This is a genomic window from Microbacterium sp. NPDC087868 (assembly GCF_044900755.1).
GTDB lineage: Bacteria > Actinomycetota > Actinomycetes > Actinomycetales > Microbacteriaceae > Microbacterium > Microbacterium galbinum.
In genome coordinates this window covers 1-221232 of the sequence record NZ_JBJDNO010000004.1, presented here as the reverse complement: position 1 = coordinate 221232, position 221232 = coordinate 1, and the positions used below count along the sequence as shown (strand labels likewise).

At 69.9% G+C, this 221232-nt stretch carries 218 protein-coding genes, 6 tRNA genes and 1 other RNA gene (1 of these 225 only partly in view); 66 read left to right on the top strand and 159 right to left on the bottom strand.

The annotated features are described in order from the left end of the window. The 5 genes from ACI2JZ_RS14975 to pstB form a co-directional block, all read left to right on the top strand. On the top strand, window positions 1-583 hold the 3' portion of the coding sequence (locus ACI2JZ_RS14975; RefSeq protein WP_404598294.1) for an NUDIX domain-containing protein. It extends 392 nt beyond the left edge of the window; only the last 583 of its 975 coding nucleotides appear in the window; the start codon falls outside the window, past its left edge; its stop codon occupies window positions 581-583. A 154-nt stretch (window positions 584-737) separates the two neighbouring features. After that, complete coding sequence (locus tag ACI2JZ_RS14970; RefSeq protein ID WP_404598293.1) at window positions 738-1841, top strand: phosphate ABC transporter substrate-binding protein PstS; 1104 nt, start codon at window positions 738-740, stop codon at window positions 1839-1841. A 100-nt stretch (window positions 1842-1941) separates the two neighbouring features. Then, a complete protein-coding gene (gene pstC / locus ACI2JZ_RS14965; RefSeq protein ID WP_247625031.1) occupies window positions 1942-2904 on the top strand; it encodes a phosphate ABC transporter permease subunit PstC in 963 nt (320 codons plus the stop codon). Window position 2905: 1 nt separating this feature from the next. After that, entirely contained in the window at window positions 2906-4006 is a 1101-nt protein-coding gene (pstA, locus tag ACI2JZ_RS14960; RefSeq protein ID WP_404598292.1) for a phosphate ABC transporter permease PstA, read from the top strand. Window positions 4007-4034: 28 nt separating this feature from the next. Beyond that, window positions 4035-4814: a phosphate ABC transporter ATP-binding protein PstB gene (gene pstB / locus ACI2JZ_RS14955; protein ID WP_247625033.1), complete on the top strand. Its 780-nt coding sequence runs from the start codon at window positions 4035-4037 to the stop codon at window positions 4812-4814. A gap of 108 nt (window positions 4815-4922) precedes the next feature. On the opposite strand, the gene ACI2JZ_RS14950 is transcribed toward pstB, so the two are convergent. From ACI2JZ_RS14950 to sigK, 4 genes are all read right to left on the bottom strand, one after another. After that, window positions 4923-5807, bottom strand: a complete 885-nt coding sequence (locus ACI2JZ_RS14950; RefSeq protein ID WP_404598290.1) for an aminodeoxychorismate lyase — start codon at window positions 5805-5807, stop codon at window positions 4923-4925. Between the two features lie 193 nt (window positions 5808-6000). Next, window positions 6001-6630: a DNA-directed RNA polymerase subunit beta gene (locus ACI2JZ_RS14945; RefSeq protein ID WP_404598288.1), complete on the bottom strand. Its 630-nt coding sequence runs from the start codon at window positions 6628-6630 to the stop codon at window positions 6001-6003. Between the two features lie 29 nt (window positions 6631-6659). Then, window positions 6660-7460, bottom strand: coding sequence for an anti-sigma factor domain-containing protein (locus tag ACI2JZ_RS14940; protein WP_247625036.1), 801 nt, complete (start codon window positions 7458-7460; stop codon window positions 6660-6662). After that, window positions 7457-8056, bottom strand: coding sequence for an ECF RNA polymerase sigma factor SigK (gene sigK / locus ACI2JZ_RS14935; RefSeq protein WP_247957552.1), 600 nt, complete (start codon window positions 8054-8056; stop codon window positions 7457-7459). The genes ACI2JZ_RS14940 and sigK overlap by 4 nt, the downstream gene beginning before the upstream one ends. A gap of 292 nt (window positions 8057-8348) precedes the next feature. Between sigK and ACI2JZ_RS14930 the strand changes: the two genes are divergently transcribed. Then, on the top strand, window positions 8349-9011 hold the full coding sequence (locus ACI2JZ_RS14930) for a fasciclin domain-containing protein (protein ID WP_247634185.1): 663 nt from the start codon (window positions 8349-8351) through the stop codon (window positions 9009-9011). A gap of 136 nt (window positions 9012-9147) precedes the next feature. Then, window positions 9148-9220: transfer RNA gene (locus tag ACI2JZ_RS14925), tRNA-Lys, on the top strand. Between the two features lie 18 nt (window positions 9221-9238). Here the strand turns inward: ACI2JZ_RS14925 and ACI2JZ_RS14920 are convergent. Next, window positions 9239-9868: an HD domain-containing protein gene (locus ACI2JZ_RS14920; protein WP_404598287.1), complete on the bottom strand. Its 630-nt coding sequence runs from the start codon at window positions 9866-9868 to the stop codon at window positions 9239-9241. A 121-nt stretch (window positions 9869-9989) separates the two neighbouring features. Here ACI2JZ_RS14920 and ACI2JZ_RS14915 point away from each other — a divergent pair, with 121 nt between their 5' ends. Next, window positions 9990-10538: a type 1 glutamine amidotransferase domain-containing protein gene (locus ACI2JZ_RS14915; RefSeq protein ID WP_404598286.1), complete on the top strand. Its 549-nt coding sequence runs from the start codon at window positions 9990-9992 to the stop codon at window positions 10536-10538. A 29-nt stretch (window positions 10539-10567) separates the two neighbouring features. On the opposite strand, the gene ACI2JZ_RS14910 is transcribed toward ACI2JZ_RS14915, so the two are convergent. Next, the gene (locus tag ACI2JZ_RS14910) at window positions 10568-11089 is read right to left on the bottom strand and encodes a CGNR zinc finger domain-containing protein (RefSeq protein ID WP_404598284.1); all 522 of its coding nucleotides are present in this window, start codon (window positions 11087-11089) and stop codon (window positions 10568-10570) included. 25 nt (window positions 11090-11114) lie between these two features. Between ACI2JZ_RS14910 and ACI2JZ_RS14905 the strand changes: the two genes are divergently transcribed. After that, the gene (locus ACI2JZ_RS14905) at window positions 11115-11354 is read left to right on the top strand and encodes a hypothetical protein (RefSeq protein ID WP_404598282.1); all 240 of its coding nucleotides are present in this window, start codon (window positions 11115-11117) and stop codon (window positions 11352-11354) included. On the opposite strand, the gene ACI2JZ_RS14900 is transcribed toward ACI2JZ_RS14905, so the two are convergent. The 12 genes from ACI2JZ_RS14900 to ACI2JZ_RS14845 all read right to left on the bottom strand — a co-directional run bounded on the left by ACI2JZ_RS14900 (window position 11344) and on the right by ACI2JZ_RS14845 (window position 21862). Beyond that, entirely contained in the window at window positions 11344-11877 is a 534-nt protein-coding gene (locus ACI2JZ_RS14900; RefSeq protein WP_404598281.1) for a DUF1697 domain-containing protein, read from the bottom strand. The two genes, ACI2JZ_RS14905 and ACI2JZ_RS14900, sit on opposite strands and share 11 nt — an antisense overlap. Then, a complete protein-coding gene (locus ACI2JZ_RS14895; RefSeq protein WP_404598280.1) occupies window positions 11874-12455 on the bottom strand; it encodes an isochorismatase family protein in 582 nt (193 codons plus the stop codon). The genes ACI2JZ_RS14900 and ACI2JZ_RS14895 overlap by 4 nt, the downstream gene beginning before the upstream one ends. 68 nt (window positions 12456-12523) lie before the next feature. After that, window positions 12524-12596: transfer RNA gene (locus ACI2JZ_RS14890), tRNA-Thr, on the bottom strand. A gap of 103 nt (window positions 12597-12699) precedes the next feature. Next, window positions 12700-14259, bottom strand: a complete 1560-nt coding sequence (locus tag ACI2JZ_RS14885) for an alpha/beta hydrolase (protein WP_247634176.1) — start codon at window positions 14257-14259, stop codon at window positions 12700-12702. Then, complete coding sequence (locus ACI2JZ_RS14880; RefSeq protein WP_404598278.1) at window positions 14256-15413, bottom strand: DNA polymerase III subunit delta'; 1158 nt, start codon at window positions 15411-15413, stop codon at window positions 14256-14258. The genes ACI2JZ_RS14885 and ACI2JZ_RS14880 overlap by 4 nt, the downstream gene beginning before the upstream one ends. Window positions 15414-15481: 68 nt before the next feature. After that, window positions 15482-16111: a dTMP kinase gene (tmk, locus tag ACI2JZ_RS14875; protein WP_247625046.1), complete on the bottom strand. Its 630-nt coding sequence runs from the start codon at window positions 16109-16111 to the stop codon at window positions 15482-15484. Beyond that, window positions 16108-18954, bottom strand: coding sequence for a type I DNA topoisomerase (gene topA / locus ACI2JZ_RS14870; protein ID WP_247625047.1), 2847 nt, complete (start codon window positions 18952-18954; stop codon window positions 16108-16110). Before topA ends, tmk begins: the two co-directional genes overlap by 4 nt. 79 nt (window positions 18955-19033) lie before the next feature. Beyond that, window positions 19034-19363: a helicase gene (locus tag ACI2JZ_RS14865; RefSeq protein WP_404598277.1), complete on the bottom strand. Its 330-nt coding sequence runs from the start codon at window positions 19361-19363 to the stop codon at window positions 19034-19036. After that, on the bottom strand, window positions 19363-19719 hold the full coding sequence (locus ACI2JZ_RS14860) for a TadE family type IV pilus minor pilin (RefSeq protein WP_404598276.1): 357 nt from the start codon (window positions 19717-19719) through the stop codon (window positions 19363-19365). The genes ACI2JZ_RS14865 and ACI2JZ_RS14860 overlap by 1 nt, the downstream gene beginning before the upstream one ends. After that, window positions 19719-19916 (bottom strand): DUF4244 domain-containing protein, encoded by a 198-nt coding sequence (locus ACI2JZ_RS14855; RefSeq protein WP_247634171.1) that lies wholly within the window; start codon window positions 19914-19916, stop codon window positions 19719-19721. Before ACI2JZ_RS14855 ends, ACI2JZ_RS14860 begins: the two co-directional genes overlap by 1 nt. A 45-nt stretch (window positions 19917-19961) precedes the next feature. Beyond that, the gene (locus ACI2JZ_RS14850) at window positions 19962-20855 is read right to left on the bottom strand and encodes a type II secretion system F family protein (RefSeq protein WP_404598275.1); all 894 of its coding nucleotides are present in this window, start codon (window positions 20853-20855) and stop codon (window positions 19962-19964) included. After that, a complete protein-coding gene (locus ACI2JZ_RS14845; protein ID WP_404598274.1) occupies window positions 20849-21862 on the bottom strand; it encodes a TadA family conjugal transfer-associated ATPase in 1014 nt (337 codons plus the stop codon). Before ACI2JZ_RS14845 ends, ACI2JZ_RS14850 begins: the two co-directional genes overlap by 7 nt. A gap of 360 nt (window positions 21863-22222) precedes the next feature. Here ACI2JZ_RS14845 and acs point away from each other — a divergent pair, with 360 nt between their 5' ends. Continuing rightward, window positions 22223-24190, top strand: coding sequence for an acetate--CoA ligase (gene acs, locus ACI2JZ_RS14840; protein WP_404598272.1), 1968 nt, complete (start codon window positions 22223-22225; stop codon window positions 24188-24190). Window positions 24191-24347: 157 nt separating this feature from the next. Here acs and ACI2JZ_RS14835 read toward each other — a convergent pair whose 3' ends face one another. Beyond that, entirely contained in the window at window positions 24348-24806 is a 459-nt protein-coding gene (locus tag ACI2JZ_RS14835) for a RidA family protein (RefSeq protein WP_247634167.1), read from the bottom strand. Next, window positions 24803-25027 (bottom strand): DUF4177 domain-containing protein, encoded by a 225-nt coding sequence (locus ACI2JZ_RS14830; protein WP_247625076.1) that lies wholly within the window; start codon window positions 25025-25027, stop codon window positions 24803-24805. Before ACI2JZ_RS14830 ends, ACI2JZ_RS14835 begins: the two co-directional genes overlap by 4 nt. Before the next feature lie 89 nt (window positions 25028-25116). Here ACI2JZ_RS14830 and ACI2JZ_RS14825 point away from each other — a divergent pair, with 89 nt between their 5' ends. From ACI2JZ_RS14825 to ACI2JZ_RS14800, 6 genes are all read left to right on the top strand, one after another. After that, window positions 25117-27657, top strand: coding sequence for a transglycosylase domain-containing protein (locus ACI2JZ_RS14825; RefSeq protein WP_404598271.1), 2541 nt, complete (start codon window positions 25117-25119; stop codon window positions 27655-27657). Further along, window positions 27654-28589, top strand: coding sequence for a metallophosphoesterase (locus ACI2JZ_RS14820; protein ID WP_404598270.1), 936 nt, complete (start codon window positions 27654-27656; stop codon window positions 28587-28589). Before ACI2JZ_RS14825 ends, ACI2JZ_RS14820 begins: the two co-directional genes overlap by 4 nt. A 53-nt stretch (window positions 28590-28642) precedes the next feature. Beyond that, window positions 28643-28719, top strand: a tRNA-Pro gene (locus tag ACI2JZ_RS14815). A gap of 68 nt (window positions 28720-28787) precedes the next feature. Continuing rightward, on the top strand, window positions 28788-29264 hold the full coding sequence (locus ACI2JZ_RS14810; RefSeq protein ID WP_404598269.1) for a VanZ family protein: 477 nt from the start codon (window positions 28788-28790) through the stop codon (window positions 29262-29264). Then, a complete protein-coding gene (locus tag ACI2JZ_RS14805) occupies window positions 29261-30016 on the top strand; it encodes an HAD-IIB family hydrolase (RefSeq protein WP_404598268.1) in 756 nt (251 codons plus the stop codon). Before ACI2JZ_RS14810 ends, ACI2JZ_RS14805 begins: the two co-directional genes overlap by 4 nt. Before the next feature lie 55 nt (window positions 30017-30071). After that, on the top strand, window positions 30072-30914 hold the full coding sequence (locus ACI2JZ_RS14800; RefSeq protein ID WP_404598267.1) for a DUF1295 domain-containing protein: 843 nt from the start codon (window positions 30072-30074) through the stop codon (window positions 30912-30914). A gap of 44 nt (window positions 30915-30958) precedes the next feature. On the opposite strand, the gene ACI2JZ_RS14795 is transcribed toward ACI2JZ_RS14800, so the two are convergent. The 16 genes from ACI2JZ_RS14795 to ffs all read right to left on the bottom strand — a co-directional run bounded on the left by ACI2JZ_RS14795 (window position 30959) and on the right by ffs (window position 50248). Beyond that, a complete protein-coding gene (locus ACI2JZ_RS14795; protein ID WP_404598266.1) occupies window positions 30959-32239 on the bottom strand; it encodes an alpha-hydroxy-acid oxidizing protein in 1281 nt (426 codons plus the stop codon). Between the two features lie 10 nt (window positions 32240-32249). Then, entirely contained in the window at window positions 32250-32996 is a 747-nt protein-coding gene (locus ACI2JZ_RS14790; RefSeq protein WP_404598264.1) for a FadR/GntR family transcriptional regulator, read from the bottom strand. A 140-nt stretch (window positions 32997-33136) separates the two neighbouring features. Further along, window positions 33137-33763, bottom strand: a complete 627-nt coding sequence (locus ACI2JZ_RS14785) for a thymidine kinase (RefSeq protein WP_404598263.1) — start codon at window positions 33761-33763, stop codon at window positions 33137-33139. A gap of 9 nt (window positions 33764-33772) precedes the next feature. Continuing rightward, on the bottom strand, window positions 33773-35200 hold the full coding sequence (gene mqo, locus ACI2JZ_RS14780; RefSeq protein WP_404598582.1) for a malate dehydrogenase (quinone): 1428 nt from the start codon (window positions 35198-35200) through the stop codon (window positions 33773-33775). Window positions 35201-35357: 157 nt separating this feature from the next. Then, window positions 35358-36422, bottom strand: a complete 1065-nt coding sequence (locus ACI2JZ_RS14775) for an aspartate-semialdehyde dehydrogenase (protein ID WP_404598262.1) — start codon at window positions 36420-36422, stop codon at window positions 35358-35360. Window positions 36423-36552: 130 nt separating this feature from the next. Next, a complete protein-coding gene (locus tag ACI2JZ_RS14770; protein WP_247625086.1) occupies window positions 36553-37833 on the bottom strand; it encodes an aspartate kinase in 1281 nt (426 codons plus the stop codon). A gap of 122 nt (window positions 37834-37955) precedes the next feature. Continuing rightward, window positions 37956-38879, bottom strand: coding sequence for a DMT family transporter (locus tag ACI2JZ_RS14765; RefSeq protein WP_404598261.1), 924 nt, complete (start codon window positions 38877-38879; stop codon window positions 37956-37958). Window positions 38880-38901: 22 nt separating this feature from the next. Then, the gene (gene recR / locus ACI2JZ_RS14760) at window positions 38902-39495 is read right to left on the bottom strand and encodes a recombination mediator RecR (RefSeq protein ID WP_247625088.1); all 594 of its coding nucleotides are present in this window, start codon (window positions 39493-39495) and stop codon (window positions 38902-38904) included. Then, window positions 39495-41984 (bottom strand): DNA polymerase III subunit gamma and tau, encoded by a 2490-nt coding sequence (locus tag ACI2JZ_RS14755; protein ID WP_404598260.1) that lies wholly within the window; start codon window positions 41982-41984, stop codon window positions 39495-39497. Before ACI2JZ_RS14755 ends, recR begins: the two co-directional genes overlap by 1 nt. 70 nt (window positions 41985-42054) lie before the next feature. Further along, window positions 42055-44562, bottom strand: coding sequence for a glycoside hydrolase family 65 protein (locus ACI2JZ_RS14750; protein WP_247625090.1), 2508 nt, complete (start codon window positions 44560-44562; stop codon window positions 42055-42057). After that, on the bottom strand, window positions 44559-45320 hold the full coding sequence (locus ACI2JZ_RS14745; RefSeq protein WP_404598258.1) for an HAD family hydrolase: 762 nt from the start codon (window positions 45318-45320) through the stop codon (window positions 44559-44561). Before ACI2JZ_RS14745 ends, ACI2JZ_RS14750 begins: the two co-directional genes overlap by 4 nt. 105 nt (window positions 45321-45425) lie before the next feature. Continuing rightward, window positions 45426-46646 (bottom strand): acetate/propionate family kinase, encoded by a 1221-nt coding sequence (locus ACI2JZ_RS14740; protein ID WP_404598256.1) that lies wholly within the window; start codon window positions 46644-46646, stop codon window positions 45426-45428. Further along, window positions 46643-48760 carry a phosphate acetyltransferase gene (gene pta, locus ACI2JZ_RS14735; RefSeq protein ID WP_404598255.1) on the bottom strand — a complete coding sequence of 706 codons (2118 nt, stop codon included), beginning with the start codon at window positions 48758-48760 and terminating at the stop codon, window positions 46643-46645. The genes ACI2JZ_RS14740 and pta overlap by 4 nt, the downstream gene beginning before the upstream one ends. Before the next feature lie 76 nt (window positions 48761-48836). After that, entirely contained in the window at window positions 48837-49517 is a 681-nt protein-coding gene (locus tag ACI2JZ_RS14730; RefSeq protein ID WP_247956708.1) for a hypothetical protein, read from the bottom strand. Continuing rightward, window positions 49514-50110, bottom strand: a complete 597-nt coding sequence (locus ACI2JZ_RS14725) for a rhomboid family intramembrane serine protease (protein ID WP_247634151.1) — start codon at window positions 50108-50110, stop codon at window positions 49514-49516. Before ACI2JZ_RS14725 ends, ACI2JZ_RS14730 begins: the two co-directional genes overlap by 4 nt. Window positions 50111-50151: 41 nt before the next feature. After that, window positions 50152-50248, bottom strand: an RNA gene (gene ffs, locus ACI2JZ_RS14720) — signal recognition particle sRNA small type. Between the two features lie 50 nt (window positions 50249-50298). On the opposite strand from ffs, the gene ACI2JZ_RS14715 reads away from it, so the two are divergent. The 4 genes from ACI2JZ_RS14715 (at window position 50299) to ACI2JZ_RS14700 (ending at window position 57754) form a co-directional block, all read left to right on the top strand. Next, complete coding sequence (locus ACI2JZ_RS14715) at window positions 50299-53193, top strand: DEAD/DEAH box helicase family protein (protein ID WP_404598253.1); 2895 nt, start codon at window positions 50299-50301, stop codon at window positions 53191-53193. A 115-nt stretch (window positions 53194-53308) separates the two neighbouring features. Continuing rightward, window positions 53309-54286: a MoxR family ATPase gene (locus ACI2JZ_RS14710; RefSeq protein WP_247625097.1), complete on the top strand. Its 978-nt coding sequence runs from the start codon at window positions 53309-53311 to the stop codon at window positions 54284-54286. Window positions 54287-54294: 8 nt separating this feature from the next. After that, complete coding sequence (locus tag ACI2JZ_RS14705) at window positions 54295-55485, top strand: DUF58 domain-containing protein (protein WP_404598252.1); 1191 nt, start codon at window positions 54295-54297, stop codon at window positions 55483-55485. After that, the gene (locus tag ACI2JZ_RS14700) at window positions 55472-57754 is read left to right on the top strand and encodes a DUF3488 and DUF4129 domain-containing transglutaminase family protein (RefSeq protein WP_404598251.1); all 2283 of its coding nucleotides are present in this window, start codon (window positions 55472-55474) and stop codon (window positions 57752-57754) included. The genes ACI2JZ_RS14705 and ACI2JZ_RS14700 overlap by 14 nt, the downstream gene beginning before the upstream one ends. Before the next feature lie 34 nt (window positions 57755-57788). Here ACI2JZ_RS14700 and ACI2JZ_RS14695 read toward each other — a convergent pair whose 3' ends face one another. After that, window positions 57789-58679 carry a rhodanese-related sulfurtransferase gene (locus ACI2JZ_RS14695; protein ID WP_404598250.1) on the bottom strand — a complete coding sequence of 297 codons (891 nt, stop codon included), beginning with the start codon at window positions 58677-58679 and terminating at the stop codon, window positions 57789-57791. A gap of 65 nt (window positions 58680-58744) precedes the next feature. On the opposite strand from ACI2JZ_RS14695, the gene ACI2JZ_RS14690 reads away from it, so the two are divergent. Continuing rightward, window positions 58745-58832 (top strand) — tRNA-Ser (locus tag ACI2JZ_RS14690). A gap of 101 nt (window positions 58833-58933) precedes the next feature. Here ACI2JZ_RS14690 and ACI2JZ_RS14685 read toward each other — a convergent pair. The 9 genes from ACI2JZ_RS14685 to ACI2JZ_RS14645 form a co-directional block, all read right to left on the bottom strand. Next, window positions 58934-59119, bottom strand: coding sequence for a hypothetical protein (locus tag ACI2JZ_RS14685; protein WP_247625101.1), 186 nt, complete (start codon window positions 59117-59119; stop codon window positions 58934-58936). Between the two features lie 128 nt (window positions 59120-59247). Next, window positions 59248-59850, bottom strand: coding sequence for a GNAT family N-acetyltransferase (locus tag ACI2JZ_RS14680; RefSeq protein WP_404598248.1), 603 nt, complete (start codon window positions 59848-59850; stop codon window positions 59248-59250). A 9-nt stretch (window positions 59851-59859) separates the two neighbouring features. After that, window positions 59860-60525 carry a phosphatase PAP2 family protein gene (locus ACI2JZ_RS14675; protein WP_247625103.1) on the bottom strand — a complete coding sequence of 222 codons (666 nt, stop codon included), beginning with the start codon at window positions 60523-60525 and terminating at the stop codon, window positions 59860-59862. A 52-nt stretch (window positions 60526-60577) separates the two neighbouring features. Further along, complete coding sequence (locus tag ACI2JZ_RS14670) at window positions 60578-61948, bottom strand: multidrug effflux MFS transporter (RefSeq protein ID WP_404598246.1); 1371 nt, start codon at window positions 61946-61948, stop codon at window positions 60578-60580. A gap of 166 nt (window positions 61949-62114) precedes the next feature. Then, on the bottom strand, window positions 62115-63269 hold the full coding sequence (locus tag ACI2JZ_RS14665; protein ID WP_404598244.1) for a cystathionine gamma-synthase: 1155 nt from the start codon (window positions 63267-63269) through the stop codon (window positions 62115-62117). A gap of 69 nt (window positions 63270-63338) precedes the next feature. Then, window positions 63339-64715: a cystathionine beta-synthase gene (locus ACI2JZ_RS14660; RefSeq protein ID WP_247625106.1), complete on the bottom strand. Its 1377-nt coding sequence runs from the start codon at window positions 64713-64715 to the stop codon at window positions 63339-63341. A 68-nt stretch (window positions 64716-64783) separates the two neighbouring features. Next, window positions 64784-65755: a carbohydrate ABC transporter permease gene (locus ACI2JZ_RS14655; protein ID WP_247625107.1), complete on the bottom strand. Its 972-nt coding sequence runs from the start codon at window positions 65753-65755 to the stop codon at window positions 64784-64786. Then, the gene (locus tag ACI2JZ_RS14650) at window positions 65755-67095 is read right to left on the bottom strand and encodes a sugar ABC transporter permease (RefSeq protein WP_336642141.1); all 1341 of its coding nucleotides are present in this window, start codon (window positions 67093-67095) and stop codon (window positions 65755-65757) included. Before ACI2JZ_RS14650 ends, ACI2JZ_RS14655 begins: the two co-directional genes overlap by 1 nt. 109 nt (window positions 67096-67204) lie before the next feature. Continuing rightward, the gene (locus tag ACI2JZ_RS14645; protein ID WP_336642142.1) at window positions 67205-68530 is read right to left on the bottom strand and encodes a carbohydrate ABC transporter substrate-binding protein; all 1326 of its coding nucleotides are present in this window, start codon (window positions 68528-68530) and stop codon (window positions 67205-67207) included. A gap of 304 nt (window positions 68531-68834) precedes the next feature. Here ACI2JZ_RS14645 and ACI2JZ_RS14640 point away from each other — a divergent pair, with 304 nt between their 5' ends. Further along, window positions 68835-69839 carry a LacI family DNA-binding transcriptional regulator gene (locus tag ACI2JZ_RS14640; protein ID WP_336642143.1) on the top strand — a complete coding sequence of 335 codons (1005 nt, stop codon included), beginning with the start codon at window positions 68835-68837 and terminating at the stop codon, window positions 69837-69839. Between the two features lie 67 nt (window positions 69840-69906). Here ACI2JZ_RS14640 and rplL read toward each other — a convergent pair whose 3' ends face one another. Beyond that, on the bottom strand, window positions 69907-70290 hold the full coding sequence (rplL, locus tag ACI2JZ_RS14635; RefSeq protein WP_247625111.1) for a 50S ribosomal protein L7/L12: 384 nt from the start codon (window positions 70288-70290) through the stop codon (window positions 69907-69909). 48 nt (window positions 70291-70338) lie between these two features. Continuing rightward, window positions 70339-70827: a 50S ribosomal protein L10 gene (rplJ, locus tag ACI2JZ_RS14630; RefSeq protein ID WP_247625112.1), complete on the bottom strand. Its 489-nt coding sequence runs from the start codon at window positions 70825-70827 to the stop codon at window positions 70339-70341. Between the two features lie 387 nt (window positions 70828-71214). Here rplJ and ACI2JZ_RS14625 point away from each other — a divergent pair, with 387 nt between their 5' ends. After that, on the top strand, window positions 71215-71895 hold the full coding sequence (locus tag ACI2JZ_RS14625) for a YqaJ viral recombinase family protein (protein ID WP_247625113.1): 681 nt from the start codon (window positions 71215-71217) through the stop codon (window positions 71893-71895). Window positions 71896-71930: 35 nt separating this feature from the next. On the opposite strand, the gene ACI2JZ_RS14620 is transcribed toward ACI2JZ_RS14625, so the two are convergent. Genes ACI2JZ_RS14620 through ACI2JZ_RS14600 form a run of 5 tightly spaced genes read right to left on the bottom strand, consistent with a single transcriptional unit; the run spans window position 71931 to window position 75119 of the window. Next, entirely contained in the window at window positions 71931-72464 is a 534-nt protein-coding gene (locus ACI2JZ_RS14620) for a hypothetical protein (RefSeq protein ID WP_247634137.1), read from the bottom strand. A 44-nt stretch (window positions 72465-72508) separates the two neighbouring features. Continuing rightward, a complete protein-coding gene (locus ACI2JZ_RS14615; protein WP_404598242.1) occupies window positions 72509-73174 on the bottom strand; it encodes an LPXTG cell wall anchor domain-containing protein in 666 nt (221 codons plus the stop codon). Next, window positions 73171-73785, bottom strand: coding sequence for a signal peptidase I (locus ACI2JZ_RS14610; RefSeq protein ID WP_404598241.1), 615 nt, complete (start codon window positions 73783-73785; stop codon window positions 73171-73173). Before ACI2JZ_RS14610 ends, ACI2JZ_RS14615 begins: the two co-directional genes overlap by 4 nt. A gap of 34 nt (window positions 73786-73819) precedes the next feature. Continuing rightward, complete coding sequence (locus ACI2JZ_RS14605) at window positions 73820-74476, bottom strand: SipW-dependent-type signal peptide-containing protein (protein ID WP_404598240.1); 657 nt, start codon at window positions 74474-74476, stop codon at window positions 73820-73822. Window positions 74477-74483: 7 nt separating this feature from the next. Beyond that, on the bottom strand, window positions 74484-75119 hold the full coding sequence (locus ACI2JZ_RS14600; protein ID WP_336642148.1) for a SipW-dependent-type signal peptide-containing protein: 636 nt from the start codon (window positions 75117-75119) through the stop codon (window positions 74484-74486). 278 nt (window positions 75120-75397) lie between these two features. On the opposite strand from ACI2JZ_RS14600, the gene ACI2JZ_RS14595 reads away from it, so the two are divergent. Both ACI2JZ_RS14595 and ACI2JZ_RS14590 read left to right on the top strand, forming a co-directional pair. Next, the gene (locus tag ACI2JZ_RS14595) at window positions 75398-77095 is read left to right on the top strand and encodes an MDR family MFS transporter (RefSeq protein ID WP_404598239.1); all 1698 of its coding nucleotides are present in this window, start codon (window positions 75398-75400) and stop codon (window positions 77093-77095) included. After that, window positions 77082-77576 carry a MarR family winged helix-turn-helix transcriptional regulator gene (locus tag ACI2JZ_RS14590; RefSeq protein ID WP_247625120.1) on the top strand — a complete coding sequence of 165 codons (495 nt, stop codon included), beginning with the start codon at window positions 77082-77084 and terminating at the stop codon, window positions 77574-77576. Before ACI2JZ_RS14595 ends, ACI2JZ_RS14590 begins: the two co-directional genes overlap by 14 nt. On the opposite strand, the gene ACI2JZ_RS14585 is transcribed toward ACI2JZ_RS14590, so the two are convergent. Continuing rightward, window positions 77567-78445, bottom strand: coding sequence for a LysR family transcriptional regulator ArgP (locus ACI2JZ_RS14585; protein ID WP_404598237.1), 879 nt, complete (start codon window positions 78443-78445; stop codon window positions 77567-77569). The genes ACI2JZ_RS14590 and ACI2JZ_RS14585 overlap by 10 nt on opposite strands. Before the next feature lie 70 nt (window positions 78446-78515). On the opposite strand from ACI2JZ_RS14585, the gene ACI2JZ_RS14580 reads away from it, so the two are divergent. Beyond that, entirely contained in the window at window positions 78516-79169 is a 654-nt protein-coding gene (locus ACI2JZ_RS14580) for a LysE/ArgO family amino acid transporter (RefSeq protein WP_404598236.1), read from the top strand. Window positions 79170-79184: 15 nt separating this feature from the next. Here the strand turns inward: ACI2JZ_RS14580 and ACI2JZ_RS14575 are convergent, their stop codons facing one another. The 5 genes from ACI2JZ_RS14575 to rplK all read right to left on the bottom strand — a co-directional run bounded on the left by ACI2JZ_RS14575 (window position 79185) and on the right by rplK (window position 82806). Then, window positions 79185-80012, bottom strand: coding sequence for an amino acid ABC transporter ATP-binding protein (locus ACI2JZ_RS14575; RefSeq protein ID WP_404598235.1), 828 nt, complete (start codon window positions 80010-80012; stop codon window positions 79185-79187). Beyond that, window positions 79999-80664, bottom strand: a complete 666-nt coding sequence (locus ACI2JZ_RS14570; RefSeq protein WP_247625123.1) for an amino acid ABC transporter permease — start codon at window positions 80662-80664, stop codon at window positions 79999-80001. Before ACI2JZ_RS14570 ends, ACI2JZ_RS14575 begins: the two co-directional genes overlap by 14 nt. A 3-nt stretch (window positions 80665-80667) precedes the next feature. Then, window positions 80668-81486 (bottom strand): amino acid ABC transporter substrate-binding protein, encoded by an 819-nt coding sequence (locus ACI2JZ_RS14565; protein ID WP_404598234.1) that lies wholly within the window; start codon window positions 81484-81486, stop codon window positions 80668-80670. Between the two features lie 190 nt (window positions 81487-81676). After that, a complete protein-coding gene (gene rplA, locus ACI2JZ_RS14560) occupies window positions 81677-82363 on the bottom strand; it encodes a 50S ribosomal protein L1 (RefSeq protein ID WP_247625125.1) in 687 nt (228 codons plus the stop codon). An 11-nt stretch (window positions 82364-82374) separates the two neighbouring features. Further along, window positions 82375-82806 (bottom strand): 50S ribosomal protein L11, encoded by a 432-nt coding sequence (gene rplK, locus ACI2JZ_RS14555; protein ID WP_247625126.1) that lies wholly within the window; start codon window positions 82804-82806, stop codon window positions 82375-82377. Window positions 82807-83058: 252 nt separating this feature from the next. Here rplK and ACI2JZ_RS14550 point away from each other — a divergent pair, with 252 nt between their 5' ends. Then, the gene (locus ACI2JZ_RS14550; protein ID WP_404598232.1) at window positions 83059-83643 is read left to right on the top strand and encodes a hypothetical protein; all 585 of its coding nucleotides are present in this window, start codon (window positions 83059-83061) and stop codon (window positions 83641-83643) included. Between the two features lie 63 nt (window positions 83644-83706). Here the strand turns inward: ACI2JZ_RS14550 and nusG are convergent, their stop codons facing one another. From nusG to ACI2JZ_RS14535, 3 genes are all read right to left on the bottom strand, one after another. Next, window positions 83707-84741, bottom strand: coding sequence for a transcription termination/antitermination protein NusG (nusG, locus tag ACI2JZ_RS14545; RefSeq protein WP_247634128.1), 1035 nt, complete (start codon window positions 84739-84741; stop codon window positions 83707-83709). Window positions 84742-84819: 78 nt separating this feature from the next. Then, window positions 84820-85092, bottom strand: a complete 273-nt coding sequence (gene secE, locus ACI2JZ_RS14540) for a preprotein translocase subunit SecE (protein ID WP_247625129.1) — start codon at window positions 85090-85092, stop codon at window positions 84820-84822. A gap of 39 nt (window positions 85093-85131) precedes the next feature. Further along, window positions 85132-85204, bottom strand: a tRNA-Trp gene (locus ACI2JZ_RS14535). 192 nt (window positions 85205-85396) lie between these two features. On the opposite strand from ACI2JZ_RS14535, the gene ACI2JZ_RS14530 reads away from it, so the two are divergent. Further along, window positions 85397-87229, top strand: a complete 1833-nt coding sequence (locus tag ACI2JZ_RS14530) for an HSP90 family protein (protein ID WP_404598230.1) — start codon at window positions 85397-85399, stop codon at window positions 87227-87229. 22 nt (window positions 87230-87251) lie between these two features. After that, complete coding sequence (locus tag ACI2JZ_RS14525) at window positions 87252-90050, top strand: hypothetical protein (RefSeq protein WP_404598229.1); 2799 nt, start codon at window positions 87252-87254, stop codon at window positions 90048-90050. Window positions 90051-90119: 69 nt separating this feature from the next. On the opposite strand, the gene poxB is transcribed toward ACI2JZ_RS14525, so the two are convergent. The 7 genes from poxB to gabT form a co-directional block, all read right to left on the bottom strand. Beyond that, window positions 90120-91844, bottom strand: a complete 1725-nt coding sequence (gene poxB / locus ACI2JZ_RS14520; protein ID WP_404598228.1) for a ubiquinone-dependent pyruvate dehydrogenase — start codon at window positions 91842-91844, stop codon at window positions 90120-90122. A gap of 155 nt (window positions 91845-91999) precedes the next feature. Then, window positions 92000-93364, bottom strand: coding sequence for an NAD-dependent succinate-semialdehyde dehydrogenase (locus tag ACI2JZ_RS14515; RefSeq protein ID WP_247625133.1), 1365 nt, complete (start codon window positions 93362-93364; stop codon window positions 92000-92002). A gap of 22 nt (window positions 93365-93386) precedes the next feature. Next, a complete protein-coding gene (locus tag ACI2JZ_RS14510) occupies window positions 93387-94862 on the bottom strand; it encodes an NAD-dependent succinate-semialdehyde dehydrogenase (RefSeq protein ID WP_404598226.1) in 1476 nt (491 codons plus the stop codon). A gap of 28 nt (window positions 94863-94890) precedes the next feature. Next, a complete protein-coding gene (locus ACI2JZ_RS14505) occupies window positions 94891-96432 on the bottom strand; it encodes an APC family permease (RefSeq protein WP_247625135.1) in 1542 nt (513 codons plus the stop codon). Next, on the bottom strand, window positions 96432-97316 hold the full coding sequence (locus ACI2JZ_RS14500; RefSeq protein WP_247634121.1) for a universal stress protein: 885 nt from the start codon (window positions 97314-97316) through the stop codon (window positions 96432-96434). The genes ACI2JZ_RS14505 and ACI2JZ_RS14500 overlap by 1 nt, the downstream gene beginning before the upstream one ends. Next, window positions 97313-98692: a flavin monoamine oxidase family protein gene (locus tag ACI2JZ_RS14495; protein WP_404598224.1), complete on the bottom strand. Its 1380-nt coding sequence runs from the start codon at window positions 98690-98692 to the stop codon at window positions 97313-97315. Before ACI2JZ_RS14495 ends, ACI2JZ_RS14500 begins: the two co-directional genes overlap by 4 nt. A 141-nt stretch (window positions 98693-98833) precedes the next feature. After that, window positions 98834-100195 (bottom strand): 4-aminobutyrate--2-oxoglutarate transaminase, encoded by a 1362-nt coding sequence (gene gabT, locus ACI2JZ_RS14490; RefSeq protein ID WP_404598223.1) that lies wholly within the window; start codon window positions 100193-100195, stop codon window positions 98834-98836. Window positions 100196-100289: 94 nt separating this feature from the next. Between gabT and ACI2JZ_RS14485 the strand changes: the two genes are divergently transcribed. Further along, complete coding sequence (locus ACI2JZ_RS14485; RefSeq protein ID WP_404598222.1) at window positions 100290-101810, top strand: PucR family transcriptional regulator; 1521 nt, start codon at window positions 100290-100292, stop codon at window positions 101808-101810. Window positions 101811-101863: 53 nt separating this feature from the next. Here the strand turns inward: ACI2JZ_RS14485 and ACI2JZ_RS14480 are convergent, their stop codons facing one another. Both ACI2JZ_RS14480 and ACI2JZ_RS14475 read right to left on the bottom strand, forming a co-directional pair. Beyond that, a complete protein-coding gene (locus tag ACI2JZ_RS14480) occupies window positions 101864-102988 on the bottom strand; it encodes a DUF6226 family protein (RefSeq protein ID WP_404598221.1) in 1125 nt (374 codons plus the stop codon). Window positions 102989-103055: 67 nt separating this feature from the next. Next, the gene (locus ACI2JZ_RS14475) at window positions 103056-104528 is read right to left on the bottom strand and encodes an XRE family transcriptional regulator (RefSeq protein ID WP_247634116.1); all 1473 of its coding nucleotides are present in this window, start codon (window positions 104526-104528) and stop codon (window positions 103056-103058) included. A 134-nt stretch (window positions 104529-104662) separates the two neighbouring features. On the opposite strand from ACI2JZ_RS14475, the gene aceA reads away from it, so the two are divergent. The 3 genes from aceA to ACI2JZ_RS14460 all read left to right on the top strand — a co-directional run bounded on the left by aceA (window position 104663) and on the right by ACI2JZ_RS14460 (window position 108186). Then, window positions 104663-105991, top strand: a complete 1329-nt coding sequence (gene aceA, locus ACI2JZ_RS14470; protein WP_404598220.1) for an isocitrate lyase — start codon at window positions 104663-104665, stop codon at window positions 105989-105991. Between the two features lie 61 nt (window positions 105992-106052). After that, a complete protein-coding gene (aceB, locus tag ACI2JZ_RS14465; protein ID WP_247634114.1) occupies window positions 106053-107678 on the top strand; it encodes a malate synthase A in 1626 nt (541 codons plus the stop codon). Window positions 107679-107754: 76 nt separating this feature from the next. Further along, complete coding sequence (locus ACI2JZ_RS14460) at window positions 107755-108186, top strand: hypothetical protein (protein WP_404598219.1); 432 nt, start codon at window positions 107755-107757, stop codon at window positions 108184-108186. Between the two features lie 21 nt (window positions 108187-108207). Here ACI2JZ_RS14460 and ACI2JZ_RS14455 read toward each other — a convergent pair whose 3' ends face one another. Continuing rightward, on the bottom strand, window positions 108208-108726 hold the full coding sequence (locus ACI2JZ_RS14455; protein ID WP_247625146.1) for an Lrp/AsnC family transcriptional regulator: 519 nt from the start codon (window positions 108724-108726) through the stop codon (window positions 108208-108210). A gap of 107 nt (window positions 108727-108833) precedes the next feature. Between ACI2JZ_RS14455 and ald the strand changes: the two genes are divergently transcribed. Together ald and ACI2JZ_RS14445 are read left to right on the top strand one after the other, a co-directional pair. Continuing rightward, complete coding sequence (gene ald, locus ACI2JZ_RS14450; RefSeq protein ID WP_404598217.1) at window positions 108834-109919, top strand: alanine dehydrogenase; 1086 nt, start codon at window positions 108834-108836, stop codon at window positions 109917-109919. Between the two features lie 158 nt (window positions 109920-110077). Continuing rightward, complete coding sequence (locus ACI2JZ_RS14445) at window positions 110078-111280, top strand: pyridoxal phosphate-dependent aminotransferase (protein ID WP_404598216.1); 1203 nt, start codon at window positions 110078-110080, stop codon at window positions 111278-111280. A gap of 27 nt (window positions 111281-111307) precedes the next feature. Here ACI2JZ_RS14445 and ACI2JZ_RS14440 read toward each other — a convergent pair whose 3' ends face one another. The 53 genes from ACI2JZ_RS14440 to ACI2JZ_RS14180 all read right to left on the bottom strand — a co-directional run bounded on the left by ACI2JZ_RS14440 (window position 111308) and on the right by ACI2JZ_RS14180 (window position 157719). Next, window positions 111308-111709 (bottom strand): glyoxalase/bleomycin resistance/extradiol dioxygenase family protein, encoded by a 402-nt coding sequence (locus ACI2JZ_RS14440; protein ID WP_247956738.1) that lies wholly within the window; start codon window positions 111707-111709, stop codon window positions 111308-111310. Next, window positions 111706-113094 (bottom strand): AMP-binding protein, encoded by a 1389-nt coding sequence (locus ACI2JZ_RS14435; RefSeq protein ID WP_404598215.1) that lies wholly within the window; start codon window positions 113092-113094, stop codon window positions 111706-111708. Before ACI2JZ_RS14435 ends, ACI2JZ_RS14440 begins: the two co-directional genes overlap by 4 nt. Then, on the bottom strand, window positions 113087-113725 hold the full coding sequence (locus ACI2JZ_RS14430; protein ID WP_404598213.1) for a phosphohydrolase: 639 nt from the start codon (window positions 113723-113725) through the stop codon (window positions 113087-113089). Before ACI2JZ_RS14430 ends, ACI2JZ_RS14435 begins: the two co-directional genes overlap by 8 nt. Further along, entirely contained in the window at window positions 113718-115562 is a 1845-nt protein-coding gene (locus ACI2JZ_RS14425) for a VWA domain-containing protein (protein WP_404598212.1), read from the bottom strand. The genes ACI2JZ_RS14430 and ACI2JZ_RS14425 overlap by 8 nt, the downstream gene beginning before the upstream one ends. Continuing rightward, complete coding sequence (locus ACI2JZ_RS14420) at window positions 115559-116236, bottom strand: potassium transporter Kef (RefSeq protein ID WP_404598211.1); 678 nt, start codon at window positions 116234-116236, stop codon at window positions 115559-115561. Before ACI2JZ_RS14420 ends, ACI2JZ_RS14425 begins: the two co-directional genes overlap by 4 nt. Further along, window positions 116233-117804, bottom strand: a complete 1572-nt coding sequence (locus ACI2JZ_RS14415) for an AAA family ATPase (RefSeq protein ID WP_404598210.1) — start codon at window positions 117802-117804, stop codon at window positions 116233-116235. The genes ACI2JZ_RS14420 and ACI2JZ_RS14415 overlap by 4 nt, the downstream gene beginning before the upstream one ends. Before the next feature lie 23 nt (window positions 117805-117827). Further along, the gene (locus ACI2JZ_RS14410; protein ID WP_336642229.1) at window positions 117828-119006 is read right to left on the bottom strand and encodes an AAA family ATPase; all 1179 of its coding nucleotides are present in this window, start codon (window positions 119004-119006) and stop codon (window positions 117828-117830) included. Then, the gene (gene pnuC, locus ACI2JZ_RS14405; RefSeq protein WP_404598209.1) at window positions 119003-119608 is read right to left on the bottom strand and encodes a nicotinamide riboside transporter PnuC; all 606 of its coding nucleotides are present in this window, start codon (window positions 119606-119608) and stop codon (window positions 119003-119005) included. The genes ACI2JZ_RS14410 and pnuC overlap by 4 nt, the downstream gene beginning before the upstream one ends. Before the next feature lie 7 nt (window positions 119609-119615). Beyond that, on the bottom strand, window positions 119616-120746 hold the full coding sequence (locus ACI2JZ_RS14400) for a UDP-N-acetylmuramate dehydrogenase (RefSeq protein WP_404598580.1): 1131 nt from the start codon (window positions 120744-120746) through the stop codon (window positions 119616-119618). 14 nt (window positions 120747-120760) lie between these two features. Further along, on the bottom strand, window positions 120761-121159 hold the full coding sequence (locus tag ACI2JZ_RS14395) for a MaoC/PaaZ C-terminal domain-containing protein (RefSeq protein ID WP_391478584.1): 399 nt from the start codon (window positions 121157-121159) through the stop codon (window positions 120761-120763). Continuing rightward, a complete protein-coding gene (locus ACI2JZ_RS14390; protein WP_404598208.1) occupies window positions 121159-121605 on the bottom strand; it encodes a MaoC family dehydratase N-terminal domain-containing protein in 447 nt (148 codons plus the stop codon). Before ACI2JZ_RS14390 ends, ACI2JZ_RS14395 begins: the two co-directional genes overlap by 1 nt. A gap of 50 nt (window positions 121606-121655) precedes the next feature. Next, window positions 121656-122459: a sulfite exporter TauE/SafE family protein gene (locus tag ACI2JZ_RS14385; RefSeq protein WP_404598206.1), complete on the bottom strand. Its 804-nt coding sequence runs from the start codon at window positions 122457-122459 to the stop codon at window positions 121656-121658. 48 nt (window positions 122460-122507) lie between these two features. Next, complete coding sequence (locus ACI2JZ_RS14380) at window positions 122508-123356, bottom strand: ion transporter (protein ID WP_404598204.1); 849 nt, start codon at window positions 123354-123356, stop codon at window positions 122508-122510. Window positions 123357-123439: 83 nt separating this feature from the next. Then, a complete protein-coding gene (gene rplQ, locus ACI2JZ_RS14375; protein ID WP_247625163.1) occupies window positions 123440-123973 on the bottom strand; it encodes a 50S ribosomal protein L17 in 534 nt (177 codons plus the stop codon). Between the two features lie 33 nt (window positions 123974-124006). Further along, the gene (locus tag ACI2JZ_RS14370) at window positions 124007-124996 is read right to left on the bottom strand and encodes a DNA-directed RNA polymerase subunit alpha (protein ID WP_247625164.1); all 990 of its coding nucleotides are present in this window, start codon (window positions 124994-124996) and stop codon (window positions 124007-124009) included. Window positions 124997-125145: 149 nt separating this feature from the next. Then, window positions 125146-125544 carry a 30S ribosomal protein S11 gene (rpsK, locus tag ACI2JZ_RS14365; protein ID WP_017829189.1) on the bottom strand — a complete coding sequence of 133 codons (399 nt, stop codon included), beginning with the start codon at window positions 125542-125544 and terminating at the stop codon, window positions 125146-125148. A 31-nt stretch (window positions 125545-125575) separates the two neighbouring features. Then, a complete protein-coding gene (gene rpsM, locus ACI2JZ_RS14360) occupies window positions 125576-125950 on the bottom strand; it encodes a 30S ribosomal protein S13 (RefSeq protein WP_017201568.1) in 375 nt (124 codons plus the stop codon). Between the two features lie 131 nt (window positions 125951-126081). After that, window positions 126082-126198, bottom strand: a complete 117-nt coding sequence (gene rpmJ, locus ACI2JZ_RS14355; protein WP_005050492.1) for a 50S ribosomal protein L36 — start codon at window positions 126196-126198, stop codon at window positions 126082-126084. A gap of 64 nt (window positions 126199-126262) precedes the next feature. Next, the gene (infA, locus tag ACI2JZ_RS14350) at window positions 126263-126484 is read right to left on the bottom strand and encodes a translation initiation factor IF-1 (protein ID WP_017201569.1); all 222 of its coding nucleotides are present in this window, start codon (window positions 126482-126484) and stop codon (window positions 126263-126265) included. A 225-nt stretch (window positions 126485-126709) separates the two neighbouring features. Then, window positions 126710-127369 carry a thioredoxin domain-containing protein gene (locus ACI2JZ_RS14345; RefSeq protein WP_247625165.1) on the bottom strand — a complete coding sequence of 220 codons (660 nt, stop codon included), beginning with the start codon at window positions 127367-127369 and terminating at the stop codon, window positions 126710-126712. Between the two features lie 163 nt (window positions 127370-127532). After that, window positions 127533-128381, bottom strand: a complete 849-nt coding sequence (map, locus tag ACI2JZ_RS14340) for a type I methionyl aminopeptidase (protein WP_247625166.1) — start codon at window positions 128379-128381, stop codon at window positions 127533-127535. 11 nt (window positions 128382-128392) lie between these two features. Continuing rightward, entirely contained in the window at window positions 128393-128989 is a 597-nt protein-coding gene (locus ACI2JZ_RS14335) for an adenylate kinase (RefSeq protein ID WP_247625167.1), read from the bottom strand. Continuing rightward, a complete protein-coding gene (gene secY / locus ACI2JZ_RS14330) occupies window positions 128986-130308 on the bottom strand; it encodes a preprotein translocase subunit SecY (RefSeq protein WP_247625168.1) in 1323 nt (440 codons plus the stop codon). The genes ACI2JZ_RS14335 and secY overlap by 4 nt, the downstream gene beginning before the upstream one ends. A gap of 129 nt (window positions 130309-130437) precedes the next feature. Continuing rightward, window positions 130438-131073, bottom strand: coding sequence for a 50S ribosomal protein L15 (gene rplO / locus ACI2JZ_RS14325; protein ID WP_404598202.1), 636 nt, complete (start codon window positions 131071-131073; stop codon window positions 130438-130440). After that, complete coding sequence (gene rpmD, locus ACI2JZ_RS14320; RefSeq protein WP_017201575.1) at window positions 131073-131258, bottom strand: 50S ribosomal protein L30; 186 nt, start codon at window positions 131256-131258, stop codon at window positions 131073-131075. The genes rplO and rpmD overlap by 1 nt, the downstream gene beginning before the upstream one ends. Further along, entirely contained in the window at window positions 131258-131935 is a 678-nt protein-coding gene (gene rpsE / locus ACI2JZ_RS14315; RefSeq protein ID WP_282185367.1) for a 30S ribosomal protein S5, read from the bottom strand. Before rpsE ends, rpmD begins: the two co-directional genes overlap by 1 nt. Before the next feature lie 20 nt (window positions 131936-131955). Then, window positions 131956-132315, bottom strand: coding sequence for a 50S ribosomal protein L18 (gene rplR, locus ACI2JZ_RS14310; protein WP_247625170.1), 360 nt, complete (start codon window positions 132313-132315; stop codon window positions 131956-131958). 2 nt (window positions 132316-132317) lie between these two features. Further along, a complete protein-coding gene (gene rplF / locus ACI2JZ_RS14305) occupies window positions 132318-132854 on the bottom strand; it encodes a 50S ribosomal protein L6 (RefSeq protein WP_247634096.1) in 537 nt (178 codons plus the stop codon). Window positions 132855-132860: 6 nt separating this feature from the next. Then, a complete protein-coding gene (rpsH, locus tag ACI2JZ_RS14300) occupies window positions 132861-133259 on the bottom strand; it encodes a 30S ribosomal protein S8 (protein WP_247625172.1) in 399 nt (132 codons plus the stop codon). Between the two features lie 132 nt (window positions 133260-133391). After that, window positions 133392-133982 carry a 50S ribosomal protein L5 gene (rplE, locus tag ACI2JZ_RS14295; RefSeq protein WP_247625173.1) on the bottom strand — a complete coding sequence of 197 codons (591 nt, stop codon included), beginning with the start codon at window positions 133980-133982 and terminating at the stop codon, window positions 133392-133394. Then, window positions 133982-134341: a 50S ribosomal protein L24 gene (gene rplX, locus ACI2JZ_RS14290; RefSeq protein ID WP_247625174.1), complete on the bottom strand. Its 360-nt coding sequence runs from the start codon at window positions 134339-134341 to the stop codon at window positions 133982-133984. The genes rplE and rplX overlap by 1 nt, the downstream gene beginning before the upstream one ends. Before the next feature lie 3 nt (window positions 134342-134344). Next, window positions 134345-134713, bottom strand: coding sequence for a 50S ribosomal protein L14 (gene rplN / locus ACI2JZ_RS14285; RefSeq protein WP_045253838.1), 369 nt, complete (start codon window positions 134711-134713; stop codon window positions 134345-134347). Further along, entirely contained in the window at window positions 134710-135027 is a 318-nt protein-coding gene (gene rpsQ, locus ACI2JZ_RS14280; protein ID WP_247625175.1) for a 30S ribosomal protein S17, read from the bottom strand. Before rpsQ ends, rplN begins: the two co-directional genes overlap by 4 nt. Beyond that, complete coding sequence (gene rpmC, locus ACI2JZ_RS14275; protein ID WP_050722500.1) at window positions 135027-135344, bottom strand: 50S ribosomal protein L29; 318 nt, start codon at window positions 135342-135344, stop codon at window positions 135027-135029. Before rpmC ends, rpsQ begins: the two co-directional genes overlap by 1 nt. Then, a complete protein-coding gene (gene rplP / locus ACI2JZ_RS14270) occupies window positions 135344-135763 on the bottom strand; it encodes a 50S ribosomal protein L16 (protein WP_247625176.1) in 420 nt (139 codons plus the stop codon). Before rplP ends, rpmC begins: the two co-directional genes overlap by 1 nt. Then, entirely contained in the window at window positions 135763-136518 is a 756-nt protein-coding gene (rpsC, locus tag ACI2JZ_RS14265) for a 30S ribosomal protein S3 (protein WP_017201587.1), read from the bottom strand. The genes rplP and rpsC overlap by 1 nt, the downstream gene beginning before the upstream one ends. Beyond that, window positions 136518-136916 carry a 50S ribosomal protein L22 gene (rplV, locus tag ACI2JZ_RS14260; RefSeq protein ID WP_247625177.1) on the bottom strand — a complete coding sequence of 133 codons (399 nt, stop codon included), beginning with the start codon at window positions 136914-136916 and terminating at the stop codon, window positions 136518-136520. Before rplV ends, rpsC begins: the two co-directional genes overlap by 1 nt. Beyond that, a complete protein-coding gene (gene rpsS, locus ACI2JZ_RS14255; protein ID WP_017201589.1) occupies window positions 136916-137197 on the bottom strand; it encodes a 30S ribosomal protein S19 in 282 nt (93 codons plus the stop codon). The genes rplV and rpsS overlap by 1 nt, the downstream gene beginning before the upstream one ends. Before the next feature lie 12 nt (window positions 137198-137209). Further along, window positions 137210-138049 carry a 50S ribosomal protein L2 gene (gene rplB, locus ACI2JZ_RS14250; protein ID WP_247625178.1) on the bottom strand — a complete coding sequence of 280 codons (840 nt, stop codon included), beginning with the start codon at window positions 138047-138049 and terminating at the stop codon, window positions 137210-137212. A gap of 20 nt (window positions 138050-138069) precedes the next feature. After that, window positions 138070-138393, bottom strand: a complete 324-nt coding sequence (rplW, locus tag ACI2JZ_RS14245) for a 50S ribosomal protein L23 (protein ID WP_247625179.1) — start codon at window positions 138391-138393, stop codon at window positions 138070-138072. Then, window positions 138390-139052, bottom strand: a complete 663-nt coding sequence (rplD, locus tag ACI2JZ_RS14240) for a 50S ribosomal protein L4 (protein ID WP_247625180.1) — start codon at window positions 139050-139052, stop codon at window positions 138390-138392. Before rplD ends, rplW begins: the two co-directional genes overlap by 4 nt. Window positions 139053-139054: 2 nt before the next feature. Then, complete coding sequence (rplC, locus tag ACI2JZ_RS14235; RefSeq protein WP_247625181.1) at window positions 139055-139714, bottom strand: 50S ribosomal protein L3; 660 nt, start codon at window positions 139712-139714, stop codon at window positions 139055-139057. Window positions 139715-139722: 8 nt separating this feature from the next. Further along, window positions 139723-140031 (bottom strand): 30S ribosomal protein S10, encoded by a 309-nt coding sequence (rpsJ, locus tag ACI2JZ_RS14230; protein WP_030147986.1) that lies wholly within the window; start codon window positions 140029-140031, stop codon window positions 139723-139725. Window positions 140032-140808: 777 nt separating this feature from the next. Next, on the bottom strand, window positions 140809-141021 hold the full coding sequence (locus ACI2JZ_RS14225; protein WP_247625182.1) for a hypothetical protein: 213 nt from the start codon (window positions 141019-141021) through the stop codon (window positions 140809-140811). Window positions 141022-141067: 46 nt separating this feature from the next. After that, window positions 141068-150250, bottom strand: a complete 9183-nt coding sequence (locus tag ACI2JZ_RS14220; protein ID WP_404598197.1) for an isopeptide-forming domain-containing fimbrial protein — start codon at window positions 150248-150250, stop codon at window positions 141068-141070. A gap of 312 nt (window positions 150251-150562) precedes the next feature. Beyond that, complete coding sequence (gene tuf / locus ACI2JZ_RS14215) at window positions 150563-151753, bottom strand: elongation factor Tu (RefSeq protein WP_042538710.1); 1191 nt, start codon at window positions 151751-151753, stop codon at window positions 150563-150565. 147 nt (window positions 151754-151900) lie between these two features. Continuing rightward, window positions 151901-154015: an elongation factor G gene (gene fusA, locus ACI2JZ_RS14210; RefSeq protein ID WP_282185368.1), complete on the bottom strand. Its 2115-nt coding sequence runs from the start codon at window positions 154013-154015 to the stop codon at window positions 151901-151903. An 85-nt stretch (window positions 154016-154100) separates the two neighbouring features. Continuing rightward, the gene (gene rpsG, locus ACI2JZ_RS14205; RefSeq protein ID WP_017201608.1) at window positions 154101-154571 is read right to left on the bottom strand and encodes a 30S ribosomal protein S7; all 471 of its coding nucleotides are present in this window, start codon (window positions 154569-154571) and stop codon (window positions 154101-154103) included. A 5-nt stretch (window positions 154572-154576) separates the two neighbouring features. After that, window positions 154577-154945 carry a 30S ribosomal protein S12 gene (gene rpsL / locus ACI2JZ_RS14200; protein ID WP_017201609.1) on the bottom strand — a complete coding sequence of 123 codons (369 nt, stop codon included), beginning with the start codon at window positions 154943-154945 and terminating at the stop codon, window positions 154577-154579. Between the two features lie 228 nt (window positions 154946-155173). Next, complete coding sequence (locus ACI2JZ_RS14195; protein WP_247634094.1) at window positions 155174-155821, bottom strand: spermidine/putrescine ABC transporter substrate-binding protein; 648 nt, start codon at window positions 155819-155821, stop codon at window positions 155174-155176. Window positions 155822-155891: 70 nt separating this feature from the next. Beyond that, window positions 155892-156329: a hypothetical protein gene (locus ACI2JZ_RS14190; RefSeq protein ID WP_247634093.1), complete on the bottom strand. Its 438-nt coding sequence runs from the start codon at window positions 156327-156329 to the stop codon at window positions 155892-155894. A 65-nt stretch (window positions 156330-156394) separates the two neighbouring features. After that, window positions 156395-157444 (bottom strand): ABC transporter, encoded by a 1050-nt coding sequence (locus ACI2JZ_RS14185; protein WP_404598195.1) that lies wholly within the window; start codon window positions 157442-157444, stop codon window positions 156395-156397. A 122-nt stretch (window positions 157445-157566) separates the two neighbouring features. Beyond that, window positions 157567-157719, bottom strand: coding sequence for a hypothetical protein (locus ACI2JZ_RS14180; protein WP_247625187.1), 153 nt, complete (start codon window positions 157717-157719; stop codon window positions 157567-157569). 116 nt (window positions 157720-157835) lie between these two features. Here ACI2JZ_RS14180 and ACI2JZ_RS14175 point away from each other — a divergent pair, with 116 nt between their 5' ends. Continuing rightward, entirely contained in the window at window positions 157836-158324 is a 489-nt protein-coding gene (locus tag ACI2JZ_RS14175; protein ID WP_247625188.1) for a YajQ family cyclic di-GMP-binding protein, read from the top strand. A 42-nt stretch (window positions 158325-158366) separates the two neighbouring features. Here ACI2JZ_RS14175 and ACI2JZ_RS14170 read toward each other — a convergent pair whose 3' ends face one another. After that, window positions 158367-158882 (bottom strand): GNAT family N-acetyltransferase, encoded by a 516-nt coding sequence (locus ACI2JZ_RS14170; protein ID WP_247625189.1) that lies wholly within the window; start codon window positions 158880-158882, stop codon window positions 158367-158369. Window positions 158883-159147: 265 nt separating this feature from the next. Here ACI2JZ_RS14170 and ACI2JZ_RS14165 point away from each other — a divergent pair, with 265 nt between their 5' ends. Beyond that, window positions 159148-159780 carry a GntR family transcriptional regulator gene (locus ACI2JZ_RS14165; protein WP_404598194.1) on the top strand — a complete coding sequence of 211 codons (633 nt, stop codon included), beginning with the start codon at window positions 159148-159150 and terminating at the stop codon, window positions 159778-159780. Window positions 159781-159807: 27 nt separating this feature from the next. Here ACI2JZ_RS14165 and ACI2JZ_RS14160 read toward each other — a convergent pair whose 3' ends face one another. The 5 genes from ACI2JZ_RS14160 to ACI2JZ_RS14140 all read right to left on the bottom strand — a co-directional run bounded on the left by ACI2JZ_RS14160 (window position 159808) and on the right by ACI2JZ_RS14140 (window position 164708). After that, entirely contained in the window at window positions 159808-160830 is a 1023-nt protein-coding gene (locus tag ACI2JZ_RS14160) for an alpha/beta hydrolase (protein ID WP_404598193.1), read from the bottom strand. Between the two features lie 24 nt (window positions 160831-160854). Continuing rightward, complete coding sequence (locus ACI2JZ_RS14155; protein ID WP_247625192.1) at window positions 160855-162228, bottom strand: FAD-dependent oxidoreductase; 1374 nt, start codon at window positions 162226-162228, stop codon at window positions 160855-160857. A 63-nt stretch (window positions 162229-162291) separates the two neighbouring features. Continuing rightward, complete coding sequence (locus ACI2JZ_RS14150) at window positions 162292-163353, bottom strand: polyprenyl synthetase family protein (RefSeq protein ID WP_404598192.1); 1062 nt, start codon at window positions 163351-163353, stop codon at window positions 162292-162294. A gap of 20 nt (window positions 163354-163373) precedes the next feature. Beyond that, a complete protein-coding gene (locus ACI2JZ_RS14145) occupies window positions 163374-164105 on the bottom strand; it encodes a class I SAM-dependent methyltransferase (protein WP_404598191.1) in 732 nt (243 codons plus the stop codon). Between the two features lie 9 nt (window positions 164106-164114). Then, window positions 164115-164708 carry a hypothetical protein gene (locus ACI2JZ_RS14140; protein ID WP_404598189.1) on the bottom strand — a complete coding sequence of 198 codons (594 nt, stop codon included), beginning with the start codon at window positions 164706-164708 and terminating at the stop codon, window positions 164115-164117. 36 nt (window positions 164709-164744) lie between these two features. On the opposite strand from ACI2JZ_RS14140, the gene ACI2JZ_RS14135 reads away from it, so the two are divergent. Next, entirely contained in the window at window positions 164745-166004 is a 1260-nt protein-coding gene (locus tag ACI2JZ_RS14135; protein ID WP_404598188.1) for an isochorismate synthase MenF, read from the top strand. Window positions 166005-166030: 26 nt separating this feature from the next. On the opposite strand, the gene ACI2JZ_RS14130 is transcribed toward ACI2JZ_RS14135, so the two are convergent. The 3 genes from ACI2JZ_RS14130 to ACI2JZ_RS14120 all read right to left on the bottom strand — a co-directional run bounded on the left by ACI2JZ_RS14130 (window position 166031) and on the right by ACI2JZ_RS14120 (window position 169173). Continuing rightward, window positions 166031-166873, bottom strand: coding sequence for a PPK2 family polyphosphate kinase (locus tag ACI2JZ_RS14130; protein ID WP_404598187.1), 843 nt, complete (start codon window positions 166871-166873; stop codon window positions 166031-166033). A gap of 195 nt (window positions 166874-167068) precedes the next feature. Then, entirely contained in the window at window positions 167069-168778 is a 1710-nt protein-coding gene (menD, locus tag ACI2JZ_RS14125; protein WP_404598185.1) for a 2-succinyl-5-enolpyruvyl-6-hydroxy-3-cyclohexene-1-carboxylic-acid synthase, read from the bottom strand. Beyond that, window positions 168775-169173: a PLD nuclease N-terminal domain-containing protein gene (locus tag ACI2JZ_RS14120; RefSeq protein WP_247625198.1), complete on the bottom strand. Its 399-nt coding sequence runs from the start codon at window positions 169171-169173 to the stop codon at window positions 168775-168777. Before ACI2JZ_RS14120 ends, menD begins: the two co-directional genes overlap by 4 nt. 74 nt (window positions 169174-169247) lie before the next feature. Here ACI2JZ_RS14120 and ACI2JZ_RS14115 point away from each other — a divergent pair, with 74 nt between their 5' ends. The 3 genes from ACI2JZ_RS14115 (at window position 169248) to ACI2JZ_RS14105 (ending at window position 171264) form a co-directional block, all read left to right on the top strand. After that, window positions 169248-169637, top strand: a complete 390-nt coding sequence (locus tag ACI2JZ_RS14115; RefSeq protein ID WP_404598183.1) for a hypothetical protein — start codon at window positions 169248-169250, stop codon at window positions 169635-169637. Window positions 169638-169712: 75 nt separating this feature from the next. Further along, window positions 169713-170405 (top strand): DsbA family protein, encoded by a 693-nt coding sequence (locus ACI2JZ_RS14110; protein WP_404598182.1) that lies wholly within the window; start codon window positions 169713-169715, stop codon window positions 170403-170405. 52 nt (window positions 170406-170457) lie between these two features. After that, window positions 170458-171264: a tyrosine-protein phosphatase gene (locus ACI2JZ_RS14105; protein WP_404598180.1), complete on the top strand. Its 807-nt coding sequence runs from the start codon at window positions 170458-170460 to the stop codon at window positions 171262-171264. Window positions 171265-171279: 15 nt separating this feature from the next. Here ACI2JZ_RS14105 and ACI2JZ_RS14100 read toward each other — a convergent pair whose 3' ends face one another. Continuing rightward, the gene (locus ACI2JZ_RS14100) at window positions 171280-172377 is read right to left on the bottom strand and encodes a PQQ-dependent sugar dehydrogenase (RefSeq protein WP_404598179.1); all 1098 of its coding nucleotides are present in this window, start codon (window positions 172375-172377) and stop codon (window positions 171280-171282) included. A 70-nt stretch (window positions 172378-172447) separates the two neighbouring features. On the opposite strand from ACI2JZ_RS14100, the gene ACI2JZ_RS14095 reads away from it, so the two are divergent. Together ACI2JZ_RS14095 and ACI2JZ_RS14090 are read left to right on the top strand one after the other, a co-directional pair. Further along, window positions 172448-174535, top strand: coding sequence for a bifunctional lysylphosphatidylglycerol flippase/synthetase MprF (locus ACI2JZ_RS14095; RefSeq protein ID WP_404598178.1), 2088 nt, complete (start codon window positions 172448-172450; stop codon window positions 174533-174535). Between the two features lie 146 nt (window positions 174536-174681). Next, entirely contained in the window at window positions 174682-175830 is a 1149-nt protein-coding gene (locus tag ACI2JZ_RS14090) for a Vms1/Ankzf1 family peptidyl-tRNA hydrolase (protein ID WP_404598176.1), read from the top strand. A 94-nt stretch (window positions 175831-175924) separates the two neighbouring features. On the opposite strand, the gene ACI2JZ_RS14085 is transcribed toward ACI2JZ_RS14090, so the two are convergent. The 4 genes from ACI2JZ_RS14085 to ACI2JZ_RS14070 form a co-directional block, all read right to left on the bottom strand. Next, entirely contained in the window at window positions 175925-176605 is a 681-nt protein-coding gene (locus tag ACI2JZ_RS14085; protein ID WP_404598174.1) for a DUF4870 domain-containing protein, read from the bottom strand. A 116-nt stretch (window positions 176606-176721) separates the two neighbouring features. Then, window positions 176722-177093, bottom strand: a complete 372-nt coding sequence (locus tag ACI2JZ_RS14080; RefSeq protein WP_404598173.1) for a hypothetical protein — start codon at window positions 177091-177093, stop codon at window positions 176722-176724. 36 nt (window positions 177094-177129) lie between these two features. After that, a complete protein-coding gene (gene arfB / locus ACI2JZ_RS14075; RefSeq protein ID WP_404598172.1) occupies window positions 177130-177570 on the bottom strand; it encodes an alternative ribosome rescue aminoacyl-tRNA hydrolase ArfB in 441 nt (146 codons plus the stop codon). 25 nt (window positions 177571-177595) lie between these two features. Further along, on the bottom strand, window positions 177596-178897 hold the full coding sequence (locus ACI2JZ_RS14070; RefSeq protein WP_247625209.1) for an MFS transporter: 1302 nt from the start codon (window positions 178895-178897) through the stop codon (window positions 177596-177598). A gap of 70 nt (window positions 178898-178967) precedes the next feature. Between ACI2JZ_RS14070 and ACI2JZ_RS14065 the strand changes: the two genes are divergently transcribed. From ACI2JZ_RS14065 to ACI2JZ_RS14050, 4 genes are read left to right on the top strand one after another with little or no spacing between them, the layout of a single operon-like run. Next, window positions 178968-179591: a TetR/AcrR family transcriptional regulator gene (locus ACI2JZ_RS14065; protein WP_247625210.1), complete on the top strand. Its 624-nt coding sequence runs from the start codon at window positions 178968-178970 to the stop codon at window positions 179589-179591. A 22-nt stretch (window positions 179592-179613) separates the two neighbouring features. After that, entirely contained in the window at window positions 179614-180834 is a 1221-nt protein-coding gene (locus tag ACI2JZ_RS14060; protein ID WP_404598171.1) for an alpha/beta hydrolase family protein, read from the top strand. Between the two features lie 58 nt (window positions 180835-180892). Further along, window positions 180893-181342: a MarR family transcriptional regulator gene (locus ACI2JZ_RS14055; protein WP_336642203.1), complete on the top strand. Its 450-nt coding sequence runs from the start codon at window positions 180893-180895 to the stop codon at window positions 181340-181342. Continuing rightward, window positions 181335-181967 (top strand): hypothetical protein, encoded by a 633-nt coding sequence (locus ACI2JZ_RS14050; protein ID WP_404598170.1) that lies wholly within the window; start codon window positions 181335-181337, stop codon window positions 181965-181967. Before ACI2JZ_RS14055 ends, ACI2JZ_RS14050 begins: the two co-directional genes overlap by 8 nt. 39 nt (window positions 181968-182006) lie before the next feature. Here the strand turns inward: ACI2JZ_RS14050 and ACI2JZ_RS14045 are convergent. The 6 genes from ACI2JZ_RS14045 to ACI2JZ_RS14020 form a co-directional block, all read right to left on the bottom strand. Next, window positions 182007-182082 (bottom strand) — tRNA-Met (locus tag ACI2JZ_RS14045). 94 nt (window positions 182083-182176) lie between these two features. Then, window positions 182177-183598 carry a DUF6716 putative glycosyltransferase gene (locus ACI2JZ_RS14040; protein ID WP_404598169.1) on the bottom strand — a complete coding sequence of 474 codons (1422 nt, stop codon included), beginning with the start codon at window positions 183596-183598 and terminating at the stop codon, window positions 182177-182179. Next, window positions 183595-184467, bottom strand: coding sequence for an N-acetylneuraminate synthase family protein (locus ACI2JZ_RS14035; protein ID WP_247625213.1), 873 nt, complete (start codon window positions 184465-184467; stop codon window positions 183595-183597). The genes ACI2JZ_RS14040 and ACI2JZ_RS14035 overlap by 4 nt, the downstream gene beginning before the upstream one ends. A gap of 96 nt (window positions 184468-184563) precedes the next feature. Further along, the gene (locus tag ACI2JZ_RS14030) at window positions 184564-185760 is read right to left on the bottom strand and encodes a cytidylyltransferase domain-containing protein (RefSeq protein WP_404598168.1); all 1197 of its coding nucleotides are present in this window, start codon (window positions 185758-185760) and stop codon (window positions 184564-184566) included. Window position 185761: 1 nt separating this feature from the next. After that, complete coding sequence (locus ACI2JZ_RS14025; protein ID WP_404598166.1) at window positions 185762-187153, bottom strand: polysialyltransferase family glycosyltransferase; 1392 nt, start codon at window positions 187151-187153, stop codon at window positions 185762-185764. Next, a complete protein-coding gene (locus ACI2JZ_RS14020; protein ID WP_247625216.1) occupies window positions 187150-188130 on the bottom strand; it encodes a glycosyltransferase family 2 protein in 981 nt (326 codons plus the stop codon). The genes ACI2JZ_RS14025 and ACI2JZ_RS14020 overlap by 4 nt, the downstream gene beginning before the upstream one ends. 124 nt (window positions 188131-188254) lie before the next feature. Between ACI2JZ_RS14020 and ACI2JZ_RS14015 the strand changes: the two genes are divergently transcribed. Then, window positions 188255-189145: a hypothetical protein gene (locus ACI2JZ_RS14015; protein WP_404598164.1), complete on the top strand. Its 891-nt coding sequence runs from the start codon at window positions 188255-188257 to the stop codon at window positions 189143-189145. A 47-nt stretch (window positions 189146-189192) separates the two neighbouring features. Next, window positions 189193-189501, top strand: coding sequence for a DUF4229 domain-containing protein (locus ACI2JZ_RS14010; RefSeq protein ID WP_247634064.1), 309 nt, complete (start codon window positions 189193-189195; stop codon window positions 189499-189501). Window positions 189502-189549: 48 nt separating this feature from the next. Here the strand turns inward: ACI2JZ_RS14010 and ACI2JZ_RS14005 are convergent, their stop codons facing one another. From ACI2JZ_RS14005 to ACI2JZ_RS13995, 3 genes are all read right to left on the bottom strand, one after another. Beyond that, entirely contained in the window at window positions 189550-190545 is a 996-nt protein-coding gene (locus tag ACI2JZ_RS14005; RefSeq protein WP_404598163.1) for a 1,4-dihydroxy-2-naphthoate polyprenyltransferase, read from the bottom strand. Window positions 190546-190608: 63 nt separating this feature from the next. Beyond that, window positions 190609-190899 carry a DUF4287 domain-containing protein gene (locus ACI2JZ_RS14000; RefSeq protein WP_247634063.1) on the bottom strand — a complete coding sequence of 97 codons (291 nt, stop codon included), beginning with the start codon at window positions 190897-190899 and terminating at the stop codon, window positions 190609-190611. 18 nt (window positions 190900-190917) lie between these two features. Beyond that, window positions 190918-191373, bottom strand: coding sequence for an Lrp/AsnC family transcriptional regulator (locus ACI2JZ_RS13995; RefSeq protein WP_247634062.1), 456 nt, complete (start codon window positions 191371-191373; stop codon window positions 190918-190920). Between the two features lie 72 nt (window positions 191374-191445). Between ACI2JZ_RS13995 and ACI2JZ_RS13990 the strand changes: the two genes are divergently transcribed. Both ACI2JZ_RS13990 and ACI2JZ_RS13985 read left to right on the top strand, forming a co-directional pair. After that, window positions 191446-192885, top strand: a complete 1440-nt coding sequence (locus ACI2JZ_RS13990; RefSeq protein ID WP_404598162.1) for a DUF6421 family protein — start codon at window positions 191446-191448, stop codon at window positions 192883-192885. A 31-nt stretch (window positions 192886-192916) separates the two neighbouring features. Continuing rightward, complete coding sequence (locus ACI2JZ_RS13985; RefSeq protein ID WP_404598160.1) at window positions 192917-193558, top strand: SDR family NAD(P)-dependent oxidoreductase; 642 nt, start codon at window positions 192917-192919, stop codon at window positions 193556-193558. A gap of 28 nt (window positions 193559-193586) precedes the next feature. On the opposite strand, the gene ACI2JZ_RS13980 is transcribed toward ACI2JZ_RS13985, so the two are convergent. Further along, a complete protein-coding gene (locus ACI2JZ_RS13980; protein WP_404598159.1) occupies window positions 193587-194978 on the bottom strand; it encodes an MFS transporter in 1392 nt (463 codons plus the stop codon). A 62-nt stretch (window positions 194979-195040) separates the two neighbouring features. Between ACI2JZ_RS13980 and ACI2JZ_RS13975 the strand changes: the two genes are divergently transcribed. Next, window positions 195041-196105 (top strand): low specificity L-threonine aldolase, encoded by a 1065-nt coding sequence (locus tag ACI2JZ_RS13975; protein WP_336642192.1) that lies wholly within the window; start codon window positions 195041-195043, stop codon window positions 196103-196105. A 27-nt stretch (window positions 196106-196132) separates the two neighbouring features. On the opposite strand, the gene ACI2JZ_RS13970 is transcribed toward ACI2JZ_RS13975, so the two are convergent. Further along, window positions 196133-197956 carry a hypothetical protein gene (locus tag ACI2JZ_RS13970; protein WP_404598157.1) on the bottom strand — a complete coding sequence of 608 codons (1824 nt, stop codon included), beginning with the start codon at window positions 197954-197956 and terminating at the stop codon, window positions 196133-196135. Between the two features lie 138 nt (window positions 197957-198094). Further along, window positions 198095-198706 (bottom strand): DUF4916 domain-containing protein, encoded by a 612-nt coding sequence (locus ACI2JZ_RS13965; RefSeq protein ID WP_247625226.1) that lies wholly within the window; start codon window positions 198704-198706, stop codon window positions 198095-198097. Between the two features lie 93 nt (window positions 198707-198799). Between ACI2JZ_RS13965 and ACI2JZ_RS13960 the strand changes: the two genes are divergently transcribed. Together ACI2JZ_RS13960 and ACI2JZ_RS13955 are read left to right on the top strand one after the other, a co-directional pair. Next, complete coding sequence (locus tag ACI2JZ_RS13960) at window positions 198800-199456, top strand: alpha/beta hydrolase (RefSeq protein WP_404598156.1); 657 nt, start codon at window positions 198800-198802, stop codon at window positions 199454-199456. 282 nt (window positions 199457-199738) lie between these two features. After that, the gene (locus ACI2JZ_RS13955; protein ID WP_404598154.1) at window positions 199739-201340 is read left to right on the top strand and encodes an ABC-F family ATP-binding cassette domain-containing protein; all 1602 of its coding nucleotides are present in this window, start codon (window positions 199739-199741) and stop codon (window positions 201338-201340) included. A 15-nt stretch (window positions 201341-201355) separates the two neighbouring features. Here ACI2JZ_RS13955 and ACI2JZ_RS13950 read toward each other — a convergent pair whose 3' ends face one another. Beyond that, window positions 201356-202426 carry a hypothetical protein gene (locus tag ACI2JZ_RS13950; protein WP_404598153.1) on the bottom strand — a complete coding sequence of 357 codons (1071 nt, stop codon included), beginning with the start codon at window positions 202424-202426 and terminating at the stop codon, window positions 201356-201358. Window positions 202427-202470: 44 nt separating this feature from the next. Beyond that, window positions 202471-202878 (bottom strand): DUF6157 family protein, encoded by a 408-nt coding sequence (locus tag ACI2JZ_RS13945; protein WP_247956783.1) that lies wholly within the window; start codon window positions 202876-202878, stop codon window positions 202471-202473. Between the two features lie 69 nt (window positions 202879-202947). On the opposite strand from ACI2JZ_RS13945, the gene ACI2JZ_RS13940 reads away from it, so the two are divergent. The 6 genes from ACI2JZ_RS13940 (at window position 202948) to ACI2JZ_RS13915 (ending at window position 211428) form a co-directional block, all read left to right on the top strand. Continuing rightward, complete coding sequence (locus ACI2JZ_RS13940; RefSeq protein WP_404598151.1) at window positions 202948-207714, top strand: ATP-dependent helicase; 4767 nt, start codon at window positions 202948-202950, stop codon at window positions 207712-207714. Between the two features lie 63 nt (window positions 207715-207777). Next, complete coding sequence (locus tag ACI2JZ_RS13935) at window positions 207778-208599, top strand: EI24 domain-containing protein (protein WP_404598150.1); 822 nt, start codon at window positions 207778-207780, stop codon at window positions 208597-208599. Further along, on the top strand, window positions 208599-209372 hold the full coding sequence (locus ACI2JZ_RS13930; protein WP_404598149.1) for a DNA-formamidopyrimidine glycosylase family protein: 774 nt from the start codon (window positions 208599-208601) through the stop codon (window positions 209370-209372). The genes ACI2JZ_RS13935 and ACI2JZ_RS13930 overlap by 1 nt, the downstream gene beginning before the upstream one ends. Before the next feature lie 82 nt (window positions 209373-209454). Continuing rightward, the gene (locus ACI2JZ_RS13925; protein ID WP_247625234.1) at window positions 209455-209862 is read left to right on the top strand and encodes a DapH/DapD/GlmU-related protein; all 408 of its coding nucleotides are present in this window, start codon (window positions 209455-209457) and stop codon (window positions 209860-209862) included. A 56-nt stretch (window positions 209863-209918) separates the two neighbouring features. Further along, window positions 209919-210647 (top strand): LysR substrate-binding domain-containing protein, encoded by a 729-nt coding sequence (locus ACI2JZ_RS13920; protein WP_404598147.1) that lies wholly within the window; start codon window positions 209919-209921, stop codon window positions 210645-210647. Window positions 210648-210711: 64 nt separating this feature from the next. Beyond that, a complete protein-coding gene (locus tag ACI2JZ_RS13915; RefSeq protein ID WP_404598146.1) occupies window positions 210712-211428 on the top strand; it encodes a GMP synthase in 717 nt (238 codons plus the stop codon). A 45-nt stretch (window positions 211429-211473) separates the two neighbouring features. Here the strand turns inward: ACI2JZ_RS13915 and ACI2JZ_RS13910 are convergent, their stop codons facing one another. Then, window positions 211474-211941 carry a glutaminase gene (locus tag ACI2JZ_RS13910; RefSeq protein WP_404598145.1) on the bottom strand — a complete coding sequence of 156 codons (468 nt, stop codon included), beginning with the start codon at window positions 211939-211941 and terminating at the stop codon, window positions 211474-211476. Between the two features lie 94 nt (window positions 211942-212035). Here ACI2JZ_RS13910 and purU point away from each other — a divergent pair, with 94 nt between their 5' ends. Next, window positions 212036-212887 carry a formyltetrahydrofolate deformylase gene (purU, locus tag ACI2JZ_RS13905; protein ID WP_247634047.1) on the top strand — a complete coding sequence of 284 codons (852 nt, stop codon included), beginning with the start codon at window positions 212036-212038 and terminating at the stop codon, window positions 212885-212887. Window positions 212888-212909: 22 nt separating this feature from the next. Here the strand turns inward: purU and ACI2JZ_RS13900 are convergent, their stop codons facing one another. Next, window positions 212910-213962 carry an NAD(P)H-dependent flavin oxidoreductase gene (locus tag ACI2JZ_RS13900; protein ID WP_404598144.1) on the bottom strand — a complete coding sequence of 351 codons (1053 nt, stop codon included), beginning with the start codon at window positions 213960-213962 and terminating at the stop codon, window positions 212910-212912. A gap of 53 nt (window positions 213963-214015) precedes the next feature. Between ACI2JZ_RS13900 and ACI2JZ_RS13895 the strand changes: the two genes are divergently transcribed. Both ACI2JZ_RS13895 and ACI2JZ_RS13890 read left to right on the top strand, forming a co-directional pair. Beyond that, the gene (locus tag ACI2JZ_RS13895) at window positions 214016-214288 is read left to right on the top strand and encodes a DUF6412 domain-containing protein (protein ID WP_247625240.1); all 273 of its coding nucleotides are present in this window, start codon (window positions 214016-214018) and stop codon (window positions 214286-214288) included. Between the two features lie 72 nt (window positions 214289-214360). Further along, complete coding sequence (locus tag ACI2JZ_RS13890) at window positions 214361-215170, top strand: YidC/Oxa1 family membrane protein insertase (RefSeq protein WP_404598143.1); 810 nt, start codon at window positions 214361-214363, stop codon at window positions 215168-215170. On the opposite strand, the gene ACI2JZ_RS13885 is transcribed toward ACI2JZ_RS13890, so the two are convergent. From ACI2JZ_RS13885 to ACI2JZ_RS13875, 3 genes are all read right to left on the bottom strand, one after another. Further along, window positions 215142-216131, bottom strand: a complete 990-nt coding sequence (locus ACI2JZ_RS13885) for an EamA family transporter (RefSeq protein ID WP_404598142.1) — start codon at window positions 216129-216131, stop codon at window positions 215142-215144. The two genes, ACI2JZ_RS13890 and ACI2JZ_RS13885, sit on opposite strands and share 29 nt — an antisense overlap. Window positions 216132-216166: 35 nt before the next feature. Then, window positions 216167-217051 (bottom strand): SDR family oxidoreductase, encoded by an 885-nt coding sequence (locus tag ACI2JZ_RS13880; RefSeq protein WP_247625243.1) that lies wholly within the window; start codon window positions 217049-217051, stop codon window positions 216167-216169. Window positions 217052-217181: 130 nt separating this feature from the next. Continuing rightward, the gene (locus ACI2JZ_RS13875) at window positions 217182-217529 is read right to left on the bottom strand and encodes an ATP-dependent DNA ligase (protein ID WP_247956795.1); all 348 of its coding nucleotides are present in this window, start codon (window positions 217527-217529) and stop codon (window positions 217182-217184) included. 200 nt (window positions 217530-217729) lie between these two features. On the opposite strand from ACI2JZ_RS13875, the gene ACI2JZ_RS13870 reads away from it, so the two are divergent. Further along, window positions 217730-218302: an FHA domain-containing protein gene (locus ACI2JZ_RS13870; protein ID WP_404598141.1), complete on the top strand. Its 573-nt coding sequence runs from the start codon at window positions 217730-217732 to the stop codon at window positions 218300-218302. Then, complete coding sequence (locus tag ACI2JZ_RS13865; protein WP_404598140.1) at window positions 218299-218811, top strand: CinA family protein; 513 nt, start codon at window positions 218299-218301, stop codon at window positions 218809-218811. The genes ACI2JZ_RS13870 and ACI2JZ_RS13865 overlap by 4 nt, the downstream gene beginning before the upstream one ends. A gap of 46 nt (window positions 218812-218857) precedes the next feature. Here the strand turns inward: ACI2JZ_RS13865 and ACI2JZ_RS13860 are convergent, their stop codons facing one another. Next, window positions 218858-220009 (bottom strand): alcohol dehydrogenase catalytic domain-containing protein, encoded by a 1152-nt coding sequence (locus tag ACI2JZ_RS13860; protein WP_404598138.1) that lies wholly within the window; start codon window positions 220007-220009, stop codon window positions 218858-218860. Window positions 220010-220217: 208 nt separating this feature from the next. Between ACI2JZ_RS13860 and ACI2JZ_RS13855 the strand changes: the two genes are divergently transcribed. Beyond that, window positions 220218-220703, top strand: coding sequence for a YfbM family protein (locus tag ACI2JZ_RS13855; protein ID WP_336642175.1), 486 nt, complete (start codon window positions 220218-220220; stop codon window positions 220701-220703). Window positions 220704-221232 lie beyond the last annotated feature (529 nt).

The following is a 221232-nucleotide window of genomic DNA, read 5'->3' as shown; positions in this document are numbered from 1 at the left end:
GGAGCGCCTCAGCTACCCGGTCGACCACGAGATCCTCGATTTCTTCGCCCGCCTGGTCGAGGACGGCGCTCTGCGTACGTTCCCACTGATCGTGCTGCGGCACGCCAAGGCGTTGTCGCGTTCCGAATGGGACGGTACGGATGCCGAACGCCCGCTCGCCGATCGCGGGCGCCGACAGGCGAAGTCGATCGTCGGCCCCCTGCGCGCGTTCGGCGTGCGGAAGATCGTGACGAGCGACGCCGTCCGATGCGTCGAGACCGTGAAGCCGCTCGCCAAAGCGCTCGATCGCAAGGCCGTGCGCACCGAGCTCATCAGCCAGGACGCCTGGGAGGACGGAAGCTCCGATCTGCGCTCGGTGGTCGGGCGGCGCGTACGCTCCGGCAAGCCCGCCGTGCTCTGCAGCCACGGGCCCGTTCTGCCCGGCCTCCTGTCCGAGATCGCGCTCGCGACCGCCACCATCCAGGGCTCCTACCTCAGCAGCGCGGCCGACCTCGAGCCGGCGGCGTTCTCCGTGGTTCATCTCTCGGCCACGAACCCCGGATCCGGCATCATCTCGATCGAGACGCACATTCCGAAGGTCTGACGCGGCCCGGAATTCCGGGGTTCGCACCCCAGAGAGTCGACAGCCGTTCACCTTCCGTTCACCCGCGCGGGAGAGTCTCGTTAACCGCCGCGCTTAGCGTCACTGTGTGCCCTGCACCGGGCCTCAACCCCTCCCACGATCGAACGGATCCACAGTGAAGATCTCCCGAATCGCTCGCATCGGCGCCATCGGCGCCGTCGCCGCTCTCGCCCTGGCCGGTTGCGCCGCGAACGAAGGCGGCACCGGCGGCTCGTCCGACGCCCCCTCCGACTCCACGCTCTCGGGCACCATCGACGCCACCGGCGCGTCGTCGCAGACCGCTGCGCAGGAGGCCTGGGTCGCCGCGTTCCAGACCGCGAACCCCGACGTCACCGTCAACTACGAGCCCACCGGCTCCGGCACCGGCCGCGAGAACTTCCTCGAGGGCGGCAGCAACTTCATCGGCTCCGACCGTGCGTTCAACGACGAGGAGATCGCCGCCGGCGGCTTCGGCGCCTGCGCGACCGACGACATCGTCGAGGTCCCGCTCTACATCTCGCCGGTCGCCGTCGCGTTCAACATCGAGGGCATCGACATGCTCAACCTCGACGCCGCCACGATCGCGGGCATCTTCGCCGGCACGATCACCAACTGGAACGCTCCCGAGATCGCCGCGCTGAACGACGGCGTCGAGCTGCCCGACCTGGCGATCTCGCCGGTCCACCGCTCCGACCCCTCGGGCACGCAGGAGACCTTCACCAAGTACCTCTCGGCGACCGCCGGTGACATCTGGACCTACGAGCCGGCCGACGTCTGGCCGATCGAGGGTGGCGAGGCCGCTCAGGGCACCTCGGGTGTCGTCCAGGCCATCACCGCGGGCAACGGCGCGATCGGCTTCGCCGACGCCTCGCAGGTCGGCGACCTCGGCCAGGTGCACGTCGGCGTGGGCGGCGACTTCGTCGCCTACTCGGCCGAGGCCGCTGCCGCGCTCGTCGAGGGCTCGCCCCTCGTCGAGGGACGTGGCGCCGGAGACCTCGTCTTCGACGTCGACCCGGCATCCGCTGCCGAGGGTTCCTACCCGATCGCCCTGGTCAGCTACCTGATCGCGTGCGAGCAGTACGAGGACACCAACGTCGCCGAGCTCGTCAAGGAGTACCTCACCTACATCGCCAGCGCCGAGGGCCAGGAAGCCGCCGCGGACAACGCCGGCAGCGCCCCGATCTCGGACTCGCTGCGCGAGCAGGTCCAGGCCGCGATCGACCTGATCCAGGTCGGCTGATCCAGCCGATCGACTGATGGCGGTGCCCCCGCGTCCCGATCGGACGCGGGGGCTCCGCCCGGTCAGCCCCCGTTCCACCCCGCCCCGAAACAGGGAGACCATGAGCACGACCGCGCAGGCGCCCGCAGCGCCGCACGCACCGATCAAGGCCAAGCAGCGTCTCGGCGACCGGGTGTTTTCCGGTACCGCTCTCGGAGCGGGGATCATCATCCTCGTCGTCCTCGCGCTGGTCGCCGCCTTCCTCATCATCCAGAGCATCCCGGCGTTCCAGCTCGACACCACCGGCAACCACATCCTCAAGGGCGAGTCCTTCTGGGTGTACGTCTGGCCCCTCGTCTTCGGAACGCTCTGGGCCTCGTTCATCGCGCTGCTCATCGCCGCACCGATCTCCATCGGCATCGCGCTCTTCATCTCGCACTACGCGCACCGTCGCCTCGCCGCCTTCCTCGGCTACGTGATCGACCTGCTCGCCGCGGTCCCCTCCGTCGTCTTCGGCCTCTGGGGCGGCCTCGTGCTCGCCCCCCTCCTCCAGCCGATCTACGCCTGGCTCAACACCCACGCCTCCTGGGTGCCGTTCTTCGGCGGCCAGGTGTCGTCGACGGGAAAGACGATCCTCACGGCATCACTCGTGCTCGCCGTGATGTGCATCCCGATCATGACCGCCATCTGCCGCGAGGTCTTCCTGCAGACGCCGAAGCTCCACGAGGAGGCGGCGCTCGCGCTCGGCTCCACCCGCTGGGAGATGGTGCGGATGGCCGTTCTGCCGTTCGCCCGCGGCGGTATGGTCTCGGCGGCGATGCTCGCCCTCGGCCGCGCACTCGGCGAGACCATGGCCGTGACCATGGTGCTGTCGCCCTCGGCCGTCGTCAGCTTCCTCGTGCTCACCGCGACGAACCCGACGCCGATCCCCGCCAACATCGCCCTGGCCTTCCCCGAAGCGCACGGCACCGGAGTCAACACGCTCATCGCGACCGGCCTCATCCTCTTCATCGTGACCTTCGCGGTCAACGCGTTGGCGCGATGGATCGTCGCCCGCCGCGCCGAGTTCTCGGGAGCGAACTGACATGACCGTCCTCACCCCCACCCCGACCGCCGTCGCCACGGCCCCGGCAGCGTCGCTCACCGCGGGCAAGCTCCCCCGGTGGGCCCCGTGGGCCCTGCTCGGCGGATCGCTCGCGGTCAGCGCCGCCGTCTTCGGCGTCGCCGCGATCGGCACCAGCCTCGCGGACTTCAACATCGCCGGCACCGTCATCATCGGGCTCCTGCTCTACATGGTGCTCATCACGGTCATCTCCTCGATCGTCGAGAGCCGCCGCAAGGCCGTCGACCGCCTCATGACGGCGCTCGTCGCGACAGCGTTCCTCATCGCGCTGCTGCCGCTGATCTCGCTGCTGTGGACGGTCGTCTCCAACGGCATCGAGCGCTTCGATGCCGAGTTCTTCAGCTACTCGATGCGCAACGTGATCGGCGACGGCGGCGGCATCGTCCACGCGATCTGGGGCACGCTGCTCATCACCCTCACGGCGACGGTCATCGCGGTGCCGATCGGACTCATGACCTCGATCTACCTCGTCGAGTACGGTCGCGGCAAGATCGCGAAGGCGATCACGTTCTTCGTCGACGTCATGACCGGCATCCCCTCGATCGTCGCGGGTCTGTTCATCTACGCGGTCTTCGCTCTGATCTTCAAGCCGGGCATCTCGATGGGCATCATGGGCGCCCTCGCCCTGGCCGTGCTGATGACCCCGGTCGTCGTGCGAGGCAGCGAGGAGCTGCTCAAGATCGTGCCGAACGAGCTCCGCGAGGCGTCGTACGCACTCGGTGTGCCGAAGTGGCTGACGATCCTCAAGGTCGTGCTCCCGACGTCGATCGCCGGCATCACGACCTCGGTCATGCTCGCGATCTCGCGCGTGATCGGCGAGACGGCTCCCCTGCTGCTCACCGCCGGGTTCACGCAGAGCCTGAACACGAACATCTTCAACGGCCAGATGATGACCCTGCCGGTGTTCGCCTACAACCAGTACATGAATCAGGGCACCAACCCGGACGCTTCGCTCGCCCGGGCCTGGGCCGCTGCTCTCACCCTCATCCTCATCGTCATGGTGCTGAACCTGCTCGCGCGCCTCGTCGCGAAGCTGTTCGCCCCGAAGACCTCCGGCCGCTGAGCGCCCGACCACTCAGAACAGGAAACACGTGTCCAAGAGCATCGAAGTCAACGACCTCAACGTCTACTACGGCAACTTCCTCGCCGTGGAGGGCGTCTCCCTCGACATCCAGCCGCGCAGCGTCACCGCGTTCATCGGCCCCTCGGGTTGCGGCAAGTCCACGTTCCTCCGCACCCTCAACCGCATGCACGAGGTCATCCCCGGCGCTCGCGTCGAGGGCGAGGTGCTCCTCGACGGCAAGGACCTCTACGGCCCCGGCGTCGACCCCGTGCTCGTGCGTCGCCAGGTGGGCATGGTCTTCCAGCGCCCCAACCCGTTCCCCACGATGTCGATCAAGGAGAACGTGCTCGCGGGCGTCAAGCTCAACAACAGCCGCATGTCGAAGAGCGACCAGGACGACCTCGTCGAGAAGTCGCTCACCGGCGCGAACCTGTGGAACGAGGTCAAGGACCGCCTCGACCGTCCGGGTTCCGGCCTCTCGGGCGGACAGCAGCAGCGTCTCTGCATCGCCCGCGCGATCGCCGTCTCGCCCGAGGTGCTGCTGATGGACGAGCCGTGCTCGGCCCTCGACCCGATCTCGACCTACGCGATCGAGGAGCTGATCGGCGAGCTCAAGAACGAGTTCACGATCGTCATCGTCACGCACAACATGCAGCAGGCGTCGCGCGTCTCCGACAAGACCGCGTTCTTCAACATCGCCGGCACCGGCAAGCCCGGCAAGCTGATCGAGTACGACGACACCACGTCGATCTTCACCACCCCGTCCGTGCAGGCCACCGAGGACTACGTCTCGGGCCGCTTCGGATGATCTGACGCCGTCGGCCGTCTGACAGGGCTCGGGGACTTCGGTCGCCGAGCCCTGTCGCGTGCCCTCCCCGCCCCGACCCCGCACGACTTCGGGGACCTGGTGCCCGCCTCAGTCGCGGGGCGAGAGCAGGTACGTGTTCAGCTCGTCGGTCAGAGGCTGGTCGACCGGGAGAGCGGCGCCGTCGACGGCGGTGATCGCCGCCGCGAGGCGCACGCTCGACACGAGCCACGCGGCATCCGCCCGGGGAAGATCGGATGCCGGGATCCGGTCATACCCGACCTCGAAACCGCGGGCGGCGAGGTGCTCGTAGACGCTCAGCTGCGTGGTGCCGTGCAGGATGCCGCCGTTCGGCGCCGGCGTGACGAAACGGTCTCCGAACCGGAGGATCAGCGACGCGGTCGGCGCCTCGAGCACGAAACCGTCGCTGGAGAGGAAGATCGCGTCATCCGCGTCACGGCGGTGCGCCTCCCGCAGTGCGGCCATGTTCACGGCGTACGAGAGGGTCTTCGCCCCCAGCAGCAGCCACGGCGCCCGTTCGGCGGCGCCGAGGTCGTAGCCGCGGTCGAGGGTCACCACACGCACACCGTTCGCGCGCACGGCACGGAAGTCCGCTGCCGGGGCCGCGGTCACCCATGCCGTCGGCGTCGGTCCGTGCTCCACTCCCCTGCTGAGGATGAGCTTGATGACGGCCTCGCCCTCGCCGCACTCGTCGGCGGCCTGATCGATCGCCTGCCGCCACTGCGCCAGGTTCGGCGCGGGCAGGTCGCAGAGGCGTGCGGAGTGCGCGAGACGCTCGAGGTGCGGCACGACCTCCTGGGCGTGGCCGTCGACCACTCCGATCGACTCGAACACGCCGTCGCCGCGCTGCGTGCTCAACTCGCCCACGCTGAGGGCGGGAGCCGCCGCGTCGACGTGGGTGAACGTGTCACCGTAGTCGGCACGCTGCTCGTCGGCGGTGACGGGATCGATCATGAGTGCGAAGCGCCGGTTCATGATCCGAGCCTAGAGCGCCGGGAATACCTTCGCTCGTCTCGCGTTACACTGGTAGAGGCCGGGCCGCATAACCCCGGGCTCCATTTTTCGCCGCTGCGAGCGGCCTTCCGCCGAGAGGCGTTCTTGCGGCCCGGTCTTTTTTCTTGCCCGGACTTCTTGCCCGAACTTCCCGCTCCGGGCCGCACTCGTCCGCTCAGGCCAGCGCGCCCGACCGCCACAGCACACTCGCCGCGGAGAGGTCCTGCGCATAGCTGCTCAGTCGCAGCGCCCGGGTCGTCAGTTCACTGGCCCGCCCCGGCTCGGTCGCCTCGTAGTCGTCGGCCGTATGCGTCGCTCCGGACGCCTGTACGCGGCAGAACGCGGCCGCGCGCTCAAGCGCCACCGCGAAGTCGCCGCGGAACGCTCCGCGCAGGATCGTGTCGACCAGCGCGACGATCTCCTCCGGGCTCGCCGGGACCGGAGCACCGGCGATGGCGGCGTCGACCGAGGGAAGCTCGACGCGTCCGCGCTCGTACAGCAGAGCCGAGGTCTGCGGATCGGTGTGGATCGCCAACTGCAGCAGGTACAGCCGCCAGAGCGCACCGGGAAGCGTGCGCGAGGGCGCCTTGGACCACAGTTCCGCGATCTCGTCGATTCCGTGCTCGGCCGTGAACGCCACCAGGCGATCGGCACTCGCACCGCTCTCGTCGGCGCGCACCCGCGCCAGCAGGGCGGATGCCGTGGCGTGCGCGATGCGCGTCTCCTCGGCGGGATCGTGCGCCCCGACGAGGTTGTCGAAGGAGGCGGAGGGGCGTCGCACGGGGCGGTGGTGCTGCTCGGGCATCCCACCAGGGTACGCGCGATCGGTGACGCTCAGGCCGTGGGGATCGCGATGATCGGGTCGGTCGTGGGCAGGCCGCTCGGCGAGCCGCCCTCTTCCTCGACCGTGACGGCGATGACGTCACCCTCGTGCATCGAGCCGGAGAGCACGGCGGTGGCGGTCGTGCCATCGGCGTCGAACACACCGGCCGGAACCGGGGTCTCGCCGCGCACGAACCACATCTCGTACGTCTTGCCGTCGGCAGGAGCCGCGAGACCGTCGGTCACGAGCACGGCGGAGCCGAGCGATGCCGACCAGTGGGCCGTGGCCGTGGTGCCGTCGTCGAGCGTGACACTCGCCTGCGCGGCATCCGACGCTCCCGTGATCTGCTCGAGGGCCACGACGCTCGCCGGACGGTTGAGGTAGTCGTTCAGCGCAACGGAGCCGATGCCGACGCCGACCAGGAGTGCGAGGCACGCCGCGAGCGCGAAGATCGCGCGTGACCAGCGGCGGGGCGGGCGGATGCTGTCGACCGTCGAGGTGTCGGCCGATCCGGAGGACGCTGCGGCAGGCGCGGCCTGCTCGTCGTCCGTGCGGCCGTCCTGCGGCATCTGCACGCCCTGCACCTGCGGCGTCTGCGCGATCTGCGAGAGCAGCGCGGCGCGGATGTCGGGCCGGGGCACTTCACCGGTGAACGGGGCCGAGAGGGTGGCGGCGGTGGCGGCATCCGCCTCGACGATGCGCTCCCACTCGGGGTGCTCGTCGAGGGTACGACGGAAGCGCGCCTCGTCCTCAGGAGAGAGCGCGTGCAGGGCGGCGCCAGCCGCGAGCTCTGCGAAGTCCTTCTCGTTCATGCCATCACCCCCATCGCCGACCGGAGCCGGGTGAGTCCATCCCGCATCCGTGTCTTGATCGTCCCCAGCGGCGCTCCCAGGAGCGCCGCGATCTCGTTCTGACTGTAACCGCCGTAGTAGGCGAGGACGATCGCTTCACGTTGAGCTTCGGGTAGGCCGGAGAGTGCGCCGACGACGCGCTCACCTTCCATGCTCAACTCGACCTGCTCCGCCACGCTGTCGTGGGCCACCCCGATGTCCCGCAGTCCCGCCCGGACATCTCGATCCGAACTGGACTGCGAGGATCGGACGCGGTCCACCGCCCGGCGGTGCGCCATCGTCATGATCCATGTTCGTCCTTGCCCCTTGTTCGGAGCGAAGCGCGAAGCGGATTGCCAGATCTCGAGAAAGACCTCCTGGAGCACTTCCTCGCTCTGCGAGCGGTTCACGAGGACTCGGAGGATGAGACCGAACACGCGGGAGGAGAGAAGGTCGTAGAGCTCCGCGAAGGCCCGCTGGTCGCCGGCGGCGATGGCGAGGAGGAGGTCGGCGACGGCATCCCGCGCCGTGCCGTCCTCGGGAACATCCATCCCATCGATGACCATCTCCATAAGCATGCCGTATTCCACCCCTCCTGCTCTGCATCCGACGCCCGATATCCGCTGATTCCTCGCGGAATTCTCGAAGATTCCGCGGCCCGCGCCCCGCATCACGATCGCGTCACGCTCGCGCGCGTGCTCCTTTTCCGTCGGATGTCGTTCGTGCTGGTGCGCCGATCGGATTGGCGGGGCCGTTCGAGACGGATCTCGAAGAAATCTCGAATTCTTCCCATCCGATCGGCGAGGGGTTCCGAACACCTGTCAACGCCACGGAGAGGCCGTGGTGGTAGTTCATCTGAAGGAGCTCGAAATGTTCAGCACCAAGAAGAAGGTCACCGCAGCACTGACGCTCACGGTGGCGAGCGCGTTCCTGCTCTCGGCATGTTCCATGGGCAGCGGCGAAAGCACCACCGAATCCGAGGAGCCCATGGCGCCGGAGAGCTCGCAGTCGTCCGAGCCCATGGAGATGGACCCGGCGGCCAACCTCGTGGGCCCCGGTTGCGCGGCGTACGCCGAGCAGGTTCCGGACGGAGCGGGTTCGGTCGAGGGTATGTCGAAGGACCCGGTCGCGGTCGCGGCATCCAACAACCCGATCCTCACCACGCTCACCGCAGCGGTCAGCGGACAGCTCAACCCCGATGTCGACCTCGTCGACACGCTCAACGGTGACGAGTTCACGGTCTTCGCACCGGTCGACGACGCCTTCGCGAAGATCGACCCGGCCACCATCGACGCCCTCAAGACCGACAGCGCCACGCTGAGCTCGATCCTGACGTACCACGTCGTCCCCGGCCAGATCACGCCGGACGACATCGTGGGCACGCACCCGACCGTCAACGGAGCCGACCTCGAGGTCACCGGTAGCGGCGACGAGCTGCAGGTCAACGGCGCCAACGTCATCTGCGGTGGCGTCCAGACCGCGAACGCCACCGTGTACCTCATCGACACGGTGCTGATGCCCCCGGCTGAGTAAGAGCGGGAGAGTGCCGATGGGGACCTCGGCACGACGACCTCCGTCATCCGGGGAGGGATGACGCGGGGCTGAAGAGGGCCGTTGACGATAGCTGTGTCGTCAACGGCCCTCTTTCTGCGCCCTAGACTGGGAGCACGGGCCTCTAGCTCAGTTGGCAGAGCATCGGACTTTTAATCCGCGGGTCGTGGGTTCGAGCCCCACGGGGCCCACCGCATTCCCCGCACCGTTCATCGGTCGGGAGAGACCTTCCACGCATCCTCACCCGTGGCGATTCGCTTCGAGGCGTTGAGCCTCGCTGCGGCCGTCGCGGGTTTGCGCGCCGCCTGGTCGGCGATCGCGGCCGAGAACTCCTCGGCGAACGTCAACCGCGGCACCCGCCGCACGATCTCGGCGATGAGCTGCGCATCCCACAGATCTGCCGCAGCGTGCGCGACATCGAGGCTGGTCGCCGCCTCCAGCAGGTAGCCCTCGGGATCCTCGTCGACGTCGACGCTCACCCACATGTGCCGCTGGATCACCTGGCCGAGCCGCTCGCGGCGGTGCTGCGACCACCCGGCTCCGGCGGCGAAGACCTCCGAGACCGCGGCCCCCGCATCTTCGAACGCCACCGTGTGGCTGTCGAACGCGGGAACGATCCCGACGTCGTGCAGAACGGATGCCACGAAGAGCAGTTCCTCGTCGATTTCGAGGCCCCGCGAGTCGGCGAGGGCTTTCGCCCAGACCCACGAGCGGAGGGAGTGGTTCAGCACGGCGGGCGTGCACCACTGCCGCGCGACCTCCAGCGCACGCTCCGACGCCGCGGTGGGCGGCACGAGCAGACGGTCGGCGAGGGCGGAGACGGGCGCGGAGGTCGACATGGTGCGAGCCTAGCGGCGCGGCCGCTATCACCCCTGCCGCGCACTGGCCACCCCCTTCACGGCATCCGCCCCTCGCGGCAGAGTCGGAGCATCCACTCCCCCTCCTGAAAGGACGACGACCATGGCGACTCTCACCGGAAACCGCGTGGCATTCCTGGCGACCGACGGCTTCGAGGACAGCGAGCTGACCAGCCCGTGGGAGGCGGTGACGGCCGCGGGTGCGAGCGCCACGTTGATCGCCCCGGCGGCGGGCAGCATCACCGGAAAGAACGGACACGAGCAGCCCGTCGACCTCATCTCCGGCGACACGAGCGCCGATGAGTTCGAGGCGCTCGTTCTGCCGGGCGGCGTGGTGAACGCCGACCACCTGCGGCTCGACGAGGCATCCGTCGCCCTCGCGAAGGAGTTCTTCGCACAGCACAAGCCCGTCGGAGTCATCTGCCACGGAGCCTGGATCCTCATCGAGGCCGACGTCGTCGACGGGCGCACGCTGACCAGCTACCCGAGTCTCAAGACCGACCTGCGCAACGCCGGAGCGACCTGGGTCGACGAGGAGGTCGTCGTCGACGCGGGCCTCGTCTCGAGCCGCACCCCGGACGACCTGCCGGCGTTCAACGCGAAGGTCGTCGAGGAGATCGGCGAGGGTCGCCACGAGGGCCAGACCGCCTGACCCGCATCACCATCGCGCCCGGGGCAGGATCAGGCACCTCCCCGGGCACGATGCCGTCGTACCGCGGCCCGGTTCGCGCATCGCACCGAACAGAATCGTTGGCGGCCGTTCCGGGTGACGTCGGCGACGACGTTCGTGCAGGGGGATGCCGCGCAGCGGCCGAGTCTGCTCATGCCACGAGTGACCAGGTGGAGCGAGGTGCCCAGGTTGATGATCGCCCGCAGCACATACGGAAGCGAGGGCACGTCGTCGCGGTAGTGCAGGTGCCAGCCCTCTCCGTCGTGATTCGTGAGCCGCGGGTACGCGGCCGCCTCCGCGAGCTGGGCATTGAGGAGTTCTGCACGCGCGTCGGGGTCGGCTTCGTCGACGATCCGGAGCCACTCGTCGATGACGTCGCGCACGCGGGCGTGGTCGTCGGCGGCGGGCGGGAAGGTCATCGTCATGCCCATCTCGATCGTGCGCTCCTCGATCCCGGCACGGTCGGCGGGCCAGTCGTTGGCGAGCGAGGTCGCCAGGAGAACCGCGTACTCTCCGTAAGGGTTGAGATGCATAAGGGCATTACATCACGCTGGTGTCATGATCTCCACGGACACCCTCCCGATCCCCCGACCGACCGCCGTCCCGATGGCGCACGAGCACTCCTGGCTCACCGAGTCCCGCCATCCGACGAGCGAGGGCGTCGTCGTCTACGTGCGGTGCGGGGCGTGCACCGCACGTCGCATCGATCTGCGCCCGTCGAGCGCTGCGCCGTCGACCTCCCTGCCGCCGATCGCGATGAGCCGCAGCGTCGGAGAGTCGCCGAACGTCAGGCCGTGAGCTCTGCGAGCTTTCTCACGGTGCGCAGGTTCCGTGCCGTGCCGGCGACCCCCAGCGCGCGATCGAGAACGGCTTTCGTGAGCTTCGACGCATGCACTCCGGACTCGGCGTAGGAGAGCCACAGATCGTGCCCGACGAGGGCGATCTCCTCCCCCGGCACCAGACGCTCACGCAGCGCCGCGACCGCACCCTTCTGCGGAGCGCCCTCCAGGAACATCGCGTGCAACAGCTTCTCGACCGGATCGACGAACGGCTGCGTCGCGAGGGCTCGCGCGAGCGCATCGTGCGTGCGCAGGATCACCGGAGTGTCGACTCCGAACTCGTCATGGATGAGCGACCGCACGCGCGCGCAGGCCGCGACCGGATCGGATGGATGCCGACACACGATGTTGCCGCTCGCGATGTACGTCGAGACGTCGTCGAGCACCCCGGCATCGTTCAGCGCCGAACGCAGCTCGGCCATCGGCACGCGATTGCGACCGCTGACGTTCACGGCCCGCAGCAGCAGGACGCTGCGGCTCACACCTCGGCGCTCACGACGAGCTCGGCGCCCGCGTGGGCGAGCTCGATCAGCGCCGCCTCGCTCGACTCGGCACCGACGCCCGCGACCAGATCGGTGAGCACCCGCACGCGCACCCCGTGGGCGACGGCATCCAGAGCGGATGCCCGGACGCAGTGATCCGTCGCGATCCCCACCACATCGGCGCTGATCACCCCAGCCGCCGTCAGCACGGCTCCGACCGTCTCGCCGGAATCCGTGACACCCTCGAACATCGAGTAGGCGGGCAGCCCCTGCCCCTTGCGCACGTGGTGGGTGACGGCATCCGTCTCCAGCAGCGGGTCGTACTCGGCGCCCGGCGTGCCCGCTACGCAGTGCACCGGCCAGGAATCGACGTAGTCGGGGCTCTCGGCGAAGTGCCCGCCATTGTCACCCTCGGCGTCGTGCCAGTCGCGCGAGGCGACGATCACGTCATAGTCGCCGGCGTGGGCGGTGAGGTATGCCGAGACCGCGGCGGCGACCGCATCACCGCCCGCGACCGCCAGGGTACCGCCCTCGGTGAAATCGTTCTGGACATCGACGATGAGAAGCGCTCTGCTCATGATTCGAGACTACGCCGCCGGGAAGAGGAAAGCCCCCGTGATGTTCTTCGCATCACGGGGGCTGTCGGAGCCGCTTGTCAGAATCGAACTGACGACCTTTTCATTACGAGTGAAATGCTCTGCCGACTGAGCTAAAGCGGCGTGCGACGGACGAACCGGCGCGATCTCCGATATTACCCTGTCTCGCGCTCGCTCGCGAATCGAGCGCGACTCACGCGCGTGTCACACGCGTGCGTCGCGCACGTCACTCGCAGCGGAGGCCGTCTTCGGGCACCACGTCATCGAGGAAGAACGCCTCCACGGCGTTGTCGACGCATCCGTTGCCCTTGTTGTAGCCGGTGTGCCCCTCGCCCACGCGGGTGATGAGCACGCCCTCGTCGAGCTGATCCGCGAGCGCCTCCGACCACTCGTACGGCGTGGCCGGGTCGTTGGTCGTACCGATGACGAGGATGGGTCCGGCACCCTCGGCCGTGATCTCCCCGCGCGTTCCCGTGGGCGGGTAGGGCCACACCTCGCACGAGTCGGGGCCGGTCCAGTACGGCGCGATGGTCGGCGCACCCTCTTCGATCTTCTTCGTGGTCGCGGCTTCGGCGGCGGGGTCGTCTTCGACCGGGTAGTCCATGCAGTTGTACGCGCGGAACGCCTCGGTCGAGTTGTCGGTGTACGAACCGGCCTCGCGGCCGTTGTAGAAGTCCGCCAGCACGAACGCCGTCGACGGGTCGCCCTGCAGCGCCTGGTCGAGCGCCTGCGTGAGGAACGTCCAGCTGTCCTGCGAGTAGAGCGCGGCGATGATTCCCGTCATCAGGGAATCCGCACCGAGCATCCGTCCGTCGCCGTTCTCGAGCGGCGTGCGATCGACGCTCGCGAGCAGCGCACCGAGATCCGCCATGGCGTCGTCCACCGAGCCGTTGAAGGGGCAGCTCCCGGAATCGAGGCAGTCCTGCATGTACGCGCGGAGCGCGGATTCGAATCCGAGAGCCTGCGTCGCACCGACCTCGAGCCCGGGAACCGACGGGTCGATCGCGCCGTCGAGCACGAGGCGCCCGGCCTTCTCGGGGTAGAGGTTCGCGTAGGTCGCGCCGAGGAAGGTGCCGTAGGAGTAACCGAGGTAGTTCAGCTGCGAATCGCCGAGCACGGCACGGATCAGGTCCATGTCGCGTGCCGCGTTGATGGTGGTGATGTACGGCAGGATGCCGTCGCTGTTCGCGTCGCACGCCTCGGCGAACGCGGTGTTGCGCTCGGTGAGCTCGGCCTCCCACTCGGCGCTGCCGCGGGGCGAGGTCGGGACGTCGTAGAGGTAGGCGTCCATCTCGGCCGCGTCGAAGCAGCGCACCGCCGTCGACTCGCCCACGCCGCGCGGGTCGAAGCCGATCACGTCGTAGTTCTCGATGAGGTCGGCGCCGACCGCGTAGTCGAGGCTGTCGCGAATGAGGGCGACGCCACTGGCGCCGGGGCCGCCGGGGTTGGTGAGCAGGGAGCCCATCGGCGTCTGCTCGGCCTGGTGCCGGATGATGGAGAGTTCGATCTCGCCCTCTGCGGGGTTCTCCCAATCGAGCGGTGCGGTGACCGTCGTGCAGTCGAAGCCGGCGCTGCCGCAGGACTCCCAGGTCAGCTCCTGCGAGTAGAACGGAAGGAGCTCTTCGGACACCCCGTCGGTGTCGGGCGCACCGGTCGCCGACGGGCGCGTCGCCGTCTCCTCGGGGATCATCGAGTAGAGGCAGCCGGAGAGCGCCACAGCGGCGACGGCGAGGCCGGCGACGAGTGCGGCGGCACGGCGGAGGCGGGGAGTCTTGCGGATGTTCACGGTGTCCTCCCGCTCGTGATGGTCACGAGCAAGCTCTCGAGGGCGAGCAGCGGTGCGACGTTTCGCTCCAGCGCCTGCCGGGTGTCGGCGAGGTGGTCGAGTACGACCAGCGTACGGGTCTCGGGCCAGGCTTCGGCGAGCGCGCTCAGCTCGGCCCGGAGCTCACGGTTGATCAGTTCGTCGGTGCGGCCGAACTGCAGCATCACGACGTCGCGGAAGAGCGACTGCATGTCGGTGAGCACGCGGTCGATGCCGTCGCGCAGACTGCGGGTGGCGCGCTTCTTCTGGTCGTCCTCCAGGGCCGAGAGCTGGGAGCGCAGTGCCGGGGGGACGGCCTGCCCTTCGGCGACGCCCACCATGCGCAGCAGGTTCGCCCGCTCGGCCGCGTCGCGCTCGGCGGTCAGAGCCTTCGCATCCTCGGTGGCGGCCTGGATGATGCGCCCGGCGACCTCGACGGCATCGCCCACACCGCGCACGCCGATCACCGAGCGCAGAGTGTCGTCGCGCCGGCGACGGGCGGCCTCATCGGTCGCGAGTCGCTGCGCCATACCGATGTGCCGCTGGGAGTGGCGGGCGGCCTGCTCGGCCACGACCTCGTCGACGCCCGTGCGCAGACTGATCAACCGCGCGACGTCCGCGACGTCCGGTTCGCGGAGCCGCAGCGAGCGCACGCGCGAACGGATGGTCGGGAGCAGATCGGCCTCGCTGGGGGCGCAGAGGATCCAGACGGTCTTCTCCGGCGGCTCCTCGAGCGCCTTCAGCAGGACGTTCGAGGTGCGCTCGACCATGCGATCGGCATCTTCGACGACGATGACGCGGTAACGACCGGCCGAGGGAGCGAAGTACGAACGCTCGACCAGGGCGCGCGCCTCGGCGATCGTGATGATGACCTTGTCGGTGCGCAGCGCCGTCACATCGGGGTGCGTGCCCGCGAGAACCTGCCGCATGGTCGCATCATCATCGGGCCGGTCGGCGACCAGCGCCGCAGCGAAGGCGTAAGCGAGGGTCGAACGCCCGGACCCCGGCGGACCGGTGATCAACCAGGCGTGCGACAGCGCCGACGGATCGGATGCCGCGTCGCGCAGAGTCTCGACCGCGGCATCCTGCCCCCACACATCGGCCCACGGGAAAGGGGCGGCGATGGTCTCAGGCATGCACTCAGCCTAATCGGCACCACCGACGCCGACCGCATGCGGTCGTGGCGCTGTGCGGAGGAGGGGGCTCAGGCCAGGAACGACGCGACCCGCGCACGGATCTCGCCGGCGATCACGTCGACCGGCGAGGAGGCGTCGATCACGAGGAAGCGTTCCGGTTCTGCGGCGGCGAGCGCAAGGTACGCATGGCGCACTCGACCGTGGAATTCGGCCTTCTCCGCTTCGAGCCGATCGAAGGGCTTGTCTGCCGAGTCGAGCCGGGTGCGGGCGGTCTGCGGGTCGAGGTCGAGCAGCACCGTGAGGTCGGGCAGCGCCCCCTCGGCGGCCCAGAGCGACAGCTCGCGGATCTCGGTCGCATCGAGCACGCGGCCCGCGCCCTGGTAGGCGACGGACGAGTCGAGGTATCGATCCTGCAGCACGATGTCGCCCCGCTCGAGCGCGGGGCGCACGACGGTCGCGACGTGATGCGCCCGGTCCGCCGCGTACAGCAGGGCCTCGGCACGCGGCGCGATGTCGCCGCGGTGGTGGAGCACGATGTCGCGGATCAGCTGGCCGACCTCCGACCCGCCGGGCTCGCGCGTGCGCACGACCTCGTGGCCGGTCTCCGACAGCCAGGAGGCGAGCAGATCCGACTGCGTGGTCTTGCCCGAGCCGTCACCGCCCTCGAGCGTGATCCAGCGACCGCGGCCTTCCGTCACGAACCGGCCTTCTTCGCGGCGGCGTTCGCGGCGCGCGTCGCGGCCGCCTTCTTCGCCGCAGCCGAGCGTGCGGCTGCCTTCTCGGCATCCGTCGGAGCCTTCTTCGCTGCAGCCTTCTTGGCAGGAGCCTTCTTGGCAGGAGCCTTCTTGGCGGGAGCCTTCTTGGCCGGCGCTTTCTTCGCCGCCGCACGCGAGCCGCGCTTGGGAGCGGGGCCCTTCGCGCGCTTGTCGGCGAGCATCTGCACGGCGATCTCGAAGGTGATGTCCTCGGGCTTCTGGCCGCGTGGGATCGTGACGTTGGTCTCCCCGTCGGTCACGTAGGCGCCGAATCGACCGTCACGAATGCGGATCGGCTTGCCGCTGACCGGGTCGGCGTCGAACTCGGCGAGCGCGCTGGATGCCCGTCGGGCACCGTACTTGGGCTGCGTGTAGATCTCGAGCGCCTGCTCGAGGGTCACGTCGAAGATCTGCGATTCGCTCTCGAGCGAGCGCGAATCGGCGCCCTTCTTCAGGTACGGACCGAAGCGGCCGTTCTGGGCGGTGATCTCGTCGCCCGATTCGGGGTCGACGCCGACGACGCGAGGCAGGGTGAGCAGCTGCAGGGCGGTGTCGAGATCGATCGCGTCGACCGACATCGACTTGAAGAGCGATGCGGTGCGCGGCTTGGGCGCGGTCTCCTTCTTGGCACCGCGCTTCTTCGGAGCTTCGACGACCTCACCGGTCGTCTCGTCGACCGCGGCGTCCTCGGACACCGGGTCGTTCTCCTGCACGTACGGGCCGAAGCGTCCGTCCTTGACGACGACGATCTTGCCGTTCTCGGGGTTCTCTCCGAGAACGCGGTCGCCGGCGACCGGAGCGTCGATGAGCTCCTGCGCCTTCTCGGCCGTGAGCTCGTCGGGCGCGAGGTCTTCCGGGACGTTGACGATGCGCGGCTTGGCCTCGGGGTTCTCGGGGTCGGCGACCTCGAGGTAGGGGCCGTACTTGCCGAAGCGCAGGGTCGCGGTGTCGGTGATCGGTGTCGAGTTGAGCGCTCGCGCATCGATCTCGCCGAGGTTGTCGACGACCTTGCGCAGGCCGACGTGCGCGTCGGAACCGAAGTAGAAGCCCTTCAACCACTCGACGCGGTCCTGCTCGCCGCGTGCGATCGTGTCGAGGTCGTCCTCGAGCGAGGCCGTGAAGTCGTAGTCGACCAGCTCGGCGAAGTGCTCTTCGAGCAGGCGGACGACGCTGAAGGCGAGCCACGTCGGCACGAGCGCCTGGCCGCGCTTGACCGCGTAGCCGCGATCGAGGATCGTCTCGGGGATCGTCGCGAACGTCGACGGACGCCCGATGCCCTTCTCCTCGAGCACCTTCACAAGCGATGCCTCGGTGTACCGCGGCTTCGGCGTCGTGCGGTGCCCCTTGGCCTCGGCTTCGGCGACCGACAGCTCATCGCCCACGGCGACGGCCGGGAGCGACTGGTTCTCGGCGGCATCCGCATCGCCGCGCTTCTCGTCGCGACCCTCTTCGTACGCCTCGAGGAATCCCTTGAAGGTGTAGACCGTTCCGGATGCCGTGAACTCCGCGACCTGCCCGGCAGCGTTCACCGCGATCGTGACGGTCGTCGTCTCGTACTTCGCGTCGGCCATCTGGCTGGCGACGGTGCGCTTCCAGATCAGGTCGTAGAGGCGCTGCTCGTCACGGTCGAGCTCGGACGAGAGCGACGCGGGGGTGCGGAAGTTGTCGCCCGAGGGACGGATCGCCTCGTGCGCCTCCTGCGCGTTCTTGCTCTTCGACTTGTACACGCGGGGCTTGAGCGGCACCGCGGAGTCACCGTAGAGCGCGACCGCCTGGCTCCGCGCCGCCTGCACCGCCTGGGTGCTCAGCGACGTGGAGTCGGTACGCATATAGGTGATGTACCCCTTCTCGTAGAGGCGCTGGGCGACGCTCATCGCCTGCTTCGCCCCCATCGAGAGCTTGCGCCCCGCCTCCTGCTGCATCGTGGAGGTGGTGAACGGGGCGTAGGGGCTGCGGGTGCCGGGCTTGGCCTCGACCTTGGTCACCGTACCGGCGCCGGCCGATTCGACGGCCTGGGCGAGGGCCTGCGCCTTGGCTTCGTCGAGGACGACGACGGCCTTCTTCAGGGCACCGCGGTCGTCGAAGTCGGTGCCGCGAGCGAGCTGTCCGCCGTCGACGCGCACGAGGCGGATGCGGAACGACGTTCCGGTCGCGGCCGCAGCGGCGTCGACGTCCCAGTACTCGGCCGAGACGAACGCCATGCGCTCGCGTTCCCGGTCGACGATCAGGCGGGTGGCGGCGGACTGCACGCGGCCGGCTGAGATGCCGGTCTTGACCTTGTACCAGAGGACGGGCGAGACATCCCAGCCGTACAAGCGGTCGAGGATGCGGCGGGTCTCCTGCGCATCGACGAGCGCGTGATCGAGTTCGCGGGTGTTGCCGACGGCTGCCTGGATCGCGTCCTTGGTGATCTCGTGGAAGACCATGCGCTTGACGGGGACCTTGGGCTTGAGGGTCTCGAGCAGGTGCCAGGCGATCGCCTCGCCCTCGCGGTCCTCATCAGTGGCGAGCAGGAGCTCGTCGGCGGTCTTCAGGGCGCGCTTGAGCTCGGCGACCGTCTTCGTCTTGCGATCGGAGACGACGTAGTAGGGGTCGAAGCCGTTCTCGATGTCGATCGAGTACTTCCCGTAGGCCTCCTTGTCGGCGGCCGGGATGTCCCGCTTGTCAGCGAGGTCGCGGATGTGGCCGACGGAGCTGAGCACCTCGTAGCCGTCGCCGAGGTATCCCTGAATCGACCGCATCTTCGTCGGAGACTCGACGATGACGAGCTTCTTGCCTTCAGCCAAGGGTGCGTCCTTTCTTCGAAGCACACCATACACACCCCTGCTATCCGGGTGTGTCGCAGTGAGGAGGTACGTTCTGCCGTCATTCGCCCTCGGGAGGCCCGGCACGGGCTCGGGAGACGGCAACGACTCCAGCGTACGCCGACTCCACCTGCACGGTCGCCACGAAGCCCTCGATCGAGCATCCGGTGAGGGTCGCACCCGCAGCCCCGGCCACCCGCGCCGCGACGGCGCAGGGCTCGTCGGCGACGACGACGGCACCGCTGACGGCATCCGCCGCGGCGAGCGCCGCGGCATCCGCCGCGCCGGCGACCCGTTGCGCGGTGACGGCGGCACCGCCGACCGCGGCGAGCCCGAGGGCGAGGCCGGCCGCTGTCACCAGAACGCCGGTGGCGAGCGCGGATCCGGCCATCAGAGACCGCCCGCCAGGGCGCAGCTCGATGCCTGCAGCGGCACGGTGAGGACATTGCCGACGGCCACCTCCGTGCGCGCCGTCACGCAGACGAGGTCGCCGGAACTCGCGGACGACATGGTGGCACCCGGCGCCGCGCGCGCCACGGCATCGGCGGCGCGCCCCGTGTCTTCGCCTCGCCCGAGGAGGCGGGCGGCATCGGCCGCCGCATCCTGCAGGGACACCTGACGCGTGGCGGCGCCGAGCGCTCCGACGCCGAGGGCGAGCACGAGGACGACCGCCGGCAGCGCGAGGGCCAACTCGGCGGCGACCGATCCCCGGTCACCGCCGAGCCGCGTGAGTCGGAATCGCGGCATCACGCCACGGTCAGCGCCCGGCGCACCAGGTCGGTGAGGATGCCGCGCACCTCGTCGGAGCGCATGATGACCACGAGCAGACCCGCGAAGGCCACGGCGGCCATCGTGGTGATCGCGTACTCGGCCGTCGCCGCTCCGGTTTCGTCGCCGAACAGCGATGCGGCCCGACGCCGGTCGAGTGGGGGAAGTGCGTGCATGGTGTTCCTTCTTTCTGGTGTGACGCGGTCGCGTCGTCGTTCCGCTCATATCGGGAGCGGTGTGGAGGTCAGGACGCTGAGGAGCATCGGTGCGACGCCCAGCAGCAGGAAGGCGGGGAGCGTGCAGACGCCGAGCGGGAGGAGCAGCCGCGTCGAGAGGCGCGAGGCGCGCAACCTGCCCTCGACCCGCGACGTGTGGCGCTCCTGGGCAGCCGACGCGCGGAGGAGCTCCACGGCGGGGACGCCCGCCGCGCGCGACAGTTCGAGCACGTCGGGCACACGGTCCTCTCCCCCGTGCGCGATCGATCCGACCGCGTCGAGGAGCCCCAGAGCCCGGTCGATCGAGGCTCCACCCGCCAGGGCCACGGCGACGAGTTCGGCGCGCATGCCCGGTGTTCCCGGTGACGGCCGCGCACGCCGGAGCAGGCTCGCCGTCCAGGCCCGCGCGAGGAGCACGAGCGCTCCCCCGGCGAGCACGCAGGCGGCGCCGATCGGGTTCCGAGTGATGACCCCGATCGTGTCGAAGCCCAGCGCGAACCCCAGGAGAAGACCGGCGAGCGGCATCCACAGCAGCAGGCGCGCCGTGCCGGCAGGTTCGGCGAGGGCGATGCGCACGTCATCGGCCGCGGACGCGGCGTCGCGCAGGGTCTCGGCCAGCGTGCGCAGCACCTCGGCGAGCGGTGCGCCCACCGTGGTCGCGATCTCCCAGGCGGCTGCGAGATCGACCCACACCCCGCCCTCCGCCTCGATCGCGGCGGCGATGGGCTCGCCCGCGTCGATGCGCGACACGATGGCGATCGCGTGCCGGTCACCGGTCTCTGCGAGATGCCGCCAGGCCACCGTCGGCATGGCTCCCGCCTGCAACAGCACGGCCAGCGTCTGCACGGAGGTCGCGGCATCCGCACCGTGCGTCACATCCCGTACTCGCCGCCTCACCATGGCCGCACCTCCTCGATCGTCAGCCGCTCGTCCGCGAGCGCGAACACCCCGGCCTGCGCGATGCGCCGGGTTCCGCCGGGATCGCGCACGAGATGCAGCACGGTGCTGAAGGCGCTCACGGTCTGCCGCGCCAGCGCCGTGGAATCCATCCCCGCAAGTGCCCCGAGTGCTTCCAGTCGCGCCGGCACATCGGTCAGTCCACTCGCATGCAGGGTCCCGGCGCCACCATCGTGCCCGGTGTTGAGCGCGGTGAGCAGTTCACGGATCTCCTCACCGCGGCACTCGCCCACGATCAGCCGATCCGGCCGCATGCGCAGCGACTCCCTCACCAGACGCGCCAGGCTGATCCCTCCCGCGCCCTCGAGGTTGGCCTGGCGTGCTTCGAGGGCGACATGGTGAGGATGCCGCGGCCGCAGCTCGGCGACATCTTCGATCGTCACGAGACGCTCGGAGTCCGCGGCTTCTGAGAGCAGCGCGGAGAGCAGCGTCGTCTTGCCCGTGCCCGTGCCTCCGGTGATCAGCAGATTCGCCCGCTCATGCACCAGGCTCATCAGCCACCGCTGCATCCGTGCGTCGAAGCAGCCGAGCGCCGCGAGCGCATCGAGGTCGGCGGCGCGCACCCGAGGGATGCGGATCGAGATGGCGGTGCCGCTGGCCGCGACGGGGGCGAGTACGGCGTGCACGCGGATGCCGGAGTCGAGCCGCACGTCGACGCACGGCGACTGGTCGTCGAGATGGCGCCCTCCGAGACCGACGAGCGCGACCGCGAGATCGCGGACCTCTCGTTCGGATGCCCGCCACGCGGAGACGGGTTCGGCGCCCTCGCCCCGATCGAGGAACAGCCCTCCGTCGCCGTTGACGAAGACATCGGTGACGGCGTCGTCGGCGCAGTGCTCGGCCAGCATCCCGAACGCGGGGTCGATCCGCAGCGGGGCCGGCGGGATCGGCACCGAGGCGCCGTGCGGGCTCTCGGCGCCCCGGGGCTGGAGGATGAACGGATCGGCCATGCCCCGACGCTAGGCAACGGGTGGGACCCCGCCCGTCCACGGATGCGGTCGCTGTGCAGAACCCACGGCATCGGCGCGCCGTGCAGAACCGATCGCGGCGCCTCGCCGGTAACGAGAAAGGCGGCACCTCACGGGGGGAATGAGGTGCCGCCCGGGGCGGGCACCGATCGGGGGAATCGGGCGCGCCAAGGCCGGAATGAGTATTCGGCTGAGGTCGAGTGTACGCAAGGCAACCGTCCTGACAAAACCGACGCGACTACCGACTTTCGGCAGTATTGATCCCCCGTGCGCGAGACTAGATTCGCCCTGTCCCGGACGCACCACCCGGGATCGACCCCAGCCGCAAAGGAGCGTCTGCCGATGAGCAGTCAGATCGACCACCTTCTCGATGAGAACCGCCAGTTCCCGCCGTCCGAGGAGTTCGTCGCCCAGTCGATCTCCTCCCCCGATCTCTACGAGCGCGCCGCCGCGGACCGCGAGGGCTTCTGGGCCGATCAGTCGCGCGAGCTGCTGCACTGGCACACGCCGTTCACCCGGGTTATCGACTGGTCCGCCCCGCCGTTCGCCAAGTGGTTCGACGACGGCGAGCTCAACGTCGCCTACAACTGCCTCGACCGCCATGTCGAGCAGGGCAACGGCGACCGCGTCGCTCTGCACTGGGAGGGCGAGCCCGGCGACAGCCGCAGCATCACCTACGCCGAGCTGACCGACGAGGTCAAGCGCACGGCCAACGTGCTCGCCGATCTCGGCGTCGGTCAGGGCGACCGCGTCGCCATCTACCTGCCGATGATCCCCGAAGCCGTCGCCGCGATGCTCGCCGTCGCGCGTCTCGGCGCCATCCACTCGGTGGTCTTCGGCGGATTCAGCGCCGACAGCCTGCGGGCGCGCATCGACGACGCCGGCGCCAAGGTCGTCATCACCGCCGACGGCGGTTACCGCAAGGGTCGCGTCTCGGCGCTCAAGCCGGCCGTCGACCAGGCGCTGAGCGACCGCGGAGACGGCGAGCAGCTCACGGTCGAGCACGTGCTCGTCGTGCGTCGCGGAGGCAACGAGGTCGACTGGGTCGACGGTCGCGACGTCTGGTGGCACGAGGCCGTGCCCGCGGCATCCGCCGAGCACACCGCCGAGGCGTTCCCCGCCGAGAACCCCCTCTTCATCCTCTACACCTCGGGCACCACCGGGAAGCCGAAGGGCATCCTGCACACGTCCGGCGGCTACCTCACGCAGGCCGCGTATTCGCACAAGTACGTCTTCGACCTGCACGCCGACAGCGACGTCTACTGGTGCACGGCCGACATCGGCTGGATCACCGGGCATTCCTACGTGACCTACGGCCCGCTCGCGAACGGAGCCACGCAGGTCATCTACGAAGGCACCCCGGATGCCCCGCACCCCGGCCGCTGGTGGGAGATCATCGAGAAGTACAAGGTGTCGATCTTCTACACCGCCCCGACCGCCATCCGGTCGTTCATGAAGATCGGACGCAGCGTCCCGCAGAAGTTCGACCTCTCGTCGCTGCGCGTGCTCGGATCGGTGGGAGAGCCCATCAACCCCGAGGCGTGGATGTGGTACCGCGAGGTCATCGGCGGGAACCGCGCCCCCATCGTCGACACGTGGTGGCAGACCGAGACCGGCGCGATCATGGTCTCGCCGCTGCCGGGAGTCACCGCCACGAAGCCGGGCTCGGCGCAGGTGCCGCTCCCCGGCATCCGCATCGACGTCGTCGACGAGCAGGGTCAGGAGGTCGGCAACGGCAACGGCGGCCTGCTCGTGGTGACCGAACCCTGGCCGAGCATGCTGCGCGGCATCTGGGGCGACCCGGAGCGCTTCCGCGAGACCTACTGGGAGAAGTTCGAGGACCAGGGCTACTACTTCGCCGGCGACGGCGCACGCCTCGACGACGACGGCGACCTCTGGCTGCTCGGACGCGTCGACGACGTGATGAACGTCTCGGGCCACCGCCTCTCGACGGCCGAGATCGAATCGTCGCTCGTCGCCCACGAGGCCACCGCCGAGGCGGCCGTGGTCGGGGCGTCCGACGAGACGACGGGCCAGGCGGTCGTCGCCTTCGTCATCATCAAGGAGAGCTACCTCTCAGCGCACGACCCCGCCGGTCTCGCTCAGCAGCTGCGTCTGTGGGTCGGCGAGCAGATCGGGGCGATCGCCCGCCCGCGCGACGTCTACATCGTGGGCGAGCTGCCCAAGACCCGCTCCGGCAAGATCATGCGCCGCCTGCTGCGCGACGTCGCGGAGGGTCGCGAGGTCGGCGACACGACGACGCTGGCCGACACCGCCGTGATGACGATCATCTCGTCGCAGGTCAAGTAGTTTCTCGGGGGTCCGCTCCGCGATGCCCCTGCGCCGGTCGAGACGGGGACCCCTGCACCCCGATCGCCCGGCGCAGGGGCATCGCTGCGCTCGCCATCGATCTGCTGCGACCGGGCTTCTCACCTCCCGGTAGGGAGAGGCGGATGCCGCGGGCCGATCAGGCGAGGAGGAAGGTGACCTCGACCTCGACGGGGCTGTCGAGCGGCAGCACGGGCACGCCGACGGCGGCGCGGGCGTGACGGCCAGCGTCGCCGAAGATCTCGCCGAGCACTTCGCTCGCGCCGTTGATGACGCCGGGCTGGCCCGAGAACTCGGGAACGGATGCCACGAACCCACCGACGCGCAGCACCCCGGCGATCCGGTCGACACCGCCGGCGGCATCCGCCGCGGCGGCGAGCGCGTTCAGCGCGCAGGTGCGGGCGTAGGCCTGGGCGTCGGCGGCGTCGACCGCCGCGCCGACCTTGCCGGTCGCGGGAAGAGCACCATCGGTGAACGGGAGCTGGCCCGAGGTGTAGACGAGCCCTGCATGCACGACAGCGGGGACGTAGGCGGCGACCGGGGCGGCGACGGCGGGCAGCTCGATGCCGAGTTCGGCGAGGCGTGCGGAGATGCTCACGCGGCACCGCCCTCGAACTGGCGGGCGGCCTGGGCGGCAGCCGCGAGACCGGTCTCGTTCGAGCCGTCCTGCGTGACGGGGCGCTTGAAGTAGGCGACGAGTCCGCCCTCGGGACCCTGCACCACCTGGACGAGCTCCCAGCCCTGCTTGCCCCAGTTGTTGAGGATCGCAGCGGTGTTGTGGATCAGCAGCGGCGTGGTGAGGTATTCCCACGTGGTCATGGCACTCCATCGGATCGTCGTGCGGGCGCAGCGGACGAACGCGGGCCCGTCAAAGGCGGTATTCAGGGAACTCCCCTACGATCAAGCGTATGCCTCAAAAGAACCGTACGGTGAAAGGCGTGCTCGGCGGTCTGCTCGGGCTCGTCGGTCTGAGCGCCGTCGCCGGCCTTCTTGTCACCACCAGCGTCACGCCCGTCCTCGCGATGGCCGGCATCGCCGGAAACAGCGCCGTGACGCTGTTCGAAGACCTCCCCGCGAACCTCGACGTCAACGCTCCGATGGAGCAGTCGACCATCTACGCGACCGACCCGAACACGGGTGAGAACATCGCCCTCGCCTCGTTCTACGAGCAGAACCGCGTGCCGGTGACGTACGAGCAGCTGTCGCCGACGCTCATCAACGCCATCCTCTCGAGCGAGGACAAGAACTTCTACAGCCACGGCGGCGTCAACCTCGGCGCCACCGTCAAGGCCGTCATCGACAACCTGCGCAAGACGTCGAGCCGCGGTGCGTCGACCATCACGCAGCAGTTCGTGAAGAACGTGCAGATCCAGGAGTGCGAGCAGAAGGCGGACGCCGCCTCGGAGACCTACTCGGAGGACCTGCAGCAGTGCTGGCTCGACGCGACCAACGCCAAGGGCGCTGACGGCATCGAGCGCAAGCTGCAGGAGATGCGCTACGCCATTCAGATCGAGAAGACGTCGTCGAAGAACGACATCCTGCTCGGCTACCTCAACATCGCGAACTTCGGCGGCACCGTCTACGGCATCGAGGCCGCCGCCAAGTACTACTTCTCGGCATCCGCGTCGAACCTCACGATCGCCCAGGCAGCGACGCTGGCCGGCATCGTGCAGAACCCGAACAACCTGCGCATCGACCGCACCGAGGGCGAGAACTCCGCGGCCGACGGCTACGCCGACACCCTCAACCGCCGCGACTACGTGCTCGGCCGCATGCTCGCCGACGGCAAGATCACGCAGGCCGAGCACGACGAGGCCAAGGCCTCGCCCATCGAGCCCAAGATCACCCCAACCGTGCAGGGATGCGCCACCGCCGGCCAAAACGCGTACTTCTGCCAGTACGCCAAGTCGATCATCGAGAACGATCCGATCTTCGGTGAGACCCGCCAGGACCGCAGCGAGCTGCTGCGCCGCGGCGGCCTGAAGATCTACACCACGCTCGACCTGCGCGTGCAGGGACCGGCCGCCCAGGCCATGGCCGACAATGCCCCGGGCAACATGGACAACCAGTACTTCGGTGCCGCCGGCGTCTCGCTCAACACCTCAAACGGCAACATCATCGCGATGACGCAGAACACCACGTTCAGCGAGACGAAGACCGACGATCAGGCGTTCACCTCGCTGGTGTTCGCGGGCGACAAGACGCACGGCAACTCGACCGGCTTCCCGGTCGGATCGACGTACAAGATCTTCACCCTCATCGACTGGCTCGAGAAGGGGCACTCGGTGAGAGAGACGCTCAACGGATCCGTGCAGCGAAACCTCAAGATGAACGTGTGCGGCGGAACGCAGACGATCAACACTGCGGAGATCGGCAACTTCGGCGGGAACCGCGGATACACGAGCAACGTGCTCAACTTCACCGCACAGTCGCTCAACAGTGGCTTCTTCGCGATGGCCGCGAAGCTCGACATCTGCGACATCAACAAGGTCGCCGACCGCATGGGCGTCACGTACGGCACGGGTGAGAAGGTCACCGACTCGAACGTCCCGTACGACGTGCTCGGGCCGAAGAACATCTCGCCGATGGCAATGGCCGCGGCCTACGCGACCGTCGCGAACGGCGGCACCTACTGCGCGCCGCGTGCGATCGAGAAGGTGCTGAACGCCGACGGCACCGAGCATGCGATTCCGCCGGTGGCCTGCAAGGAGGGCGTGCTCACGCCCGAGGTCGCCGCGACCGCCGCCTTCGCGCTGCAGGGTGTCATGGCGAGCGGTGGTACGGGTGCACGGGCCAACCCCTTCGACGGAACGCCGATGATCGGCAAGACCGGTACCCATAACCGCTCGGGGACCATGATGATCGAGTCGAGCACCAACGTCACGACCGCGGTGTGGGCCGGACGCTGGCAGGGCGAGGCGGACATCTTCCAGGTGCCCTCGCAGAAGGGTGGACTTCTCAACGAGATCCGCTACCCCATCGCGAGGGCGGCGCAGGCCGCCGCGAACGACATCTACGGCGGTAACGCCTTCCCGCAGCCCGACCCGAACCTCTCCCGCCAGATCCTCACCGACGTGCCCAGCGTTGTCGGGATGACGATCGAAGAGGCGACCGCCGCCCTTGAAGGTGCCGGATTCGCGGTTTCGGTCGGAGCGCCGGTCGACGGCTCGCAAGCGACCAACATCGTCGCCGCGCAGGATCCGTCCGGTCAGGCTCCGACGGGCGCGAACGTCACGATCTCGCCCAGCAACGGACAGGCCACGACGGTCCCGGCCGACCTGATCGGTAAGTCGCGAAGCGCCGCCCAGGCCTCCCTCTTCGCCGCCGGGTTCGAGTCGCTCCAGTTCGACGCCTCCTGCAACGGCGGAGGCAAGAAGGTGATCAGCACCGACCCGGCCCCGGGCAGTGCTGCGAGCAAGACCACGACCGTGACCGTGGTCTGCGAGTGACCCGCAGCTCTTCGGTGCACCCGGCCCTCATCGCGCTCGGCGCGGTGGGGGCCGTGGGCGTTGCGGCGGCGGTCTGGGGCATCGGCATCGAGCGCTACCTGTTCACGGTGCGCGAGGTCGAAGCATCCGCTCTGCCGCCCGGCTCCGCTCCCCTGCGCATCCTGCACCTGTCCGACGCTCACATGGCGCCCTGGCAGCACCGCAAGCAGGACTGGCTCGCCTCGCTCGCACAGCTGAAGCCCGACCTGATCGTCAACACCGGAGACAACCTCGGGCATCGCGAGGGGCTCGACGGCATCCGTCGTGCGTTCGATCCGTTCGCCGGCATCCCCGGCGTCTTCGTGCACGGCTCGAACGACGTCAACGAGCCCTCGCCGCGCAACCCGTTCAAGTACTTCACCGGTCCGTCGAAGCACACGAGCGCCCCGCGCCTGCTCGACACCGACGCGATGGATCGCTACTTCACCGACGAGCTCGGGTGGACGGGACTCGACAACACCGCCGCGCGGCTGTCGGTCGCCGGGCGCGACATCGACCTCTTCGGCGTCAACGACGCCCACCGCGACTGGGACCGCCTCGACGAGCTCCCCGCCGCGATCGCGGCGCTCGGCCCGGCACAGGCCGGCACACCGGTGCTCGGGGTCACGCACGCGCCGTACCAGCGGGTGCTCAACGGGTTCATCGACCTCGGCGCCGACGCGATCCTCGGCGGCCACACGCACGGCGGCCAGGTGTGCCTCCCCGGCTTCGGCGCCTTGGTCGCGAACTGCGACATCCCCCTGAAGCAGGCCAAGGGGCTGAGCACCTGGACGCACGGCGACCGCGCCGTGCCGCTCAACGTCAGCGCGGGCTGCGGGCATTCGATCTACGCCCCGGTGCGCTTCGCCTGTCGCCCGGAGGCGACGCTGCTCACGCTCACCGCGCGGGCCTGAGCGCTCGATTGGGCGCTCGCGACTTTTCCTTGTAGACTCGGAGGGTTGCAAAACGGGGTGTGGCGCAGCTTGGTAGCGCGCTTCGTTCGGGACGAAGAGGTCGCAGGTTCAAATCCTGTCACCCCGACCAGTAACACCGGAAAGGCCGCCCTGCGGGGCGGCCTTCTCTGTACCCCGACCGCGGATCGAAGGGACGGCATGGGCTCGCTCCTCCCCCCGCCGCGTCGCCGCACGCGCGCCTGGGCTCTGGGCCTCGGCATCCCGTTCCTCGCCGGACTCGTCGCGCTCACCCTCACGCCGTCGCGCGTCGAACAGCGTCTGCCCAACCTTCTCGACCTCGTGCTGTCGACCGCGCACCGTCTCGGCTGGGCATCACTCGATTTCACCCGCCTCGAGATCCTCGCGAACGTCTTCGTCTTCGTGCCGGTGGGAATCCTGGCGTTCGTGCTGCTCCCCCGCCCGGTTTGGAGCCTCGCCTTCCTCGTCGGTCCCGCGATCTCGATCGGCATCGAAGTGTTCCAGCGTCTGGTGCTTCCGCACCGCGCGGCAACCGTCTCCGACGTGATCGCTAACTCGACCGGAGCGACGATCGGCGTCGTCCTCGCGGTGTTGTCCACACTCCTCGTCGCCGTGCTCTCCGGCCCCTCGCCCTCTCGTAGGCTGGAAGCATCATGACCGCGCCCTCCCTCGTCGCCTTCGACCTCGATGACACGCTCGCCACCTCGAAGGCGGCGATCACCCCGCGCATCGCCGCCCTGCTCCAGGCCCTGCTGCATCGGGTCGACGTCGCGATCATCTCGGGCGGCAACGAGACGCAGTTCCGCACCCAGGTCGTCGCCCAGTTGACCGATGCGGATGCCGCCGAGCTCGGCCGACTGCACCTCCTGCCCACCTGCGGCACCCGCTACCTGCGCCACGACGGCACCGCGTTCGCCACCGTCTACGCGCACGACCTCACCGACGACGAGAAGTCCGCCGCCCTCACCGCCCTGCGGGAGGAGGCCGAACGCCTCGATCTGTGGGAGGCGGAGCCCTGGGGCGAGATCCTCGAGGACCGCGGCTCGCAGATCACCTTCTCGGCCCTCGGGCAGCGCGCGCCGAGCGACGCCAAGCACGCGTGGGACCCGACGGGCGCGAAGCGCGCCGCGCTGCGCGATGCCGTCGCCGCCCGCCTCCCCGGCCTCGAGGTGCGCTCGGGCGGGTCGACGTCGATCGACATCACCCGCGCCGGCATCGACAAGGCGTTCGGGATGACGCGCCTCGCCGACCTCACCGGCATCCCCCTCACCGACATGCTCTTCTTCGGCGACCGTCTCGACGAGGGGGGCAACGACTACCCCGTGCTCGCGATCGGCGTGCCCTCGGTCGCGGTCGAGAGCTGGGAGGACACGGCCGACAAGCTCGACGCCCTCCTCCCCACGCTCTGATCGACCTTTCGCAGGCATCCGCCGCTCACGCCCGCTCCGGGCCTAGCATGGCGGCATGGACGCTCTGCTCATCGTCATCATCGTGGCGGCCGTTGCCAGCCTCGTCTGCTGGGTGCTGTCGCTGATCACCCGCGACACCTCCTGGGTCGATCGCGCGTGGTCGATCGTCCCGGTCGCCTACGTGTGGATCTTCGTGGGCGTCGCCTTCGCCGAGGGCGACGGATCGGCGCGGCTCGTCGCGATGGGGCTGCTCGCCACGGCCTGGGGCGCGCGCCTCACGTTCAACTTCGCCCGCAAGGGCGGCTACACCGGCATGGAGGACTACCGCTGGGCGATCCTGCGCGGACGCATGCGCCCCTGGCAGTTCCAGCTCTTCAACCTGTTCTTCATCATCGCCTACCAGATGACCCTGCTCGTGCTCATCACGCTCCCGGCGATGGTGGCCGCGCGGCATCCGTCCGCGATGACCGGCTGGGATGTGCTTTTCATCGCCGCCTTCCTCGCCTTCCTCGCCGGTGAGACGATCGCCGACCAGCAGCAGTGGGTCTTCCACCAGCGCAAGAAGGCGGCGGGAGGCACCCTCTCCCCCGGTTTCGCGACCACCGGGCTCTTCCGTTACAGCCGCCACCCCAACTTCTTCTTCGAGCAGGCGCAGTGGTGGGCGTTCTACGCGCTGGGCGCGAGCGCGGCCGTCTCGGGAGGCGCAGGACTCGTCGGGGGCGCCCTGAACCCGACGATCGTCGGAGCCGTGCTGCTCTCGCTCCTGTTCATCGGCTCGACGATCTTCACCGAGTCGATCACCGCCGCGAAGTACCCCGCGTACGCGGAGTACCGCCGCACCACCTCGATGCTCGTGCCCTGGCCTCCACGCCGAAGCGCCGTCGCACCCCAGACCTGAGCGGGGCACGACGGCGCTTCGTCGTTCGACAGAACGGATGCGCCTCAGCGCACGACTGCCTCGGCGGCGGGGCGAACCACCGGAACGAGGCGCTGCAGCTGGGTGACGTGTCCGGGCTCGAGCTCGGCCAGCGTCGAGACGCCGAGCAGACGCATCGTGCGCTCGATCTCGCTGCGCAGGATGGCGATGGTTCGGTCGACGCCCTGGCGTCCGCCGGCCATCAGACCGTAGAGGTACGCCCGGCCGATGAGCGTGAAGTCCGCGCCCAGGGCCACGGCGGCCACGATGTCTGCGCCGTTCATGATGCCGGTGTCGATCATGACGGTGAAGTCGTCACCCACCGCCTGGCGCACGCTCGGCAGCAGGTGGAACGGGATCGGCGCGCGGTCGAGCTGGCGCCCGCCGTGGTTCGAGAGCACGATGCCGTCGACACCCGCATCGCGCAGACGCACGGAGTCCTCGACGTTCTGCACGCCCTTGATGACGATCTTGCCGGGCCAGATGTCGCGGATGACGGCGAGGTCGTCATAGCTGATGGTCGGGTCCATGGCGGCGTCGAGCAGCTCGCCGACGGTGCCGCCCGTGGTGCTCAGCGAGGCGAACTCGAGCTTCGGGGTGGTGAGGAAGTCGTACCACCACCAGGGGCGCGGGATCGCGTTGATGATCGTGCCGAGGGTGAGCTGCGGCGGGATGCTGAAGCCGTTGCGCTTGTCACGCAGACGGGCTCCGGCGACCGGGGTGTCGACCGTGAACTGCAGCGTGTCGAATCCTGCGGCGGCTGCGCGGCGGGTGAGCTCGTAGGAGATCTCGCGGTCGCGCATGACGTAGAGCTGGAACCAGTTCCTTCCGGGAATCTGTCCCTGAGGCTCTCGAAGGGTGGCGGCCTTCACGTCCTCGATCGAGGTCGTGCCGAGCGTCGACAGCGTGAACGGGATGCCCGCAGCGGCCGCGGCGCCGGCACCGGCGGACTCGCCCTCGGTCTGCATCAGACGGGTGAAGCCCGTTGGGGCGATGCCGAACGGCAGCGCGGAGGGGCCGCCGAGGATCTCGACGCTCGTGTCGACGGTCGGTGCCGGGCGCAGGATGCCGGGGTGGAACTCGACGTCCTGGAAGGCCTGGCGCGCGCGAGTGAGGGAGAGCTCCCCCTCGGCCGCACCGTCGGTGTAGTCGAACGCGGCCTTCGGGGTGCGGCGCTTCGCGATCAGGCGCAGGTCATCGATCGTGAGCGCGGCGTCGAGGCGACGCTTGCGCCCGTTGAACTCGGGCTTCTTGAACTTCATCAGGTCGAAGAGCTCGGCGGGCTTGGGCACCTGGCGCTGAACCATGGTGGTCCTCTCAGTTGTCGGGGGTGCTGTCGGGGGTCGTGTCGGTCGAGGCCGTGCGGGTCAGGCCTGCGGCGGTGTAGTAGCCGGTGATGTGCGCATGCACGAGGGCGCGAGCGGATGCCGCGTCGCCGGCGTCGATCGCCGCGACGAGGGCGCGGTGCTCCTCGCGCAGGCGGGAGGCCATGTCGTCCCAGTCGGGGATCGACGCGGCGCCGGCCTGCACGTACGACTCGATCGATGAGCGGAGGCCCGCCATCATCGCGGCGATCACGGTGTTGCCGCTTGCCTCGGCGAGAGCGAGGTGCAGCTGCGCGTCGAGGGCGAGGAACTCCGCGGGGGTGAGGTCGGGCGCGTCCATGGCGGCGAGCATCCGATGGGCCGCGGCGGTGTCTCGATTCGGCGCCGTCGCGAGCGCGTGGGCTGTGGCGTCCTCGAGCACGAGTCGAGTCGCGACGACATCCGCCAGCGGGAAGCCGTGCGCGGCCACCTGCAGGCGCAGGAGCTGCGACATGCCCCCGGTGGGCGTCGCGATGACGATCGCGCCCGCCTGCGGCCCGGAACCGGTCGCGGTGCGGATGAGGCCCATGACCTCGAGCACGCGGAACGCCTCGCGCACGCTGGAGCGGCCCACGCCCAGGTCCGTGGAGAGGTCGCGCTCGGAGGCGAGCCGGTCGCCCGGGTTCAGGCGCCCTTCGAGGAGGTTGCGCTCGATGTGGTCGAGCACGACTCGCCACGCGCGCACCGGCTGCTCCGCCATCCGCTCTCTCCTCGGTCGCACCGCGCGCGGCCATCTGTGGTCCGCGCTGTGGTCTGACCACAATCTACCTCGTGTGGTCAGACCACGCAACGCGGGTACGTGAAATCGCCGCTCCGGAAGAGCGAAGGGAGGGGGCGGGCTCAGCCCAGGCGTCCGCCGGACTCCTGGAGGTAGCAGGTGCCGCACAGCGACTCGTAGGTCGTCACCTCGGGAGCGGCCTGGCCGTCGGCCCCCTCGTCGATCGCGACCTGGTCGCCGTCGAACACGAAGCGCCCGCCGACCACCCGGCCGTTGAACACGGCCTTCCGGCCGCAACGGCAGATGGTCTTGAGCTCTTCGAGCGAGTGCGCGATCGCCAGCAGGCGAGCCGACCCGGGGAAGGCATGCGTCAGGAAGTCGTTGCGGATGCCGTAGGCGAGCACCGGAATGCCCTCCTCGACCGCGATGCGGAAGAGGTCGTCGACCTGCTCCGGCGTGAGGAACTGCGCCTCGTCGATGAGCAGGCATGCGATGTCGTCAGCGTGCGCCCGCGCATCGTCGCGGCGAGCGAGGAAGAGCTGCTTCGCATCGTCGCCGGGAGCGATGAGGAAGTCGACCTCCCGCGTCATCCCCAGACGGCTCGAGATCTCGGACGCGCCCTTGGTGTCGATCGCGGGCTTGGCCAGCAGCACCCGCTGCCCGCGCTCCTCGTAGTTGTAGGCCGCCTGCAGAAGAGCGGTCGACTTGCCCGAGTTCATCGCGCCGTAGCGGAAGTAGAGCTTCGCCACCGGCCGACCTCAGACGTTGATGCCGAGGGTCGCCGCCGTCGCCGTCGTCGACTCCTTCGCCAGCGCGGCATCCTTGTTGAGCTGCTCGCCGAACGTCGGGATGAGCTCTCGCAGCTGGGGCTCCCAGGCCACGTAGTCGTCGGGGAAGCAGGTCTTCAGCAGGTTCAGCATGATCGGCACGGCCGTCGAGGCACCGGGCGAGGCGCCGAGGAGCCCGGCGATCGAGCCGTCGCCCGCGGCGACGACCTCGGTGCCGAACTGCAGGATGCCGCCCTTCTTCGGGTCCTTCTTCATGACCTGCGCGCGCTGACCCGCATCGATGAGCGTCCAGTCCTCGTCCTTCGCCGTCGGCATGAACGTGCGCAGGCTGTCGACCTTCTTGCGGTGGTTCTTCATGAGCTCGCCGACGAGGTACGTGATCAGGTCGGGGTTCGCGAAGGCGACGCGCAGCATCGGCCACAGGTTGTGCGTGCGTACCTGCGAGACGATGTCGAGCATCGAACCGTTCTTGAGGAACTTGGGGCTGAACGTCGCGAAGGGCCCGAACATCAGCGAGGCCTCGCCGTCGACCACGCGCGTGTCGAGGTGCGGCACAGACATGGGCGGTGCACCGACGGATGCTTGCGAGTAGACCTTCGCCTTGTGCTGCTCGACGATCTTCGGGTTGCTGGTCTTCAGGAACTGTCCGCCGATCGGGAAGACTCCGTACCCCTTGATCTCGGGGATGCCCGAGTTCTGCAGCAGCTTGAGCGCCCATCCACCGGCGCCGACGAACACGAACTTCGCCTTGACCTCGTTCGGGGTGCGACCGATCGTTGTGCGGTACTTGACGAGCCAGGTGCCGTCCTTCTGGCGCTTGAGCGAGCGCACCTCGTGGTTCGTGCGCAGCGTGACGCCCGAATCGGTGAGGTGGTCGAAGAGCTGGTGGGTGAGGGCTCCGAAGTCGACATCGGTGCCGGCGGGCACGCGCGTCGCGGCGAAGGGCTCACCCTTGCGGCGCTTCTGCATGAGCAGCGGCGCCCACTGGTTGATGACGCGCGAGTCCTCGCTGTACTCGATGCCGTCGAACAGGGGCTGCTTCTTGAGCACCTCGTAGCGATCCTTGAGGTACGCGACGTCCTTCTCACCACGCACGAAGGTCATGTGCGGCGTGGCGTTGATGAAGGTGGAGGGAGCGTCGAGCACGCCCTTGTCGACGAGCGACGACCAGAACTGGCGGCTCTGCTGGAACTGCTCGTTGATCGAGACGGCTTTGGCGGGATCGAGGGGTCCGGTGCCCTGCGGCATGTAGTTGAGCTCGCAGAGGGCGGCGTGCCCCGTGCCGGCGTTGTTCCAGGGGTTCGAACTCTCCTGGGCGACATCCGAGAGTCGCTCGAAGGCGACGATCTTCCACTCCGGCTGCAGCTCGTGCAGCAGAGTACCCAGGGTGGCGCTCATGATGCCACCGCCGATCAGGACGACATCGACTGTTTCGGTCACCACGACAGTCTAGTTCGCGGACGCGACCGGGCCGACCACCGGGGCCGGCCCGATCAGACCGCTTCCGCATCGCGGGGATGCCGTCGCGCTATCGCGCGCGGACCCGCTCAGGCGCTCAGGCGCTCAGGCGCTCAGCGAGGATCTCCGCGATCTGCACTGCGTTGAGGGCCGCGCCCTTGCGCAGGTTGTCGTTGCTGACGAAGAGCACCAGGCCCTTGCCCGCCGGAGCCGACTGGTCGGCGCGGATGCGACCGACGAAGCTCGGGTCCTTGCCCGCGGCCTGCAGCGGCGTCGGCACCTCGTCGAGCACGACGCCGGGAGCAGCCGACAGCAGCTCGGTCGCGCGCTCGGGGGTGATGTCGTTCGCGAACTCGGCGTGGATCGAGAGCGAGTGCCCGGTGAAGACCGGCACGCGCACGCAGGTGCCCGCAACGAGCAGGTCGGGCAGCTCGAGGATCTTGCGGCTCTCGTTGCGGAGCTTCTTCTCCTCGTCGGTCTCGTTGTCGCCGTCGTCGACGAGGTTACCCGCGAAGGGGATGACGTCGAAAGCGATCGGGGCGACGTACTTCTCGGGCTCGGGGAAGTCGATCGACGAACCGTCGCGCACGAGGCGCAGGGTGTCGCCCTGGGCGAGCACGCCCTCGACCTGGCCGAGGAGCTCCTGCGCACCCGCGAGGCCGGAGCCCGAGACCGCCTGGTAGGTCGAGACGATGAGGCGCTCGAGGCCCGCCTCCGCGTGCAGCACCTTCAGCACCGGCATCGCGGCCATGGTCGTGCAGTTGGGGTTCGCGATGATGCCCTTGGGGCGCTCGTCGATCGCGTGGGGGTTGACCTCGCTGACGACCAGCGGCACCTCGGGGTCCATGCGCCACGCGCTCGAGTTGTCGACCACGACGGCGCCGGCGGCGGCGAAGCGCGGCGCGTAGGCGCGGCTGGCGGTCGCGCCGGCCGAGAAGAGGGCGATGTCGATGCCCGCGGCATCCGCCTGCTCGACGTCCTCGACGATCACCGACGTGCCGCCGTACTCGATCGACGTGCCGGCCGACCGGGCCGACGAGAACAGGCGCAGCTCGCGGATCGGGAAGGACCTCTCGGCGAGAATCTCGCGCATCACGGTGCCCACCTGGCCGGTGGCGCCCACGATGGCGACGGAGAGTCCTGAGTCGGAGATGCGGGTCATGATGTTCCTTGGCGTCGTGCGGTACTGCGTACGAGGCGCAAGGCGCGGCGTCGGGATGCGGATGCCGCGCCTGGCGCCGATGTCAGGGTTCCGGCGAGTCTATCGCGCAGCCGGACGGCCGGGCGCCGGGTCAGCGACCGGTGCCGGCGTGGACGACCGCTTCGGTGTCGCCGTCGAGGCCGTAGGCGGTGTGCACCGTGCGCGCGGCCTCGAGCAGGTCGCTGCCGCGGAGCACCACCGAGATGCGGATCTCGGAGGTCGAGATCATCTCGATGTTGATGCCGCCGGCCGACAGCGCCTCGAAGAGCACGGCCGAGACACCGGAGTGCGTGCGCATGCCCGCGCCGACGACGGAGAGCTTGCCGATCTGGTCGTCGTGCACGAGGTTCTGGAAGCCCACCTCGGCCTGGTCGCCGGCGAGGGCCTTCAGCGCCGCCGCGGCATCCGCCTTGGGAACGGTGAACGAGATGTCGGTGCGTCCGGTGGCCGAGACGTTCTGCACGATCATGTCGACGTTCGCGCCCGACTTCGCGACGATCTTGAAGATCTCCGCCGCCTTGCCCGGCACGTCCGGCACACCGGCGACGGTGATCTTGGCCTGGCTGAGGTCGGTGGCGACGCCGGCGACGATCGGTTCTTCCATGGCTGCTCCCTCGGCTTCGCGGGGGTTCTTCATACCCTCGCCCAAAACGTACGTACCCTCGGCCGACGAGAACGACGACCGGGCGTGGATGAGCACGCCGTGGCGGCGTGCGTACTCGACGGCGCGGATGTAGAGCACCTTCGCCCCGTTGGCCGCGAGCTCGAGCATCTCCTCGCTCGAGACGTGGTCGAGCTTCTGCGCACCCGGCACCACGCGCGGGTCGGAGGTGAAGATGCCGTCGACGTCGCTGTAGATCTCGCAGACGTCGGCCTTGAGAGCGGCGGCGAGGGCGACGGCGGTGGTGTCGGAGCCGCCGCGGCCGAGCGTGGTGATGTCGCGGGTGTCGCGGTTGAAGCCCTGGAATCCGGCGACGATCACGATCGCGCCCTCGTCGAGAGCCTCGCGCAGACGGATCGGCGTCACATCGACGATGCGTGCGGCACCGTGCTGCGAGTCGGTGATCATGCCCGCCTGGCTGCCCGTGAACGAGCGAGCCTCGAAGCCCATCGAGTGGATCGCCATCGCGAGCAGCGCCATCGAGATGCGCTCACCGCTCGAGAGCAGCATGTCGAGTTCGCGCGGTGCCGGGATCGGCGCCACCTCGTTCGCGAGGTCGAGGAGCTCATCGGTGGTGTCGCCCATCGCGCTGACGGCGACCACGACGTCGTGACCGGCACGACGGGTGTCGACGATGCGCTTGGCGACGCGCTTGATGCTCTCTGCGTCGGCGACGGATGAGCCGCCGTACTTCTGCACGATGAGGGCCACGTTCACTCCCGGGGATGTCGGGCGGATCCGCCCACCGCTCATTCTACGATCGCGCCATATGCTCCGCTGTGCATGTGACGCCGCAGCCGGGGCCGGACGGTGTCGGTCGTCAGGGCCGGTCGTCAGGGCACCGCGGGAGGAGGGAGAGCGGATGCCGGCGGCCGCAGCCGTCCGCCGGTGGCGGCGAACCAGCATCCGGCGATCACGAGCGGGAAGCCGATCAGCAACCCGGGGGTGAGCGGCTCGGCGAGCACGATCGCGCCGAGCACGATCGCGACGATCGGGTTCACGTAGGTGAACAGCGGGGCGCGCACGGGACCGACCTCGCGGATGAGCGCGAAGAAGGCGAGGAACGCAACCGCGGTGCAGATCACCGCGAGGGCGAGCAGGGCGCCGATCGCGGGGAGGGTCGGCACCTCGTGCTGGGTGAGCAGGCCGATCGGGAGGTAGAAGACGCCGATCATGAGGAGCGAGAGCGTGATCGTTCCGAGGGAGGGCACGTCGGCGAGCTTGCGCGCGACGATGAACGGGGCGGTGGCGTAGAGCACCGCGACGAGCAGCACCTCACCGGCGGCGATCAGGCTGACCTCGCCACCGAACAGGCCGGGGCCCGCGACGACGATCGCGACACCGAGGAACCCGACGAGCAGTCCGATCGATCGCGCCGGCTTGAGCACTCCGCGATCACCGCCGCCGAGCGCGATGAGCGCGGCGAACAGCGGCACGGTCGCGACGAGGAGCCCGGTCATGCCCGAGGGCAGCGTCATCTCGGCGTGCCCGAGGAGCAGGAAGGGGCCCGCCATCTCGACGGCGCCGAAGGCGAGCACCCAGGGCCAGTGCTTCCACGCCGCCTTCAGCGCGCCACTGCGCAGCGCGAAGGGCAGCAGCAGGAGCGCGGCGATGAGCGTGCGCCCCGCGACGATCGCGGGCGGCGAGAACGACTCGACCGCGATGCTGATGAACAGGTACGGCACGCCCCACAGCAGAGCCATGGCCCCGAAGAGCAGCCATCCGCGTCGCGAGAATCCGGTGTGCTGCGCGTTCATCGTCGAACCGCGCGAGGGGTCGTCACAGCACGCGCCGTCCTTCGAAGGCGCGGCCGAGGGTGACCTCGTCGGCGTACTCGAGATCGCCGCCCACGGGGAGCCCCGAGGCGAGGCGCGAGACCGTGATCTGCATCGTGGTGAGGTAGCGGCTCAGGTAGCTCGCGGTGGCCTCGCCCTCGAGGTTCGGGTTGGTGGCGAGGATGACCTCCTGCACCGTGCCGTCGGCGAGGCGGCTCATGAGCTGCGCGATGCGGAGATCGTCGGGGCCGATGCCGGCGATCGGGCTGATCGCTCCGCCGAGCACGTGGTAGAGCCCGCGGAACTCGCGCGTGCGCTCGATCGCCGCGACGTCCTTCGCGTCTTCGACCACGCAGATGAGCGCCTGGTTGCGGCGCGGGTCACGGCAGATCGCGCACCGCTCCTGCTCGGCCACGTTGCCGCACACCTCACAGAAGCGCACGCGCGTGCGGATGTCGCTGAGCAGTTCCGACAGTCGAGCGACGTCGAACGTCGGCGTCTGCAGGATGTGGAACGCGATCCGCTGCGCGGATTTCGGACCGATGCCGGGCAGGCGCCCGAACTCGTCGATCAGCTCTTGAACGATTCCGTCGTACATCAGGCGAACCTCGTCGGGGGCTCATAGGGCTCTTCGCGCACGAACGTCGCGCCGAGCACCTGGCGGATCACGGCCTCGCCGTAGCGCTGCACTCCCCCGGGCGCCGGCGCACGCTCGGTGACACGCGGAGCGGCGTGGGCCGAGGCGACCCGCGCCGGGGCGCTCGCGGGTGCGGCGGAGGACGGTGCGCCGGCGGGTGTAGGTGCGGTGGGTGCCGGTGCCGCGGACGCGGCGGGCACCCGCGCGGCCGAGACCGGTGCCGGCGGGGCCGAGTGCGGAGCGGGCTCGTACGAGGGGTCGTACGGCGGCTCGTCGTCGGGGAACGGCGCCTCGTCATCGCCGGGAAGCGGGGGCTCGTCGCGGTCGATCGTGCCGTCGGTCGGAGGGACGGGCGCGGATGCCGCGGCCTCGACCTCTTCGGGCTCGTCGTCGACCGGCAGGGACGACCCGGGGCCGACCGGGGTCGTCACCGCTTCGGGCGCGGCGTCGGATGTCGGGATCGCGGCGACGGCCCACTCGGTCACCGCGGCGGGCGCGGGAGCGGACGAGGGGCGCGGGCTCGGTGGTCGGGAGGAACCCGCAGGGGCAGGCTCCGTCGGGGCGGGTTCGGCCGGCGCCTGGGCACCGCCTGCGGACCCCGAGGATCCACCCGAACGCGGTGCGCCGCCGGTCGACGCGGCACCGCCGGCCGGAAGCGGGGCAGGCCGGTACTTGACGACCACACCGAGCTCCTGCTGGAGAGCGGTGCGCAGGTGATCGGACGTGCCTGCACCCGGCGTCGTTCCCTTGAACTTCGCGACATCGTGCTGGCTCGCGAAACCGATCGTGAGGACCTCGGACTCGGTGTCGTACGCCAGGGGCTGCACGGTGGTGACGACCAGCCACGACGAGCGGCTGATGCTCTCGAGGCGCGTGAGCACGGCCGGCCACGCGGCGACGATGCGATCGAGCGTCACCGGACCCGACGGTGCCGCGGCGGGCGTGGGCTCGGCGGCGACAGCGGCAGCGGGAGCAACCGGCTCAGCGGCGGCAGCAAGGGGCTCGGCGGCGGGCTCGGCGACGGCAGCAGCCGGTGCGGCGGAGGCAGCCACCTCTTCCGGCACGGACGTCGGGGCTGCGGCTGCGGTGGGTGCCGCGACCGGCGCGGCCGGGGCAGTGGCGGCCGGAGCAGGAGCAGCCGGAGCGGGCGCCTGCGCTGCTGCAGGTGCAGGTGCAGGTGCAGGTGCAGGTGCAGGTGCAGGTGCAGGTGCAGGTGCAGGTGCAGGTGCAGGTGCTGGTGCAGGTGCAGCCGACGGTCGCGAAGCGGCGTGCGGCTGTGCCGCTGCTGCGGGCGCGACGGCGGCAGCGGGCGCCACCCCGGCCGCGGCATCCGCTCCCCCGGCCAGTACGCGGGCGACCATGAGCTCGAGGTGCAGTCGCGGAGAGGTCGCGCCCGACATGTCGTCGAGCGCGGCGCTGACGACGTCGGCGGTGCGCGAGAGTCGTGCGGCGCCGAAGGCGGCCGCCTGCGTGCGCATGCGCTCGAGCTCGTCGTCGGCGATGCCGCGGAGCACGGCGGAGGCGCCGTTGCCGACTGCGGCGATCACGATGAGGTCGCGCAGGCGCTCGAGCAGGTCGTCGACGAAGCGGCGCGGGTCCTGACCGGTCTGCACCACGCGGTCGATGGCGGGGAACGCCGTCGCCGCATCGGCGATCGCCAGGGCATCGACGATCTCGTCGAGCAGGGCCGCGTGCGTGTAGCCGAGGAGAGCGACGGCGCGCGCGTACGCGACCGTGACCGTCTCGGAGCCCGCGGGCGAGTCGGAGCCGGCGATGAGCTGGTCGAGCAGCGAGAGCGTGTCGCGCGGCGATCCGCCACCGGCGCGCACGACGAGCGGCAGCACACCCTGCTCGACCACGACGCCCTCTTCGACGCAGAGCTTCTCGACGTACTCGAGCATGGCCGCGGGCGGCACGAGACGGAACGGGTAGTGGTGCGTGCGCGATCGGATCGTGCCGAGCACCTTCTCGGGCTCGGTGGTCGCGAAGATGAACTTGACGTGCGGCGGCGGCTCTTCGACGAGCTTGAGCAGCGCGTTGAAGCCCTGCGGCGTCACCATGTGCGCCTCGTCGAGGATGAAGATCTTGAACCGGTCGCGGCTCGGGGCGAAGGTCGCCCGCTCGCGCAGGTCGCGCGCGTCGTCGACGCCGTTGTGGCTCGCGGCGTCGATCTCGACCACGTCGAGCGATCCGCCACCGGCACGCGAGAGCTCGACGCAGCTGGGGCAGGTGCCGCAGGGGACGTCGGTCGGCCCCTCGGCGCAGTTCAGGCACCGCGCGAGGATGCGCGCCGACGTGGTCTTGCCGCACCCGCGGGGGCCGGAGAAGAGGTAGGCGTGGCCGACGCGGTCTCCGCGCAGCGCGGTCATGAGCGGGTCGGTCACCTGGGACTGCCCGATCATCTCGCCGAACGTCTCGGGGCGGTAGCGGCGATAGAGGGCTGTGGTCACCAGAACAGCCTACGGCGTGCCACGGACATCGCGGCAGGTGCGTCGCCGGAGACGCACCTGCCGCGCGCGATCACTCCGGCGGTGCGAGCACCGGGATCGACGTGGTGATCACCGGGACGGATGCCGAGAGGCGCGTTCCGTCCTCGCGACGGGCGTCGGCGAACTGGCGCAGCGTCGGGCGACCGGGGATCAGCGGGCCCTGATCGGCGAGCGGGACGACGACCTCTTCGCCCTCGGTCGCGATGTAGGCCTCGTCGCGCACCGTGAACGGCACCGGTGCGCCGGAGCGCACCCGCAGACGCAGTTCGTGGGCCGTGATCGTGACCGTGACCTCGGACTCCTTCCACTTCATCGGGAAGGTCAGCGAGGGCCAGGCCGCGGGCAGACGCGGGTCGAAGCTCAGCTCGCCCTCGTAGTCGCGCATGCCGCCGAAACCGCACACGAGCGCGGTCCACACACCACCGGCGGAGGCCACGTGCACACCGTCGGCCGCGTTGTTGTGCAGGTCGTGGAGGTCGACGAAGATCGATTCCTCGAAGTACTTCAGCGCGAGGTCCTGGTACCCGACCTCGGCCGCGAGGATCGACTGCACGACCGCCGAGAGCGTCGAGTCGCCCGTGGTGAGCGGGTCGTAGTAGTCGAAGTCGGCGCGCTTCTCCTCGGGCGAGAAGTGGTTGCCCTGCAGGAACAGCGCGAGCACGACATCCGCCTGCTTGAGCACCTGGAACCGGTAGATCACCAGCGGGTGGAAGTGCAGCAGCAGCGGACGCTGCGACGACGGGGTGTGCGCCAGGTCCCAGACCTCGCGCTCGAGGAACAGGGAGTCCTGCGGGTGGATGCCCAGGCTCTCGCTGTAGGGGATGAACATCGCCTCGGCGGCGCGCTCCCACGACTCCGCCTCCCCCTCGAACAGGCCCGTGCGCTCGACGAGGTCGCGGTAGTCCTCGGGGTACGTCTCGCGGATCTCGCGCACGACCTCGGCCGCGAAGCGGAGGTTGTAGCGGGCCATCACGTTCGTGTAGAGATTGTCGTTCACGACGGTCGTGTACTCGTCGGGACCGGTGACGCCGTGGATGTGGAAGGTCTGCAGACCGTCAGCGGCATCCGCGTTCTCGACGACCTGCGCCGAGCGCCAGAAGCCGAGCGTCGCCCACAGGCGCGCGGTCTCGACCGCGACGTCGGCGCCCTCGCGGCGGAGGAACTCGGTGTCTCCCGTCGCGCGCACGTACTTGCCCAACGCGAAGCTCACGTCGGCGTTGATGTGGTACTGCGCGGTGCCCGCGGCGTAGTAGGCCGAGGCCTCTTCGCCGTTGATCGTGCGCCAGGGGAAGAGCGCCCCCGCCTCGTTGAGCTGGGCCGCGCGCCGACGCGCGGCCGGCAGCATCAGCACGCGGGCGCGCAGCGCGTTGCGCGCCCACTGCGGCGACGTGTACGCGAGGAACGGGAGCACGTAGATCTCGGTGTCCCAGAAGTAATGGCCGCTGTACCCCGAACCGGAGACGCCCTTGGCGGGGACTCCGGTGCCGTCGGCGCGGGCCGCGGCCTGCGCGAGCTGGAGGAGGCACCAGCGGGTCGCCTGCTGCAGGTCGTCGTGACCGCCGATCTGCACGTCGCTGCGCTCCCAGAACGCGTCGAGCCAGTCGCGCTGGCGCTGGAACTGCGTCTCGACGCCCTCCACGGCGACGCGGTCGAGGGAGCGACGGCAGCGGTCGACGAGCTCGCGCGGAGGCACCCCGCGCGAGGTGTGGTAGCTCACGAGCTTGGTGACGGTGATCGGCACTCCGGCCTTGGCCTGCACCCGGAAGACGTTCTTCGCGATGTCTGCTTCGACCAGGGCGCGGGCGCTGTACTCGTTCTCGGTCTCGAGGATGTGGTCGGCGACGACGGCGACGGTCATGCCGGAGTCGGCGACGCGGTACGACAGCGCCGAGCGCAGGCCGTCCTGCCAGTGCTCACCCGGCTCGAGCACCCGATCGGCGATCTTCTCGGCCTTGCGCGGGTCGAAGCCCGGCTTCTGGGCCTGGGTCGGGGTGCCGGCGTAGACGCCCGCACCGTCCTGGCGATTGAGGATCTGGCAGCTGATCGTGACCGGAGCGTCGGAGTTCTCGACGACGACCTCGAGGCGCAGGATCGCGAGGTGGCGCTCCTCGAAGCTGACGATGCGCTCGTCGCGCATGCGCACGCGCTTGCCCGACGGCGTCTCCCACACGACGAGACGCTCGAGCACACCCGTGCGCATGTCGAGCGTGCGGCGGTACTCGCGCACATCCGCCTCGTCGAACGAGATCGGCTCGTCGTCGACGTAGACGCGCATGACCTTGGCGTCGGGGGCGTTGACGATGGTCTGGCCCACCTCGGCGAAGCCGTAGGCCTGCTCGGCATGACGGATCGGCCACGTCTCGTGCAGCCCGTTGATGAAGGTGCCGTGCTCGTGAGCCCCGCGGCCCTCGATGTGATTGCCCCGGAGACCGAGGTATCCGTTGCCGATCGAGAACAGCGTCTCGCCGACGCCCTCCTCGGAGTAGCGCGTCTCGATGAGGCGCCACGGGTCGACGGGGAAGCGGTCGCGGTCGATCATGCGGTGGTCTCCGGTGCAGAGTTCGGGATGGTCGGGAGGAAGCGGTCGAGGTCGTCGACGACGACGGTGGCGCCCGCGGCGCGCAGCGCGTCGGCCCCGGTGCCGCGGTCGACGCCGACGACGTGCGCGTAGCCGGCGGCCGATGCGGATGCCGCGCCCGAGGTCGCGTCCTCGACGGCGACGCTGCGAGCGGGGTCGACGCCGAGCGCCACGGCGCCGGCGCGGAACATGTCGGGCGCGGGCTTGGACGCCAGACCGTCGCGCTCGGCGACGACGCCGTCGACCACGATGCGGAAGTACGAGCGGAGGTCGGCGGCGGCGAGGACCTCTTCAGCGTTCTTCGAACTCGACACGACGCCGAGCGGTACCCCGGCCGCGTGCAGACGCTGGACCAGTGCGAGCGAGCCCGGGTACGGGGCGATGCCGTCACGGCGCAGCTCGGCGGCGAAGGCGTCGTTCTTGCGATTGCCGATGCCGCAGATGGTGTCGGCGGAGGGCGGGTCGTCGACCTCGCCCCAGGGGATCTCGACGTTGCGGCTGTGCATCAGGCTCGCGACACCGTCGTAGCGCTTCTTGCCGTCGACGTAGTCGAAGTAGTCGGCGTCGGTGTAGGCCGGCGTGATGCCCCACTCGGCGAACACGTCGTCGAACACGGCTTTCCAGGCCCGCATGTGGACCTCTGCCGTCGGCGTGAGCACGCCGTCGAGGTCGAACAGCACCCCTTCTGCGGCGAGCAGATCGGGCAGATTTTCCGGCACAGAAGCCTCCAGGGAGAAGGTCGAGGGTTTCGGCACTCCTCCGTGCCACCATGACAGCGTAATGGGGAGCCGCGCCCCAGAGTAACCCCTGCGGAAACCGTGTGCTCAGAGCATGTCGGCGGTCTGCCGGGCGATCTGCAGTTCCTCGTTCGTCGGGACCACCAGAACCGTCACCGTCGAGGCATCCGTGGAGATCCTCCGGATGCCGCGACCGCGCTCGGCGTTGCGCCCGTGATCGACCTCGACGCCGGCGAATCCGAGGGTCGCGAGGGCCTCCGCGCGCACCCGGGCCGCGTTCTCGCCGACGCCGGCGGTGAACGAGATCACGTCGACGCCGCCGAGCTGGGCGATGTACGCCCCGGCGTAGGCGCGCAGGCGGTGCACGTAGACGTCGAAGGCGAGGGTCGCCGCCTCCTCCCCCGCATCGACGCCCGCGAGGATGTCGCGCATGTCGCTGCGTCCGGCGAGGCCCTGCAGTCCGCTGCGGGTGTTCAGCAGCGCATCGAGCTCGTTGATCGAGAGGCCGGCGCGACGCGACAGGTGCACCAGAGCCGCCGGGTCGAGGTCGCCCGAGCGGGTGCCCATCACCAGGCCCTCGAGCGGGGTCAGCCCCATCGACGTCTCGACCGAGCGCCCTCCGTCGATCGCGGTGACCGACGCTCCGTTGCCCAGGTGGAACACGAGCTGGCGCAGATCGCCGAGGTCGCGGCCGAGGTACGCCGCGGCCGCCTCGCTGACGAACTGGTGACTGGTGCCGTGGAAGCCGTAGCGCCGCACGCGGTGCTGCTTCGCCAGCTCGGCGTCGATCGCGTAGGTGTACGCGGCGGCGGGCAGAGTCTGATGGAACGCGGTGTCGAACACGGCGACGTGCGGCACGCCGCGGAAGACGGCCTGCGCCGCGAGGATGCCGGCGAGGTTGGCCGGATTGTGCAGGGGCGCGAGTACCGACAGCTCCTCGATCTGCCGCTCGACGTCGGCATCGATCAGGGTCGGCGCGAAGAAGCGGGCCCCGCCGTGCACGACGCGGTGCCCGACGGCGACCGGCGGATGCTCGGCGAGAGAGGGGCCGTGCTCGGCGAACTGCTCGAGCATCACCGCGAAGGCCGCATGATGATCGGGGATCGAGCGCTCGTCGCTGTACGTCGCGTCGAGCATCGTGGGCACGGCATCGGCATCGGTGTCGGGTCGCACCGTGTGCGAGGCCGCACCGGTGTCCTGACCGATCCTCTCGATGAGGCCCGCGGCGAGCTCGTGCTCGCGCTCGATGTCGAGGAGGCTGTACTTCAGCGACGACGAGCCGCTGTTGATCACGAGGATCGCGCTCATGCGGTCTCTCCCTGCGCCTGGATGGCGGTGATCGCCACGGTGTTGACGATGTCCTCGACCAGCGCGCCGCGCGAGAGGTCGTTGATCGGCTTGTTGAGTCCCTGCAGGACCGGTCCGATCGCGACCGCGCCCGCGGAGCGCTGGACGGCCTTGTAGGTGTTGTTGCCCGTGTTCAGGTCGGGGAAGACGAACACGGTGGCACGACCCGCGACCGCGGAATCGGGCAGTTTCGCCTTTGCGACGGCGGCATCGGCGGCCGCGTCGTACTGGATCGGCCCCTCGACGAGCAGCTCGGGAGCGCGCTCGCGCACGAGCGCCGTGGCCTCGCGCACCTTGTCGACGTCGGCTCCCGACCCGGACTCGCCGGTCGAGTACGACAGCATCGCGACGCGCGGATCGATCCCGAACTGGCGGGCGGTCGCCGCCGACGAGATCGCGATGTCGGCGAGCTGGACGCTCGTGGGATCGGGGATGACGGCGCAGTCGCCGTAGACGAGCACCCGGTCGGCGAGCGCCATGAGGAACACGCTCGAGACGACGTTCACGCCCGGCTTCGTCTTGATGATCTCGAAGGAGGGACGGATCGTGTGCGCCGTCGTGTGCGCCGCTCCCGAGACCATGCCGTCGGCGAGACCCAGGTGCACCATCATCGTGCCGAAGTACGAGACGTCGGTCACGGTGTCGGCGGCCTGCGCGAGGGTGATGCCCTTGTGCGCCCGCAGTCGTGCGTATTCCTCGGCGAACCTCGCGACGTACTCGGGATCGGTGGGGCTGATCACCTGGGCCGTGGTGATGTCGATGCCGAGCTCGACCGCGCGGGCTCGCACGGCGGCCTCGTCGCCGAGGATCACGAGATCGGCCACCTCGCGGGCCAGCAGCGTGGCGGCCGCGCGCAGGATCCGGTCGTCGCCGCCCTCGGGCAGCACGATGCGCCGGCGGTCGGCGCGGGCGCGCTCGATGAGGCCGTACTCGAACATCAGCGGGGTCACGACCCGCGATTCGGCGAGCCCGAGCTGCGTCGCGAGCTCGGCGATGTCGACATGGGTCTGGAAGAGTCCGAGCGCCCGGTCGTACCGCGCGCGCGAGTCGGCGGAGAGCCGGCCACGCGCGCCCATGACCCGCACGGCGGTGTCGTAGGTGCCGAGATCGGTGGCGATGATCGGCACCGTCGACGGGAACCCGTCGAGCAGCTGCGTGATCGGCTCGGGAAGGTCGAAGGGCCCGTTCAGGATGATGCCGCTGACCCGGGGGAAGGTGCCGGAGGCGTCGGCGAGAAGCGTCGCGAGCAGCACCTCGGTGCGGTCGGCCGGAATCACGACGACGGATTCCTCGGTGATGCGCGGCAGCACGTTGACCATCGACATGCCGGCGACGACGATCGACAGCGCCTCGCGGGTCAGCCGCCCCTCGTCACCCTTGATGAGGCGGCCGTCGACGGCGGCGAGGATGCCGCGGATCGACGGCGCCACGAGCGTGCGGTCCTCGGGGATCGCCCAGACGGGCGTGCTCTTGCCCGGCCGCACCCCCCGCACCGCCTCGATGATGGCGTCGAGCTCGGCGGGGTCCGAGCGGTTGACGATCGCGGCGAACAGCTCGGCGCGCTCCTGCTCGAGTTCCGTGAGTGCGAGCGCGGCGATCTGCCCGACCGCGGCCGGCACCCGGGCGGTCGTCGTGCCGAGCTGCTCTGCCTGGCGCTGCTGGTCGCGTCCCGACAGCACGAGCAGCACCGGAGCTCCGAGGTTCGCGGCGATGCGGGCGTTGACGCCGAGCTCGGCGGGGCTGGCGACGTCGGTGTAGTCGCTGCCGATGATCACCACGGCATCGCACTGCGCTTCGACCGCTTTGAACCGTGCGACGATCGTCGACAGCGCGTGCTCCGGGTCGTGGCGCATGTCGTCGTAGCTGACGCCGATGCAGTCGTCGTAGTCGAGGTGCACGCCGTCGTGGGCGAGCAGCAGCTCGAGGATCTCGTCGCGCTCGGTGACCGAGCGCGCGATCGGCCGGAACACGCCGACCCGCGGGGTGACGCGCATGAGCGCGTCGAGCACGCCGAGGGCGATCGTCGATTTTCCGGTATGGCCTTCGGCCGAGGTGATGTAGATGCTCCGCGCCACGATTCCAGCTTAGGCGCACCTCACTCGGCACGCCCTGGGAGCGGACCGGACTTAATCCCCGTGTGATTCCCGGAGGTCAACACGGCGCCGACAGCGCGTCGACGACGGCGGTCGCATCGGCGGCGTAGCGGGAGTAGTAGGTGGGATCGAGGTTGATCTGCACGCGATGGATCGCGAGCGACGGGTCCATCGAGGACCACCCCGGCACCCGCGCCAACCGCTCGTAGAAGAGCGTCGCGGACGTGGCGGGATCCATGCGCTGCTCGACGCTCCCCCACCACTCCTGCTGCTGGAACAGGCCGATGCTCGTGGTGCGCGAGCCGTCGGGATTCGTGAATCCGCTCGTCTCCCAGTCGCCGTAATCGATGTTGCGCAGGCTGCTCTCGCCCATCGCGGTCATCACGCCCAGGATCTGCCCGTCGCGCGCGAAGCCCAGGGCGGATGCCGTCGCCATGATCGTCGCGGCGTTCTCGAGCTGCTCCCCGCGCCACCCCTCGATGCCGGCCGAGGGGTAGGTGCGCGGGTCGCTCGCGCAAATCGCGAGGGGCTTCTCGTGCGCGAGCCCGAGCGGCACGAGCACGGCGATCCCGGCGAAGAGCGCGACGGCGACGGCCCCGATCAGCACACGCCGGAGCACCAGCATCCGCCGCCGACGCCGGGCGGCCCGTGCGCGGACGCCCGGTCGGCGCCGGGCCGCGGGCCGACGCTTCTTCCGGCGTCGAGCGGGTGTGCGCGAGCGCGACCGCGGCGCGCTCACTCCGCGGAGCCCCCGCGTCGCCCGACGAACACGGCGAGCGCGCCGCCGATCGCCCCGAACAGGTGCGCCTGCCACGAGATGCCCTGGCTCACGCCCACCACGCCCGCGAGCATCGTCGCCCCGTACACGCCGATCACGACGAGCGCGATGACGGCGTATCCGATGCGGTGGGCTACGCGGCCCGGCGCGAAGACCCGCACGACCGTGTAGCCGAAGTAGCCGAACACGAGCACGGATGCCCCGACCGTCACCGTTCCCGGGGCGTTGAAGACCCAGGTGCCGAGGCCGCCGACGACGGCGACGATCGCGGTGACCGTCCAGAATCTGCGGGTGCCCTCGACCGCGACGAGCAGTCCGAGCACGAGGAACGGCACGGAGTTGCCGATCAGATGCGCCCAGTTCGCGTGCAGCAGCGGCCCGAGCACGATGCCGAGCAGACCCTCGGGATCCCAGGAGCGGATGCCGAAACCCGTGAACGAACCCGGCAGGAGCGCGTCGGCGAACTGGATCGCCCACATCGCGGCGAGGAGCAGCACGGGTGAGGCGAAGCGCGAGAGAGCGTTCTGCCGCGGAGGAGTGGTGGCGCCGGTCACATCACGATCCTGACAGGACAGCCCCGGAGGAGGCTGAAAAAGAAAGTGACCCTCCGCGCACCCAGCAGAGCCCGGTTACCCTTGCTGCGTTTCCGCCCTGGGGGAATTGGCCTGGATGCCGCCACGCGGAGAGCCGTCGACAAGTCTAACCGATGAGCGGGCGCACCTTTTGACAGACTGGGGAGATCATGCCGCCCGAGCCCGTCGCCTCCCCACTCACGGGCTGGATTTTCACGGGCGAACTGCGCACGTACCAGGCCGAGGTCCTCACCCGGCTGCCGGTCGGCGGTCGGGACCCGCTGCACGTCGTCGCCCCTCCCGGATCGGGCAAGACGCTGCTGGGTCTGCTGCTCGCGGCGCGCGAACGCCATCGGACCCTCGTCCTCGCCCCGACCGTCACGATCCGTCAGCAATGGGTCCGCACCGCCGTCGACCTCGCCCCGGATGCCGGCGCCGTGTCGGACGACCCCGAGACGATCGCCGACCTCACCGCTCTCACGTACCAGGCGCTCAGCGTCACCGGTGACGGCTCACCCTTCGACGACCTGGCGCGGGTGGTGTGGGCCGAGGAACTGGTCGAGGCGGGGCGTAGCGACGCCGATGCCGCGACCTGGCTCGCCGAGCTCGCGATCGACAATCCGGCGCAGTACCGCTCCGGCATCCGTCGCCGCACGCGCCGATTGCGTTCGCAGTTCGCCCGGCGCAATCCCGCCGAGCTCGCGCGCGTGCTGCACCCGAACGCCACGGCGCTCATCGACCGCCTCGTCGCCGCCGGGGTGCGCACGGTCGTTCTCGACGAGTGCCACCACTTGCTCGACCACTGGGCCCTGGTCGTGGCGTACCTCGCCGCGCGCATCCGCGAGACGGGGGTCGAGCCGCTGCTGATCGGTCTCACCGCCACCCTGCCGTCGCCGGACGACGAGACGGAGTACGAGAACTACAGCCAACTGCTCGGAGAGGTCGACTACGAGGTCCCGACTCCGGCGGTGGTGAAGGAGGGGCACCTCGCCCCGTACCGCGACTTCGTTCTCCTCACCGAACCGACGCCGGCGGAGGCCGGTTTCATCCGCCGGCACGAGGCGCTGCTGCACTCGATGATCGTCGACGTGCTGTCGACCACCGACGGCATCTCCTTCCTCGAGGAGCAGCTGCAGCCCTCCGACGGACCGCCCGGCGAAGACCCGCTCGCCCGCATCGATCGGGCACTGTCCGCGGACTTCGCCCTCACCCGCTCGTGCGCGGTGGTGCTGCGCGAGGTCGTGCCGCAGCATCCGCTCGTCGCCGCCATCCCGCAGGTGCTGCTCGACCGCTGCACGACCGACGATCTGCTCACCGTCCTCGTGCGGTTCGCGCAGGCGCGCCTGCTGGCCGATCCGTCGGCCGCGAACCAGTGGGAGCACGTGCGGCGCTCGCTCGCCGACTTCGGCTACCTGCTCACCGACCGCGGGCTGCGCCGCGGGCGCAACCCGGTCGAGACGACACTTGCCTCGTCGGAGGCGAAGGATGCCGCGGCCGTCGAGATCCTGCACCGCGAGCTCGCGAGCGACGACGGCGAGCGCATCCGTGCCGTCGTCGTCACCGACTTCGTGACGCACGGCAATCGGCGCGGTGCGGATGCCGCGGCCGGAGCGCTGCGCACCTTCGACGCCCTCGTCGTCGATCCCGTCGTCGCGGGGCTGCGGCCGGTGCTGCTGACCGCGCAGTACCTGCGCGTGCGCGCCGACGACGCCGCGACGCTCGCACCCGCGCTCGCGGATCTGCTCGGGGTGACGGTCGATATCGGCGAGGCCGCCGGGGCCACGCGCGACCTGCGCGCGTCCGGCGCCGGCAGCGGACGCATCGTCGCCGCGGTGTCGGAGCTGATCCGTCGCGGAGAGGTGCGTGTGCTCGTGGGTACCCGTGGCCTGCTCGGCGAGGGATGGGACTGCCCCGCCGTGAACACCCTCATCGACCTCACCGCGGTCGCGACGTCATCGGCGACGCAGCAGTTGCGGGGCCGCACCCTGCGCCTCGATCCGGGGTGGCCCGAGAAGGTGGCGCACAACTGGTCGGTGGCGTGCCTGATCCCCGCCGATGTCGCCCTCGACGACGCGAGCGAGCCGGATCGTCTGCGCCGCAAGCACTCGCATCTGTGGGGCCTGAACGCCGACGGCGACGGTCGGATCGTCAGCGGACTCGCGCACGCACTGCCCTCGGCAGCGGCCCAGGCGTTCGAGGCGGTGCTCGACAAGCATCCGGATGCCTCCATCCGCGGCGTCGATGATCTGCTGCGCGCCGCGTGGCCGGCGCGCGCGACCACGCGCGCCGAGTGGCGCATCGGCGAGCCGTACACGTCCCGCGAACGCGACGAGATCACGGTGCGGCAGGTCGCGGCGGCTCCCCTGCTGCGCACCACCCAGGTCGCGCGCGCCGACGGCGCGACCTCCGCCGTGGGCGGGGCGCTCGGCGTCGGCCTGCTGCTCGCCGTCCTGGCGGGTCAGGGACTCGCGGTGCACCCGGCGCTCGGAGCCGCGCTCGTCGCGGCCGGTGGGGCGCTGGCCGCCGCGACGACGCTCCTGCCCCTGCTCGGGCGCACCCTGCGCGATCGCCGCCACCCCGCCGAGGTGTACCGGCTGGCCGCCCTGGTCGTCGCACGCACCCTCCGTGATGCGGGGCGCATCGGCCCCTTCGACGACACCGACATCGTCGCGCACGTCGACGACGACCGCACCCGAGTGCGCATCGAGCTGGGCGGCACGCCCGTGGATCGTCGAGTGGTGACGGATGCCGTCGAAGAGCTTTTCGCGGCGGTGCGCACACCCCGCTTCCTGCTGCGGATCGATCGCGGCGCCGCGGGGTCGACGCGGCTGTTCGAACGCCTCGCCGACCGGCTCTCCCCGGGGCGCACCCTCCTGCCGGTTCCGCGCGCGATCGCACGGCGGCGCGGCGATGCCGAGCAGTTCGAGCGCCACTGGCGGCAGGCCATCGGCACGTGCACGCTGCACGAGCTGCAGGGCGCGCAGGGTCTCGCCCTGCTCCGCGTCGCCCGCAGCAGCGAGGGCCGTGTCGACGTCGCACGGCCCCGGGCCCGCGTCTGGGGCTGAGGGGTGTGCGGGGCGCCCGCGGCCCGAGGAAGCACAGCGATCTGCCAGCCCCACGCGAATGCCCTGCGGGTTACGATCGAATAACGCGCGCTGCAGCGCCGACGAGAGGGAACGCATGACGGACAACTCCCCCCTGATCACGGCCGAACAGTTCGCCGCCCAGACCTCCGCGATCCTCGCCTCCGTGGGAGAGGTGATCGACGGAAAGCCCGATGCCGTGCGCAGTGCGCTGATCTGCCTGCTCGCCGAGGGCCACCTGCTCATCGAGGACGTGCCCGGGGTCGGCAAGACCATGCTGGCGCGCGCCCTCGCGGCCAGCGTCGACGCGACCGTGCGACGCATCCAATTCACCCCCGACCTCCTCCCGGGCGACGTGACCGGCGTCTCGGTCTACAACCCGGTCGACCGCGAGTTCGAATTCAAGCGCGGCGCGATCTTCGCGCACATCGTCATCGCCGACGAGATCAACCGGTCCTCGCCCAAGACGCAGTCGGCACTGCTCGAGGCCATGGAGGAGCGTCAGGTCACCGTCGACGGGTCGACGCATCCGCTCCCCTCGCCCTTCCTCGTCGTCGCCACCCAGAACCCCCTCGAGATGGAGGGCACGTACGCCCTGCCCGAGGCGCAGCGCGACCGCTTCATGATGCGCATCTCGATGGGGTACCCGGATGCCGCGGCGGAGGCCCTCATGATCCGACAGCGCGACGTGGTGAACCCGCTCGCGGCCGTCGCCGCGGTCGCCGATGCCGGCTCGATCTCGCAGCTCATCGCCTGGGCCCGCGCCGTGCACGTGGCGCCCGCGCTCGAGGAGTACACGGTCGCCCTCGCGCAGGCCACGCGCACCGACCCGAGCCTGCACCTCGGGGCGAGTCCGCGTGCGACGCTGCAGCTGATCCGTGCCGCGAAGGTGTGGGCGGCGCTCGACGGCCGCGACTTCGTGATCCCCGACGACGTCACCGCCCTCCTCATCCCGGTGTTCGCGCACCGGCTGCTGCCCGCCCGCGGTGCGCACCGCGCCGGCGCCCAGCCCATCGAGACGGCCCTCGCGCACATCGTCGAGCGCGTGCGCGTGCCCGTCGCGAGCCGCGTCTGAGGCATTCGATGCGACGCCGCCGATCCCTGACCCGCCGCGGTGCGGGCGCGCTGGTCGCGGCGCTGCTGTGCGTGATCGGAGCGAACCTCGTCGCCGCACCGATCCTGCTCTACATCGGGGCCCTGCTCGCCCTCCTCACCGGCTTCTCGGCGCTCATGGCCTGGCTCCCGCGGCGCACGGGCACCGTCTCCCGACAAGTGTCGACCGACCTGCTCACGGTCTCGGAGACCTCGCGCGTCAGCATCCGCTTCGCCCTGCGCTCGTTGCGCGTGCCGCACGCGCTGTGGCACGACATCCTGCCCGACGCCGTCAGCGGCGACGCCGGCGGCGAGTATCCGTCGCAGTCCGGGCAGCTCGGGTACCGCATCACGGGCGTGCGTCGCGGTGTCTGGCCGATCGGGCCGCTCGTGCTGCGCACCGTCGACCCCTTCGGTCTCGCGCGGCGCGAGCAGGAGTTCGGCGAGACGCGCACCGTCACGGTCGTACCCGAGGTCTTCGCGCTCGAACCCCTCGCCGTGCGCGTCGGCGCGGCCGGCGGCACGGCGCACACGTCGTCGACGCGCCTCGGCCAGGGCGCCGACAACCTCTCGCCCCGGTTCTACCTGCCGGGCGACTCGATGCGCCGCATCCACTGGCGTGCGACCGCGCACCGCGGGCAGCTCATGGTGCGGCAGGAAGAGGAGGAGTCGAGCCCCGATGCGATCGTCGTGCTCGACCGCAGCGCCGAGCGGTGGGATCGACCGGGGGACGACGCGGATGCCGCGTTCGAGGCCGCGGTCTCGCTCTGCGCCTCGTCGGCCGTGCATCTCGCCGATGAAGGGTACGGCGTCGACGTGATCGACAGCGCGGGCGTGCTGCTCGGCACCCTGCGCGGTCACGAGGACGACCGTGACGCGCTGCTCGTCGCCCTGGCACTGATCGCGCCGCGGGGCGACCACCGCGACGTGGCGACGCTGATCGGCGGCGCTCCTCCCGGCCCTCTGGTCTACATCACGGGCAGGCTGACGGAGGACGACGCGGCATCGTTGCGCACCGCCGGCGCGGCCGCGGGCATCCTCCTCGCCACCGGGCCCGAGCAGGGTGCGGCAGAGGCGGCGACGCGCAACGGCTGGTCGTTCGCCCCGCTCGGTGATGACGTCGCCGCGGCATGGGCGGACGCCCTCCCGGAGCGGATCGGAGTCGGCGATGTTCCGGGCTGAGCAGGCGACGGGCAGCGCCTCCCGACGATCACGATCGCGCTCGCGCTCGCGCTCGAAGGTCGCGTGGCACCGCGACGAGGAGACGCCCACGCCGATCCTCGCGCCGTCGGTGCTCGCGGCGGTCGGCGGTCTCGTCGCGATGTGGCCCTTCACCTCGGTGATCGAGGCGGGGGCCTGGTCGTTCGCCGTCGTCGCGGCGGTCACGCTCCTCCCGTTGACCGGGCTCGTGATGCGCGTGCTGCTGCGTTACCGCCGCGCGTGGCTGCGCGATGTCGGCACCCTCCTCGTGCAACTGCTCGTCGGGATGGCGCTCGTCACCCAGGTGACGGCGGGCGACTCGGCGCTGTTCGGGATCATTCCGTCGCCCGCCACGCTCTCGACGTTCGGCGCCTTGACGGGCGCGGCCTGGCAGGAGGTCGCGGTCGGGTCCGCGCCGCTCGCCGCCTCGCGCGGGCTCGCCGCGACGATGGCGCTCGGCTTCGCGATCGTCGCGGTGCTGCTCGATCAGCTGGCCGCGGCTCGTGCGGCGATCCTCCCGATCCTCCTCGTCGGTCTCGTCGGATCCGTCCCGATGATCGTCACCCTCGGCGACGCGAACGTGGTCTGGTTCGTGCTCTTCGCCCTCTTCGTCCTCGCGCAGCTGCGCTACGCGACGCGCGCCGATCCGCAGACACCGCGCCGCACCTCGGCATCCGTCGCGGTGGGCATCGGTGCCGCGGCGATCGCCGTGACGCTCGCCATCGCACCCGGTCTGCCCCTCGCCGCCGGACTCACCGGCACCGGCACGGGCATCACGGTCGACGCATCGCTGCGGCTCGGCGACGATCTGCGCCAGCCCAACCCCGTCGAGGTCTTGACGGTCGCGACGGCGGGCGGCGCGGCGCCGTATCTGCGGCTCACGACCCTCTCCGACTTCGACGGCGAGGTGTGGCAGCCCGACCGAGGGGGCCTGCAGTCGCAGGCCGACGGATTCGGCGACCCCGAGTGGGGTGCGGACGTCGAGGTGACGGAGACGACGACCTCGATCCGCATCCTGCGGATGTCGAGCTCGTGGCTGCCCGTCCCCTACCCCGCGACCGACATCCAGGGCGTGCCGCGCGCCTGGCGGGTGATGCCCGACAACCGCACGCTGGTCTCGCGCAATGCGGATGCCGTCGGCGCCGATTACACCGTCTCCTCGGTGCGCGTGGCCCCCACGCTCGAGCAGATCCACGCGGTGTCGGCGGCGGAGTCCACCGCCGAGACCGATGACGTCGAGATCCCCGACATCGTCGGCGAGTTGGCCCGCGAGGTCACGGCAGAAGAGGGTACCGACTACGACCGCCTGCTCGCCCTGCAGGACTGGTTCCGCAGCGACTTCACGTACTCGCTCGACACCCCGGTCGAGGAGGACTTCGACGGCACGGGCGCCGAGGCCGTCGCCCGGTTCCTCGACGTGCGCTCGGGGTACTGCGTGCACTTCGCCGGCGCCTTCGCCCTGATGGCCGAGAGCCTCGGCATGGAGACCCGGATCGTCGTGGGGTACCTGCCCGGTTCGCTCACCGGCGAGAAGCGCGGCGACGAGTCGATCTACTCCGTCACGAGCGATCGCCTGCACTCCTGGCCGGAGGTGCTCTTCCCGGGCATTGGCTGGGTGCCCTTCGAGCCCACGGCCTCGCTCGGGGTGCCGACCGAGTTCCGCACGGCGGTCACGGGTTCCACGGGATCGGGCACCACGCCGTCGGGCACCCCGGAGACCACGGCTCCACAGGCCGAGCAGACGACGGCCCCCGAGGTCGATCGTCAGGATGCCGGCGACAACAGCTCCTCCTCGGGCGAGTTGCGCACGGTCGACCCGACACCGGTGATGTTCGTGGTCCTCGGCGCGGTCGTGGTGCTGCTGCTCCCCGCGCTGATCCGCGTCCTCGTTCGCGCCCGTCGCCGGGATCGCGCGCGCGACGGCGACGCGGGCGCCGCCTGGACCGAGGTGCGGAGCACACTCGTCGATCTCGGCATCCCGCCGTCGGATGCCGATTCGCCGCGCATGCGTGCGGCCGCGCTGATCCGCGAACGCGGCGTCGATGCGACGGCGATCGGACGCCTGGCCGATGCGGTCGAACGCGCGACCTACGCCCGATCCGGAGCGGATGCCGCCGACCTCGCGTCAGATCTGGGCACCGTGCTGCGCGATCTGCGGCGCAGCGTCGATGCACCGGCGCGCACCCGGGCGCTCCTGGTGCCCCGCTCCCTCTTCGTCGCCCGAGGAGTCGACACGCTCGCCGCGACCTAGGGTCTCGACCGGTTCCGACCGTGGATGCGGTGCGTCAGGCGGCGTGCTGTGCGCAGGCGACGCGGTCGCAGTCCTCGCATACGACGAACTGCGTCCGGCACGAGAGGTCGGGGCAGTTCGCGGTGCGCGAGGTCGCCGCGCCGCATCCGACGCACTCCCCGATCACGGCCGCGTGATCGGAGAAGTCGATCGATCCGCGCTTGTCGAAGACGTACAGCGAGCCTTCCCACAGACCGTCGTCGCCGTACTTCTCGCCGTAGCGCACGATCCCGCCCTCGAGCTGGTAGACCTCGCCGAACCCGCGCGCGGTCATGAGGCTCGACAGCACCTCGCACCGGATGCCGCCGGTGCAGTAGGTCACGACGGGCTTGCCCTTGAGGTCGTCGTAGGCGCCCGAGTCGAGCAGGTCGACGAAGTCGCGGGTGGTCTCGGTGTCGGGAACGACCGCGCCACGGAAACGCCCGATCTGCGCCTCGAGCGCGTTGCGGCCGTCGAAGAAGACGACGTCGTCGCCGCGCTCGGCGACCAGGTCGTGCAGCTCCTCCGGGCTCAGGCGGGTGCCGCCGCCGACGACGCCGTTCTCGTCGACTCTCAGCTCTCCCGGGGCGCCGAACGAGACGATCTCGTCGCGCACCTTCACGCTCAGCTTCGGGAAGTCGAGGCTGCGCCCCTCGGCATCGACGCCGGTGCCCTCGCTCCACTTGATGTCGGCGTTCTTGAAGGGCGCGTACGAGCGGAAGGAGCGCGCCCATTTCTTGAGCGCGGGGAGGTCGCCGCCGAGGGTGCCGTTCACTCCGTCGCCCGAGATCAGCAGCCGTCCGCGCAGACCCAGCGCCTCGCCGAGGTCGCGCTGCCACACCCGGATCGCCTCGGGGTCGGCGAGCGGGGTGAAGACGTAGAAGAGAACGATCTTGGGGGTTGCCACCTCAAAATCGTACGCCGCGTCACGGAGCATCTGCCGCATCGGATAGGATGGACAAGTTGTTCCCTGGTGACGTGTCCGAGCGGCCGAAGGAGCACGCTTGGAAAGCGTGTGTTGTGCAAGCAACCGCGGGTTCGAATCCCGCCGTCACCGCCAGATGACGAAGAAGGCCCCGCATTCGTGCGGGGCCTTCTTGTTTCCGATGTGCGGGGTGTCCACCGCGACGACGTCCGTGGCGATCACGCCTGACGCCCGCGTCATCCGCCCGACGGGTTCTCGAGGGGCATTCCGTCGTCGTCGGTGCTCTCGTCCCGGAGCATCTTCTCGGTCTCCTCCGAGGCTCCGGTCTGCTCCGAAGCTCCGTTCTCCGACGCGCCACCGGATGCGGCGCCTGCGTCGTCATTCGCCCCGGGGGTTCCCTGCGTGTTGCGGGAATCGCTCATGGTCCAGCTCCGATCTGTCGCGAACGATGAACGTTACGGGCGCCGTCGCTCCCGCCACAGGGCGTTGACCAGCCCGGACGCCAGCGAGACACTACCTTCCGCGCACGCGCCCGTTCGAGGGGAGAGCCTCAGCCCGCGAAGGTCACGCCGTAGCTCTGCCCGCCCGGTGCGGTCGGGAGCGGCGTCATGCCGAGGCGCTCGTAGAAGGCCGCGGCACCGGTGTTCGCCGGATCCATCCCGAGATGCAGACCCTTCACGCCGCGGCGCGAGAGCTCGTCGAACAGCGTCTCGACGAGTCGGCGGCCGAGGCCCTGCCCCTGCGTCTCCGGCAGCAGATCGATGTGCAGATGCGCAGGGTACGCAGCGGCGTTCGGCTCGGCGCCGGGCCGGCGTCCGTAGGCGTACGCGAGCATCTTCTCCTCGCGCGTCTGCGGCTCGGCGGGCTGCGGGAAGCGGTCTGCGAACCGCGGCCACCATTCGTCGCGGAACCACTGTTCGAAGGCATCCGTGTCATCGGTCGCGACGATGTACCCGATCACCCGCCCGTCGTCGGATTCGACGACCCACGCCAGGCTCGGGTCGCGCTCGACGTACGGCACCGCGAACAGCAGGCCCCAGAGCTCGTCGTCGGAGAACACACCGGTGGCGTCCTCCCCCGCATCGGCGGTGCGCACGCAGACGTCGAACAGCGACGCGCGATCGGACGGACGGTACGGGCGGATGCTCGACACGGGGACTCCTCAGTGAGTGGGTGCGTCGGTGAGTGGGGCGTCGTCCAGACTATCGGCGGGCGGCTCCGCGGCACCCGGGCGCCGCACCCACGGCAGCAGCCACGCCGCCAGCAGCAGCACCACCCCGGCCCCGAGCAGAGCGCCGCCGATCGTGTCGGTCGCCCAGTGCACCGAGAGGAAGGTGCGCGACAGCGCCATCAGCACGATCCACAGCGCCCCCGCGATCCGGATCCACACGTTCGGGAACAGCACCGCGAAGACGAGGGCGAGGGTCGCGGCATTCGCAGTGTGCCCGGAGGGGAACGACCCGTAGTCGCTGAGCACCAGCATGTCCTCCGGCCGCGCGCGCCCGAAGAGGTGCTTGAGCAGCTGCACCGCTCCCGCGCTCGCGAGGAACGCGAGCGCCGCGAACACGCCAGATCTCCAGCGGCGTGCCAGCAGGAACGAGATGATCACGACGAGCGGCACGAGATACACCGCGACCCACCCGCCGCCGACCGTGTCGAGGGCGTGCGCGAAGGCGACCAGTCCCTCCGAGCGGAACGACACCACGACGTCGTTCCACCAGGCGTCGAACACGAACGGGTGCGCGACCCCGAGGGTGATCAGCGCTCCCAGCGCGAAGGTCAGCGCGACGCACCCGACACCCGACCACACCAGCATCCGCCTGTCCATCGCCCCATTCTGTCGGAGCGCGCCTGGGAACCCGGGAGGTGCGCCCGCCGCGTCAGGGAGTGAGCAGGCCGACGGTGCGCGGGCGCACGACGAACCAGAGCGCGAGGATGCCGATCGCCGCGCACCCGGCCATCACCGCGGCCATCGTCGTGGCCGTGATGCCCGCGTCGTGCGAGACCCCGCCGACGACCGGCGAGATGAGACCGGCGACGCCGAAGTTCGTCGCGCCGAGGATCGAGGCAGCGGTCCCGGCCGCCTTCCCGTGGCGGTCGAGCGCCAGCACCTGCACGTTCGGGAACGTGAAGCCGCACGCGGTCATGAAGACGAACAGCGGGATGACGGTGCCCCACAGTCCGAGTCCGAGCTGATCGGTCACGATGATCGCGGTGCCCGCGAGCAGCAGCACCGAGGTCGAGTACGCGAGCACCCACTGCGGGCCGAAGCGCGCGGCGAGGCGCGAGGCGGTCTGCACGCCGACGACGACGCCGAGCGAGTTCACGGCGAAAAGCAGACCGTACTGCTGCGGGTCGAGACCGTGCGTCTGCTGGAACAGGAACGGCGAGGCCGACAGGTACGAGAAGAGGCCCGAGAAGGTCATGCCGCCGATCACGAGCACCCCGAGGAACACGCGGTCGGAGAGCACCGAGCGGTAGCGCTGCAGCACCGTGGCGCCGCCGCCCTGACGACGGGCCGCAGGGAGGGTCTCGGGGATGAAGATCAGGGTCGAGATCAGCATCACGACGCCGTAGGCCGCGAGCACACCGAAGATGCCGCGCCAGGGCATGAGCGTCAGCAGCCACGAACCGATCAGTGGGGCGACGACGGGCGCGACGCCCGAGACGAGCGCGAGGCGCGAGAGCATCACCACGAGTCGGCGCCCGCCGAACAGGTCGCGCACGATCGCCATCGCGACCACACCGCCGGCCGCGGCGCCCATGCCCATGAGCACGCGCGAGGCGCTGAGCAGCTCGAGCGTGGGCGCGAACGCGGCGGCGAGGCTCGCGAGCACGTGCAGCGCCGTCACGATGATGAGCGGGAGCCGCCGGCCGATCTTGTCGCTGAGCGGACCGACGAGCAGCTGCCCCACCGCGAAGCCGATCATGGTTCCGGTCAGCGTGAGCTGGATCGCCGCGGCGGTCGTCTGGAAGTCCTCTTCGAGCACCGGGAAGGCCGGGAGGTAGAGGTCGATCGTGAACGGCCCGAGGGCGGTGAGCGCTCCGAGGAGGATGATGTACAGCGCGCGCCGGCCGTTCGAGATCGAGTCTCCCGGGTGCAGCATGATCGGCGCCGTGATCGGGTTGGACCCGAGCGTGCGAATCGCTCCCGTCGCGGCGGGGATGCGGATGCTGCCGGTCGCCGTGCGTTCGGGCGCGGCGTGTGCGGGGATCGTCGGGACGGAGTCGGTGCGAGGAGCGTCGGGCACGACGGCCTTTCGGAGCGAGGGCGGACGGTCGAATCGATTCGACCCAGCCACCCATTCTACGTGCACGCCCGCGCGGGCGTGCCGAGACACCACATCCGCGACGAGACACCACGGCCCCCGTGGTGTCTCGCGAGGGATGTGGTGTCTCGCGCTCCGACGCCCCGCGTCAGGAACTGATGCGAGCGAGCCCCTGTTCGAGGTCGGCGATCAGGTCGCGCACGTCCTCGATGCCGACCGACAGCCGCACCACGTTCTCGGGGACCGCGAGAGCGGTACCGCGCACCGAGGCGTGCGTCATGTCCGGCGGGTAGCCGATCAGCGACTCGACGCCGCCGAGCGACTCCGCGAGCTGGAAGATCTCCGTCGACTCCGCGAACGCCTTGGCGGCGTCCGGGCCCGCGGCGAGGGCGAGCGACAGCATGCCGCCGAAGCCGCTCATCTGGCGGGCCGCGATGTCGTGGCCCGGGTGCGAAGCGAGACCCGGGTAGAAGACGCGCTCGAACTCGGGACGGCTCTCGGCCCACTCGGCGATCGCCTGAGCGTTCTCGGAGTGCTGCCGCACGCGCACCGCGAGCGTCTTGATGCCGCGGGTGGTGAGCCAGGCGTCGAGCGGGGCCGACACGGCTCCCACAGCGAACTGCTGGAACTTGATCGCGTCGAAGTGGGTGTCGTCGCCGAACACCACCGCGCCGCCCAGCACATCGGAGTGCCCGCCGAGGTACTTGGTGGTCGAGTGCACGACCAGGTCGGCCCCGAGGGCGAGCGGCTGCTGCAGCGCCGGCGAGGCGAACGTGTTGTCGACCACGACGACGGCGCCGGCCGCGTGCGCGACCTCCGCGACGACCGCGATGTCGACGACCTTGAGCAGCGGGTTGCTGGGCGTCTCGAGCCAGACGATCTTGGTCTCGGGGCGGATCGCCGCGCGCACCTCGTCGAGGTCGCCGAGCTCGACCGTGGTCGTCTCGATGCCCCACGGCGCGAGCACGCGGGTGAGCAGTCGGTAGGTGCCGCCGTAGACGTCGTTGCCGAGCACGACGTGGTCGCCCGGCTTCAGGATGCCGCGCAGCAGCGCGTCTTCGGCGGCGAGCCCCGAGGCGAACGACAGCGCCGAGACGCCGCCCTCGAGGGCCGCGAGCTGGGTCTCGAGCGACGACCGGGTGGGGTTGCCCGCGCGGTTGTACTCGTAGCCCTCGCGGAAGCCGCCGATGCCGTCCTGCACGTGCGTGGAGGCCTGGTAGATCGGCGGGATGATCGCACCGGTGCGGGGATCGGGTTCCTGACCTGCGTGGATGGCTCGGGTGGCGAAGGAGTGCTCGGACATGCCCCTCAGCCTACGTGCGGGCTCCGGAGCGGCGGCGATCCTGTTACGTCGCGCGTCACCCGTCGCGCGTCACTTCGAGAGGTACGCGAGCAGATCCTGCCGGGTCAGGACGGTGTGCGGCTTGCCGCCCTCGGTGACCAGCAGCGCATCGGCGTCGGCGAGAGCGGCACGCGCCTGCGCGACGGACGCGTGGATGCCGATGAGCGGCAGCCGCTCCCCCACGTGATCGCCCACGGCGTCGGCCGGGTTGGCGTCGCCGCGGAACAGCAGGTCGAGCAGACCCTTCTCGTCGACCGTGCCCACGACCTCGCCCATCATGACGGGCGGCTCGGCGCTGAGCACGACGAGCTGCGAGACGTCGTACTCGGTCATCATGCCGATCGCCTCGAGCACCGTGTCGGTCGGGTGCGCGTGCACGAGATCCGGGATCGCCTCGCCCTGGCGCGCGGCACGGGCGGCGATCACGTCGGCGACGGTCTCGCCCTCCTCCACCTCGCTGAACCCGTAGGAGCGCATCCAGCCGTCGTTGAAGATCTTGCCGAGGTAGCCGCGACCGCCGTCGGGCAGGAGCACGACCATCACGGCATCCGCGGGCAGGTCCTTGGCGATGCGCAACGCGCCGACGACGGCCATGCCGCTCGACCCGCCGACGAGGATGCCCTCCTCTCGGGCGAGACGGCGCGTCATCGCGAACGACTCCGCATCGCCCACCGCGACGATCTCGTGCGGCACCGCCGGATCGTACGATCCGGGCCAGATGTCCTCGCCGACACCCTCGACGAGGTACGGACGCCCTGTTCCACCGCTGTAGACGCTGCCCTCGGGGTCGATGCCGATGATGCGCACGCGGTCGTCCGACACCTCGCGCAGGTAGCGCCCCGTGCCGCTGATGGTTCCGCCCGTGCCGACGCCGGCGACGAAATGCGTGACCGTGCCGTCGGTGTCGCGCCAGATCTCGGGGCCCGTGGTCTCGTAGTGGCTGCGGGGACCGTTGGGGTTCTCGTACTGGTTGGGCTTGAACGCGCCGGGGATCTCGCGCGCCAGCCGATCGCTCACGCTGTAGTAGGACTCGGGGCTGTCGGCCGGTACCGACGTCGGCGTCACGACGACCTCGGCGCCGTAGGCCCGCAGCACGTCGATCTTGTCGTCGCCGACCTTGTCGGGCACCACGAACACGCACGCGTAACCGCGCTGCTGGGCGACCAGGGCGAGTCCGACACCCGTGTTGCCGCTCGTCGGTTCGACGATCGTCCCACCGGGCTTCAGCTGCCCCGCCGCCTCCGCCGCGTCGATGATGCGCGAGGCGATGCGGTCCTTCGACGAGCCGCCGGGGTTGAAGTACTCGAGCTTGACGAGAACCGTGCACGCGACGCCCTCGGTGACGTGACGGAGCTTCACGAGGGGCGTGTCGCCGACGAGGTCGACGATCGAATCTGCGTACTTCATAGGTTCAGCGTAGAACGACGGATGCCGTGGCGCAGAAGTGTTGCGCCACGGCATCCGTCATTCAGGCGTCAGCCCTTGGTCGCGCCGGCCAGCAGGCCGCGCACGAAGAAGCGCTGGAGGGCGAAGAACACGATCAACGGGATGATGATCGAGATGAACGTTCCCGCCGACTGCAGGAACCACTTGTTGCCCCAGGTGCCCGACAACGAGTTGAGGGCCTGGGTGATCGGCAGCGCGCCCGGCGAGGCGAAGATCGTCGCGACGAGCAGGTCGTTCCACACCCACAGGAACTGGAAGATGCCGAACGACGCGATCGCGGGGGCGGCCAGCGGCAGGATGATCCGGAAGAACACCTGGCCGTGACCGGCACCGTCGACACGGGCCGCCTCGATGATCTCGCCGGGGATCTCCGAGATGAAGTTGTGCAGCATGAACGTCGCGAGCGGCAGCGCGAAGATCGCGTGCGCGATCCAGACGCGGGCGAAGCTGTACTGCACCTCGTTCAGACCGAAGCCGGGGAAGATCGGCACGTCGTTGATCGACAGGCCGTCCGAGAACAGGCTCAGCAGCGGCACGAGGGCCATCTGCAGCGGCACGATCTGCAGCGCGAAGACGAACACGAACAGCATGTTGCGACCCTTGAAGTCGATCCATGCGAACGCGTACGCGGCGAGCGCCGCCATCACGATCGGGAACACCGTCGCGGGGATGGTGATCGCGAGCGAGTTCACGAACGCCGAGGCGAGCGTGGTCGAGGTGCCGCCCGAGTTCCAGGCCTGCACGTAGTTGTCGAGCGTGAACTCGGGATTCGTGAAGACCGTCCACCAGCCCGAGTTCTGCGTGTCGGCACCGGGACGGAACGAGGTGACGAAGAGACCGAAGGTCGGGATCGTCCAGAAGATGGCGATGATCGCGGCGGCGATCGTCGCGCCCTTCGACGTCAGCTTCTTGTGGGCGATCGCCTCGTTCTTGCGCGTGTCACGGGCGACCTGTCGCTTGGTGCGGTTGTCGGGCGTGACGACGAGTTGTGTGGCGCTCATCAGCGGATCTCCCTCTGCTTGGCCATCGATCGGGCGTTGTAGACGATCAGGGGCAGCACGAACAGGAACAGCACGACGGCCAGCGCCGAGGAGTGCCCGTAACTCTGGAACCTTTGCTGCTGGTTGACCATCTCGAATCCGAGCACGCTCGTCTCGTCACGACCACCGGTCATGACGGCGACGATGTCGTACACCTTCAGCGAGGCGATCGTGATCGTGGTGAGCACCACGATCAGCGAGGAGCGGATGCCGGGGACGGTGACGTTGCGGAACCGCTGCCAGGCGTTGGTGCCGTCGAGTTCGGCGGCCTCCATCTGCTCGATCGGCACGGCCTTGATCGCGGCGGAGAGGATCACCATCGCGAAGCCCGTCTGCGTCCAGATGAACACGATGAGGAGCATCAGGGTGTTGAGCACCGGCTTGATGGCGAGCCACTGCACGGGGTCGCCGCCGAACGCGGTGACGATCGCGTTGAGGAGACCGATCTGGTCACCCTGACGCGCGTCGTACATGAACTTCCAGATGATGCCGGCGCCGACGAACGAGATCGCGACGGGCATGAACACGAGCACCTTGAGGATCTTCTCGCCGCGCGCCCGGTCGATGAACACGGCGTAGGCGAGACCGATGACCACCGAGATGGTCGGGGCCAGGAGCGCCCAGAGGATCGTGTTGATCACCGAGGAGGTGCCGACGGGGTTCGTGAAGACCCAGACGTAGTTCTCGAAGCCGACGAAGTTCGCGCCGGTCTTGTCGAAGAACGACTTGAAGATGGTCGAGATCGCCGGGTAGATCAGGCCCAGGATGAGCATGATCGAGGCGGGTGCCATGAAGAGCACGAGCTGGAAGAGGTAGCCGGCTCCCTGGCGGGCGCGGAAGTCCGCGAAGAAGAGCAGAGCGCCGACCAGCAGGGCGATCGCCACGACGTAGAGCACGGCGTTCTGGTACGGACGCAGCAGCAGGAAGGCGAGCACCGGGATCACCAGGCAGGCGACCAGCCGCATGATGAAGTAGCCGCGGCCGGGGCGCGGGGCGAACTCGATGAGCACCAGGATGATGGCCACCACCACGCCGAAGACGGCGAGGATCACGGGGATCTGCACGAGCGGGTGCATGCCGCCGAGGGCGACGAAGAAGCTGTTGAGCGAGAACCCGATGGTCGTGCGGGCGGATTCTTCGGTGGAGGTGGTGAAGACGAGCAGGAGAGCGAGGGCGACGAGCACGACGAAGCCGATCGCGAGGACGGCGCGCGTGATCGCGCGCCCCTTCGGATCGGCGCCGTGCCTCGTCACCGGAAGTTCGTCGGCTTCGACGGACTTCTCGATGGTCGCTTGCGACATGGGAGTCCCCTTCTGAGTACTGCCGCGTACTCGAGCGAATGGATGGGAGGAGCGGGGCCGGGCTCTGGAGCCCGACCCCGCTCAGCTCACGCTGATCGTAGCGAGACGATCAGTTCTCGTAGCCGGCCTGGATGTCGGAGAGCACCGTGTCGGTGTCCTTGCCGTCGATCCAGTCGACCATTCCCTTCCAGAACGAACCCGAACCGACGGTCGACGGCATCAGGTCGGAGGCGTCGAAGCGGAACGTGGTGGTGTCGCTCTGCATCGTCTCCATGGCCTCCTGGAGGAACTCGCTCGAGGCGAGGCTCGGGTCGGCGTTCTTGTTGGCGGAGATGACGCCACCGAGCTTCACGCGTGCGTCGGCGAACTCCGGCGAGGCCATGAACTCGAGAACCTGCTGGGTCGCGTCGTCGTCGGAGAATCCGGCGACGAACTCGCCGCCACCCTCGACCTGGACCTCGCCGGCCGTCTCGCCCGGCATGATGAACGCGTAGACGTCACCGTCGGGTGCGACCTCGGGCGTGTTGCCGTCGGCGGTCTGCGCCTCGAGGAAGTTCGCCGAGAGGAACGACGCCTGGTGGGTCAGGGCGCAGTCGCCCTTCGCCAGGGTCGCCGCCACGTCGCCGAAGGCGGTGGAGTTGATGCTCTTCACGTCGCCGTAGCCCGCGTTGACGTAGTCCGGGTTGAGCAGGATCTCACCGACGGCGTCGAAGGCATCCTTGATCTCGGGGTCGGTGAACTTGACCTCACCGGCCACCCACTGGTCGTAGACCTCGGGGCCGGACTGACGGAGCACGAGGTCCTCGATCCAGTCGGTTCCCGGCCAGCCGGATGCCGCCTCGGACGAGAAGCCGGCGCACCAGGCGGGGCCACCGGTCGTGTCGACGATCGTCTGGGTGAGAGTCAGCATCTCGTCCCACGTCTGCGGGACCTCGACACCCCACTCGGCGAACTGCTTGGGCGAGTACCAGACGTAGCCCTTGAGGTTCGCGAGCATCGGAGCCGCGTAGAACGTGTCGTCGAACGTGCCGTACTTCTTCCAGTCCTCGGACCAGTTCTCGTCGACCGCCGCCTCGACGGCCTCGGGAGCCGCCTTCACCTTGCCGGTGTCGACGAGGGTCTTGAGCAGACCCGGCTGGGGGACGATCGCGATGTCGGGGGCGTCACCACCGGTGACCTTGGTCACGATATTGCCCTCGAAGCCCTTGTCGCCGGTGTACTCGACGGTGATGCCGGTGTCTTCGGTGAACTGCTCGAAGGACTTGTTCAGGTCGTCAGCCTCGACGCCCGTGATACCTCCGGAGATGCGGACCGTGGTCTTCGCATCTCCACCGCCGTCGCCGCTGCCGCCCTCGGCGCAGCCGGCCAGAACCAGGGTCGCTGCTCCGACGAGCGCGATCGGTGCAAGAAGGCGGTATCGCTGTGACAAAGCCATTTACTTCTCCTCTTCAGGTGGATCATCGTCCGCCCAAGGGAGCAATCGCCGCAACCATTGGGGAACCGATTCCAGGTAAACCTACTGGCCTTTCCTCCCGCGGCACAACTGGGGAAGGTCACAAGATCGCATCCTTTCGCGGCATATCGGGATGCGGAATGGGAGCGCTCTCATCGTTTTCGTGTGGAACCGGTTCCTTTTCGGCCCCGTCACGCACTACGCTGACATCGGCGCGTCCCCCCGCGCGCCGGCGTCGATGCCACGAGCGAGAACCCTCGATGCCGAGATTGGTCGAGGAGGACCGATGAGCAAGATCGCCGACGTCGCAGCCCGCGCCGGCGTCTCGAAGGCCACCGCGAGCAGGGCTCTCAGCGGACGCGGCTACGTCTCGGACGACACGCGTCAGCGCGTGGAACAGGCCGCCGCAGAGCTGTCGTACGTCGCCCACTCCTCCGCCACCAGCCTCGCCACCGGCCGCACGCAGACGGTCGGGGTGGTCATGCCCCCGGTCGACCGCTGGTTCTTCGCCGAGCTCCTCGCCGGCATCCAGGAGGCACTGTTCGCGCTCGACTACGACCTGGCCCTCTACGGGGTCCCCGAGGGGTCCGAGACCCGCGAGCGTCTCTTCTCGAACGTGCTCCCCCGTCGCCGCTTCGACGGCATCATCGCCGTCGGCATCCAACCGAGTGCTCACGAACTCGAGCGGTTGCAGCAGACCGGGCGACCGCTCGTCAGCGTCGGGCCCTACAGCGAGGGATCGAGCGCCGTCTCGATCGATGACGCCGCCGCCGCGCGCATCGCCACCGAGCATCTGATCGAGCTGGGCCACACCGCGATCGCGTTCGTCGGCGGGACGACGGATGCCGCGGCGCTCAGCTACGGCGACGAGAAGCGCATCGACGGCTATCTCGCCGCGCTCGGCACCGCCGGGATCGCCGACGAGGCGCGCGTGGCGGGATCGGGCCCCACCCTCTCCGAGGGGTACGCCGCGGCCGTCGGCATCCTCGGAGATCGGCGGCACCGGCCGACCGCGATCGTCGCGGTGTGCGACGAGGCCGCGATCGGTACGATCATCGCCGCCCGGCGCCTCGGCATCGCCGTGCCGACCGAGCTCAGCGTCGTCGGCATCGACGACCACGAGCACGCCGAGCTCTTCGCCCTGACGACGATCCGGCAGTCGCCGCGCGACCAGGGTCACGACGCCGTCCGCCTCCTCACGCAGCGGATGGACGATCCGGATGCCGGCGTCGAGCAGGTCGCCGCGGCATCCGCCCTCGTGGTGCGCGGGTCGACCGCCGCACCGCGCTGACGCCCGCCCCCTTAACGCACGAATGCCCCGGCCGGAGCCGGGGCATTCGCGAAGCGTTCAGACGCGATTACTTGAGGGTAACCGTGGCGCCTGCCTCTTCGAGAGCAGCCTTCGCCTTCTCGGCGGTCTCCTTGTTCGCGCCCTCGAGCACGGCCTTGGGAGCACCGTCGACGACGGCCTTGGCCTCGCCGAGGCCCAGCGAGGTGAGCTCGCGGACCGTCTTGATGACCTGGATCTTCTTGTCACCAGCCGACTCGAGGATGACGTCGAAGGAGTCCTTCTCTTCCTCAGCCTCAGCAGCGCCTGCGCCACCCGCAGCGCCGGCAACGGCGACGGGTGCAGCAGCGGTGACCTCGAACTTCTCCTCGAACGCCTTCACGAACTCGTTGAGCTCGATGAGGGTGAGGCCGGCGAACTGCTCGAGCAGCTCCTCGGTGGAAAGCTTCGCCATGATGTATCTCCTAGATAGATGGGGTTTGTAGACGAGATCGCCGGACGCTTACGCGGCCTCTGCGGTCTCCAGCTTTTCGCGAAGCGCGTCGATGGTGGCGGCAGCCTTGCCCATCGTCGCCTTCATCATGCCCGCAGCCTTCGCCAGCAGAACCTCACGGCTCTCGAGCGAGGCGTACTTGTTGACCTCGTCGGCGGTGAGGGCTTCGCCCTCGAAGATGCCGGCCTTGATCACGAGAAGCGGGTTGGCCTTGGCGAAGTCACGCAGAGCCTTGGCAGTGGCGACGAAGTCACCGTGCACGAACGCGACGGCCGACGGACCCTTGAGGTCGTCGTCCAGCGCGGTGATGCCGGCCTTGTTGGCCGCAAGCTTGGTCAGCGTGTTCTTCACCACGGCGTACTCAGCGTCCTGACGGATGCTGTTGCGCAGCTCCTTGAGCTGGGCAACCGTCAGACCGCGGTACTCGGTCAGCAGGACGGCGGACGAGTTCTCGAATGACTTCGTGAGCTCGGCGACCGATGCATCCTTCTGCGCCATGGTCACTCCTTGGTGTGTACGAGGCGCCGCACGGTGGTGGGGCGCCGACCTGGACCGCCCGCAAAAACAAGAAGAGCTCCGGCGCAAGCGCACGGAGCTCTGAGAAGATCGTGACACCTGCGCGGGCCCCTGCGATGCAGAGCTTCGATCGACATGTACTCGCGCACACGCCGATGACCAGCGGTCTTCGGTTGGTTCAACTGTACCCCACGGCATCCGCTCCCCCAAATCGCGGGGTCTCTTTGCGCCGCCATGGTCGCCGAGACCCACGCAAGCAACGTCGACGCCGGTGGATCTCGACGCGCGTGGTGGGTCTCGACAACGGCACGGCGCGGACGAGCGGCGTGTGGGGTCGGCGAGGTCGGAGGGCGGGGTTACGCTCGATGGGTGACCCCCGAACTCGCCGCACGCATCGTCGCGGACTCCCGCGACCGCGTCGCCTGGCTGCGGGCCCGGTCACGAGGCATCACCGCCACCGATGTCGCCGGACTCACCTCCGAGAGGTCGATCGCGCGCGCGGCGGAGTCCAAGCTCGGCGGCGGACCCCGCTTCGGCGGCAACGCCTACACCGATCATGGCCGGCGCCGCGAGCCCGAGATCGCCGCCTGGGTGGCGGCGACCCACGGCATCCTACCCTCGTCCGCCCTGTTCCGCGCCGAGGTCGAGCACCGGCACCTCGCGACCCCCGACGGCATCGCGGTCGACGCCGACGGCCGCATCAAGCTCGCCGAGATCAAGACGACGAACAAGGCGTTCCGCGGCATCCCGCGCACCTACCTCCGTCAGGTGTGGTGGCAGCAGCACGTGCTGGGCGCCGAGCGCACGCTGTTCGTCTGGGAGGAGCACGTCGACTTCGCCCCCATCCACGACGAGCCGCGCTGCGTGTGGATCGACCGCGACGACCGCGAGATCGCGAAGCTCGTGGGCCTCGCGACCGACCTCATCGACGAGCTCTACCGTCGCACGACCGGCCAGCAGGTTCCGACCCGCACGACGGATGCCGCGGCCAGCCGCCGCGAGCAACTGCGCGAGCGCGACGCGTTCCGCGCGCTCGCCCTCGCGGACTGACGTCTCGCAGACCCGCGCACGGCCGCAGCCCCGGTTCAGGTGCCGTTGACCGGTGCGGAGCACACGGGTGAGAGCCCGAGCGGGCCTCCTCCGGTGTTCGTGAACGTCACTCTCGAGGTCTGGGTCGACACCCAGGTCGACGTGGCGTTGAGCTTCGTCCGCACCTGGAACACCATCGACCCGCCGAGAAGCAGGCTGAGGAGGTCGCTGATGATGCCGGTGTTGAAGGTCGTTCGATATACCCCCGGCGACACCGTGGTGGTCGTGACCGCCTGCCAGTTGTCGCCGGCGGCGTTGAACGCCCACTGCGCGTTCGTCGCCGGAGCGAAGCCCGAATAGGCGGCCCCCGCAGGGAACGACCACTCCAACGTCACGCCGTTCGCGAGCCCCAGTCCCAGCAGCCCCGTGCAGTTCACGACCGCGGTGATCTGCGGTGGGACGAGGCGGAACGAGGTGAACGTTCCCGAGGCGACGTTCTCGGTACCGGTGAACCGCGCCTCGGTGAGGGGGACGTTCGAGACCGTGCCGCCGGCGAGCAACACCGACAGCCCGACGATCCCGGCGAGCATCCGCCGTCTCCTCCCACCCCGCGCCCGGATCTGCTCCCGCCCGCTCATGCGTCGCCCTCCGGGAGCTGCGCGCCGCGGCGGTCCCGCCGGCGCAGCACCACGAGTCCGATGCCGGCCACGGCCAACCCCACGCCCGCCCCGGTCGCCCACGGCGCGATCGTCCCGCCCGTGGCCGGGAGAGGATCGCCTCCGGGTCCGGTGACCACCGCCTCCCCCGCACCCTGCGCGTGCACCCGCACATCGGTGATGCCGTCGTCGTCATCGGCGTCGAGAGTGATCCACAGTCGCAGGTGCGCGACGTCGGTGGAGGGGAATGCGGCGAGCGCGACCTCGGAACCGTCGCGCGGGATGCTCCACCCCGACTCGAGCTCCTCGGCCCCGCCCGGGCATCCGCTCTCCTGCCATTCCTGCATGCAGAGGGCCGCGTCGACCAGTAGCGGCGCGTCTCCGGCGGCGCTCACGGCGATCGTGACGGTGCCGGGATCGGGCGGGCTCGCACTCACCGCGACGTCCCACTGGACCGGCTCGCCGGGCAGCAGCCGCGAGGCCTGCGCCCAGTCGGCGACCGAGACGAGGCGCAGCACGCGCCCCTGGATCACCTCGGTCGTCGGAGCGGCCCACGCGGGGGCGGCAGCCAGGATGGCGGGGGCGGCCGCGAGGATGCCGGCGGCGACGAGCACCGGCGGGAGGATCGCGAGTCGGCGCCTCATGTGAGCCCCTGCTCCTTGCGGGTCGCGGCCGATCCCGACCGCGGCCAGAACGCCCAGATCACGAGCACCGTGGCCCCCGCGGTGAGTCCTCCGAGCACCCACGGGTCGCCCATTCCGACGATCACGCTCGCGATGCCGGGGATCGAGAAGAGCACGGTCCGCACCGAGGTCACGGTGTAGGGGAAGGGGTCGTCGGTGGCGTTCGCGTCGCCGCGCATCGTGATGATGCGCTCGGACTCGCTCGCACCGGGTTCGACCGAGGTGACGCGGTGCGTGACGGGCAACTCGTCGTCGCGGTCGACCGTGACGACTTCTCCGACCTCGACCTGAGCGGCATCCACCCGCTGCACGACGGCCACGGATCCTGCGGGGATCGTCGGAGACATCGACCCGGTGCGGAACATGATGAGCGTGATGTTCGCGGTCACGGCGAGGATCACGAGCACGATGCACACGACCCCGGCCGCGGCGGCGATCCACAGCCCGAGGTCGCCGAGCATCCGTCCGATGCCGCCGCGGCGGCGGGGCACCGCGGGCGCCGGCGCCATCGCGGGCGCGCCCGACGCGACGGCCCGCTCGCGCAGGCCCCGCCTCGTGGTCGGCGTGCTCATCACCCCTCCTCGCGTGGTCGACCGCTGCGGACGGTCAGGTGGATGTTCCCTGGATCTGCCAGGTCTGCGTCATGGTGAGCCCCTGCGCGGCGTTGACCGCTGTCGTCGGAAGCGTCACGGCGACGCAGTAGTTCAGCTGGTTGCCGCCGTTCGCGGTCACCGCCTGCGGTACGGTGCCGGTCGCTGCGCCGTTCGTCGTGAGCGCCGACCCGTCGGCGACGACGATGGACGTCGAGGCGGATGCCGCGGCGTACGTCGCGGCCGTGCACGACAGGCTCGGGGTCGCCGCGGTCGGCACCAGGCGCACCCCGTACGTCAGGTGCGCGGCGAGCCCGGTGCCGCTCGGCGTCCCCGCCGTCAGCTGCAGCGTGCCCGCACCGGATGGGTTCGCCGTCTTGACGCTGAACAGCGCATACGTCGTCGTGCCAGGCACCATGGCCGTGGGCGCGACGGCGAAGCTCAGCGTCGCCGCAGCTCCCGTCGTCGCATGGCTCGAGAACGTGGCCCCGTCGGTCGCGCCGACGATGTCGAATCGTCCGGCGGTGAACGTCGCGGTCGCGTACTCGGAGTCGTTCCAGGCGGCGAGCGTCATGGCCGCGCCCACACCGAAGACGAGTCCGCCCGCGAGGACGGCCCGTATCCGGCGGGAGCGCAGTCGCTTCGCCTCCCGCATCGCTCTGCGGGTCTGCATGACGGACTCAGCTCGTCGACGTCGCCGTGAACTTCCAGGTCGTCGTGGTCGCGACGCCCTGCTTCAGCGCCGTGCCGGCGGTCACCTTGAAGCACAGCTGAACGGCCGTGCCGGCGGTCGCGGCATCCGCTCCCTTGGCGAGCGTCATCGCGGTCACGCCGGTCTGCGCGTCCATCGTCGCCCCGGTCGCGACGGGGGTGCCGGTGGCGGATGCCGCGTTGCAGGTGGCACCGGGTGCGAGTTGGTACACCTGGTACGACAGGTTGCCGGAGTTCGTCGTCGCGGCGGCACCCGTCGTCGTGCCGGCGGCCGAGAGGCTCGCGCCCGTCGTCGTTCCGGGAGCGAGTCGCACCCAGAAGCCCGCGTAGACCGCGTCTCCCGGTGCCATGTTGCCGACGACGCCGGTGGGCAGCGTGAAGGCGAGCGTGGCCGCCGTTCCTCCGGTGTCGACGTTGTGGTCGCTGTAGTTGGCGCTCACGTCACCCGCGGTCGAGCCCTGCAGATTGAACGAGCCGGCGGTGAACGTGCCGGTCGCGAACTCGGAGTCGTTCCAGGCCGCGAGCGTCACCGCCACTCCGACGCCGAGCACGAGCCCGCCCGCCAGCACTGCCAGAGTCTTGCGCTTCCGATCCTTCGTAACCATGTGCGATTCCCCCTCAGGAATTCTTATCGGTCGCTCCGGTACGTCGTATGGCCACCCCTCAGAGGCCGCGCACCGTTGCGTTCCGGCCATCCTTCCCGAGACTGCACGGTCGTTCAAGGTATCTTTCGCCTGCGGTCCCGATCGTTGCGCGTTCGCGACCTGGCGCGGATCGATAGTTGACGAACATCAACCACCGACCTATAGTTGACGAAGTTCAACCATCTTCGCGCGCGCCAGGGCTGTCGCGGCATCCACTCTCCGACTGCGAAAGGTCCTGCATGTCCACGGACTCCGCTCCCGCCAAGATGACGCACCGCCAGGTGCTCGAGGCCCTCACCGGCCTCCTGCTCGGCATGTTCGTCTCGATGATCGCCACCACGGTCGTCTCGACGTCGATGCCCGTCATCGTCCACGACCTCGGTGGCGATCAGGCCGCCTACACCTGGGTCATCACCGCCACCCTGCTGACCACCGCGATCTCGACGCCGATCTGGGGAAAGCTCGCCGACCTGTTCAACCGCAAGCTGCTGATCCAGATCGCGATCATCATCTTCGTCGGCGCGACCGCCGCGGCCGGCTTCGCGCAGGACACGAACACCCTCATCGCCTTCCGCGCGATCCAGGGTCTCGGCGGCGGCGGACTCGCCGCCCTCAGCCAGGTCATCATGGCCGACATCATCAGCCCCCGCGAGCGCGGCCGGTACATGGGCCTCTTCGGCGCCGTCATGGCCGTCGCGACAGTCGGCGGACCACTGCTGGGCGGATGGATCACGGATGCCGCGAACTGGCGCTGGAACTTCTTCGTCTCCCTGCCGTTCGCCGTCGCCGCGCTGATCATCCTGCAGCGCACGCTGAAGATCTCGACCGAGCGCACCCGCAAGGCGTCGATCGACTACGTCGGCATCGTGCTGCTCTCGGCCGCCGTGTCGCTGATCCTCATCTGGATCACGAACGCCGGGTCGACCTTCGACTGGTGGAGCACCGAGACGGCACTCATGGTGGGCGGGGCCGTCGTCGCCGCGATCGCGTTCGTCATCGTCGAGCTGAAGGTGCGCGAGCCGCTGATCCCGCTCACGCTGTTCCGCGGGCGCACGTTCACGCTCTCGGTCATCGCGTCGATCTCGATCGGCGTCGCGATGTTCGGCACCTCGGTGTACCTCGCGCAGTACATGCAGCTCTCGCGCGGTGCGACGCCCACCGAGGCGGGTCTCATGACGCTGCCGATGATGGCGGGACTGCTGATCTCCTCGATGGTGATCGGGCAGCTCGTCACGCGCTTCGGCAAGTGGAAGGGCTACCTGGTGCTCGGCGCCGTGCTGCTGATCGCCGGGTCCGTCCTCCTGTCGACGCTGCACTACGACACGGACTTCGTGCTCGTCTCGATCTACATGTTCCTCATGGGTGCCGGCGTCGGCATGACGATGCAGAACCTCGTACTGATCGTGCAGAACGTCGCGAAGCCGAGCGAGATGGGCGTCGCGAGCTCGGGCGTCACGTTCTTCCGCAGCCTCGGCGGCACCGTCGGCGTCTCGGTGATGGGTGCGGTGCTCGCGAACTCACTCACCGGACTGTTCGCCGACGGCAAGGAGCGCCTGGGCGCCGCGATCGCGCAGCTCGGCGAGAAGGGCGCCGATGTCGCGGCCCAGCTCACCAGCGGCACGCTGCCCGAGGTGCGCCTGCTCCCTGAACCGGTGCGCTCGATCATCGAGGACTTCTACGCTCAGGCGATCTCGCACGCCTTCGTCATCGGCATCCCGCTCGCCATCATCAGCCTCGTCGCGATCCTGTTCCTCCCGAACCGGCCGCTGACGACGATGACCACGAGCGAGCGGGCGTCGGCGGATGCCGCGGTCGACGGTGCCGGCGAGACGGCGATCGCCGACTCCGTCGCCCTCTCGGGTGCGGCGACCACCGGCACCCTGACTATCGTCGACGGCCGCGGCTCGACGGGAACGGCATCCGATGACCGCCACTGATCACCCGATCGACGCCTCGGAGGCGCGGACCGCTGCGGTCCGCGCCCTCGAGGCGGAGTTCAGCGATCTGATCACGCACTTCCGTCGCCTCATCCTGGAGAACGCGAACCGAGTGAGCCCCGGCATGCTCCCCGGGGCATACAAGGCGTTCACGACGATCGCACGCTGCGAGCAGGCGACCGTGTCGATGCTCGCCGAGCGGATGCTGATGGACAAGGGGCAGGCCAGCCGCACCGTCCGCGAGCTCGAAGACCTCGACCTCGTCGAGCGCACGGCCGATCCGACGGATCGCCGCTCGTCGATCCTGCGCCTCACGCCCCACGGCCAGGAGCGCCTCGCGCTCGCCCGCAAACCCCAGGAGGGCATGCTCATGCAGTCGCTCACCGACTGGGACATCGACGACATCGAGAGCCTCACCCGACTCCTGCACGCCCTCGCCTCCGGCGGGACGCCCGGCATGCCGACCGCCGCTCAGGGCTGAAGGACCACCCGCGCCTCGGCGGCGATCTCGGCGGCGATCGTGTCGAGCAGTGCGGAGCGCAGGTTCCACTGCTGCCAGTAGAGCTGCACGCGCAGCGCCGGGGCGCCGAGGTGTACCAGCCCCGCGGCCTCCTGCACAGCCGGGACCATCCCCCATCCGAGCCCCAGTTCGACCGCGCGCGCGTAGTCGTGGGATGCCGGGACGTAGTGCCGCGGGATGCCCTCGGGCGAGACGCCCTGTGTGCGCAACCACTCGTGCTGCAGCGTGTCGCGGCGGTCGAAGTCCACGAAGGGCGCGACGGCGAGAGCAGCCGCCGTCACCCCGCCCGGGAACCATCGCTGCGCATACCCGGGGGCCGCGGCCGCCCGGTACTCGAGCACCCCGAGCGGCGACACCGAGCAGCCCGCCACCGGTGCGCTCTCGCTGGTCACCGCGGCCATCACGTCGCCGGACTCGAGCAGGCGGGCGGTGAAGTTCTGATCGTCGCGATGAAGATCGAAGTCGATGCCGTGCCGCTCCGCGAGGCGAGCGAGGGGAGGCAGGAACCACGTCGCCATCGAGTCGGCGTTGACGGCCAGCGGGATGACGGGCCTGCTCGTCGGGATGCCGTCGTCGACACCGAGTCCGGTCAGGGCGTCCTGCTCGAGCAGAGCGATCTGGCGAGCGAGGCGCACCACCGACTCCCCCGCCTCGGTGAGCCGCACGGGCTTGGTGCGCACGAGCAGGATGCGCCCCAGCTGCTGCTCCAGCGTCTTCACCCGCTGACTGACCGCGGACGGGGTGATGCGCAGGGCGCGGGATGCCGCGTCGAGCGTTCCTTCGTCGGCGACGGCGGCGAGAGTGGCGGCCAGTTCGGGATCGATCCTCACATTAGCGATGCTAATGGTTCTGAAGGAATCTGCGCTGGCTCTTTATGGAGGCGCTTTCTACGCTGAGACCATGCTCTCGGTGCTCTCCGGCCTCGGCCTCGGCCTCTCCCTCATCGTCGCGATCGGCGCGCAGAACGTCTTCGTGCTGCGTCAGGGCATCCGCCGCGAGCACGTTCTCGCGGTCGTCGTGATCTGCGCGCTCTCGGATGCCGCGCTCATCATCGCCGGCGTCGCCGGGCTCGGATTCGTGATCGCCGCCGCCCCCTGGCTCGTCATCGTCGCCCGCTGGGCCGGGGCACTCTTCCTGCTGACCTACGGCCTGTTCGCCGCCCGTCGCGCCTGGCGCGGTGAGGGCCAGGCGCTGGATGCCTCGGAGCCCGCGGGCGAGACCGCCCCCTCTGCGGGCGGCACGGCCACCGCGACGCGCACCGCCCTGGCGCCCGTGGTCCTCACCGTCCTCGCCCTCACCTGGCTGAACCCGCACGTGTACCTCGACACCGTGCTGATGCTCGGCTCGATCGCCGCGACGCACGGCGAGGAGCGCTGGCTCTTCGCCGCCGGCGCGGTGACGGCCAGCATCCTGTGGTTCACCGCTCTCGGCTTCGGCGCCCGCTACCTGGGCCGTTGGCTGCGGACGCCGCGCTCGTGGAGGATCCTCGACGCGCTCATCGCCGTCGTGATGATCGCACTCGCCGTCAGCCTCGTGCTGCCCGTTCTGGGTTGAGGGCGCGCTCCCGGGTCAGATGCCGTCGAGGGGGCGCAGGATGCGCGTGAGGAAGCGCTGCGTGCGCTCGTGCTTCGGGGCGCTGAAGAGCTCGTCCGGCGGCCCCTGCTCGACCACCACGCCGCCGTCCATGAACAGCACGTGATCGGCGGCCTCGCGGGCGAAGCTCAGCTCGTGAGTGACGACGGCCATGGTCCAGCCCTCGTCGGCGAGCTCCTTGATCACCAGCAGCACCTCACCCACTAGCTCGGGGTCGAGCGCACTGGTCGGCTCGTCGAACAGCAGCAGGTCGGGCTTGAGAGCGAGTGCACGCACGATGCCGACGCGCTGCTGCTGACCGCCCGAGAGCTGATGGGGTCGAGCATCCGCCTTGTCGGCGAGACCCACGCGGTCGAGCAGGGCCCGCGCCTCGGCCACGACCTCGGCCTTCGGGCGCCCCTGCACCCGCCACGGACCCTGGATCACGTTCTCGAGCACGGTGAGGTGCGGGAAGAGGTTGTGGTGCTGGAACACCATCGCCGAGCGGTCGCGCAGGGCGAGACGCTTCTGCTTCTGCACGCGCGGCTTCGGGCGAGCGTCCGGGGCGAAGTCGATGTCGGGTCCACCCGCGACGACGATCGTGCCGGCATCCGGGGTCTCGAGGCCGTTGAGCGCGCGCAGCACGGTCGTCTTGCCGGAGCCGCTGGGGCCGACGAGCACGACGACCTCGCCGCGGTGCAGCGTCAGATCGATGCCGCGGAGCACCTCGTTGTCGCCGAAGCTCTTGCGCAGTCCGCGGGCGGCGAGCAGCTCCTCGCCCTGCGGGGCCTGGGGCGGGAGTGCGATCGGGTCAGTGGGCGACACGGCTGTCGAGCCTCCTCTCGAGGGCGCTCTGGCCGAACGACAGCACGAGGCAGAACACCCAGTAGACCAGCGCCGCGGCGAGGTAGAGCACCATGAACTCGTAGGTGGTCGAGGCGATCTGCTGCGCCACCTTGAACAGCTCGGTCACGAGGATCAGCGACGCGAGCGAGGTGTCCTTCACGAGTGAGATGAACGTGTTCGACAGCGGGGGCACCGACACCCGCGCGGCCTGCGGCAGGACGATGCGGGTCAGCGTGCGGGTGCGGTTCATGCCCACCGTGTACGCGGCCTCCCACTGCCCCTGCGGCACGGAGAGGATCGCGGCACGCACGACCTCGGCCCCGTAGCCGCCGACGTTCAGCGACAGGGCGATGATCGCACTCGGCCAGGGATCGATCGTGATGCCGATCGAGGGCATGCCGTAGAAGATCACGAACAGCTGCACGAGCAGCGGGGTGCCGCGGATCACCGAGATGTAGAACCGGGCGATTCCCGAGACGATCGGGTTCACCGAGATCCGCATCAGGGCGACGCCGACCGCGATGAGGAGCCCCAGGGCGAACGACGCCAGCGCGAGCGGGACCGTCGCCGTCAGACCCGCCAGGGCGATCGGCCCGAGCGAGTCCAGGAACAGCTGCCAGGGGCTCTCCATCGGTTACTGCGAGACGTCTTCGCCGAAGTACTTCTCGCTGATCTCGGCGATCGTGCCGTCTGCGCGCAGCTCTTCGAGCGCGGCGTCGACGGCCTCGACGAGCGATTCCTTGTCCTTCGTGAAGGCGAAGGCCTGCTCGCCCGCCTCGTCGGTCTCCGCAGCGATCTTGAGGCCCGTGGGGCTGTTGGTCGTCTCGTAGTCGAGGAAGGTGAGCTTGTCGTTGATGGTCGCGTCGACGCGGCCCTGACGCAGCAGCTCGACGGCCTGCGCCCAGCCCTCGACGCCCTCGACCTTGGCGCCGGACTCCTCGGCGAGGTCCTTCCAGTTGCTCGTGAGCGACTGGGCGGTGGTCTTGCCCTCGAGGTCGGCGAACGACGAGATGGAGTCGTCGTCATCGGCGACCACGATCACGCCGGGCGACACGGTGTACGGCGTGCTGAAGAGGTACTTCGCCGTGCGGTCGTCGTTGATCGTGACCTGGTTCGCGATCACGTCGAAGCGACCCGCGTCGAGCCCCGCGAAGATCGCGTCCCACTGGGTCTCCTCGAACTTGATCTCGAGGCCCAGCTTGTCGGCGACGGCCTCGATGATCTCGACGTCGTAGCCGGTGAGCTCGCCCGCGCCGTTGTCGTCGTGGAAGCTGAAGGGGCGGTAGGTGCCCTCGGTGCCGACCGTGAGCGTGCCCTCCGTCGCGAGGTCGAAGTCGGAGGATGCCGAGCTCTCGTCGCTCGACGTGCTGGCGGGCGTGCTCGAACCGCTGCAGGCGGTGAGCGCCGCGGCGGCGACGACGAGTGCGGTGACGGCGATGAGACGACGGGACATGAACCCTCCTGGGGCATAAGGTGCGCGGTGCGATTTTACGCGACCGCGGCGGGACTCCCCCACAGTACGTGGAGTCGAGGGGGTGGCGGGCCGGCGATGACGTTGCGTTGCGGTTTTGGTATATCGGGTGCGGATGCCGGGACGCAGAAACGCCCCCGGGCGGACCCGGGGGCGTTTCGGTGACTCAGCGTCAGATGGAGTTGACGTCCAGCGGGATGCCGGGGCCGAACGTGGTCGACACCGCACCCTTCTGGATGTAACGGCCCTTCGAGCTGGACGGCTTGAGGCGGACGATCTCCTCGAGCGCTGCGCCGATGTTCTCGTCGAGCTGCTCGGCGGTGAAGGAGGCCTTGCCGACGACGAAGTGCACGTTGGCGTGCTTGTCGACGCGGAACTCGATCTTTCCGCCCTTGATCTCCTCGACGGCCTTGGCCGTGTTCGGGGTCACGGTGCCGGTCTTCGGGTTCGGCATCAGGCCGCGCGGACCCAGGACCTTACCGAGACGACCGACCTGGCCCATGAGCTCCGGGGTGGAGACGGCCGCGTCGAACGCGGTCCAGCCGCCGGCGACCTTCTCGATGAGCTCGGCGCCGCCGACCTCATCGGCACCCGCAGCGATCGCTGCCTCGGCCGCGGGGCCGGTGGCGAAGACGATGACGCGGGCGGTCTTGCCGGTGCCGTGGGGCAGGATGACGGTGCCGCGCACCATCTGGTCCGCCTTGCGGGGGTCGACCGAGAGCTTCAGCGCGACCTCGACGGTCGAGTCGAACTTCGACGAGCCGGTCTCCTTCGCGAGGGCGACTGCCTCGGTCGGGGTGTAGAAACGGTCTGCCTCGATCTTCTCGGCGGCAGCCTTGTAAGCCTTGGACTTAGCCATGATTATTCTCCTCAGCCCTCGACCGTGATGCCCATGGAACGGGCGGTTCCGGCGATGATCTTCGAGGCGGCCTCGATGTCGTTCGCGTTCAGGTCGGCCTGCTTCTGCTCGGCGATCTGACGGACCTGCTCCTTGGTGATCTTCGCGACCTTGACGGTGTGCGGGGTCGACGAGCCCTTGGGCACGCCGGCGGCCTTCTTGATGAGCTCCGCTGCGGGCGGGGTCTTCAGGATGAAGGTGAAGCTGCGGTCCTCGTAGACGGTGATCTCGACGGGGATGACGTTGCCGCGCTGCGACTCGGTCGCGGCGTTGTACGCCTTGCAGAACTCCATGATGTTGACGCCATGCTGACCGAGCGCGGGGCCGATCGGCGGCGCCGGGTTGGCTGCACCGGCGTTGATCTGAAGCTTGATCAGGCCGGTCACCTTCTTCTTCGGTGCCATTTCCTCTTCCTTTCCTCGAACGGATGCCGGATGCATCCGCTCTCCCGCGATCCGGCGATTCCGGACGGCGGTGATGTTCGCGCGCACGCAGAAACGGCGCACAAACCATAGAAGTCTACCGGATGGATGCCGCCGCGCGCACCTCGCGCGACGCGCGGGTGTTCTCAGCCGGAAGTCGGATACGGATGCGAGGGTGAACGGGTCAGCCACCGCCACCTCGGCACGAGAGGTGGCAGGAGAAGGAGAGCACGAATGGGACTGTTCCGCCGCAAGCCGAAGACCCCGACTCCCCCACCCGCACCGCGCGTCGAAGCCGCGCCACCGACGACGGCGATGCCGATCATCCGCGGCGACCTCGAGGCGGAACTGGCCGCCGAGCTCGACGGCGGTGCTCCGGTTCGCGGAGCCGCGTTCTCCGGCCGGGGTCTGCGCCTGCAGCATCCGCCCGAGGCGGAGTTCGCCGCAGCGCACGCGCAGACGTTCGCCGACGCCGTGCGGAACATCGACGGCATCACTCTCGACTACTCGGTCGAGAGTCTGCGCACGGTCGACGGCGTGCTCGGGAACTTCGAGGAACCCGGCAGCGACGCCGTGGCGGAGACCGTGCTCGCCGCCGGGTTCTACGTGGGCGAGGTGATGGTGCGCCAGCACGGCTACAGATGGGTGAAGACTCCGGCGGACGTACCTCTCCGGGCTCCGTTCGACCTTCTGGTCGTCGGCCCGAAGGGCGACTATTCCAATCCGCTGAGCAAGGCGTTCAAGCGCGTGGAGAACGGCCCCGAGGACAGCGTCGCGTACTTCGTGGTCGCGATGGTCGCCGCGGCTGATCGCGACTAGCGACCGAACGCGGAACGCCCCGCCGGACGGACCGGCGGGGCGTTCTGCGTGAAGAGTTCCGGGTCAGATCATCTTCGTGACCTGGTCGAACGACAGCTCGACCGGGGTCTCGCGCTCGAAGAGCGAGACGAGGACCGTGAGCTTGCCGCTCTCGGGCTTGATCTCGCTGATCGAACCGGGAAGGCCCGCGAACGAACCCTCCTTGATGGTGATCGTCTCGCCGACCTCGAAGTCGACCTCTGCCGGCAGCGGACGGGCGACGGCGACGCCGCCCTTCGACGCGATGTTCTTGGCGGTCGGCACGTCCTTGACCTCGACGAGCGACTTCAGCATGTTGAAGGCCTCTTCGAAGCGCAGCGGCGTGGGGTTGTGGGCGTTGCCCACGAAGCCCGTGACACCCGGGGTGTGGCGCACGACCGACCAGGTGTCTTCCGTGAGCTCCATGCGCACGAGCACGTAGCCGGGGATGCGCACGCGGGTGACCATCTTGCGCTGGCCGTTCTTGATCTCGACGACGTCCTCCATCGGGACCTCGACCTGGTAGATCTCGTCCTCGACCTCGAGCGTCGACTTGCGCTGCTCGATGTTCGCCTTGACCTTGCGCTCGAAGCCCGCGTACGAGTGGATGACGTACCACTTGCCGGGAAGCATCCGCAGGTCGAGGCGGAACGCCTCGTAGGGGTCTTCCTCGGAGTCCTCGTCGTCCTCATCGGCCTCGACGTCGGCGGCGGGACGGTCTTCCTCACCGTTCACGTCGGGCCCGTCGTAGGGGGTGACCTCGTCGGCCTCGGCGGCCTCGAGCTCGGCCGTCTCTTCGGCCACTGCGTCGTTCAGGACCTCGGCGGCGGCTTCGGACTCCGCTGCCTCGTCCAGGTTGAGAGCGTCGTTCACGATCGCGTCCGCCTCCGGGTCTTCGATTTCGATGTCGTCGTCGGTGTCATCGCCGTCTTCGTCCTCGACGTGCACGGCCACGTGCTCCGCCGACTCGGATGCGCGCTCTTCCGCGGCGAGGATGTTGCCCTCCTGGGCCTCGTCCTCTTCGCTGGACTGCTCTGCGGCAGGTGCCCAGTCGGCGTCGTCGGAATATCGTTCAGACACGTTGCTTCTTTCCACTCACCGCGGCGAGAGCCGTGGAGACTTGTCGGTCAGCCTGCGGCGCGAGCCGCGGGGGTGTCATCAGCCGGGGATACCGAACACGTAGTGCGTCACGAACGCGAAGAACGTGTCGAGGCCGTAGACGATACCCATCACGATCAGGACGAAGACGAGCACGACCGCGGTGAACTTGAAAAGCTCTTTGCGGGTCGGCGTGACGACCTTGCGCAGTTCGGAGATGACCTGGCGGATGAACAGGGCGATGCTTCCGAAGAACCGGGAGAAGGGGTTGCCCTTCTTCTCGCGGGCGGCGCCAGCCGCGATGACCTCGCCGCGCGGTTCGTCCTGACTCATCCTGAATGTACCTTTCGTGTGTCAGCGTGCGCTGACGCGCAGGGCGGACAGGAATCGAACCTGCAACCTGCGGTTTTGGAGACCGCTGCTCTGCCAATTGAGCTACCGCCCTAGAGACCGGGAGGTCTCGGGGTGTTCCCACATCCTTTCACGAAATGCCTCGGAGTGACCCGGGGCACGGCGAAAGAATGCAGAGAACAAACTGCTCCCCCAGTGTACGGCATCCGACGTCGCCCGCCGAACCGGAGCGACGTCGGCCCCCTCTTGTAGGCTTCGATGCGGGGAATCTCTGGGAGGGGTGTCGATGACAGCGGATGTGCAGCAGTTCCAGGTCGATCTGCGCGGCGTCGTCGACCTTCTGAGCCGCCACATCTACTCCAGCCCCCGGGTCTATCTGCGCGAGCTGCTGCAGAACGCCCGTGACGCGATCACCGCCCGACGAGAGGTCGACGGCGGGGGCGGACAGATCCGGATCACCCCGCTCACCGCCGAGAACGGCGAGTTCGTGCTGCGCGACGACGGCGTGGGACTCACGCTCACCGAGGTCGCGGACCTGCTCGCCACCGTCGGCCGCAGCTCCAAGCGCGACATCTTCGACCTGCCCCGCAGCGACTACCTCGGCCAGTTCGGGATCGGCCTGCTCAGCTGCTTCATGGTCGCCGACACCATCGTCATCCGCTCCCGTAGCGCGAAGGGCGGGGCGTCGGTCGAGTGGACGGGCAGCTCGGACGGCACCTTCCAGGTCGCCGAGATCGACGAGGAGCTGCCGATCGGCACGAGCGTGCACCTCGTTCCGCGCTTCGACGCGGGCGACCTGCTGCGCCCCGCCGCGGTGAACGAGCTCGCGACCGCGTTCGCCGAGTTCCTCCCCGTGCGGGTCACGATCGACTCCGGCGCGGGTGACATCGACATCACGCACCCGGCCCCGTTCCTCGACGGCACCCCCGAAACCGCCGTGCAGTACGGCCGCGAACTGCTCGGCGCGGCGCCCCTCGACGTCATCGAGCTGCACGAGCCGGCCACCGGCACCCGCGGACTCGCCTACGTGCTGCCCTTCGCTCCTCCTCCCGGCGCACGGCAGGCCACGCGCATGTACCTCGGCCGGATGCTCCTCTCGGAACGCGCCGCCGACGTGCTCCCCGACTGGGCGTTCTTCGTCAGAGCGGTCGTCGACTCCACCGGGCTCGCGCCCACCGCGAGCCGCGAATCGCTCGTCGAGGACGCGGCGCTCGAACGCGTGCGCGAACAGCTCGGCGCCGGCATCCGCCGCTGGATCCTCGAGCTCGGTCTGCGCGAGCCGCACCGGCTGGCCCAGTTCGTCGCGATCCACGAGCTCGGGCTCAAGTCGCTCGTGCGTCACGACGAGGAACTCGCCCGGTTCATCACCCGGTGGCTGACCGTCGAGACGACACACGGCACGATGCAGCTGGGCGACCTCGTCGAACGCTACCCGCACGTGCGCTACGCCTCGTCGGTCGACGAGTTCCGCCAGGTCGCCGGCATCTCGCCGGCATCCGAGGTGCTCGTCAACGGCGGCTACCTCTACGACGCCGACCTCGTGCGCATGCTGCCGGACCTCTACCCCGCCGTGACGATCGAGAAGGTCGACGTCACCGGTGAACTCGACCGGCTCGACCCTCCGCCGCTCGACGACCGCGACGCCGCCGTCGCCCTCGAGGCCAGGGCGAGCGCCGTGCTCGCGGCCTCGTCGTGCGCGGTCGTGGTGCGATCGATCGACCGCCCCGACCTGACCGGCCTGTACGTCGCCGATCCCGACGTGCTGCGTGCGATCGATCGCGGCCGCACGAAGGGCATCACCGGCTCGCTCTGGGGCGGTGTGCTCGACAAGATCGACCAGACGCTGTCCTCCGCCCGCGACGACGACCTGAGCGCGCGCCTGTGCCTGAACTGGTCGAACCGCGTCGTGCGCGCCCTGGTCCGCGTCGATGACGACGCCGTGTTCGCGCGCACCCTCCAGCTGCTGTACATCCAGGCCCTGCTCGCCGGGCACCACCCGCTCAGCGATGCCGACCGCACGCTGATGACCACCGCTCTCGGCGACCTCGTCTCGCTCTCGGCCGGTCTCGAAGAGGACGCGTTCCCCTTCGAGGGCACCGCCGACGGGCCCGCCCGCTGATTCCCGCACCGAGGAGATGTCCATGACCCGTCCGAAGAAGCGCTTCTCGCAGCTCATCGAAGAGATCGACCGCACGCCCTGGGGCCCCGCCGAGCAGACTCTCGTGGCCGAGGCGGTCGCCCTCGCGCAGGAGATCGGCGACGAGCAGCTCGAGTACCAGGCGCGCATGCGGCAGACCGCATCGGCGAACATGAACGGCGCGACCGACGTCATGCTCAACTCCTTCGCCTGGTGCCTCGCCCGCCACGACGCCGACCCCGGCCGGTTCCCCGCCGACCTCGAGTACGGCGGGGCCGACCTGATGTGGCAGTTCAAGTGGATGGCGTCGTCGCTGCGCTCCTCCCCCGCGTTCTCGCAGGAGCAGATCGCCGCGGTGCTCGACGACATGGAGAACCACTACCGCGCGGCCGACCTCGGACTCAGCGGCGTGCTCACCGCCCGCTTCGAAGACGCGTGGGACGCGGGACGCATCGACGATGCCGAGGCGCTGCGCGTGCAGCTCGAGGCGACCCCGCGCGACGACCACAGCCACTGCGACGCCTGCGGGCGCAGCCAGTTCGCCGGGTTCTTCGCCGAGACGGATCGGGATGCCGACGCCATCCGCCTCGTCGAAGAGATGATCGAGGGCGGTTTCTCGTGCGGCGAGGAACCCGAGCACGCCCTCTCGCGCGTGCTGGTGCCGTACCTGCGCAACGGGCGGGGCGAAGAGGCCAAGACCGCGCACCTGCGCAGCTACCGGCTCGCGAAGGACAACCCCGACAACCTCCGCATCGTCGCGAACAACATCGTCTTCACCGCGATCACCGGCAACGAGGCGCGCGCACTGTCGCTCGTCGAACGGCACATCGGCTGGCTCGCGCACGACGGACTCAACGTCGACGCGCACTTCGCCGCACTCGCCGCGTTCGCCGTCGCGCTCGACCGCGTCGCCGCGACCGGCCACGGCGAGACCCCGGTGCGGGGAGCGGATGCCGCAGCCCTCGTGCCGTTCTTCGGACCGCATGACGGCCCCTGGAGCGCCGCCGACCTCGCCGCAGCCGCCTGGGCGACGGCCGAGCGCCTCGGTGCGGAGTTCGACCGCCGCGACCGTACCGACGGTCACGCCCGCGCACTCGACCGGATGCGCGCGCTCGGAACCGAGAGCTACGACGTGCCGATCCGCTCGGATGCCTTCGTCGCACAGCCCGCCACCGTCGATCCGACGGACGCCGACGGGTGGTACGAGCGCGCGATGCAGCTCGCCCAGTACGGCGACGAGCAGGGCACCCTCGCCGCGCTCCCGCACGCCCTCGAGGTCGCCGACCCCGAGAAGCGCGCGCAGCTGCTGTCGATGCGCCTCGGCATCCTCGTCGCGCTCGATCGCGCCGAGGAGGCGTGGCCGGTGCTTCCCGAGCGCATCGCCGCCCTGCGCGCGGCGGGGAAGGCCGAGCAGGCCGATCTCGAGGAGCGCCTCGGGCTCGCGACCTTCGGCCTCGCCACCCCCGAGGATGCCGCTGCCCTCGACCGCGAGCTCGCCGACGCCGCGGCTCTGCCGGCGTGGTCGCGGGGAGATCTCGCCCTGAGCCGGGCATCGCTGCACCTGCGCGGCGACGACGCCGACGCCGCGCTGAACCTCGCCGAGCAGGCGGCGCGCGCATTCGCGGAGGCCGAGGACGCCCGCCTGTCGAACACGACGACGCTCGTCGCGATCTCGGCGTTGCTGCACAAGGGCGACACCGAAGCGGCATCCGCTCTGCTCGACCGGCTGATCGCGCAGGACGACCTCAGCACGGGCCACCGCGCGCACGCGCTCGAGACGCGGGCCCGCATCCGTGGCGGCAGCGGCGACTTCGCCGAGGGCGCTGCCGATGCGGACGAGGTCTGCCGCCTGATCGCGGGCCTCGGGGCCACCCGTGCACTCGGCTCGGCGCACCTGCTCGCGGGCGCGCTATGGGAGGACGCCGGCGAGCCCGAGAAGGCCGTCGCGCGGTTCCGGGTGCTCGCGCGCATCGCCGCACAGGAAGGAGCGGATGCCACGGGCGCCGACTTCCGTCTCGCGCGTGCAATGCTCGCGGCCGGCGATGCGGACGAGGCCGCCGAGCTGTTCGGTACCGTGCTCGAGCGCGAGGAGAAAGCCGAGGTCGAACCCGCCTCGCGCGCCGCCACGGCGATGCTGCTCGCCCGCTCGCTCGCCACGGCGGGAGAGTTCGGTCAGGCGGTCGGCGCGTACGGCTACGCCGCCGACCTGTTCGGCCAGGGCGAGGAGTACGCGGATCAGGCCAGCGCCATGAGCGAGCAGGCCAAGATCCTCGCGCGCTTCGACGAGAACGACGATGCGCTCGCGCTGCTCGAATCGGCCGCCGACATCGTGCGTCGCGCACCCGACGCCGTGGGCGTCATGGCCGATGTGCTGCACAACCTCGGACAGGCCTACGGTGGGCGCGGCGACGAGCGGGCGTTCGCGCTCTTCGACGAGGTCGCAGCCCTCGCGACCGAGCACGAGGCCGACTGGCTGCGCGCGGACGTCACGGACTCCCGCGGGCGCGCGCTCGCCCAGCTCGGCCGGATCGACGAGTCCGTCGCCGCCGCGCTCACCGCCGCCGACGCCTTCGCGACCATCGGAGACATCGGCTCCGCCGGGGGCTCGGAGCTGTTCGCGGCCCGCGTGCTCGTCTCGAACGAGCGCGGTTCCGATGCGGTGGCCGTGTACCGCAGTGTGATCGAGCACGGGGCGGAGTTCCCGCAGCTGCGCCAGGTCGCGGCCCTCGAACTCGGCGACGTGCTCGAGGGGCTCGGCCGTCACGGCGAGGCCGCCGAGGTGCGGGCACTCGTCGAGAGCTGAGTCTCTCGCGGCGGGCCCTGCGACAGGCTCAGGGACCCAGATTTGTGGATCCCTGAGCGCAGCGGAGGGTCAGAGGAACTGGCGCCAGTTCGCGCGTGCCAGGTCGAGGAGTTCGTCGCCGCGTCCCGACATGACCGTGCGGATGGCGTAGAGCGCGAAGCCCTTGACCTGCGCCGCCTCGATCGCCGGGGGCATCGACAGCTCCTGGCGCTCGGTGACGACGTCGAGCAGCGCGGGGCCATCGTGCGCGAGGACCTCGCGGACGGCATCCGGCAGGTCCTCGCTGTTCTCGACCCGACGCGCGAAGATGCCCATCGCCTCGGCGATCGCCGCGAAACTCGGGTTCGTCAGGTCGGTGCCGTAGGTGACGAAGCCCGCCGCCTTCATCTCGAGCTCGACGAAGTTGAGCGAGGAGTTGTTCACGACGATCGTCTTCACCGGCAGGTGGTTCTGGGTGAGGGTGATCAGTTCGCCGAGCATCATCGCGAGTCCGCCGTCGCCCGCGAGCGCGACGACCTGCCGCTCGGGGTGCGCGACCTGCGCCCCGATGCCGTGCAGCAGCGCGTTCGCCATCGACCCGTGCGTGAACGAGCCGATCAGACGGCGCTGCTCGGTCATGTGCAGGTAGCGGGCCGCCCAGACGGTGGGAGACCCGACATCGGCGGTGAAGATCGCGTCGTCTGCGGCGTGGTCGTTCAGCAGCTTCGCGAGGTACTGCGGATGGATCGGACGCCCCGGCTTCGTCGGCACCGCGAGGTCGTCGAGCTTCGCACGCGTCTTGCGGTAGTGCGCGAGGGCGTCGTCGAGGTGGCCGCGGTCGTCCTTGCGGGCGATGCGCGGGAGAAGGGCTTCGGCCGTCGCACGCACGTCGCCGACGAGGCCCAGATCGAGCGGATGCCGCTTGCCGAGCTGCGAGCCGCGGATGTCGACCTGGATCGTCTTCGCCTTGTCGGGGTAGAACTGCTCGTACGGGAAGTCGCTGCCGAGCACCAGGAGCGCGTCGGCGGACTCCATCGCGCGATAGCCCGAGGCGAATCCGAGCAGCCCCGTCATACCCACGTCGAACGGGTTGTCGTACTCGATGAACTCCTTGCCGCGGAGCGCGTGGACGATGGGTGCGCCGAGAGCGTCCGCGAGGGCGATGACCTCGTCGTGCGCTCCCTCGACGCCGGCACCCGCGAGGATCGTGACCTTCTTCGCGGCGTTGAGCATGGTCGCCGCCTTCTCGAGCTCGGGGCCGCTGGGCACGACGACCGGGCGGGTGCGCTCGATCACGACGCTGCGGTCGTCGGCGATCTCGGCGAGTGCGACGTCGCCCGGGATCACCAGCACGGCGACGCCGCGCTTCTCGATCGCCGCGCGCATCGCGATCTCCATCAGCCGCGGCATCTGCTTGGTGTCGGCGACGTACTCGACGTACACACTGCACTCGCGGAACAGCTCCTGCGGGTGCGTCTCCTGGAAGTAGCCCGTGCCGATCTCGTTCGTCGGGATGTGCGCGGCGATCGCGAGCACCGGAACGCGCGAGCGATTGGCGTCGTACAGACCGTTGATCAGGTGGAGGTTTCCCGGCCCGCAGGAGCCCGCGACGACCGCGAGGTCGCCCGTGGTGGCGGCATCCGCAGCGGCGGCGAAGGCGGCAGCCTCCTCGTGGCGCACGTGGACCCAGCGGATCGTGCCGTCCTTCCGGAGGGCGTCGGTGAAACCGTTGAGCGAATCGCCCGGCAGTCCGTAGACCCGGTCGATCCCGTTGGCGTGCAGAGTCTTGACGATGTTCTCAGCGACATTGGCCATGCTTCGACCCTACGCCCGCCCCGACCCGCGCGGTCTGATCGGGTGTCGAGTGCGCACTCGGCATCCGTCGGGTCCTTCGTCTCGTCGCTACGCTCCTCGCTCAGGAACCGGAGCGTGTTCCGGTCCCTGAGCGAGCGCAGCGAGACGAAGGGCGGTCAGCCGATGCGGATGAGCTTCTTGTTGACGAACTCGTCGGCGGCGAGGTGGCCGAGCTCGCGCGAGGTGCCGCTGCGCTTCACGCCGCCGAAGGGCAGCTCGGGGCTGTCGGCGAGCACGAGGTTGACGTAGACCATGCCGGCCTCGATCCTGTCGGCCACGCGCTCGGCCTGTGCGGCATCGGTCGTGAAGACGTACGAGCCGAGACCGAAGGTCGTGTCGTTCGCGAGATCGACGGCGGCATCCTCGTCGGCGACGCGATACACGACGGCCGCGGGCCCGAAGAGCTCCTCGCGGTAGACGTTCATCGCGGGCGTGACGTCGGCGAGCACGGTGGGGGCGAAGAAGGCGCCCTCGCGGGTGCCGCCCGTGAGCAGCGTCGCGCCCTGCTCGACGGCCTGATCGATCTGCTTCTGCAGGTTCTCGGCCGCCGTCTCGGACGACACCGGCCCGAGTACCGTGTCGTCGAGCGTCGGGTCGGATGCCTCGACCGCCGCCATCGCCGCCGTGAACTTCTCGACGAAGGCGTCGTAGAGGTCGTCGACGACGATGAAGCGCTTGGCGCCGTTGCAGGCCTGGCCGTTGTTGTCGAGACGCGCGTCGACACCGGCCTGCACGGTGGCGTCGAGGTCATCCGTCGACAGCACGATGAACGGGTCGGACCCGCCGAGCTCGAGCGCCACCTTCTTGAGGTTGCGTCCGGCGATCTCGGCGACCGCGGCACCGGCGCGCTCCGATCCCGTGAGCGAGACGCCCTGCACGCGCCAGTCGGCGATCATCGTCGCGATCTGCTCGTTCGTGGCAAGCACGTTCTGGTACGCGCCCTTCGGGAATCCGGCGTCGTGGTAGATCGCCTCGATCGCGGTCGACGACTCCGGGCACTGCGGCGCGGGCTTGAGCAGGATCGTGTTGCCCACGATCAGGTTCGGCGCCGCGAAACGCACGATCTGGTACGCCGGGAAGTTCCACGGCATGATGCCGACGAGCGGTCCGAGCGACGAGCGACGAATGATCGCCGAGCCGTCGCCGAGGATCGCGATCGGCTGGTCGGCCATGATCGACTCCGCCTGATCGGCGTAGTACTCCGCGATGTCGGCGGCGAAGTCGACCTCGCCCAGAGCGGCCTCGCGGGGCTTGCCCATCTCGCGCACGAAGATGTCGGCCAGCTCTTCGCGGCGCTCGCGGTGCAGCTCGGCCGCACGGCGCAGGAGCGCGGCGCGCTCGGCGACGGTCGAGGTGCGCGACCACTCGCGGTGCGCCTCGTCGGCGGCGACCAGTGCCTCTTCGATCTGCGCGTCCGTGAAGGTGTCGAAGGACGCCAGCGTCTCTCCGGTGGCGGGGTTGATGACGGCGTAGTCGGTCATGGCGTGTCCTCTTCTCGAGCGGTCAGGAGACCGGGATCAGCGTGTACTTGGTGGACAGGTATTCGTGGATGCCTTCGAAGCCGCCCTCGCGGCCGACACCCGACTGCTTGACGCCGCCGAACGGTGCCGCGGCGTTCGAGACGACACCCACGTTGAGACCCATCATGCCGGTCTCGAGGCCGTCGATCATCCGCTGACCACGCTGCAGGTTCTCGGTGAACACGTACGAGACGAGCCCGTACTCGGTGTCGTTGGCGAGACGCACGGCCTCCTCCTCGGTGGAGAAGGTCGAGATCGCGAGCACCGGTCCGAAGATCTCCTCGCGCAGGATCGCACTGCCGGGAACGACGTCGGTGAGGACGGTCGGCTCGTAGTAGGTGCCGACGCCGTCGAGGGCCTTGCCTCCGGCGAGCAGCTTGGCGCCGCGCTCGACGGCGTCGCCGACGAGCTCGGAGGCCTTCGCGACCGCGCCCTCGTCGATGAGCGGGCCGATCGCCACGCCCTCCTCCGTGCCGCGGCCGACCTTCATCGCATTGACGCGCTCGGTCACCTTGCGGGCGAACTCGTCGGCGACGTCCTCGTGCACGATGAAGCGGTTCGCGGCCGTGCACGCCTGGCCGATGTTGCGGAACTTCGCCAGCAGCGCGCCCTCCACGGCCTTGTCGAGATCGGCATCGTCGAACACGACGAACGGGGCGTTGCCGCCGAGTTCCATCGACACGCGAAGCACGCCCTCGGCGGCCTGGGCGATGAGCTTGCGACCCACCTCGGTCGACCCCGTGAACGACAGCTTGCGCAGCCGCGGGTCGGCGATGATCGGCGCCGAGAGGGCGCTCGACTTCGAGGTCTGCACGACGTTGACGACGCCCTTCGGGAGCCCCGCCTCTTCGAGCAGCTTGGTGAAGAAGATGGTCGTCAGCGGCGTGAGCGCCGGGGGCTTGATCACGACGGTGCAGCCCGCGGCGAGCGCCGGGGCGATCTTGCGCGTCGCCATCGCGAACGGGAAGTTCCACGGTGTCACGAAGAACGACGGGCCCACGGGGCGCTGCGAGACCACCATGTGCCCGGTGCCCTCGGGGTTGATGCCGTATCGGCCGCTGATGCGCACGGCCTCCTCGCTGAACCAGCGCAGGAACTCGCCGCCGTAGACGACCTCTCCGCGTGCCTCGGCGAGCGGCTTGCCCATCTCGAGCGTCATGAGCAGCGCGAGGTCCTCCTTGTGCTGCTGCACGAGGTCGAACGCACGGCGCAGGATCTCACTGCGCACACGCGGCGCGGTCGTCGCCCACGACTCCTGCGCGGCGACGGCCGCGTCGAGGGCGCGGATGCCGTCGTCCGGCGTCGCGTCGGCGATCGTGCGGATCACGGCCCCGGTGGAGGGGTCGGTGACGTCGAAGGTGCCGCCGGCGGAGGCATCCGTCCATTCGCCACCGATGAAGAGGCCGGTGGGGATGCTGTCGAGGAGGGCCTGCTCGGCCGGTGCGATCTGCGTGGTCATGGTTCTCTTTCTCTGAGGAGGCGAGGGGTCAGCGGCGGCGGAGGCTCGGCGGGGCGTCGATGCCGAGGGTCTGGCCCCGGAAGAACGCGGGGCGCTTGACGGCGTTCCAGATCATCACCGCGATGCCGACGACGATGATGATCATGCCGAGGATGAAGACGATCCCGACGCCGCCGACCTGGGCGCCGGAGCCGTAGGCAGGGTCCATGGAGTCGATCAGCGTCGTGACGAACAGCACGGCGAGGATCGCCCCGCCGACGAGCGGGAACAGGAACGTGAAGAACACGTTGCGCACCGAGTCGAACCACTGCTTGCGGAAGTACCAGACGCAGGCGAACGCGGTGATGCCGTAGTAGAAGCAGATCATCATGCCGAGCGTGAGGATGGTGTCCCACAGCGTGTTCTCGCTGACGACGCGCATGACGGCGTAGAACGCCGAGGCCACGATCGCCGACACGATGGTGGCGTACCCGGGGGTGAAGAAGCGGGGGCTGACCTTCGCGAACGACTTCGGCAGGGCGCCGTAGTGCCCCATCGCGAGCAGCGTGCGGGCGGGGCCGACGAACGTCGACTGCAGCGACGACGCCGAGCTCGTGAGAACGGCGAGCGAGACCAGGAACGCGAGCGGTCCGAGGATCGGCCCGGAGAGGTGGAAGAACACGTTCTCCTGGATCTCCTCGTTGCCGAGCCCGAGTTCGCCCGTTCCGACGCCGGCGAACATGATCATGGCGACCGCGAGCAGCAGGTACAGCGTCACGATCGTGACGACGGTGACGGTGGCCGCGCGACCCGGGGTCTTCTCGGGGTCCTTGGTCTCTTCGTTCATCGTGAGGGTGACATCCCACCCCCAGAAGATGAAGATCGAGAGCGAGAGCCCGGCGGCGACCGCGCTGAAGGACGAGATCGCGAACGGGTTGAACCAGTTCAGGTCGAACGGCTGGTAGTCGAAGCCGTTGCCGCTGACCGCCTGCACGATCGCCGCACCGGCGAAGAAGACCAGCACGAGTAGCTGGAAGCCCACGAGCCAGTACTGCAGCTTCTGCGTGGTCTGCATGTCGCGGTACGACACGAGGGTCGCGCCGAGCATGAAGAGCAGACAGACGCCGATGTTGATCCAGGTGACGCTCGCGAGGTCGGCGATGGCCGGGTTGTTCGTGATCTGGGAGATCAACAGGAAGAGGAAGTCGACCGCGATGCCGGCGAGGTTGGAGAGGACGAGGATCGTCGCGACGACGAGGCCCCATCCCGCCATCCACCCGATCCACGGCCCGAACGCGCGAGTGGCCCAGGTGAACGACGTGCCCGAGTCGGGCATCCGGTTGTTGAGCTCGCGGTAGCCGAAGGCCACGAGGAGCATCGGGATGAAGCCGACGAGGATGATCGCGGGGATCTGCGCGCCGACGGTGGATGCCGTGGGGCCGACCGCGGCGGTGAAAGTGTACGCCGGGGCGATGCACGAGATGCCGATGACGACGGCTCCGATGAGGCCGATGGTGCCGGCGCTCAGGCCCTTGCTCGACAGGCCGGTGGTCACTGCTTCGGGCTCCGTCGCCCGATTCGTGCTGCTCATCAGCGGTCTCCTGCTTCCCCGCGCGTGCGCGGGACGACGATCATGGGAACGGGCAGCTCGTGCAGCATCTTCGCCGCCGTGCTGCCCAGGAACAGGCGTCGCGGCTGTGCGAGCCTGCTGGAGCCGACGAGAGCGACCTCGCCGGGGAGCCAGGAGAGATTCGAGACGGCGTCCTCGACGCTGTCTCCGGGGGCCTCTTCCACCACGGCACCGAGGGTGTCGGGAAGACGGTCCTTCGCCCGGGCGAGCACCTCGTGGGCGTGCTCCTCGCCGACGACGCGGATCGCGCCGGTGTCGAGTCCCGGGGGAACGTCGAAGGGTACGAGCGAGACGAGTCGCAGGTCGACGCCTCCGTCGGCCGCGAGCGCCGCCGCCTCGTCGAGCAGTACTTCGGCGCCCGGTCGGGTTCCGACGGCGGCCGTGACGCGCGGCACGACGTGGTCGTCCTGCGTCGCCGTGCCCGCGGGTGCCAGCGCGACCGGGATGGTCGAGGAGTGCAACAGCTCCGAGGCGACCGAGCCGAGGCGGTGTCGGCCGAAGAGGCTGCCGGCGGCCGCGCCCACGACGATCAGGCGGGCATCGAACTCCTCGCCGGCGGCGATGAGCCCCTCGGCGAAGGATTCGGCGATCCGCACGTGACCGCGGCTGTGCACCTCGTGCGGAAGGCGCAGGATCGCGTCCTCCAGCCAGCGCTTCGCCTGGGCGCGGATGTGGTCCTCATAGGCCCGCTCGGGCGGGACGACCGGGCTGCGCGTCCCCTCGGCGGGGAGCACGATCACCAGGTGGAGCGTCGCATCGAGGCTGCGCGCGAGACGCGCGCCGAGGGCCGCGGCATCCGCCCCGGCATCCGTCGCCGTGTACCCGACGACGATCGCGGAGGTCATGCGCCGCTCGCTGCCGTGCCGGCACGACCCGCGTCGATGATGTTCTCGGCGGCGAGGTGACCCATGCGGATCGCGCCGTCGACGTGCTGGTACCCCGCGCCGGCCATGTCGCTGCAGGCGAAGTGGATCGGGCCGACCGCAGCGCGCAGGTCGGCGCCGTAGCGGTGCAGACCACCCATGTCGAAGCTCGCGGCGTAGGCGCCGCGCGTCCACTCCTCGGTGCCCCAGTCGCTCTCGTAGTAGACGACGGGGTTCTTGGCCTCGGGGCCGTAGTAGTGCGAGAGCGACTCGAGGATGCGCTCCTTGCGCTGCTCGGCCGACAGCTCGAACAGATCGTCGGCGTTCTGGTCGGAGACGAAGCCGACGAGGGTGCCGCGCTCATCGCCGTGGTTGGTGTTGTCGTAGGCCTCGTGCGACAGCTCGTACGGGCTGAACGCGGTACCACTGAGCCCCTGCTCGCGCCAGAACGGCCGGTCGTAGACGGCGTGCACCTTGATGACGAAGCCCATCGACAGGTGCTGGTGCAGCTGGTGCTGACGGCGCGGGAGCGGCGGCACGAACGAGATGCGGCTGTAGAGCACGGGCGCGTGCGCGAGGATCGCGAAACGCGCGCGGACGGTGAGGTCGTCGGTCGTGGCGGTCACCCCGGTCGCGCCCCATTCGAGCGAACGCACGGGCTGGTTCAGCAGGACGTCGTCGCCGAGCCGCTCGGCGAGCAGGATCGGCACCCGCTGCAGACCGCCCACGACGCGCTTGTCGAGGATGAAGTCGGCGTCGACGAGGTGGGAGTAGGAACCCGCGGATGCCGCCATCAGCAGCGACTGCAGCAGCGAGAACGCGTGGGTGGGCTTGGTGAGCATCGCGGAGCCGGTGGCGAAGGCCAGGTTGCGCACGGCCTCGTCGTCGTCGGTCTGCTGGCGGAGCCACGCATCCCAGGTGACGGCGTCCCACTCGGCGGCCTTCGGGTGCGCCCAGGGACGGTCGGGGTCGATCTCGGCGACCATCGCATCGAGGCGCTCGGTGATCTCGGCGATCGCCTTCTCGGTGGCGGCGGAGACGGGGAACATCTCGCCCGTGAAGCGCGAGGTCTTGCCATCGGGGCCGACGTAGACGCTGTCGCCCTCGCGGTAGCGGCTGTAGGTCTCGAGGCCGAGCTCGTCGATCGTGTCGATGAGAGCCTGCTGGTCGGGTGAGACCCACTGGCCGCCGATCTCGAGCATGGCGCCGTCGATGACATCGGTCCACAGGCGCCCGCCGACGCGATCGCGCGCCTCGAGGACGGCGACCGACAGTCCCGCCTTGCGCAGGTCGTTCGCCGCCGTGAGGCCGGCGGCGCCGGCGCCGATGATGAGGACGTCTCGCGTGATCTCAGCCATTGCAACTCCTTCGTCGGATGAAACTGTCGGGTGAATCTGTCGGGGTGGATCTGTGGTGAAGAGTGCCGGCCGCGACCCCCAATCCCCCGATCAGGGTCGCGGCCGGACGTTTTCGGGGTGGCGCGAACGCGCGCCCGACGGCTACGCCGCGGCGAGCGCCGCCGCCACGATGTCGAGGCCCTCGTTCAGCAGCTCGTCGCCGATCGAGAGCGGCGGGAGGAAACGGATGACGTTGCCGTAGGTGCCGCACGTGAGCACGATCACGCCCTGCGCGATGGCGGCCTTCGCGACCGCGGCCGTGAGCGCGGCATCCGGCGCCTTCGTCTCGGGGTCGACGAACTCGGCGGCGATCATCGCGCCGTGTCCGCGCACGTCGCCGATACGGGCGTCGCTCTTCTGGATGTCGAGCAGACGAGCGGTGAGGATCTCGCCGATCTCGCGTGCGCGCTCGATCACTCCGTCGTTCTCGAACACGTCGATCGAGGCGAGGGCCGCGGCGCAGGCGATCGGGTTGCCGCCGTAGGTGCCGCCGAGTCCACCGGCGTGCGAGGCGTCCATGATCTCGGCGCGGCCGGTGACGGCGGCGAGCGGCAGACCGCCGGCGATGCCCTTGGCGGTCGTGATCAGGTCGGGCTCGATGCCGAAGATCTCGCTCGCGAACATGTGCCCCGTGCGGGCGAAACCGGTCTGCACCTCGTCGGCGATGAAGACGACGCCGTTCGCACGGCACCACCCGGCGATCGCGGGGAGGAAGCCCTCGGCGGGCACGATGAAACCGCCCTCGCCCTGGATGGGCTCGATGATGACGGCGGCGAGGTTGTCGGCGCCGATCTGCTTCTCGAGCTGCAGGATGACGCGGGCTGCGGCCTCTCCGCCCTCGAGACCGTCGCGGAACGGGTACGACATCGGTGCCCGGTAGACCTCGGGCGCGAACGGGCCGAAACCGCTCTTGTAGGGCATCGACTTGGCGGTGAGCGCCATCGTGAGGTTGGTGCGGCCGTGGTAGCCGTGGTCGAAGGCGACGACGGCCTGACGACCCGTGTGCTTGCGGGCGATCTTGATCGCGTTCTCGACCGCCTCGGCTCCCGAGTTGAACAGGGCGCTCTTCTTGGCGAAGTCGCCGGGCGTGATGCGGTTGAGCGCCTCGGCGACGCCGACGTACGACTCGTAGGGCGAGATCATGAAGCAGGTGTGCGTGAACTGCGCGGCCTGCGCGGCGACGGCGGCGGCGACCTTCGGGTGCGCGTTGCCGACCGAGGTCACGGCGATGCCGGAGCCGAGGTCGATGAGCGAGTTGCCGTCGGCGTCGACGACGACGCCGCCACCCGCGGCGACCGCCGCGACGGGAACCGTGTGACCGACACCCGCGGCCACGGCATCCGCCTTGCGGGCCAGTAGCTCGGCCGAGCGCGGGCCGGGCAGGTCGGTGACCAGGCGACGCTCCTGGGGGAGCTCGGGTCCTCCGAGAGGGACGACGGGGGATGCGGTGTCGAGGAGTGCCATGTCGCGAGCGTACGACCGGGCACCGACATCGCGCATTCGCCCGACTGTACAATCGACGACGAGACTTCGCCGGCATGTACACGAGAGGCGCCGCATGGCCGATCAGCCCACTCTGCAGGCCCTCCTCCGGCGACGTGATCTCGACCTCCGTCTGGTGTCGCACCCGGCCGCGCTCCCGGTCGCCGCCCTCGAGAGGCCGTTGCGCTGGGTGCACAGTTCGGACCTCGCCGACCCCACCCCGTTCCTCTCCGACGACCTCGCGCTCCTCACCACCGGCACGCAGTTCGACGCGGCATCCGAAAGAGACGCGGCATCCGACATCGGCGCGTACGTCGCCCGTCTCGCCGACCGCGGCGTGCTCGGACTCGGGTTCGGCACGGAGGTGCACCGCTCCGGCATCCCCGATGCTCTGGTCGACGCCTGCGCCCTGCACGGCATCCCGCTCTTCGAGGTGCCTTATCGCACCCCCTTCATCGCCATCGCCCGCGCTCACTCCGAAGCCATCGCCGCGCAGGCCTACGCGCGGCGCTCCTGGGCGCTCGACGCGCAGCGCGGGCTCGCACTGGCCGCCCTCCGCCCCCGAGGACTCGATGCGATCATCACCGAGCTCAGCCGTCGGCTGGGCGTGTGGGCCGGGATGTTCGACGCCGCGGGCGCCCTGCTGCACTCCCCCGCGCGCGATGCGGTCGACCGCGAGCTGCTCGATGCCCTGGGCGAGCGCGTCGCCGAGGTGCTCGCCCGCGGGCTCGAGGCCGGGCAGTCGCTCACGATCGACGGGCGCACCTTCCTGCTCTCGACCGTCGGCCGTGGCGGACACCTGCGCGGAGTGATCGCTCTCGAGATCGACACCCTCGACGCCGAGGCCCGCGCCGTCGTCACCTCGGTGATCGCGATGTCGGGGCTGGCGCTCGAGCAGAGCGAGCAATTGGCGCGCAGCCGGCGACGCCTGCACTCCCAGCTGCTGCGTTCCCTGCTCACCGATGACCCGTCGATCGCGCGGCGCGTGCTCGGGGCGCTGCCCGTCGCGCCGATCGTCGTCGCCGTCTCCGGCGATGCCCCCGCCACCGCCCTCGTGGACTGGTGGGAGCGTCAGCGCACCGAGCACGGGGTGGCGTCGTTCCTGGCCGAGTCGGACGACGGTGTGACGATGTGCGTCGCGGCCGACGACGACGCGCTCCTCGACGAGCTGGCGGCGCGTTTCGGCATCCGTATCGGCGTCTCCGAACCCGACTCCTACGCCGCGTTCTCCCGCTCGCACGCCCAGGCCCTCACCGCTCTGCGCCAGCGGAGCACGCCGGGCGCCGCCCGATTCGCGGATGCCGCCGGCTCGAGCATCCTGTCGGCGCTGGCCACCGACGAGGCACGCCTGGTCGCCGAGTCGCGCCTCGCACCGCTGCGCGCCCACGATGCCGGTACCGGGTCGGGGCTGGAGCAGTCTCTGCGGGTGTGGCTCGAGAACGACGCACGCGCCGAACAGGCCGCGACCGCCCTGGGGGTGCACCGCCACACCCTCCGCTCGCGCATCGCTCAGGCGGGCACGCTGCTCGACATCGACCTGTCGTCGTTCCCGGCGCGCGCCGAGTTGTGGGCCCTGCTGGAGACGGCGCGCGACTGAGGCGCGGAGAGCACGTTCCCGTCGCAGCGAACGCGGGTCGACCCGCGAACGCGCTACACGGACGGCGCCGCCCGGAGCGGCCAGGCGGGCCACCAGCCGTCGTCGAGATCGCGCAGCACGGCGGCTTTCTGCTCGCGCACCTCTTCGGGCAGTTCCGGAGCCGCCCCCGAGCTGCTCGATCGCCCCTCTCCGCCGAGGGAGACCAGCTGCGTGAGCTGCCAGGCGCGGCGTCCGACGGGGAACCGCTCGCGGAGTCCGCCCGCAGCGATCGCACGAAGCGTCCTCTCGAGCTCATCCGCCGCGGATTCGGCGGTCTCGTCGCACGCATCGCACGTGCAGGAGGGGATGATCGCCCGGAAGAGCGCGCCGGCCTCCACCTCGACGCACGGCCCGGTCTCCGTGAGCGCGATCGGAGCACCCGTGCGCGGTTCCAGCACGATGCGCCGGGCACCCTCGGGCCCTCCCTCCTCGCGCACCTCGGTCTCGTACCCGCTGCGGAGGTGATCGACGAGGGCATCGACGACGAGGCGAAGCGGTTCGAAGCGCTCCGGATGCGACTCCCGCGAGTACGCGTCCTCGGGCGGAGCGCCGCCCGCCCACCGGCTCCCGTACCGGATGATGCGCCCTTCGTCATCGGCGTACTCGCGCGTCGGAAGAGTCGGACGACGGTACTCGACCGGCGGGACGACCGGCGCCGGCTCCGCAAGGTCCCGGGTGAGGGCCTGCATCTCTTGATCGTCGAGATCGTCCTGCTCCCAGGAGGCGAGCATCTCCCGGAAGTCGTCGAGCCGCTCGGGGTGCGTGAGGATCCCCTGCAGGAGACCCGCCACCGGGATCGAGCGCGTGTTCGTGCCGATCTCGAGATCGGGCGTCGCTCGCCACCTGGCAGCGGGATGCAGGACGGCGATCGCATTACCGAGGAACCGCGCCGCGGACTCCGCCAGTGCGGCCGAATCCGCGATGATCGGATGCTCGGCGATGAACCTCCACAGCGCCGGGAAGTCCTCCGCCAGCTCCGTCGGATCGGCTCCCCCGCTTTCCGCGAGCCCCGCGAAGGATTCGAAGCCTTCGACGAACCTCACCGGCGCCGAGGCGGCTGCGAGCGGGGGGAACCGCAGGATGGCGGAGGCGGCCCCCGGCGGCGCGCCGACGGGCCCGGGGAAGACGTCGCTGTTCATCGTGTCGCTCCTCTCCTCACCCCCGGCGTCGTCATCGCGCCGAGTCCGATGAGCCTAACGAGCACCCTCACTCCGGCGCGTGCGCCTCGAGGAATTCGTACACATCGGTCGTGTCGACGCCCGGGAACGATCCGGTCGGAAGCGTCGCGAGGAGCGTGCGCGGAGTCTTCACGTTCGGCCAGGAGTTGTCGCGCCAGCGCTCCTCGAGCTCGGCCGGGGCTCGGCGGCAGCACACCTCGACCGAATGCTTCGAGACACCGCGGTGGGGAGTGTCGCGTCCGACGAACCACTTGGTGTCGTCGAAGCGCACGCCCACGCTCACCGAGTGCAGCCCCTCGCTCGACGCCTCGACCCTGGCCGTGCACCAGTAGGTGCCGTTGCCGGTGTCGGTGTACTGGTAGTAGGGGTTGAAGCGGTCGTCCTCGTCGAACACCACCCGGCTGGTCCACCTGCGGCAGCACATCTGCCCTTCGATCGCCCCGAGGCGGTCGGCGGGGAAGTTCACGTCGTCGTTCTCGTACGCCTTCGTGATCGTGCCCGACTCGTGCACCTTGAGGAAGTGCACGGGGATGCCGAGGTGCCGCGTCGCGAGGTTCGTGAAGCGGTGCGCGGCCGTCTCGTACGAGACGGAGTAGGTGTCGCGCAGATCTTCGATCGAGATCGCCCGTCGCGCCTTCGCGTCGCGGAGCGCCGGGACGACGTGGGCCTCGGGGATCAGCAGCGCACCGGTGAGGTAGTTGGTCTCGACCCGCTGGCGCAGGAACTCGGCGTAGCTGCGAGGCTCGGAGTGCCCGAGGATGCGGCTCGACAGCGCCTGGAGCACCGCGGTGCGGGCGTCGCCCTTGGCCGGCACACTGCTCGACAGGTACAGGCGCCCGTGCGCGAGATCGGCGACGCTGCGGGTGGTCTGCGGCAGGTCCGGCGCGTAGTGCAGGGTGAAGCCGAGATAGGCGGCGATCTCGGATGCCGTGCGCTGGGTGAGAGGGCCGCCCGGGTGGCCGACCGCGTCGAGGATCTCGGCGGCCTTCTGCTCGAGGTCGGCGAAGTGGTTGTCCTGCCGGCGCATGAGGTGACGCAGCTCGACGTTCGCCCGCCGGGCCTCCTCCGGCGTCGCCGCCCGCTCGTCGCGGAGTCGGTCGATCTCGCCGTGCAGCGCGAGCAGGGCGGTGAGCGCCTCGGTCGGCATCGACTTCGCGATGCGGAAGGGCTCGATGCCGAGCGCCTGGAACGTCTGCCCCTTCATCGCGCGTTCGAGCGCGATCTCGATCGCACTGCGCTCGTCGAGCGGCTCGCCCTCGAGCAGAGCGTCGAGCGTCACCCCGAGGGCGCGCGCGATCGCCTGGAGCTGCGACAGCTTCGCCTCGCGCTTACCCGTCTCGATCATCGACAGCTGACTCGGCGCACGATCGACCGCGGAGGCGAGGTCGTCGAGGGTCATCCCCCGCGCGGTGCGCAGACGGCGGATACGCCGCCCGATCGTGAGTGCGTCGGTCTCTTCTGCGGTTCCCGCCGGGGTCCCTGAGCCGGTCGAAGGGTCCATGACGGCGATTCTGTCACAGAAACAGAATTTCGACCGATCTTCACAGGGAAACCCTTCATCGAAGCATCCGTTCTTCACCCACAGTGGATCACACGCCACCCGGCACCGCCGCCGGATCGACCGAAGGAGACACCATGACGACGCACGCACCCCGCCCCGCAGGTCTGCGAGCCGGCGACCAGGTCCAGACCGCCGCCGAGCTCCAGGAGATCTGGGACACCGATCCCCGCTGGGACGGCGTCGAGCGCACCTACACCGCCGACGACGTCATCCGCATCCGAGGGTCCATCCGCGAGGAGTCGACGCTCGCCCACCGCGGCGCCGAGAACCTCTGGAACCTGCTCCACACCGAGGACTACATCCGCGCACTCGGGGCCTACACCGGCGGCCAGGCCGTGCAGCAGGTGCGCGCCGGGCTCAAGGCGATCTACCTCTCGGGCTGGCAGGTCGCCGCCGACGGCAACCTCGCGGGCCAGACCTACCCCGACCAGTCGCTGTACCCGGCGAACTCGGTGCCGGCCGTCGTACGCCGCATCAACAACGCGCTGCTGCGTCAGGATCAGCTCGAGCACGCCGAGGCCGCGGCGGGTGAAGGAGAGATCACGCAGGACTGGCTCGCCCCGATCGTCGCCGACGCCGAGGCCGGATTCGGCGGACCGCTCAACGCCTACGAACTCGCTCAGTCGCTGATCCAGGCCGGCGCCGCCGCGATCCACTGGGAGGACCAGCTCGCGAGCGAGAAGAAGTGCGGCCACCTCGGCGGGAAGGTGCTCGTGCCCACCCAGCAGCACATCCGCACGCTGAACGCGGCGCGGCTCGCGGCCGACGTCGCGGGCGTCCCGACCGTCATCATCGCCCGGACGGATGCCCTCGCCGCCGACCTGCTCACCAGCGACGTCGACGAGCGCGACCAGGCGTTCACCACCGGCGAGCGCACGCCCGAGGGCTTCTACCGCGTGACGCCGGGCATCGACGCGGTCATCAGCCGCGGCCTGGCCTTCGCCCCCTACGCCGACCTGCTCTGGGTCGAGACGGGCGAGCCCGACATCGAGCTGGCGCGCGCCTTCGCCGCGGCGGTCCACGCCGAGTTCCCGGGCAAGCTGCTCGCCTACAACTGCTCACCCAGCTTCAACTGGAAGCGCCACCTGTCGGATGCCGAGATCGCGACGTTCCAACAGGAGCTGGCCGACCTCGGCTACAAGTTCCAATTCATCACGCTGGCCGGCTTCCACGCCCTGAACTACTCCATGTTCGACCTCGCCCGCGGCTACGCCGATCGCGCCATGAGCGCGTACGTCGAGCTGCAGGAGGCCGAGTTCGCCGCCGAGGCCGACGGCTACACCGCCACCAAGCACCAGCGCGAGGCGGGCACCGGCTACTTCGACGTGATCTCCACGGCGCTCAACCCCGACAGCGCCACTCTCGCCCTCGCCGGCTCCACCGAGACCGCGCAGTTCCACTGACCCTCCCTCTTCACTGGGTTGCTGAGCCTGTCGAAGCACCCCCACGAGACAAGGACCCATCATGACCATCACACCCCCCACCCCGACCCTGCAGGGTCCGGCGATCGAGATCACCGGTACGCTGCACGACCGCTACGACGAGATCCTCACGCCCGCGGCGATCGCTTTCCTCACCGAACTGCACCACCGGTTCGCGTCGCGCCGCCACGACCGGCTGGCCGACCGCATGCGCCGCCGCTTCGAGATCGGCAACGGGCACGACCCGCACTTCCGGGCCGACACGGCGCACATCCGCGACGACGCCTCGTGGCGCGTCGCCGGTGCCGGACCCGGCCTCGAGGACCGTCGCGTCGAGATCACCGGACCGACCGATCCGAAGATGACGATCAACGCCCTCAACTCGGGCGCGCGGGTCTGGCTCGCCGACCAGGAGGATGCCACGAGCCCCACCTGGAGGAACGTCGTCGAGGGCCAGCTGTCGCTGCGCGATGCGATCCGCGGCGAGCTGTCGTTCACGTCCCCCGAGGGCAAGGAGTACCGCGTCACCGCCGAGCGCACGCCGACCATCGTGATGCGTCCGCGCGGCTGGCACCTGCCCGAGAAGCACATCGCCTTCATCGACCGCGCGGGGCGCCGCACCGCGGCATCCGGATCGCTGGTCGACTTCGGCCTCTACTTCCTGCACAACGCGCAGGCGCTGATCGAGGCGGGGCGCGGCCCGTACTTCTACATCGCGAAGCTCGAGTCGAGCGACGAGGCGAAGCTGTGGGACGACGTGTTCTCGTTCAGCGAGGAGTACATCGGTCTCCCCCACGGCACGATCCGCGCCACGGTGCTGATCGAGACCCTGCCGGCGGCGTTCGAGATGGACGAGATCCTCTACGAGCTGCGCGACCACTGCGCGGGCCTCAACGCCGGACGCTGGGACTACATCTTCTCGATCATCAAGAACTACCGGGGTCGCGGCGCCCGCTTCGTGCTGCCCGACCGCAGCGAGGTGACGATGACGGTGCCGTTCATGCGGGCGTACACCGAGCTGCTCGTGCAGACGTGCCACAAGCGCGGAGCATTCGCGATCGGCGGCATGAGCGCCTCGATCCCCAACCGCCGCGACCCCGAGGCCACGGCGCGCGCGATCGAGAAGGTCGCGGCCGACAAGAAGCGCGAGGCCGGCGACGGCTTCGACGGCACCTGGGTGGCGCACCCGGATCTCATCCCGACCGCGCAGGCCGAGTTCGACGCGGTGCTCGGCGACCGGCCCAACCAGGTCGACCGGCAGCGCGACGACGTGCATGTGCAGGCATCCGATCTGATCGACCTCCACATCGGCCGACCGATCACGGCGAAGGGCGTGCGCGACAACGTGTCGGTCGCGATCCGCTACCTCGAGGCCTGGCTGCGGGGACTGGGCGCGGTGGCGATCGACAACCTCATGGAGGATGCCGCGACCGCCGAGATCAGCCGCTCGCAGGTGTGGCAGTGGATCCACCAGGACCGCACCACGGAGGACGGCACGGCGATCACCGCCGAGTACGTCGAGGAGCTCATCTCCGCCGTGCTGCGCGAGGCGACCCGCAGTGCCGACGACCGGTTCGACGACGCCGCGGAGATCTTCCGCGAGGTCGCGCTGCGCGAGGAGTTCCCCACCTTCCTGACGCTCGGCGCCTACGCCCGGTACCTCGACTGACGTCCTGACCGTGAGGAAGAGCGGATGCCGCGGCTGAACCGGCCGCGGCATCCGCTCTCGGGCGTAGCCTGAAGACATGACCGAGTTCTGGGGCGACATCGCGAGCGAGTTCCTGCACCTGTACCCGAACGGCGGGCGCCTGCTCGCGGTGGCGGGGGCGGATGCCGAGCGCTCGCGCCGCGCGGCCGACGATCTCGCCGCGGCGCTGACCGCCGCGGGACAGCGCGTCGAGCGGGCGCACTCCCCTGCCGGTGACGAGGACGCGCTGCGCACCGAGGTGATCGCGCCGTTCCGCACCGACCGCAGCGACCGCGTGCTCGTCGTCTCGGGCCCGGCCTCGCTCGTGAGCGCGAGCGCCCGCGGCCTCTGGAACTTCGCGATCTGGCAGCTCGCGGGCGACGAACAGCCGCACACCGCGGCATCCGTCATCGTCGACGTCACCGACCCGGATGCCCCGACCCGCCGCTTCGCGGACTACTGCGCCCTCCCCAGCGCCTTCGGCGCCTGACGCGAAAGCTCGCGCAGCGGGTCACGTGAACGACGCGGCGACCGAGTTGCGGTGGTAGTCGAAGACGATGCTCGTGCGCGTCGAGGCGACGCTGCTCTGGGCCGAGAGGTGCTCCAGCACGAACTCGCGCATCTCCGAGGAGTCCGCCACCGCGATGTGCAGCAGGAAGTCGTCGTCACCGCCCAGGAAGAACACCTGGATCACCTGCGGCAGCGCGCGCACCCGGTCGGCGAACTCGACGATGCTCTCGCGGCGGGCGCTCGGGCGCAGGCTCACGCCGATGATGGCCTGGAGGCCGGCGCCCAGCATCCGCTCGTCCACGCTCGCGTGGAACCCCGTGATCACGCCCCGCTCGATCAAGGAGCGCAGCCGCGCGTGCGCCGTCGACGGGGCGACGCCGAGCGTGCCGGCGAGCTCGGCGTTGGTCATGCGGCCGTCCTCCGCGAGCAGCGCGACGATGCGCTGGTCGACCGGGTCGAGCGCGGGAGCCCGAAGAGTGTTCGGTCGATCCGGGGTCGTAGAGGTCTCCATGCGAATCATTATTCAGGATTCGGACGATTCGCGAATGATCTTCGTGAAATCTGTTGTCCTGCCGATGTTTCTGCGATCCTGTTCTGCAACAACCGCCCCTGAGCAGTGGAGTATCGATGAAGATCGGCGTGCCGACCGAGGTCAAGAACAACGAGAACCGCGTCGCGCTCACCCCCGCGGGCGCAGACCGTCTCGTACACGAGGGACACCGCGTGCTCGTGCAGTCCGGCGCGGGACTCGGGTCGCGCATCGATGACGACGCCTACCGCGCCGTCGGCGCCGAGATCGTCGACACCGCCGCCGAAGCCTGGGGCGCGGCCGACCTCCTCCTCAAGGTCAAGGAGCCGATCGCGCAGGAGTACGGTTTCCTGCGCCCCGACCTCACCCTCTTCACGTACCTGCACCTCGCGGCCGACCGCCCGCTGACCGAGGCGCTCGTCGCCGCCGGCACCACCGCCGTCGCCTACGAGACCGTGCAGCTGCCCGACCGCAGCCTGCCGCTGCTGGTGCCGATGAGTGAGATCGCCGGCCGCCTGTCGGTGACGATGGGCTCTTACTCCCTGCTGCGCTCGAACGGTGGCCGCGGACTTCTGCTCGGCGGCATCGCGGGCACCCCGCGCGCCAAGACGGTCGTGATCGGAGGCGGCGTCGCGGGCGAGCACGCCGCAGCGAACGCCCTGGGCCTGGGCTCGCAGGTCACGGTCTTCGACATCTCGCTGCCGCGCCTGCGCGACCTCGAGCACCGCTACGGCGGCGCGCTCCAGACCCGCGCGTCGAGCCGCTACGACATCGCCGAGGAGCTCGCGACCGCCGACCTCGTGATCGGTTCGGTGCTCATCCCGGGCGCGGCCGCTCCCAAGCTCGTGACCGACGACATGGTGGCCGGTATGAAAGCCGGCTCGGTGCTCGTCGACATCGCGATCGACCAGGGCGGATGCTTCGAGGGTTCGCGACCCACGACCCACGACGACCCCACCTTCGCGGTGCACGACTCGATCTACTACTGCGTCGCCAACATGCCCGGGGCCGTTCCCGAGACCGCGACCCGCGCGCTCACGAACGCGACCCTCCCCTACGTCTCGGCGATCGCCGGGAAGGGCTGGGCGCAGGCATCCGCCGACGACGCATCGCTCGCGCAGGGCCTGAACGTGCAGGGCGGGCGCATCACCCTCGACGCGGTCGCCCGCGCGCACGGCCTCTGAGCCTCCTCCACTCCCGTGAGGGGTCACGACACGCCCTCCGCGCACGCCTCGATGGGGCGTGTTGCGGCCTCTCACCGGGTTCCCCCGTGGCAAGAACGCACGATCTTGCTCGCGTCGCGGCCCGCACAACGCCCGCGCCCCCGAGTACGCTCGTAATCGTGACCGAACGCGCTCCTCTCTCCCGCAAACTGTCCGCGATCGCCGAGTCCGCGACCCTCAAGGTCGACGCGAAGGCCAAGGCGCTGAAGGCGGAGGGCAAGCCCGTCATCTCGTATGCCGCCGGCGAGCCCGACTTCGCGACGCCGCAGTTCATCGTGGATGCCGCGGCCGAGGCCCTGGCCGACCCCGCGAGCTACCGCTACACGCCCGCCGCCGGCCTCCCGGCGCTGCGCGAGGCGATCGCCGCGAAGACGCTGCGCGACTCGGGTCTCGAGGTCTCGCCGAACCAGGTGCTCGTGACCAACGGCGGCAAGCAGTCGGTCTACCAGGCGTTCCAGACCGTGGTGAACCCCGGCGACGAGGTGCTGCTGCCGGCACCGTACTGGACCACGTACCCCGAGGCGATCCGTCTCGCCGACGGCACGCCCGTCGAGGTGTTCGCGGGTGCCGACCAGGACTACAAGGTCACGGTCGCGCAGCTCGAGGCCGCCCGCACCCCGCGCACGACCGCGCTCGTCTTCGTGTCGCCGTCGAACCCCACCGGGTCGGTGTACACCGCCGAGGAGACGAAGGCGATCGGCGAGTGGGCCCTCGAGCACGGCATCTGGGTGATCAGCGACGAGATCTACCAGAACCTCACGTACGAGGGAACCGCGGCGGTCTCGATCGTCGAGGCGGTCCCCGAGGTCGCCGGCCAGACGATCCTCGTCAACGGCGTCGCGAAGACCTACGCCATGACGGGCTGGCGCGTGGGCTGGATGGTCGGCCCGGCCGACGCGATCAAGATCGCCGGCAACCTGCAGTCGCACCTGACGAGCAACGTCAACAACGTCGCCCAGAAGGCCGCGATCGCCGCACTCAACGGACCGCAGACCGAGGCCGAGCAGATGCGCGAAGCGTTCGACCGCCGTCGCCGGCTCATCGTCTCGGAGCTCTCGAAGATCGAGGGCGTCGTCGTGCCGAACCCCCTCGGCGCCTTCTACGTGTACCCCGATGTGCAGGGGCTCCTCGGCCGCACCTGGGGCGGCGTCACGCCGACCACGTCGCTCGAGCTCGCCGACCTCATCCTCGAGCAGGCCGAGGTCGCGGTCGTCCCGGGCGAGGCCTTCGGCCCGAGCGGCTACCTGCGCCTGTCGTACGCACTCGGCGACGACGCGCTGCTCGAAGGCATCCAGCGCCTGCAGCGCCTGTTCGCCTCCTGAGGCATCCGGGTGTCACCCGGAGGAGCCTCACTCCTCCGGGTGGTACCCGATCAACCAGCGGATGCCGTAGCGATCCACGAGCGACCCGTCGACGTCGCCCCACGGGCGGGTGGTCAAGGGAGAGATGACCCGACCTTCTGCGGCGAGCGCGTCGAACCAGCGCGTGAGGGTGTCGGCATCCGCCGTTCCCAGCAGCGAGAAGAACATCCCGCCCATCTGCACCGCGTCGTCGTCGGCCCCGGCATCCGCACCGGCGAGCTCGACCACCCCGCGCAGCATGCCGTGCCCGATCGCGTCGGCGGGGCCGTCGTGGCGACCGAGCTCGGCGTAGTCGAAGAGCTGGAGCTCGCCACCGAAGATGCCCTGGTAGTGAGCGAAGGCTTCCGCGGCGTTGCCGGGGAAGAGGAGGTAGGGGATGAGTCCGCTCATCCCGCGAGTGTACTGCGGTAGCGTCGCGGCTTGCCCTCGCCGAGGTCGATCACCCGCGCCACCGCGGTGACCTCGACCGGCACCGCCAGCAGCGCGACGAGCGCCGCCTCGATCGCCCGGGCGTCTCCCCCGGCGATCGCCGCGTGCACGACCCCGTCGTCGCCCTGCACGACCGACCATCCCTCGGCGCCATGCGCCTGCAGGTGCTGGGTCAGGTCGACGCTCGCGACGAGCGACCCGTCGCCCGCGCGGAAGCGGGTGTTCTCCCGCCCCTCGAGGTCGGCGATCCCCACCGCGCCGTCGGGCAGCCGCACGAGCCGCCCGTAGTCGCCGGTGCGGTAGCGCACGAGCGGCAGCAACGGGTTCTCCCCCGCGGTCACCGTGATCTCGCCGACCTCTCCGTCGGGCACCGCGATGTCGCGCCGCGGATCGAGCACCTCGACGAGGACCCGACGATCGAGCACCCGGAACGGGCCGTCGTCGGCGCGCGCGGCGATCGGCCGGGTCTCGTGCAGCCCGTAGACGTCGATCACGGGGCACCCGAACGCATGCTCCAACCGCGCGCGCAACGGGGCCGACAACGCCATCGCCCCCGAGAAGATCACCGAGGGATGCAGCACCCCGTCGAGCCCCGCATCGACGAGCTCGGCGAGGCTGGTCGGGTGCCCGCCGAGGATCTGCGGGTCGGCGTCGGCGAGGAACCGGCGTCGGGCGTCGGCATCCGGCCACGCCGACACGTGCAGGTTGAGCCGGGCCATCGCCCGGTGGGCGAAGCTGCTGATCACCGAGACGTAGGTGAACGCCTGGCGCTGGAAGACCAGGTTCGCGACCGCCATCCGCTCACCGTCATCGCTGACGGTCGCGCCCTGCTGCGCGGCGAGCGCGCGCAGCAGGTGGAACCCGCGTGCGACCTCCTCGACGTCGTCGGGGATCAGCAGGGCGGCACCGGTCGACCCCGAGCTCGTACCGTGCAGCATCCGTCCGAGGTCGGCGTCGAGCGGCACGTGCGCACCGAGGTCGGCGACGAGGTCGCTGCGGCGGGTGGTCGGGTAGTCGGCGAGCGCGGCATCCGCGGGCATCGCCCGATGCCTCAGCGTGCGGCGAACCGCGGCCAGGTGATCGGCGAGCCATCCGTCCGTCGGGAGCGGATGCCGTACTCGCTCGACCTGCGCGGCGCTCAGCCGGTCACCGGTCGCGTGCGTCCACTGCGGGGCGTCGGGATGCCGTCGCCACCGGGTGAGGCGGGCGGCCCCCGCATCGTCGAGGGTCGGCCAGCGCTCGGCATCCGTGAGCACCGCTGCCGCCCCGGGTGCGTACTCGGCGAGTGCGAGCGGATCGATGGCGTCGGGGTCGTCGGAAACGCCGACCCCCTCGGCGTCACTCACTGGAGTACCGCGCCGCCGCCTCCTTGCGACGCGCCTCCTGCAGCTTGCGGGCGATCTCGGCGCGATGCCGGTGCCCCTCGTAGGCGTCCGCGAGCGCCTTGTCGCGGGCGAGGGAGTCGACCGCGGCGAGCAGCGACGAGGCGGTCTGCGCGTCTTCGCCCTCCGGCAGGTATCCGCGCCAGAGCAGGAACGTGCGCGCTGCCTCGATGCGTCGCTCGTCGTCGGAGATCCAACTCAGCGGGTCGGATACGGGGGCGAGCCGCAGTGCGAGCGCATCGACCGCGAGGGCAGCGGCACCCCCTCCCACCGGGGAGGAGAACGGGGCGACGAGCTCTTCACTCGCGACGATCCAGAGCGCGATCGCCGCTCCCCGGCGCACGCGCTCATCGCCGGCGAAGCGCACGCAGGCCGGCGCCATCCCGAGCACGTCACCCCCGAGCGCGCGCACGGAGACGCGGTCGTCGAGGAACATCTGCGGCACCGCCGAGAGCCGGGCGGCGATCGCGTCGAGTGCGGGGCCCGGGCGGGCGCGCGTCCACGCCTCCTGCTCCCCGCCGGACCGCTCGCTCCAGGCCGCGAGCAGCTCTTCCGTCGACGCCTGCTCGTTCTCCGCCCGCTCCGCCTCAGCCATGCAGTCGCTCCGCGAGGGCGGCGCAGGCCGCGGGGGCATCGTCCATGCTCGACAGATACACCACGTCGTACCCGTCGCGCCGGGCGAGGTCGGAGACGCGGTGGAGTCGGTCCATGAGCACGAGCGTACCCGTGGTGAGCTTCTCCCTCACCGCCCGGGCGACGCCCGCGAAGGGCTCGTTCCCGACGCCGAACATCGACACGAGCCCGTCGTCGGAGAGCACCACGACATGGCGCTGCACCTCCTCGGTCACGCGCGGGAGAGCCGCGTAGCGGGAGCCGTACAGATCGAGCGGGAACGAAGTGCCGCCGCCGAAGAACACGCAGAGAGCGCCGACGATCTCGGCCGGGTCGCGGCTGGCGCGCTCCATGCCCGCGACCTGCCCGGCGGCGGAGAAACTGGTCACGCGCACGCGCCCGCCGCCGCGGAGCACCGACAGGGCGAGGATCGTGCCGGCCAGCACGGCCGGAGACCCGGCGCGGGGGTTGCGCATCGACCCGGACGAGTCGATGTAGAGGTCGATCTCGATGCTCGTCTCGCGCACGACCGGGTCGTCGTCCAGTTCCGAGCGGCGCCGCGTGGTCACCCCGGGGATGACCCGGCCGCCGCGCAGGGTGGCGGCCCAGTCGATGTCGCCGATCGCGTCTCCGGTCTCCCACAGTTCGAGCGGCCCGGGGAGCCCTCCGGCGGGATGCGCCGGCGCGCGCCGCGTGTAGGGGCGCACCCGACTCGCCGCCTCGGTGCGGTACCAGGCCGCGAGCACCTCGGCCTGATCGAGGTCGGAGTAGAGCCCCAGCGTGCGGGCGACGTCGAGGCGCTGTCCGGGCTGCGACGACGCGTCGTCGTCAGGCTCCACCGCCTCCGCAGCCCCCGGATGCGCCGGGAGGTCGCCGCGCAGACGCTGATCCGCGAGGATGCGGCCGAGTTCCTCGGCGCTCGGCCCCTTCTCGTCCGCCGCGCAGCCGACCCCGCCGACGGTGGGCACCTCGCGCGCGGCATCCTGCCGTTCGGCGATGTAAGGCGCCGCGATCACCCCGAACCGCACCGCACCCGACACCGGGTCGGCGCCGAACGTGCGCACCGCATCGGCGACCAGCGCGGCATCGACGACGGGATTCGTCGTGCGCGCGCCGGCGAGCTCGGCGGCGATGCGCGCGCTCTCGGCCTTGCGCTCGCGCAGGATGCGCTCCTTCTCGCGGTGCCTCTCGGCGATCGTGTCGAGCGGCGGCAGCTGTTCGTGCGCGACGGCGGGCGGCGGAGCGGGCGGGGCGTCGATCGCGCAGAGCGTGCCGGCCGGCAGCCGCCACAGGATCTCGTAGGCGCGGCAGTACACCCACCACAGCCGATCGGCGCTGTCCGCGGGTGCGGGGTACAGCACACGACCGAGACGGATGATCCCCGGCTCGCCCGCGGCATCCGCCTCGGCCCGCTGCAACTGCGCGAGCCGGGTGTTGACGAGCAGATCGTTCCACAGGTTGGCGAGCAGGCCGATATCGGATGCCGCGGGTGCGCGCGACGAGACCGCGGCGAGCGCGCGTGCCATCTGATGCCGCACCTTCAGCCCGTCGATCCGGGTGCTCGGGGCGAGCACGTGGTGTCCGACCTCGTGCGCCAGCATGCTCCAGAGCTCGTCGGCGAGGCCGCGGCCGGCGAGGTAGTCGGGGTCGATCGAGACGGACGGTGGGAAGGTGAACCAGGCGGGCGCCCCGGCTTTCGCGTGCGCACCGGGCAGCACGATCGGGTCGTTCAGTCGTACACCCCACAGCGCGAGCGCGCGCTCCCAGGCCGCGCGCACGGTCTCGTCGACCGCTGCGCGGGGAACCTTGCCCGTCCTCACGCGGCGTCTCGCACGTGCACCCAGGCGAGGTGGGTGTCGGGCCCGATGACGACGCTCACGCCGTCGGCCGCGGGATCGGATGCCGCAGCTTCGGGCTCGACGGACGCCGTGAGCCGGGCGCACCACACGTCGGCGTCGAGACGCCACCACTCCCCCGCGACGAGGAACGCGAACGCTCCGGCATCCGCGAGGCGCACGACCCGGTCGGGCGGACGGATCCACGCGCCGCCGACTCCGCGGAAACCGCCGATCGCGAGCACGTAGCCGCGCTCGTCCGCGCGTCCCGGCCACCAGAACCGGTCGGTGCGCTGTCGGCGCAGGAAGGCTTCGAGCAGCTCGATGCCGATGCCGAGGGTCGCGGCGGCCGCCCGCCGCTCGACCGCAGCCTCGATCCGTTCGAGCCGGGTCAGCGCATCGGTACGCAGGGCCAGGGCGCCGGACCGCCACGCCGCGATCGCGACGAGGTCGAGGGCCCGCTCGCGATCGGCCGCGGCATCCGTATCCTCCGCGAACCCCGCTGCGAGCGCCCGCACGAACAGCCCGACCTCGCCGTGCGCGCGACGCACGCCCTCGATCGCGGCGGCGATGTCGAGTCCGGCGGCCGTCAGGTCGGGCGGCGACGCGGGCGGGAAGGAGTCCCGCGCGTTCGCGAGCTGCAGCGGGCGGCGGATCACCCGCGGGTCTCCTGCCAGCGGGCGAAGGCGGTGTAGCGCTGGTGCAGGTACTTGAGCGCGATCACGTCGTCGAAGTCGCGACCGTAGAGCTTGCCGATGCCGGCGATGCGGCGCAGCTGCGCTTCGATCGCGGTGATCCGACGCGAGACGTCGAGGGCCGAGACGCCGTCGAGTCCGCGGTCGAGCTCGCCGAGGAGGGCGGCGACCGGGTCATCGGCGTCACGTCCGAGCACGTCGTACTGGCGGCACGACTGCACGAACAGATCGTTCAACCAGCTGACCGTGTCGGTGGCGAGTTCGCGCTCGGCGCCCACGTCGAAGCGCGGGTGGGTGTCGTTGGGCAGCAGTTTGCCCCGCAGCACGAAGGGCAGGATCGCGGCGATGTCGGCGAGTTCGACGGCATCCGCTCCCCGGAACCAGGCCATCGCCTTCGCGTAGAGGATGAGCGTCTGCAGGGCGCGCACCGACAGGCCGTTGCGCGTCTGGGCGCCGAGGTCGACCTCGAGGTCGGCCCCGCTGTTCGCCTCGATGACCTCGCCGACGCTGCCACCCGCAGTGGTCACGACGTCTTTCGTGCGGTACTCGAAGCGGCGTCCGCCGTGCTGCACGAACTCGAAGTGGCTGAGGAAGAACCGCAGGCGATGGCGCACGCCGTCGGGGATGGGCACGGCGCGGATCAGGGCGCGCATCCGCTCCTGCTCGGCCGCGTCGAATCGAAGTTCGGTCGGCACGTGCTCCTCGGGCTTCTCGCCCGCCTCGACCCGCGTGATGAGTTCGTCGAGGAAGCGGCTGTTGAAGCCCGCGGCCTGCACCGTGACGTCCATGCGGTCTCGAAGCGCCTGGATCACCGGGAACGTTCCGCCACCCGCGTCGTCGTTCGCGGTGAAGAACCAGCTCTCGACGCCACCGTTCGGTGCGGTGCGCCGCATCTGGTCATGGCTCTCGACGTACCCCTCGGCGACCATCGTCAGCAGCGCCGACTGCGTCTTGGTGGGTATGCGGTTGTACTCGTCGATGATCTTCACCGGGAGGCCGAGCCAGTCGCGCCACGCGATGCGGATGTCGCTGAGCTTCTCGGCCTCGACGAGGTCGCGCGGCAGCGGGATGCCCACGAGGTCGCTCACCGTGAGCTGCGGCTGCCCCTGCTGCACGGCCCGGCGCACGTCGTCGGCCCCGGTGCCGGCGAGCACGCCCATGAGCACGGCGACCGTCGTCTTGCCGCGCCCCGGCCCGCCGATCAGGAGGCACTTGCCGCCGACCGCGAACGTGAGCAGTGGCAGCAGCACGTTCGACGAGAAGGATGCCTGAGTGGGCAACGAGACCTTGGCATCGGCGTCGCCGAGCGCGATCGAGAGCGGGTCGCCGTGCGAGAACTCGATGTCGTAGTACGGGGAGATGACGGCCCGATTGACCATCCAGTAGTAGGCCTGGCGCAGCTTCTCGTCAAGGGGCACCGCGGTCGCCGCCACTGCCGGGCGGAAGAGATCCTCGGCGGTCATCTGCCCGACGCCGTGATCGGCTCCCGGGTTGGTGGGCGATGCGGACACGCGGCTCCAGCGATCGGACATGCGATCATCCTACGGGCGGCGGCTCAGGGCCTCCCGTCGCCCTCTCCGGTCCGACCGCCCGCCCCGTGCGCGTCCGCGCGGTTCGTTGCCGACTCGTGCGCAGCCGCGCCGTACGCAGCCGACCCGTGCGCGGCCGCGCGCTGCAGGGCGCGCTGCTCGTCCATCGGGCGCGCCTCGAGCGGGATCGCGAAGCTGAGGTGCGCGGCCAGCAGCGGTTCGAGAGCGGATGCCGCGGCCTGCACGCGCGCCGGCACGTCGCCGCGCACCTCGAGCCAGGGCACCGGCTGCGCGGCGAGGACATCGCGGAAGCGCTGCTGCATGTCGTGGCGGATGTGCTCGCCGTCGCGCATGCCGTCCTGTTCGAACGGGATCTCGTCGCCCGTGAGCACGTAGAGGAGGGGGCGGTGGCCGTCGGCGGCGCGGTGCAGGCGCTCGGCGACCGTGCCGACGTAGCGCTCGTGCCAGAGCGCGGTCGCGAGCACATCGGTGTCGCACACCAGCACCGGGCGCGGCACACGGCGCAGCGCCCGCTCCTCGATGGCGATCTGCCGGTCGACGATGAGGTCGAACTCGTCGCTGCGCCAGGGCGCCTCGAGCCCGCCCTCGCGCACCTCGGAGTGCTCCCGCCCGTACTCGGGAACCCACAGCGTGCCGAGGTGCGCGGCCAGCGCCTCGGCGAGCGTCGTCGACCCGGTCGACTCGGCGCCGAGAACGACGACCCGGGGAGTGAGCGACGCCCGCACGGCCGGCGCGAGCTCGTGCCAGAGCGCCGCGGGGTCGGCGCGGATCGCCGTGCCCGACACCGGGTTGATCCGTCGACCCTCGTCGATGCGGACCCAGTGGGCCCCGAGGCGCTGCGCGAGTTCTCCGCCGTACGCGTCGCACGAGTAGACGGTGTCGACGGGTCCGTCGAGCAGCGACTCGATCACGGCGAGGTGCTCGCGCCACGCGGCATCCGATCCGAAGTCCACCGGGGCGTCGTCCATCGCCGCCACGACCCGCGCGCCGGGGTGCGATTCACGGATCCAGTCGGCGCGCGTCTCGAGCGGGATCGATTCGACGGATGCTCCGAGCACCTGCACGGTGACGCGCTCGCTGCGCCGTTCGGCCTCGCGGATGAGGTGCGAATGCCCGCTGTGGAACGGATAGAACTTGCCGATCACGAGCCCGTGGCCCTCGCGGCGCGGTGCGGCGGCCGTCACGCGGGCGCCTCGACGCGTTCGCGCTCCCGCTCGTCGGCCGCCACTCGGCGCCACGAGGTGAAGCCGAACACGCACAGGCCGATGAAGAGCAGGTACAGCGCGGCGATGACCCACAGCCCGGTGACGATCGAGATGCCGATGATCACGACGTCGACGCCGATCCAGACGAACCAGTTCTGGATCCACTTGCGGTTGAGCATGTACTGCGCGACGAGGCTCGCCGAGGTGGTGAGCGCATCCGCGACCGCGACCTCCGAGTCGGTGAACGACGTGAGCACCCACACGAGCACAGCGGCACCGGCGATCACCGCGAGCACCAGCCACGGCACCGCCCGGCGCGGAGTGCTCGCGATGTAGGTGCGACTCTGTTCCTCACCCCGTGTCCACCGCCACCAGCCGTGCACGCCCATCACGAGGTAGACCGCCTGCAGGCCGGCGGCGGCGTAGACACCCGCGCCGAGGAAGACGACGAAGAGCACGACGTTGTTGGCGATGCCGATCGGATACGTCCAGACGTTGCGGAGCCCCGCCAGGAGCACGCAGACCGCGCCGGTCACGAAACCGAGCACCTGCTGCCACTCGGCGATCAGCCAGTCGAGCACGACGGGCCTAGAGCTCGACGCCGACGAGAACCGGCTCGGGCTGCAGCACGAGACCGAACTCGCTGTGCACCCGACTCTGGATGAAGCGCGCGAGCTCGGCGACCTCCGCGGCGGTCGCGCCGCCCCGGTTCGTGAGGGCGAGCGCGTGCTTGGTCGACACCGAGGCGCGCGAACGCGGCAGCTTGAATCCCTTGCGGATGCCGGCCTGCTCGATGAGCCACGCGGCGCTGACCTTGACGTCGGCCGCTTCGCGCGCCGGTGCCGGGATCAGACCTCCGTAGGACGCGAGCGGGATGACGGTGACGGTGTCGAGGTCGGGTGAGACCGGCCAGCGCGGACACTCCGGCGGGAGCGCGCGGGCGACGGACTCCGTGACGATCGCGTTCTGGAAGAACGACCCGACGCCGTGCGTATCGGGATCGACCCGATCCCACAGCATCCCCTTCGAGGCGCGCGTGGCGAGGATGCGCTCGCGCACCCACGACAGCGGCACGGGGGCGTCGTCGCCGAGGGTCAGCGCCCGGCGCAGCTGCTCACCGCGCACGATGCGCTCCCGCGCGACCAGCAGATCGACCGTGATCGACAGGATCACGGCCCGTCGCTCGGGCTCGCTGCCGTAGTGGTGCTTGAGCACCGAGGTGCGGAACCCGAGGCCCAGCTCGGAGGCGGGGACCGTCGAGATCTCGCCGGTCACCGCGTCGATCAGCTCGACCTCGACCAGGGTCTCCTGGATCTCCTGCCCGTACGCCCCGATGTTCTGCACGGGAGCGGCTCCGACGGTGCCGGGGATGCCGCTCATCGCCTCGAGCCCGGCGTAGCCGTGTTCGACCGCGTACGCGACGAGTTCGTCCCACCCGTGGCCCGCCTGGGCGCGCAGCCGGATGCGGCCCTCGTGGGGCGAGGGCAGCTCGTCGATGCCGCGGGTGAGCACCCGGATGACGGTGCCCTCGAACTGCTCGTCGCCGACGAAGAGGTTCGAGCCTCCACCGAGCACGAACCACTCGTCGCCGCGCGACCATGTCTCGCGGAGCGCACTGACGAGCCCCTCGGCGGTCGTGGCGTCGAGCATCCGCTCGGGCGCACCGCCCGTGGCGATGGTGGTGAGCGCGGAAAGCGGGATCGGCGTGATCTCGTGCACCTCGGCGTCGCCCATCAGACCGCGATGCGCAGCTGCGCCTTGACGAGCACGGTGGCCTCGCCGAAGGTGACCTTGAGGTCGACCCGCGCGGCCGTCTCGTCGACGGCGCCGATCGTGGCCAGCACGTGCACGTCGGCACCGTGCTCGGGGTCGACGACGACGGGCTTCGTGAAGCGCACGCCGTAGTCGAGGATGCGGGTCTGCGGGTCGAGGGCCGCGACGACCACCGACGAGGCGATGCCCATCGTGAGCATGCCGTGCGCGAGCACGCCGGGCAGCCCGACGGAGGCGGCGACGTCGTCGCGGTAGTGGATGGGGTTGAAGTCGCCGGAGGCCCCGGCGTAACGGACGAGGGACTCGCGCGTCAGGTGCACGGTGCGCTCGGCGATCACGTCTCCGATCGAGTACGCCATCACTCCCCCTCTCCGACCAGCAGCACGCTGGTCGCGGTCACGACATGGGCACCTGCGGCATCCGTGATCTCGGCCTCGCTCGTGATGAGCGCGTTGCCGGCCATCATGCGGATGCCGGTGACCCGCAGTTGCGCGGTGAGCTCGTCACCCGCGACGATCGGCCGCGTGTACGCGAAGCGCTGCTCGGCGTGGATCGTGCGCGCCAGCACGATGCCCGAGTCCTCGGCGCCCAGGAGCTGCTGGAGCGTGAGGTCCTGGATGACCATCGGGAACGTCGGGGGCGCGACCACGTCCGCGAAGCCGGCCGCGCGGGCCGCCTCGACGTCGGTGTGCTGCGGAGCATCGGCGAAGACGGCGCGGGCGAACTCGCGCACCTTCTCACGACCGACGAGGTACGGGGGCGTCGGCGGGAACTCCCGGCCGACCAGTTCTGGGTTCACTGGCACCCCTCGATCCTATCGAGGGTCGCCGACAGCCGCCCCGCCCGCCGGTGCGGTCAGTCCTTCTTCTTGCGGCCCCGGATCGCCTTGATCGCCATCTGCACCGCGATCACGACGAGATATGCCGCGAAGAGGATGTTGCCCGTGCCGGGATCGATCAGCGTCGCGAGCCAGGCGCCGAGTGCGGTCGTGGTGCAGGCGGCGACACCGATGAGCGCGGCGGCGAGCAGATCGACGTTGCGGTTGCGGAGGTTGCCGAACGTGCCGGAGACCGCGGTGGGGATCATCATGAGGAGCGACGTTCCCTTGGCGACCAGGTCGCTCGTGCCGAAGGCGAGCATGAGCACCGGGACGACGATCACACCCCCGCCCACGCCGATGAGGCCCGCGAGCACACCGGTGCCCACTCCGACGACGACGAGCGCGATGCCCGAGATCCAGGTGAGGTCGAAGGGCGCGTCCCGCGAGGGGATCACGAGGAAGAGGCTCACGATCACGACGAGGAGGAAACCCACGAAGCCCCAGCGCAGGGCGGTCTGCGAGATGCGCGGCAGCAGGCGGGTGCCGATCTGGGCGCCGACGACGGCGCCCGCGGCGAGGATCAGGGCGGGGATCCACGCGACGGACCCCGAGGCGGCGTACGAGATCACGCCGACGGCCGCGGTGGGGACGATCGCGGCGAGCGAGGTACCGGCCGCGAGACGCTGATCGAAGTGCAGGAACAGCACCAGCAGCGGGACGATCACCGTGCCGCCGCCGACCCCGAAGAGTCCGGAGAGGAGGCCGGCGAGCAGGCCGATCCCGATGAACGTCGTGTAGGCCCGCGGTCCGCGGAACGGTCTCGTGGCCGCGTCGTTCACGTCTCTCCTTCTCACGCGGCCCTGGACCTGGCCGCACCGTCCGCCAGCCTACTCCCGCGGGGGGCGTGCGCCGGACTCGAGGCTCTTCGTCAGCTGCGCGACCTGCGCGCGCAGCTCGCGCAGCTCGGCGAGCACCGCGGCCTCGCCGTGACCGCCGACGGTCACCTCGTGGACGGGGGCCTCGCCGTTGCGGACGCGGTCCTCGTCGAGGCCCTGCATCGCGTCGACGATCACCGCGATGAACAGGTTGAGGACCGTCAGCGCGCTGATCAGCACGAAGGGCACGAAGAACGCCGGCGCCCACGGGATCTCGGCGCTCACCGTCCGCGCGATCGCACTCCAGGAGTCGAGCGTCATGATCTGGAAGAGCGAGAAGAGCGACGCCCCCATGTCACCGAAGTACTCGGGGAAGCGCGCCCCGAACAGCATCGTCGACATCACCGCACCGACGTAGAACACGATCACCAGCAGCGCCGCGATGGAGACGATGCCGGGCACCGCGCGCACGAGCGCGTCGACGACACGACGCAGCGAAGGGATCACCGAGATCAGACGCAGCACCCGCAGCACCCGCAGCGCCCGCAACACCGCGAAGCCGTCGGCGCCCGGGATCAGGGCCACGCCGATCACCAGGAAGTCGAACACGTTCCACGCGTTGCGGAAGAACCCCAGGCGTTCGGCGTACAGCTTGAGCGCGATCTCGATCAGGAAGATGCCGAGACAGATCTTGTCGAGCACGTGCAGCAGCCCGCCGAACGACTCCGTCACCGCCGGGGAGGTCTCCAACCCGAGGATCACGGCGTTGACGAGGATGACGACGATGATGAAGGTCTGCACCGGCGACGAGAGCACGAAGCGTCCCACCGCCGCTCGCGAGTGCCAGGCGTCCGTTCGCATGACGGAATCCTTTCATGCCGTCCGCCGTACACGCGAAGAAGCCCGCCACCTCAGAGGTGACGGGCTTCTCACGAGTCGAGTGATTACTCGGACTTCTCCTCGGCGGCAGGCGCCTCGGTGGTGTCTTCGGCGGCGGGAGCCTCCTCGGCGGGAGCCTCCTCGACGACCTCGGCGGTCTCCTCGGCGGGAGCCTCCTCGACCGGCTTCTCCGCCTGGGGGGCGGCAGCGGCCTTCTTGGTCGACTTCGCCTTCGGCGTGACGGGCTCGAGGACGAGCTCGATCACGGCCATGGGAGCGTTGTCGCCCTTGCGGTTGCCGACCTTGGTGATGCGCGTGTAGCCACCCTCGCGGTCAGCGACCAGCGGAGCGATCTCGGTGAAGAGCGTGTGCACGACTTCCTTGTCACCGATGACCGAGAGCACGCGACGGCGTGCGTGCAGGTCTCCGCGCTTGGCGAAGGTGATGAGACGCTCGGCGAGCGGACGCAGGCGCTTGGCCTTCGTCTCGGTCGTCTTGATCGACTTGTGGGTGTACAGCGCAGCGGCGAGGTTGGCAAGCAGCAGGCGCTCGTGGGCGGGGCCGCCTCCGAGGCGGGGACCCTTAGTGGGCTTGGGCATAATCGTCTAACTCCTGGTCAGAAAGGTCGGGTATCAGAAGGACTCGTCTTCGCTGCCGCCGTAGAAGTGGGCGCCGTCGAAACCGGGCACCGAATCCTTGAGCGACAGACCGAGCGAGATGAGCTTGTCGCGCACCTCGTCGACCGACTTCTGGCCGAAATTGCGGATGTTCATGAGCTGCGTCTCCGACAGGGCGACGAGCTCGGAAACGGTATTGATGCCCTCACGCTTCAGGCAGTTGTACGAGCGGACCGACAGGTCGAGGTCCTCGATCGGCATCGACAGCTCGCTGGAGTTCACAGCCTCCACCGGCGCCGGGCCGATCTCGATGCCCTCGGCCTCGACGTTCAGCTCGCGAGCGAGACCGAACAGCTCGGTGAGCGTCTTGGCAGCCGAAGCGACGGCGTCGCGGGGGCTGATCGAGTTCTTCGTCTCGACGTCCAGGACGAGCTTGTCGAAGTCGGTGCGCTCCCCGGCACGGGTCGCGTCGACGCGGTAGCTCACCTTGAGGACCGGCGAGTAGATCGAGTCGATCGGGATCTGACCGGCCTCGGCGTACTCGTTGCGGTTCTGCGTCGCCGAGACGTAGCCACGGCCACGCTCGATCGTGAGCTCGAGCTCGAACTTCGCGGTGTCGTTGAGCGTCGCGATGACGAGCTCGGGGTTGTGCACCTCGACACCGGCCGGAGCCGAGATGTCAGCGGCGGTCACTTCGCCCGCACCGGTCTTGCGCAGGTACGCGGTGATGGGCTCGTCGCGCTCCGAGGAGACGACCAGCTGCTTGATGTTGAGGATGATCTCGGTGACATCCTCCTTCACGCCGGGGATCGTGCTGAACTCGTGCAGCACGCCGTCGAGACGGACGCTGGTGACAGCGGCACCGGGGATCGACGACAGCAGGCTGCGACGCAGCGCGTTGCCGATCGTGTATCCGAAGCCGGGCTCCAGAGGCTCGATGATGAACCGGCTCCGGTTCTCGACGATCTTTTCCTCGGTGAGTGTGGGACGCTGTGCAATGAGCACTCTGTGTTCCTTTCGATCACATGACCGCTATATGACATGTGGTGGGTGAGGTCTTGAGTTGTGGAAGTCGATGCCCGCGAACGGGCGGGCGAGCCGCTCGGCCCCGACCGCTCAGAGAACGGGACGGGGCGAGCGGCTCGCGAGCCGGATCAGACGCGGCGACGCTTCGGCGGGCGGCATCCGTTGTGCGCCTGCGGGGTGACGTCCTGGATCGAGCCCACCTCGAGGCCGGCTGCCTGGAGCGAGCGGATCGCGGTCTCGCGGCCGGAGCCCGGACCCTTCACGAGGACGTCGACCTTCTTGACGCCGTGCTCGGCGGCCTGGCGGGCAGCCGACTCGGCTGCCATGCCGGCGGCGTACGGGGTCGACTTGCGCGAGCCCTTGAAGCCCACGCCACCCGACGATGCCCACGCGATGACGGCGCCGGACGGGTCGGTGATCGAGACGATCGTGTTGTTGAACGTCGACTTGATGTGGGCCTGGCCCAGCGCGATGTTCTTCTTTTCCTTGCGGCGCGGCTTGCGCGCGGCGGCCTTGGGTGCAGCCATGAAAGTGTTCTCCTAGTCCCTGGGGCCGCGCTTAGCGGGCCTTCTTCTTGCCGGCGACGGTGCGCTTCGGGCCCTTGCGGGTACGGGCGTTGGTCTTGGTGCGCTGACCGCGGACCGGGAGACCACGACGGTGGCGGATGCCCTCGTAGGAGCCGATCTCGACCTTGCGGCGGATGTCTGCGGCGACCTCACGGCGGAGGTCACCCTCCACCTTGTAGTTGCCTTCGATGTGGTCGCGGAGGGCGATCAGCTGGTCGTCGCTGAGGTCCTTCACGCGGATGCTCTCATCGATGTCGGTCGCCTTGAGGATCTCGACCGAGCGGGTACGGCCGACGCCGTAGATGTAGGTAAGGGCGATCACCACGCGCTTGTCGCGCGGGATGTCAACGCCGGCAAGACGTGCCATGCGGTTCTCCTGGGTGTTGTGGAGGTGTGGAACAGGATCGGTGCCCGGGCCTCCGCCCCGAGGTGTCCCCCACTCGCGTGGGATCTGATCCTGCCGTTCGTGTATTCAGTTGTGTCAGATCAGAAGAGTGATCAGCCCTGGCGCTGCTTGTGGCGCGGGTTGCTCTTGCAGATCACCATGACGCGGCCGTGGCGGCGGATCACCTTGCAGTGATCGCAGATGGGCTTGACGCTGGGGTTGACCTTCATGATGTTTCCTGTTCGCTGTCTTCGTACCGCCCCGCTGCGGGGCAGGCCGTTACTTCTCGACCGATCAGCGGTAGCGGTAGACGATACGGCCGCGGGTGAGGTCGTAGGGGCTGAGCTCCACGACCACGCGGTCCTCGGGGATGATACGGATGTAGTTCTGCCGCATCTTGCCGGAGATCGTTGCCAGGACCTTGTGTCCGTTGCTGAGCTCAACGCGGAACATCGCGTTGGGAAGAGCCTCGGAGATCACGCCCTCGATCTCGATGACACCGTCTTTCTTAGCCATAGCCTCGCTGACGCTTCTGCAGACCGGTCGATCTGCGGTGGGTGATTGGTTTGTTGGTGCTGCGCCGACGGACACGCCGAATCAGTGCGCAAGGCACCAAAGATCTATGTTAGACGACGCCGGGGCATCCGGCAACCTGAGCCGGAAGCATCCGCGCGTCGCCCGCCGTGCACGCCACGAGGGCGGCCCCGCGACGGGACCGCCCTCGTCGTGATGCGGATCCGCTCAGGGCAGGATCTGCGCGAAGCGCGACTGGATGTCGGCGTTCTCGATGCGCTCACCGTTGATCTCGACGGTGGGCGTGCCCTGGATCTCGTGCTGGTTGGTCTGGTCGCGAACGAAGTTCATGTAGGTGCCGTCCGCGATGCAGTCGGCTGCCGCACCCGCCCCGACCTGCTCGGCGTAGGACGCGAGCTCTTCGTCGGTGTAGCCGGCAGTGTTCTCCTGCGGCTGGTTGGTGAACATGAAGTTGAAGAAGTCGAGGAACGAGTCCGGCGCGTTCTCCGCGACGCAGTACGCGGCACCCGCGGCACGGGTCGAGTACTTCGTGTTCTGCGAGTACCGGTCGAGGATCGAGATCGGGTGGATGTTCAGCGTGATGTCATCGCTCGCGGCGGCGGACTGGAGCTGCTCGCCGTACGCGTCTTCGAAGTCGCCGCAGATTGGGCACATGAAGTCGACGAAGACGTCGACCTCGTCATCGCCGCCACCGAAGCTGATCGCGCCGGTCTCCTGGTTGACGTTGCCACCCTCGGGGGCGACGCCGGGGGCCGTGGCCTGGTTGTTCAGGAACACCACGAGCCCGCCGAGGACGACCAGCACGACGACGACTGCTGCGGACACCCCGATCGCGAACCAGTTGGTGTTGCTCTTCGCCGCTGCCATTGTCTTCCGTTTCTCTCGGTCTCGCCGCAGTTATTGCGGACGCAAGTACCCTGTGATCTTCCTGCATCAGCCTATGGGGTTCGTGTGAGGCGAACCTTGCCTGCAGTTCACGCTTGCGTAACGGATGCCGGGGGCAGCCGATGAGACGAGATGCTCGGGAGCGTCAGGCGACGGGAACCGGCGTCACCCCGAAGGGCGCGAGGCCCGCTGCGCCGCCGTCGGGGGCGGTGAGCACCCAGAGCCCGTTCTCGTGCACGGCGACGCTGTGCTCCCAGTGCGAGCCGTCCGAGCCGTCGACGGTCGAGACGGTCCAGTCGTCGTCCTCGATGAACGTCTCCTCGCCGCCCGCGGTCACCATCGGCTCGATCGCGAGCACGAGGCCCGGCTTCACCTCGGCTCCGGGGTCGGGCGTGCGGTAGTTGAAGACGCTCGGCGCCTCGTGCATCTTGCGGCCGATGCCATGGCCGACGTACTCGCGCAGGATGCCGTAGGTCTCCCCCGACACGGCGGAGGGGCCCTGGGCCTCGATGTACCCCTGGATCGCGGCGCCCAGGTCACCGAGATGCGAGGCGGTCGCCATCGCGGCGATGCCGGCCCACATGGACCCTTCCGTCACGCGCGAGAGCTCCTCGCGATTCGCGACGACGTCCGGTCGCGTCTCATCGGGGACGACGACGGTGATCGCACTGTCGCCGTTCCACCCCTGGTACTGCGCACCGCAGTCGACCGAGACGATGTCGCCGGGCTGCAGCACCAGATCGCCGGGGATGCCGTGCACGACCTGCTCGTTGACCGAGACGCAGATCGTGTGGTGATAACCGCGCACGAGCTGGAAGTTCGATTCCGCGCCGCGAGCGAGGATCACGCGATTCGCCTCGGCGTCGAGCTCGAGCGTCGTCACCCCGGGGCGGATCAGCGGACGGACGGCGTCGAGCGCCGCCGCCGTGATCAGCCCGGGCTCGACCATCGATCGGAGCTGGGCCGGGGTCTTGTAGATCGACCGGCGGAACATCTCGGAGCCGCTCAGACGGCGACGCGCAGACCGCGTGCGTCGAGCGCGGCGACGATGCGCTCCGTGATCTCGTCGAGCGAGCCGACGCCGTCGATACGGTCGACGATGCCCTTCTCGCTGTAGACGTCGATGATCGGAGCGGTCTCTCGCTCGTAGATGTCGAGCCGGTGGGCGATCGCCTCTTCGGTGTCGTCGGAGCGCCCCTGCTCGATCGCACGGAGGCTCAGACGCGAGATGCTCTCGTCGCGCGGCACGTCGAGGAGGATCACGGCGTCGAGCGACTCGCCACGTCCCGCGAGGAACTCCTCGAGGTGACCGACCTGAGCCGTGTTGCGGGGATACCCGTCGAGGAGGAAGCCGTTCGCGGCGTCGTCCTGCGCCAGACGATCGCGGACGATCTCGCCCGTCAGCTCGTCGGGGACCAGGTCGCCGCGGTCGAGGATCGCGGTCACCTTCTGTCCGAGTTCCGTGCCGCCCTTGATGTTGGCGCGGAAGATGTCGCCCGTCGAGACCACGGGGATGCCGAAGGTCTCGGCGATGCGCACACCCTGCGTGCCCTTGCCGGAGCCCTGCGGGCCGACGATCAGGAGACGTGCGGATGCCGTCATCGGAGGAGCCCTTCGTAGTGACGCTGCTGCAGCTGGGCGTCGATCTGCTTGACCGTCTCGAGACCCACACCGACGATGATGAGGATCGACGCGCCACCGAACGGGAAGTTCTGGTTGGCACCGACCGTCGCCAGGGCGATCAGCGGGATGAGGGCGATCAGACCCAGGTAGATCGAGCCCGGCAGCGTGATGCGCGTCAGGACGTAGTCGAGGTACTCGGCGGTCGGACGACCCGCGCGGATGCCGGGAATGAAACCGCCGTACTTCTTCATGTTGTCGGCGACCTCGACCGGGTTGAACGTGATCGCGACGTAGAAGTAGGTGAAGCCGATGATGAGCAGGAAGTACGCCGCCATGTAGATCGGGTGGTTGCCCGTGGTGAAGTACGTGCTGATCCAGGTGACCCACGCGGCGGGCGTCGAGCCGTCCTGCGGGGTGTTGAACTGCGCGATGAGCGCGGGGATGTACAGCAGCGACGAGGCGAAGATGACCGGGATCACACCCGCCATGTTGACCTTGATCGGGATGTAGGTGTTCGTGCCGCCGTAGGTACGGCGTCCGACCATCCGCTTGGCGTACTGCACCGGGATGCGCCGCTGCGACTGCTCGACGAACACGACGAGACCCATGACGATGATTCCGACGAGCAGCACGAGCAGGAAGACCTCGAAGCCCTTCGTCTGCCAGATGAGGCTCATCGCGCCGGGGAAGGTCGCGGCGATCGAGGTGAAGATGAGGAGCGACATGCCGTTGCCGACGCCGCGCTCGGTGACCAGCTCGGCGAACCACATGATGAGGCCGGTACCGGCGGTCATCGCCATGATGATGAGCAGCTGTGCCCACCAGACGTCGTTCGTGAGCAGGTTCTGGCAGGCAGCGAGATCGGTCGTGCCGAACAGCTGGCCGCTGCGCGCGACGGTGACGAGAGTCGTCGACTGCAGCAGCGCGAGGGCGATGGTGAGGTAACGCGTGTACTGGGTGAGGCGGGCCTGGCCGGCCTGGCCTTCCTTGTGCAGCGCCTCGAAGTGCGGGATGACCACGCGCAGGAGCTGCGTGATGATCGTCGCGGTGATGTAGGGCATGACACCCAGCGCGAAGATCGACAGCTGCAGGAGTGCGCCACCCGAGAAGAGGTTGACCAGACCGAGAAGACCCTCGGTCCCGTTGTTGGCCGCGAGGCACTCCTCGACGTTCGGGAAGTTCACGAACGGAGCGGGAACGTTGGAGCCGAGTCGGTAGATGGCGATGATGGCCAGGGTGAAACCGATCTTCCGACGCAGGTCGGGAGTGCGGAAGATCCGCGCGATGGCGCTAAACAAGAACGTGCCTCCTGAAAGGGGTTGCCGCGACCGATGGGCGGCTGAAAGACCAGAGTAACCTAAACGCGGTTCTCGGCATCCATGTGCACAGAAGGGGCCGGAGAATCTCCGACCCCTTCCCTGCTGTGGTTACTTGACGGAACCGCCCGCAGCCACGATCTTCTGCTCGGCAGAACCCGAGACCTTGTCGACCGCGACGGTGAGCTTCACGGCGATGTCGCCGTTGCCCAGAACCTTGACCTTCTCGTTCTTCCGAACCGCACCCTTGGCGACCAGGTCGCTGATGGTGACGTCTCCACCCTGGGGGTAGAGCTCCGCGAGCTTCTCCAGGTTCACGACCTGGTACTCGACGCGGAACGGGTTCTTGAACCCGCGCAGCTTCGGGGTGCGCATGTGCAGCGGCATCTGCCCACCCTCGAAACCGACGCGAACGGTGTTGCGAGCCTTGGTGCCCTTGGTTCCACGACCGGCGGTCTTACCCTTCGAGCCCTCACCACGGCCGACGCGAGTCTTGGCGGTGTTGGATCCGGGGACGGGACGCAGGTGGTGCACCTTCAGCACGCCGGGACGCGATGCCGGAGCATCCGCCTTCGGCGCAGCCTTCTTGGCAGCCGGCTTCTTGGCGGTAGCCTCCGCCTTGGCGTCGGCCGCAGCGGTCTTGGCCGGAGCCTTCTTCGCGGCGGGCTTCTTCTCGGCGGCGGCCTTGGGGGCTGCAGCCTTCTTCGTGGCCTTCTCGGCCTCGACGGCCTCGTTCTTCTCAGCCATTAGTCGATCTCCTCAACCTTGACGAGGTGTGCGACGGTCTTGACGTAACCGCGCGTCTGCGCGTCGTCGGGGCGGACGGTGGTGTCACCGATCCGCTTGAGACCGAGGCTGCGCAGCGTGTCGCGCTGGTTCTGCTTCTCGCTCACCTTGGACTTGATCTGTGTGACCTTGAGCCGGGCGGCCATCAGGCACCTACCTTCTGTGCGGCGATGGCCTCGGCCTCGGCGCGGACAAGACGCGCCGGTGCCACCTGGTCGAACTCGAGGCCACGACGCGCGGCGACCGCACGGGGCTCCTCGAGCTGCTTCAGGGCGGCGACGGTCGCGTGCACGATGTTGATCGTGTTCGACGAACCGAGCGACTTCGACAGGACGTCGTGGATGCCAGCGCACTCGAGCACGGCGCGGACGGGACCACCGGCGATAACTCCGGTACCGGCGGCAGCCGGACGCAGCAGCACGACACCGGCCGCAGCCTCACCCTGCACGGGGTGCGGGATGGTGCTGCCGACGCGCGGAACGCGGAAGAAGTTGCGCTTGGCCTCTTCGACACCCTTCGAGATCGCCAGAGGGACCTCACGGGCCTTGCCGTAGCCGACGCCCACCAGACCGTTGCCGTCACCGACGACCACGAGAGCGGTGAAGCTGAAGCGACGACCACCCTTCACGACCTTCGAGACGCGGTTGATGGTGACGACGCGCTCCAGGAACTGGTTGTCACCACGGTCGCGCGAGTTGCGGTCGCGGCCACCCTGGTTGCGGTCACCGCGGCCACCGCGACGACCGTCGCGCTGGTCGCGAGTCGGCTCTGCCTGCGTGGTGCCGGCGGCCGTCTCGGAAGTGGCAGCAGCCGCTTCGGTCACTTCGTTCTCCTTGTTGTCACTCACAGTGCCAGACCCCCTTCGCGGGCGCCATCGGCGATGGCGGCGACACGACCGGCGTAGCGGTTACCGCCACGGTCGAACACTGCCTCGGAAACGCCGGCGGCCTTCGCGCGCTCGGCGACGAGCTCGCCGACCTTGCGGGCCTTGGCGGTCTTGTCACCCTCGAAGCCGCGCAGGTCGGTCTCGAGCGTCGATGCCGACGCGACGGTGTGACCCTTGCTGTCGTCGACCAGCTGCACGAAGACGTGGCGGGCCGAACGGTTGACGACGAGGCGCGGACGCACCTCGGTGCCGACGACCTTCTTGCGAAGGCGGGCGTGACGACGCGCGCGGGCGTCGGACTTTGACTTGAGAGCCATGGTTACTTACCACTCTTTCCGGCCTTGCGACGCACGTTCTCGCCGGCGTAGCGGACGCCCTTGCCCTTGTAGGGCTCCGGCTTACGGATCTTGCGGATGTTGGCAGCTGCCTCGCCGACAGCCTGCTTGTCGATACCGCTGACGGTGAGCTTGTTCGTGCCCTCGACCGTGAGCGTGATCCCCGCCGGCGGGTCGATCAGGACCGGGTGCGAGAAGCCGAGAGCGAACTCGACCGAGCCGCCCTTCTGCTGGACGCGGTAACCGGTGCCGACGACCTCGAGACCCTTGGTGTAGCCCTGGGTCACGCCGATGATGTTGTTGTTGATGAGCGTGCGGGTCAGGCCGTGAAGCGACCGGGACTCGCGCTCGTCGTCGGGACGGGTGACCAGAACCTGGTTCTCCTCGACCGCGACCTCGATGGGGCTGGCCACCGTGAGGGTGAGTTCACCCTTGGGGCCCTTCACCGCGACCTCGCGGCCGGTGACCGAAACGGTCACGCCCGCGGGAACGTCGATGGGAAGTCGTCCAATACGCGACATTTCGAATTACCACACGTAGGCGAGAACTTCTCCGCCCACGCCCTTCTGCTCTGCCTGACGGTCGGTGAGGAGACCGGAGGAGGTGGACAGGATGGCCACGCCGAGGCCGCCGAGGACGCGCGGGAGCTCGGTGGACTTCGCGTAGACGCGGAGGCCGGGCTTCGACACGCGCTTGATGCCGGCGATCGACCGCTCGCGGTTCGGGCCGTACTTCAGCGTCAGCGTGAGGTTCTGACCCACGCGGGCGTCCGAGGTCTCCCAAGCGGAGATGTAACCCTCCTGCTGGAGGATCTCGGCGATGTGCGTCTTGAGCTTGCTCGACGGCAGGGTCACGGAATCGTGGTGCGCCGAGTTCGCGTTACGCAGACGGGTCAGCAGATCTGCGACCGGGTCTGTCATTGTCATTGTTGTTTTCCTTTGTTCATGAGGTTCCGGCTGCCGTTACACGACAGACGGCCTGCGATGACACGCAATCTTCAATTGTACGCACACATCGACGGGCTCAGTGACACATGACCACTGAGCCCGTCGAGGGTGTTACGCCTGTGCGTCTTCCGAGCGGAACGGGAAGCCGAGGTGGCGGAGCAGTGCCCGACCCTCGTCATCCGTCTTCGCGGTGGTGACGACGGTGATGTCGAAACCGCGAACCCGGTCGATCTTGTCCTGATCGATCTCGTGGAACACGCTCTGCTCCTGGAGACCGAAGGTGTAGTTGCCGTTGCCGTCGAACTGCTTGGCCGAGAGACCGCGGAAGTCGCGGATACGGGGCAGTGCGAGCGAGACGAGGCGGTCCACGAACTCCCACGCGCGGTCACCGCGGAGGGTGACGTGCGCGCCGATGGCCTGGCCCTCGCGCAGCTTGAACTGCGCGATGGACTTGCGGGCCTTCGTGACGATCGGCTTCTGGCCGGTGATCTTGGTGAGATCGTCGACCGCGCCGTCGATCACCTTGCTGTCGCGAGCTGCCTCGCCGACACCGGTGTTCACGACGACCTTGACCAGTCCGGGGATCTGCATGACGTTGGCGTAGCCGAACTCGTCCTGCAGAGCCTTCTTGATCTCGGCGTTGTACTTCGCCTTCAGGCGGGGCTGGATCTTGCCAGCCACCGCGGCGTCGGTGGTTGCCATCAGAGGTCCTTACCTGACTTCTTCGCGAACCGCACGCGGACGGTGCGCTTCACGCCGTCCTTCGTCTGCTCCTCGACCCGGTGGCCGACCTTGGTCGGCTTCTTGGTCGAAGGGTCGACGAGTGCGACGTTCGAGATGTGGATGGGAGCCTCGACGGTCTCGAGGCCACCGGTCTTGGTGCCACGCTGCGTCTGGCCGACGCGAGTGTGCTTGGTGACGTAGTTCACGCCCTCGACGATGATGCGGTTGCGCTCGGCAAGGATCTCGAGGACCTTGCCCTGCTTGCCGCGGTCTCCGCCGCGCTCGGGCTTGGCGCCCGTGATGACCTGAACGAGGTCACCCTTCTTGATCTTCGCCATGACTTAGATAACCTCCGGCGCCAGCGAGACGATCTTCATGAACTTCTTGTCACGAAGCTCACGGCCGACCGGTCCGAAGATACGGGTGCCGCGGGGCTCCCCGTCGTTCTTCAGGATGACGGCGGCGTTCTCGTCGAACTTGATGTACGAGCCGTCGGGACGGCGCGTGGACTTGACGGTGCGGACGATGACCGCCTTGACGACGTCGCCCTTCTTGACGTTGCCGCCCGGGATCGCGTCCTTGACCGTCGCGACGATGGTGTCGCCCACGCCGGCGTAGCGGCGCTTCGAACCACCGAGCACGCGAATCGTGAGCAGCTCCTTGGCGCCGGTGTTGTCGGCGACCTTGAGGCGGGACTCCTGCTGAATCACTTGGCCTTCTCCAGAATCTCCACCAGACGCCAGCGCTTCGTGGCGCTGAGCGGGCGGGTCTCGTTGATCAGGACCAGGTCGCCGATGCCGGCGGTGTTCGCCTCATCGTGCGCCTTGACCTTCGAGGTGCGGCGGATGACCTTGCCGTAAAGCGGGTGCTTCACGCGGTCCTCGACCTCGACCACGATGGTCTTGTCCATCTTGTCGCTGACGACGTAGCCACGACGCGACTTGCGGTACCCACGGGCATCCGCATCGCGCACATCGTGAGCAGCGTGCTCAGCCTCGACGGCGGCTTCCTTCTTGGTGGCCATCACTCAGCCTCTTCCTTCACGGCGTCGTCGGCGGCATCCGCCTTCTTCGCCTTCGACTTGGACGCCTTCTTGGCCGGAGCCTCGACCGGAGCGGGCGTCGCACGGATGCCCAGCTCGCGCTCGCGGATCACGGTGTAGAGACGCGCGATGTCGCGCTTGACGGCGCGGATGCGGCCGTGGCTCTCCAGCTGGCCGGTGGCCGACTGGAAACGGAGGTTGAACAGCTCCTCCTTGGCCTTGCGCAGCTCCTCAACGAGGCGCTGGTCTTCGAACGTGTCGAGCTCTGCCGGAGCGAGCTCCTTGGTGCCGATCGCCATTACGCGTCGCCCTCCTCGCGCTTGATGATGCGTGCCTTCAGCGGCAGCTTGTGAATGGCTCGCGTGAGTGCCTCACGGGCGAGCTGCTCGTCGACACCGGCGACCTCGAAGAGGACGCGACCCGGCTTGACGTTGGCGACCCACCACTCGGGGGAACCCTTACCGGAACCCATGCGGGTCTCGGCAGGCTTCTTCGTGAGCGGACGGTCGGGGTAGATGTTGATCCACACCTTTCCACCACGCTTGATGTGACGGGTCATCGCGATACGAGCGGACTCGATCTGACGGTTCGTCACGTAAGCGGGCGTGAGGGCCTGGATGCCGAAGTCACCGAAGGAGACCTTCGTGCCACCGGTGGCCTGACCCGAGCGACCCGGGTGGTGCTGCTTGCGGAACTTGACCTTACGGGGAATAAGCATCAGGCAGACGCTCCTTCTGCAACAGGTGCCTCGTTGCGCGGGGCACGGCGGCGGTCGCCACCACGGTCGTCACGACGAGCCTTGGGCGCGTTGGCCTGCTCGCGAGCGAGCTCCTTCGCGGTCAGGTCGCCCTTGTAGATCCAGACCTTGACGCCGATGCGGCCGAAGGTGGTCTTGGCCTCGTAGAAGCCGTAGTCGATGTTCGCACGGAGCGTGTGCAGCGGCACACGACCCTCGCGGTAGAACTCCGACCGGCTCATCTCCGCGCCGCCGAGGCGGCCGGAGACCTGGATGCGGATGCCCTTGGCACCGGCGCGCTGGGCGCCCTGCAGGCCCTTGCGCATCGCGCGGCGGAAGGCCACACGTGCGGAGAGCTGCTCGGCGATTCCCTGTGCGACCAGCTGAGCGTCGGCCTCGGGGTTCTTGACCTCGAGGATGTTCAGCTGGATCTGCTTGCCGCTGAGCTTCTCGAGGTCGCCGCGGATGCGCTCGGCCTCGGCGCCACGACGACCGATCACGATGCCCGGACGGGCGGTGTGGATGTCGACGCGGACGCGGTCACGGGTGCGCTCGATCTCGATGTTCGAGACACCGGCGCGGTCGAGCTGCGTCTTCAGCAGGTTGCGGATCTTGATGTCCTCGGCGACGTAGTCGGCGTAACGCTGACCCGGCTTCGTCGAGTCCGAGAACCAGCGCGACACGTGGTCCGTGGTGATGCCGAGACGGAAGCCGTACGGGTTTACCTTCTGTCCCATTACTTGCTCGCCTTCTTGTTGCTGTCACCGGCAGCGGGCGCAGCCGCCTCCGGCGTCGAGAGCACGACCGTGATGTGGCTCGTGCGCTTCTTGATCTGGAAAGCGCGACCCTGTGCACGGGGCTGGAAACGCTTGAGCGTCGTGCCCTCGTCGACGTACGCGTTGGCCACGTACAGGTCCTGCTCGTCGAGGTACTCGCCGTCGCGATCCGCCTTCACCTGTGCGTTGGCCATGGCCGACGCGACAAGCTTGTAGATCGGCTCACTGGCGCTCTGCTGTGCGAACTTGAGGATCGCGAGAGCTTCCTGGGCCTGCTTGCCCTTGATGAGCGCGACGACACGACGAGCCTTCTGCGGGGTCACGCGGATGTGCTTCACGCGTGCGATCGATTCGACCATTAGCGGCGCCGCCCCTTCTTGTCGTCCTTCTCGTGGCCGCGGAAGGTGCGGGTGGGCGCGAACTCGCCCAGCTTGTGACCGACCATGGTCTCGGAGACGAACACAGGAATGTGCTTGCGTCCGTCGTGGACCGCGATCGTGTGACCCAGCATGGCCGGGATGATCATGGACCGGCGGGACCAGGTCTTGATGACGTTCTTGGTGCCGGCTTCGTTCTGCACGACCACCTTGCGAAGCAGGTGCTCGTCGACGAAGGGGCCCTTCTTAAGACTGCGAGGCATCTTCTCTTACTCCTACTTGCGCTTCTTGCCGGCGTTACGACGACGCACGATGTACTTGTCGCTTTCCTTGTTGGCGTGACGGGTGCGACCCTCAGCCTGACCCCACGGGGAGACCGGGTGACGACCACCGGAGGTCTTACCCTCACCACCACCGTGCGGGTGGTCGACCGGGTTCATGGCGACACCACGCACGGTCGGGCGAACGCCCTTCCAGCGCATACGGCCGGCCTTGCCCCAGTTGATGTTCGACTGCTCGGCGTTGCCGACCTCGCCGATGGTCGCGCGGCAGCGCGCATCGACGTTGCGGATCTCGCCCGAGGGCAGACGCAGCTGGGCGTAGGGGCCGTCCTTGGCGACGAGACGGACGGATGCTCCGGCCGAACGCGCCATCTTCGCGCCGCCGCCGGGGCGGAGCTCGATCGCGTGGATGACGGTACCCGTCGGGATGTTCTTCAGCGGGAGGTTGTTTCCCGGCTTGATGTCGGCACCCGCGCCGGACTCGATGATGTCGCCCTGCTTCAGCTTCGCCGGAGCGAGGATGTAGCGCTTCTCACCGTCGAAGTAGTGCAGCAGCGCGATGCGAGCCGTGCGGTTGGGGTCGTACTCGATGTGAGCGACCTTGGCGTTCACGCCGTCCTTGTCATTGCGACGGAAGTCGATGACGCGGTACTGGCGCTTGTGGCCACCACCGATATGACGGGTCGTGATGCGCCCCTGGTTGTTACGACCACCGGTCTTCGAGAGCGGGCGCAGCAGCGACTTCTCCGGCGTCGATCGGGTGATCTCGGCGAAGTCAGCCACCGACGAGCCGCGACGGCCCGGGGTCGTGGGCTTGTACTTGCGAATTGCCATGATTGTCCTTATCCCCCGGATCAGCCGATTGCCGTGAAGATGTCGATGGTGCCCGACTTCAGGGTCACGATGGCGCGCTTGGTGTCCTTGCGCTTGCCGGTGCCGAAGCGGGTGCGACGGGCCTTGCCGACGCGGTTGAGCGTGTTGACGGACGCGACCTTGACGCCGAAGATCTTCTCGATGGCGAGCTTGATCTCGGTCTTCGAAGCACGCGGGTCGACGAGGAAGGTGTACTTGCCCTCATCGATCAGGCCGTAGCTCTTCTCGGACACGACCGGCTTCAGGATGACGTCGCGCGGGTCCTTGTTCAGGGCCGTCTGGAGAACAGATGCCTGCTCGCTCATGCGGAGACCTCCTGGTTGGCGCCGGACTTGGAGGCGATGAAGCCTTCGAGCGCGGCCTGGGTGAAGACGATGTCGTCGGAGACGAGCACGTCGTAGGCGTTGAGCTGGTCGAACGACAGCAGGTGCACGTGACCGAGGTTGCGCAGGCTCTTGAGCGCGAGCTCGTCGCCGCGCTCGATGACGACCAGCACGTTCTTGGACGTGGCGACCTGGCCGAGGAAGCCCGCGGCTGCCTTGGTCGAGGGCGAGCCCTCGGAGCCGAAGCTGTCGATCGCGTGCAGGCGGTCGCCGCGGAAGCGGTCGCTGAGCGCACCCAGGAGGGCGGCGGCGATCATCTTCTTGGGCGTGCGCTGCGAGTAGTCGCGCGGCTTGGGGCCGTGCACGATGCCACCACCGGTCATGTGCGGCGCGCGGATGGAACCCTGACGGGCGTTACCCGTGCCCTTCTGCTTGAAGGGCTTGCGGCCGGCACCGGAGACCTCACCGCGACGCTTGGTCGAGTGGGTTCCCTGGCGAGCCGCCGCGAGCTGCGCGACGACGACCTGGTGGATCAGCGGAATGTTCGTCTTGACGTCGAACAGCGCGGCGGGAAGCTCGATCGAGCCTGCCTTCTTGCCGTCTGCCTTGAGGACGTCGAGCGCGAGAGTCGAGTCAGCCATGATCAGGCACCCTTCACTGCGTTGCGGACGTAGACGATGCGGCCACGAGCACCGGGGACGGCGCCCTTGACGAGCATCAGACCCTTCTCGATGTCGATGGCGTGCACCGTGAGGTTGAGGACGGTCACGCGCTCGCCACCCATACGGCCGGCCATGCGCATGCCCTTGAAGACGCGGCTCGGGGTCGACGATGCGCCGATGGAGCCGGGCTTGCGGTGGTTGCGGTGCGAACCGTGCGATGCCGAGACGCCCTTGAAGTTGTGACGCTTCATGACACCGGCGAAGCCCTTGCCCTTGCTCGTGCCGACGACGTCGACGAGCTGGCCGGCCTCGAACGTGCCGTCGACCGTGAGCTCCTGACCGAGTGAGTAGTCAGCAGCATCCGCGGTGCGGATCTCGGTGACGTGGCGGCGCGGCGTGACGCCGGCGGCCTCGAAGTGAGCCGTGAGGGGCTTGTTCACCTTGCGGGGGTCGATCTGGCCGTACGCGATCTGCACGGCGTTGTAGCCGTCCTTCTCGGGGGTACGAACCTGGGTGACCACGTTCGGTGCGAGCTCGATGACGGTGACGGGGACGAGCTTGCCGCTCTCGTTCCACACCTGGGTCATGCCGAGCTTCGTGCCGAGCATGCCCTTGGAAATCTTTGCGTTGATGTCAGCCATGTCGAACCTCAGAGCTTGATCTCGATGTTGACATCGGCCGGGAGGTCGAGACGCATCAGCGAGTCGACGGCCTTGGGCGTCGGGTCGACGATGTCGATCAGACGCTTGTGGGTGCGCATCTCGAAGTGCTCGCGGCTGTCCTTGTACTTGTGGGGCGACCGGATGACGCACACGACGTTCTTCTCGGTCGGAAGCGGCACGGGGCCGACGACGGTCGCGCCCGCACGGGTCACGGTGTCGACGATCTTGCGTGCCGACGAGTCGATGACCTCGTGGTCATACGACTTCAGGCGAATGCGGATTTTCTGTCCCGCCATTGTCTGCTCACTCTCTTTAAGCGTCTTACCGGCCTGAACCCGGTGGCTCAGGGGCATTGGACGCACGTCGGCGCTGTTCACGCCTCGGCACTCGAACGACTCCGGGGAGTCGCTCTGCGCACCACTGTTCTGCTGTCATCCCGACCTCCGCCGCGCACGGCGAAGACCTCGAAAGGAAGGTGTCGGGGTTGTGTGTTCTGCTACCCGCGGCCTAGAACCCTGCGCCTCTCAGAGGAGACACCGTCTATGCACTGCCCTGGCAGTGATTCGGCGCACGCTGAGCGCACCGAAATGTCGAACCTGTCTATTCTGCCACGGGGTATTTCACTTGTGCAAACCCGGGCGTGTCGCGCCGCCGCCGAAGCCTCAGCCGCGAGGTGAGAACGGGGCGAGGCATCCCCATGCCTCGCCCCGTTCGGGGAGGGCGTTCAGTGCGAGGGGGCACACCGAACGCGAGGAATCCGGCGTGAAGGGACGCCGAGATCCTCGATCGAGGGCACGGCGATGACGCCGCCGTGCAGGCGGGGTGACGAAGGCGCGCAGCGAGTGCGCACGTCGCAAGATGATCCCCAAGATCGCATTCCCCAGTTGAACGCGGACGAGCCGCGTGCTTCAGGAGTCCGGACCCCTCCGGGCTCCCCGACCGCCCTATCCCCAGTGCGGTCGGCTCCAGTCTACGCATCCGCGGGTCTCCACGCGAGCATCCGCCGGAATATCGCAGCGCACGACGGAGGGCGGTGACCTCCTCCCGGAGATCACCGCCCTCGGAGCGATCGACTACTGGTTGCCGACCTGCTTGTCGGCCGCGTCGCGGATCTCGTCGATCTTCTCGGACGCACCCGGAGCGATCTTCTTGGCGAAGTCGGCGACGCCGTCGAGGACCTTGTCGCTGATGTCCTCGGCCTGTTCGCTCTTCACGGCCTCGGCGATCTTGTCCTTGTTCTGCTCGACGAAGTCCTTGCCCTTGTTGACGGCGTCCTCGATACCCATGTGCGTCCCCTACTGGTCATGTGCTCCGGATCGGTTCCGGGCACCCTCATTCTGCATGCACGGACGCGCCGGCGGAAGAGCGCCGACGCGCGGCGACGAACAGTCCTCCCGACACCATCATCAGCAGGGCGACCGCGAGCAGCCCCCAGGCCATCTCGGCACCGGTCGTGGCGAGCGGATCCGCGGCGGCGACATCGACCGTCGCCTCGTCGATCAGCACGGCATCCTCTGTCTGCTCGCTGGGCGAGGTGACCGTGACGACGTTGGTGACCGACGGGTACGCGGCTTCGCCGACGTTCACGCGCAGCGCGAGGGTGATCTCCTCGTCGACCGCGAGGCCGTCCTCGAGCGTCCAGGTCACGACCTGGCCGTCGACCTGCACTCCCTCATCGGGAGATCCGGCGAAGGAGAGCCCGGCGGGCAGCACGTCCGTCACGGTGATCGGCCCCGGGTCGGCGGTGGGACCGTCGTTGCGCACGACGATCTCGTACGACCCGGCCTTGCCGACCTGGAACTCCCCGACCGCGGTCTTGCTCACGACCAGCGCGGCCATCGGCGGCACCGTGACGACGTCCGACGCGCGGTTGTCGTCGGGGGTGCGGTCGGGGTGCTCCTCCGTGATCTCGGCGGCGGAGACATCCGCCACGTTCACGACCTCGGAGTAGGCCGCGACGAGCACGCGGGTGCTCACGCCCAGGACGGATGCCGTCTCGCCCGGCGCGAGGGTCAGCGCGTAGCGCGCGACCACACGGGTCCCGGCCGTCGCGTCCTCCGCATCGACCGGTTCGATGCTCTCGATCGACCAGTCGGTTCCGACCTCGTCGCCGACGGTCGTCGTGACCTCGAGCCCGGCGGGCACGACGTCGGTCACGACGACATCCGTCGCCTCGGACGGACCGGCGTTGCGGACCTCGAGAGCGAACGCGAGCTCGTCGCCGATGCGCACGGCGGCTGCGTCGTGGGTCTTCGTGATCGAGAGATCCACCTCGCGGGCGATCGTGAGGTCGGCGGAGTCACCGTCGTTCTCGGGGTTCGAGTCCGGGGTGCCCGACGACACGGATGCCGTATTGGTGAGCACCGTATCGTGCGCGACCGACGGGTCGACAGCGGCCTCGAACTCGATCGAGGGCGCAGCGGCGCCGTTCACGAGGCCCGCGTCCGCCGGCAGCATCGTGAAGGTCACGGTCTGCGGATCGGCGTCGTCGGCCTGCGCGGACCACGCCTCGACGGCGGCACCGGTCAGACCGGTGAAACGGATGCCGGAGGGCAGCGCGTCCGCGACCGTGATCGGCCCGACCGCATCGCTCGGTCCGGCGTTCTCGACCTCGATCCGGTAGCGCACGCTCTCCCCCGCGACCGCGGAGGTGATCTCGGCGCCCTCGGCGTCGACCGCCGTCTTGACGAGGCCGAGGTCGGCATCCGTGGTGACGTCGATGGCGGCGTCGTCGCTGTCGGAGTGCGGCGAGGTGCTGCGGCTGTCGGTCCACGACAGGTTCGCCGTGTTCGTCAGCGCGGTGCCGGTGGGCACGTTCGACTCGATGAGGGCGACGACCGTGATCGTGCTCTCCCCCAGCGGGTGCCCGCGACGGATGCAGCTCTGGGCGTCCTCGTCGCACGTCCAGCCCTCGCCAGCGATCGAGACGGGGGCGAGGCCGGCCGGCAGCACGTCGGTGAGGAAGGCGTCCGCGACGGACGGCCCCTCGTTGTCGACCGTGATGGTGTACTCGACCTCGGTGCCGGCGATCCACGGACCGTCGGCGACGTCCTTCTGCACGGTCATCTCGGCGAGGGTGACGATGTCGATCTCGGCCTCGCCGTGGTTGTTCGCGGGGTCGAAGTCGTCGGGGCCCGTCACGTCGGCCTCGTTCACCAGGGTCTGCGGGCGAACGTCTGCGGCCACGTCGGCGGTGACGACGATCTCGATGGTCGATCCGACCTCGAGGGTCTGCTCCTCGGTCAGCGCCGGCCACGAGATCGCGCGGCCGTTCTCCGACACCGTGGGGGTGGCGGCGACTGCCTCGGCTCCCGCGATCGAGATGGTCGACGAGCTGTACGTGAGACCTGCCGGGAGCTGATCGCTGATCGTGATCGGCGCGCTCGAGAAGCTCGGCCCCTCGTTCGTGACCGTCAGCAGGAATCGCGTCTGCGTGCCCGCGGTCACCTCCGGGGTCTCTCCCCCGGCGACGGCGACGCCCTCGGTATCCATCGCCTGCTTGATGATCGCGAGATCCGCGACGCGGTCGGAGTCCGTCGTGTCGCCGTCGCGCGGCTCGTTGGTGGCGTTGGTCGCCGATGCGGTCGCCCAGTTCTCGACGACCGAACCGGGCGCGAGCGCGGCGTCGATGTCGTAGGTCACGACGAACGCGCGGGTGTTGTCGCCCGCGGCCGCCGGCACGGTGCCGTCGACGGTGAACGTGTCGTGGGTGCCGGGGCCCGCGACGCGGGTCCAGGTGCCCGTCACGTCCTCGACGGATGCGAAGGCGAGCATGCTCGGCACCTCGTCCTCGACGCTGACGTCGCGGGCATCCGCCGGTCCGTTGTTCGTCACGACGACGCGGTAGCTCACCGTCTCACCGGCGACGACGACGGGCAGCGGCCCGCCGAACTGCGCGGCGTCCTTCCAGACTCCCTGGTCGTTCACGACGCGCGTCTTGGTGATGGCGAGGGTCGTCGCATCCCCCGGAGCGACGGTGACATCGTCGGAGTTGTTGGTGGTGGTCGGATCGGTGGTCGCCCCCGGGGTGACGGTCGCCTCGTTGACGATGTCGCCGTCGTCGGGCGTCCACGATGCGAGCACGGTACCGGTCAGCGAGAGATCCTGCGCGGGACCGACCGCGAGCTGGGTGCCCGTGAACGTCCAGGTGATCGTGTCACCGGCGCTGGCGGGCCAGCCGTCGGATGCCGAGGCGGTCCACGCCGTCAGCCCCGCCGACGGGTCGGCCACGCCGGTGATCCCCTCCGGGATGGTGTCGGTCACGGTGATCTTGTCGTCCGCCGTCGACGCCGACACCGAGGGGCCGTTGTTGCGCACCGCGATGCTCCACGTGATCGAGCGTCCGGCGGTCACCTCGGCGGTGTTCACCGTCTTCTCGATCGCGAGATCGGCAGCGCTCGAGATGGGCTTCGTGGCCGTGGCCGCGTTGTCCTTCGCGATGTCGGCCGGCAGCTCGTACGTGCGGCCGGTGACGTCGGCGGTGTTCGTCGCAGTACCCGTGGCGGGTGCCTGGATATTCACGTCGGCGACCAGCTCGATGCGATCCGTGCCGTCGGACTTCAGAGTCGTCGTGTTCGCCCCGACGACGAACGGCGACTCGGGCGTACCCAGCCCGGTGAGGCTGAGCGCCGACCCGACGGTGTCTGCGGCACCCCTGTAGTACCGCGCGGTGAACGAGCCCATGGTGACACCGGCCGGAAGGTCGGCCACGTCGGTCACGCGGAACGGCCCGTTCGCGGCATCCGGCCGCTGGTTCGTGATGGTGATGAGCCACTGCGGCTGCGTGTAGGCGGCGCGACCGTCGGCCGCCGGACGCGCGGTGTCGCCCGCGGTCCATGCACCGTTCGCGTCCCCGCCGCGGGCCGTCTTGACGATCTTCAGGTCGGCGCGCGCGATCTGCGCGTCGGCCTGGGCGTTCGCGCCGACGTAGACGCCGTTGCCATTGCGGGTGGTCACACCGCTGGTATCCGTGGCCGAACCCGTGAGCGTGTTGACGTGCTTGACCGTGAGGCCGGAACCGGCGGTCTTCACGGCATCAGCCAGAGGCTTCGCCGAGAAGGAGACCAGGACGGTCCGCTGGTCGACGGGTGCAGCACTTCCGGGCAGCAGGGCTGAGCCGGTCGCCGATCCGATGGTCCAGGTGAGAACCTGATGGTCACCCTCCTTCGTGATGACGAGCTCATCCCGACCGGTGACGGGCTTCCCGTCGATGCTCACGCGCGGAGCGACGGCCGCGTCGTATTCCCAGTTCATCGGCAGCGTGTCGATCAATGTCACCGTCTGCGCGGCGCCGGCGCCGGTGTTGCGCGCCTGCAGAGTCCAGCCGAAGGACTCGCCGACGAAGGCCTGCGTCCCGTTGCTCGCGCGCTTCTCGAGCTGGATGCTCGGGAACAGCGGCGTGATGGTCGCGTCACTGGTCGAGGCGGCGATGGTCGTCGCGACACCGGGTACGCGCCCGGTTCCCGGCACGTACTTCCACCCGCCGGCGGAAGCCGACGAGTACTCCACCACTCGGGCCGTGTTCTTGTAGCCCTTGGCCGTGAGGCCGTCCGCCGCCACGAAGGTCCCCACGTAGACGAGCTCGCGACTGTTGGCGCCGCTGTTGCTGACCGGTCCTTCGATGGTCCAGCGGATCGTGCCGCCGCGGCCGGCCTCGATGCCTTCGCGGTCGACGAAGGAGAAGGAGGGGCCGGACAGTGCTGCCTGAGTGGTGTCAACGCGCACGCCGGAAGGAACGACGTCTTCGATGATCGTGCCGTAGGCCGCCGACGCTCCGCTGTTCGTCGCGGTCACCCGGTACGTGAACGACTGGTCGGGATTGCCGTTCGCCGTGGTGGCGTAAGTGTTCGCGCCCGTTCGGGTCACCTGCTTGGCGACGGTCACCCGCGGGTTGAGGATGGTCACGCTCGCCGTGGCCGTCGGCGTGCGACGGTCGCCCTCGGCGGTCGACCCGTCGACCTTGCTCCACGCGAAGGTCGCCGAGTTGACCAACGACGCTGTCTTCGCGTCCGTGGTCAGCTTCGCCTTGTACGTCACCGTGATGGTGCGCTGAGCGCCCTGGGCCAGAACGTCGTTCGGGGCGATCACCCATGTCAGGGTGTCGCCGCTCGTGAGCTGCGGACCGCTGACGGTCGGGGTGCTCGCGCCACTCTGTCCCGCCCACACCTCGGTGTGCGCGGCGTCGGGGAGGAAGGCCACGCCGACGGGCAGCGTGTCGGTGAGCGTCACGTCGTAGAAGTTGGTGTTCGCCGGGAGCGTCGTGGTCACGGTGTAGGTGACCTCGTCACCGATCACGGCAGAGGTCGGGCTGACCGTCTTCTTGATCGACGCCTCCGGCATCTTGACGGTGGCCTTCGCGGTGGCCGTGTAGGTTCCGCGACGGTCGGTGGTGTCGGCGTCCGACCCGACCTCGGTGTGTAGCGAGTAGCCCGTGAGTTCGGCGTGGTTGGTGAACTCCGATCCTCCGCCGGCGGCGGCCTGAACCTTGGCGGTGTAGGTCAGGGTCGGCGCGTCGCCGGTGCCGAAGATCTCGGGGATGGTCCAGCGGATGAGCTTTCCTGCGCCCTCTCCCGCGTCGATCGCGCCATCCGTCGTCACCGCACAGGTTTCGACGATCTCGGCCTCGCCCACCGACGCCTTCAGCGTCGCCGCATCGGGAGTGATCTCGGCCGGAACGCAGTCCAGGACCACGGCTTCGTACAACGCCGGCGCTCCGGCGGCATTCGACGCGGTGAGGGTGTAGACGACCTCGCCGTCGGCACCGACCTCGGTCCTGTTCGACGTCTTGGTGAGCGCCGGAGACGGAGCGATGAACGAGACGTTCGCGTTCGCGGTCACCGGGCGCTCGGTCGTCGGCGACGCGGCGTTCGGGTCGAAGAAGCTCAGCGTGGCTGTGTTCGTGAGCGTCGCGGGAGCCGTGATCCTCGGTGCGCCGCTGTTGACCGGGTTGGCGTCCTGCGCCTTCACCCAGACCGTGATCTGCACGCGGAAGGTCTCGTCAGCTTGCGAGCCGTTCGTGTAGGAGCTCGGGAACGTGAGCACGCCGTACGTGCCGGCCGCCGTGTCGCGATCCGCCGTGCGGAACGTGTCGACCGCATCCTCGGGCACGATCGGTTCGTCGTCGGGGCCGAAGAACTTCGCCTCGACGAAGTCGTACTTCACGCCGGCACCACCGCTGCTCAGCGTTCCGCCGTCGGAGAGCACCGCGCCGCGGATGGTCGTGCGCGCCGGGATCGTGGTCGAGTACTCGAACGTCACGTACTCGCCCTGGACGATCTGTCCGTCACCGTTGCGCGGCCCGTCGCCGAGATCGGTCGAACCGGCCGGAGTGCCGGTGACCGGGCCCACCTCGGTCGACAGCCGCACCTTCTTCACGGCCACGTCGGGCAGGTGCACCTCGGCGGTGTCGACGGTGTCGATGTCGGATGCGGCGACCTCGCCGTCCTGCGGCATGCGGTTCGTGAGCTGCTGACCACCGGCATCCGCCTGCGGTACGACGGTCGTCGTCTTCGTCGCGGAGTTCTCGATGCCGTAGCTCACGATGCCGGCCGTGTTCACGTAGCTCTGCGTGAGCTGCGCGGGTGCGCCTCCGTCCACGACGCCGGCGGGAACCGTGAGGGTGTAACCGAGCGACAGCCCGCGCACGACCTCGGGCGCGGTATTCGCACCGGGGGTGGCGGCGGTGGTGCCGGGCACCGATGCGCCGACCGTCCAGACGATCACCGAGCGGCCCACGAAGGCCGGGGTGAGGGCGATGCCGTTCGGCAGCTGTCCGCTGTCGTAGGCGACGGCCTCCACGTCATCCGTCGCCGTGTAGGGCGAGGCGGGTGCGGTGGCAGCACCGTCGTAGAGCGAGGCGGTGAAGTTCGCGACATCCGCCTTCTTCACTCCGGCGGGCAGCACGTCCCACACGACGTAGTCGGTGGTCGCGTTCTGCGGTGCCTTCACATCGATGCGGTAGTCGACGGTGTCGCCCTGCACCACCTGGCGCGCGTTCGCACGGCCCGCGAAGGGGGCATCGGTGCTCGCGCCCTTGACCGCGCTGACGGTCTTCGTCAGGGTCGAACCCCAGTCGAGGTCGATACCGGCATCGTCGCGGCGGAACGCGACCTCGCCCTTGACGTTGATCTGCTGGTACTTCGCCAGGTTCTTCGGGCTGTCGACCTCTTCGCGCGAGGCGGACTGCGCCTGCACCTCGCCGCGGACATAAAGGGTCACCTTGCTGCCCGCGGGCATGAAGCGATGGTCGCTCCCCGCGCGGTTCCTGGAGCCGAACTCCCAGGTGAGCGAATCCGCCGTCGTCGCCGGTTCGGGGATGAACGCGGTCGGGAAATCTCCGGCGTCGCGGGCGACCGGCGCGGTCGTCGGCGCGAGGCCGGGGAAGTCCGAGTATCCGTAGAGGACTTCGCGGAGCTCGACGCCCTCCGGGAGGTAGTCGGTCAGCTCGGCGTTGCGCGTGTCGATGCCCGTGGCGAACTCCACCTGGAGGCGGTACCACACGGTGTCACCGGGCGAGAAGGCCTGCGTGGCATCCTTCACCCACGACGCCCCGTTCGGGGTGAACGCGGCGCCGCGCTCGAGGACCTCCTTCGTGAGACGCGTCTCCCACGATCCGATGGTGGCCGACGAGTCGTCCGACACGTAACGGGTGCCGCCGACCTTCGCGAGCAGTGCGGGGTCGGCGGAGATCGCCGCGATCGGCTCGGTCTGCGCGGTCACGGTCACCGTGTTCACGAAGCTGTCACCCGAGCTCGTTCCGCCGCCTGCGCCCGTGTAGTTCGGGCGCTGCATGGCCGAGTACTGCGCCGTGCGGGTTCCGCCCGCCGCGAGGTCGTCCATCGCGAAGACCACCGTGTAGGAGCCGTTCGCCGAGTTGTAGTCCATCGACACCACGGTGAGGTCGGGCGACAGCACCGCGCCGCCGACCGCGGCCGGGTAGCTGCACGCCTCGCCGACGATCATGCCGTTCCACTGCTGCTGCGTGATCGTGCCGCCGTCGATCGACAGCTTCACGTCGCCTTGCTGCGCAGGGAGCGCCGGGCACAGCCCGTTGGGGATGACATCGGTGAGGAGGATGCTGCTCGCATCGACGTACTCGCTGACGTCGACCTGCACCGAGTAGACGGCGACCGTACCGGTCGTGAAGCTGTCGCCGGTGTCGACGCTCTTCAGCACGCGCACGTCGACAGCTTCGATGGTCTCGTCGTCGCGGTCGGAACTCGCGCGCAGCGACTCGTCGTTCGCGAACACCGGCCCCTGATAGATGCCGGTGGTCGAAGCGACGTTGCGCATCGTCTGGGCCGTCGTCGGCGCCTCCGTGTCGCCGTGGCGCGTCGAGGCGCCCGTGTTGTTGTCGAGGTTCGCCGCCTGCGCTCCGCCGGCCGGCGTCGGGGCCGCGCCCTCCGGCCACATCGTGTTGGCGAAGAGCGGGACGACGGCCCGGTACTGCAGCGTACGCTTCTCTCCGGCTGCGAGATCGCCGATCGACCAGGTGACCTTCGTGTACACGCCTGCACCGGTGAGCCCGAGCGCGAGCGCCTGCGCCTCGGTCAGCGAGACGGTCTCGACAGTCTCGCCGCCGATCGCCCCACCCGCCAGGCGGGGAGCGGTCGGGTACTCCGCACCGGGGGCCGAGTTGTCGGCGTCCGTACCGGATCCCAGGTACTCCAGGCCGGCCGGCAGGTAGTCGGTGACCGTCGCGCCGAGCGTCGCCGCGCGCTTCGTGTTCTCCACCTTGACGGTGTACACGGTGGGTTCGTTGTGAGCGCCGCGGAGGCGCTCCATCTCGGCGCTCGGCTCATCCTTGATGATGCGCAGTGCCTTCACCGGCACCTCGTCCGAGGCGACGAGGGACGCGGCGGTGTGGTCTCCCGTGCGCGCCACGCTGGTCGTGCCGTCGAACGTCGGGATCTTCGCGGGATCGTCGCTCGTGAACGCACGAATCGAGAACGCGACCTTGCTCCCGACGGGGTAGGTCGCCTCATCCGGGGTGATGGAGATGGTCGAACGGACCGTGCCGCCCTGCGGGAGATCGTTGACGTTCGACCAGACCCAGACCTGCTGACCCTCGGGAACCGCACAGGCGAATGGCGTGGCGGACCCCGCGGGAGCCGCGACCAGACCCAGCGTCGTGCAGTCGGGGTTGCCGGTCTGCGCGGTGCGCGTGCGGTTGGGGAGCACCTCACCGGCGCCGTAGACCTTCGCGGCGGGCAGACCCTCCACGCGGGCGAGCGAGACGGATGCCGGGGCGATCGCCAGGAAGCTCAGGTTGAACTGCTTGCCGCCGTCGGTGTTCGAGGCGGCGACGGTGAACTCGACGTCCTCTCCCGCGAGGACGAAGTCCTTGCCGGCCGGAGCGACGTTCGTCACCGTCACCGACGGCACGAATGTGTTGGCCGATGCCATCTGAGCCGAAATACCGGCGACGAACGCCCCGGCGATCACGGAGACGATGGCGGTGATCGCCGTCAGCTTCCGGGCGTGCTGCTGCTTCTGCGGACGCGCGTTCGAACGCATGGTGATACTCCCCTTTATCCCGCGCGCCACTCCCCGGCGCGCAGGCTCTCCCCGATACAGGCAGGCGCACGCAGATCAGCGGCTCAGGGAAGCTTCGGGTTTCCCTGGCCGCTGCAGCGCCGGCTCGACCTAGGGCTCGAACACATGCCTGCTTCGCCATGCTTTCGCATAGCGGTATTCACCATATACAACACTTCGTGTTTTATTCAACTGGATAGGGTAACGAGTTTGGGATACCGGATTCTCGGGTGTCCGGGCAACACAAAAGGGGCCGGACCCGAAGGTCCGACCCCTTGTGCAGGAAGCAGATGCTTACTTGATGATCTTCGTGACCGTACCGGCGCCGACGGTACGTCCACCCTCACGGATGGCGAAGCCGAGGCCCTCTTCCATGGCGATCGGCTGGATCAGCTCGACCGTCACGTCGGTGGTGTCGCCGGGCATGACCATCTCGGTGCCCTCGGGCAGCGTGATGACGCCGGTGACGTCGGTGGTGCGGAAGTAGAACTGCGGGCGGTAGTTCGTGTAGAACGGGTTGTGACGGCCACCCTCGTCCTTCGACAGGATGTACGCGGTGCCCGCGAAGTCGGTGTGCGGCGTGACCGAACCCGGCTTCACGATGACCTGGCCGCGCTCGACGTCCTCACGCTTCGTACCACGGAGCAGGAGACCGCAGTTCTCGCCGGCCCATGCCTCGTCGAGCTGCTTGTGGAACATCTCGATACCCGTGACCGTGGTCTTGACGGTCGGACGCAGTCCGACGATCTCGACCTCGGAGTTGATGGCCAGGGTGCCACGCTCGGCGCGACCCGTGACGACGGTTCCACGACCGGTGATCGTGAAGACGTCCTCGACGGGCATCAGGAACGGCTTGTCCTTGTCGCGCACCGGGTCGGGCACGTTCTCGTCGACGGCCTCCATGAGGTCGAGGATCGACTGGACCCACTTCTCGTCGCCCTCGAGGGCCTTGAGAGCGGAGACGCGGACGACAGGAGCGTCCTCGGCGAAGCCCTGCGAGGCGAGCAGCTCGGAGACCTCGAGCTCGACGAGCTCCAGGATCTCCTCGTCGTCGACCATGTCGGACTTGTTCAGCGCGACGAGCAGGTACGGAACGCCGACCTGCTTGGCGAGCAGAACGTGCTCACGCGTCTGAGCCATCGGGCCGTCGGTGGCGGCGACCACGAGGATCGCGCCGTCCATCTGAGCCGCACCGGTGATCATGTTCTTGACGTAGTCGGCGTGGCCGGGGGCGTCAACGTGCGCGTAGTGGCGCTTCGGGGTCTCGTACTCGATGTGCGAGATGTTGATGGTGATACCACGCTGGCGCTCTTCCGGCGCCGAGTCGATGGAAGCGAAGTCGCGCTGCACGTTGGTGTCAGACGGGAACTTGTCAGCAAGCACCTTCGAGATCGCTGCGGAGAGCGTGGTCTTGCCGTGGTCAACGTGACCGATGGTTCCGATGTTGACGTGCGGCTTGGTCCGCTCGAACTTGGCCTTAGCCACTGGGTCCTCCTCAGGACGTCGTGTAGAGGGTGCCGGGCACTGGATTGCGACCGGTTCTCTACGGGTGTGAATCTCAGTTTAGTAGAGAGGGAATGTGAAGTTGTAGGGGACCTGGGAGCCGGGCCGGAACCCGGCTCCCAGAAGTTGTTACTCGCCCGCGGTCTTCTGGACGATCTCGTCGGCCACGTTGCGGGGAACCTCAGCGTAGCTGTGGAACTCCATCGAGTAGACCGCGCGACCCGAGGTCTTCGAGCGCAGGTCACCGATGTAACCGAACATCTCGGACAGCGGCACCTGGGCACGGACGACCTTGACGCCGGCGGCGTCCTCCATCGACTGGATCTGGCCACGACGCGAGTTCAGGTCACCGATGACGTCGCCCATGTACTCCTCGGGAGTACGGACCTCGACGGCCATCAGCGGCTCGAGGAGAGCCGGGCTGGCGCGGCGAGCCGCTTCCTTGAAGCCCATGGAGCCGGCGATCTTGAACGCCATCTCCGAGGAGTCGACGTCGTGCGCGGCACCATCGACGATGGTCGCCTTGACGCCGACCATCGGGTAGCCCGCGAGGACTCCGACGTTCATGGCGTCCTGGAAACCGGCGTCGATCGAGCCGATGTACTCGCGCGGGATGCGTCCACCGGTGACGGCGTTGACGAACTCGTAGGTGTTCTCGGAATCCAGGTCCATCGGCTCGATGGTGAACTGGATCTTCGCGAACTGACCCGAACCACCGGTCTGCTTCTTGTGCGTGTAGTCGTGCTTCTCGACGGCCTTGCGGATCGTCTCGCGGTACGCGACCTGGGGCTTTCCGACGTTGGCCTCGACGTTGAACTCGCGCTTCATGCGATCGACGAGGATGTCGAGGTGCAGCTCGCCCATTCCCTTGATGGTCGTCTGACCGGTCTCGGGGTTGAGCTCGGTGCGGAAGGTCGGGTCCTCTTCAGCGAGCTTCTGGATGGCGACACCCAGCTTCTCCTGGTCGGCCTTGGTCTTCGGCTCGATGGCGACCTCGATCACGGGCTCCGGGAACGTCATCGACTCGAGGACGACCGGGGAGGCCGGGTCGGTCAGGGTGTCACCGGTGGTGGTGTCCTTCAGACCGATGACGGCGTAGATGTTGCCCGCGGTGACCGAGGGGACCGGGATCTCCTTGTTGGCGTGCATCTGGAAGATCTTTCCGATGCGCTCCTTCTTGCCCTTGGTCGAGTTGATGACCGCGGAGCCCGACTCGAGCGAACCCGAGTAGACGCGCACGTAGGTCAGACGACCGAAGAACGGGTGCACCGCGACCTTGAACGCCAGCGCGGCGAACGGGTCGTTGGCGTCGGGGTGACGCTCGATGATCTTCTCGGGGTCCTTGGGGTCGTGCGCCTCGATCGAGCCCACGTCGAGCGGGTTCGGGAGGAAGTCGACGACCGCGTCCAGCATCGGCTGCACGCCGCGGTTCTTGAACGCCGAGCCGCAGAGCACCGGGTAGATCTCCGAGGCGACCGTCATCTTGCGGATGGCGCCCTTGATCTCGGCGACCGTGAGCTCCTCGCCACCGAAGAACTTCTCGAGGAGTGCGTCGTCGCTCTCGGCGACGGTCTCGAGCAGCTGCTGGCGGTAGGAGTCGGCCTTCTCCTTGAGGTCGGCCGGGATCTCCTGGATCTCGTAGGAGGCGCCCATGGTCACATCACCCTTGGCGTCACCCGCCCACACCAGTGCGCGCATCTCGATGAGGTCGACGACACCGATGAAGTCGCTCTCCGCGCCGATGGGCAGCTGGATGACCAGCGGCTTGGCGCCGAGGCGGTTGATGATCGTGTCGACCGTGAAGTAGAAGTCGGCGCCGAGCTTGTCCATCTTGTTGACGAAGCAGATGCGCGGGACGTTGTACTTGTCGGCCTGACGCCACACGGTCTCGGACTGGGGCTCGACGCCCTCCTTGCCGTCGAAGACGGCGACGGCACCGTCGAGGACGCGGAGCGAGCGCTCCACCTCGACCGTGAAGTCCACGTGACCGGGGGTGTCGATGATGTTGATCTGGTTCTTGTTCCAGTAGCAGGTCACGGCGGCAGACGTGATCGTGATGCCGCGCTCCTTCTCCTGTTCCATCCAGTCGGTGGTCGAAGCACCGTCGTGGGTCTCGCCCAGCTTGTGGTTGACACCCGTGTAGAACAGGATGCGCTCAGTCGTGGTGGTCTTGCCAGCATCGATGTGCGCCATGATGCCGATGTTGCGGACCTTGCTCAGGTCGGTGAGCACGTCTTGTGCCACGGGAGTGTCCTTATCTTTTCTGGCAGTCGTACTGCGAAGAGGGGGTGCCCGCCCCCGACGGATGGCCGGGGGCGGGCGGAGCTGTTTACCAGCGGTAGTGAGCGAACGCGCGGTTCGACTCGGCCATCTTGTGGGTGTCTTCGCGGCGCTTGACCGCGGCACCCAGGCCGTTCGAGGCGTCGAGGATCTCGTTCTGGAGACGCTCGGTCATCGTCTTCTCACGACGACCCTTGGCGTAACTGACGAGCCAGCGCAGCGCGAGGGTGTTCGCGCGGTGCGGCTTGACCTCGACCGGCACCTGGTAGGTCGAGCCACCGACGCGGCGGCTGCGGACCTCGAGGGTGGGGCGGACGTTGTCGAGCGCCTTCTTGAGCGTGGCGACGGCATCCTGACCGTTCTTCGCCTCGACGCCGCGGAGGGCGCCGTAGACGATCGACTCGGCCAGCGACTTCTTGCCGTCGACGAGGATCTTGTTCACCAGCGAGGTGACGATCGGAGCGCCGTAGACCGGGTCGTTGACGACGGGGCGCTTGGGGGCGGGACCCTTACGAGGCATCTAACTCAACCCTTCTTCGCGCCGTAGCGGGAACGAGCCTGCTTACGGTTCTTGACGGCCTGGGTGTCCAGGGCGCCACGGACGATCTTGTAACGCACACCGGGGAGGTCCTTGACACGACCGCCACGGACGAGCACCAGCGAGTGCTCCTGGAGGTTGTGGCCCTCACCGGGGATGTACGCGGTGACCTCGGTGCCGTTGCGGAGCTTCACACGGGCGACCTTGCGCATCGCCGAGTTCGGCTTCTTCGGGGTGGTGGTGTAGACGCGGGTGCAGACCCCGGCCTGCTGCGGGTTCGACTTGAGCGCCGGCGCCTTGGTCTTGGTGACCTTGGGCGAGCGACCCTTGCGAACCAACTGCTGAATGGTTGGCACGTTCTCTCCTCATAATGCTGCACGGTGACAGCGTGATGGGTTTCACATCATGACCCACCGGCACGTCCGAACGGACGCGCTTTTGGTGTGGTGGGTATGCCGTGGGGGCGGACCGGCCATGGGGCCGGCGCCCAGCGCGCACGTCGAGACGTGCACACACCTGACCAAGTGTAATGGCGCGTAACCTGCCGGTCAAATGACTGCGGGCTCCCCGCGCGGATGCCGTCGCTAGCTCGGGTCGGCGTCGAAGGGCGAGTCGAGCGACTGGGTCAGCTCGGCGAGGAGCGCCTCGATCTGCGGCTCGATGTGCTGCGCGATCGCGGCCTGGATCGGCAGACGGTGACGCAGCAGCAGACCGCAGATCTCACGGCCGACCATGTTGGCGTACTCATCGGCCAGACCGACCTCCTGTCGCAGCGCCACCTTCGCCTCCTCGGTCAACGGCGGCAGGGGCGGCAGTGTCTCGGCCGCGTCGTCGGCGAGGCCGGCGATCGTGAAAAGGAACGGCGCGCCCGGAACCGGGTCGGGATCGAGCGGCAACCCGTCGAACTCGGGGTCGAGGTCTTCGGCCGGGCGGTAGCTGCGCGCGCGGTTGCGGGCGGCCTGCTGATCGAGTTCGCGCTGCAGCATCGGCAGGTTGCGGGCGGTGTAGTCGGCGACCGCGTGATCGACGATCGTCTTCAACCGCGTCGAGAGCCCGTGCTGCACGCCGTGCGGCACGTTCGCTCCGATCCCCGCGGCGGAGAGCAGCGGGGAGCCGAGGCACCGGCGGCACGGCGCGATCCGACCGCGATGGGTCGCCGGCTCCCAGCGCGGCACCCAGCGCAACCAGGCCTCGACGGCCTGGTCGACCTGCGTCTCCAACGAGCGCTCCACCCCACCAGGGTACGCGCGAGCGGGCGCTCCGCGGCGACACGCCGGGAGAGCGGCGCGTCACCGCCGCTCATCACTCCGCGTCTTCGTCGCGTTCCCAGGGCCAGCGCGGATGCCGAGCGCGGGTGCGCCGCAGGGCGATCCCGGCCCAGGCGCCGATCGCGGCGGCCAGGAGCAGCACGGCACTCGCTCCCCCGCGCACCAGGTCGCCGGCGACCGCCGTCGCGAGCAGCGCGCTCCCGGCGACGCTCGCCACGGCGATCCAGACCGCGGCCAGATGCACGAGTGCCGTCGCCACCGCGATCACGAGCGCCGAGAAGAACGACGGCCCGGGGCGACGGACGACCGACCAGAGCAGGACGGCGAAGGCGAGCACGGCCGCGGCCATGCCACCGATGCCCGGCCACTGCCCCAGCCCCGGCGTCGCGATGATGTCGCTGTCGGTGAGCACGCTCACTGCACCGAGCCCGAAGATCGCCAGCGCGAAGAAGCCGATGGTGGCGAAGACCACCGCCAGGACAGGCGAAACCCCCGCGGACTCGGGTCCACGGGGGTTCGGCATCGGCGTGTGCGTCATTACCTCGACAGCGTCGGGCCGGCCTCGAGGGTGCGCTCGTACTCGCGCTGCGCCTCGAGGTTCAGCTCGGTCTTGCGGGCACCGCTGCGGGCGACCCAGGCGCCGAACCAGATGGTGAGTTCGCGGGCGAACACGAACGCGACGATCGCGAGCGGGGCGAGGAGCTGACCGCCGATGAGGTCGGCGCCCTCGGAAGCGGTGAGCGTCCAGAACTGCGCCTGGAAGAGCTGTCCGAGAAGGTGGCCGCCGTACGCGATCGCGCCGACGATGATGCCGAAGACGACCCAGAGGCCCCAGCGACCGCGGTTGATGATCGCGCCGAGCAGCCAGAAACCGAGGAAGAAGACGGCGACCGGCACCCAGTATCCCGCGGTCTGCAGCGGTGCGAGAGCGGCCTGCCCGATGTTGCTGCCGTCGACGTCGCCAGCGAGCGCGCCCAGCCCGAGCGTGGCGCCCAGGTAGAGCACTGCGAAGGCGAGGGTGGCGAGGAGTCCGATCGCGCCGGCCGTTCCACGGTTGCCGCGGTCGCGCGGCGGCTCGGGAGCCTGGACGAAGATCGGCTGCGGCTGCGGCTGGGAGGGAGCGGCTGCGGCGAACGCCGGCTCCGAGGGGACGATGGTGGTCTCGGCGTCGGCACGCGAGGAGTAGGCGGTGTCCGCGACCGTCGGCGTCTCGTCGACGTACGCGGTGGGCGCGGCGATCACCTCGGTGGCCTCGGCGCCGTAGACGGACTCGCGGCGCTCGACCGGAGCCGAGAACGTGCCCGGGTGATCGCGCTCCGCGGCCTCGAAGGCCGCGAGATCGGGGTCGACGGCTGGAGCGGCGGTCGCGGCATCCGTCGTGGCGGGCTCGGACACGGCGGCACCGGGAGCGGCGTCACTGTGGATGGCGGCGTCACCGTGGGCGGCGTCGTCACGGATCGCGGCGTTGTCGCCGGCGGGCACGTCGGCACCGGCCGCGGCGGCGGCGTCGAGACCCTCGTTCGCGCTGTCGAGGACGTCGTTGACGTCCTTCGGCCGCTCGGGCTGGGGAACCTCGGGGTCACTCATGGGGTGCGCCTCTCATCGGAAGTGTGCAGTGCGAGGGTACCGCCGCCCGCGGACGCGCTCCGGGAGGCGTGCCGACGTGTCGGCATTCACCCTCCGGGGCGTTCGGGAAGCGACGGTCCCACTCAGGGGAAAATCGATCGCAACGTGTCGCCGGCGAATGCGGCGAGCACGGGCATCATCGGCAGGGAGAGCCAGACCAACCCGGCGACGACACCGGCGCAGATCACTCCCGCGAACCAGCTCATCGCCAGGTTGCGTCCACCGACTCGTGCCATGCCTTCACGCTACGACCGAAGTATCGGTTGCACGCGGAGCAACGCCGAGACGCCCGCGTGTCGCCGGGCCAGGGGCGCGAGGGGCGCGGGATGCGCACTCTCGGTACACTCCCTGTATGGCTGACAGTTCCTTTGACATCGTCTCGAAAGTGGATCACCAGGAGGCCGAGAACGCCCTGAACCAGGCCCGCAAGGAGATCGAGCAACGCTACGACTTCAAGGGCACGGGCGCGTCGATCGCCTGGAGCGGCGAGCAGATCCTCATCATCGCCGGCACCGAGGAGCGCGCGAAGGCCGTGCTCGACGTGTTCCAGTCCAAGCTCATCAAGCGCGGCATCTCGCTGAAGAGCCTCGACTCCGGCGACCCGTTCGCCAGCGGCAAGGAGTTCCGCATCGTCTCGACGCTCAAGGACGGCATCTCCTCGGAGAACGCGAAGAAGATCAACAAGATCATCCGCGACGAGGGCCCCAAGGGCGTCAAGAGCCAGATCCAGGGCGACGAGCTGCGCGTGCAGTCGAAGAGTCGCGACGACCTCCAGTCGGTGATCGCCCTCCTCAAGGGATCCGACCTCGACGTCGACCTGCAGTTCATCAACTACCGCTGACCGCGTCGTCACCCGTTCGTGAAGCCCCGTCTCGGCGGGGCTTCACGCGTTTCCGGAGGCCGCTTCCCCGAGGTCGTACACCCACTCGTTGATCTCGAGCGACGCTCCGCGGAACTCCTCGACGAGCGATCCGACCTGGGCGAATCCCGCGCGACGGCACACGGCGTTCGATGCGGCGTTGTCGACGCCAGGGAAGGCCGTGAGCATCCGCCGCTCCCCCGCCTCGGCCCGCGCCTGCGCCACGACCAGCGCGACCGCGCGTGCGGCGATCCCGCGACCCTGCGCCTCGGGCAGCACGAACCACCCCGTCTCCCACGCGTCGGTGTCGCGCCAGCGCACCGGCCAGAAGCCGATCGACCCGACCGGAAGCCCACCCTCGAGGATCACCGACATGTGCGCCTCGCCCGAGGCGTTCAGGCGCAGGTAGCGCGCGTGGCGCTCCTCGACCTGGGCATCGGTCTCGGAGCCGTTCAGGTGCGACGTCATCGCGGGCGCATTGGCCCGGTGCAGGAGCGGCAGGTCGCCGGAACCCCAGGGGCGCAGAGTGAGCTCGTCCATCCCCGGAGCTTTCCACGGACCACGGACACGCACCAGAGCGACGCATCACTGCGGCATCAGCGCAGGCCAGCCGCAAGAACTCCGCAAGAACGATAGGCACGGCGACCGCACAGGTGCATGATGTAGTTTCCTGCGGGAGCGTATGGGGCGCTCGCGCAGCACAGCAGAACCGAAGACAGCAGGAAGCACGACAGCAGGCGCACCGCGCGACCGGGAGGCGCGACGCCGGCGGTGGTGAACCGACGAACTTACTGGGGGTAAGTCGATGAGCAGCATCGAAACCACACACATCGGCGAAGGAAAACAGCTCCTCGCAGACGAGGTGTTCCACCACATCGGCCAGCAGATCATCGACGGGGTGATGGAGCCGGGCCACCGCATCCGCGACGTCACCGTCGCCGACGAGCTCCACGTCTCGCGCACGCCCGTCCGCGAGGCCCTGCAGCGCCTCGAGCGTCTGGGACTGGTCACGATGTATCCGAGCCGCTACACCGAGGTCACGCTCGTCACACCCGAGATCGTGCTCGGCACGCTCGAGTTCGCCGGCTACCAGGCGGGCGTCTCCGCGCGCATGGGCGTGCCCAAACTGACCGAGGTCGAGCGCGCCTACCTGACGGGACTCGTCGAGCGGCTGCACACCACGCTCGATGATGCCGCGAAGACGTCCGAGGGCCGGTGGGCGGTCTTCTCGTACCTCACGCACCGCGCGGGCAACCCCCAGCACAGCGCCCTCGTCAACGACTCGAGCATCGCGCTGTTCCGCAACCTCCGCAACTGGGTGGTGCCCGTCGAAGACCGCGCGCACATGACGCAGGTCTACGCCGACTTCCGCGATGCGGTGGAACGGGGAGACGGCGACGACGCCGAGCGTCTCGCCCGCGCCATGTACTACGTCTGACGTCAGCGGGGCGGACCGCCGCCCGCGTCACCCGGCGGCTCGCCACCCTCTCACCCAGCGGTCGAGCCGCCGATACGCGTCCTCGCGCGCGTCGTGCGCCGAGAGGAACACGTCGTGCAGGGCACCGTCGATCCGCTCGACGGTGACCGACGGCCCGAGGCGCAGCGCGGCGCGGGCGATGTCCTCGACGACGAGCACGGTATCCGCCCGCGTGAGCTCGTCGGACCACCGCGTCGGCGACGCGAACCGCGCCGACAGCAGCACACACACCGGTGCCGTGATCGACAACCCCGCCGCGACCGTGCGGTGGCCGCTGAGGATCGCGTGCAACCAGCCGGCGTGCACCGCCATGGTCTGCTGCGGGCGCCAGCGGAGGTCGACCTCCATCGGATCGTCGGGATCGGCCACCGCCTCCTGCGCCCGACTGTAGAAGCCGAGATCGATCTGCGGCGCGGCATCGAGCGGGCGCAGCCGCGCCTGCAGCTCGACCATCGGCGCGATCGCCGCTCGCGCCGCCGCGAACTGGAACTCCAGCCACGGACTGTTGAGGATCACGGCATCCGCCATCCCCGGATGCCGTGACGCCCAGAGGCTCAGCGTCAGCCCGCCTGTCGAATGTCCGAGCAGCACGAGGCGCCGAGCCGACGCCGCGGCATCCGCTCCCCGGCCCATCGCGTCGAGCGCCGCGGCGATGTCCTCGTCGTAGGTCGCGAGGTCTGTCACGTACCCGGGCGTCTGTCCGTCGCGCAGGCTGCGCCCGTACTTGCGCAGATCCAGCGCGAAGAACCGCGCGCCGCGCGAGGTCCAGAACCGTGCGAGACGCTTCTGGAAGAAGTAGTCCGACCAGCCGTGCACGTAGAGCACGTCGACATCGTGCAGGAGCGGCAGCCGTCCCCGCAGGCGCTCCCACCACCCGACGGATGCCGGGAGCGCGCGCACCAGGGTCGCGACGACCGGGCCCTGGTCGTCGTCGGCGAGCGGCAGCGTCAGCTGCTCGAACTCGTCGCCGAGGACGTCGGGGATCCAGTGCGTGGAGCCGGTGTCAGCCATGCGGCCAGGCTATCCGAGGGCGACTCACTCCCCGCGGGAGACGCGCACCATCTCGTCACGCGGCACGACCTTGACGCGCGCCCGCTCGTGCGGAGCACCCAGGGCGATCTCGTGCTCGTCGAGGCGGTGCCAGCCGTCGAGATCGGTCCACTTCACGTCGCGCTCCTCGAGCAGCGCCGGGATGGCCTCCTCCGAGGGGTCCTCCGGGTGCCACCACGAGCCCTGGTCGTTGATGATGTGACGCACGGTCTCCATCGCGTCGGACTTGGTGTGGCCGATGAGCCCGACCGGTCCGCGCTTGATCCAGCCGGTCGCGTAGATGCCGGGAACCTTCTCGTTCGAGTCCTTCGCGAGCACCTGCCCCTCGCGGTTCGGGATCACCCCGTGCTTCTTGTCGAAGGGCACGCCGGGCAGCGGCGAGCCGAAGTAGCCGATCGCGCGGTACAGCGCCTGGATCGGCAGCTCGCGCATCTCGCCGGTGCCGATCGCGCCGCCCTGCCCGTCGGGCTGGGTGCGCTCGTAGACGAGCGCCGCGACACGACCGGTGTCGTCGGTGCGCACCTCGACCGGGCGCGCCCAGAAGTGCAGGTGCAGGCGACGGGATGCCGTTCCGCCGGCGTTGTTGACGGAGTCGAGCTTGCGCCACGACTGCAGGATGCGGTCGATGACCATGACCTGCTTGTTGCTCGCGACGGCATCCTTGGCGGCGTCGTCGTAGTCGAAGTCCTCGTCGTAGACGACCATGTCGACGTCGCGCAGCTCGCCGAGCTCGCGCAGCTCGAGCGGGGTGAACTTCACCTGCGCCGGGCCCCGGCGTCCGAAGACGTGCACGTCGGTGACCGCGCTGGACTTCATGCCCTCGTAGACGTTCTCGGGCACCTCGGTGACGAGCAGGTCCTCGGCGTGCTTGGCGAGCATGCGCGACACGTCGAGCGCGACGTTGCCGTTGCCGAGCACGGCGACGGATGCCGCGTCGAGCGGCCACTCGCGCGGCACGTCGGGGTGCCCGTCGAACCAGCTGACGTAGTCGGCCGCACCGTAGGAGGCGACCGCGTCGATGCCGGGGATGTCGAGAGAGGTGTCGCGGATCGCGCCGGTCGCGAAGATCACGGCGTTGTAGTGCTTCTTGAGGTCGTCGAGGGTGATGTCCTCGCCGAAGCGCACGTTGCCGAACAGGCGGATGTCCCCGCGGTCGAGCACATCGCGCAGCGCGTTGATGATGCCCTTGATGCGGGGGTGATCGGGGGCGACGCCGTAGCGGACCAGTCCATAGGGCGCCGGCAGCTGCTCGAACAGGTCGATCGAGACGTCGAACTTGCGCTCGGCCTTCAGCAGCAGGTCGGCCGCGTAGATCCCGGCGGGTCCTGCACCGACGATGGCCAGTCTGAGCTTGGTCATGGAGGTCCTTTCGTATGCCGTCGCGTGAGCCGCACAGCCGCGCCCGTCCGGACGCGGCGCCGGTCAGCTGGAGCGTTCGGCGAGGGTCTCGGCGAAGCGCGTCAGCGCCTCGCGCACGGTGCCCCGGGGCAGCGGTGCGAGCGCGGCGATCGCGTCGCGCGTCCACGTCAGGGCGAGATCGAGGGTCTTCTGCGTCGCCGCGTGGTCGCGCAGCTCGGCGAGCGGTCCGTCGAGGATCGCGGGGTCCTCGCCGTCGGCGATGCGCACGACTCCCGCGTCGATGCGGGCGGCGAGGTCGGCGGCATCCGCGTCGTCCTGCGCCTTCAGCAGCAGGTACGGCATGGTGGGCACGCCCGCGCGCAAGTCGGTGCCGGGGACCTTGCCGGTGTCCTCCGGCTTGGCCGACAGGTCGATGACGTCGTCGAGCAGCTGGAACGCCACGCCGATCTTCTCGCCGTAGACCCGCAGCGGCTCCTCGTACTCGCTCGGCGCGTTCGAGAAGATCACCCCGCCCTGCGTCGCGGCGGCGATCAGCGAGCCGGTCTTGTCGGCGAGCACCTGGATGTAGAACTCGATGGGGTCGTCGTCGGGCTGCGCGCCGAGCGTCTCGTGCATCTGCCCCAGAACCAGACGCTCGAACGTGTCGGCCTGCAGGCGGATCGCCCGCTCGCCGAGACGCGACATGAGCTGGCTGGCCCGCGAGAAGAGGATGTCACCGGTGAGGATGGCGATGTTGTTGCCCCACACGGCGTGTGCGGCGGGAACCCCGCGGCGGCGGTCGGCTCCGTCCATGACGTCGTCGTGGTAGAGCGAGCCGAGGTGCGTGATCTCGAGCGCCTTGGCGACGTCGATCACCTTCTCGGTGTTGCCGTCGCCGAGCTGGGCGGCGAGGAGCGTCAGCACCGGACGGATGCGCTTGCCCCCGGCCTCGTACAGGTACCGGCTCGCGGCGTCGGCGAGGGGATCGGCGACGCGCACGTCTTCGGCCAATCCGGTCTCGACGAGCTCGAGCCCGTCTTCGATCGCGCGCGCGACGCGCCGCGCCGCAGGACCGATGAAGACACGGTCGCTGAAACCCAGACGGCTCGCCAGTCGCGATCCCGGGGCTACGGGGCTCGAAGTCACGTTGTCAGCCTACCGTCGTCTCAGGCGGGCTTTCGCGCCCGGTGCAGGGCGACGATCCCGAAGGTGAGGTTGCGGTACGCGACGTCGATCCAGCCGGCCTCGCGGATCCATTCGGCCAGGCGCTTCTGATCGGGCCAGGCCGCGATCGACTCGTTGAGGTAGTCGTAGGCGTCGCCGTTGGTGCCGGCGACGCGGGCGACGCGCGGCAGCACCTGCGCGTTGTAGAAGCGGTAGGCGCCGCGGAAGAGCGGAGCGGGCGGCGTGGAGAACTCGTTGATCACGAGACGCCCGCCCGGCTTGGTGACGCGGAACAGCTCGCGCAGCGCCTTCTTCGGGTCGTTGACGTTGCGCAGCGCGTACGACATGGTGACGGCGTCGAACTCGTCGTCGCCGAACGGCAGCGCGGTGGCGTCGGCCCGCACGAAGGAGAGGTTGCGCATCGACCCGTGGCGGCGCTCGCCCTCGGCGAGCATGCCCGGCGAGAAGTCGGCGGCGACCACCCGGGCGCCGCTGCGGGCGAGGGATGCCGACGACGACGCCGTGCCCGCCCCCAGATCGAGGATGCGCTCCCCCGGCTTCGGCGCGACGGCGCGCGTCGTCGCCGCTCGCCACAGCACGTCGTTGCCGAAGGTCATGGCGGTGTTCGTGCGGTCGTACCCGGCCGCCACCTGGTCGAACATGCCGCTGACGCGCGCGGGGTCCTTGCCGAGATCGGCGCGGTTGGGCTCGCTGCGGGGGTCGTTCGAGGTCACCGGATCAGTCTAGGCGTCGGGTCTGTGCGCATTCTGCGGGTTGACAGGGTCGAACCCGTGCAGGTCGAACGACTCGAGCAGGTCGAGCCATCGATCCGCCGTCGCATCGTCGAAGGGCGCGACCCGGGCACGCACCCGCTCCTCGAGGTCGAGCGCCAGCGCCTCCAGCCGCGCCATGATCTCGGGCGGATACCCGTAGCGCGCGCTGTGCTCTGCCCACTCGTCACGGTCGTCGACCCAGGTGCCGCGCTCGCCCTCGACGCGCACGACGTCGAGATCCATGTCGATGCCGGTCGCGAGCAGCGGATCATCGCTCCAGCGCACGTCCCAACCGAGATCGACGTAGATGCGCATGCCCTTCGAGTGCCCCCGGTTCACCGTCAGGGCGAAGTCGCCCTGGTGCGGGATCAGGGTCACGTTCGGGCCGCCGGCGAGGTAGTCCCGCCCCGGACGACTGCTGCGCCATCCGGCGGGCTGCCCCACCCAGTCACCCCAGGCATCCGCCCCGAGGTACACGCTCTCGTGGCGCCAGTGCGGAGACCCGTCCCACTTTCGCCACTGCACGATCATCGGGGTTCCCACGGCGGGACGGGCATCGCTCATGCGCTCAGCCTAGAACGCAGAGATTAGGCTGGAGCCGTGAGCAGCGCGCTGGTCGTGGAGACCCGAGAGATCGATCCGGTCGAAGACCTCCTGGCATCGGCCTCCCCCTCCCGCCCCCTCGCCTGGCTGCGCCGCGGCGACGGCATCGTGGCCGTCGGCGAGCCCCTGCGCGAGCTGCGTGCCTCGGCCGGAGCGAACGGCCTGCGCAGCGCCGCCCTCGCCACCGCCTGGCGCCGCCTCGCCTCCACCGCGCGCATCGACGACCCGGTCGGCCTGCCCGGCACCGGGCTCGTCGCCTTCGGCGCCCTCGCGTTCGACGAGCGCTCGTCGAGCGACAGCGTGCTGGTCATCCCCTCGCAGGTGATCGGACGCCACGGCGACCGGTTCTGGCGCACGACCATCGGATACGCCGACGAGAACGCGGATGCCGTCGCCCCGAGCACCGTCGCGGATCACCCGTACGGACCGCACTGGGCCGGCACCGTCGGCCCCGGTGCGCAGACACCCCAGGGCTACCAGGACTCGGTGCGCCAGGCGCTCGGCCGGATCGCCGCGGGTGAGCTGAGCAAGGTCGTTCTCGCGCGCGACCTCACCGGCAGCATCCCCGCAGGCTCCGACCTGCGCCGTCTCGTGCGCGCGCTGTCGACCGGATACCCCGACACCTGGGCGTTCGCGGTCGACGGATTGATCGGCGCGAGCCCCGAGACCCTCGTCACGGTGCACGAGCGCACGGTCACCGCGCGCGTGCTCGCGGGCACCGTGGGTCGCGGAGCGGATGCCGACGCCGACACCGCGGTCTCGGCCGCCCTCGCTTCGAGCACCAAGGACCTCGACGAACATCAGTACGCGGTGCAGAGCGTGCTCGCCTCGCTGCGCCCGCACACCCGGGCGCTGGCGGCGAGCGAGCAGCCGTTCCTGCTGAAGCTGCCGAACCTGTTCCACCTCGCGACCGACCTGGAGGGCGAGCTGGCGGAGGGCGAATCGGCGCTCGACCTGGTCGGGGCGCTGCATCCGACCGCGGCCGTGGCCGGCACCCCGACGACGATCGCCATCGGCGTTATCCGCGAGCTGGAGCCCTTCGACCGCGGGCGCTACGCGGGCCCGGTCGGATGGGTGGATGCCGCGGGCAACGGCGAGTGGGCGATCGCGCTGCGCTGCGCCCAGTTCACCGCGACCGACGACGACATCGCCGTGACCGCTTATGCGGGCGCGGGCATCGTCGCAGGCTCCGACCCCGAGTCGGAGCTGCTCGAGACCCGGGTGAAGTTCCGCCCTCTGGTCGACGCCCTGGCCTGAACGGGCCTCAGCGCCGCCCGCGGGGCTCAACTCGCGGCGAGCCTCTTCTTCTCGACCTCGACGTCGAAGTCGGCGACCGGCCACTGCGGGTCGATGTCCTCCAGCGCCGCGAGCAGCAGTTCCTGCACCGCGAGGCGCGCGTACCATTTGCGGTTCGCGGGTACGACGTGCCAGGGCGCGATCTCGGTCGAGGTGCGCTCGAACACCGTCTGATACGCCCGCATGTACTCGGGCCAGACGAGCCGCTCGTCGACGTCGCCGGGGTTGTACTTCCAGTGCTTGTCGGGGCGCTCGAGACGTTCCATGAGCCGCGACTTCTGCTCTTCGGGCGAGATGTGCAGCATGACCTTCACGATGCGGATGCCGGAGGCCGCGGCATCCGCCTCGAACGCGTTGATGGCGTCGTAGCGCCGCTCGAGCTCCTCGGGCGGCGCGAGGGCACGCACGCGCCCGATCAGCACATCCTCGTAGTGCGAGCGGTCGAAGACGCCGATGAACCCGGGCTCGGGCAGCCGCTTCTCGATGCGCCAGAGGAAGTCGTGCGCGCGCTCCTCGTCGGTCGGGGCCTTGAACGCCGCGAGCGAGACGCCCTGCGGGTCGACCCCGCCCACGACGTGCCGCACGATGCCGCCCTTGCCCGCCGAGTCCATGGCCTGCAGCACGAGCAGCACGGCATCCGTCGCGGTGCCGGTGCGACTCTCGGCGAACAGACGCTCCTGCAGATCGTTGAGTGCGACCAGTCCCTCGGCGAGGTCGCGGGCGCCGTCGGCTTTGTGCCCGTGATAGCCGGGCGTGCTCTCGGCGTCGACGTCGTCGAGACGGAATCCGTCGCCGACGCGGAGGGTCTCGGTCCACTGGTGAGCGTTCATCTGCTCATGATGGCCGAGTCGCGGGTATCCGCGCACGTCTCGATCTGCACCGATCGGTGGGAAATGTCGGTCACCGGGCGGCAGAACCGACATTTCGCACCGGTCGGTGGGCATGGGCAGCGAGCGGTGGGGCTCCGCGGACGAGACACTCCGCGGCGGGACGCTCCGCGGGCGAGACGCTCAGCGCGCGGCACCTCAACGCGCGAGCGGAACCTCGATGAGCTGACGGCCGCCGACGGGGCGGGTGAGCACCTGGTCGAGCGCGGTGCGGGTCGTCACGCGCTGGTACTCCCAGCCGTAGGCGACGGCGAGGTGCTCGAGGCGCACCTGGTGCGGCGTGTAGAACGCGCGGTCGAGGTCGGCGGCCGGGGCGACCTGCGCCACTTCGAGTCCATCGAAGATCGTGCCCCCGCCGTCGTTGCCGACGATGACCTGCAGACGCGGCTCGGTCTCGTCGGGCGGCAGCAACAGTGCTCCCACATCGTGCAGCAGGGTGAGGTCGCCGAGCAGCACCCGGGTCACGCCCGGCGCTCCCCCCGCCTGGCTCGCGAGGGCGATGCCGGTCGCGGTCGCGATCGTGCCGTCGATGCCCGCGAGACCGCGGTTGGCGTGCACGGGGATCTTCTTGCCACCGAGCACCGCGTCGGCCACGCGCACGAGACGCGACGACCCGAACACGAGCCGGTCGTGCGGCCACGTCGCCCGCCACACCGCGTCGACCAGCAGTTCGCGGTCGAGCGGTCGACGCACGGCTTCGAGCTCGGCCTTGACGGCGTCGCGTCGGGTCGCGGAATCGGCGGACGCCAGGCCGTCATGATCCGGAGCCCGCTCGCTGAGGTCGACGGCCTGCGTGGCGGAGGCCTCGAGCCAGGCTCCGAGCCAGGTCCGATCGGCGGCACGGTCGTCATCGTTCGACGGCGCGGCGACGACGACGGATGCCGCGGGCCGCGAGCGGTGGTTCAGGTCGAGCTCCTCGCCGCCATGACGCACCGCGATGACCTCGACCTCGGGCCGTGCGAGGAGCCCCGCGACCTCGCGGCTGAGGGTGGGATGCCCCAGCACGACCGCACGCTCGACGGCGCCGCCGAGATCCGCGCGGCGCAACAGTGCGCGATAGCCGTGCACGAGATGACGGCCGAAGCGGGCACCCGACACGATCTCGGCGATCAGCGGCCACGACCCGGCGTGGGCGATCTCCTCGGCATCAGGCCCGGCATCCGCTCCGGCGATCACGACCGTACGGGGTCCGCGCGCGAGCACGACGGCCTCGCCCCGTGCGGGCATCGGAGCTGTGCCGGGAGTGACGGGGGTGACGACCGGTTCGCCCGACAGCGGCTCGCGCGCGGGCAGGTTCAGATGCACGGGGCCCGCGACTCCGGGAAGGCCGTGCGGGGCGTCCGCGCCGAGCGCGAGCGCGACCGCGCGGACGGCGAGGCCCGACCAGTCGTCCCCGGACCCCGACTCACCGGGAACCGGAGCGTCGACGCTCTCACGCACCCAGGGTGCGAACATGCCGGGCTGGGTCGTCGCCTGGTTGGCGCCGATTCCGCGCAGCTCGGGCGGACGATCGGCGGTCAGCAGCAGCAGCGGGACGCCGGCGTGGAACGCCTCCATCGCGGCCGGCAGCAGGTTGGCGGCCGCCGTGCCCGAGGTGCACAGCACCGCCGCCGGTACGCCGGTCTCGCGGGCGAGCCCGAGAGCTGTGAAGCCGGCCACCCGCTCGTCGATGCGCACGTGCACGCGCAGGTCGCCGGTGTCGGCCAGACGCACCGCGGCGAGCGCGAGCGCCTGCGAGCGCGAACCGGGCGAGAGCACGAGGTCGCGCACGCCGTGGGCGACCAGATCGGCCAGGAGGGATGCCGCGGCATCCGTCGCCGGCGACGAGGCCGGACGCGGAAGGGTCACGGGCGGGGCTCGGGCGTCGCCCCGGGAGTGGAGCCGCTGTCGTTGTCGCCGTCGACCTGCGCCTCGTTCGCGGCATCCGTCTCGGCATCGAGGCGTGCGAGTTCTTCTTCGAGACGAGCGATGCGGGCGTCCTGCTCGGTCTTGCTGATGCCGCGCAGGAACATCGGGTCGTCGTCGGGGGCGATCACGCGCGCGGGACCGGGGTCGTTCTTGCGGCGTCGGCCGATCACGAACCAGAGGACCCCGCCGATGACGGGGAGGAGCACGACGATCAGGATCCAGATGCCCTTGCGCACACCACGGTGCCGCGTCGGCGGCTGCACTGCGCAGTCGACGATGCTGAACACCCAGAACACGGCGGCCAGGAAGCCGCCGATGATCAGTAGTCTCGCCACCCCTCCAGTGTAAGCGGGTCGACGGACACGTGGCCCGGCGGGTGCAGAGGACCGCTTGTTAGACTTCGCGCACCATGACGTCGACCCGGTCGCTGACCACCCTCTTCACCGCGCTGGGCCTCGCCCTGCTGCTGGTCGTGGGCGCCTGGTCGACCTCGCACGGCGAGGCCGATGTGCACGCGTCGCTCTGCCTGGCGTCGGGGGCCTCCGCGTCGGATGCCGGAACCGGAGCGTCGCACCACGAGGAGGCCGCACCGGTCGATGCCTCCTCCTCGCACACCGCGGTGGCGGGCTTCGTCGTGCTCTGGTTCCTCGCACTCCTCGTGCTGCTCGTGCGGATGCTGCGGCGCGGCCTCGGCATCCGGCTCCCGCGTGCGAGCCTCGCCGTCGCCGCGCCGCGCGCCGGTCCCCGCCCGTCGCGCACCGCCCTCACCCTCGCCGAGCTCTCGATCTCCCGCACCTGAGCGACGACGCGTCGATCCGGCCGCTGCCGCGGCATCCTCGTCCGTCGTTCCTCTTTCTCGTGTCTGGAGACACCCATGTTCGCCACCCCCTCCCGCAACGCCCCGAAGCCCCGCCTGACCACGCCCGTCAAGGCGACCCTCATCGCTCTCGCCGTCGCCGTCGTGCTCGCGATCGCCGGCATCGTCTACGCCATCACCCAGCAGGCGCCCGCGCCCGACGTCGCCGAAGACGGCACCCTGCAGACCACCCGGGCAGACTCGCACGTGCTCGACGACGGCGGCACGGATGGCGTGACCGTCGTCGAGTTCCTCGACTTCGAGTGCGAGGCGTGCGGCGCCTTCTACCCGATCGTCGAAGACCTGCGTGCGCAGTTCGACGGCGAGATCACCTACGTGGTGCGGTACTTCCCGCTGCCGGGTCACATCAACTCGACGCAGGCGGCTCTGGCGGCCGAGGCGGCGGCGCAGCAGGATCGCTTCGAGGACATGTACCACCGGCTGTTCGAGACCCAGCAGGAGTGGAGTCACGCGACGGGCGAGACGCCCGCGGTGTTCCGCGCGATGGCCGAATCCCTCGGGCTCGACATGGCGGCCTACGATGCGGCGATCGCCGACCCCGCGACGCTCGCCCGGATCCAGGCCGACAAGACCGACGGCGAGTCGCTCGGCATCACCAGCACTCCGTCGTTCTTCGTCGACGGCACGTACGTGCAGCTGCAGGAATGGGACGACCTGGAGGATGCCGTCGCCCGGGCCGTCGAGGGCTGACGGCCCGGCCGGCGGCCAGAGCGAGCCCACCACCTTCGCTACGCTCGCTCGCATGGACATCTCCTCCGCTCTCACGGTCACCCACAACGCCCGCGGCCTCGAGGGGATCGCCACCTCCGACGGAGCGGTGATCGCCCCCGGCATCCTGTTCCGATCGGATGCCCTGGCGAGCCTGACCGACGAAGGCCTGCGGGCGCTGGCCGACCTCGGCATCGGCACGGTGATCGATCTGCGCACCGACGCCGAGCGCACGCGCGCCGCGGACCTGCTGCCCGACGACGGCAGCGTGACGCTCGTGCCGCTGTCGGTGCAGGGCGGGGCGATGGACGAGATGGTCCAGAAGCTGCTGCCCGCGAGCGGGCAGCACGCGCTGACGGACGAGCAGATGGCGGCGGTGCTCGATCAGGTGCCGACGCTGGAGGACCTGTACGTCGCCATCCTGGCCGCGAGCGCTCCGCAGTTCGCGACCGTGGCGCGCGCGGTGCTCGATGCCGCGGGCACCGACCGGCCGGGCGTGCTGTTCCACTGCACGGCGGGCAAGGACCGCACGGGCCTGGCCGCGGCGATCCTGCTGTCGGTCGCCGGGGTGCCGCGCGAGGCGATCGTCGAGGACTACACGCAGACCGGCACGAACCTCGCGCGCGGCTTCGCCGCCTCGCTCACGCAGCTCATCACCGCGATCGGGGTGCCGCTGACGCCGCGCCTGCGCACGCTCGCCACCGAGTCACCGGCTCCGGCGATCGAGGCCGCGCTGGACTGGATCACCACCGAGCACGGCGGCGCGACGGGGTACCTGCGCAGCGGTGGGATGACCGACGACGAGATCGCCGGTCTTCGTCGGGTGCTCCGGGGAGAGTAAGCCTCCCCGGAGGACCTATCCGAAGTCGACCCGGAGGATGCGGTCGTCGCCATCCCGAGGATCGCCGCGACCGTCGGTGTTGTTCGTGAGCACCCAGACCGATCCGTCGGGGGCGGCGACCGCATCGCGCAGGCGTCCGTACTCGCCGCGCTGCTCGCCGCCGTGCAGCTCGAACGCCGTTCCGGTGTCGGCGAGCGGAACGATCCGCAGACGTTCGCCCCGCAGGTTCGCGATCACGATCTCATCCGCCGCCACCGCGATGCCGCTCGGACTCGCGGTCGACGGCGACCACTGCTGCACGGGGTCGACGAAGCCCTCGCGGTCGGCGATGCCCTCGACGGTCGGCCACCCGTAGTTCTCGCCCGCGACGATCACGTTGAGCTCGTCCCAGGTGTCCTGCCCGAACTCGCTCGCGTACATCGTGCCGTCCTCGGCCCAGGCGATGCCCTGCGGGTTCCGGTGGCCGAGCGTGTAGACCGCCGAGCCCGGGATCGGGTTGTCGTCGGGAACGGCGCCCTCGGGGGTGAGCCGGAGGATCTTGCCCGACAGCGCGTCGGGGTCCTGCGCGCTCTCGCGATCGCCGGCGTCGCCGGTCGTGGCGTACAGCATCCCGTCGGGGCCGAAGGCGATGCGGCCGCCGTTGTGGTTGCCGGCCGCCGGGATGCCGTCGATCACCGTCGCGGCATCTCCCAGCGAGAGCGCGCCCGGGTCGCCGAGCAGATCGCGGCGCTCGATGCGGTTCTCGGTCGCTCCGCCGTCGCCGGCGTCGGCCGTGAGGTACGTGTAGAGCTGATCCTCGTGCACGGCGATGCCGAGGAGCCCGCCCTCACCGCCCGCCCGCACTCCCTCGATGCGGCCCACCTCGCGCGCGCCGCCCGTCGCCGTGATCTCGACGATCCGTGCGCTGTCGCGCTCGCTCACGAGCGCCGTCTCTCCGTGGAAGGCGATGGACCAGGGGGCGTCGAGTCCCGAGGCGACGACGGACGTGAGGATCGTCGCGGCCTCGGACTCGGCCGACTCCGGTGTCGGGACCGGGGTCGGGGATGCGCATCCGGCCAGCGCGACGGCAGAGACGACCAGGAGGGCGGTGGCGGTCCGGCGCGAGAGGGACATGTCTCCCATCCAACCCTCTCGCGTCAGATGGAGGAAGACCCGGAGGGGCGCTGATCGCTACGCTGAGCGCATGCACGCAGAGCCGAACGCCTCGTCGACACCCGTGCGGTCCTCGGCGCTCTCCGTCGTGAGACGGATGCCGGCGACGCTGACGTTCATCGCGCTGATCCTCGTCGTCGGCGTGGTGTGGCAGGGACTCTGGACCCCCTTCGAGAAGTCCGCGCTGTTCGAGACCGTCGCCTACGGGCTCCCCAATCTCGCCGACGGCAAGTGGTGGACGCCGCTGACCGGCACGTTCTTCGTGAACGAACCGTGGGTGTACATCTTCACGATCTCGGGCTTCTGGGGCATGGCGTACCTCGAGTACCGTCGCGGGTCTCGCGTCGCCCTCGCCTACTACGCGATCGGGCAGCTGTTAGCGATCTTCGCCACCGCCCTCCTGCTGCTCGTGCTCTCGCAGTTCCCCTGGGCGTGGGCGACGGCCCAGGCGCAGGCGCTCGACGTCGGGGCATCCGGCGGCACCATGGCGTGCATCGCGGCAGCCGTCGGCCTGTTCCGACCGCCGTGGCGTGTGCGCGGCTGGTTGATCCTGCTCGGCTTCGTGTTCGTCGCCATGCTGTTCTGGGGCAAGGTCGCCGACCTCGAGCACCTGCTCGCCGTGCTGCTGATCCTGGTGGTCGACCGCTCGCTGCGCGTACGGCGCACGACGGTGCGCGAGCAGCGGCTCATCGCGGTGATGGCGATCCTCGTGCTCGGCGCGGTCGAGATCATCACGACCCTGGTGCCCACCGACGGACCGTTCGGCCCCACCGATCCGGCCTCGGGCGGTTTCATCGACCTCGCGATCGACCTGGTCGTGATCCTCGTGCTCGTGAACGGCCTGCGTCGCGGACGCCGCTGGTCGTGGGTGCTCGCCGTGCTCCTCGGCATCTTCAACGTGCTGATCGCCGCCCTCGTGCTGACGCTCATCATCCTCACGAGTCAGGCCGAGCTCGACATCCGCTGGGACGGCGAGACCGAGCTCGCGCTCGCCAACGGGTTCCTCTGGGTCGTCGTGCTCGTCTACCTCGTGTGGGTGCGGCGGGCGTTCCGCGCCAAACGGCGCTCGCCCCTCGGCATCCCGCCCACGCCGACCGTCGAGGACGTCAAGGCCGATCTGCGCGTGCACGGCGGCGGCACGCTGTCGTGGATGACGACCTGGGAGGGCAACAGCTACGCCCGGGTAGCCGGCGGCGTCGTCGCGTACCAGCGCCGCAACGGAGTCGCCCTCGCGCTCGCCGACCCGATCGGCCCCGCGGATGCGCGGGCCGAAGCGGTCGGGGACTTCATCCGCACGGCCGAGCAGGCCGGCCTCGTTCCGTGCTTCTTCAGTGCGGATGCCGCGACCCTCGCCGCCGTGCCGTCGACGTGGCGCAGCATCGTCGTCGCCGACGACACGATCGTCGATCTTCCGGGGCTGGAGTTCACGGGCAAGCAGTGGGCATCGGTGCGCACCTCGCTGAACCGGGCGGGTCGCGAAGACATGACGTTCCGGATGACGCGGCTCGGCGACGAGTCGTGGGGCGTGAAGCAGCAGCTGCGCGCGATCTCGGAGGCGTGGGTCGGCGACAAGGATCTGCCCGAGATGCGCTTCACCCTCGGCACGCTCGAGGAGGCCGAGGACCCCGAGGTGCGGATCGCCCTGGCACTCGCGCCCAACGGCGACGTCGACGGCTTCCTGTCGTGGCTGCCGGTGTACGGCGCGGGCGGCCGGGTGCGCGGCTGGACCCTCGATCTGATGCGCCGACGCGAGGGCGGGTTCGCACCCGTGATGGAGTACCTGATCGGCGCCTCGGCGAAGCAGTTCTCCGAGGAGGGCGCCGAGATCATGTCGCTCTCGGGAGCGCCGCTCGCCCACGACTATCCGCCGGATGCCGGGATGATCGCCGCGCTGAGCGACCGCCTCGCCGAAGCCCTCGAACCGGTGTACGGCTTCGGTTCGCTGCACCGCTTCAAGCAGAAGTTCCACCCCCGCTACGAGACCATGTACCTGCTGTTCCGCGACGAGAGCGACCTCACCCGGATCGGTGGCGCGCTGACCCGGGCGTTCCTGCCGGATGCGACGCTGCGGCAGTTCGCCGGGGCGGGGCTCGAGCTCGTGCGGGGCGGCAAGGACTAACCCGGCGCCGGTCCGGCGCTCATCCGGAGCGCCCGATGTCGGCCCCGCGCGCGGCTAACGTCGGGCATCCGATTCGTCAACCCTGTCGACCTCTCCCCTCTCGTTTCCTAGCGTCGTGCGGACCGACGACCGATGAAGGAGAAGTCATGAGCGAACACACGCTGACCGAGATCCTGCAGGGTTCGGGGCCCTGGACCACCGCCTACGTCGACGGCACGGGCGAGCTGCCGCAGGTCGAGGAGGGAGCCCGCCACCAGGCCGTGCGCGATCAACTGATCGACGAGGTCGGAGCACCGGAAGACGACGCCGCGGCCATCGAGACCGCCCTCGGCGAGCGCAACGGACTGCCGAGTCCGTCGGCCCGCGTCGTGATCGCCCGCGACGGAGAGACGGTGCTCGATCGCAGCTTCATCGGAGCGCGCCTCGGCCCGGAGCGCCTCGAGCACGGCGCCCTGCCGTCGATCCTCCCGCTCCTGCGCCACACGGCGTCGGAGACCCGCTATCTCGTCGTCGAGACGAGCCGCGACGGCGCCGACATCCGCCTCGAGACCTCGGGACGCGGCGGCAGCGAGCGCGAGACCGAGATCGAGGGCGACACCGACGAGATCTCGAAGGTGCGCACGGGCGGCCTGGGAGATGCGAAGTACCAGAACTACGTCGAGAACGTCTGGAAGCAGAACCAGAAGGATGTCGCGGCCGCGCTGAGCGCACTCATCCGCGAAGAGCGGCCCGCGTTCGTCGCGGTGTCGGGCGATGTGCGCGCACGACAGCTGCTGGCCGAGGAGCTCACGGGCGACGAGCGCGCGCTGCTCGTCGACGTCGATGCGAACACCCGGGCCGACGGTGCCGATCGCACGGCGCTCGACGACACGATCGCCCGCGAGATCGACGAGCGTCGCCGCCGGGAGATCGCCGACGTGCGCGACCGTGCAGCCGCCGCCGACGGCTCGGGTGGTGCCGAAGGCTTCCCGGCGGTCATCGAGGCTCTGCAGCAGGCCCGCGTCGACACTCTCGTGCTCGACGGGCGCCTGCTCGACGACGAGCGCACGCTGATCGCTCTCGACGGCCCGCCGTGGGTGGTGACCGACGTGGCGCAGCGACTGAACACGCAGGTGCTGGGAAGCATCCGCGCCGCCGAGGCGCTCGCGCGCGCCGCCCTACTCACCGACGCCCGCGTGCTGATCGAGGACGACGAGTACGAGGCCTCAGACGACCGCCGCGAGGAGCGCCCCGTGCGCGAGCCGATCGCCTCGCTGCGGTGGGCGGATGCCGGAACGGATGCCGATCCGAGCTGACGCGCACCGCACGCCGCATACGAAGAGAGGACGCGGACCCGATCGTGGGTCCGCGTCCTCTCTTCGTGTGACGGTATGGCGTCGCGTCCGCGGATCAGGCGCGGAAGAACGGGATCGCCAGGGCGGGCCGGTGCACGACCCGCTCGGAGATCACCGTGCCGCGGATGAGGGTGACCAGGCAGTAGATCCCGATTCCGATGATGAGCAACCCCGGGACGGCGATCCAGCCCGAGGGGTCGCCGCCGTCGCTGTAGCCGTACTCGTCGTACGAGCGCGGCCGCGCCGTCCCGACACCGATCGTGATGAGGAGGACGAAGAGGACGATGAGGTAGAGCACGTAGCTGAGCGCCCAGTTCGCCGCCCAGCGCGCGTTCTCACGCACGATCGGATGCGGCGAGCGCATCGCGGACGACCGCTGCACGATCCCGACGATCGCGGCGACGATCGCACCGACGTACGGGATGTACACGAGGAACAGCAGCGCCCAATAGCGACGACCGCTGATCGGCGGGTAGCCGTAGGGGGCGTACCCGGGGGCCGGATGGCCGGGAGCGGGGTAGCCGGTCGGAGCCTGGCCGTACGGCGGTTGAGCAGGAGCCTGGCCGTAGGGTGCAGGAGCCTGGCCGTAAGCGGGCTGCCCCGGGTACGGCGCCGGGGCCTGACCGTACGGCGGCTGCGCCGGGAGCGAGTATCCGGCGGGCGGCTGGTAGCCCGCCGGCGGCTGAGGCGCGGCGGGAGGTTCGGGCGGCTGGACGGCGTCGTTCTCTTCGGTCATCTGTCACTCCCAAGGTCGGAACCGCGCTCCCCCTGAGCGGGCCAGCGACCATCATCGCAGACAGCACGCGGACCCGCGGACGGCTGCGGACGGATCAGACTCCGCGGGCTGACAACCTAGGCGCGCAAGAACGGGATCGCCAGAGCGGGGCGGTGAACGACCCGCTCCGAGACCACGGCGCCGCGGATGATCGTGACGAGGCAGTAGATCACCAGTGCGATGAACGAGCCGACCAGAATCAGCCACACACTGAAGTTGAGGGCCTCACCGCCTGGATAGTCCTCCTGGTAGCGCAGCGCGTTCAGCGGAGCGGCGACCGCGAGGAAGATCGCGATGAGAGCGATGAGGTAGAAGGCGTAACTGATGGCCCAGTTCGCCGCCCAGCGCGCATTCTCGCGCACGATCGGATGCTGCACGCGCATCGCCGACAACCGCTGCACGATCGCGACGATGATGGCGACGATCACCCCGAAGTAAGGGATGTACATCAGGACCGCGCGCACCCGCCGACAGCTGTGGACGGGTCAGACGTCGCGCGGCCGCTGACGCAGCTGCTTCACATCGGTGCGGCGCTGCTTGGCCTTCAGCCGCCGCTCCTTCGATCCACGACTGGGCTTCGTCGGGCGACGGGGCGGCGCAGGCGGCCGGATCGCCTCGGCGACGAGCGCGACCAGCCGCTCCCGCGCCGCCTCGCGGTTTCGCAGCTGCGCCCGATGTTCGGATGCCGCGATCGTGAGCACGCCGTTCACCAGCCGGCCGGCCAGCCTCTCGAGGATCCGCTCCCGCTGCACCGGGGAGAGCTGCGGGGAGTTCGCGGCATCCCACACCAGTTCCACGCGGGAGTCCGCCGTGTTCACGCCCTGCCCGCCCGGCCCCGAGGAGCGCGAGAACCGCCATGACAGCTCGGACTCGGGGATCGTGAGACCCGACGAGACCCGGAGGCCGGGGCGAGCTGAGGTGGACATGGCATCCATCATCCCCCGATCGGCGTCATCCCGCGATCGGCGCGGGGGCAGCGGCATCCTGCTCGTCGGTCTGCTCGCCGAGCGCGCCGCGCTCCTCTTTCTTCGCGGTGTTGACGATGTGCGCGCGGCCGACGACGATCGCGGCGACGACCATCAGGGCGACGCCCAGCCAGTAGGGCGCGGCGTGGCTGATGCCGGCGTAGAGCGCGGCGGCGATGAGCGGGGCGACCGTGCCCATCGCGGCGTTGAGCGACTGCGTCACACCACCCAGCCAGCCCTGCTCGTCGTCGCCGACGGCGTTCGACATCGCGCCGTCCATCGCGGCGGTCGCGGCGCCCTGGCCTGCGGCGAGCATCAGCGCACCGACGATGAACACCCACGGCTGCGCGAGCACGGACGCGACGATCGCGAGCCCGGCGAGACCGATCGCCTGGGCGACGATTCCGCTGACGATCACGCCGCGCTCGCCGATACGGGGCAGCAGGATGCCGAGCAGCACGCCCTGGATGAGGATGTCGATGATGCCGACGCCCGCGGTGAGCAGCCCGATCTGCGTGGGTCCCCACTGGATCGAGTCGAGGGCGAGCACGCTGAAGTTGTTGACGAAGAACCCGAACGGCAGGGCGAGCAGCGCGAAGCCGATGAGGAGTCCGCGCAGCTCGCGGCGGGCGAAGGCGTTGCGGAACACGGCGAACGGTTGCACGTCGCGGGCCGCGATGCGGGCGATGCGGTTCTCGGGCGCGAGGCTCTCGGGCAGCAGGAAGATGCTGAGGATCGCGATCGTCAGGCCGACGGCGGCGGTCACGAAGACGGGCAGCTGCAGGCTGATGGCAGCGAGGAGCCCGCCGACGGCCGGGCCCACCATCATGCCGATGCCGGAGAGGGCACCGAGCAGGCCGAAGCGCTGCGCGCGCTTCTCGGGCGGGGTGATGTCGGCGAGGTAGGCGAAGAGCGCGGGAAGATCGCCGGCGGTCAGCCCCTGGATGACGCGGGCGAGCACGAGCACCCACAGCGCGCCGCCGATCCCGAACAGCGCCATCGAGAGCGCGGCTCCGAAGGCGGCGGCGATGATGACGGGCCGCCGACCGAAGCGGTCGGAGAGGCGTCCGAGGAACGGGGCGACGAGGAAGGCGCACAGGCCGTTGATCGCCTCGAGCACCCCGACCCAGATGGCGAGGTCGCTCTCGTGCGACACGTACTGCAACACGACGAAGGGGAGCACGGGAAGGACGACCGTCATGCCGATGACGGTGAGCATCGTCAGGACGATGAGCATGATCCAGGCGCGGTTCGTGGAGCGCGCGGAGAGGAGAGAAGGTGAAGTCATACCGAAAGTGTATCCATACCAGTTTTGGTGTCAAGCCAGTTTTGTATCGAGTTCGCGATAGGGTGGAGGCATGACCGGAACGAACCCCCTCGGCCGGCGGGAGCGCAAGAAGGCGGCGACCCGCAAGAACATCTCGGATGTCGCGACGATGATGTTCCTCGAACGCGGATTCGACGACGTCAGCATCCGCGAGATCGCCGACGCGGCCGATGTCTCGCCCACCACCGTCTTCGCGCACTTCCCGCAGAAGGAGGCGCTCGTCTTCGACGAGGACGACGAGCAGCGCGACCGTCTCGTGGGCGCCGTGCGCGACCGTGCGGACGGCAGCACGATCAACCGCGCGATCCGCGACTTCTACGCCGCCGAGATCGGCGCGAACCTCGACGAGCACGGCGAGGACGTCGCGCGCATTTTCCTGCGATTCCTCAACGAGACCCCGGCGCTGCGCGACTACGCCGCCAAGATGTGGCTGCGCCACGAGGACGCGCTGGCCGATGCGATCGCCGACGAGCTCGGCCTCGACGCCCCGACGCCCGAGATCCGCGTCTACGCACGTTTCGTGCTGCAGCTGCAGCTGCTCATCACCGACAGCGACGACCAGCTCGCCACCCTCGACGCCGGGTTCGTCGTACTCGAGCACGGATGGGGCCGGGTCGAGCAGCGCCTTGTGGGCTCGGCGCACGACCCTCGATAGTGGAGACGGAAGGGAGTCCCGCATGACGCACCACGCCGCCCACATCCGCGCGTTCTCCGAGAGCGCCGACTTCGACTTCGAGATCCGCAGCGCCCTCGGCGCGAGCGTGGAGGGCGCTGCAGAACCGGGCGAGGTCCTCGCCGCCGTCGCCGGCATCCGCAACGGCGAGCACGAGGCCTGGTTCGACGCCTGGAAGGGTCTGGCCGACCGCACGGTCGCCACGGCATCCGCGAGCGCGGAGGCGGGGCACCCGGTGAGCGCGGCATCCGCCTACCTGCGCGCCTCGGCGTACTACGGGGTCGCGGTCAATGCGGCGAGCGCACTCGCCGACCCGGATGCGATGGCACCGACGTTCGCGAAGCAGGAGGCCGCCTGGCGCGGATTCGTGACGCACACCTCGACCGTGGTCGACGACGTCACGATCCCGTGCGGCGGCGGGGCCCTGCCCGGATGGTTCTTCCGCCCCGCGCCGGCACCGGAGGGCGCGACGCCCCCGACGCTGGTGGCCGTCAACGGCAGCGACGGCTCGCGCGCCTCCCTCTACGCGGCCGTCGTCGCGCCCGCTCTGCGCCGCGGGTACAACGTGCTCGTCTTCGACGGTCCCGGCCAGCAGTCGGAGCTCTTCGAGAAGGACGTGCCGTTCCGCCCCGACTGGGAGCACGTGCTCACCCCGGTCTTCGACACGGTCGCCCGCCTCGACGGCGTGGATGCGATGCGCATCGCGGTCTACGGCATCAGCCAGGGCAGCTACTGGGTGGCGCGCGCCCTCGCCTTCGAGGACCGTTTCGCCGCTGCGATCACCGACCCCGGGCTCGTCGACGTCTCGACCTCGTGGACCGGGCACCTCCCGCACGGGCTGCTGAAGCTGCTCGACGAGGGGCAGGTCGAGAAGTTCGACCGCGAGATGGAGCTCGGCCTCAAGCTCTCCCCCGAGACCGCGCGCACCTGGCGCTTCCGCGCACGCCCCTACGGCACGCGAGGCTACGGCGAGACGATCCGGGCCGTGCGTCAGTACTCGGTCGCCGACATCGCCGCCGAGATCACGACCCCGCTGCTGATCCTCTCCCCCGAGAACGAGCAGTTCTGGCCCGGCCAGGCCGACCGGCTCGCCGACCTGACGCCCGGCGTCTCGACGGTCGTGCGCTTCACCGAAGCGGAGGGCGCCGACGGGCATTGCCAGCCGCTCGGCCGCACGATCACGGCGCAGCGGATGTTCGACTGGTTGGACGAGCGGCTCGGGTGACGCCCACCCGACAATCTGTTACCTTGGGTAATGATTACCTGAGGTAAGGATATATCGGATGCTTCTGCTCGACCGCCTGCTCCTGATCGCCGACCTGTTCGAACGCGACATGGCGCGCGCGTTCGCGGGCACCGCGCTGTCGAGCGCGCGCATGGCCGTGCTGTGGACCGTGCATCACGCGGGCCCCGTGCCGCAGCAGGCGGTCGCCGAGGCCCTGCACGTCTCTGCGCGGAACGTCAGCGCGCTCGTGGATGCCCTCGAAAGCGCCGGCTACGTGCGGCGCGCGACGCACCCCACCGACCGGCGGGCGGTCCTCATCGAACTCACCGATACGGGCGCGCACCTCATGGAGACCACGACGCGGGAGCACCGCGAGCTGAGCGCCGTGCTGCTCGACGCCGTCGACGCCGATGACCGACCCGCTCTCGAACGCGGACTCGACGCCATCAGCGACCGGTTGGCGGCACTGATGGCCGAGGCATCCGAAACCGAGGACGACCGTGACTGAGGCGCTGCACCGTATCGGCTCGATCGCCCGGCGCGCCCTCGTCGTCGAACTGCGCATCTACGAGAGCATCGGCCGCGCGATCGCCCGCCGCCCGGCGATCCCCGCCGGGGCGACCGGGTTCCGCTACCACCAGCCGGTGCAGACCATCCTGATCGTCTTCATCGTGCTGTCGGCCGTGGAGATCCCGATCATCGATCTCATCGTGCACCCCTGGCCTGCCGTGCGGATCTTCTTCCTCGTGCTGGGGATCTGGGGACTCACCTGGATGATCGGGCTGCTCTGCGGCTTCTTCACCCGCCCCCACGCCGTCGGACCGGACGGCATCCTCGTGCGCGAAGGTCTCGAGGTCTCGATCGCTCTCCCCTGGGACGACATCGCCTCGGTCGCCCGCGTCCGCGTCGTCGACGAGCCGAAGTCGCCGCGCCTCACACTCGACGCCGGGCGGAGCCTCCTCTCGCTGCGCATGCAGGACGAGACGAACGTCGAGATCGAGCTCGAGCGCCCGTTGCGCGTGGCCCTGCCCGGACGGCATCCGAAGGGCGGCGCACACGACATCGAGGTGGTGCGGCTGTGGGTCGACGATCCGGACGGCTTCCTCAGCGCCGTGCGCGTGTGCATCCCGTGAGCATCGGCGACCATGCGACGGGCCGCGAATCGGGAAGAGTGGACGCGACGGCGGGAGTCGAACCCGCAACGCCATCAGATATGAGCTGAGGCCCGGGACCGCCCGGATCGCCGCGATGGCACTGACGTTACCCGGCCGTGATCGTCAAAGCGAGGACATTCCTCGAAGTGACACTCGACTACTTCGTATGACGTCATCAAGGCGCGACGTCAGCGCCGGATGGAGTCGCGCAACGGGCTCGGCTCGAGCGTGTAGTCGGTCGAGGCATCCGCCCAGGTGCGCCCGCCGCCCTGCGTGCGCCCCCGGCGCAGCGCTGAGATCAGGCGGGTCGCCGGCACACCGATCGCCAGTGCGACCGCCCCGCTGACCGACCGGTCCTCGCGACCGAGCACGCTGGCCCGATGCCACGCCTCGTGCAGCCGACGCCCGCGAGGTGCGGGCACCCGCCGGGCCGGAAGCCCGCCCGCCCGGCGCAGTGCGACGAGCTCCTCGACCCGCTCCCACCACGTCGACTCCTTCGACGGGTGGAAGTAGTTGTCACGCAGCCAGTCGGGGTGCGGCTGACGGAACCGGCCGCCCACCACCTCGCGCCCGCCGCCGAGCAGACCGCTGCCCACGAACACCGTGTTGAGGAGCGGCTTGCTGACCCCGTAGGAGTCGAGCGCGATCACGGGCACACCCTGTGCGACGGCCTCGATCGCGGCGGTGGAGCTCACGGTGACGAGACCCGCGGCCGTCGAGAGCGCCTCGGCCATGGACGCGTACGAGACGACGAGGTTCGACGGCATCCGGCCCGCGAGCAGCTCGGGGTACGAGTCGCGTTCGAGGTGCGTCTCGGCTTCCCCCGGCCGCGAGCGCAGCTTCACCACGATGCGCCGGGTGGGGTCGACCTCGGCGGCGCGGATGAGCATCTCGGCGATCTTCTCGCGCTCGGCGCGCTCCGCGGGAACCATCGCCTGAGCCGCGAACACGACGTCGGTCGCCGGTGGGCGGTGAGCGACGGCCCCGGCAGGCTGCGGGCGCTCGGCGACCGCGACGCCCGCCACTCCCGGCACCCCCGCCGCTCCGGCGGCGAGCACCCGCGCGCGATCGGCCGCCAGCATCCGCTCCCGTCCGCGCGCGAACGGCAGCGTCGCCAGGGCCATGGGGATCTGCACACCGATGCGACGACCGAGCTCGGCGAAGGCCCTCTGCTCGCGGTGCGAGTGCACGACCAGCAGGTCGGTGTGGCGCCGGTAGTCGAGGGCGCCGCGCTGCGCGGGGATCGCCATCCCCGGCAGGCCCGAGACGGTGACGGGACGCTGGGGCAGCGCGTCGATCACGCGCCCCATCAAGCGCACGAAAGGTCCGCGCCCGGCGAGCACGACCACGTCGGGCTCGTGCCGGGCGAGCCAGGCCTCGGCCTCGTGGAAGGCGATGCGCGCGACATCGGACTCAGGGATGCCGGTGCCCGCGAGAGCCGTGCGCTGCTGGGCCGCGCTCGCGGTGAGCGGGGTGCGCACGAGCAGCAGCTGCGGACGGATGCCGGGCACCGCCGCGAGCAGCGAGGCCGACCACTTCACGAAGGAGTCGGCATCGGCGATCGCGACGACCTTCAGCCCTCCGCCCGCCCCGGGGCGCAGGTCGGTCATGCGGGAACGCGGCGCAGCTTCGCCATGGGGGCGAGCTCGCTGTCGAAGACGCGCTTGACGCCGTCGCCGAGAGCCTTCTCGATCACGCGGATGTCGCGGACGAGGTGCTCGAGGCCGGTCGGCTCGAGGGAGGCCGCGTGGTCGGAACCCCACATCGTGCGGTCGAGGGTGATGTGGCGCTCGACGGCGACCGCCCCGATCGCGACGGCGGCGAGCGAGATCTGCAGGCCGCGCTCGTGGCCGGAGTAGCCGACGGGGATCCCGGCGTAGCGGTCGCGGAGGGTGGCGATCGCCCGCAGGTTCGCCTCCTCGGGCTCGAGCGGGTACGTGGAGGTGGCGTGCATGAGCACGACGCGGTCGGTGCCGAGCGTGTCGAGCGCGCGATCGATCTGCTCGATCGTCGACATGCCGGTCGAGAGGATGACGGGCTTGCCGGTCTCGCGCAGGGCGAGGAGCAGCTCGGTGTCGGTCAGGCTCGCCGAGGCGACCTTGTGCGCGACCACGCCCAGGTCTTCGAGGAAGGCGACGCTCGGCACGTCCCACGGCGAGGCGAACCAGTCGAGGCCGAGCATCGTGGCGTGGTCGCCGATCGCGATGTACTCGTCGCGTCCGAACTCGACGCGGCGGCGGTAGTCGAGGTAGCTCATGGTGCCCCAGGGCGTCTCGCGCGGCACGTCGCGCATGTGCGCGGGGGTGGAGATCTCCGGGGTGCGCTTCTGGAACTTCACGGCGTCGGCACCGGCCCTGGCCGCGACGTCGATGAGACGCTTCGCGATGTCGACGTCGCCGTTGTGGTTCAGGCCGATCTCGGCGATGACGTAGGCGGGGCGACCGCCGCCGATCACGCGCGATCCGATGCTGACAGTCATGGTTCCTCCGGTGGTCGAGCGATGCGGAAAACCCCCGCCCCTCCTGGCTACGCCTCGGGGGTGAACACCCGTCGACTCCCGGGTTACCGGCACCGGTCAGTCGGGCAACACCCGTTCGACGAGCTCGCGCACGGCGCCGTTCCCCCCGGTGCGGGTGAGCACGACGCGCGCTGCGGCGAGCACGCGCGGGTGCGCGTTCGCCACCGCGACCGGCCACCCGACGATGCGCATCGCGGGCAGGTCGTTGACGTCGTTGCCGAGGTAGGCGATGTCGTCGAGGCGGATGCCGGCGTCCGTGGCCCACGCGCGCAGCGCCTGCTCCTTGTCTTCGATGCCGTGCAGCACCGGAACCCGCAGCTTCTCGGCCCGGGCGCGGACGACGGGGTTCTGCTCGGTCGAGAGGATCAGCATCGGGATGCCGGCGCGCCGGAGCAGTGCGACGCCCATGCCGTCCTCCCGGCTCACTCGCACGCGCTCCCCGCCGTCGGCGTCGATGATCGCGGTGTCGTCGGTGTGCACGCCGTCGAAGTCGGTGACCACGGCGCGCACGTCGATGCGCCCGGGGGCTTCGCCTGCCCGATCGTGCACCGCGGCGAGCGCGTCGGCGATGCGGAGCTGCTGCACATCGTCGATCTCGATCGCCGTCCACTCCGGCACCTCGGCGATGCGGATCCGGCCGAAGAAACGGTGCCGGCTCGTGCGGAAAGCCTCCGCACGGAAGACGTAGAACGCGCCGGTCTCGAAGTAGTGCGGTTCTCGGTCCTGGCGGCGCGGGCGGTGCCCGGCCTCGTGGTTGATGGCCGTGGCCTGGTCGACCTGTGATCCGCTGCCGCGACGCCAGAGGAAGCCGTAGGTCTCATGCGCCGAGAACACGCTGTCGGCACGATCTGCCCGCACCTCGGCGACGGCTCCGGCGAGCGCCGCGCTCGGGAGGAACGGCGAGGTGGCCTGCACGAACGCGATGATCCCGACCCGCTCCCCCGCGGCTTCGATCTCGTCGACCGCGTGCAGGATCGCGCTCTCCGACGACGCCGTGTCGCCGGATATCTCCGCGGGTCGACGGACCACCCGCGCGCCCGCCGCCGCACTCACGGCGGCGATCTCGTCGTCATCGGTCGAGACGACGACGAGATCGATGCCCGCCGCGTCGCGCGCCGCCCGGATCGCCCGCACGACCAGCGGCACTCCCCCGACGGTGCGCAGGTTCTTGCGCGGCACGCCCTTCGACCCGCCGCGCGCGGGGATGATCGCGACGGTCAGCCCGTCGGTCGCATCGCTCGTGTCATCGCTCATGTCATCGTCCTCGAATCACTCGCCAGGCCCGGCCCGCACGCCGTCGCGCCCCGATCGCCGTCAACCGCAGCTCCTCCATACGCCCGGTGCCTCCGGCCGAGCGCAGCATCCGCCGCGCAGCACTCTCGGCCGGTGCCCCGGGCAGACGCAGGTCGCGCAGCCGCTCGGGCGAGAAGTACCGCTCGCGCTCCGCAGGGGGTAGATCGCGCAGCAGCAGTTCCGCGCGCTCGCGCAGGTGCCCGGCGATCTCGGGCTGCATGGCGTAGCCGACCGCATCGACGAGCAGCTGCAGACGCGCAGGATCGACGTACGGGGAATCCTCCCGGGTGAGCGCGTCGACGATCGCGAGCGGTACCCGGTTGCTGTTCTCGTACGGGCGCAGGCGGCGCAGCAGCATCGACGCCCCCGCCGAGGCGATCGTCGTGCCGCGCAGGGCATGAACCGTGGGCAGCGCGGTCGAGAACGCCGCGACCACCGCGCGGGCATCGACGCGGCGCGCGAGCTGCTCGGCGGCGAGCGGACCCCGGTAGACGGCGAACTCCACGCCGTGCGAGAGGGCGCGCTCGCGCACGGCATCCGTCTGCAGCGGCGGCGCCGCCGGATGCGGTTTGAAGATGATGCGGGCGGGCCCGGCGCCGGCCGCCCGGTCGATCAGCTCGCGCTGCAGCGCGATCTCCTCGCGCGGGGTCAGCAGTCCGAGCGTCGAGAGGTACTGTCCGAGCACGATCGCGGTGGGGGCGCCATCGTCGAGCGGGTGCCCCGCCGTGTCGAGGAGGGGCTCCCCGAGATCGGTCTCGTCGAGCACGCGTCCGAACGCGGCGACGGGCACGGGAACGGATGCCGCGACCGAGCCGCCTGCGAGAGGCGCGACCCCCGGCACGACGTCGGCGTGCAGCACCCGGATGATGCGGCTGCGCACGGCGTGGTCGAGGGGCACCCGCATCGGCGAGTACGTCATGAGGCCGTCACCCACGATCGTGATCTTCGCGCGCGGGAACAGCGACATCAGCGTGCGCGCCGGCGCGACCTGCGGGCTCTGCACGAACAGCTCGAGATCATCGGCGTCGAGGTTCCACGCCTGGGTGAACAGGCGCTCGAGCAGGGGCAGGTCGGCAGGTTCCGGCTCCCATCCGCTCGGATGCAGCGGGCCGAGCAGCGCGTCGAGGTCCTCGATCCGGTCGAAGCGAGTGCGCAGCGCGGCGAGCGCCGGGTCTGCGGCGATCCCGGTCACGAGCTCGGGCACCCGCGCCGAGACGAACGGCACCAGCACCCGGTCGCCGCCCGCTCCACCGCGGCCCACCTTGCCGGGACGCGGCTCCAGGAGCCCCTCGTCGATCGCCGCGGCGACGGTCGCGAGCCCGTAGGCGCTGTGCAGCGCGAAGATCCGGGTCATGAGCCGTGCCCCGCCCGTCGCAGCACCCGCGCGAGCACTCGGCGCCGCGGTCCCGAGAGTCCGCGCACGGCGGCCCGCACCTCGGCGTGGGGCAGCGCCCGCAGCAGCTCGACGATCCCCGCACGCATCTCCCCGCGCAGTGCGCGAGGCATCCGCCGGGCTCGCACGAGGTGGTGCGAGCTGAGCGCCAGGGAGGAGAAGGTGATCTTCGGCAGGAATCGTGCGGCCTCGGCATCCGCCTCGACGATCGCGACGGCCTCGGCCATCGCACGGGCGAAGTCGAGCTGCCGCCGATCGCGCACCTGCGTGAGCGAGGTCGACACCCCGCGGCGGTACAGGAGCGCGGGGGCGTCGACCACCGCGAACGAGGAGTCCGACAGATGCAGCCGCCAGATCCAGGGGCGGTCCTCGGCGGTGTGCAGCCCCTCGGGGAAGGCGGCGAGTCCCCGATCGATGATCCGGCGGTCGAAGATGCCCGCCCAGGCGAACGGGTAATCGACCATCGTGGTCTCGGTCGCCGGCAGGATGGCGTCGCGGGCGGCGACGACGGCCTCCCGCCACGGATGCGGAGCGCGCACGAGTGCCCGATCGGCATCCGTCACCGTCACGTGATCGGTGCGCAGGAAGTCGGCATCCAGCTCCCGCAGCCGACGCGCGAGCACGGCGAGCCGCTGCGGCTGCATCCAGTCGTCGCCGTCGAGGAAGCAGAAGGCGTCGCCCTCGACGTGCGCGAGTCCCTGGTTGCGCGCGCTCGCGAGCCCGCGGGCCGAGTCGTTGCGGATGACCTCGGCGTGCGGGAACCGATCGGCGTACCGGCGCATGAGGGCGCCGGTGTCGTCGCCGGATCCGTCGTCGATCGCCACGAGCTTCAGCGCCGCCGCATCGTCGAACTGACGCGTCAGGCTCTCGAGCGTGGTCGCGATGTAGGCGCCGGCGTCCTTCGCGGGAAGGATGACGGTGACGAGCGGACTGCGCACGGGACTCCCGGTGATGGTCGGTCGGTCGGGAATCGTCTCAGGCGTTCCTTGCCGCCCGGCGACGCGCGGGTGAACGCGGGGTGTCCTGGTAGGCGGGGCCGCGCGCATCGGCGACGATGGAGCGATGCTCTTCTCACGCGGGTCGAACGGTCGACGGATGCTGCGACGACGCCGTGACACCCATGATCTGCGATGGCTCTCGGCGCGCGCCTGGACGACCCGCTGGTATCCGCAGGGGATCGACATCGGCGAACGCGAGGGGCGCCGCACGCTCGCCGTCAGCTGGTTCCGCCAGGATCGGACCGGCCATCATCTCGCCTCGCGCGTCGTGCTGATCGACACCGAGCGGGCGAGGCATATCGACATCGCGCTCGCGATCGAGGACGATGCGGGCGACCTCCAGCCCGCGCAGATCCACACGGGCGGGCTGGCCTGGTTCGGCGATCGGCTGTTCGCCGCGGCGACGGGACGGGGCATCTGGGAGTTCGACCTGTCCGACATCCGCCGCGTGCACGGCCCGGTCGCCCGGCGCGTGCGCGGGATCGCCGGCCGATGGTGGCCGCGCTCCGCACTGGTCGCCGTGCGCACGCGCGTGCATCCGGTCGATCTGCGCTGCTCGTTCCTCGGGCGCGCGTTCGACGCCGACGGCGCACCGCTGCGACGGGTGCTGATCGGCGAGTACCGCCGCGACGACGAGGGACGCATCGGCGAGTTCACGATCCCGGAGGGCACCGATGACGGTTTCGTCGCTCACGAGAGGTTCGCGCCCGGCATCCCCCGCATGCAGGGTGCGGTGCGGTGGGGTGACCGGATCCTCGTGTCGCAGTCGGCGCTGAAGACCCCCGGCAGGCTGTGGACCGGCACGCGCGATGCCCTGACCCGGCACTCCGTGCCCCTGCCCGCCGGGTGCGAGGACCTCGCGCTCGACCCGGACGAGCGGATGCTGTGGACGCTCGGCGAGCATCCCCGGCACCGGGTCGTGCGCGGCATCCCCTTCGCCCGTATCGGGCTGTGAGGGTCGGCCGAGAAGTCCGCCCCGGAGAACGCTCGTAGACTTGTCGGGTGAAGCCTGCACCTTTCTTCGTCTACTCCGTGCTGCGGCTGCTGGCGTTCCTCGTCCCGCTCGCGATCCTCTGGTTCTTCTTCCCGATCTTCCGGGAGTTCTGGTGGCTCGCCGCGATCTTCGCCGCGCTGATCGGCACGAGCATCTCGATGCTGTTCCTGCGCCGCCCGCTCACCGAGGCGTCGGCGGCGATCGTCGAGCGCCGCGAGGCGCGCGCGTCGACCGGCCAGGAGGATGCCGACGCGGAGGACGCGGTGGTTGACGGCGAGAGCGAGACGCTCGCCGACGAAACCCGCGACGAGAAGTAACCGAGGCAGACAGCCGGGCTCTGCCGGGCTGTGCCGGGTTCTGTCGGCTCAGCCGATGAACGCCCAGAACAGGGCGCCGGCGTACAGCAGCGACGTGAGCGAGGTCAGCGCGAGAGCGATGACGAGTTCCTTGGGCTGGCGGTAGGTCCAGACGATCAGGATCGCCGGGAACCCCGCGAGCAGGGCGAGCAGCGAGAGCCAGGCGATCGGGAAGAGCAGCGCCAGCAGGATCGCGATCGCGAACGGCGCGAGCACGAACAGCGTGAACAGCACCTGCGTCGCGCGGCGCCCGATGAGCACCGTGAGGGTGCGCTTGCCGACGACGCGATCCTGGTCGATGTCGCGCAGGTTGTTGGCGAGCAGCACCGCGCAGGCGAACAGTCCCGCGGCGATCGCCCCGAGCCACGCCTGCTGCGGCAGGTCGAAGATCTGCACCCAGGTCGTGCCGAGGGTCGCGACGAGCCCGAAGAAGACGAACACGAACACCTCGCCCAGACCGGCGTAGCCGTAGGGGCGCTTGCCGCCGGTGTAGAACCAGGCGGCGACGATGCACGCGGCGCCTACGGCCAGCATCCACCACTGCTCCGTGCGCACCACGATCGCGACGCCCACCGCGGCGGCGAGCGCGAAGAACACCAGCCCGATGATGAGCACGGTGCGCGGCTTCACGCGACCCGAAGCGGTGAGACGTGTGGGACCGACGCGCACGGCATCCGTCCCCCGCACGCCGTCGCTGTAGTCGTTGGTGAAGTTGACGCCGATCTGCAGCAGCACCGCGACCGCGAGGCACGCGAGGGCGATCACCCAGTGGAACTCGGGGCCCGTGCTGCGCGCGGCTCCCGTGCCGATGAGCACCGGCGCGATCGCGAGGGGCAGCGTGCGCAGACGCGCGGCGCCGATCCAGTCGCCGAGCGTGACGGGCCCGGCCTCGATCACGGCCTGGCGGGCGGGGTCGCCGCTCGCCCGCTTCGCCGGGTTGCCGCTCACGCGGGCCGGGTTGGTCTTGCGGGTCGCGGAGGTCTTGCGCTTCGAGGATGCTGCCACGGAGGAATCCTACTGTGCGAGCCCATGACGCCCCGGGGGCGACGGCGGGTCGGGGATTCGGGCTCAGGGATTCGGGTTCGAGTCCTTGCCGTCGAGCCAGAGCTCGTCACTCTTGTCGCCGTGTGCTCCGCCCTTGCCGACGTGCGTGGAGCTGATCTTCGGCCCCTTGAGGATCACGTGCACCATCGCCTGGGCGTGCCCGTGGCCGAGACCGTAGGTCTCCTTGAGCCAGTTCAGCACGACGGTCGACTTCGTCGTCTCGTCGAAACCCTGCTCCTTCGCGAGCGCGATGAACTGCCGGGGCGTGAGACCCGTCTGGGTCTCGACCTTGTCGAGGTAGGCCTGGAACGACATCGGTGTCTCCTTCAGGGGTCAGTCGTGCGCGATCGGGATGATCGGTCGATGCTCATAATAGGTCTGCAGCACCACGGTCGTGCGGGTGTTCACGGATGCCGCGAGCCGGATGTCGCGCACGAGCTCCTCGAGCGCCCGGGGCGAGGCCACGCGCACGAACAGCATGTAGCTCGCGTCGCCGGCGATCGAGTGGCACGCTTCGATCGCATCCAGGTGCTCGAGCTGCTCGGGGGCGATGTCGGGCTGCGCAGGGTCGAGCGGGGTGATCTCGATGAACGCCGAGAGCGGCGTGCCCACCTTCTCCGGGTCGAGCAGCGCCCGGTAGCCGGTGATCACGCCCCGCGTCTCGAGGCGGCGCAGACGCGACTGCACGGCCGAGACCGACAGCCCCACGGCATCCGACAGTTGCGAGAGCGTGGCACGCCCGTCGCGGGAGATCTCGGCAAGGATCGCGCGGTCGACAGAGTCATCCATGCGTGTAAGAATATCGTTAGCTTCCCGTTTGCACAGGAAAGTTTCCGTCTATTTCTCCGATCGGAGGTCCCGATGTCCATCATTTCCGCCAACAGTTCCGCTGTTCAGGCCATCGTCGGCGAACCCGAGGTCGTCGAGGATGCATCGACCGCGGAGTCCTCCGCCGCCTGGGCACAGCTCAAGGATGCCGCGATCGCGATCCGCGAGATGCAGATCAAGGACGGATCCATCCCCGACGCCGCGCACCACGCGACGGCCCGCGAGCTCGTCGCCGCGATCACCGCCGGCATCCGCGCCCTCGCGCCCGCCTTCCCCCATGACGCCGCCTACCTCGCGGCCTCCGTGGTCGACTTCGACCGCTGGGCCGCCGAGGACTTCGGCGTTCCGGACTTCCTCGACTCGCTCGTGGCGTTCCAGCCGCAGGAGCACCGCGTCGACGGCACCCGCCACCTGGTCGTCTTCCCGATGTACACGCAGAACGGTTCGAGCGACCGCCTCGTCGAGGCCCTGATCGTCGAGACGATCTGGCCGGAGTTCATCGGCGCCCTCGAGGCCGGCGACTACGGCAACAAGCTGTTCGTCTCGCTGCGTCTGGTCGACTTCACACCCGGGTACGACACGAACTCGGCCGTGCTGTTCCCCGAGACCGTCGCGATGCGCGAGATCCCCTCGTTCACGTGGGGCGCGATCTTCCAGGACCGCGAGGCCGCCCGCTACCGCCGCGTCACGCGCGCGGCATCCGAGATCACCAAGCTCGATCTGCCCGAACGCGCCGCCGAGATGCTCGACGACCAGGCGCTCACCGAGCGGGTGTTCGTGATGTGGGACATCATCCACGACCGCACCCACATGCGCGGCGACCTGCCGTTCGATCCGTTCATGATCAAGCAGCGGATGCCGTTCTTCCTCTACTCGCTCGAAGAGATGCGCTGCGACCTGACCGCGTTCCGCGAGTCGGTCAAGATCGAGCGCACGCTCACCGCGCGCAGCGAGGCCGGCGAGGATCTCACCGACTCCGAGCGCGAGATGCTCGAGCATGCACCTCTGGTGCAGTACGCGGTGATCTTCGACCGCATCTTCCGCTTCGCGATCACGGGTTCGCGCGTGCGCAACTACGACGGCCTCGGCGGACAGCTGCTGTTCGCGTGGCTGCACCAGCGCGGCGTGCTGCACTGGACCGACACGGCGCTCGCGTTCGACTGGGAGGGCGTGCCCGACGCGGTCGTCGCGCTCGGCGACGCGATCGACGACCTGTACTGGCGTTCGATCGACCGTCCGAAGACGGCGCACTGGCTGGCCGCCTACGACCTCGTCCGCTCGGTGCTGACCCCGCACCCGGCGTCCGCCTGGGCGCGCGGACTGTCGGACGAGATCCTCGCGGGGGCCCCCAAGGGCTACACCGACGCGGTGCTCGACGACGAGTTCCCGCTGTCGATGTTCTTCGAGGCGCTCGACAAGAAGATGAAGACCGTGATCGAGTCGACCGTGGGAATCCGCGGAACCGACGACTGATCGCATCCACGGCCGGGCCGGAGTCTCGCATATGAAGACCATCGTTCTCGCGGGGGCCACGAGCGCCTCCGGCCTCGCCGTGACCCGCGCGCTGATCGCGGCGGGCATGCGCGTCGTCGCGACCGGACGCTCCGCCGACCGTCTGCAGCCGCTGGCGGATGCCGGAGCCCGGACCGACGTCGCCGATGCGACCTCGCTCGATGACATGATCGCGCTGGCGGAGCGACTCGCGTCCGACGGCCTCGCGGTCGACGCCGTCGTGCCCCTCGTGGGCGGGTGGCGTGGGGGCGGCGGCCTTGCCGGTCAGAGCGACGAGGACTTCACGGCGCTGCTGCCCGCACTCGACGCCGTGCGTGCGACGAGCCGCGCGTTCGACGGGGCACTGCGGGCATCGGATGCCGGACGCTTCGCGATCGTGTCGTCGACGGCCGTCGCGCGACCGCTCGCCGGCGGGGCGAACTACGCCGCGGTCAAGGCCGCGAGCGAGGCGTGGACGCGCGCCGTCGCACAGGGGTTCGCCAAGACGGCTCGGGATGCGGGAGAGCCGCTGCGCGCGGCATCCGTCGTGTTCCGCGCGAAGGCGCTCGACCCCGAGTCGCTGGCACCGCGCATCGTCGGTCTCTGGGATGCGGATGCCGCCGAGCTGAACGACCGGGTCATCGACCTGGAGTGAGCGGGGTTCGCGATCGGGAGCGTGGCGTCTAGAGCTGCGATGCTCCCGGGACGACCGGCGGGGCATCGTCGACCGATGCGCCCTCGCCCTCGCCCGGAATGCTCTGCTCGGGAGCCTCGGCGTAGAGCACCGTGAGCTTGCGGTACGACTTCGTGAAGAACGCGAGCGTCGCCGCGACCACCATGATGAGCCCGGCGAACAGACAGATCAGGGCGATGCCTCGGGCCTCTCCTTCGCCGAGCAGCCAGCCCCACTGCTGCTGACCCTCACGGCCGTCCATGTAGGGGATGATGAGGAACTCGGCGAGAGGCGCGATCAGGAACGCCGTGATGGGTGCGGCCGCCGCCTCCATCGCCGCCGCGACGCCGAAGACCCGGCCCTGGCGTTCGAACGGCACGACCTTCTGGATCACGGTCTGCTCGGCCGCCTCGACCGGCGGCACGAGCGCCATGTAGACCCACATGCCGAGCACGTACAGCCACCACCACTCGCGCAGCATGAACACCGCTCCGAGCAGCCCCATCGCGATCACGACGAGCAGCATGGTGCGCATCGGCTTCTTGCCCAGGCCGAACTTGGCCACCAAGCCGCCGCCGATGAGGAAGCCGGTCGACGCGAAGGCCAGGGCGAGGCCCCACGTCTGCGCGTCGAACAGCGTGAGCCCGTAGGGGTCCATGAGCGCCATGTAGACGCCGCCGATGAGGTTGTTGAAGGTCGAGAAGATGATGAGCGCGAACAGCCCGGGAGCCTGCCGGATCGCGCGCACGCTGCCGCGGAAGTCGACCGCGCTCTTGGCGTCGGGGTCGGCCTGCGGCTCGCTCTCGGGGATGCGGATGAAGAGCAGATGCGCGAAGGCGACCGCCATCGCGGCGATCGCGATCGCGAGGGTCCAGCCCATGCCGAGGAACCCGATCGAGAGCCCCGAGAAGACGCTCGTGACGAGGAAGGCGATGCCCTGCACCGTGCCGACGAGGCCGTTGGCGTTGGCCCGCTTCTCTTCGGGCACGAGCAGGGTGACGGTGGTCGAGAGCGCGATGTTGCGCAGCTGCTCGATCACCCCGCCGAACAGGATCACACCCGAGAACAGCCAGAACCACGGGCCGCCCAGGTCGAGCAGGGCCGCCTCGGGCTGCGACAGGTAGAGCACTCCGGCGACGAGGAAGGCCACGGCCGAGATCACGCTCGAGAGCACCATGACCGCGTGCTTGCGGTGCCGATCGACGATCGTTCCGAACATCATCGCGAAGAACGCGACGAACAGCATGTACGCGCCGCCGATGACGCCGGTCGCGAGCACCGACTGCGTCTCGATGTAGACCCAGAAAGTGAGCGCGAACCAGAGGAAGCTGGTCGTCACGTTGGCGATCAGCGTATTGACGAGGACGTTGAGGAACGCCCGGTTCGCTGCGGTCCGCTGCATGGGTTCGAGGGTACTCAGGACCACCGACATCCGATACGGGTTCGGGCGAATAGGCTGGGTCGGTGACCATTCAGCACGACCCCGCGATCCGGGGCTTCGCCAGTGACAACTACTCCGGCATCCACCCCGAGGTGCTCGCCGCGATCGCGACCGCCAACGACGGCCACCAGGGCGCCTACGGCAGCGACGCGTACACCGCGCGCCTGCAGGAGGTCGTTCGCTCCCACTTCGGCGAGCGCGCCGAGGCCTTCCCCGTCTTCAACGGCACGGGCGCGAACGTCACGGGCCTGCAGTCGATGCTTCCCCGCTGGGGTGCGGTGATCGCGGCCACGACCGCGCACATCAACGTCGACGAGGGCGGTGCCCCCGAGAAGATCGGCGGGTTCAAGCTGCTCACGGTGCCCACCGACGACGGCAAGCTCACCCCCGAGCTCATCGACCGCGAAGCGTGGGGCTGGGGCGACGAGCACCGCGCGCAGCCGCTGGTGGTCTCGATCACCCAGTCGACCGAGCTCGGCACCCTCTACACCGCCGACGAGATCCGTACGATCGCCGATCACGCGCACGAGCGCGGCATGAAGCTGCACCTCGACGGCGCTCGCCTCTCGAACGCCGCCGCCGCCCTCGATCTGCCGCTCGCGGCCTTCACCACGGATGCCGGCGTCGACGTGCTCAGCTTCGGCGGCACCAAGAACGGCGCCATGCTCGGCGAGGCCGTCGTGGTGCTGAACCCCGAGGCATCCGACGGGCTGGTCTACTCGCGCAAGTTCAACATGCAGCTCTCGTCGAAGATGCGCTTCGTGTCGGCGCAGCTGATCGCTCTGCTCGAGGGCGACCTGTGGCTGCGCAACGCGCGTCACGCGAACGCCATGGCCGCCCGCCTCCGCGGCGAGATCGAGCAGGCCATCGCATCGGGTTCGATCACCGGCGTCGCCTTCACACAGCCCACCCAGTCGAACGGCGTGTTCGCGACTCTGCCCGACGGCGTCGCCGACGCGCTGCGCGAATCGTTCCGCTTCTACGACTGGGATGCCGCGCGCAACGAGGTGCGCTGGATGTGCAGCTTCGACACCCACGAGGACGACGTCGACGCGTTCGTCGCCGAGCTCGCTCGCCTCACGGCCTGAGGCCGCGCGGAGCCTCGGCGGGCGCGCTCATCGCTTCGACTTGCGATACCCGGCCTTCACTGCCGCAGCCTCGGTCCGGAAGCACTCCTCGGGCTTCGTCTTCGAGTAGTAGGCGCCGGATGGCACGTGATAGATGTGCGAGCTGGCGTTGCCCTTGATCGGCGCCCACGACGGGCAGTCCCACGACGAGACGGGTGTGGTCCGGTTCGGGTACGTCACCGCAGCGGATGCCGTGGACGTCCGCTGCGCCGTGACGTAGCCGCTCTTCGCTCCGGTCACCCGCACTGTGACGCGCTTGCCGACCATGCCCGCCGTCACGGAGAGCGTGGAGCCCGTCGCGTTCGCGATGGCCTTCCCGTCGAGGTACCACGCGTAGGCGATGCGGGTGCCGGCGGTCCAGGCACCGGCGGCGGCGGTGAGGCGGCTTCCCACGACGGCGGAGCCGCTCAGTGTCGGCGTCGGGGCCGCGAGAACCGCGAGCACGGCGGACGTCGGGACGGAACGCTTCGCCGCTGTAGCGAACCCGGCCTTCGTGCCGGTCACGACGACCGTGATGGTCTTGCCCGCTGCTGTCGCCGGGATCTTGAAGGCCGTCGTCGTCGCCTTCGGCACCGCGACCCCACTGACGTACCACTGGTACGTCAGCTTCGCTCCCGCCGTCCAGGTGCCGGCCGCCGCGGTGAGCGTCTGCCCGACGATCGCCGAACCCGAGACCTTGGGCACGGGAGCCGTCATCGGCTGGACGACGGCGGATGTCGCCACCGATGTCCGCGTCGTCACGAGATACGTGGCCTTGCGTCCCACGACCTGCACCGAGATCTTCTTGCCGACCAGCGACGCGGGGACGACGAAGGTCGCCGCGGTGGCCTTCGAGATCGCGACTCCGTTCGCCAGCCACTGATACGTGAGCGCGGCCCCGGACGTCCACGACCCGGTCGATGCGCTGAGCTTCTGCCCGACCGCCGGGGATCCGGTGATCGTCGGCGTCGCCGCCTCCATCAGACGCAGACTCTCGAGCTTCGCAGTGATCCCCGTACGGACGGTCGCTGCTCCCAGAACGATGCGTTCCGCCTGGGCGAATCCCGGTGCGTCGTTCCACCATTCGGACGACGCCCCCGTCACCGCCGACACGAACGCGACACGGTAATCCCCGGCCGGCAGCCCGCCGACGGCGAACGTGCCGGTGTCGGAGACGTAGTCCGCCGAGGTCGCAACTGTGCCCGTCCCGGAACCGGGGTAGACGGCCACGGCGATGCGCCTCCCCCGCAGATCGACACCGGCGGGGACCGTCACCGATCCCGAGACGAGCGCCGACGCGGTGAGAGCCACGTCGTACGCCAGACCCGCCGAGTCCACGACGACGGTCGCAGCGCCGTCCGGAGTCGTCGAGTCGACACCCCAGCGGTCGAAGACCGCACGTCCCCGCGAGACGACGGCGAGCAGGACCTCGCCCACGGGCACCTGCAGGGAATAGCTCCCCGTGTCACCGACCGGGGCCGCCGCGAGCGGTGAGGCCACGTCGGATCCCGGCGAGTACGCGACGACGTACGTGCTCCCACTCGCCAGGGCGACGGCTGCGGGGAACGTTACCGTCCCGGCGACGACGCCCGTCTCGGGAACACCCTCGACGGGTTCCGTCGGCTGAGCCGCGCGCTCGGCCGCGGCGATGGCCGCCCGCGGGAGACGATCCGCGAAGGAGGCGAACGCCGGCTCGGTCGCGGCCACCGTCGCTCCTGCGATCTGGGCCGAAGCTGCGGTCGTTGCCACCGCGATCAGCATCGACGCCAGCATGACAGCGGCGACCGTGACAGCAACGGATCGACCGAAGCGCGGGCGCAGGGGGATCGCCATGGGCATCCTCTCGGAGGGACGGGACGCGATCGAGTATCACGCCGAACACGGCTCTCTCGGAGCAGATCGCCTATGACATAGATACACCGGCAGAGGCCTCGAAGGCCATATGCAGAATGCGATGCGCCGCCGGCGCGCTCAGCGCAGCAGGCCGAGGCTCGCGAGCGCCTGCCGGATGAGCGTGCCGCGGCCGCCCTCCATCTCCGACCAGACCGCGTCGGAACCCGCGGCCTCGGGCGAGAACCAGGTGACCTCGAGGGCATCCTGACGGGGCTCGCAGGTACCGGTGACCGGCACCACGAAGGCGAGCGACACGGCGTGCTGCCGGTCGTCGTGGTAGGCGCTCACGCCGGGGATCGGGAAGTACTCGGCCACCGTGAACGGCAAGGGCTGGGGCGGGAGCAGCGGGAACGCCATCGGACCGAGGTCGTTCTCGACGTGGCGGAACAGCGCGTCGCGGATGGTCTCACCGAAGCGCACGCGGCCCGAGACGATCGTGCGCGTCATCTCACCCAGGGGCGTCGAGCGGAGCAGGATGCCGATCTCGCTCACCTGGCCGGATCCGTCGGTGCGCACCGGGATCGCCTCGACGTAGAGCATCGGCAGGTGCCGGCGCGCCTCCTCGAGCTCGACGTCGCTCAGCCACCCGGGGTTCGCGTCGGGCGCCGGAGGCTGGGGCGCACCGTCGCCGAAGCCGCCGAGGCCGTCGTCGTCGGGCTCGGGGTCGGGATCAGGTGTGCGCACCGCCATGTGTCCTTTCTACCAGCAGCATCCGACTTCCCCTATGGCCATGCCGCGCCGGGGGCCGGGCCGGTGTCGGCGACCCCTGGCAGGATGGACGGCATGAGCGAGGAGCTGACGATCGACGACGCCGCGACCCGGTGGGTGCCGGGCGACCGTACGGGCAAGCCGCTGCTGGTGCTGCTGCACGGCTACGGCGCCGACGAGCACGACCTCATCGGCCTGGCCCCGTATCTGCCCGCGAACATCGCCGTGGCATCCGTCGCCGCACCCCTCGCCCCTCCGTTCCCGATGCCGGGCCGGTCCTGGTACCCCATCGAGGGTCTGAACGGTCGCCGGCCCGAAGACGTCACGGTCGCCGCCCGCGCGTTCCTCCGCTGGCTCGACGCCGCCGCCGCCGACGCGTCGTCGGTGGCACTCCTCGGCTTCTCGCAGGGCGCGGCCGTCGCCCTCCAGACGCTGCGCCTCGCCCCCGAGCGGCTCGGCGCGGTCGTCGCCCTGAGCGGCTACGCCACCCCGGGCGACCTGCCCGGCGACGAGGCCCTGCGCGAGCTGCGTCCGTCGGTGTTCTGGGGTCGCGGATCGGCCGACGACGTGATCCCCGAGGCGCTCATCACGCACACCTCGCTGTGGCTCCCCGACCACTCCACGCTCTCCGGCAGGGTCTACACCGGGCTCACGCACAGCATCTCCGAAGAGGAACTGGGCGACGTGCACCAGTTCCTCTCGCTCTGGCTCGAGGGCATCGCCGGCGAGTGACCCGCGCGGCGCTCGGGCGCGGCCCTCGGTCACGGCGCTCCGGCGCGACACGCCCGGGTTGCACGACGGCATCCGCCGGGGGTATCGTCGTCACGTCCTGTCCGCCGTGTCTGGAAGTCCTTTGATCTGATCCGTCGCCTCCGCGCTCCTCTTTCCGCGCGCTGACCCGACGATCGCCGACTCCACCCGGCCGCTCTCCTCCCGCCTTCGACGGCGCCGCGCAGGAGACCCGCCGCGCAGGCCCGGTGTCAGTGCACCCTCGCACTCGACAGGAGACACACCGTGTCAACCCCCACCCTTCACGCATCGGTCACGCTCGACCGCCTCACCTTCGCCTGGCCCGACGGCTCCACCGCCCTCGATTCCGTGTCGGGCGCCTTCGGCGCGGGTCGCACCGGCCTCGTCGGCCGCAACGGCGCCGGAAAGTCCACCCTGCTCCGCCTCATCGCCGGCGAACTCGACCCGACGGCGGGCACGGTGACCACCACCGGTGACGTCGCGTACCTGCCGCAGCAGCTCACGCTCGACGTCGAACGACGCGTCGCCGACCTTCTCGGGGTCGGCGCGGCACTCGACGCCGTCCGCGCCATCGCGGCCGGCGACGTCGACCCCGCCCACTTCGACGCGGTCGGCGACGACTGGGACATCGAGGCGCGAGCCGCGGCATCCCTCGCCGAGGCCGGTCTCTCGCCCGAGTTCCTCGACCGTCGCGTCGGGGAGCTCTCGGGCGGTGAGGCGGTGCTCGTGGCGATCGCCGGCATCCGTCTGCGGCGCGCCCCGATCACGCTGCTCGACGAACCCACCAACAACCTCGACCGCGACGCCCGTGCGAAGCTCGCCGCGATGGTCACGTCATGGAAGGGCACGCTCATCGTCGTCAGCCATGACGTCTCGCTGCTCGACAGGATGGACGACACCGCCGAACTGTTCGGCCGCACGCTGACCGTGTTCGGCGGGCCGTACTCCGAATGGCGCGCGTGGCTGGACGCCGAGCAGGATGCCGCGCGACAGGCCGAGCGCGATGCCGCCCAGGTCGTGCGCAAGGAGAAGCGCCAGCGCATCGAGGCGGAGACCAAGCTCGCGCACCGTGCGCGCACGGCCCGCAAGGCCGAGATCGAGAAGCGCGTGCCGAAGATCATCGCGCACGGCCGGAAGATGGCCGCGGAGGTGTCGGCCGGCAAGCTGCGCACCGAGGTCGGGGCGAAGGAGGATGCCGCACGCGCCGCCCTCGATGAGGCGGGGCGCCGCGTGCGCGCCGAGGCGTCGATGAAGATCGAGCTTCCCGACCCGCAGGTCTCGCGCAGCCGCCGCATCGCGACGATCGCCGATGCGGAGAGGTCGTGGGTCGTGCAGGGCCCCGAGCGGGTCGCGCTGATCGGGCGCAACGGTGCGGGCAAGACGACCCTGCTGGAGCGCCTGGTCGCCGGGGCCGCGCCGGAGGACGGACGGGCGGTTGCCGCCGCGCACGTCGATCACATCGGCTACCTGCCGCAGCGGGTCGACGGCCTCGACGGGACGCTCACCGTGTTCGAGAACATCGCCGCGGCCGCCCCGCACGTGCCCGAGAAGGAGTTGCGCAATCGGCTCGCACGCTTCCTCATCCGCGGAGCGACGGCCGACCGGCCGGTGGGGGCCCTGTCGGGAGGCGAGCGCTTCCGCGTCGCGCTGGCGACGCTGCTGCTGGCGGATCCCGCGCCGCAGCTCGTGGTGCTCGACGAGCCGACGAACAACCTCGACCTCGACACGGTCGACCAGCTCGTCGACGCGCTGACGGCGTACCGCGGCGCCGTGCTCGTCGTGAGCCACGACGACGCCTTCCTCTCCCGTCTCGCTCTCGACCTCACTCTCGAGATCGACGGCGAGGGGATGCTGCAGGAGGTGTGAGCGGCCGGAGCGCGCTCACTCGAAGGTCACGACGAGCGCGCTCCCGCTGACCTCGACCGTGCCGCTCGTCGACAGCTCGCCCTCGAAGGTCACCGGCTCCGCGGCATCCGACGGGGCGTAGACGGCCCGGACGGCTCCTCCCCGTGCGACGAACAGCTCGCCGTCGAGCAGCAACTCGACGGTCGGGTAGGTGTCGACGGCCCATTCGACCTCGACGGTGCGGGCGTCGAGCGGTGCGCTCAACGGGCATCCGTCGACCCGCCAGGTGGTCTGCGTGGCGCACTCGTCGAGATGCGCGTCGACTTGGCGCTGCACCTCCTCCGAGAAGTTCGCGTTCGGGACGACGGCGACCTTCCGCGCTCCGTCCGGCGCGCCGGTGATGACGAGTTCGTCGATATCCGTCTCGTAGAACGTGTCATCGATCGCCGCGACCGGGTACACCGCCGGGTACAGCGCGAGCGGCAGGACCTCGCCCGAATCGACCGTCGGCGTCTCGACACCGCCGAGGAGGAACGCCGGGTCCTCCTCCGTGACGATGAAGCGGTCGGTCAGCGCAGTCCTGACCTGCCACTGCCCGGACTCCTCGTCGCGGGCGAGCGAGAGGGTCGTGTCGTGCCGCTCTCCCGCCAGGGCGAAGGACACGTCCACGCTCGTGACGCTCGCGGCGTCATCGGCGTCTGCGGGGGCATCGACGACGACGTCCCGAATCCGTTCGGTCGCGGCACCGAGCACCTCGTCGGTCAGCATCGACGGGTCGTCCAGCTTCTCGATCTCCTGCGGCCGGGGTGCCACGAGAGCCGCGGCCGCGGTGGCGTCGCCGTCGGCGATGTGCTGGAGGTATTGCTCGGCGACCTCACCGGCGCTCGGCCCGCGGTTCGCACCGTTCACCGCCACCAGGACACCGGCGATCACCGCCGCGAGGACCGCGGCTCCGACGAACACCCACAGGAGGATCCACCCACCCGCGCGGGTACGGCGCGGCGGCCCGGGGTGCGCGCCGGGATGAGGCGGCGATGGATGCTGCGGCGTGGAATTCTGCGGCGCCGGAACGCCGTGGGCAGGCTGCGGTGCATGCGGATCGGTCATCGTCTCCCCCTGGTCGATCTGCACGCACCGTATCGGTCATGCCGTCAGGGCCGCCTGCTCCGCATCGCCCGCATGTGGGAGATCTCGGGGTCGGCGGCGTGGAGCGCATAGTCGTCGGATTCGCGCGCGACGAGGGCGACACGGCCCTGAGCGTCGTGGTGGAGGCCCCAGCCGTAGCGCTTGCCGAGCGGCGAAGAACGCAGGCAGGGGCGCCCGACGGAGAAGAACAGGGCACGCTCGACGGCGTCGTCGACGGCGATTCCCGCTCGCAGGGCGAACGTCTCGAACACCACGTCGTCCGACGTGCGGCCGTACGGATGCTCGGCGATCAGCCGGTAGTGCAGGGCGGCGATCGTGGGCTTCTCGCTCGCGGGCGGCTCGACCGCGTGATCGGTCGGGCAGTCCTCGGCGACCTCGATGAACGCGTCGCGGTAGTTCGTGGTGTGCGCCATGGATACAGCATGCGCCCCGCCTCCGACAACCGTCGAGCCCATGTCGGTGGCCCGGGCCAAGATGGACGTATGAGTGACGTGCTCGAGCGCTTCACCCCGCCCACGCAGGATTGGTTCCGGGGTGCGTTCCCCGCGCCCACTCCCGCGCAGGCGGGTGCGTGGGAGGCGATCTCGGCGGGCAAACACGCCCTCGTGGTCGCGCCCACGGGCTCGGGCAAGACGCTGTCGGCGTTCCTCTGGGCGATCGACAGCGTCTTCCGCGAGCGCATGGCCGAACCGGATGCACCCGCGAAGAAGAAGAAGGACGACGCCCCGCGCACGCGCATCCTGTACATCTCGCCGCTCAAGGCGCTGGGCGTCGACGTCGAGCGCAATCTGCGCTCCCCGCTCGTCGGCATCGGGCAGTCGGCCCGGCGGCTCGGGGCTCCGTCGCCGACGGTGACGGTCGGTGTCCGCTCGGGCGACACCACCTCGAGCGACCGGCGCAAGCTGGTCTCCGATCCGCCCGACATCCTCATCACCACGCCCGAATCGCTCTACCTCATGCTCACGAGCCGCGCGGGCGAGACGCTGCGCGGCGTGCACACCGTCATCATCGACGAGGTGCACGCGGTCGCCGCCACCAAGCGCGGCGCCCACCTGGCGGTGAGCCTCGAACGCCTCGACGCGCTGCGGTCGTCGTACGGTGCCGAGGCCCCGGCGCAGCGCATCGGCCTCTCGGCGACCGTGCGCCCGATCGACGAGGTCGCCCGCTTCCTCGGCGGCTCCGCGCCCGTCGAGATCGTGGCGCCCCGGGCATCGAAGACCTTCGAGCTGGGCGTCGTCGTGCCGATGGACGACATGACGAATCCGCCGCCGCCTCCGGGCAGCGGCGCCGACTCCCCGACAGCGGATGCCGAGTACACCGAGGTGACGGGATCGGTCTGGCCGCACGTCGAGGAGGCGATCGTCGATCGCATCCTGCAGAACAACTCGACGATCGTGTTCGCGAACTCGCGCCGCCTCGCCGAGCGCCTGACCGGCCGGTTGAACGAGATCTACTCCGAGCGCACCGGTGTCGAGCTGCCCGACCAGACGGTCCCCGCCCAGATGATGGCGCAGGCGGGAGCCACCGCGGGCGCCGATCCCGTGCTGGCCAAGGCGCACCACGGCTCGGTCTCGAAGGAGCAGCGCGCTCTCGTCGAGGAGGAGCTCAAGTCGGGCGTGCTGCGCTGCGTCGTCGCGACGAGCAGCCTCGAACTCGGCATCGACATGGGGGCCGTCGACCTCGTCATCCAGGTCGAGGCTCCACCGTCGGCGGCATCGGGCCTCCAGCGCGTCGGCCGGGCCGGGCACCAGGTCGGCGAGATCAGCCGCGCAGCGCTGTTCCCGAAGCACCGGGGTGACGTGCTGCACACCGCGATCGTGACCGAGCGGATGCTCGCGGGCAAGATCGAGGCCATCCAGGTGCCCCGCAACCCGCTCGACATCCTCGCCCAGCAGACCGTCGCGGCGAGCGCGCTGGGAGCGATCAGCGTCGAGGAGTGGTTCGACACGGTGCGCCGCTCGGCGCCGTTCCAGTCGCTCCCGCGGTCGGCGTACGAGGCGACGCTCGATCTGCTCGCCGGGCGCTTCCCGTCCGACGAGTTCGCCGAGCTGCGCCCGCGCCTGGTCTGGGATCGCGACGCCGGCACGCTCACGGGGCGTCCGGGCGCGCAGCGCATCGCGGTCACGAGCGGCGGCACGATCCCCGACCGCGGGCTGTTCGGGGTGTTCGTGGCGGGCGAGTCGACGGGCGCCCGGGTCGGCGAGCTCGACGAGGAGATGGTCTACGAATCACGCGTGGGCGATGTGTTCACGCTCGGCACGACCAGCTGGCGGATCGCCGAGATCACGCACGACCGCGTGAACGTGATCCCCGCGTACGGCCAGCCCGGCAAGGTGCCGTTCTGGCACGGCGACGGCATCGGGCGACCGTTCGAACTGGGCGAGGCCCTCGGCGCGTTCTCGCGCGAGGTGTCGGCGGCGACCCCCGAGAAGGCGGCACAGCGCCTCATCGACGCCGGGCTCGACGAGCAGGCCCGCGCGAATCTGCTCGCCCACCTCAGCGAGCAGCGCGAGGCCACGGGCACCCTCCCGACCGACCGCACGCTCACGGTCGAGCGCGGCCGCGACGAGGTCGGCGACTGGCGCGTGATCCTGCACTCCCCCTACGGCATGAAGGTGCACGCACCGTGGGCGCTGGCGATCAACGCCCGGGTGCGCGAACGCCTGGGCGTCGAGGGGTCTGCGGTCGCGAGCGACGACGGCATCATCGTGCGCATCCCGGATGCCGAGGCCGAACCGCCCGGCGCCGAGCTGTTCGTCTTCGACCCCGACGAGATCGAGCACCTGGTGACCGAGGAGGTCGGAGGCTCGGCGCTCTTCGCCTCGCGCTTCCGCGAGTGCGCGGCTCGCGCGCTGCTCATGCCGCGCACCAACCCCAACCGCCGCACCCCGCTCTGGCAGCAGCGCCAGCGCTCGGCGCAGCTGCTCGAGGTGGCGCGCCGGCATCCGACGTTCCCGGTGATCCTCGAGACGCTCCGCGAAGTGCTGCAGGACGTCTACGACCTGCCCTCGCTGCGGCGGCTCGCGACCTCGATCGCCGACCGGCGCATCCGCCTCGTCGAGACGCAGCCCGCGCAGCCCTCGCCGTTCGCCCGCGACCTGCTCTTCGGCTACGTGGGCGCGTTCATGTACGAGGGCGACTCCCCGCTCGCCGAGCGCCGGGCCGCCGCGCTCTCGGTCGATCCCGCCCTGCTGGGCGAGCTGCTCGGCACCGTCGAGCTGCGCGAGCTGCTCGATCCCGAGGTCATCGTCCAGTTCGAACGCGAAGCGCAGCGCCTCGACCCCGAGCGCCGCGCGCGCGGACTCGAGGGCACGGCCGATCTGCTGCGCCTGCTCGGTCCGCTCGACGCCGCCGAGGTCGCCGCGCGGCTCGCGCCGGAGGGCGATCGCGAATCGGACGCCGATCGCGGACCGGAAGACGATCACGAACCGGAAGACGATCACGAACCGAACGAGGCCATCGCCGCGGCCCACCTCGACGCGCTCGTGCAGGCCCGGCGCGCGATCCCCGTGACGATCGCCGGGGTGCAGCGCATCGCGGCGATCGAAGACGCCGGGCGCCTCCGCGATGCGCTCGGCGCGGCGCTCCCCACCGGCATCCCGGTCGCGTTCCTCGAGCCGCTGGTGGATCCGCTCGGCGACCTCGTCGCGCGTTACGCGCGCACGCACGGCCCCTTCACGACGGATGCCGTCGCCACCCGCTTCGGCATCGGCGCGGCCGTCGCGCGGCACACGCTCCAGCGGCTCGAGAATGCGGGCCGTCTCACGAGCGGTTACTTCCTGCCCGAGGCATCGGCCCCGGCCACCGACTCCTCCGGGGCGGCGGGAGCGGGTGCAGGAACCCGGGACGACATCGAGTGGTGCGACACCGAGGTGCTGCGCCGCCTGCGCATGCGATCGCTGGCTGCCATCCGCGGCAGCGTCGAACCGGTCTCGCCCGAAGCGTACGCGCGCTTCCTACCCGACTGGCAGCACCTCACCCGCCCGCTCGAGGGCATCGACGGCGTGCTCGCCGTGATCGAGCAGTTCGCCGGGGTGCCCATCCCCGCGAGCGCCTGGGAGTCGTTGGTGCTGCCCTCCCGTGTGCGGGACTACACCCCGGGCATGCTCGACGAACTCACCTCCTCGGGAGAGGTCATCTGGTCGGGGCACGGCACGCTCCCCGGACGCGACGGATGGGTGTCGCTGCACCCCGCTGATCTCGCGCCGTTCACCCTTCCCGAGCCAGACGCGGAGATCGCGACCGACTCGCTCGAAGCCCGTCTGCTCGGGGCTCTCGGCGGGCCGGGTGCACGCGACGACGCCGCGACCCCCGGGGCCGGCGGGAGCATCGGGGCGGCCGGTGGGATCGGCGGTGCGTACTTCGCGGCGCAGCTCAAGGAGATGACCGGTGCCGAGAACGAGCAGTCGGTGCTCGAGGCGCTGTGGTCGCTCACCTGGTCGGGGCACGTCACCAACGACACGTTCGCTCCGATCCGCTCGCTCCTCGCGGGCGGGTCGCAGGCGCACCGGGTGACTCGCCGCGCCCCGCGCACGCGCACGTACCGTGGCGTCTCCCTGGGACGCACCCCCGCGCGCCCCACCGCGATCGGCGGACGCTGGTCGCTCCTCCCCGCCGCCGAGACCGACCCCGCCCGCCGTGCGACCGTGACCGCCGGGCTCCTGCTCGACCGCTACGGCGTCGTGACGCGCGGTGCCGTGCAGGCCGAGGGCGTACCGGGCGGGTTCGCCCAGGCGTACCGGGTGCTCGCCGGCTTCGAGGAGGCCGGGCACTGCCGCCGCGGCTACGTGATCGAGAAGCTGGGGGCGGCGCAGTTCGCGGCATCCGCCACCGTCGACCGCCTGCGCACGTTCGCGGGTCTCGCCGACCCGCCGCCCCGCAAGACCGTCACCCTCGCCGCGACCGACCCCGCGAACCCCTACGGGGCGGCCCTCGGCTGGCCCCGCCGCGACGGCGTCTCGCACCGCCCCGGGCGCAAGGCCGGCGGGCTCGTGGTCATCGTCGACGGCGCCCTCGTGCTGTACCTCGAGCGCGGCGGGCGCACGGTTCTGTCCTTCACCGACGACGCCGAGGTGCTGCGCGCCGCCGCCGCCGACCTCGCCGCCACCGCCCGCGCTCGACGGCTCGACACTCTCACCGTCGAGAAGATCGACGGAGAGGGCGTCTACGGCACCCCGCTCGCTCTCGCCCTGCAGGATGCCGGGTTCGTCGCGACACCGCGCGGTTTCACGCTCCGCAAGGCGGTGTGACCCGCACCCGCCTCTGCCCGCCCGCCACCGCCCGCTCATCCGCCCCCCTCTACTGTGAGAGTCATGATCCGAGAGTTCGTCACCGGCGTCCGCCTTCTGCTGCGCGGGTTCTCCGTATGGCGCACCCGCCCCGGCCTCATGGCGCTGGGGCTCGTGCCGGCGGTCATCGCCCTCGTGCTGCTCATCGCCGCGATCCTCCCGCTGGTGCTGGGCATGGGGTCGATCACGGCGTGGGCCACGCCCTTCGCCGACGGCTGGGTCGAGCCCTGGCGATCGTTGTTCCGCACTGCGGTCGGGTTCGTCATCGTCGCCGCCGCCGTCTTCCTCGCGAGCGCCGTGTTCACGGCTCTGACCCTCACCATCGGCGATCCCTTCTATCAGCGCATCTGGCACGCGGTCGAGGTCGACCTCGGCGATCCGCCGCCGGCCGACGGCGGCAGCTTCTGGACGACGATCGGCGAGGGCCTGCGCCTCGTGGTGCTGGGTGTGCTCATCGCGATCGTGGTGCTGATCGCCGGCCTCCTGCCCCTCGTGGGCGGTTTCGTCGGCCCCGTGCTCGGCGTGGTCCTCTCGGGACGCCTCCTCGCACGCGAACTCACCGGGCGCGCGTTCGACGCCCGAGACCTCACCCCCGCCGACCGCGCCGCTCTGTTCGCGGGCAGCCGTGCGCGCGTGCTCGGCTTCGGCGTCGCCACCCAGCTCTGCTTCCTCGTGCCCGGCGGTGCCGTCGCGGTCATGCCCGCCGCCGTCGCCGGTTCGACGATGCTCAGCCGCAGCATGCAAGAACGCAGCCGCAGCATGCAGGAACGCAGCCGCAGCATGCAGAACCACGACCTTCCGGCGCCGAGCGCTCCCCCGCCCCCGCCCCCGGCCGGACCCCGCTGATGCCCGAGGGAGATACCGTCTTCCGCACGGCGCGGCGGCTCGACGAGGCGTTGGCCGGTGGCACCGTGACGCGATTCGACCTGCGGGTGCCGCGCTTCGCGACCGCCGATCTCACGGGCCAGACGGTGCACGGAGCGGCACCTCGGGGCAAGCATCTGCTCCTGCGCATCGGTGAGAGCACGCTGCATTCCCATCTGCGCATGGACGGTGCGTGGTTCGTCTACCGACCGGGTGAGAAGTGGCGGCATCCGGCGTTCAAGGTCCGCGCGATCGTCGGCACGGCCGAGCGCGAAGCGGTCGGCGTCGACATCGCCGAGATCGAGTTGGTGCCCACCCGCGACGAAGACGATCTCGTGGGCTACCTCGGCCCCGATCCGCTCTCCGCCGACTGGAATCCCGCAGAGGCGGCCCGGCGCATCTCGGCCGATGCGCGCAGCATCCACGTCGCCCTGCTCGACCAGCGCAACGTGGCGGGCTTCGGCAACGAGTACGCCGCGGAACTCCTGTTCCTGCGGGGAATCATGCCGACCACGCCGGCCGCGGAGGTCGACGCCGCGGCCCTACTCGACCTCGGCACGCGCACGATCCGCGCCAACCGCGACCGCCGCAACCGCACGTTCACCGGGATCGATCGCCCGGGCCAGGCCACCTGGGTCTACGGCCGCGCGGGGCGACCGTGCCGACGGTGCGGAACGCTCATCCGACGGGGCGAACAGGGCGCGGATCCGACGCGTGAGCGCATCACCTTCTGGTGCCCCGTGTGCCAGCGCTGACCGGTTCCATACCGGGGAATGAATCCCGTAGGCGCGTGGTTATTGATAGCACTGGGGAAAACCCCGGAGCACGGGAGGAATCGTGGGCAAGAACTACGTCGACATCGAGAACGACCGAGGCGACACGCTGCGCTACCGCAAGCACGCCAACGGCCGAGGACTCGTCGCGCACGGCGCGAAGGTGCACCCGAAGGCGCACATCGAAGCCGGCGCCTACATCGAACCCGGCGCACGCATCGGCGCCGGAGCCACCATCGCGCGCGGCGCGTGGATCGAACCGGATGCCGTGATCGGCGACGGAGCGCACATCGAGGCGCACGCGCACATCGGAGAGGGCGCGGCCGTCGGCGATGGCGCGCACATCGGCGTCCGCACCGAGATCGGCGCGGGCGCGCGCATCGTGCGCGGCGCACGTATCGGTGACGACGAGACGGTCGCGGCCGGTCTCACCGTCGCGACGAACCGCAAGGGCCTCTGGCTCGCCGCCTGACGCACCGCTGACCACCGCGGTACTCGACCGCGCGGTCGCCGGATACCCTTGATCGCATGGCGACTCAGGGACGGCGACCGCAGCGGCGCCCGCAGAAGACGACGAAGCCGCCGCAGCAGAAGCGCCGGCCCGGCCAGCCGAAGCAGGCGAAGAAGGTCGTCTTCGACGCCCCGGCCTCCGTTCCGGAGGAGCCGCGCACGTTCCGCCTTGGCGTCGTACCCGGCGCGACACCCGGCAAGTGGATCGATGCCTGGAAGCAGCGCATGCCGCATGTCCCGCTCGAGGTCGTGCCGGTCGAGGTGGCCGATCAGGATGCCGCGATCGGCGGGCTCGACGCCGCCCTCGTGCGCCTGCCCCTCGGGGCGGACACCGTCGATACGCTGCACGTCATCCCGCTGTACGACGAGGTTCCCGTGGTCGTCGCATCGATCGAGTCGCACCTCCTCGCCGCCGACGAACTCCGCCTCGAGGATCTCGCCGGCGAAGTGCTTCTCGCGCTGACCGACGACACGCTGCCCGCGATCGACGCACCGGGTGCCCTCGCGCCGCGTTTCGCGCCCCTGTCCACCGCCGAGGCCATCGTCACCGCGGCGACCGGTACCGGCGCCGTGGTCGTGCCCATGTCGCTCGCGCGCCTGCACCACCGCAAGGACGCCGACTACCGCCCGCTCGTCGACGGCCCGACCTCGACCGTCGCCCTCGCCTGGGTGCGCGAGCGCACGACGCCCGACGTCGAGACGTTCGTCGGCATCGTCCGCGGCCGCACGGCGCAGTCGTCGCGGTGAGCGCAGTCGTCACGGGGAGTCACCGCCGACCGGCCGGCCGCCGCGCTCTCGTTAGAATCTTCTGATGTCCTCGCTTCTCTACGTCTGCGTGCGACCCGAGACCGGGGCCGCGGATGCCGAGCACGCCTCGTTCCGGCGCGCGCTCGGCGTGGACGTCGTCGACCGCCTCGATCTTCTCGACGAGCCCCTCGACGAGAAGCGTCTGCAGGGCTACCGCGGGATCGTCGTCGGCGGTTCGCCGTTCAACGTCTCCGACACCGTGAAGTCCGCCGTGCAGCTGCGGGTCGAGGCCGACCTCGAGCGCCTCGCCCGCCGTGCGATCGCGGCCGAGACCGCCGTCTTCTTCACCTGCTTCAGCATCGGCGTCGTCACCCGCCTGCTCGGCGGCGAGGTCGTCACCTCGACTCCGGAATCGGCGAGCGCGACCGTGATCCGCACGACGGATGCCGGAGCCGCCGACCCCGTGTTCGGTCCGAGCGCACCCGCGCTCACCGTCTTCACCGCGCACAAGGAGAGCGCCGCCGCGCTCCCGCCGGGGGCCGAACTGCTCGCGACGAACGACTCCTGCCCGGTGCAGGCGTACCGCGTGGGCACGCACCTGTACGCCGCGCAGTTCCACCCGGAGCCCACGCCGCGCGACTTCGCCGACCGCATGACGTTCTACCGCACGACCGGGTACTTCGACCCGGCGGAGTTCGATCGCGTGCAGGGGCAGGTGCTGTCGGCATCCGTCACCGAGGGCGCCGAGCTGCTGCGCCGCTTCGCCGAGACGTTCGCCTGAGCCGAGCGTCCGTGGCGTTCGCCTGCGACCACTGGACGCGCGCGACTAGCTCGCCCCGCGCAGCAGCTCGACGCGCTCCCGCAGGTATGCCTCGAGCGGCATGAAGCCCCCGGCGGCGCTCCATCGCACCGAGGGGATGCCGTCGACCAGCGCGAGCGGCCCGGAGGCTCCCCCGGCATCCACCGCGTCGACGTCGATCACGCTCCACCCGACGTGCACGACCTCGCCCTCGTCGAAGCCGCCCTTGAGGGCTTCGGCACGGCGCTCGGCGCGTTCGCGCGCCGACTCGGCCGTGTAGCCGCGGCGACCGGGGTCGGCAGCGCGGAGCACCTCGGCGGTCGCGAGCGCGTGCGTGTCGGTGAGCAGCAGCACGCCCAGGTGCCAGGCCTCGCCGACGCGCACGATCCGCTTGCCCCGCCAACGGGAGTCGCGCTCCTCGCCGAGCCCCTCCTTCGGGGAGCCCGCGAGGTCGTCAACCGCGCGGGTCAACAGGTCGGAAGCGGTCGGATGCATCCCTCCAGGCTAGCGAGCGGTGGCTCGTGACGGGCGCGATTCGCCGGGAGGGCCGCTCGCACGGCAGAATCGATGCACACCCCGAGGAGACGCCATGTCACAGCCCGATACCGCTCGCCTTCTGATCGCGTGCGACGACCAGCCCGGCATCGTCGCGGCCGTCGCCAACGTGCTGGCCGAGCACGGAGCGAACATCATCTCGCTCGATCAGCACTCGACGGACTCCGAGGGCGGGCGCTTCTTCCAGCGCACCGTCATCCACCTGCCGGGCCTCGCCGCTGCCCGCCCCGCGCTCGAGGCGAGCATCGCGCAGGTCGCCGAGCGCTTCTCGATGGAGTGGTCGCTGCACGACGTCTCCCGCCGCAAGCGCGTCGCGATCTTCGTGTCGAAGTACGACCACTGCCTCATGGAGCTGCTGTGGCGCACGCAGCGCGGTCAGCTCGACATCGACATCACGATGGTCATCTCGAACCACCCCGACCTCGCCGAGTCGGTGCGATCGTTCGGTGTGCCGTTCGTGCACATCCCCTCGGGCGACAAGGGAGCCATGGAGTCCCGTCAGCTCGAACTGCTGCAGGGCAACGTCGATCTGGTGGTGCTCGCGCGCTACATGCAGATCCTCACCGACGACTTCATCGAGCGCGTCGGCGCCCCGGTCATCAACATCCACCACTCGTTCCTGCCGGCCTTCATCGGCGCGAACCCTTATGCACGGGCGAAGGATCGCGGCGTGAAGCTGATCGGTGCGACGGCGCACTACGCCACGGCCGACCTCGACGAGGGGCCGATCATCGAGCAGGACGTCACGCGCGTGACGCACGGCGAGTCCGCCGCCGACCTGCAGAGCCGAGGCGCCGAGGTCGAGCGTCTCGTGCTCGCCCGCGCGGTGCAGTGGCACGCCGAGGACCGCGTGATCGTGCACGGCCGCTCAACCGTCATCCTCTAGACAGACAGCTCGCCGGCAGGCGTCACCCCCGCGGAACGCCCGCGCGGAGTTCGGCGAACACCTCGCCCGCCGTCTCGAGGTGCACGAGCGGTGCGGCCTGCCCCATCCACAGCGACTGCAGCTCGCCGAACCCCTGCTCCCCCGCAGCCGCGCGGAACTTCCCGGTCAGCCAGTTCTGCATCGGGAACGGCGCGATGGTGCCGCTCGCCTCGATCGCGCGCACGGCTCGATTGCGGGCGCCGCGCGCGAGTCGTCCGCTCATCGCGCGGGTGAGCACGGTCTCGTCGGCGGCCGTCGCGTGGATCGCCGCCCGGTGCGCGGCGGTGACCGCCGACTCGTCGGTCGCGAGGAACGCGGTGCCCACCTGCACCCCGCTCGCCCCCAGCGCGAAGGCCGCGGCCACTCCGCGACGATCGGCGATGCCGCCGGCGGCGATGACGGGCACCGAGACCGCGTCGACGACCTGCGGCACGAGCGCGAACGTGCCGACGAGGGATTCCTCGGCGGGCCGCAGGAACGACACCCGGTGGCCCGCCGCCTCCATGCCGGTCGCGACGATCGCGTCGACACCGCCCGCCTCCAGCGCCACGGCCTCGGCGACCGTCGTGGCGGTTCCGACGACGCGGATGCCGCGGCGGTGCGCTTCGTCGACCACCTCGGCGCCGGGCACACCGAAGACCACGCTGAGCACGGCGGGGGCGACCTCCCAGATCGCGTCGAGCTGCTCGTCGAGCGGGGCGAGGTACCGGTCCGGTCGAGCCGGCGTCTCGATGCCGACCGCGTCGTAGAACGGCTGCAGCGCCTGGGCGAAGATCATGTGCTGGGCGTTCGGCTCGACCTCGTCGCCCGTGGGCAGCCAGACGTTGAGTGCGAAGGGTCGGCTGGTGGCCGCGCGGAGCTCGGCTCCGACGGCGCGGATGCGGTCGCCGTCGTAGCCGTAGAGGCCGAACGACCCGAGCCCGCCCACCTCGCTGACCGCCGCGGCGAGCGCGACCGACGACAGCCCGCCGAACGGCCCCTGCACGATGGGATGCTCGACACCGACAAGCTCACGAAGGCCACGCAGATCACTCATGCTCCGAGCCTATTCCCGCCCTCGCGCCCAGGGCCCGGTGCTACCCTCGCAGCATGGGCGAGTGGATCGAGCGGATGCTGAGCGTGCTGCTCGCGACCCTCGGTCTCGTCGCGATGCCGGATGCCGCCGCCCTCGGTGTGGCCATCGCCGTCATCGCCGTGACCGCCCTCGTGCTGGCCGTCGCGCTGAGCATCCGCACGACCGTCGACGCCCGCGCCCCGCATCCGTGGCGCGCGATCGATGCGTCCGCGCTGCTCGCGCAGAGCGATCCCGATGCGGCCGGTCACCCGCGTCCGCGAGCGCCGGGAGTCGCGATCCCCGCGTAGTCCTCCGCCCGGGAACGGGAGGGACCACGCGGCTTTCGCCGACCCCTCCCGACCTCATGAACGGACACTCCGATGGATCTCTTCGCCTTCCCGCCCCTCGCCGCCCTCCTCGACGCCGCCTACGGCGCCCTCGCCGGGCTCTCCACCCTGCTCGAACCCCTCGCCGGGGCATCCGCCGCCGCTCTGGCGGTCGTGCTCGTCACCCTGCTCGTGCGCTCCCTGCTCATCCCGGTCGGCTTCTCGACCGCCAAGGCCGAGCAGACGCGCGCCCGCCTCGCCCCGAAGCTGCGCGACCTGCAGCGCCGCCACAAGAAGAGTCCCGAGCGGCTCCAGAAGGAGATGCTCGCGCTCTACCGCGACGAGAAGACCTCACCGTTCGCGGGCATGCTCCCGGTGCTCGCGCAGGCCCCGGTCGTCGGCATCCTGTACACGCTGTTCATCCGCCCCGAGATCGCCGGGCACCCGAACGATCTGCTCACGCACGACCTGTTCGGGGCTCCGCTGGGGACGAGCCTCGTCTCCGCGGTGTTCGGGGGCACGGCGACGCCTGCGACGTTCCTCGTGTTCGGGGCGCTGCTGCTGGTGATCATCGCAACCGCGGAGGTCACGCGCCGCGTGTTCCGCCCCGCTCCCGTCGACGACGACTCATCGATGGGCGCGGCGATGAACTCCCCCGCGATGCAGCGCGTGTTCGGGTCGCTCCACTACCTGACGGCCGTGTTCGCGGTGTTCGTGCCGCTCGCCGCGGCGCTGTACCTGACGGTCACGGTCGTGTGGACGCTCGTCCAGCGGATGCTGCTGCGTCGCCGTTACCCGCTCGCGACCACCGGCACGGCGGACGCGGCAGCGCCGGTCAGTCGGGCAGGGGTATCGGCGCGGTGAACACCCCGGTCTCGGGATCGTTCCGGCGATCGGAGCCGGGAACCGCGCCCGGCTCGGTCGTGGGATCGGATGCGGACTCGGCGTCGTCCGTCCGCCGACGCGCGCGCCGGATGCCGAGGGTGGTCCCGATGCTCGCGGCGACGACGAGGGCGATCGCGAGGAGGCGCAGAGGCGACGCGTCCTGACCGAGGATGAGCCACCCCGCCAGCGTCGCGAAGGCGGGCTCCAGGCTCAACAGCACCCCGAACACCCGTTGCGGCAGACGGCGCAGCGCCGCGAGTTCGAAGCTGTAGGGGATCACCGACGACAGCACGGCGGTGATCCCCGCCAGCAGCAGGAGCTGCGGGTCGACGGCGACGACGGTCGCGGTGGGGATGCCGACCGGGAGCAGCAGCACGGCGGCGACGACGAGCCCCATCGCGAGCCCGCCGCTGCCCGGGATCACCGCCCCGACCTTCGCGCTGGTGCGGATGTACATGGCCCAGAAGCCGGCGGCGATGAGGATGAACACCACGCCGAGCGGATCGAGCGGTTCGGCGCCGACGACGCCGTCGACGAAGAGCAGCCCCATGCCGATCACCGCGACGCCGACCCAGACGGCATCCGGAAGCCTGCGGGTGAGCACGGCCGCCAGCACGAGGGGGCCGAGGAACTCGATCGCGACGGCGGGTCCCAGGGGGATGCGGTCGATCGCGGCGTAGAAGAAGCCGTTCATCGCGGCCAGCGAGAGCCCGAACAGCAGCGCCGCGGCCCACTGCTGTCGCGTCCAGCGCCGGGGTCGCGGGCGCACGATGACGACCAGGAGGAGGGCGGCGATCGCCACGCGCAGCGACGTCACACCCCAGGGGCCGAGCACCGGGAAGAGCTGTGCCGCGACGGCCGCCCCGAAGGGCAGCGACAGGCAGGAACCGATGACGAGGGCGACGCCCGTCAGGGTCCGGGACGACGCGGATTTCTGCACTCCTCCAGCGTAGCTCCGCGCCGCCCCGTGCGATCTCAGAGGTGCTTGCCCCCGGTGACCGGCAGCACGATGCCCGAGGTGTACGACGACTCCGCGGACGCGAGGTACACGTACGCCCCCGCGAGCTCCGCCGGCTGCCCGGCGCGACCGAGCGGGGTGTCCTGGCCGAAGGTCGCGAGGCGCTCCTCGTCCCAGCCGGTGGCGGGGATCAGCGGCGTCCAGATCGGCCCCGGCGCGACGGCGTTCACCCGGATGCCGCGGGGACCCGCCTCTTCGGCGAGCGCCTGCACGAACGCGACCTGCGCGGCCTTCGTCATCGCGTAGTCGATGAGTCCGGGCGAGGGGTTGTACGCCTGGACCGAGGCGGTGACGATGATGCTCGCTCCGGGCTCGAGCTCGGGGAAGGCGGCGCGGGCGGTCAGCAGCATCCCCTCCAGGTTCGTCTCGAACACGCGGCGCATGCGATCGGGGTCGATCGACTCGAACCCGTCGATGTCGTGCTGATACCCGGCGTTGAGCACGAGCACGTCGAGACCGCCCAGCGCCTCGCGGGTGTGCGACACGATCGCGGCGGCGAACTCGTCGTTGCGGAGGTCTCCGGCGAGGCTCACGCCGGTGCGCCCCGCGTCGCGGATCAGCCGCACAGTGTCGTCGGCATCCGCCTGCTCCTCCGGCAGATGCGCGATCGCGACATCGGCGCCCTCGCGGGCGAATGCGATCGCCGCCGCGCGGCCGATGCCCGAATCGCCGCCGGTGATCAGGGCCCGCCGTCCGTCGAGTCGGCCGTGGCCGACGTAGCTCGCCTCCCCGTGGTCGGGGGTCGGCAGCGTCAGCCCGGTGAGGCCCGGCTGGTCCTGCTGCTGCGCCGGGAAGCCCTCTTCGCGGTGCGCGTGTCGGGGGTCGGTCGTGGAGTCGGTCATCTCGTCACCTGGGTTCCGTATCGTCGGTCTCGGCGCGCAGAAATCCGGTTGCGCGAGATACCGACGATGCCGTCACGGCCCACCCGATTCCAGGGGGTTGACAGGCGGATGCTCCGACGAGCGGCCGCGCTCAGCTCGCGGGCGCCGCCGGGATCTCGGTCGTCGTCGGCGCCTCACCGTTCTCGGCGGGCTCGGGCACGAGGTACAGACCGCTGGGAGCGTTGGCCGTGAAGGCGAGCGCTTCGATCCACGCGCGGTTGATCGACGGCTGGCGGCTGCCGAAGTACTTGAATACCAGCGAGCTCGCCGGCTGGATCCACACGGTCGTGCGGCCGCCGCCGACGCTCGCGTCTTCGCGCCAGCTGAACGGGAACGGCTCGCCCCGGCGCAGCTTCGCGGTGATGACGAGTTGCAGGTGCGTGAGCGCCCGGTCCTCGATCTCGGTCTTGACTCCGCCTTCGTAGACGAACTTCCCCATCAGGTGCTCCTCGGTGCGATGCTTCGGTTCTCCGACCCGGCCGTCGGGATCACCCCATGAGAATAAGCGTATGCCCTCATCGTTCCCGCGCGGAACCCGGGTCCACGTGACACCCCGGCCGGGCGAAGTCAAGCCCCTCCGACGGCGACGACCGAGACCCTAGAGTCGTGTCCCATTACCTGCCGAGGAGGCGATGACGGATGACCGATTCAGGCACCGAGGGCTACACCCCCACCACGACCCACGCCGAGTGGGGCGCGGGCGAACCGAAGCTGCGCATCTCGCGAGACGACGAGCGCACCGAGTTCCTCCTCGACGTCGACGTCGTGCGCATCGGCTCGGCGGCGGGCAACGAACTCCGTCTCGCCGACACGGATCCCGTGCACGCCACGATCACCCACGACCAGCGCGACGAGTACGTGCTCGAACTGCACGGCAAGGGCGAGCGCAACGCGAGCGACAACGCCGACGGCACCCATTCCGCCCCGAGCACGGAGACCCTGCGCACGGGTGCGCGGTTCACCGCCGGACCGTGGACGTTCGTGTACCACCGCGAGGAGTTCGCCGACCACGGCCGCCCGTTCGGCGGGCGGAAGGGCGGCGAGTACGACGACCAGCCGCTGCAGCCGCCGCGACCCGACTACGCGCACGACGAAGCGGCAGAGGGTCCCGACGACGCGGCCGCCCCCGACGGTCCCGCAACGGAAACGCCGGGTCCTGACGACTCCGCGAAGAGCTCGTCGGAGGACACCTCGGAGGACGACGCGAGGTGACGGACGGTGCCGACTCGTCCGACGATCTCCGGCATCTGAGTCGCACGGCGCTCGAGCGTCGATTGCGCATCTGCGTGGCGGAGTCTCTGACATCGGGGCGACTGGCGAGCGCGGTCGGCGGGGGTGATGACGCCGGGCGCGGGTTCGGCGGCGGAGTGGTCGTGTACCAGTCCGCCGAGAAGGAGCGTGTGCTCGGGGTGACCCCCGGCCTGGATCCCTGCTCGGCCGAGGTCGCCGAGCAGATGGCAGAGGGCGCACGAAAGCTCTTCGATGCCGACCTCTGCGTCGCGACCACGGGCGTCGGCGGTCCGGGACCGGACGACAACGGGCATCCCGCCGGAACGGTGTTCCTCGGGTGGGCAACGGCCGATGGTGTCGGTCACCGCGCCCTGATGCTGCCCGGCGATCCCGCGGAGGTCATGGAGTCAGCGGTCGTTCAGGCGGTACGCCTCCTGACTGTGCGGATCGAGGGAGTGCATGCGGCGGATCCTCGCCGCGCGAGTTCCTGAGGCGGCATGCCCACTCGGGGCGCTTCGCTCCGACTCGCCGCGTCGATCAGCGCCCCGGTAGCAACCCGACGCGTAGCGGCGCTCCCGGGGCGGATGCCTCGGCGAGCGCTTCGTCGATCGCGGCGAGCGGCCGCACGGCTCCGACGGCATCCGCGAAGGGGTAGGCGCGTCCGCGCCCGGCGAGGAACGCCACCGCCTCGGCGAGGTCGCCCCCTGTGTAGTTATGCACACCGGCGACCGTGACGAGGCGACGCACGATGCTCTCGGCGTCGAGCGGCACCCGGTCGGCGGGGAACACGCTGCCGACGAGCACGACGATCCCGCCGACGGCGACCCCGTCGAGCGCTTCGGCGACCGCGTGACCGGATGCCTCGATCACGACGTCGGGTTCGGGGCTGCCTGCGGAATCGGACGGCATCGCCCCGCCCTCCGTCTCGCCCCGCTCGCTCAGGGACCGGCTTCCGCGTGGTGCCAGCCATTCCTGCGCCCGGGCGCGACGCGCGTCGTTCGGGTCGAGCACCTCGACGTGCGCTCCCTGCTCGGCGGCGATCGCGGCGGCGGACAGCCCGACGAGGCCGGCTCCGTGGATGCGCACCCGTACGCCGTCCAGATCGCGATGCCGGGCCGCACGGGCGACGGCCGCCCAGGCGGTCGCGGTCGCGCACGACGCGGGAGCGAGCACGGATGCCGGGAGCGTCTCGGGCACCCGCACGATCGTCGTTCCCTCGCGCAGCTGCATGTGGCTGCCGAAGGCTCCGGTCAGCTCCCCGTGCGCACCGATGCGGTCGTGCCCGTACTTCGCGAGCGTGCGGCACTTCTGGGGCATGCCGCACAGGCACCGGTCGCAGCTCTCGCACGACACCGTGATCGACCAGACCACCCGGTCGCCGATGCGCAGCGGTGCGCCGTCGGTCGCGATCGCCCCGGCGTCGCCGAGCGCGATGACCCGGCCAACGCTCTCGTGCCCGAGCACCAGCGGCACCGGGGCGGGTCGATGCCCCTGCACGGTGTGCACGTCGGATCCGCAGATGGTCGACAGCTCGACCGCGACCAGCACATCGCCGTCGGAGAGGGCGACACCCGGTACGGCGATCGTCTCGTGGGGCTGTCCTTCGCCGACGAACACCATCGCGGTGGCCGCGGGTCGCAGCGCCACGTCGCGCCGGCGCCCGGGTGGGCGGGTCAGCATCGTTCCCATGTCGCTCCCCCGTGTCAGCTGCGCGATCTCGTTCCCCGAGTCTTCTCCGACTCTTCCAGGACGAGAACGGCGCATTCGGGCGCACCCGCGAGTGTTCAGCGGCTGTTCACCTCCGATCCGATTCGGATTCGCCGGGTGTCTCGGTGCCGCTCGCGTGCGCTCTAGGCTGGGAGCGGTACCGCGACGAACGGGGAGGGTTCGGATGGGCATGAGGGCTGCATACACACTGATCGATGAGGGCACGCTCGATCGGCTGGTGTCACTGTCGCCCGAGGTTCTGCTGTCGACGCTCGAGGAACTCGAAGAGGCCGGTGCGCCCACCGTCTACGTCGACAAGATGTGGGACGGCCTACACTTTTTGCTCACCGGGGTATCGGCTTCCGCTCCGCGCGAGGACGACCCGCTGAGCGAGGCCGTCGTGGGAGTGCACGCGTTCGGCGGTGACGACTTCGTCGGCTGCACAGAGAATGACGAGCTCGAGCCGATCATCGAAGCCCTCGACGCGGTCGACCTCGACGAGGCGCTCGCGAGGGTCGACTTCGCCGCGTTCGCCTCGGCGCGCGTCTACCCGAACATCTGGACCGACGACCCCGCGCAGCTGCGGGCCGAGCTGACGGATGCTTTCGCCGAACTGCGGCGCGTGCACCAGCAGGCCGCCGATGCCGAGCGCCACCTGGTGATCAGCATCTACTGAGGTGCTGCAGGGCCCGGCCGGCAACGGAGATCGTCGCGGAAGTCGTTTTGCGGACATCTTCACGGGACTCGTTCACGGGAGTCGTTCACGGGAGTCGTTCACGGGAGTCGTTCGCGGAAGCCGCCGCTTATGGCGCCGTTCAGGCGCCCGGTCACGGACGGGTGATGCTCGCGGCCGATACCGGGCGACCGGTCGCGGTCACGGTCGCGCTGCGGTCGCGGTCACGGTCGCGCTGCGGTCGCGGTCACGGTCGCGCTGCGGTCGCGTCCGCGGTCGCAGTCGCAGTCGCAGTCGCAGTCGCAGTCGCAGTCGACCAGCGTTCATGCGCGCAACGGTGGCCGGGTTCGCTGTTTTGTCGCGTTGGCGGTGGTGCGTGGTGCGGGTCGGGGTGTTCGCCATTTTTGGTGGGGGTCCCACCATGCGGGTCCGCGGACGTGGGGTGTGCCGTTGTGCATGCGGATGGTCCAGCCGGAGGTGTCGAGGGTGCGGTGGTGGTGCCAGCAGAGGGTGACGCCGTTGTCGGTGTGGG

What these genes read in the sequence shown, in the direction of transcription:
- pstC (WP_247625031.1), top strand. Translation starts at nt 1,942, where the DNA reads ATGAGCACGACCGCGCAGGCGCCCGCAGCGCCGCACGCACCGATCAAG.
- pstA (WP_404598292.1), top strand. Translation starts at nt 2,906, where the DNA reads ATGACCGTCCTCACCCCCACCCCGACCGCCGTCGCCACGGCCCCGGCA.
- ACI2JZ_RS14950 (WP_404598290.1), bottom strand. Translation starts at nt 5,807, where the DNA reads ATGAACCGGCGCTTCGCACTCATGATCGATCCCGTCACCGCCGACGAG.
- ACI2JZ_RS14945 (WP_404598288.1), bottom strand. Translation starts at nt 6,630, where the DNA reads ATGCCCGAGCAGCACCACCGCCCCGTGCGACGCCCCTCCGCCTCCTTC.
- ACI2JZ_RS14940 (WP_247625036.1), bottom strand. Translation starts at nt 7,460, where the DNA reads ATGAACGAGAAGGACTTCGCAGAGCTCGCGGCTGGCGCCGCCCTGCAC.
- sigK (WP_247957552.1), bottom strand. Translation starts at nt 8,056, where the DNA reads ATGCTTATGGAGATGGTCATCGATGGGATGGATGTTCCCGAGGACGGC.
- ACI2JZ_RS14930 (WP_247634185.1), top strand. Translation starts at nt 8,349, where the DNA reads ATGTTCAGCACCAAGAAGAAGGTCACCGCAGCACTGACGCTCACGGTG.
- ACI2JZ_RS14920 (WP_404598287.1), bottom strand. Translation starts at nt 9,868, where the DNA reads ATGTCGACCTCCGCGCCCGTCTCCGCCCTCGCCGACCGTCTGCTCGTG.
- ACI2JZ_RS14915 (WP_404598286.1), top strand. Translation starts at nt 9,990, where the DNA reads ATGGCGACTCTCACCGGAAACCGCGTGGCATTCCTGGCGACCGACGGC.
- ACI2JZ_RS14910 (WP_404598284.1), bottom strand. Translation starts at nt 11,089, where the DNA reads ATGCATCTCAACCCTTACGGAGAGTACGCGGTTCTCCTGGCGACCTCG.
- ACI2JZ_RS14905 (WP_404598282.1), top strand. Translation starts at nt 11,115, where the DNA reads ATGATCTCCACGGACACCCTCCCGATCCCCCGACCGACCGCCGTCCCG.
- ACI2JZ_RS14895 (WP_404598280.1), bottom strand. Translation starts at nt 12,455, where the DNA reads ATGAGCAGAGCGCTTCTCATCGTCGATGTCCAGAACGATTTCACCGAG.
- ACI2JZ_RS14880 (WP_404598278.1), bottom strand. Translation starts at nt 15,413, where the DNA reads ATGCCTGAGACCATCGCCGCCCCTTTCCCGTGGGCCGATGTGTGGGGG.
- ACI2JZ_RS14865 (WP_404598277.1), bottom strand. Translation starts at nt 19,363, where the DNA reads ATGGCCGGATCCGCGCTCGCCACCGGCGTTCTGGTGACAGCGGCCGGC.
- ACI2JZ_RS14860 (WP_404598276.1), bottom strand. Translation starts at nt 19,719, where the DNA reads ATGCCGCGATTCCGACTCACGCGGCTCGGCGGTGACCGGGGATCGGTC.
- ACI2JZ_RS14855 (WP_247634171.1), bottom strand. Translation starts at nt 19,916, where the DNA reads ATGCACGCACTTCCCCCACTCGACCGGCGTCGGGCCGCATCGCTGTTC.
- ACI2JZ_RS14850 (WP_404598275.1), bottom strand. Translation starts at nt 20,855, where the DNA reads ATGGTGAGGCGGCGAGTACGGGATGTGACGCACGGTGCGGATGCCGCG.
- ACI2JZ_RS14845 (WP_404598274.1), bottom strand. Translation starts at nt 21,862, where the DNA reads ATGGCCGATCCGTTCATCCTCCAGCCCCGGGGCGCCGAGAGCCCGCAC.
- acs (WP_404598272.1), top strand. Translation starts at nt 22,223, where the DNA reads ATGAGCAGTCAGATCGACCACCTTCTCGATGAGAACCGCCAGTTCCCG.
- ACI2JZ_RS14830 (WP_247625076.1), bottom strand. Translation starts at nt 25,027, where the DNA reads ATGACCACGTGGGAATACCTCACCACGCCGCTGCTGATCCACAACACC.
- ACI2JZ_RS14825 (WP_404598271.1), top strand. Translation starts at nt 25,117, where the DNA reads ATGCCTCAAAAGAACCGTACGGTGAAAGGCGTGCTCGGCGGTCTGCTC.
- ACI2JZ_RS14810 (WP_404598269.1), top strand. Translation starts at nt 28,788, where the DNA reads ATGGGCTCGCTCCTCCCCCCGCCGCGTCGCCGCACGCGCGCCTGGGCT.
- ACI2JZ_RS14805 (WP_404598268.1), top strand. Translation starts at nt 29,261, where the DNA reads ATGACCGCGCCCTCCCTCGTCGCCTTCGACCTCGATGACACGCTCGCC.
- ACI2JZ_RS14800 (WP_404598267.1), top strand. Translation starts at nt 30,072, where the DNA reads ATGGACGCTCTGCTCATCGTCATCATCGTGGCGGCCGTTGCCAGCCTC.
- ACI2JZ_RS14795 (WP_404598266.1), bottom strand. Translation starts at nt 32,239, where the DNA reads ATGGTTCAGCGCCAGGTGCCCAAGCCCGCCGAGCTCTTCGACCTGATG.
- ACI2JZ_RS14790 (WP_404598264.1), bottom strand. Translation starts at nt 32,996, where the DNA reads ATGGCGGAGCAGCCGGTGCGCGCGTGGCGAGTCGTGCTCGACCACATC.
- mqo (WP_404598582.1), bottom strand. Translation starts at nt 35,200, where the DNA reads ATGAGCGCCACCCTGGGTACTCTGCTGCACGAGCTGCAGCCGGAGTGG.
- ACI2JZ_RS14775 (WP_404598262.1), bottom strand. Translation starts at nt 36,422, where the DNA reads ATGACCCGCATCTCCGACTCAGGACTCTCCGTCGCCATCGTGGGCGCC.
- ACI2JZ_RS14765 (WP_404598261.1), bottom strand. Translation starts at nt 38,879, where the DNA reads ATGAACGCGCAGCACACCGGATTCTCGCGACGCGGATGGCTGCTCTTC.
- recR (WP_247625088.1), bottom strand. Translation starts at nt 39,495, where the DNA reads ATGTACGACGGAATCGTTCAAGAGCTGATCGACGAGTTCGGGCGCCTG.
- ACI2JZ_RS14750 (WP_247625090.1), bottom strand. Translation starts at nt 44,562, where the DNA reads ATGATCGACCGCGACCGCTTCCCCGTCGACCCGTGGCGCCTCATCGAG.
- ACI2JZ_RS14740 (WP_404598256.1), bottom strand. Translation starts at nt 46,646, where the DNA reads ATGAGCGCGATCCTCGTGATCAACAGCGGCTCGTCGTCGCTGAAGTAC.
- ACI2JZ_RS14715 (WP_404598253.1), top strand. Translation starts at nt 50,299, where the DNA reads ATGCCGCCCGAGCCCGTCGCCTCCCCACTCACGGGCTGGATTTTCACG.
- ACI2JZ_RS14710 (WP_247625097.1), top strand. Translation starts at nt 53,309, where the DNA reads ATGACGGACAACTCCCCCCTGATCACGGCCGAACAGTTCGCCGCCCAG.
- ACI2JZ_RS14705 (WP_404598252.1), top strand. Translation starts at nt 54,295, where the DNA reads ATGCGACGCCGCCGATCCCTGACCCGCCGCGGTGCGGGCGCGCTGGTC.
- ACI2JZ_RS14700 (WP_404598251.1), top strand. Translation starts at nt 55,472, where the DNA reads ATGTTCCGGGCTGAGCAGGCGACGGGCAGCGCCTCCCGACGATCACGA.
- ACI2JZ_RS14685 (WP_247625101.1), bottom strand. Translation starts at nt 59,119, where the DNA reads ATGAGCGATTCCCGCAACACGCAGGGAACCCCCGGGGCGAATGACGAC.
- ACI2JZ_RS14675 (WP_247625103.1), bottom strand. Translation starts at nt 60,525, where the DNA reads ATGGACAGGCGGATGCTGGTGTGGTCGGGTGTCGGGTGCGTCGCGCTG.
- ACI2JZ_RS14665 (WP_404598244.1), bottom strand. Translation starts at nt 63,269, where the DNA reads ATGTCCGAGCACTCCTTCGCCACCCGAGCCATCCACGCAGGTCAGGAA.
- ACI2JZ_RS14660 (WP_247625106.1), bottom strand. Translation starts at nt 64,715, where the DNA reads ATGAAGTACGCAGATTCGATCGTCGACCTCGTCGGCGACACGCCCCTC.
- ACI2JZ_RS14655 (WP_247625107.1), bottom strand. Translation starts at nt 65,755, where the DNA reads ATGAGCGCCACACAACTCGTCGTCACGCCCGACAACCGCACCAAGCGA.
- ACI2JZ_RS14650 (WP_336642141.1), bottom strand. Translation starts at nt 67,095, where the DNA reads ATGTCGCAAGCGACCATCGAGAAGTCCGTCGAAGCCGACGAACTTCCG.
- ACI2JZ_RS14645 (WP_336642142.1), bottom strand. Translation starts at nt 68,530, where the DNA reads ATGGCTTTGTCACAGCGATACCGCCTTCTTGCACCGATCGCGCTCGTC.
- ACI2JZ_RS14640 (WP_336642143.1), top strand. Translation starts at nt 68,835, where the DNA reads ATGAGCAAGATCGCCGACGTCGCAGCCCGCGCCGGCGTCTCGAAGGCC.
- rplL (WP_247625111.1), bottom strand. Translation starts at nt 70,290, where the DNA reads ATGGCGAAGCTTTCCACCGAGGAGCTGCTCGAGCAGTTCGCCGGCCTC.
- rplJ (WP_247625112.1), bottom strand. Translation starts at nt 70,827, where the DNA reads ATGGCGCAGAAGGATGCATCGGTCGCCGAGCTCACGAAGTCATTCGAG.
- ACI2JZ_RS14620 (WP_247634137.1), bottom strand. Translation starts at nt 72,464, where the DNA reads ATGCTCGCCGGGATCGTCGGGCTGTCGGTGTTGCTCGCCGGCGGCACG.
- ACI2JZ_RS14615 (WP_404598242.1), bottom strand. Translation starts at nt 73,174, where the DNA reads ATGAGGCGCCGACTCGCGATCCTCCCGCCGGTGCTCGTCGCCGCCGGC.
- ACI2JZ_RS14610 (WP_404598241.1), bottom strand. Translation starts at nt 73,785, where the DNA reads ATGAGCACGCCGACCACGAGGCGGGGCCTGCGCGAGCGGGCCGTCGCG.
- ACI2JZ_RS14605 (WP_404598240.1), bottom strand. Translation starts at nt 74,476, where the DNA reads ATGCAGACCCGCAGAGCGATGCGGGAGGCGAAGCGACTGCGCTCCCGC.
- ACI2JZ_RS14600 (WP_336642148.1), bottom strand. Translation starts at nt 75,119, where the DNA reads ATGGTTACGAAGGATCGGAAGCGCAAGACTCTGGCAGTGCTGGCGGGC.
- ACI2JZ_RS14595 (WP_404598239.1), top strand. Translation starts at nt 75,398, where the DNA reads ATGTCCACGGACTCCGCTCCCGCCAAGATGACGCACCGCCAGGTGCTC.
- ACI2JZ_RS14590 (WP_247625120.1), top strand. Translation starts at nt 77,082, where the DNA reads ATGACCGCCACTGATCACCCGATCGACGCCTCGGAGGCGCGGACCGCT.
- ACI2JZ_RS14580 (WP_404598236.1), top strand. Translation starts at nt 78,516, where the DNA reads ATGCTCTCGGTGCTCTCCGGCCTCGGCCTCGGCCTCTCCCTCATCGTC.
- ACI2JZ_RS14570 (WP_247625123.1), bottom strand. Translation starts at nt 80,664, where the DNA reads ATGGAGAGCCCCTGGCAGCTGTTCCTGGACTCGCTCGGGCCGATCGCC.
- ACI2JZ_RS14565 (WP_404598234.1), bottom strand. Translation starts at nt 81,486, where the DNA reads ATGTCCCGTCGTCTCATCGCCGTCACCGCACTCGTCGTCGCCGCCGCG.
- rplA (WP_247625125.1), bottom strand. Translation starts at nt 82,363, where the DNA reads ATGGCTAAGTCCAAGGCTTACAAGGCTGCCGCCGAGAAGATCGAGGCA.
- rplK (WP_247625126.1), bottom strand. Translation starts at nt 82,806, where the DNA reads ATGGCACCGAAGAAGAAGGTGACCGGCCTGATCAAGCTTCAGATCAAC.
- ACI2JZ_RS14550 (WP_404598232.1), top strand. Translation starts at nt 83,059, where the DNA reads ATGGGACTGTTCCGCCGCAAGCCGAAGACCCCGACTCCCCCACCCGCA.
- secE (WP_247625129.1), bottom strand. Translation starts at nt 85,092, where the DNA reads ATGAGTCAGGACGAACCGCGCGGCGAGGTCATCGCGGCTGGCGCCGCC.
- ACI2JZ_RS14530 (WP_404598230.1), top strand. Translation starts at nt 85,397, where the DNA reads ATGACAGCGGATGTGCAGCAGTTCCAGGTCGATCTGCGCGGCGTCGTC.
- ACI2JZ_RS14525 (WP_404598229.1), top strand. Translation starts at nt 87,252, where the DNA reads ATGACCCGTCCGAAGAAGCGCTTCTCGCAGCTCATCGAAGAGATCGAC.
- poxB (WP_404598228.1), bottom strand. Translation starts at nt 91,844, where the DNA reads ATGGCCAATGTCGCTGAGAACATCGTCAAGACTCTGCACGCCAACGGG.
- ACI2JZ_RS14515 (WP_247625133.1), bottom strand. Translation starts at nt 93,364, where the DNA reads ATGACCGACTACGCCGTCATCAACCCCGCCACCGGAGAGACGCTGGCG.
- ACI2JZ_RS14510 (WP_404598226.1), bottom strand. Translation starts at nt 94,862, where the DNA reads ATGACCACGCAGATCGCACCGGCCGAGCAGGCCCTCCTCGACAGCATC.
- ACI2JZ_RS14505 (WP_247625135.1), bottom strand. Translation starts at nt 96,432, where the DNA reads ATGAGCAGCACGAATCGGGCGACGGAGCCCGAAGCAGTGACCACCGGC.
- ACI2JZ_RS14500 (WP_247634121.1), bottom strand. Translation starts at nt 97,316, where the DNA reads ATGACCTCCGCGATCGTCGTCGGGTACACGGCGACGGATGCCGGGGCG.
- ACI2JZ_RS14495 (WP_404598224.1), bottom strand. Translation starts at nt 98,692, where the DNA reads ATGGCTGAGATCACGCGAGACGTCCTCATCATCGGCGCCGGCGCCGCC.
- gabT (WP_404598223.1), bottom strand. Translation starts at nt 100,195, where the DNA reads ATGGCACTCCTCGACACCGCATCCCCCGTCGTCCCTCTCGGAGGACCC.
- ACI2JZ_RS14485 (WP_404598222.1), top strand. Translation starts at nt 100,290, where the DNA reads ATGGCCGATCAGCCCACTCTGCAGGCCCTCCTCCGGCGACGTGATCTC.
- ACI2JZ_RS14480 (WP_404598221.1), bottom strand. Translation starts at nt 102,988, where the DNA reads ATGAACAGCGACGTCTTCCCCGGGCCCGTCGGCGCGCCGCCGGGGGCC.
- ACI2JZ_RS14475 (WP_247634116.1), bottom strand. Translation starts at nt 104,528, where the DNA reads ATGGACCCTTCGACCGGCTCAGGGACCCCGGCGGGAACCGCAGAAGAG.
- aceA (WP_404598220.1), top strand. Translation starts at nt 104,663, where the DNA reads ATGACGACGCACGCACCCCGCCCCGCAGGTCTGCGAGCCGGCGACCAG.
- aceB (WP_247634114.1), top strand. Translation starts at nt 106,053, where the DNA reads ATGACCATCACACCCCCCACCCCGACCCTGCAGGGTCCGGCGATCGAG.
- ACI2JZ_RS14460 (WP_404598219.1), top strand. Translation starts at nt 107,755, where the DNA reads ATGACCGAGTTCTGGGGCGACATCGCGAGCGAGTTCCTGCACCTGTAC.
- ACI2JZ_RS14455 (WP_247625146.1), bottom strand. Translation starts at nt 108,726, where the DNA reads ATGATTCGCATGGAGACCTCTACGACCCCGGATCGACCGAACACTCTT.
- ald (WP_404598217.1), top strand. Translation starts at nt 108,834, where the DNA reads ATGAAGATCGGCGTGCCGACCGAGGTCAAGAACAACGAGAACCGCGTC.
- ACI2JZ_RS14440 (WP_247956738.1), bottom strand. Translation starts at nt 111,709, where the DNA reads ATGAGCGGACTCATCCCCTACCTCCTCTTCCCCGGCAACGCCGCGGAA.
- ACI2JZ_RS14430 (WP_404598213.1), bottom strand. Translation starts at nt 113,725, where the DNA reads ATGGCTGAGGCGGAGCGGGCGGAGAACGAGCAGGCGTCGACGGAAGAG.
- ACI2JZ_RS14415 (WP_404598210.1), bottom strand. Translation starts at nt 117,804, where the DNA reads ATGTCCGATCGCTGGAGCCGCGTGTCCGCATCGCCCACCAACCCGGGA.
- ACI2JZ_RS14395 (WP_391478584.1), bottom strand. Translation starts at nt 121,159, where the DNA reads ATGGCGTACTCGATCGGAGACGTGATCGCCGAGCGCACCGTGCACCTG.
- ACI2JZ_RS14380 (WP_404598204.1), bottom strand. Translation starts at nt 123,356, where the DNA reads ATGCGAACGGACGCCTGGCACTCGCGAGCGGCGGTGGGACGCTTCGTG.
- rplQ (WP_247625163.1), bottom strand. Translation starts at nt 123,973, where the DNA reads ATGCCCAAGCCCACTAAGGGTCCCCGCCTCGGAGGCGGCCCCGCCCAC.
- rpsK (WP_017829189.1), bottom strand. Translation starts at nt 125,544, where the DNA reads ATGGCTGCACCCAAGGCCGCCGCGCGCAAGCCGCGCCGCAAGGAAAAG.
- rpsM (WP_017201568.1), bottom strand. Translation starts at nt 125,950, where the DNA reads ATGGCACGTCTTGCCGGCGTTGACATCCCGCGCGACAAGCGCGTGGTG.
- rpmJ (WP_005050492.1), bottom strand. Translation starts at nt 126,198, where the DNA reads ATGAAGGTCAACCCCAGCGTCAAGCCCATCTGCGATCACTGCAAGGTG.
- infA (WP_017201569.1), bottom strand. Translation starts at nt 126,484, where the DNA reads ATGGCTAAGAAAGACGGTGTCATCGAGATCGAGGGCGTGATCTCCGAG.
- ACI2JZ_RS14345 (WP_247625165.1), bottom strand. Translation starts at nt 127,369, where the DNA reads ATGGCAGCGGCGAAGAGCAACACCAACTGGTTCGCGATCGGGGTGTCC.
- map (WP_247625166.1), bottom strand. Translation starts at nt 128,381, where the DNA reads ATGTTCCGCCGGTCGATCTACAAGACCCCGGCCCAGCTCCGATCGATG.
- ACI2JZ_RS14335 (WP_247625167.1), bottom strand. Translation starts at nt 128,989, where the DNA reads ATGACGGCATCCGCACGTCTCCTGATCGTCGGCCCGCAGGGCTCCGGC.
- rplO (WP_404598202.1), bottom strand. Translation starts at nt 131,073, where the DNA reads ATGGCTGAGAAGAACGAGGCCGTCGAGGCCGAGAAGGCCACGAAGAAG.
- rpmD (WP_017201575.1), bottom strand. Translation starts at nt 131,258, where the DNA reads ATGGCCGCCCGGCTCAAGGTCACACAGATCAAGTCCAAGGTGAGCGAG.
- rplR (WP_247625170.1), bottom strand. Translation starts at nt 132,315, where the DNA reads ATGGCTCTCAAGTCAAAGTCCGACGCCCGCGCGCGTCGTCACGCCCGC.
- rplF (WP_247634096.1), bottom strand. Translation starts at nt 132,854, where the DNA reads ATGTCGCGTATTGGACGACTTCCCATCGACGTTCCCGCGGGCGTGACC.
- rpsH (WP_247625172.1), bottom strand. Translation starts at nt 133,259, where the DNA reads ATGACAATGACAGACCCGGTCGCAGATCTGCTGACCCGTCTGCGTAAC.
- rplE (WP_247625173.1), bottom strand. Translation starts at nt 133,982, where the DNA reads ATGGCAACCACCGACGCCGCGGTGGCTGGCAAGATCCAGCCCCGCCTG.
- rplX (WP_247625174.1), bottom strand. Translation starts at nt 134,341, where the DNA reads ATGGCGAAGATCAAGAAGGGTGACCTCGTTCAGGTCATCACGGGCGCC.
- rpsQ (WP_247625175.1), bottom strand. Translation starts at nt 135,027, where the DNA reads ATGGCCACCAAGAAGGAAGCCGCCGTCGAGGCTGAGCACGCTGCTCAC.
- rpmC (WP_050722500.1), bottom strand. Translation starts at nt 135,344, where the DNA reads ATGGCGATCGGCACCAAGGAGCTCGCTCCGGCAGAGCTCGACACGTTC.
- rplP (WP_247625176.1), bottom strand. Translation starts at nt 135,763, where the DNA reads ATGCTTATTCCCCGTAAGGTCAAGTTCCGCAAGCAGCACCACCCGGGT.
- rpsC (WP_017201587.1), bottom strand. Translation starts at nt 136,518, where the DNA reads ATGGGACAGAAGGTAAACCCGTACGGCTTCCGTCTCGGCATCACCACG.
- rplV (WP_247625177.1), bottom strand. Translation starts at nt 136,916, where the DNA reads ATGGTCGAATCGATCGCACGCGTGAAGCACATCCGCGTGACCCCGCAG.
- rpsS (WP_017201589.1), bottom strand. Translation starts at nt 137,197, where the DNA reads ATGCCTCGCAGTCTTAAGAAGGGCCCCTTCGTCGACGAGCACCTGCTT.
- rplB (WP_247625178.1), bottom strand. Translation starts at nt 138,049, where the DNA reads ATGGCAATTCGCAAGTACAAGCCCACGACCCCGGGCCGTCGCGGCTCG.
- rplW (WP_247625179.1), bottom strand. Translation starts at nt 138,393, where the DNA reads ATGAGCGAGCAGGCATCTGTTCTCCAGACGGCCCTGAACAAGGACCCG.
- rplD (WP_247625180.1), bottom strand. Translation starts at nt 139,052, where the DNA reads ATGGCTGACTCGACTCTCGCGCTCGACGTCCTCAAGGCAGACGGCAAG.
- rplC (WP_247625181.1), bottom strand. Translation starts at nt 139,714, where the DNA reads ATGGCTGACATCAACGCAAAGATTTCCAAGGGCATGCTCGGCACGAAG.
- rpsJ (WP_030147986.1), bottom strand. Translation starts at nt 140,031, where the DNA reads ATGGCGGGACAGAAAATCCGCATTCGCCTGAAGTCGTATGACCACGAG.
- ACI2JZ_RS14225 (WP_247625182.1), bottom strand. Translation starts at nt 141,021, where the DNA reads ATGGGTATCGAGGACGCCGTCAACAAGGGCAAGGACTTCGTCGAGCAG.
- ACI2JZ_RS14220 (WP_404598197.1), bottom strand. Translation starts at nt 150,250, where the DNA reads ATGCGTTCGAACGCGCGTCCGCAGAAGCAGCAGCACGCCCGGAAGCTG.
- rpsG (WP_017201608.1), bottom strand. Translation starts at nt 154,571, where the DNA reads ATGCCTCGTAAGGGTCCCGCCCCCAAGCGCCCCGTCGTCAACGACCCG.
- ACI2JZ_RS14185 (WP_404598195.1), bottom strand. Translation starts at nt 157,444, where the DNA reads ATGAGTGACCCCGAGGTTCCCCAGCCCGAGCGGCCGAAGGACGTCAAC.
- ACI2JZ_RS14180 (WP_247625187.1), bottom strand. Translation starts at nt 157,719, where the DNA reads ATGGCACGAGTCGGTGGACGCAACCTGGCGATGAGCTGGTTCGCGGGA.
- ACI2JZ_RS14175 (WP_247625188.1), top strand. Translation starts at nt 157,836, where the DNA reads ATGGCTGACAGTTCCTTTGACATCGTCTCGAAAGTGGATCACCAGGAG.
- ACI2JZ_RS14170 (WP_247625189.1), bottom strand. Translation starts at nt 158,882, where the DNA reads ATGGACGAGCTCACTCTGCGCCCCTGGGGTTCCGGCGACCTGCCGCTC.
- ACI2JZ_RS14165 (WP_404598194.1), top strand. Translation starts at nt 159,148, where the DNA reads ATGAGCAGCATCGAAACCACACACATCGGCGAAGGAAAACAGCTCCTC.
- ACI2JZ_RS14160 (WP_404598193.1), bottom strand. Translation starts at nt 160,830, where the DNA reads ATGGCTGACACCGGCTCCACGCACTGGATCCCCGACGTCCTCGGCGAC.
- ACI2JZ_RS14155 (WP_247625192.1), bottom strand. Translation starts at nt 162,228, where the DNA reads ATGACCAAGCTCAGACTGGCCATCGTCGGTGCAGGACCCGCCGGGATC.
- ACI2JZ_RS14140 (WP_404598189.1), bottom strand. Translation starts at nt 164,708, where the DNA reads ATGAGCGATGCCCGTCCCGCCGTGGGAACCCCGATGATCGTGCAGTGG.
- ACI2JZ_RS14130 (WP_404598187.1), bottom strand. Translation starts at nt 166,873, where the DNA reads ATGAACGCTCACCAGTGGACCGAGACCCTCCGCGTCGGCGACGGATTC.
- ACI2JZ_RS14115 (WP_404598183.1), top strand. Translation starts at nt 169,248, where the DNA reads ATGACGTCGACCCGGTCGCTGACCACCCTCTTCACCGCGCTGGGCCTC.
- ACI2JZ_RS14110 (WP_404598182.1), top strand. Translation starts at nt 169,713, where the DNA reads ATGTTCGCCACCCCCTCCCGCAACGCCCCGAAGCCCCGCCTGACCACG.
- ACI2JZ_RS14105 (WP_404598180.1), top strand. Translation starts at nt 170,458, where the DNA reads ATGGACATCTCCTCCGCTCTCACGGTCACCCACAACGCCCGCGGCCTC.
- ACI2JZ_RS14100 (WP_404598179.1), bottom strand. Translation starts at nt 172,377, where the DNA reads ATGTCCCTCTCGCGCCGGACCGCCACCGCCCTCCTGGTCGTCTCTGCC.
- ACI2JZ_RS14095 (WP_404598178.1), top strand. Translation starts at nt 172,448, where the DNA reads ATGCACGCAGAGCCGAACGCCTCGTCGACACCCGTGCGGTCCTCGGCG.
- ACI2JZ_RS14090 (WP_404598176.1), top strand. Translation starts at nt 174,682, where the DNA reads ATGAGCGAACACACGCTGACCGAGATCCTGCAGGGTTCGGGGCCCTGG.
- ACI2JZ_RS14085 (WP_404598174.1), bottom strand. Translation starts at nt 176,605, where the DNA reads ATGACCGAAGAGAACGACGCCGTCCAGCCGCCCGAACCTCCCGCCGCG.
- ACI2JZ_RS14080 (WP_404598173.1), bottom strand. Translation starts at nt 177,093, where the DNA reads ATGTACATCCCTTACTTCGGGGTGATCGTCGCCATCATCGTCGCGATC.
- arfB (WP_404598172.1), bottom strand. Translation starts at nt 177,570, where the DNA reads ATGTCCACCTCAGCTCGCCCCGGCCTCCGGGTCTCGTCGGGTCTCACG.
- ACI2JZ_RS14070 (WP_247625209.1), bottom strand. Translation starts at nt 178,897, where the DNA reads ATGACTTCACCTTCTCTCCTCTCCGCGCGCTCCACGAACCGCGCCTGG.
- ACI2JZ_RS14065 (WP_247625210.1), top strand. Translation starts at nt 178,968, where the DNA reads ATGACCGGAACGAACCCCCTCGGCCGGCGGGAGCGCAAGAAGGCGGCG.
- ACI2JZ_RS14060 (WP_404598171.1), top strand. Translation starts at nt 179,614, where the DNA reads ATGACGCACCACGCCGCCCACATCCGCGCGTTCTCCGAGAGCGCCGAC.
- ACI2JZ_RS14055 (WP_336642203.1), top strand. Translation starts at nt 180,893, where the DNA reads ATGCTTCTGCTCGACCGCCTGCTCCTGATCGCCGACCTGTTCGAACGC.
- ACI2JZ_RS14040 (WP_404598169.1), bottom strand. Translation starts at nt 183,598, where the DNA reads ATGACCGACCTGCGCCCCGGGGCGGGCGGAGGGCTGAAGGTCGTCGCG.
- ACI2JZ_RS14035 (WP_247625213.1), bottom strand. Translation starts at nt 184,467, where the DNA reads ATGACTGTCAGCATCGGATCGCGCGTGATCGGCGGCGGTCGCCCCGCC.
- ACI2JZ_RS14030 (WP_404598168.1), bottom strand. Translation starts at nt 185,760, where the DNA reads ATGAGCGATGACACGAGCGATGCGACCGACGGGCTGACCGTCGCGATC.
- ACI2JZ_RS14025 (WP_404598166.1), bottom strand. Translation starts at nt 187,153, where the DNA reads ATGACCCGGATCTTCGCGCTGCACAGCGCCTACGGGCTCGCGACCGTC.
- ACI2JZ_RS14015 (WP_404598164.1), top strand. Translation starts at nt 188,255, where the DNA reads ATGCTCTTCTCACGCGGGTCGAACGGTCGACGGATGCTGCGACGACGC.
- ACI2JZ_RS14000 (WP_247634063.1), bottom strand. Translation starts at nt 190,899, where the DNA reads ATGTCGTTCCAGGCCTACCTCGACAAGGTCGAGACCCAGACGGGTCTC.
- ACI2JZ_RS13995 (WP_247634062.1), bottom strand. Translation starts at nt 191,373, where the DNA reads ATGGATGACTCTGTCGACCGCGCGATCCTTGCCGAGATCTCCCGCGAC.
- ACI2JZ_RS13990 (WP_404598162.1), top strand. Translation starts at nt 191,446, where the DNA reads ATGTCCATCATTTCCGCCAACAGTTCCGCTGTTCAGGCCATCGTCGGC.
- ACI2JZ_RS13985 (WP_404598160.1), top strand. Translation starts at nt 192,917, where the DNA reads ATGAAGACCATCGTTCTCGCGGGGGCCACGAGCGCCTCCGGCCTCGCC.
- ACI2JZ_RS13980 (WP_404598159.1), bottom strand. Translation starts at nt 194,978, where the DNA reads ATGCAGCGGACCGCAGCGAACCGGGCGTTCCTCAACGTCCTCGTCAAT.
- ACI2JZ_RS13970 (WP_404598157.1), bottom strand. Translation starts at nt 197,956, where the DNA reads ATGGCGATCCCCCTGCGCCCGCGCTTCGGTCGATCCGTTGCTGTCACG.
- ACI2JZ_RS13965 (WP_247625226.1), bottom strand. Translation starts at nt 198,706, where the DNA reads ATGGCGGTGCGCACACCTGATCCCGACCCCGAGCCCGACGACGACGGC.
- ACI2JZ_RS13960 (WP_404598156.1), top strand. Translation starts at nt 198,800, where the DNA reads ATGAGCGAGGAGCTGACGATCGACGACGCCGCGACCCGGTGGGTGCCG.
- ACI2JZ_RS13950 (WP_404598153.1), bottom strand. Translation starts at nt 202,426, where the DNA reads ATGACCGATCCGCATGCACCGCAGCCTGCCCACGGCGTTCCGGCGCCG.
- ACI2JZ_RS13945 (WP_247956783.1), bottom strand. Translation starts at nt 202,878, where the DNA reads ATGGCGCACACCACGAACTACCGCGACGCGTTCATCGAGGTCGCCGAG.
- ACI2JZ_RS13940 (WP_404598151.1), top strand. Translation starts at nt 202,948, where the DNA reads ATGAGTGACGTGCTCGAGCGCTTCACCCCGCCCACGCAGGATTGGTTC.
- ACI2JZ_RS13935 (WP_404598150.1), top strand. Translation starts at nt 207,778, where the DNA reads ATGATCCGAGAGTTCGTCACCGGCGTCCGCCTTCTGCTGCGCGGGTTC.
- ACI2JZ_RS13930 (WP_404598149.1), top strand. Translation starts at nt 208,599, where the DNA reads ATGCCCGAGGGAGATACCGTCTTCCGCACGGCGCGGCGGCTCGACGAG.
- ACI2JZ_RS13920 (WP_404598147.1), top strand. Translation starts at nt 209,919, where the DNA reads ATGGCGACTCAGGGACGGCGACCGCAGCGGCGCCCGCAGAAGACGACG.
- ACI2JZ_RS13915 (WP_404598146.1), top strand. Translation starts at nt 210,712, where the DNA reads ATGTCCTCGCTTCTCTACGTCTGCGTGCGACCCGAGACCGGGGCCGCG.
- ACI2JZ_RS13910 (WP_404598145.1), bottom strand. Translation starts at nt 211,941, where the DNA reads ATGCATCCGACCGCTTCCGACCTGTTGACCCGCGCGGTTGACGACCTC.
- purU (WP_247634047.1), top strand. Translation starts at nt 212,036, where the DNA reads ATGTCACAGCCCGATACCGCTCGCCTTCTGATCGCGTGCGACGACCAG.
- ACI2JZ_RS13900 (WP_404598144.1), bottom strand. Translation starts at nt 213,962, where the DNA reads ATGAGTGATCTGCGTGGCCTTCGTGAGCTTGTCGGTGTCGAGCATCCC.
- ACI2JZ_RS13895 (WP_247625240.1), top strand. Translation starts at nt 214,016, where the DNA reads ATGGGCGAGTGGATCGAGCGGATGCTGAGCGTGCTGCTCGCGACCCTC.
- ACI2JZ_RS13890 (WP_404598143.1), top strand. Translation starts at nt 214,361, where the DNA reads ATGGATCTCTTCGCCTTCCCGCCCCTCGCCGCCCTCCTCGACGCCGCC.
- ACI2JZ_RS13880 (WP_247625243.1), bottom strand. Translation starts at nt 217,051, where the DNA reads ATGACCGACTCCACGACCGACCCCCGACACGCGCACCGCGAAGAGGGC.
- ACI2JZ_RS13875 (WP_247956795.1), bottom strand. Translation starts at nt 217,529, where the DNA reads ATGGGGAAGTTCGTCTACGAAGGCGGAGTCAAGACCGAGATCGAGGAC.
- ACI2JZ_RS13870 (WP_404598141.1), top strand. Translation starts at nt 217,730, where the DNA reads ATGACCGATTCAGGCACCGAGGGCTACACCCCCACCACGACCCACGCC.
- ACI2JZ_RS13860 (WP_404598138.1), bottom strand. Translation starts at nt 220,009, where the DNA reads ATGGGAACGATGCTGACCCGCCCACCCGGGCGCCGGCGCGACGTGGCG.
- ACI2JZ_RS13855 (WP_336642175.1), top strand. Translation starts at nt 220,218, where the DNA reads ATGAGGGCTGCATACACACTGATCGATGAGGGCACGCTCGATCGGCTG.